This is a genomic window from Marispirochaeta aestuarii, from assembly GCF_002087085.1.
GTDB lineage: Bacteria > Spirochaetota > Spirochaetia > JC444 > Marispirochaetaceae > Marispirochaeta > Marispirochaeta aestuarii.
In genome coordinates, this window is the sequence record NZ_MWQY01000002.1 from 1 (window position 1) to 230,686 (window position 230,686).

Genomic DNA, 230,686 nt, shown 5'->3' on the forward strand with positions numbered 1-230,686 from the left:
TAACCTATAGCACATGTAAATTTAAAAAGGGACTGCCTACTTAATAGACAGCCCCCTTCTTTTTGCCCGAATCTCGAATGTGCCGGTCTACTTTTTGATGGCGGCCTTGTTTACAACACTCGCGGGGATCTCCCCCATCAGGACCTGGGCGGCAGCTCGGGCAGCCTTCTGCTGAAGGTCCGCCTGGGCTTCCTCGGAATAAAAGCCCTTGTGGTCCGAAAGCACAACGTTATCCATTGCCTTGAGGGGATAGTCCGCCGGTGCCGGTTCCTGTTCGTGAACATCTATACCGGCCCAGGCGATCCTGCCGGACTTGAGGGCATCCACCAGGGCAGCGGTATCCACCAGACCGCCCCGGGAGGTGTTTACCAGGATTGAACTGGGCTTCATTTTGGAGAAGGCCTCGGCGTTGAAAAGATGCTTTGTCTTCTCGTTCAGCGGTGCATGGATGGAAACATAGTCAGACTCTTTCAGCAGGGTATCGAAATCAACCTTCCGGCCGCCGGCTTTTTTGATCTCGTCCTCATCAACAAAGGGATCATAGATAAGGACTTCTCCCAGGTTAAAACCCTTCAGCTTTCGGTGCAGGGCCCGGGGAATGTGTCCGTAGCCCACAAGACCGAACTTGCGTCCCGCTATACGATAGATGGGGGTGGGACCGTTGGCGTCCCAGTCCCCTTTGCGAACCGAAGCGTCCCGGAAGCGGATCTGCCGGGCGCAGGCCATAAAGAGGGCCAGAGCCTGGTCGGAAACTTCTTCCATACAGTAGTCGGGGACGTTACAGATCAGAATGCCCTTTTCCGTAGCCGCAGCAGCGTCTATGCTGTCATACCCGACTCCGTAACGGGCGATAACCCTGCACTTTTCAAATTTGCCCAGGAGCTCAGCCCCCAGGGGAGCCAGGTTTACCACAATGGCGTCCGCATCCTTACACTCGGCAACGATCTGATCATCCGAGGGATTTACATTGGTTATTTCAACAACCTCGGCCCCGGCTTTTTTGAACTCTTCCCTTTCCAGGGCATGACTTTCATAACGATCGTCAATTATTACTGCCTTCATAAAAACTCCTTATTGCATCATTTAACAGCATACGGGAATCACAATTACTATTTCATCTTTAGTTAAATAAGTAGCGATAGTCAAGAACAGTATAGCATAAAATAGTATACGAAAAAAGGATTTTCCTTGACCTGAATGGAGGACTATGAGAAAATTGTACAAACATATCTGAATGACTAGGAGGTCAGAATGAGAAAGCTTTTACTTGTATTGCTCGTCGTTATGTTGGCGATGGGCACAATTGTTGCGGAAGGTCAAAAGGAGACCGGCGGCAAAGCAGCACCAGTTACTCTGAAATTCGCCCACGTGTACGAAACCAGCGAAGCATTCCATGAATACGCCCTGTGGGCAGCCGACGAGATCGCAAAGCGTACTGACGGACGTTACAAGATCGAAGTATTCCCCGCTTCCTCTCTTGGTAAGGAATCGGACATCGTTGAAGGCTTGAGCCTCGGTACCGTGGACATCGTATACGCCGGCGGCGGTTTTCTTGCCGGTACCTACGGACCTCTCGGAATGACCAAAGCCGCTTTCATGTTCAAGGATTTCGACCACTGGAAGAACTTTGCCGACAGCGACTTCTTTAACGAGCTTGCAGACGGCTACGCGGACGCTTCCGGCGGCCACCAGGCCCTGGCGGTAACCTACTACGGCGCCCGCTGTGTTACCTCGAACAAACCCATCAATACCCCCGCGGATATGAAGAACCTGAAGATCCGGGTTCCCAATGCCCCGGTCTACCTGCTCTTTACCGAAGCTGTCGGCGCCAATGCGGCTCCAATCGCTTTTGCCGAGGTTTACCTGGCACTGCAGCAGGGTGTTGTCGATGCCCAGGAGAACCCCCTTCCCACCATCAAGGCGAAGAAGTTCTACGAGGTCCAGGACTACATCAACATGACCAAGCACATGACAAACAACCTCTTCACCATTGTCGGCTCCATGACCTGGAACAAGCTCAGCGATGCCGACAAAGAGATCTTTGAGGATGTCCTGAAAGAAGCTGCAGCCAAGGCTTCAAACGCCATAGACCAGGCCGAAAAAGACCTGATCCCCTGGTTCGAAGAGCAGGGTGTAACCGTCAACCAGAATGTTGACCGGGCAGCCTTTATCAAGACTGTTGCTCCTTACCTGACCAGCGGCGACAAGATGACCTGGACTGTTGAACAGTACAACAAGATGCAGGCCCTGGCGGATTAACAACTTCCGCTCAACTGTAATTTTTGCTATACTTTTATCTCGCGGGGAACATATGTTCCCCGCGTTTTCTATTGATTGGTTAAGGAGTTGCAATATGTCCACGGGAGATACCCAACCCCCAAAAAGCGGCGACAACGATAAAAACCAGATGATGGACAAGGAGTACGACTTTCACTTCAAGGATTACGCCATAGAGGATTACCTTGTACTGATTGTCTTCTGGTTCCTTGCCGCGGTAGTCTTTGCCCAGTTCTTCACCCGCTATTTTTTAAACTCATCCATCGCCTGGACGGAGGAAGTAGCCCGCTATCTTCTTATCGCCACCGGATTTATGGGCTCGGTAATGGCCGTGCGTAAGCGGGGCCACATTTATGTTGAGGTTTTCTACCGCTTTCTGCCCGCCAAGGTAGGAAGGGTAATGTCCACCATGGTGGACATCATCAAGATTATCTTTTTCGGTATCGGTATGTACCTGTCTTTCCGCATCATGCCCATTATGGCGCGTCAGCGAATGACCGCTTTGCCCTATCCCATGAGTTACATCTACATCCCGGTTCTGGTCGGCTTCGTCATCATGACCATCCGCAGTGTTCAGGTGGCCTGGGAACACTGGAAGAGCGGTTATATCCCGGTCATTAATGACTCGGACCATCCATTACCGGAAGAGATCGAGTAGGGAGGCTGTTCAATGATTGCTGTACTGTTTATTTCAATGCTTATCCTGATTGTTATCGGAGCCCCCATTGCCATAGCCCTGGGCGGATCCTCCATGATATGGGTGTACCTGACCAATGCGGTTCCTGATTTCGCCATCCTTCACCGCATGGTAATGGGTGTCGACAGCTTCCCCCTGCTGGCAGTGCCCTTCTTTATTCTCGCAGGAAGCCTGATGAACGCCGCGGGGCTTACAAACCAGATCTTCGACTTTGCCAAGGCCTGCGTCGGCTGGCTTCCCGGTGGGCTGGGCCACGTCAATGTCGGCGCGAGCATAATATTTGCCGGTATGTCCGGTGCCGCGGTAGCCGATGCCGGAGGGCTGGGAACCATCGAGATCAAGGCCATGGACGATGCAGGCTACGACCGGGACTTCTCGGTGGCTGTAACCGCCGCCTCCTCGACGATAGGTCCCATAATCCCGCCGAGCCTGCCCATGGTTATCTACGGAGTCATGGCATCAACCTCAATCGGTGCACTCTTTATTGCTGGTTTTATTCCCGGTCTCCTGATGGGGCTCGCCCTCTCCATTCTGGTCTACTACTTCGCGAAGAAAAGACATTACCCGAAGGATTCATCCTTCTCGCTGAAACGCCTGGGTCAAACCTTTATCAAGGGACTGCCGGCGCTTTTCTCTCCGGTCATTATTATAGGCGGCATCGCCACCGGGGTATTTACCCCCACCGAAGCTGCCATTGCAGCGGTGGCCTACTCCCTGATTCTGGGCTTTGTCTACCGCACCATGACGGTAAAGAAGTTCATGGCCGTCAGCATGGAGACCATCGAATCCACGGCGGTTATTCTGCTGATAGTGGCAGGGGCATCCATCTTTGCCTGGATCCTTACGGCCAACCGGGTAACGGAGAACTTCGCATCCGCCCTGCTCGCCTTCTCCCAGAACAAGTTTGTAGTGTTGATGCTTATAAACATCATTCTCTTTGTGGTGGGATTCTTTATGGAGACCCTGGCGGCCATTACCATCCTCACCCCCGTACTGCTGCCCACGGTCGTTGCACTGGGAGTCGATCCGATCCACTTTGGGGTAATCATGGTCCTGAACCTGATGATCGGTCTTCTGACCCCTCCGGTCGGAATGGTACTGTACGTATTGTCCCGAGTGGCGAAGGTGCCCTTTGAACGCTGTGCCTCAGCTACGCTGCCTTTTCTGATTCCCCTGGTTACAGTCCTGCTGCTGGTTACCTTTGTGGAACCCATCGCCATGTGGCTGCCCAGGCTTATCTTTCAGTAAGACAGTTTCATGGGAATAAAAAAAGCCCGTCCTGCGCTGAGCAGAACGGGCTTTTTATTTTTTCCGGCTGCAGAAGACCCGGACTCAGACCATCCCTTCGGCTTCCAGAGCCGCCCTGAGACCGGCCTTCTGCTCATCCGTGAGGGGAGCGAGGGGCAGCCGGGGAGCTCCCCCTGCATAGCCCATGATATCCATAGCGGCCTTTACTCCCAGGACTCCGTATTTTCCCGCGGCATTTGAGCTCAGCTTTCTGATCCATACATCGAAGGATGCAGCCTCGTCAGCTTTTCCCGCTTCGTGCAGCCGCTGCAGCTCGCAGCACTTTTCCGGCAGATAGTCGGCGATGGAGAGCACCCCGCCAACGGCCCCGTGCTTGAGGCCTTCGTAGAATTTGTTTATGGTACCCGCCAGGATATAAAAGTTCGACCCCCTGGGAACGGCATCGATATAGGGTACTATGGGTTCGCTGGAGGTATCCTTCATTCCAGCGATGTTCGGATGCTCAGCCACCCGGCGGATAAGATCCGTAGAAATCACCACCCCCCCGGCGTATTTGGGGATATTGTACAGCAGTACCGGTACAGGAGATGCATCCGCAACGCTGGTGTAGTAGCGAACCAGGGCATCGTCGGTCATGGCGGAGGTGAAGTAGTGGGGAGGCAGCAGGGATGCAAAATCAACCCCCAGGTCCGCATAGAGTTTAATGATTTCGATTGTCGCCTTCGCCGATTCCCTCCCCGCTCCGGCAAGGATCGTCTTTGAGGGGTCCCGGTATTTTGCATAGACCCGGATTACCTTGACCGACTCCTCGTCGGTAAGACTGCGGAACTCCCCGTTGGTACCCAGGGGCATGAAGCCGCGGATATCCGTGGAGTTGTACTTTTCCAGGTTTCCTCTGATCCTGTCGAAGGCTACCTCTTCCGTTCCGGCCTCGAAAACCGTGGCGCAGGGGGGGAATACCCCGTTCAGTCTGCTTGCATAGTCCATAAATACTCCAGAATTAAAATTAGGAAGGGGCATTTCACCCCGGAAATTACAGTATCAGATGTCCTTTAAGCTCCTGCTGAGCCTGGTTCGGCCGCACCTGGCAGCGGTACTCAAAGGCATCGGGCTTATGGATGGTCCGTTCCCACCAGAGGGGGATATGCTCGTCGATATAGCCGACGGAAGTCACCAGAAAGCCCGCTTTTCCCTCCTCAATCTCCAGGAGTTCAGCCTCTTCTCTGGTAATGGTTACGGCGGAAATCGTCTCGTCCGTTCCGGTAATGTTCAGATCATACTTGTCGGTGAACAGGCGGTAGAGGGAATCCTTCAGGCTCTGCTCAAAGAGGTCCGGACAGTAATCCGCCACAATATAGCGGTGTTCCAGAATCATGGGAACGTCATTGGCCTTGCGGAGCCGTTCAATACGATAGATGTCCTCCTCTGGCCCTACCTGCAGTTTTTCGGAAATGGCAGCTTCGATATTCTTTGCCTTCAGGCGCTCAAAGCGGAGTACCACCGATTTCGCCTCGTAGCCGGCATGTCTGGCGTTCTCGGTAAAACTGGTCAGTTTCAGCAGCTTCCCCACCGAAGGTTTCGAGCGGATAAAGGTCCCCACACCCTTGCGGAATTCCAGAAGTCCCTCAGAGACCAGACTGGAGAGAGACTTGTTCGCCGTGGCCCGACTCACATCGTACTCCTCACAGATCATCCGTTCGGTGAGAAATTTATCTCCCACCTGATACTCATCGCCGGAGATTTTCTGACGCAGCAGCCTGTTCAGCTGCTGATAGATTGGATCCTTGTTAATCATCATATGCATTCCGCCTTTTTTACAACGCATTTTACCCTGCCCCGGGGACAAAATCAACCTTTGGCCAAGCCACCAACCACTTTTTTCACCAAATTCACCCCTATTTTACTGGTTTTACCCGAATAAACTTGACAGGTGGCCTATCCACGTAGTATGGTAGCTTTCAGAACGAGTGGACAGTCCACTCATATGACAGGAGGATCAAATGGATCAGTTCAATCTGGGTCGTACCGTACCCATGACACCGCACCTTTCCGCCAATCTTCGTTCCCTCGTCGGATCGTCAAAGGATATCCAGGGGGCGAGCCTCATAGATGACGATGCAGACTACCTGCAGCACGTGCTGGATATTCCCATATCCTGGGACAGCTACTCCCGAATCCGGCCCGTGGTACGCAGGATCGGGGTTACAGGAAACTACAAGCAGGTTCTGGACACCTTTCCCACCCCTGCCAATGAGACACCCCCGGGATTCCGGATTGATTTCAACCTGGAAGCCGAGGGTATTCTGCGGGTGGATCTTGTCAGGGATATCAGCTACGACAAAAACAGCCAGAAGCGGGCCACAAATTTTCTTTTTTCCGCCGACAGCGCCAATCCCTACGAGGTCGCGGCCATAAAAAGCCAGCTGGCAAATCTTACCTGCAATCCCGGAATAATCTACGACCTCTTCATCAACAATCCCAAGGCGAATGTGGGCAACAAGTACAAAGACCGGGACGAGGTCATGCTTGCCCTGGGGGAGATCCTGGGACCGGGCTGCGACATAAGCGTGGAGGTCAACAACCCCTTCGACGATGTAGAGAAGATCCTGGACGAAGCGGAACACTTCCGGGAGATGCTTTCTCCCTACCGGGTCGTCATAAAAATTCCCCACACCGGACCGATCAACGCGGAAAATGTCGATCAGCTCCTTCAGGGAGACAAACTCTTCAGCGGGCGTTTTGACCAGGGAAGCACCGAGGACATGCTCCGGGGCCATAACCTGGCGATGATTCTGCGGGAAAAGGGCTTCAAGATCAATTTTACCCTCATGTTCGAAGCTCAGCAGACCGCAATGGCTCTGCAGGCAAAGCCTTACTTTATCAACAGCTTTGTCCGTCACCGGCTGGCCCAGAGCCAGGAGATGAAACGCCTCCTGGACTTCTTTGATCTTACCGAAGATGTTTCGTATATTGAGAAACTGCGGAGTTTCATGATCGCGAAGGACTACCTGAGCCCCGCCGACAAGGATATGAACCTGATCGAGGTCATGAAGATGGCCAGGCGAATTCTTCAGCAGCGGGGTGTCCATGGAGAGGGACATATTGACGGCCTTGATGGTGTACGTCATAATTTACGTATGCTCCGGCAGGTAAACCTTCCGGAAACCAGGCTGATAATCTGCAGCATGGAGGGGGATTACAACTATCCCGATATCGACCGGCTTCTGGCTGATCCGGAATTTGCCGACATGATGGACAGAGTGGTGGTAACCGCCGAACCTGAATATCTGGCCCGTTTTACCAGTGCCAACCAGGTGGTTTCCTACCAGCGTCGCTTCATGAACGCTGCCAGCGGAGCAAAATAACGTAAGGACACCTTTAAAACGTGGTATTTTTTCCATAGTCGAGGAGGAAAGGTTTTGCCGCGCCCGCGGGAAAAGAGCAGTTTTTTGAGGTGTCCGTAAATTTTTTCCAGGAAGACACAGTAAGGAGCAGTACATGAGTAAACGAGTAGCCATAGGATGCGACCCAAACGCCAGCGATCTCAAGGATTACATTAAATCCTGTCTGGATGAATGGGGCTATGAGTACACCGACATGGGCAGCGAAGATCCCATCTATGCCAATGTCGCTTTTAAAGTCGGCGAAGCCGTGGCACGGGGAGAATACGACCGGGGAATACTGCTGTGCGGTACCGGTATCGGCGTAAGCATCGCCGCCAACAAGGTGCCCGGGATCTACGCGGCCCTCTGTACCGACGTCTATTCCGCTGAACGGGCGGTAAAGAGCAACAACGCCAATGTCATGACCATGGGCGCCCAGACCATCGGTCCGATAATCGCCAGGGATATGGTAAAAACCTATCTTGAGGCGGATTGGGAGCCCGGAACCAGGTCCGAACCCAAGGTCCAGGCCTACGTTGATTACGCAAAAAAGCACGAGGCCTAGGGAGCGGCGGGAAAACACTATGAGTCTAAGCGCACAGGAAAAATGGGAACTGGAAGAGAAGGCCCTGTCCCTGCGGGAGAAAGTCCTCAGAATGATCAAGGCCTCCGGTTCCGGTCACCTGGGAGGAGCCCTTTCTGCAACCGAGATACTTACGGCCCTCTACTTTCGTATTATGAGGGTGGATCCCCAACGGCCCGACTGGCCCGAGAGGGACCGTTTCGTCCTCTCCGCGGGACACAAATGTCTTATCCTCTATGCAGCCCTGGCGGAGAAGGGTTTTCTGCCGGAAAGCTATCTGGATACCTACGGAGACCTTAAGTCCCCCCTGCCGGGCCACCCCAGCATGGAAAAACAGCCGGGAGTAGAGGCCAATACCGGAGCCCTGGGACACGGACTCTCCATAGCCGGCGGCATGGCCATGGGTCTGCGGGCCCAGGAGAAAAAGAACCGGGTTTTCGTACTCATGGGGGACGGAGAACAGGCGGAGGGCTCCAACTGGGAGGCCGCAGCGGCAGCCTCCTACCACAAACTGGACAATCTGCTGGCCTTTGTCGACCGCAACGGACTCCAGATCGGCGGGAAGACAACCGAAGTAATGAGTTACGAACCTCTGGAAGATCGCTGGTCCGCCTTCGGCTGGAGCGTTAAAACCATCGACGGCAACAATATCGAACAGGTGGTGGAAGCCATCGAATCGGCACCTTTCGAGGCGGGAAAACCCTCGGTAATCATCGCCGATACGGTCAAATCCAAGGGACTCTCTTTCGCCGAAGGAGACGCGGCCTACCACTACTGGAAGGCCGGTGCCGATGAAATGAAAACCGCTGACGCTGACCTGAAAAAGGCTCGCGAAATTCTGGAAAACGCACGGAAGGGGTTGAAATGAAAACGGTAAGCTGGAACAGAACATTCACCGAAGCAAAGGATCCCCGCAAGACCTTCGGGGAAGCCCTGACTGACGCGGGAAGCGCTATACCCGAAATAATAGCCCTCTCCACCGACAGCTCCTCAGGTTCCGGAATGGGCCCCTTCGCCAAAAAGTTCCCGGAGCGGCATTACGAGTTCGGCATCATGGAGCAGGGGGCCATAGGGTATGCCGCGGGGCTTGCATCCACGGGCCTGATCCCTTTTTACGCTGCCATCGCCCCCTTTGTAACCGCCCGGCCCTACGAGATGTTCCGCAACGACCTGGGTTATATGCAGCAGAATGTCAAGGTTGTGGGACGCTGCGCAGGTCTCACCTACTCCCACCTGGGTCCGACTCACCATTCCCTGGATGATATCGCCATTATCCGGACCATCCCCGGTGTAACGATCCTGAATCCCGGCGACCCGGTAAGCATTCACAAGGCCGTACAGGCGGCGGCCGAGTTCAAGGGACCGGCCTATATCCGCATAGGAAGTCCACCCATGCCCGGCATCTATAATGGCGATGTTCCCTTCGAGGCGGGCAAGGGTAACGTCCTTATGGACGGGACGGATGTAACGATCATAGCCACCGGTACCATGCTCGCCAATGCCGTCAAGGCCGCCATGAGCCTGGAATCCGAAGGGGTCAGCGTCTGCCTGATCGACATGCACACGGTAAAGCCCCTGGATACGGAGCTTGTACTGGAGGCGGCTGAACGTACCGGACGCATCGTCACCGTGGAAGAACACTATGTGACCGGCGGTCTCGGAAGTGCCGTGGCTGAGCTCTGCTCCGCAAATCGGCCAACCCCGGTCCACATGATCGGCGTCAAGGACCAGTACGCCAGCAACGGACCCTACGAGGAGCTCCTGGGACTCTACGGCCTGCAGGCCGGACAGATCGCCGACACGGTCAGAAATATCTTGAAATAACACTCTATTCCCCCGGTTCTGTACCGGGGGATTTTTCTGTGACAAGCAGAACAATCAAAGGGACAAGGAGAGGGGCATGAACATTCTTGGAGTCGACATCGGTACCACCTCGATGAAAATGGGGGTTTTTACCACCGATAAGGACGGAAATCTTGAACAGGTGCGGGAGTATTCGGAATCCTATCCCGTAAATGTCTACAACAACGGTACCTTCGGGGATATCGAGCAGGAAAAATGGGAGAAGGCCTTCCGCAACGGCTGCCGGCAAATGGCGGACCTGATGGGGGGAATCGACGCGGTATCCCTTTCCGGTACGACCCCGGGCTTAAGCGCCATGGACGCCGATGGAAAAGCGACCTATCCGGCCATCCTGATGCTGGACCAGAGATCCCGCAAGCAGGCCGCCGATATCATCCGGACCGTTGGTCTTCAGAAAATTCTGGATGAAACCTCCAATATGCCGGTCGCCGGAGGCTGTTCCCTGGCGAGTATCCTGTGGATCAAGGAAAACGAACCGGAGGCCTACGAAAAGTCCGTATGCTTCGGCCATTCCAACACCTACATAGCAAAATGGCTCACCGGCTCCTTCGCCATCGATCCCTCCTCCGCCTCCCTGAGCGCCCTGTACAATACAGTACGGAACGATCTTACCTGGAACAAGGAGATCGCCTCGGCCTTCGGGTTGTCCGTCGACCGCCTGCCGAAGGTTATTCACTCCTATGACAGCGCAGGAAACGTCAAGGCGGACCTTGCAGCGGAACTGGGTATGACCAAAAAGCCCCCGGTAATAATCGGCGGAAACGACGCGGTACTGGCGGCCTACGACGCCGGGGTAAACGAACCGGGTCAGATGATCAATGTCAACGGTACCTGCGAGATCAGCCTTGTCTGTCTGCCCAAATGTTACCCCTCCACGGAATACAATATACGGGCCCATGTGCTTCCCGACCGCTGGCTTACCCTCTACGTCATGAACGCAGGAGGCAAGGCTTTTGAGTGGTTCCAGCAGCTCTTCTGCTCCGAGATGACCCCCGACCAGTTCTGGTCGGACTTTATGCCCGTCGCCATGGAGAAATGGCTGACCCGGGAGAGCAATGTACGCTACACCCCCTATCTGATGGGATCCCGTTACTCCCTGGAACCCCTGAAAGCCGAGTTTACCGGCATGAACCAGGAATCCGACCGGGAAGAACTCCTTGCAGCCATGGTCCGGGGTCTCTGCGAATATCAGCGGGAGCACCTCAAGGAGATCTCCCTGGAGATCCCCATTTCAAAGGAGATCTTCGTAACCGGCGGTGCGGTTAACGACATTCTGATTGAAGCAAAAAAACAGTGGATGCGGGACAGCAGCTACGTCTATCGTGACCAGTCCTCCCTTCGCGGAGCGGCCCTTCTGGCCCGCAAGCACCTCGAAGGTGAACTGTGAGTGTGGCAGGCAAAACCGTCCTTGTAACCGGGGCGGGAGCCAATATCGGCCGGGCGATAGCTGAACTTTTCGCCCGGCAGGGGGCCCGGGTGGCCATAACCACCCGATCCAATGCCGGGGGAGGAGAAGCCGCCGCGGAGGCTGTTCGCCGACAGGGCGGAGAAGCCCTCTTTTTCGCTGCCGACCTGACCGACGAAAACCAGGTTGACCAGCTTTTCCGCCGCGTGGAACAGAGCTTCGGTCCCGTGGAGGTGCTTATCAACAACGCCGGCGCGGCCCTTCCCACCCCCTTTCTCGACTCCGAAGTCAGCCAGTGGCGGAATGTTTTCGAGATCAACTTTTTTACCGCCCTGAACTGCTCCCGCCGGGCAGCCCCTGGAATGATCGACAAAGGCAAAGGGTCAATAATCAATACCGTCTCGGTCCGGGGTTTCGACCATACCGGCCGGGAGGGGATTATGGCCTACTCCGCGGCCAAGGCTGCCCTGATCAATTTTACCAAGACCCTGGCCAAAGAGCTTGCACCTGGGATCTGCGTAAATGCGGTATCCCCCGGTTTTGTCCTTACCTCCGCTTACGACACGGCGCCGGAGGAGGTAAAGAAGGGCTTTATCGAATCCACAATGATCAAACGCTGGATACAGCCGGAGGAACTGGCGGAAGCATACCTCTACCTTGCCGGTCAATCTGCAGCAACCGGGACAGTCCTCGGTGTCGACGGCGGCTTTCTGCTCAAACAGGCCTGAGACGCCCTGCCTCCCCTGACCTCATGGGGAGGCAGGCTTGCACACTTCAGTTTTGTACGATATCATACAATTGGAACGATTCAATAACCACATTTCTGGAGTTTTTAATGGCGAAAAAGATAATTATAACCGGTGCCAGTACCGGAATCGGGGCTGAGACTTCCCGTATGCTGGCCCCGGGAAACGAAATCATTGTACACTACTACTCTTCCAAAGGTCCGGCGGAAGCCGTTGCCGCGGATATCGAAAAAGCGGGAGGAAAGGCCCACCTGCTTCAGGCTGACCTTTCAAAATCCGATGAATGCGAACGCTTTGTCGCTGAATGCGCCAAACTGTTCCCCGTTGTGGATGTCCTGGTCAACAATGCCGGCGGTCTTATTCGGCGCCAGCCGATAAACGAACTGGACTGGGATTTCATGATCGAAACCTTCGCCCTGAATACCTTTTCCACCATGAAGGTTACCTCCCTCTGCGTACCCCTGCTGGAAAAGGCGGAAGATCCGGTTATCATCAACATGACCTCCATTGCCATGCGCCACGGTGCCCCCTCCGCCACCCTCTACGGAGCATCCAAGGGAGCCCTGGATACCTTTACCCGCGGGGCCGCCACGGAGCTGGCACCGAAGAAGATACGGGTAAATGCGGTAGCCCCGGGAGTCATCGAAACCCCCTTCCACGAAAAGGTCTCCACCCCGGAAAAGATGAAGAGCTTCAAGGAGAATACGCCCCTTAAGCGGAACGGCCGGGCCCGGCATATCGCCCAGGCTGTCAAGTATCTTATCGAGAACGACTTCATGACCGGCGCGACGGTGGATGTAAACGGCGGGCTGTTCATGTACTAGGGGTCAGTACAGACCGTAAAAAGCCATCGGCGGCAGTATCAGGCGCCGATGGTTTTTTTTTGCCCCGGGTTCAACTTTTCGGCGGTTCCGCAGGACTCCCGTATCGCAAGCCGGGGAGTTATCAGTATCCGTTCCGGGGTTCCCGGATTCTCAATCAGTTGCAGAAGAAAACCCGCCGCCCTCCGGGCTATGAGTTCCGGAGGAATGGCAATGGTGGAGAGGGAGGGAGTCCACAGCCTGGCTTCGGAGATATCGTCGAAACCAATGACGCCGAAATTCCGCCCCGGCTGAATACCCTTTGATCGCAGCCCCAGCATGACCCCCAGGGCTATAATGTCATTATAGCAGAAGGCCGCCGTGGGAGGATCGGGACGGGACACCAGTTCCCGAATGGCCGCGTAACCTCCCCAGCGGCTCCCCTGGGCGGTGACCATTAATTCCGGATCCGGGCTGTAACCATACTTGTCAAAGGCGATCCGGAATCCCTCCAGCCGCTCAGGCCGGGGCGACGAGCCGTCCTCGCCTCCCACAAAAGCGATTCGCCTGTGGCCTGCCGCAAGCAGACGTTCCACCGCCATGGTCGTACCCACGACGTTATCGGCGCCCACATAATTCCCCGGATAATCGCTGAGATAGCGGTTTATAAATACCGAAGGAACATTACTGTTGACCAGAGGACCCAGATCTTCCCGGGTGGAAAACCTGGCGGGACTGATAAGCAGCCCCTCCACATTATGTTCGAGGAGGGTGGAGATGGCCTTTCTCTGACGTTCCGGGCTCTCGGTCGTATTGGCGAGCATAACGACGATTCCCTCCGGTTCGAGACACTCCTCTATTACCGGCACCAGCTCGGCAAAGAAGGGGTTACCCAGATCATTGATGAGGACCCCGACAATAAAGGAGCGGCTGGTCCGCAGGTTGGCGGCGGTACGATTGTAGACATATCCAAGGGATTCGCTTGCCGCTTTTACCAGGGCCGCGGTCTCCTTCGTTATAAGGGGGCTGTTTTTCAGCACAAGAGAGACCGTCGACTTTGAGACCCCCGCCTCCCGGGCGATATCCTTGATCGTCACCCTTCTCTTGGTTTTTCCTGTCTGCCGGTTCACCCTACAAATACCTTCTTTGAAATTGGAACGGTGTAATTCTATGCTCCCATAAGCGAACTGTCAATAAATAAAAAACCCAACTTGAACACATTATCCGGAAGCTTAAACTAAAAATAGTACAAAATTGCAGTACTGAAAAACAATTTTCTTGACAGCAACCAAAACCCCTGCTATCGTTTTCATTGAATCGTTCCAATCCAATGCACGAAAGAACTGTGCACGGAAAAATTAACAGGAGGACTATTCATGAAAAAGATTGTTGGACTGACTCTCGCACTGATGCTGATCTTCAGCCTTGCTTCCTTTGCGGAAGGCGGAAAAGAGAGCGGAACACCTGAGTCCATTACTCTCGTCGGCGGCGTCATGCTTCCCAAGGGACATGTATACTATCAGGCAATGGAAAAGTTTGTTGAGCTCCTCGATGAGTACTACACCGGTCCCATCGAACTGAAGTACGAACTTCACCACTCCGGCTCCATCGGAACCGAAAAGGACATGTTCGAGTTCATGATGCAGGGAGTTTCCGTAGACTTTGCGGTTGTATCCCCCGCGTGGGCCGCAACCTGGGACAAAACAGCCCCCATCATCGACGCACCCTTCCTTTTCAGGAGCATCGAGCACTGGGAACAGTCCCTTGAAGCCGGCGCCCTCGACTCTATCGCGGAAACCATTCGGAAAAAAGGCGTCCGTTTCATCGGTTACGGCGGAGGCGGAGCCCGCAGCCTGATCCTGAATCAGCCGGTCAGCAGCCTCGAAGACTTCGGCAAGATCGACCTGCGGGTCCAGGGTTCCCCCCTGCACGCCGCGGTATTCGGCGCCATCGGCCTGAACCCCACTCCCCTGGACTATACCGAGGTATATAACGCCATAAAAACCGGTGTTGTCGACGGTCTCGAGAACGAACCCGCCGGACTTGAGGGCATGAAATTCTACGAGGTCGCTCCCTACTATGCTCTTTCCGAGCATCAGATCACCACCCGTATCCTCTGCTTCTCCGAGTCTAGACTTCAGAGCTTTCCCCAGGACCTGCAGGATGCCATTATAAAGGCCGGACTCGACGCCGGACGCTGGCACCGCAAGGCGGAAGTGGCTCTGGGACAGCAGATCATAGACAAACTGGTAGCCGGCCATGGCCTCAAGGTAATCGAGTTTACCAAAGCGCAGAAAGACGAGATGGCCCGCAGGGCAATGCCGGAAGTAATGAAGTACGCCGAAGAAGTCGGTGCCACCGATATCGTCGAAACAATCCAGAATCTCTAGAGATTAAGCTTTTCACCTTACCCGCAGGCCGGAGGACTCCGGCCTGCTTTTCCATTAATTCAGAGGAGCAAACCGATGCCCTTGAAACTGTTTGATCTGTACGCGAAATTCCTTATCCGCGTAATGATTGTCCTGATGTTCATCCTGCTGGGCGCCGTCGCCCTGACTGTTGCAGGCCGCTACATACCCTTTATTCCCCGCTTCCTGTGGACCCTGGAAGTCACCAACATATCCCTTATCTGGATGGTTTTTGTGGGCTCGGTAGTCGGCCTCAGGGAATCCCGGCACTTCTACATCGATATCTTCGCCGGCGGAGTCCCTCCATGGTTCGAAATGTTTCTAAAAATTCTCAACTATTTTGTTACGCTGACTGTCACCTATGTATTTGTCCGTTACGGATACCGCTTTTTTATGCAGTGGGGACTGATCCAGACCTCTGAGCTTACCGGTATAAATCTTGGTTTTCTCTATGCCTCGGTCCCCTTTGCCGGCGTATCATGGCTGATATTCTTGATTGAGAGGTTTTACCACGACTTTATAAAAAAGGACCAGACGGAAGAACACCACATGGCCGATTCCTACCAGGTCCATCACGAAGATGAAGACACTAAAGAAGGAGAAACGGACAAATGACAGCTGGAACAGTCGCCGCGATAATGTTCATACTGCTTATCGTCCTCATTATTTTACGCGTTCCGGTCAGTTTTACCCTGGCCTTCGCCGTTGTACCTATTCTTTTGCTCACTCCCAGGGTCTCGCCGCTCATGCTGCTGCAGCGCATGATGGTTCAGTACGGGTCCTTTCTGCTATTATCGATACCCTTCTTCTTACTGGCCGCTGTCATCATGAACGAGGCCAAGATCACCGACCGGCTGATCAGGTTCTCCCGCTCCATGGTGGGACCCCTTCCCGGCGGTCTTGGCCACGTTAATGTTGCGGTAAGTATGCTCTTTGCAGGTATCTCCGGTTCCTCCAATGCGGATGCCGCCGGTATCGGTTCCGTACTTATTCCCGCCATGGAGAAAGAGGGCTACGACAAGAACTTCACCGTAGCCGTTACAGCCTGTTCGGCGGTAATGGGAAACATCATTCCCCCAAGTATTACCATGGTTGTGTGGGGCGGGGTCATGAGTACCTCCGTTTCCGGGCTCTTTCTGGCCGGCTTTGTTCCCGGCGTAATGATCGCCCTCTTTCAGATGGCCCTGGTACTCTACTTTGCCCTCAAGCGGGGATATCCCCGGGACGCGCGATTCAGCATAAAGGAATTTATTCAGAGCTTTCGCGGAGCAATCCTGGCCCTGGTTACACCGCTGATTATCGTCGGCGGTATCGTCTTCGGAATCGTTACCCCCACCGAAGCTTCCATGGTGGCGGTTATCTACTCCCTTTTCCTGGGTATGTTCATCTACAAAACCGTCTCCTTCAACAAGTTTGTCGGTCTCATGCTGGATACCGCCAAGCTGGCTTCCATCGTGCTCTTTGCCGTAGGAAGCGCCTCCATATACGGCTGGGTCCTGGCCTACTACAAAATCCCGAACTTCCTGGTTGACGTTCTCGGCGGTATTACGACCACACCCTCCCTGATGCTCATGATCTTTGTGGGAATTTTCCTGCTGGTGGGAACCTTCATGGACTCCGTTCCCGCCATCGTCATCCTCGGGCCCCTGCTCGCTCCCATTGCAGAGCATGTCGGGATACACCCCCTTCACTTCGCCATCGTGGGAGTTGTCTCCCTGGCCTTCGGACTGGTAACCCCTCCCTACGGGCTCTGCCTGCTGATATCCAGCGAGATCGCCGGGATTAACGCCATGCGTCCCCTCAAGGAGGTCGGACTCTTCCTGCTTTCCATGCTGGCGGTATTGCTTCTGATCATATTCTTTCCGTCCCTGACCCTGGCTATTCCCCAGGCCTTCATGCCGGAACTCTTTTTATAGACTGTTATGAAAGATAAAATACTGAGCGCCGAAGCCGCCGTCGCCCTCATAGGGGACGGCGCACGGGTTGCCCTCCACGGTTCGGGGGGCGGCATCTGTGAACCCACCCTGCTGTTGAAGAAGCTGGGAGAACGCTTTCAGAAAAACGGAAACCCAAAGGGAATAAGCATTGTCCATTCCACGGGCATAGGCAACAAGGAGGGCACCGGAATCGACCTTATCGCCTTTGCGGGCCTTGTCAAGCGTGACATTGCAGGACATTTCGGGATGTCCCCCAAAATGGGAGAGCTGATCCTGGGAAACCAGGTGGAGGCCTATAACTTTCCCCAGGGGGTACTCTCCCATATGTTTCACGCCGTGGCTGCCAGAACACCGGGGGTCATTACCAAGATAGGCCTCAACACCTACGTGGACCCGCGCCTCGAGGGCGGAAAGGCCAACGATCTCGCCACGGAAGACCTGGTAAAGGTCATAGAACTGGATGGCGAAGAGTGGCTCTTCTTCCCCCGCTTTGAGTTCGACTTTGCCTTTGTCCGGGGAACCACCGCCGACCTTAACGGAAATATAACCAATGAGGAAGACGGGCCCTTTCTGGAGGGGATGGCAATCGCCCAGGCAGTCAAAAACTGCGGAGGGACGGTTATAGCCCAGGTCAAGTATCTGGCTGAGAACGGAACCCTGGACCCGCAGCAGGTACGTATCCCGGGAATCTACGTCGATCATATCGTCGTGGATCCCGAACAGACCCAGACCTGTCTGCACAGCTACGAACCCTCCTTTGCCGGGAAGGTCCGGATTCCCCTTACAAGGATGGAACCCCTGTCCCTGGGACCGAAGAAGATTATTGCCCGGCGGGCGGCGAAGGAACTCTTCGAAGGAGCCATCGTAAACCTTGGATATGGCGCACCTGACGGAGTGGCAGCCGTGGCTTCCGAAGAAGGCATCCTGGACAAGTTTACCCTGACCGTCGAACAGGGATCCATCGGCGGACGTCCCGCGGGGGGCGTAGTCTTCGGCACCGCCTACAACCCGGAGGCCATAATTCCCATGGACGCCCAGTTCACATTCTACGACGGCGGCGGGCTGGATCTGGCCTATCTTGGCATGGCCCAGGTCGATCAGCACGGGAACGTCAACTCCAGCCGGGTCGGACGCATGCTCGCAGGCTGCGGAGGCTTCATCAATATTACCCAGAACGCAAAAAAGGTGATCTTCTGCGGGACCTTTACTGCCAAGGGGCTCAAGTGCTCCGTGGGAGACGGCAAAATCAGCATCGACCAGGAAGGTTCGGTACGGAAATTCGTGGACCGGGCGGCCCAGATCACCTTCAGCGGTGATTACGCCGGCAGCCTCGGACAGCCGGTACTCTATGTCACGGAACGGGCGGTTTTTTCCCGCAGCCCGGAAGGGCTGATGCTGGAGGAGATTGCCCCGGGAGTCGACCTTGAACGGGACATTCTGGCACATATGGATTTCAAGCCCCTTATTTCACCGGATCTGAAAGAGATGGACCCGGACTTCTTCCGGGAGTGAGGACCTTTTCATGATTACCACTGTAAAAATCGAACTGCGCGCCCCGGTGGCGCGCATCATTTTCAGCGTTGATCCGCCGGGAAAACCCCCGGCGGTGGATTATGATGTTATCGACCAGCTGGAGGAGGCTGTAAAAGGTATCGCCTCCGCAGGTCCCGATATTCGTCTGGTCCTTGTGGAGAGTTCGGAACCCAGATATTTTGTAGTCGGGGCCAACCTGAAGGCCCTGCAGCAGATCGACAGCCAGAGTATCCGACCCTGGGTACGCCGGGGACACGATGTATTCAACATGCTGCAGGAACTGGAGCTTCCGGTCATCGCTGTTGTGCGCGGCTTTGCCGGCGGAGGCGGACTTGAGCTGGCCCTGGCCTGCGACTTTATCTATGCCGCCGATAATGCCCGTTTCGCCCTGCCGGAAGCAGGGCTGGGTCTTATTCCCGGCTGGGGAGGGAGTCACCGCCTTCCCTTAAGGATCGGCGCAGCCCGGGCCAAGGAGATGGCCTTCTCCGCCCGGCCGATCGATGCCGCAACTGCCTATGACTGGGGACTGATCAACTGGTACGGACCGGAAGAGGAGCTTCAGCAAAAGCTCGAGGAGATCTCCGCAAGCATCAGCGCAAACAGCCGGATATCCGTGGCCATGGAAAAACAGCTTATCAATTCCGCTGACAGTCCGGACAATCCCCGCATGAAATTCGAAGAGGCCGCCGCCTCCACCGCCGCCATGAGTTCCAGCGATACCTCCCGCAGACTTGAGGAGTTTTTCGAAAAACGGCGGAAAAAATAGCAGATTATCTACACAGGAGTCGCCTTATGTCGTATCTGGACAACCCCATCCGGCTGCAGGAAGTCCGCAGTTTCTACCTTGAACGTCTTCTCAAGCCGAAGCTTACATCTGAACGGGCGGATATCGTGACCAGGTCCTATGCCCGAACCGAAGGTTCCCATCCCATAACCCGGCGGGCACAGGCCCTTAAGGACATCCTTGCCGAAATGAGCATCTACATCAAACCCTGGGAACTCCTGGCGGGCAATCTTGGACCGGAACCCGTCTCCGCTCCGGTATTTCCCGAGGGCGGTGCCGATTTTATCCTCGAAGAGATGGACAGCTACGGCACCCGGCCGGGAGACAAGTTCGAAGTCAGCGAAGAGACAAAAACAGAGCTCCGGAGGATCCTTCCCCTGTGGAAAGGAAAAACCCTGAAGGAGTACGGCCTCTCCCTGATGCCGGAAGGTCCGGTACGGATGCGGGAAGCCGGGGTATTCTCCGCGGAAAACATGCTCACCTGCGGTACCGGACACTTTCTGCCGGATTATACCAAGGTACTGGAGCAGGGCTTTCGCGGCATAAGCGAACAGGCTAAAGCAGCCCTTATGACCCTGGACCTGAGCCGGGAAGAGGGATACGAAAAACGCATCTTTTACGAGGCCGTGCTGACCATCTGTGCCGCCGTCAGAGACTTCTCCCTCCGTTACGCCGAGCTTGCCGATTCCATGGCCGCTGAAGAAAAGGAGGAAGAACGGCGAAGGGAACTGAAAAAAATCGCGGAGGTCTGCCGCAGGGTGCCCTGGGAGCCCGCCGCAGGTTTCGCCGAAGCCGTCCAGAGCCTCTGGTTCACCCACCTGGTCTGTTATATCGACTCCAACGGTTACGGCGTAACCCTGGGACGCTCCGCCTCCTGTCTGTATCCCTGGTATCGATCAAGTATTGCTTCCGGAGAGATCGACAGGGAAGGAGCGCTGGCTCTTCTTGTAAGTCTCTTTTTCAAGACAAACGACATCCTGAAGCTCTACAACAACAACGCCGCCCAGAATTACGGCGGCTTTCCCGTGGGACAGCCGGTCCAGCTGGGGGGAATCAACGCCGCCGGAGAGGACGATACCAACGAACTGAGCTTCCTCTTTCTGGAGGCGGAGAAAAAGGTAAAACTTTATCAGCCGGATATCGGCTTTCTGTGGACCGAAAAGATCAATCCCGGGTTTTTCCGGGCGGCAACGGAACTTGTGGCAACAAACTCAAAGCCCAAGTTTTTCAACTACCATGTGGGTTCCGCCATGTACCGCCAGGCGGGATTATCGGAAGAGACTGCCCAAAAGGACTGGGCCTTTATCGGCTGCGTCGAATACGGAGTCCCGGGTAAAACCTGGACCTGGGCCGACGCCGCCATGTTCAACCTGGCAAAATGCCTTGAACTGGCCCTTAACGACGGGATAGACCCGGTAAGCGGCAGCCGCCTCGGGCCCCAGACAGGAAGCCCGGAGGACTTCAAGGATTTCAGCCAGTTTCTCTCCGCCCTGCAGCGGCAGATTGCCTACATGTTTGACCTGACGGTTCAGGGCATAACCGCTTTACAGGTTGCCCATAAACACTGCTGGCCGGAACCCTACGAATCTCTGCTTGTAGACGGCTGCATGCAGAGCGGCAGGGAGGTCAACCAGGGCGGCGCCACATCCTACCACACAGGCGTCCAGTTCGTGGGATTCGCCACGGTGGTGGATTCACTGCTTGCGATAAAACACTTTGTGTTCGAGCACCGGAGCATAAACTTCCGGGACCTGGTGGACAACCTTGGAGAAAATTTCAGGAATAATGAGGTACTCCGTGTACGTCTTTTGCGGGAGACCCCCCGGTTTGGTATGGACAGGGATGATATAAACTCCCTGGCGGGAGAGGTTTTCACCTACTGCTGCGACACCGCAGGCCGTTACCGGGATATATGGGGAGGGCTCTATACTGCAAGTCTCTACAGCCTCACGGCCCATGTAGGTTTCGGCGCCCGGGTCGGGGCGACTCCGGACGGCCGGATGGCCTTCTCTCCCCTATCCGATGCCAGTTCACCATCTCAGGGACTGCAGAACGGCTCCGTGACCGAGATCTTCACCACCCAGTCGAAGCTCCCTCACCACAAGGCCATAAACGGTACCCTGCTGAACATGAAGCTCAACAAGAAACTGCTGTCCGGCCCGGAAGGAACGGCCAGGCTGCAGAACCTTATAAGCACCTACTTCAAGATGGGAGGCTTTCATGTTCAGTTCAATGTCGTGGACGTGGAGGTTCTCAAGGATGCCCAGGCGAATCCGGACAAGTATCCAGATTTCCTGATCCGGGTCGCCGCTTACGTTACCAACTGGAATCAGCTGAGCCGGGATGTTCAGAACGAGATAATATCCCGGGCCGAGATGGAGAGTTTTTAGGCGCCGTGGATAATACCGTGCACAACGAAATCAGGGGGACAGTTTTTAACTGCGAAACCTTCAGCCTCCACAACGGACCGGGTATACGGACGACCCTTTTTCTCAAGGGCTGTCCCCTGCGCTGCCTGTGGTGCGCCAACCCTGAAAGCTGGAGTATGGAAGCCGAAGTCAGCTACAACCGGGAACTCTGCATCCCTGAATGCCACGAATGCGAGAAGGTTGCCGGAAGCGGCCTTCTTGAACGGGACCGTGAGGGAAAAATTGTCATACCTCCCGCAGCCCCGCGAAGCGATCCTGCCCTTATAGCCGCTGCCCGGGCCTGCCCCGCCCGGGCGCTTTCGGTTGAGGGTTACACCATATCCGTGGACGAAGCCGCAAAGCTGCTCTGCAGGGACCGGCCTTTTTTCGAGGAATCCGGAGGCGGAGTTACCCTCTCCGGGGGTGAACCTCTTCTGCAGCCCGAATTTTCGGCTGCGCTCCTGGGACGCCTGAAAACAGAGGGAATTCACACAGCCCTGGATACCTGCGGAGATGCTGCCCCGGAAGTATACAGGGAAGTTAGCAGTCTTGCAGACCTCATCCTCTTCGATTTCAAGGCCGCCCACAGCGGACTCCACAGGGAATGCACCGGACAATCCAACGAGAGGATTCTGGTGAACCTGGAGCAGACTGCCGCGGAACGTCCGGAGCAGCTGCGGGTACGTATTCCCTTTATTCCCGGACTCAATGGAACCGAAGGGGAGTTATCTGCCATGGCCAGGGTATTAAAGGGACTGGGGATATCCCGGGCGGAACTTCTTCCTTACCATCGCCTGGGAATTCACAAGTACCGGCAGCAGGGCAAGGAATATACTTTGGGATCAGTGGAAATCCCGGGTTCGGAAATCCTGAAGACAGCAGTCCGTATCTGCAGGGACCTGGGAGTCGAACTGCATATACAGCACTAGAAGAGCCTAGTTCTTAACCTGGGACTCCTGGACCATATTCCCCTGGATTACCAGGGTGAGGACCCGGATTTTACTGTTCTCGATATGCCGGGTAAGCAGTTCCGAGGCTTTCTCGATATCCCGGATACAGAGGGCGTCTATCAGCTCTATATGCTCCTGGATAGTGACATCCTTGGAAAACTGCTGCCTCAGGCTCAGCTCCCAGAAGGTCTGGGTAAGCCGGTACAGCTGATCCAGCATACGGATAAGCCGCCGCCTGCCGCTGGATTGAATAAGATAGGAGTGAAAATACCCGTCCACCCGTGCATGCTCCTGGAAGTCGAGACTGTCCTTCAACCCCAGGATAAGGGCCTTCATTTCAAGCAGCTTCTGTATGCTCAGAGAGTTTGCCGCCCTTCGCAGGGCCAGAGACTCGAGTTCCCTGCGCAGTTCGTAAATATCCTCGAGATCGTCCGCGGTAAAGGGAAAAATACGGGCTCCCCTCTTGGGAAGAATCTCTATCAGGTGGTCCTGTTCGAGATTCTGCAGTACACTGCGCACCGGGGATCTGCTGACATTGAACTCCCGGGCCAGGAGGTCCTCCCGCAACCAGGTATCTTCAGGATATTCGTTTTGTATTATCCTGTTGAAAAGGGTGGTGTAAATTTCATGCCGAGTCGTTTTAGTATTCTTGTTTTCCATAATGTCCCAACCCTAACCATTATTACACGGCCCCGGAGTATTGTATATAAGAAAATTTTCTCTTTTTCGCGCCCATATTGATTAAATCAGGTAAACTTGTATACAGTTCAGATGCAGCTCGCTCTACTTATCGATTTAATATCGTTTATGTATACGATCAGCAAAGCTTATGGAAAATGTTTGACGTAAAGTCCATATCGTAGTATAAAGGATGTAATACAACCCTTTATCTCTGGGTTGTACAAATACTAAATCTTGTGGAAAAGGAGTTTTTCATGCAAGGAAAAAAATGGCTAGGTAAACTTTCCATTTCTCTCTTGGTAGTGTTGTCTCTTCTTGCCGTTTCATGCGCCAAAGAAGAGCCTGCCCAGGCTGCAGCCCCCGCGGCTCCCGCCGAATCTCAGCAGGCAGCATCCTCTGAGGCCATCCCCGACATGATCGATATGACCATGCCTTCGAGTACGGTTACCCTCAGACTGGCTTACGATGACCCCACCCTCTGGCCCAAGCAGGCAAATGTTCCCGACCCCGAGCATGCTCAGGCACTGCTCTTCAAGGACTACGTGGAAAGCCAGACCGGCGGAGCTGTCAAGATTGACCTCTACGGTGCCGGCCAGCTCGGAACCTACCGGGAAACCCTGGAAATGGTTCAGCAGGGCTCCATGGACATCAACATTGGTACCGGATCTCTCGGTTCTTTCTTTGATCCCTTCCAGATCTTCACCATCCCCTACCTCTTCAGCTCAGACGACATCGCCGTCGGCTACTTCGAGCGGAGCGAATGGTGGGCAGACCTGATGGATCAGATGGAAGACGAAACCGGCATGAAGTACCTCGGTATGGGTCAGAACGGCTGGAGAAACTTCACCAACAACGTACGTGAAATCCGCAAACCCGAAGACCTCAAGGGCATCAAGTTCCGCGTTATGCAGAGCCCCGTATACGTGAAGATGATCGAGTCCATGGGCGGAAGCGCTGTTCCCATCGCCTGGAACGAGCTCTACACCGCACTGCAGACCGGTGTTGTTGACGGCGAAGAGAACCCCATCTCCTCCATCGCCCTGGGTAAACTCCAGGAAGTTCAGAAATACCTGACCATGGACGGCCACGTATGGTCCGAAAACGTCATGGTTATGAACGCTGCGAAGTTCAACGACATGCCCGTAGGCGTTCAGCAGATCCTGGTTCAGGGCGGAATGCTGGCAGCTCGTGCCAACAACGTTGCAGAGAGAATGGTATCCAATATCGTCAAGTTCGAAGAAGTTGCCAAGCAGATGCAGGTTTACTTCCCCACCGCCGGCGAAAAGGCTGAATTCCGCAAGGTTTCCCAGCCCGCGGTTATCGAATACCTGGAAGGCGAGCTTGGAGAAGACATGGTTAACGGCTTCCTGACCAGTGTTCAGCAGATGGAAGCAGAACTCGGTTGGAGACGCTAATCTCTTCTTGCCTTTTTTCTACCGACACCCCTTAAGGGTGTTGCGATGGCAGTCCGCTCTCACAGGCGGGCTGCCGTCTTTATCTAATCTACTTCGCTATCAATTGGAGATAATCACCAATGGTAAAATATCTGAAACAAGCCAGTGACATTGTGCATGTGGTCACCAAGTGGTGGCTCTTTGTCTATGTCCTGTCCGTAACTATTCTGGCGATTGTCGGCGTCTTCTTCCGCGCCATCGGGAACTCCCTCTCGTGGAACGAGGAACTTATGCGCTGGATACTCATCGGTATCGGTTACATCGGAGCTGCGGTGGCCCTCAAGGAACGGAGCCACATAGGCATTGAGTTTTTCATTACCCGGATGAAGCCCAAACTCCGCAAGTTCTCCATTATCCTCGGATACCTTACAATCGTCCTTTTTCTGCTTGTTGTACTTATTTACGGTTACAAATCCGCAGACGTCGCCTGGCGACAGAAGGGGTCGATTCTGCGAGTTCCCATGTACTGGGTTAAACTAAACCTGCCCCTGGGCTCACTGTTCATGCTCGTTCACATGACCTACTTCACCGTCGGTTTCTTTAAGGAGAAAGGCGATGACCGTGAGTACCTGCTGAGCGGCGGACACGACTTTTAAGGGAGCCGGAGAATTTTATGAATATTGCAGTATACACAATGGTTTTCCTTTTTGTAATTCTTCTTGTAATAGGCGTACCCATCGCCTTTGTACTGGGTCTGGTACCCCTTATCTACCTCCTCTTCTTCAAAGGTCTTCCCCTTATAGCCATTGCCTCGAAACTCTACGGAGGGATCGATAACTACGTTCTGTTGGCCCTGCCCTTCTTTATCCTCGCCGGTAACATAATGAACAACACGGGAATAACGAAGGACCTGGTCAACTTTGCGCGTCTTCTGGTCGGTCGTGTCCGGGGTGCCCTGGCGCAGGTAAATATCGTCGTCAGTATCGCCTTTGCGGGTCTCACCGGAGCGGCTGTTGCGGACACCGCGGCCATCGGCTCCATTCTGATTCCCGCCATGAAGGAAGAGGGCTATTCCGCAGAATACTCTGCGGCTGTTACCACGGCCTCCTCGGTTATCGGACCGATCATTCCCCCCAGCATAATCATGGTAATTTATGCCTCGGTTACCGGAGAATCCGTAGGAGCCCTGTTCATGGGCGGCTTCCTCCCCGGTCTCGCGGTGGCCCTCTCCCTGATGATCCTGGCCTATATTTACGCCATCAGGCTGAACCATCCGAAGCGGACAGAACGGATCAGCGCCAAAGAAGCCTTCTACATAATCCGTCGATCCGTTCTTGCAATGATGGTCCCCCTTATAATCATCGGTGGTATTCTTACCGGTGTCTTTACCCCCACGGAAGCTGCAGCTGTTGCCTGTCTCTACGCTTTTCTGGTAGGCGTGTTCTATTACAAAACCCTTACCGTGAAGAACATGATCGACAGCCTCATTGACGCAGGCCGGGTTTCTGCAACCATCCTGCTGATCATCTCCGCAAGCCAGCTCTTCAGCATGGTACTGACCATCGAGAAGATCCCCGAGCATATTGCCGAGGTGATGACCTCCGTCATTACCAACAAGTATGTCTTCCTGCTGGTTGTCAACGTGCTGTTCTTCTTTATGGGAATGGTTATGGAGATATCCGCCAGCGTTATCATGCTCACCCCCATCCTGCTGCCTCTGGCCATGGAATACGGTGTACATCCCCTGCACTTTGCCCTGATCATGCTGGTCAACCTGAATATCGGCCTTACCACGCCGCCTGTTGGGGTATGTCTCTTTACGGCTGTGCCGATTGCCAAGTGTTCCGTGGAAAAGATGGTCCCCAAGGTAATGCCCTTTGTAATCGCCGAGATGATCGCTGTTCTGTTTATTACCTATGTTCCGGAGATCACCCTCTTCCTGCCGAGACTCACGGGCTTTATCGAATAGTTAGAAAGAGTATTTTATTTCAGATAAAAAAAAGCCGGCGAAGCGTACGCTTCAGCCGGCTTTTTTTATCCCGGGACGGCAGCTTACAGAAGATTCCCTTCAGCATCGAACTCCATCTCTTTCGGGTCCTCGAGGATCTCGATATCCGGGTTCTTTTTTGCCTCATCCAGCATGGATTCGGAAATCCAGATCTCATCCACGTGGGAGGAGTTCCGTATTCTCAAGACTCTGGGATTGTCCACACCGTTACCCGTGCGCACATACATGGCGGCCTGAATGGCGAGACGGTCGGTTTTCAGTACCATGGGCATACGGACGGTTATGGCAACTCTGGCGGTCAGGGCGTTGGGATAGCCCGCATCGAAGTCCGCCTGATCAAAAACCTTCCTGGTTGTGTAATTGGCCATGCCTATTCCGATACAGTTACCGTGGGTTGCCTCGGAAAGGTTCAGTACTACATACTCCTCCACCCTGGGGGGACCCGAGGCAAACTCGGTACAGTAACTTCCCGTAATATTGGGATCCATACCGTCTCCGGAATGGTTCTTTCCTATCTCATCCACCACCATGATGTCGAGCTTGTCAAAAAAGATCCGCGCCATCTTTTCCTTGGCTTCCTTAAGAAGCTTCGGCTCCTCCTCGGGGATCTCTTCTGGGGTAAGGGCGATAATGCGGTTGGTCTCGTCATGGGCATTCTCGATGATGGAGAGCCCGAAGAGAATATTGGCATTCTTCAGAATAGCCATTCCGTAGGCTACAACATTCTCCGCCATCTTGCGGAAACCCTGGCTGTGACAGGCCTCGGCCCCCTGGTGCTTGGCAACTCCAATAGCCATCATCTTGAGCATGCCGCTCTCGTAGGGCCCCCTGAAAGCCGTATGGGCTTTTATTCTTCCCACCAGGACTATGCCGTCAGCCTCCGAGGCATACTTGTCAATATAAACAGGGCGCCCGTCCTCAAGGGTGGCCACCTGCACGACCTCCATGGAGGCCTTTATCGGGGCTCCCACATATTCCTCGGTAACGCCGAAACCTTCGATCATTTCCCGTTGACCTTCCGCGGTTCCGCCGCCGTGGCTCCCCATGGCGGGGAAGACAAAGGGTTTTGCGCCCAGTTCTTTAAGGGCCGCAACGGTCTCCCTGATGATCAGGGCGATATTGGCAATACCGCGGCTGCCGCAGGTAACCGCAACGGTCATTCCCGGTTTTATGGTTCCCGCGATCTTCTGCTGGTTTATCTGCTTCTTTATTTCCCCTGGAATATCTTCCAGTACGTCGTCATTCAGTTTCTGACGGACCTTGACCATCCTTGGAAGCGGGGTACCGCCAATCATTCGTTGGACAACACCATTCCGATCCCAGACACTTTCGCGCAGATTAGTACTCATTCCACACACTCCCTCTAGTACAGGTATTCGATTATGTTAAAATACAATTATCTTCTATAATCATTACTTTATCAACAATAATATCAAAATTGTATTAAGGTAACCCGGGGGAACAGGGGATTTCAGCACATGCCGGGCTGCAGGAGTTCACCCCACGGATTCTCTGCAGCCTGCGGGTGATTGCCCGGATCACACATTCGGCAGATTATTCAGTATCCTGAATACTGTACCTATATACTAATATACACATAACCTGTTCCTGAGTAAAAGTCGCTTTCCCCGGATTAAGCAGAAATTGCTCAAGATAAGTATACAATTTAATACAATCAAAGCCCTTTTGGTTGCGTAATAACAATAATTGGCGTACAATATGAGAACACTTTTTGACAGGAGTCATTTGTGAAAGGTTTTTTCAACCGAATACTCAGAATCGATGCAACAGATCACAGTTTTACATATGAGGACATTTCCGACGATATTCTCAAAACAACCCTTGGGGGAAAGGGCCTGGGGACCCATCTGCTGACGGAGGAGAACCCTCCCGGCGTCGATCCCTTTTCTCCGGAAAATCGCCTGATTATCTGTGTCGGTCCTATAACCGGCACCCGTATATGGAGCCAGTCCCGGTATGCCGTCTTTTCCAAAAGTCCTGCTACAGGAGGTTTCTGCGAATCCTACTGCGGAGGAGAACTTGCCCCAAAAATCAAGGGCTGCGGAGTGGATGCAATCATCATACAGGGGAAAAGCAGCTCCCGGGTATACCTCAGCATAGACGAGGAGGGGGTCGAGTTCCACGACGCCGGGGAAATCACGGGTGCAGAATGCTATGACGCTGAACGCTACATCCTCTCCAGAGCCGGCAAGGGTGCCGGAGCGATGGTTATAGGTCCCGCAGGGGAGAACCTGGTGGCCCAGGCGGCCATAAAATCCGATCTGTGGCGGAGTGCCGGGCGCGGCGGGCTGGGAGCAGTAATGGGATCCAAGGAAATAAAGGGGATTTCCTTCAAAGGGACAAAAAAGGCTGAAATAGCTGATCCTGAGAAACTGACGGAGCTGGTCAAGAAGATCGCCACAACCTGGAAAGACTCTCCGGTAACAAAGAAATACCAGACCTACGGTACCCCCTCCCAGGTGGCGGTAACCAACGGCGCAGGCTGCTTTCCAACCCGCTACTGGCAGAGCGGGGTATCGGAACACTGGCAGAACCTGAGTGCCGACTATATGCATGAGCATTTCGAGGTGTCCAGGCACGGATGTCCTTCCTGCTTTCTGCAGTGCACCAAGCACGCAAAAGTAAAGTCCGGAAGGCACGCGGGGCTCGAGATCGACGGCCCGGAGTACGAAACCATCTATGCCCTGGGGGGACTGAACTGTCTTGATTCCCTGGAAGAGGTCGCCTGGCTCAACGACATCTGCGACCGCCTGGGGCTGGACACCATGAGTGCAGGAAATCTCTCTGCCCTGGCGGTGGAAGCCTACAAATGCGGTAAAACCGATTTCGCCATCGATTACAACCAGCCCGACCGGATGGCGGAGTTTTTCAGGCTCCTTGCCAATGCGGAAGGTGTGGGTGCCATCTTTGCGAAGGGTATAAAAACCGCCGCCGCGGAACTTGACCTTGAGGATATCGCAATTCATGTAAAGGGCCTCGAGCCGGCAGGATTCGATCCCCGGGTTCTCAAAGGCATGGGGCTCTCCTATGCCACGTCTCCCCGGGGCGCCTGTCACCTTCGGGGGACCTTTTACAAGGCGGAACTTACCGGCGAGGTCGACCCCGAGGAGATCTCCGGCAAGGCGCGCTATCACATTGACTACGAAGACCGGGCGGCCCTTTTTGATTCAATGATTCTCTGCCGCTTTTTCCGGGATTTTTATCTCTGGGATGAACTTTCCGAGATGATTGAAGCCACAACAGGCATGAAGATGGACAAGGAAGAACTGGAGCTTCTTGCCAACCAGATTACCCAGAAGACCAGGGCTTTTAACCGAAGGGAGGGGATAGGCCCGGAACAGGACACCCTGCCGAAGAGACTGCTCAAGGAAGCTACAAAAGAGGGGGCCGTACTCACCGAAGCGGACCTTCAGATAATGATACGGGAATACAATAATATAAGGAAAGAACGGGATGAAAAAGCACACGTTATCAGTTGATTTTCATTGGGAAAAATGGTCTGCCGAGGAAGCGGACCTGAAGGGACTCGGGAAAAAAACCGCAGCCAGGCTGCTTTTTGAGATAGACCTGATCCATCATTTTGAGCAGGAACTGCTGCGCCTCAAGAATGCCGATGCCGTATGGGGACCGGTTCATTCCAGTGTAGGCCAGGAGGCCGTAGCGGCGGCCAGCATAGGCCCTTTGAAAAAGAGCGACAAGGTTCTGGGAAGTCACCGGGCGCACCACCAGTTTCTGAGCAAAGCCCTTAACTATGTCCTCGGCGACTGGGACCCGGGCACCCAGGAGTGGCCCGGGGAGGCCCAGGAAGTAGTGAACCGCACCTTTGCGGAGATCCTCGGCCTTGCTCCCGGGTACTGCGGCGGCCGGGGCGGTTCCATGCACCTTCGCTGGAAGGAGGCGGGTTTTCTCGGTTCCAACGCCATCGTGGGCGGAGGAATACCTCTGGCAGTGGGCGCGGCCTACGCCGAGCAGAAACTAAAAAGCGGAAATGTAGTGGTATGCTATTTCGGGGACGGAGCGGCAAACCAGGGAGCCTTCCATGAAGCCCTGAATCTGGCGGGAATCTGGAAGCTTCCCATCATTTTCTTTGTGGAGAACAACGAGTTCGCCGTGGGAACCCGGAATGACGACGCCTGCGCCGTAAAGGACATATCCCAGCGGGCAGCCAGTTACGGCATGGACGGATATATTGTCGACGGGCAGGACACACCCGGAATATACCGCCTCATGGAGAAGGTAAGCGGAGAAATCAGAAAAGGCGGACGTCCTGCAATAGTCGAGGCAAAGTGCTGGCGTCATTATCACCATGCCGGGGATGTTCCGGGAAGCTCCTACGGATACCGGGACAAGGAAGAGGAAGCCCGTCGCCTGGCATTGGACCCCCGAACCCGTTTTCCCGAGTCACTTCTTGAACAGAAGCTCCTTACAAAAAAGGAGATCAGTGCGATTGAAGCCGCGGCAAAGAAAGCAGTTGAAACTGCGCTGGACTTCTGTGTCGAAGGCGAAGATAAAACCATCATAAAAGAGTCGCTGTGGCCGGACCCTGCAACTGCTGGCGAGGGTATGCGCTCCGACGGCAGCGAACTTGAGGGACTGCCCTATATTGACGATACCTACAGCGGGCCGAAAAAGAAGGCCAGATACTCGGAGTCCATAGCGCTTGTTACCGGCCGCTGGATGGAGAAGGACTCAACCGTTTATGAATTCGGAGAGGAGATCGCCAACTTCGGCGGGGGAGCTTACGGGGCGACCAAGGGACTCCCCGATCGCTTCCCCGAGCAGGTCGTAAATACCCCCATCTCCGAGGCCGGTTTTACGGGATTGGCCTGCGGCGCTGCCATGACCGGGCTCAAAACAATTATCGAGATAATGTTCCCCGATTTCGCCCTGGTGGCAGGAGACCAGCTCTTTAACCAGATAGCCAAAGCCCGGCACATGTACGGCGGCAAAACCGACCTGCCCCTGGTGGCCCGTGCCAGAATAGCCACCGGCGTCGGCTACGGAGGGCAGCACTCCATGGATCCGGTGGCCCTTTTCGCCCTCTTTTCCGGCTGGAGGATCGTGGCCCCGGGCAATGCTTTCGACTATATCGGCCTGTTCAACACCGCCATGCACTCCAATGACCCGGTGATTTTTCTTGAACATCATTCCCTGTATACAAAAAGCTTTGAAATCCCTGAGAATGATCTGGACTACTGCATTCCCTTCGGGAAGGCGAAGATTATCAAGCCTGGCGACGATATTACGGTATTGGTGTACGGGGTCATGGGAGAACGATGCAGGAAAATAGCAGAAAAACTCTCCGGTCAGGGGGTTTCTGCGGAAATTATAGACCTCAGGTCTCTTGATCTACCATCCATAGATTATGATACAATCGGCAGGTCACTGCAGAAAACCGGCGTTATGGCGATCGTGGAGGAAGCTGCGGGTGCCCAGACCATCGGTCCGAGAATCGCGGAACAGGTTATGGTCAGGTTCTTCGACTATCTGGATGCGCCGGTGGGCTGCATCTCTTCGCTGAATGTCCCCAACTCCGTTTCCCGAAGGCTGGAAGCTGCGGCTATAATCAGCGATGATGAAATCGAGGAAAAACTTACAGCTATGGCAAAAAGAGCATGGAGATGAAAGAAAAAACGGCCCTTGGTTCACATGACATCTACACTACCCTGTTCGACAGGATCATTCACAATCAGTATCCCTCGGAAAACTTTCTGAGGGAAGACAGTCTTGCAAAGGAGTTCGGGACATCCCGGACTCCTATCCGCAACGTACTCAAGCGACTGGAACAGGACCAGCTGATCCAGATTATTCCAAACCGCGGGGCAAAGACTTTTCCTTTTACCGCCGATGATCTGGAGGATATCTTCGAGATCCGCCGGTCCCTTGAGGCCCTGGCCCTGGAGTTTGCAATTCCGGCCCTGAGTATCCAGCGACTGATCGAGATACGCAAGGAGATCCAGGAAATCAGCAATACCAAGGACTATATGCGTCATGCCGAAGTTGACGCCGAACTTCATACTTATCTTATTGAATCCTGCGGTCGACGGCGGCTGATTAATATGGTCAACCAGCTCTACCATCTGATTCAGACCTTTCGGGAACTCGGGTTCAGGGACAACGAAGTACGTACCACCACCTGCGAAGAGCACCTCAGGCTGATAGACGCCATCTGCGTCAGGGACACAAAACTCGCCATCGATGTTCTGAAGACCCACATACAGAACTCAAAGGTGCGCATCATGCAGAAAGTTGTCCGCGGACAGGTTAATTAAGGAAAAACATAATGACAGAATGGAATCCCGAAGTCCTGGCCAGACTCCTTGACGAGTGCGGCCGCATTGCCCTTGATCTCTATGATGATCCAGGAATCTCCGTAAAGAACGACCAGAGCCTGGTAACCAGGGCCGACCACGCAGTGGAAGGTTTTCTTGCACAAAGCTTCCATAAACCGGAAGAGGGCTCATTTTTAATCGGAGAGGAAACCATCGCCACCCGGTCCTCATCATATATAGAAGAGGCCTTTCGCCACACGGCCTGGATAGTGGATCCCATCGACGGCACGGTTCCCTACGCCCATCACCTTGCCCACTGGGGAGTCTCCGTCGGCTTTATGCAGCAGGGACGGCTCACCGAGGGAGCGGTCTATCTGCCGGTAACCCGGGAATACTACATCAGCCATCACGGGGAGATCCTCTACGCCCGCCCCGCTCCGGGAGAAAAACCTGTCCTGGCACCGCTGAAGATTGAGCGGTCCGCCTCCGGAGAAAAATCCATTGTCGGGATCTCCCAGGATGTCGTCCGGGGAAAACTGGGAAATCTCGCGAACCCGGTTCAAACCCTGGGATGCGTGGTTGTTCCCTTCGCCTATATGCTTCAGGGCCGCTTCATGGCTTATGTGGGGTATATGAAACTCTGGGATCTGGCCGGCTCTCTCCCCCTGCTTAAAAACGCCGGGTTTATTGTCCGGAGTGCGGACGGACAGGATCTCGATCCGCAAATTTCACCCAGGCAGTTCGTTCTGAACCCGGATCATGAACGCTTCTGTTACCTCCGGAGCAACCTGATCGCAGCCCCGAACGAGGAGATCTACCAACAGGTCCGCTCGCAGGTCAGCCTGCCCGAAGTAATGATTCCCGGCCCCTGAGAGAGCCGGGAGAATCCTCGTCAAGTCCGATTATTTCCTGCTCTTAACAACTTTGATAATATCTTTTACCATCTCGTTCGGCGTATAGGTGGGGGTCCAGCCCAGCTCGGCGGAGATGCGCTCGGTACTGATGTTCCACTCTTTGTAGCCTTCCACAACAGCCATAATTACCGGGTCCGGCTTGAAGGTGTATTTTGCCTCGGGAATGATCTCCTTGACCGTCTTGATCATCTCGGAAACCACAACCCGTCCGGAAGCCACATTATAGATCCTGCTCGGTGCCGTATCGGCAAAGGCGATCTGAAATAGTGCATCCGCAGCATCCTTCAGGTAAACGACCGGATACGCGGTGTCCTCGGTAACCTCAACCTCGTAGGCCTGACCGAGAGCGGGCTTCTCCGCTATATGAGAGGTAAAAAGACTCGCCGACCCTGCTGCCTGGCGGAAAGGTCCGGTTACCGCGGCGAAACGGGCTGCCCGGAAGTCGAGTCCGTGACGACGTTCATACAGAAGCCCCATGTGCTCACCCATGAGTTTTGTAAAGCCGTACCATCCGTCGGGTTCAGCGGGCATATCCTCTTTAATCGGCTGAGGGAGTCCCCGCCCGTACACTCCGATGGTGCTGGCAAAAACAGTGCGGCGCTTGCCGTTCCTGACGGCCGCGTCGAGAACGTAGTTGAGACCGTTGATATTTACAGCGATGGCCATATTCGGATCTCTGTCACAACCGGCGGTCAGGATTCCGGCCAGGTGAATAATCGGGTCCTCGGTTCCGCTCTTCGTTACCAGGTGATTGACCATTGAACGATCCCGGATATCCCCCTGAATAAACTCGACTTTTCCCTTCCATTTTTCCAGCAGTTCCGGCTTGGGATCCGCAAAATCAAAGGCCAGAACCTCTTTTCCGCTTGCAAGTACACGATCAATTATCTCGGGACCGAGAAAACCGCCGGCCCCGGTTACCAATACAGCCATGTAAACCTCCATATAAATATTGACAGATTCGTTGGTACTAGATATTATACTGATATATCTATCGTACGCAATAGATAAGCCAGGAATATATAAGGAAGCCCGTGATTAATACTGCAGGACAAAGCGGAACGGCGGATATAAGCAAAAAGGCTGTTCTTCAGGACTTTATCTACACATCCATCAAGGAACGCATTATTAACGGGGAAATTCCTCCCGGCGGAATCATCATCGAGAACAGCTTTACCGAGGAGTTCGGAACCTCCCGTACACCTATTCGGGAAGCCCTTTTACGCCTGCAGCGGGACCGCCTGGTGTCCATCTATCCCCGGCAGGGAACCTTTGCCACCCAGATTTCAATCAAGGACGTCTACGAGATCTTCGATATCCGGCTCCTCATTGAACCTGCCGTTGCCCGTCAAATCTGTCCCACAGTTGACCTGGAAAAGATGGAGAGTTTCAGGGAGCAGTTCGGCGACAAGAACCTTGCCCAGATCTCCTACAAGAAATGGTTTTATCTGGACCGGAGTTTTCATGATTTCCTGATAGAGTCCTCCGGCAACGAGACGCTCATACGGACCTATCAGGACATAATGGACCAGCATCTGCGGGTGCGGATTCTTGCAGGCAAGAGTCCCAGCCGGGCGAATAAGACAAACGATGAACATATTCGAATCATAGACGCCTTTGCCCGCCGGGATGCCGAGGCGGTGGAACAGTACATGCGTGAGCATATAATCGCGTCCAGAGAGGCCGCGGTTACCTTAGATAGATTTTAGCATTTGTATATCAACGGAGGTACAGGAATGCAGACAACTACCGGCAGGTCGACGGAACTCGCCCGGCTTGCTCAACAGTTTCGCCTGGAAGTGCTTGATGTTTTGCACAAGAAGGGCACGGGACACTGGGGAGGAGCCTCTTCGGTGGCCGATCTTTTGACCCATCTTTATTTTGAACGGATGAATATCCGTCCTGATGATCCTAAATGGGAGGAGCGGGACCGGCTGGTTCTGAGCAAGGGTCATGCATCGGCCATGCTCTACACCGTCCTTGCCCATCGCGGCTATTTTCCCGTGGAAGAGGTTCAGACCTTCAGGGATCTGAACAGCCGTCTGCAGGGACACCCCTGCATGAATAAAACTGCGGGCGTGGAAATGTCCACCGGAGCACTGGGGCACGGAATATCCGTCGGCCTGGGCATGTCCCTGGCTTCTCAGCTCTCGGGCAAGAACTTCTGGAGCTACGTCATTACCGGCGAAGGCTGTCTCGACGAGGGACAGAGCTGGGAAGGTATCATGGCAGCCGCCAAGTTCAAACCGAAAAAGCTCGCCCTTCTGGTTGACTACAACAAGGTTCAGCTCGACGGAGCCGCTTCCGAGATCATGCCCCTGGATCCGCTGGATGAAAAATTCCGGGCCTTCGGCTGGCGTGTAGCCCCCAAGGTCTACGATGGTCACAATCATGACGAAATAGCCGAGGCCTTCACATGGCTCGATTCCGAAGAGGCAGGGCCGTCGGTAATGATTTTCCGGACCCACAAGGGTAAGGGCGTCTCCTTCATGGAAGACAACCACAAGTGGCACGGAGCCCCCATTGATGACGAAACCTACGCCAAGGCCAGACCGGAACTGGAAGCCGGCCTTGCGAAACTGGAGGCAAAATAATGGCAACTGCAAAGGTATCAGACAAACAGGTCTCCATGAGAGACGCCTTTGGTCAGGCTCTTGTTGAGATTGGAAAAACCAAACCTGAACTCGTTGTTCTCGACGCTGATGTTTCATCATCCACCAAGACCGGACTATTCGGCGCAGCCTATCCGGATCGCTTTTTTAACGTGGGCGTCGCGGAAGCCAACATGACCGATGTGGCCGCCGGACTCGCAACCTGCGGGTACCGGCCGGTAATCAGCACCTTCGCCCTGTTCCTGGCCCTCAAATGTACCGACCAGATCAGGAACGTAATCTGCTACAACAATCTCCCGGTGGTAATCGTGGCGGGATACGGCGGACTCTCCGACTCCTTTGACGGAGCGAGCCATCAGGCCCTGACGGACATCGCGATAATGCGGGCTCTGCCCAACATGCGGGTTGTTGTGGCCGCTGATGGCAGGGAAGCCGAGGAAGCCCTCAAGGAAGCCCTTGAGCATGACGGACCTACCTACATCCGCATAAGCAGAAACCCTGCACCCCTCCTGGAGATCGATGAGCCCTTCAAGACCGGTAAAGGCCGGATCCTGCGGGAAGGAAAGGACTGCACCATCGCAACTGCGGGCGTCCCCGTCCCCATGGCCCTTGAAGCGGCGGAAAAACTTGCTGCGGAAGGAATCTCCGCGGAGGTCCTGGAGCTGCACACGATCAAGCCCGTGGATACGGACCTGCTCAAAAAAAGCGTCGGCAAAACCGGCGCCGTGGTCAGCGCAGAGGAACACAATATCTACGGCGGTATCGGCGGAGCCGTGGCGGAAGCCCTTTCCAGGAGCACCCCGGCTCCCATGGAGTACGTGGGTGTGGCGGATACTTTCACAGAATCCGGTCCCTATGATACCCTGCTCACCAAGTACGGTATTTCCGTAGAGGCCATTACCGAGGCTGTAAAAAAAGCGGTAAAACGCAAAGCCTGAAAAGTGTAAAAGGTTTACATCGCCGACGGCACAGACGCGCGGGAGCCGCTTTTCACACCCGTCAGACATCTCCCGTGGCCGTGCGGCAGAACATATTCCGATCCATAAACCCCTCACGCAGGCAGCTGCTGAGGGGTTTATTCGTCTTGATGCAAATATAAGCGTTATGATAAACTTTTCTTTGACAAATACAGCGGTTGCCCCTGGGGCAGCCACCCTATTTTTCAGGAGCAGTAGATGCGTGTAGGATTTATCGGCTGGCGAGGTATGGTCGGTTCGGTGCTGATGGACCGGATGCGGGAAGAAAAGGACTTTTCAGGATTTGAACCGGTCTTCTTTACCACATCCCAGATTGGACAGAAGGCCCCCGACGTCGGGATCGAAGCCCCCCCATTGAAGGACGCCTTTTCGGTTGAGGAACTGAAAAAGCTGGATGTTGTGGTAACATGTCAGGGCGGTGACTACACAAAGAAAGTGCATCCCGAACTCAGAAAAAGCGGATGGCAGGGGTACTGGATTGACGCTGCCTCGGCACTTCGCATGAGTGATGACAGCATCATTATCCTGGATCCGGTAAACCGACAGGTAATCGACAAGGCCCTCAGCTCCGGGGTAAAGGACTATATAGGCGGAAACTGTACCGTCAGCCTCATGCTCATGGGACTGGGCGGTCTCTTTGATGCGGGGCTCGTGGAGTGGATCAGCTCCATGACCTATCAGGCTGCCTCCGGCGCCGGGGCAAAGAACATGCGGGAGCTCCTCTCTCAGATGGGCGCCCTGGAACGACCGGTAAGAAAGCTGCTGGATACCCCCTCTTCTGCAATTCTCGAAATCGACAGCATTGTTACCGAAACCCTCAACTCCCCGGATTTTCCCGTTTCGGAGTTCGGTGTACCCCTGGCAGGGAGCCTGATTCCCTGGATCGATGCGGCAGCCGAACTCGGACAGAGCAAGGAGGAGTGGAAGGGGTACGCGGAGACCAACAAGATTCTCGACCTGGACCCGAAGATCCCCGTGGACGGCCTCTGTGTCAGGGTCGGTGCCATGCGCTGTCACAGCCAGGCCCTGACGATCAAACTGACAAAAAACGCTCCCATGGACGAGATTGAAGAGATTATCGCCGGCCACAACCAGTGGGTCGAACTTGTTCCCAACAACAAGGAAGAATCCATGAAGCGCCTGGCTCCGGCCACAGTCAGCGGGACCCTGAAGGTTCCGGTGGGCCGCCTTCGGAAGATGCGCATGGGGGATGAATACCTCTCCGCCTTTACCGTTGGAGACCAGCTTCTGTGGGGAGCCGCCGAGCCCCTTAGACGGATGCTCTCGATTCTGAAGGATTTTCCGGCTTAAAAAAGCCGATATGTAAACTGCCCGATTCCCGTCGGGCAGTTTTTTTTGTATTCTTTCAGCATTCTATCCGGCCCCGGCCGACAGGAAGGAATACGTCATGACCGACTTGTTACGAAGCTTCGATTACGTCTTTCCCACAGAAATATGCTATGGTGAGAATATTGTCGCCGAACTGCCCCACAGGATTAAAAGAGACGGCATTTCCTCGGTGCTGCTGATCACCGACCCGGGCCTGAAGGATATGCCCTTTACCCGAAAGATCCTCGACGTCCTGAAAACCGGAGGCGTCCGCTGTGCCGTCTATGGCGGGGTTGAAGCGAATCCCAAGGATCACAACGTGCAGTCCGCCGCAGCCCTTGCCCGGGAGAAGGGTGCAGAGGCCCTCATTGCCCTGGGAGGCGGAAGCCCCATGGACTGTGCCAAGGCGGTGGCCATCCTCGCTCCCCAGGGCGGCGAAGTGCGGGACTACGAAGACAGCAGCAGAATCGGCGAAAAGATTCTGCCCCTGTATACCGTCCCTACCACCGCCGGAACCGGAAGCGAGGTGACCTTCAGCGCAGTCATTACCGACAGCAGGGCAAAGTTCAAGTTCACCGTTAAATCTCCACGAATAGCACCCCGGGCCGCCTTTATCGATCCGCAGCTTAGCGTCTCCATGCCTTCCGCCCTCACCGCCGCCACCGGAATGGATGCCCTCACCCATGCCATCGAGGCCTTCACCGCCAGGAACGCCAACCCTCTCTCCGACGCCGCCGCCCTTCATGCTGTAGACTTGATAAACTCATTTCTTGTCCGGGCTGTAAAAACGCCGGAGGATATGGAAGCCCGGGCCGGCATGATGCTCGGCAGTCTTATCGCAGGTATAGCCTTCAGCCACTCCGACGTTGCATCGGTCCACTGCCTTGCGGAGGCCCTGGGCGGCATGTACGACAGCCCCCACGGGGTATGTAACGCGGTAGCCCTTCCGGTGGTAATGGAATACAACCTGGAGTATGCTCTGGATCTCTACGCCCGGATAGCCCGGGTAATGGGCATCGCCTTTGAAAGCTCCGAAGAAGGAGCACGCCGTGCCGTGGAACGGGTTAAGTTTCTGGCCGTCGAAGTGGGGCTACCGCGGTTCAGCGAACTGGGGATCCGGGAGAGCGACTTTCCCGTACTTGCAGAGAAATCTGCTCAAAATGGTAGCAACCGGGACAATCCCAGACCCATGAAAAGCGAAGACTACCTGGAGCTCCTGAAGATTCTCCAGCGGGGATAGGATCTTATCTGTTTATATCCCTCTTCAGGAACGCTTGAAAAGTTGGTTCATGATGTTTACTTTTACTCCCGAGGGGCTTACAGGCGGATCCCCGTACTGCCGGCAGCCCTGTCAAGGAGACAAGTACATGATGAGACACAATATCGCAAGGATTCTGCCTGCCGTATTTTTACTTATAATCTTCAGCGGATGCGCAGGCCTTGCACCGGCCGGCAAAACGCCCTTGCCCCTGGACCCGAAAGTGCTGCAGGGAGAGCTGGACAACGGAATCCGGTATTTTATCCGCGAGAACCATGAACCGGAAAACAGGATATCCCTGCGCCTGTTTGTAAATGCCGGATCGGTACTGGAAGAAGACGACCAGCAGGGGCTTGCACATCTCCTTGAGCATATGGCCTTCAAGGGAAGTACCCACTTTGACGAGGGGGGACTGGAAGATTTTCTGGAAGGCCTGGGCATGCGTTTCGGCCCCGATCTGAACGCCTACACCAGTTTCGATGAAACCGTCTACCAGCTGGAACTGCCGGCGGATGATCCTGAAGTTATCGAGAAGGGCTTTCTTGTTCTGCAGGATTGGGCCGACGGAATCCGAATTGACCCGGAGGCCCTGAACAGGGAACGCCTTGTGGTTCGGGAGGAGTGGCGCCTGCGACAGGGAGCCCAGACCCGCATCAGGGATACCCAGATAAGCAGGCTGCTGGAAGGATCCCGCTATGCCGAACGCTTTCCCATCGGCAAGATGGATGTGGTCATGAACATCTCCGCTGAAGGGGTCAGGGATTTCTATCAGCGCTGGTACCATCCGGGACTAATGGGGATAGCAGTCGTGGGGGACATCAATGCAGGGGAGGCGGAAAGTCTTATCCGCGAGTACTTCTCCGGTCTTTCGGAAAGCGAAAACAGTTCCCGGCGTCCGAATATTCCGGTCCCCCTCTCCCAGGAGAACCAGGCCCTGGTGCTCTCGGACCCGGAACTCACGATTGGAAGGGTAGAACTTATGACCAAGCTGCCGCCCTCCCCCCTTGAAAGCGTCGAGGACTATCGGCAGGAGATCAGGGAAATCCTTTTCTGGAACATGCTGAACTCACGGCTTGATGAACGTACAAGGGAGGCACAGCCTCCCTTCATGCGGGCCGGGGGTTCGAGCTACTCCTATGTGCGCGAGGTGGACCTGAGCTATCTCACGGCACAGGGGAATCCGGAAAACATCCTCGTATCTCTGCAGGAACTCCTGAAGGAGCTGCGCCGGGTTGAACTCCACGGCTTTACCGAGCCTGAATTGAAGCGGGAAAGGTCCCGGGTCATGAAGGCTGTTGAAAACGCCTGGAAGGAGCAGGAAAACCGGGAGTCCTCGTCCATAATCCGGGAGATCGGGGAGTACTACCTCAAAGGTGTCGGCATGCCGGGCATCGATTTCGAATACGAGCTCTTCAAAAAGGAGCTGCCCCTGGTGAGCCTGGAAGAGGTCAACTCCCTCTTTTACCGTTTCTTTCCCGATAAGGGTCGTCTGATTACAGTCTCCCTGCCGGCGAGCGATTCCCTCCCCGGTGAAGAAGATGTGCTTGGTCTGCTTGAGCGCGTATCAGAACAGGACCTGCCGCCCTACCGGGAGGAGATAATCGGAGAATCTCTTATTACAGAGCTCCCCAAACCGGGAACAATCAGCAATACACACAGCCTTCCGGCGGTGGAAACCAGCATCCTGGAACTCTCCAATGGTATGACCCTGGCCCTGAAACCCACGGATTTTCAGCAGAACCGGGTGCTTCTTGCAGGATTCAGTCCCGGAGGAGAAAGCCTGGTGCCCACGGAAGAGCTTCCTGCCGCACGTACCGCCGTGACCATTCTTGAGGAAAGCGGACTGGGCACCTTCGACGCAACAGGACTTGAGAAGTTCCTGGCCGACAAGGATGCCTCGGTAAAAAGCTACATAGGCAGGTATCATGAAGGATTCACCGGGGAGGCCTCCACCGGAGATCTTGAATACCTGTTCCAGCTGATTCATCTGTACTTCAGTGCCCCCCGTTTTGACACATCCGCCTTTGATTCGGTGCGGGAGCGGCTTTCGACCTCCCTGGCCAACCGGGATAAATCCCCCCAGACCCTCTTCTCCGATACCCTGACCCGGCTGCTTTCCGGTGGCAGTCCACGACGGGAACCCTTTACCCTGGAAACCGTATCGAGGATGGACCTGGAAGCTTCGGAGCGTATATATCGCGAACGTTTCGCAGATCCCGGGGATTTTACCCTGATTTTTGTGGGAAACTTCGATCCCGAAACCCTGAAGGAATTTGCGAAAAAGTACCTTGCCTCTTTACCGGGTAAAGGTACCGCGGAAAGCTGGCGGGACAACGGAGTCCGGCCGGTGGAAGCTCCGGTTTACGAAACAGTCCGCAAAGGAATCGAGGAGAAGGCAACTGCAGCTCTGATGTTTACCCGTCCCATGACCTGGAGCCGGCAGGATGCCGCCCGGGCCGGGGCCGCTGCATCGATACTGGAAAACACCCTGCGGGAGCGAATCCGGGAGGAGCTGGGAGGCACCTACAGCATCTCGGCCTGGGCAAATCTTTACCGTCGTTCCTATGAACACGTGGAAGGAGGCGTCTACTTCGGTGCCGATCCCGGGCAGGTGGAAAACCTGAGCAGAGAGGTACTGAAAATCAGCCGGGAGATCGCTGAAACCGGTCCGGAAGAACAGTACGTGGAGAATGAAGTCGAAGCCTACCGGAGGGACTACGAGACCGGGATGAAAGAGAACAGCTTCTGGCTTAGGCATCTGGAACAGACCCTGCAGGACGGAGATGATCCTGAGGATCTCCTTACACCGGAGGAGTACGCGGAACTGGTCAGCAGCGAAGGGGTGAAAAATAAAATCAGCGAAATCTTCCGGGAGGAGAACCTGATTCAGGTGATTCTGTTACCGGAAAATTAGAAAATGGAAGGGGCCCTGTTTTCCAGATCCTCTTCCAGCTCATCCGGCAGGGAGGCGAAGAAGTCGTATCCCGTAAACTCTTCCACCCGGTCCACGGAGAAGAGGAAATCTTCGTACTCCCTGTCGGACAGCATCTCTCCGGTGTTGGGCATCAGAAAGCCCCAGGCTCTGATCCCCGGCTCCCGGTAATCGAGGACTACCTTGAAGTAGTACAGGGGAATAACCGATCCCCCACCGCCGAGCCTGGGATATTCATCCTCCGTGAGGACCGGTCCGGTAATAACAATAACAGCTCCTTCCGCCTTCGCCAGTTCCCGTATCGCCTCTTCCAGTTCCCGCCAGGGTCCGCGGTTGAGTTCCGGAATCTGCGGGGCCACATTGGACATAAGAAAGGAATCCGCCATGGCCGCCTCGGACCATTTGACATCCGCCGCGGGGATCATATGCCCCCTGTCGTATCCGGAACCCGTATATGAGCTTGAAACAGGGGAACTGTCCCCCAGATCATCATCTTTACTGAAATAGTCGAGGCGCTCCAGGTCACCGGCGAGCTCCTCTGCCGTCAGTTCGTAGCCCACCCATAGAGGGATCTGTCTTTCCCTGCTGTAGGCGAGGAGAAACCCTTCTTTTTCAATGATCTCAAAGACCATTTCCTCCAGCGACACCGGTACGGCCAGGGTTTCCGGATTTTCCAGATAATCACTGATACTCGAAGCCAGGGGCCTTTCCGCAACGGTCTTGACGGACTCCCCGACCATTTTGGTCGCCTCGCCGAGGGCTCCCCCCACCCGGTCGCCGATCAGAACAATCAGTTCCCCCGTCCCCGCCTGGGCGACAAAGGTAATCAGTAAAACCACGAGAACCAGACCTGCAAAAAGAATCAGCAGAGCCCGGTTGGCACTGTTTTTCGCCATTATTCCTTACCTATATCTTCCGCAGGGGGAGGAGAATAGTAATCTCCGTTCCCTTTCCCGGGGATGAGGTGATATCTATATCTCCGTGGTGGGCTTCCACAATGTTCTTGACTATAAGCATTCCCAGACCGGTTCCACCCTGCTTTGAGGACGAGTAGAAGGGCTCAAAAACGTGGGCCAGAACCTCAGGGCTCATCCCTTCACCGGTATCCCGTACGACAATACGCAGAGAATCCTGATATTCATCAAAGCGGACACTCAGCTCGCCTTCCCGGCCCAGGGCCTTTCGGGCATTTTCCGTAAGGTTTACCAGTACCCGGAAGATTCTGGCATGGTCGAAGATGGCTGTGGTCACTCCCTGGTGCTCAAATTTCAGCCGGACCTTTTTGGAGCCGACTCTCTTACGAACCAGGGCTTCAAGCTTTTCAAGAAAGGGGCCCAGTTCCACGGGAGAGAAGTCCAGACGAATCTCGCCCCGGGAGTAATCAAGAAACTCATTGGCAAGGCCTGCCAGCCGCTCGGATTCGCTCATAATGTTCTCGACATATTCCCGGTGCTTTTGTGGAAGCTCCTCGGAGCGTTTCAGGATCTCGGCATAGCCCTGAACAATGGATATGGGGTTACGGATATCGTGGAGAATCATGGAGGAGAATTTACCCAGGTTCGACAACCGCTCCTGCTGAATCAGCTGGTCCTGGGCTTCCTGCAGTTCCTTGAGGGCCTGTTCCAGCTTCAGGTTACGCTGTTTCAGATCTTCTAAAAGGGTATCGTTGCTGCGACGGACCATGGCGGAGAGAGAACGTATTACCGCAAGGGCGACTGCGGAGTTGTCGCGTATCAGCCGAAGGAATTCCTCCTCGTGAATCACAAGGGTCGTAACGGAGCTGCGGGCCTTGAGGGTCGCATATCTGGGCATGGCGTCCACCAGAGCCATCTCGCCGAAGGGTTTTCCCGGACCGTGCACAGTCAGGAGATCAGCATCCTGGGTCCCATAGCTTTTCCAGACCTCCACCTGCCCCTTCATCATGATAAAAAAGCGGTCCGCCGCATCTCCTTCCCTGAAAAGAATCTCCCCGGGAGCAAAGGACTCCTCCCGACAGTAACGGGCAAGCTCATCCAGATACTCGTTTTCCAGGTGGCTGAAAAAAGGAACGGTTTTAAGAAAACGGATATAATCCTGACTCATCCTTTACTCCCGGAAAAGTGGTATAAAGACAGTCTATCAGCAACAACAAACCGGGTAAAGCTCATATATGAGCACCCATAGATGGCGCTGGTTTTGCTGCAGCCAGGGCGGTGAACAGCAATTTTTTGCCCTCCAACGAGTTGACACGCTCATAATCTCCGTGATATTTTGAGGCTCACACCGGGCTGTAGCGCAGTGGTTTAGCGTACTTGACTGGGGGTCAAGGGGTCGGCGGTTCAAATCCGCCCAGCCCGAAAAAAAGAGCGATCGGAATCTCCGGTCGCTCTTTTTTTCGGGCTTCCGGCGGTCATTCTCGGGATTTTCCCTTCGGGAAAACCCTGCCATGACCTTGGGCTTGCGAATTGCACAGCAATTCGCTGGGCCCAGCCCTCTGGATCACTCTTCTGCAGAAAATCCGGGACTTCTTTTTCGGGCTTCTTAGCGTACTTTCGGCAGAATCCTATCGGGTTTTTGCTTTTTGTGACCACCCATAAAATCCTCCCCGAAATCCTTCACTGATAAACCAGATTTTTGAGGAAGACATAATTCAGGAAGACTTTTCCATTTTTCCAGGGCCGGGAAAAATAGACCGTAAGAGTACGATTACTTTTTCTGTTTATACAGAAGGTTTATTCACATGGTACAAGTGCTCATAAATCAAGCTTTTATCAACAAAGGGTGTAAATACTCCAGATAGCAATCAAAACATTCTAACGCCCAATAGATCAGATCATATCATCAACTTCTATTCTAAACCGGAAAAAAGTTTTAGCACGGTAGCCGAAGGATAATTTGATAGAGAGGCGATGCCATTGACCAATTCAATGGGGACTAGAGCGCTTTCATGTCGATAACTGAGTATTTTGGGGATTGTCGCCATAATCCTATCTACTCCGATGAGATCTTCTCGTCTGTTTGGTTTGTTCTCATTATCAAGGTACTGACCAGTCGGTATATTGAGTACAAATAGATGATGAGGGCTCTGCTTGAGAAGTACCTTTTCACCATAGTTAGTTCTAAATCCATAGGGATACTTGGGATCACGCTTCCGTTGAACCTCTGAATGTATAAACTTATGAGTAAGAGGAGAAAACCTTGAAGGTGCGCCCTTTTCTAATGGCTCAACAAGATGCGCATAGCCTTTAAAGAAGTCAACGAATTTACCAGTTTTCTCCTGACCACATAGATGAATAGTCACTCCAATACTTTTTGCTTTTGAGATAAAATTGCGTAGATTCGGTACAAGCTTTGAGTATTGTCCTCGGAGTGTTAACGGACCATCCTTTAGAAACAGAGTTTCTTTTAATACATGATGGTTTTTTTGCCAAAGGTATCTGATAGCTGTAAATAACATCATAGTTTCATGAATCATCATATATGCAGAAGCGAGGGTTTCAGATGCAGAATCTTCTGACATTTCCATATGAAGACCTATGATATCAGTCAAAAAGATTACAGATTGACATTCAGGGCATTCTATCTGATCAGTATCATATTTCATTCCAGGTAATTCTGCATAACACTCGGGACACTCAAATGCTGGGGAGTTACTCTTTGTACCTTCCTCCCATTTCTGATAGACCACCCATTTGAGGGTTTTATATGGCTCGCCATCTAATTGGGGATCCCTAAAGGAGTCGTATATGAGCTTGCGCATCCCATACAACCAATCAGTGCCGTGAATCCGTATATTCTTAACAGGAAAGACAGTTGCATGATGCTGAGCACTCTCAGACATCAGTTTTCTTAATTGGTTTGGATGAGGATAATCGGGATCGATTTGTTCGATTTTAGTCGGATCTATCCTCATTAATGCTGTTTTAACAAATGACACTTCCCGTTTAGGATTACCTGAAGATGCAAGGTGCTGCAATGACCCATCTGAAGCGAAGATGTATTTTAAAGGTCGCGCAAATTTATCAACCTCGAACCAATCGATATCGGGTGATGTAATACTCGACGCATCTGGGTGCTCAAACTGTTCAACCACTTGATTGACAAACTCACTGTTCAAAACATCTAGATGCCCAAGTTTCGAAGCAGATTCGCCACTTAATCTCTGTCCTGCTTGATATGGCACTTTTTCCTCCTATTCAAACTTATATGCTTGAATCGGAACTACAAAGCGATGGCTAAAGGTGAGCATCCGCATGTATCCAGGAGTTTTTGAGCGCATAATCTCGCTTCCAAGCCCTTCATATGCAATCTGTACTCTCTCAAGCGACCGTACCTCGTCTTGTGACGATAGATGACCAACAAAGAAATTTTCGGTCTGAGCTAGTAATTCCTGTGATATGGTCGATGGCGATTGTGTAGAATACACCATTCCTATGTGAAACTTAGCACCTTCCTTTGCAAAGCGAGAATATACATCCGTAAATTCCTTGTTGTCTCGAGGAAAGAGATTATGCGCTTCCTCAAAATACAGTTGAACGAAATGCTCCGATAGGTTATTTGAGATAAACTTCTTCTCTTGGTTATTGAACACAGCTCGAGATAGCATATCGGAGAAATAGCGTCGCACTTCATCGGTTGCATTTCCTAAATCCAGGATTACAGTTTGACCAGCGTCGATTAAATCCAAAATTTCTTTTTGGAAATCACCGGCGGACATAGAATGATAGATTATGAATGGACGAAGAATAACGGTTCCGGAACGACCTTGCTTTGGAAAAAGGAACTCAAGCATAGCAACATCATCAATATCGAAGTAATCTTTTCCTCCAGACGATTTTAATTCTTTATCACCTGGGTTCTCCTTCCGAAAGCTATCAATTACTCTAAGTTCGTTAAGTAACTCACTGAGGTTTTTAGGAGTATTGGGTACCTCTTGATCTGCATTACTATAGGCCTTTTCGCGCAATGTCTTTTTAAAGTGCGGATCATACCCAAATGGGGCCTCACCTACTTTTCCGCCCAAACGTGACAGACGTGATTCATCAGCTTTGAATCCGGCACTATGCAAAATTGCCCAATATATCTGTATTTTCCGTATCGAACGTCTTTTTGGGCTTTGCTCCATATGTGGGATATCTTCAACATTAGGCAACTCGACGCTCATGAAGCTCTTTATATAGTCAGAAGTCTTATTTGCCTGAGTCAGAAAAGACTTTAGAATCGAAAGACCAGAATCAGGCTGTTCATAAAAATTAAGCTTTAACTGCTTTGCATAATCAGCCCCCTCTCGAGGATTCAACGCATAAACCTGACAACGTTCCGAGTACTTACTTCTAATTGAAATATTCCCATCCTGCGGATTATCATTGGCATATTCACCGTTTATATCAAATATGAGCTGTCCGACATCACGTTTCTCATCGGTAGCTTTAATCACGGCTTCTGCCAACAACTTAACAACATTTGATTTACCTAACCGAGTCTTACCAAACATCGCCGTTCGAAAACCTTGAAAATCTCTGACTGATATTTGGGCACTAACGTTGTGAGGACTAACATTGGCAAATGGAAGTCGGCACTCAGTCATTCTCAAATCACCAATACTTATCTGACGTTCTTTTCTAACGGTCCCATTTACAATAAGGTCCAACAACTTTTGATCCGGAGAATAGATGCGGTATCGATGAGCACTAACGACCGTGTTAACATCTCCTGAAAAAGCCAGCTCCTCGGAATTTTCAATATCTGGATAAAACATACCGAGTACAGTAGTGTTAAGAGCTCCCCATTGGAGTTCCGACTGGGTCCATCGGTCAATTTCGGGCATAGATTTCTTATGTAGCTCAAAATAGGTTTGTTGTACTTGTTGGCTTAAAGGCGTCGGGGCCACATCTTCCACTCGCAGAAGTGTGAAATGGGGAGGTATTCCATCAAGTTTATCGGGTAGCATTACCAAGAATGATCCTTTTGGAAGTCCGCCGACCGCTCGTTTATACGGATCTGAAGTGATTATCCTTGCAGTATCGTATGACATCTCCATAGCATAACCGACAAATCGCATCTCATTGTAATGCTCAGACTCTTCAGCCTTCTTCTCAGTTTCCAAGAAATCATAGACCATTCTGAGAGGATTTTCTTGAAATTCCGCCTTCTGAATAAAGTTAAGCATTATAATTTATCCTCCAAAGCAAGATTGTGTATAATGACTTCTTCATAACGGCCTCGATGATTAGACTTAGCTGCTATAGTACTTGGTCGAGTTACAGTCTCGATACTAAAAAATGAACTATAGAGGTCGACAACTTGAGGATGATTCGCATTTGTGGCAACAACAACTGCCCCTCGCTTAGCAGCACTAATCAGTGCTATTGAGAGTCGAACTTGATCCTCCCAGGAAAAAAGCACCTCGTTATATTTTAAAAAGCCATTATTATTGTGACTGACAGTATACGGAGGATCAGCAAAGATGAAGTCCCCCTTCCCTGCTTTATGGATAGGCTCTTCAAAATCGCAAACTTTTAGTTCAGCATTAGCTAAGAGTTCTGCCCACAAGACAAAATCATCACTAGGAAGAACCACCGCAGTCTTAGTTCCCATCGGAACATTGAACCTACCCTGACGGTTAACTCGATAGATTCCATTAAAGCAGGTTCGATTCAGATAAAGCATGCGAACAGCTTTATCCATTTTTGCTCCTGGGCTCTGCCCTCGATACTGATAATAGAAAAGTCTAGAGTGTTGGCTATGTAAAACCTCAAGGCGCTTTTGTAGTTCATGGGGATGTTGGCGTATCTGAAAATATAGATTAATCAGCTCTTCATTCGTATCACTAAGTAAAGCCCTCTTCGGTTCAACCGCCGCGAATGCTGCTCCCCCCCCAAGAAAGGGCTCGATATATTTTCCAGAGAAACGGTATCTGAAAAACTCAGGATGGGATTGAATTAGCCAACGTTTACCACCGGCCCATTTAAGAAAAGGTTGTAATTGTTTTTTTTGTGAAGAGACAATCTTATTCAAACACTGATCCTCATTATCTCGGCTCTGTTTCTTTAACTGGACTCATCTTATAGCGCTTATCATTAATCCTCGCAGAGGTAAATGAGTATTCTATTTTCATCTGAACAATTGGATCAGAGAGCATGTTATCACTATTCACTTCGACTATGAGAAAAGCCCCATCTTTCTTATGAATAGAGAAGTCAGAATAATAACTTCTTAGATCATGCCTCTCAGGAACTATATAGCTTATCTTGAAATTAGATTGTCTAATAATCAGCATCCTGGTATACCTCACTTTTTCAACATCAGCGTGGCTAAAGTGATGTTTTGAAGTATTAGTCCAGCACTGGCTATGAGTCGAAGCATTATTACTCCATATGACAACTTTACTTTTTTGCTGCTGAATATTCTGGTTCACATTTTTCTTCCCTACCCCTATCTTTCCATGTACAATAAAAAGCCAGAGCTCGGAGTGGTAAGACATTCTAAGTTTTGTCTGATACTTACTACAGACCTTGAATCCAGAATCAGTTTTCACCTAATTTAAACCATTATAATATGTACTCATAATCAGATTACCACATATTTGGAGTAAATGTAATTAACTTTTTAACCTCTAAAAAAGACTATCATTCTTCACACCCATCCAAGAATCTCCTCCAAGACCTGCCAGCAATACATTCCCTTGGACTCGTTTGCCATAACCATCTTTTAAATTATATTAAAAACGCTATGGTCACATTCATGAAAAATTGGTATTACCAAATCTTCAGCTTAATAGCCTTATATCTACAGTAATCATAACCAAAAATGTTAATGATTTGACCAAGATTTTCAGGAACTGCCGGGTTAGTATTCGTCATATTTCACTTTATAATATTAACTCATGGCATTACAGGTACCTTCTGGGAACACCAAAAAAACTTGGGAACTTAACTGAGGCTAAAGGGCTTCCGGCGCTTGTTCTCGGTGCCCGCTCTCGCGGTCACCTGCCACAAGCTTGGGCTTGCAAACCGCTTCGCGGTTCGCTGGGCCCAGCACTCCAAACCACACTTCATCAAAAAGAATAGGGCTTTTTATCGGGCTTCCGGCGATTATTCGCTGCGCTCCTTGTCCAATGCCTTCTGCATGAGCACTGCGCCCAGGATCAGTATGCCTTTGATCAGGTCATTTACAAAGGCCGGGACACTGAAGGCGGAGAGGATCGCGTCGATGGCATAGAGAATCACGGCGCCGAAGAAGCTGCCCTGAATATGGCCCCTGCCGCCGGACATGGCGATTCCCCCGATGGCCACGGCGGCGATTACATCCAGCTCGAACATCTTTCCGGCGGTGGATACATCCACGGATCCGAAGCGGGTTATGTAGAGGAACCCGGCAATACCGGTAAGGACTCCCGTCAGGGTGAATATGGCGACTTTTACCAACCGTACATTGATTCCCGTCAGCCGGGCGGCCCGCTCATTGGATCCCACGGCATATACGTACCGTCCGAATTTCGTCTTGGTCATCAGGAACCAGACAGCTATACTTACCAGGATAAACAATATGACCAGATACGGTACCGGCCCGAGTTTTCCGTAACCGATGGGACGGAGCAGCTTGAAGTAGGCATCGTTATCCACTATCAGCGGTCCTCCGTGGCCGAACTGGATCGTAATGGACCGGTATCCCACAAGGGTGGCCAGGGTTACGATAAAAGCGGCGACCCTCGCGACACCTATAAAAAATCCGTTGAAAAGGCCAAGAACAAATCCCATGAAAACGGCAGCAATCAGGGAAAGAAAAATACTGGTGGTGGAATTAAAAACGACAACCCCGATGGATGCCGACAGGGCAAGCATCGACCCGACGGAGAGGTCAATATTACCGGAAAGGATCACCATGGACATCCCCAGAGCGATTATTCCGATAAAGACCGAGGACTTCAGAAGGTTCATCAGGCTTGCCACCGTCAGAAACTGGTCACTGGCGATACGTCCGATTATAAGCAGCAGAATAAGGGACAATATGTAGTTGTGATCGATCAGGAGTTTTTTGAAAAAGGCGATCAGTTTTTCCTTTACCCCTGCACTCTCAGTCGCCTGAATAATTCCGGTTCCTCCGGTTGTGCCGTCTTTCTTACTGTTCATAGCTCAGCTTACCTTCTTGTTTGATCCTGTTGCGTAATACATGATGTCAATCTCGTTTATCTCGTCCCGGGAGAACTCTTTATTGACTTCACCCTTGTACATGACCAGGCAGCGGTCGGCGATGCGGTGTATTTCGGGATACTCGGAGCTGAAAACGATCACGCTCTTGCCATCCTCCGCCAGTCGTGTAATGAGCTGGTATATCTCGAACTTGGCCCCCACATCGATTCCCTGGGTGGGGTTGTCCAGGATATAGACCTCCGAATCCAGGCCGAACCAGCGGGAGAATACAACCTTCTGCTGGTTTCCTCCGCTCAAGGAGGTTATGGGATGATCGGGGTCCGCGGCCTTGATATTGGTAATGCGCCTGTTCTCTTCAAAACGCCTGCGCTCTTCCCGGTCGCTGATGCAGAAACCTTTCTTTTTACTGGTAAAATAGGCCATGGAAAGATTGTCTTTTATTGAAAGGTCCTTCAGTATTGAGCGTTCCTTCCGGTTGCGGGGCACCATGGAGACACCTGATTTGATGACCTTCAATATGGGGGCGGACTGGATTTCCTTTCCCTTCAATCTGATCGTTCCGGAGCTCACCTTCCGTGCACCGAAGAGGCACTCGCTCAGTTCTCCCCGGCCGTCACCGAAGAGACCGGTTATGGCCAGGATCTCTCCTTTTTTCAGGGAAAAATTCACATTGCGGAAGTGATCATTGCAGCCGAGATCCTCGACCTCCAGGACAACAGTATCCTCCTGAACGGTGTTGGACTTTTCGACAACCTCATGAACCAGGCTGCGTCCAACCAGCATTTCTGTAGCCTGCTGCTCATCAATGTCTGCGATATTCCCGGTAGCGACAAATTTTCCGTCCCGCAGTACTGTATAGCGGTCACAGATTGCAAAGATTTCGGGCATTTTATGGGAGATGTAGATGCAGCTTATACCGTGATCTTTAAGGCCCCGCATTATCTCGAAGAGGTTCTCTATCTCCTCGTTGGTAAGGGCGGTGGTCGGTTCATCCATGATGATCAGCCGGCACTCGAAAAGAAGCGCCCGGGCTATCTCCACAAGCTGCTTGCGGGAGGTATCCAGATCACGCACATAGTCCTGGGGGTTAATGTCCAGTTTCATTGTGTGCAGAATTTTCCGGGACCGTTTTATCATCTCCCGCTTGTTCAGAAGGACTCCGCCGTGCAGGAGTTCGTTATGGAGAAACAGGTTCTCGTACACCTGCAGGTCATTGACCAGGTTCAGCTCCTGGTGAATAAAGCGTATGCCTAAATGAGAGGCCCGTATCGGGGTCAGGTGAGAATGGTCCTCCCCGTCAATCAGAATGCTCCCGGAATCCTGCCGCAGGATTCCTCCCAGCACATTCATCAGGGTTGATTTGCCTGCGCCGTTTTCTCCCAGAAGCCCGTGGATCTCGGAATCCCCCACGGCAAGGGAGACATCCTGAACCGCCTTGACGGCATCGAAACTCTTGTAAATCTTCTTCATCTCCAGATGCATGGAACGTCCCTTAATCGCAAAGCAGAATTGTAGGGCCGGCAGACTGCCTGCCGGCCTTTATTCAGATTTTTTTATTAATAGAATGAATAGCGAAGGCTGTATACAGGTCCCTTCATGAATTCCTTGTAATTACTGTTGTCCACCATTTCTGTGGGAACAAGGTGCATGCCGGAAACGTCCTTCCCTTCCAGAACATCGATTCCCAGCTCGATGGCGTCTACGACCATGGCAGGAGAGAAGGAGAAGGTTACAATGTCGATCCCCTGGGCTTTGTAGTGATCATATACCGCCAGCAGTTCCCGGGGGGCACTTACGGCAGATACCAGTTTGATGTTGAGATCGGCATTTCCGTCGTAGCCTTCCAGGGCTGCAAGAAGACCAAAGGCCACATCCGCATCATGGTTGAATATAGCCTGGATGCTCTCTACCTCTTCCCGGGTACTGGAATTCAGGAAGGTTTCAAGCTGCGTCTGAGCGGTGTCCTTGCTCCAGTTGGTTACGTAATCGTTGACCCGGACAAAGTTGGGGTCCGCGGTCTTCCAGAATCCATCAGAACGCTGCTTGGGAACACTGGAGTTGTCTCCCTTGAATTCCAGGATATTGACCTTGCCCTGTGCAAGCTCATCCTTGAAGTACTCGTTGAAGTAGCGGCCGGAATCCTCACCGATGGTAAAATTGTCTCCCATGAGTTCGGCGGTCTCATCAAAATCGCTGATCAGCCGGTCGTAAATAATGAGGGGAATACCTTCATCAACAATCGTCTGGGCAGCTGCCTTGAGCTCATCACCGTTATGGGGCCACAGTACGACTACGTCAACGCCCTGGGCGACAACGGTATCGATCTGGTTGGCCTGCTCTACAACGTCATCGGAAACCAGGAAAATATGATTGAAACCCTTGGCTTCGGCCAGTTCTTTGGTGGCATGTTCGGCATGCTTGATGCTCTCTCCCAGGAATCCGTGGTCGGCACTGGGCATTATTACCGCCAGGGTTTTTGCCCCGTCGTCCTTCTGTCCCCCGGCATAGATTACCGAGATGCCGGCCATGGCGAAAACCAACATGAACACAATCAGCTTCTTCACTCTTTGCTCCTTTTAGAATTCCCATGGAATTCTTATTGTATTTTTTCAGCCCCTCTCAGGCTGTAAGATCCCGTATTTCAACAAGCGGCAGCTTCTTTGCAGACGGCACGGTTAATGCAGTCTGGCCCGGGTAGCTGTAGCCGGTTCCGGAGGCAAGGGGCCAGATCATCGGCCTTATAAAAGAGAGGCAGGCAGAAAAACCCTGCTCTATGGCGCCGTCGTTTTCCGTGCCCTTTGAGTTCAGTCCCTCGTTCTCTATGGAGAAGACCCCTTCAAAATTATTCTGCATCAGGTAGTCTATAAAGCTTCGCCAGTCCATGGAGTCAGAGCCGCCGAAACCAGGGACCATGGGTTCATAGGAAAAGCGGTCCCACTCGTTCAGAGGAAGCGGAACTCCGGCGGCGTCTGCCAATTCCTTTGCAACCAGCTGCTTTCCGAAAACGTTGCCCCAGTGAATGGACGCAGCATCCTTTTTCATACGAGTCGCTTTCAGATGCACCGATTTTATTCTCCCCATATCGCTGTGCCTGAGCACATCCACGGGGTCCACGAACTGCCAGACATCGTGGCTGGGATCGTAGGTCTCGCCGTGGGCCCTGGACGGGATAAGCTCGTACATCAGCTTTCTTGCCGCCAGGGTGGAAGGCAGGTTGTTCATGGTGCTCGTGAATCCTGCGGAGCACCAGCCTTCCATGGGGCAGTTTTCGTAGACCACTGTTACCCCCAGGTCTTCGGCATAGCTGATAACAGGGGCAAAAATGCGCCGGTACTCCCGCAGGTTCTTCTCGAAGGACCCCTCCTCGAGGTCCCATTCGTGGTTGTATCCGACGAAGGTCCCGACGGTAATTCCGTTTTCGTCTCCCCCCAGAAGGGCAGCCATCCTGATCAGCTTGAGCAGGTGGTTCTGGTTTTTTATCCTCTCCGCTTCATCTCCGCCGATCAGGTTTTCGAAGGCCCCGATGGAGAAGCGGAGTCCCTTTTCGTTAAAGGAGTCTACAATCTGTTTCGCCCTCCCGGAATCGAAATTCTCGTAATCCAGGTGGGTTGCCACGTGGTCGACCCTGGTTCCGTCCCGCCGGAAAACACAGAGTTCCAGCCCCTGGACTCCGATTCTCACAGCCCTCTGCATAAGCTCTTCCAGAGACAGCTTGGGATACGCGGAGCTCATGATCCATACCGGATTGTTCATACACCCACCTCCATCCATTCACCTGTTTCGGCGCTCTTGATTATCGCTTCGCACAGGAGCATCTCGGCGAGTCCGTCCTGCAGGGTGGGATAATCAGACGCTCCGCCTTCCACACTGCGTCCCAGCACATCAGAATAAAAATCCCGGAGAATAAACTTCAGGGTGTCCCCGTAGCCCTCCTGGTGCCCTCCGGGGTAGGCTGACATTGAAGCTGCCCTGGAATGTAGAAGACCCGGGTCCTTCATCAGTATCTCGTTAGCCTGGTCCCGGTGACCGATTTTTATCCTGTTGGGGGCTTCGGAGTTCCAGGAGTAGGATACGTCCCGCCCCATCTGCCGGTATTCCATAAAGTTTTTGTAGCCTGCGCTTACCTGGCTCACCGTCAGGTTGCCCAGAACGCCTCCTTCAAAGGAGAGGAGGATCTGAGCGTGATCCTCTGTGTCCACCGGATAGCTTGTATAGTCCGAGGGCTTCTTTTCCCCTCCCCGATCGAAGGTGTGGTCCCTGCCTCCCGCAGATTTCCTGCGGGTTTCGAACATGCGTCCGAACTGGGCCAGCACTTTCTCTATCTTGAGGCCCGTAACATACTGGGCCAGATCCATCCAGTGGGTGCCGATATCTGCAACCGCCCGGGTTTTTCCGCTGAGCTTCGATTCCATGCGCCAGCTGTAATCGGTCTCGTGGAGCAGCCAGTCCTGCAGATAGGACCCCTGGAGGGCAAAGATCCGCCCGTCAGGGCTCTTCGAGTTTCGGCTTTTTATCTCCTGGATCATCGGGTAGTAACGAAGATTGTAGTTTACCGCGGCCTTCAGGTTCTTTGCTTCCGCAAGCCGGAGCAGATCCCGGGCCTCTGCCGAGGTCATGGCCAGGGGTTTTTCACACAGCACATGCTTGCCGTTTTCGAGGCAGTCTTTGGCCATGGGATAGTGCAGATAGTTCGGGGTACAGATGTGAACCAGATCGACATCCTCCCGGGCAATGACATCCCTGTAATCCCCGGAGTAAAAGGGAACATTCAGCCTGGCCGCAGCTTCTCCGGCAGCCTCTTCAGAACTCCCCGCAATGGCCGTCAGTTCCGCAAGGCCAGGATTTCTTCGTACAGCCTCAGCATGAACCGGACCGATAAAGCCGGTACCAATAACAGCAACCCGTAATCTTTCCATTTAAGTGCATTCCTCGTCGTTATCTTTACCGATTCTACACCTCATTGTCTTATATGTCAACTTTTATGTTTTATTATAGTACTTACTTGTTTGGTTATAGATTGTTGATTTTTTTCAGGGGAAGGAATATGATTCAGACACAGATGAATCATAAAGAGCTGATAACGCCCAACACTACAGCCCAGATATACAATATTATCCGCAGCAACGGCGAAATAAACAGAATGGACATAACGCGGCTCAGCGGGGTCTCAAAGTCCACAATATCACTCCAGATAAACAAGCTTATCAAGCTCGGCCTGATAGAAGAAAAGACTCCCCCCGACAGCAGCCAGCGCAAGTTGAAGCTGCAGATCCGGGGAGACCTCGGGTTCGTAGCAGGGGTGTTCCTGGGCATCACCAAGCTCAGCATCATCATCTTCAACCTGGACCTGAGAATCGAGTGCGAAAAGGTCCACTACTTTGATTCCATAAGCGATCCGGAAGAATGCAACCGACAGATCATTCAGCAGCTGAAAGATCTCTGCAGGGACAATGGAATCGAGCGACTCTGGGGAATCGGCATAGGCTTTCCCTTTCCCGTCAATTTCCGGGACGGAAAGCCCGACTCTCCGCCGAATGTTCCGCTGTGGCACGATTATCCCCTGCGACGCATCTACGAAAAGGAGTTCGGCTGTCCCGTCCTGATCGATAACGACGTAAACGTCATGGCCCTGGGAGAAGGACATAAAGGCTGCACCACCGAAGAATCGGATTTTCTCTTTGTAAAAGTGGGTACGGGAATAGGAGCCGGCCTGATTGTGGACGGCAAGATATACCGGGGGGCCAAGGGCTGCGCCGGAGACATAGGACACATCGAGGTGGACGGCAGTAATGTCCGCTGCCACTGCGGAAACAAGGGCTGCCTCGAGGCGGTGGCCGGAGGAAAAGCCCTGGCAGCCAGAGCCACGGAAATCGCCGCAAAGAACGAGAGTCCCTACCTGAAGGAGCTGCTGACACGGAATCAGCAACTCAGTGCGATGGATATAAACAACGGCGCCATTGCCGGAGACCTCTCCTGCATTCAGCTGATAAAAGAAGCCGGGACGGTTATTGGAAGTGTCCTGGCCAAGCTGGTCAGTTTTTTCAACCCCTCCTCCATTGTGATCGGCGGCGGATTATCGGCCTTCGGAAACCTTTTTGTCGGCGCAATGCGGGAAGCCGTAATCCGGCGCTCCCTCCACCTTGCAACCTTTGAACTGAATGTGTGCATTTCCGAACTGAAGGACAAATCCGGCCCCACCGGGGCGGGGACCCTCATAATTGATCATATCTTCTCGTCCCAGGAGTTTACCAGTACCATAAAAAGAAACCTCAGGGCTGGATAAAAATGCAGGAAGGTATTCTCCGATTCTTCAGCAGGATATCCACTCCCGGACTCGACGCCCTCGCCGAGGGAATCACCATGCTGGGGGAGCAGTACCTTTTTATCGCGGTTATAACCCTTGTCTTCTGGAACATCTCCAAAAAGGCGGGACTGCTTCTCGCCTTCAGCTACCTGACATCCGCCCTGGTCAACGTCGGGGTAAAGGTTCTGGTACGGGCTCCGAGACCCTTCGAGATCCTTGCGGACATCGAGGGTAAACGGGTGCATACGGCCACGGGATACTCCTTTCCAAGCGGCCACACCCAGGGGGCAGCCGGATTCCTGACTGCCGCGGCCCTGCTGCTGCGCAGGTTCTGGTTCAGCTGTTTCGCATTTATGCTTATGCTCCTCATAGCCCTGAGCAGGGTGTACCTGGGCGTCCACTGGCCGCTTGATGTTATCGCCGGGCTTCTTCTCGGTGTACTGAGCGCCTGGGGAACATTCCGCCTTCTGGAACCCATGCTGAACGATCCCCCCAGACTGCAGTCTATCCTTCTCCGGGGAATTTCACTTATCGTCACACTCACCCTTGCCCTCTTCGTCCTGGAGAAAACAGGAAGCCTGGATCCCGTAAAGATACGGGATTTTTACAAGCTCTCCGGCACGGCCGCGGGGGCCATGGCGGGCTGCATTCTGGAAATGCGGCTGATTAATTTCAAAACGGAGGCCAGCGCTATACGGAAGACACTGCGTTACCTCCTGGGGCTCGCTGTCGCTTTACTGCTCCTCGCAGGCCTCAAAACGATACTCCCCGACGACAACTGTTTCGCCTTTCTGCGATACCTTGCAGTATCCCTGTGGCTGATCTTCCTGTTCCCCTGGGCGGGGGTAAAGGCAGGGCTTTTTTATTCAGCGCTTTTGGAGAAAGATCCATGAAAGAAGAGGACGTACAGAACAGAATAGAATCCCTGTTCAGGAATCAGGTACGGAACGACGGGAGAGTAAAAAACGCATATCTGCTGGTAGACTCGGATAAACTGAACATTCACCTGAATGCCGCAGCAGGAACAACGGATGGATCAAAAGCACATATCGGGCAGCCCAACCACCTTGCCAGCGTGGGAAAACTCTTCACCGCCGCACTGATCGGTATTCTCCACGAGAGGGGTCAGCTTGATTATGATGATCCTGTCGGCAGATATCTCGATGCCGATCTGATGAGGAGCCTGCATGTCTTCAAAGGCAAGGATTATTCGGACCAGATTACGATCAGGCATCTCCTGATGCAGACCTCCGGCCTGAATGACGTGTTCTATCATCTCTGGAAAAAGAAAATGGAAAACCCCGATTTCAGAATCAGCCCGCGGGGGGCGATAATCTGGGGCAAGGAGAATTTACAGCCGAAAGCCGTACCCGGCGGAAGGCATTTTTACACCGACACAAACTATTTTCTGCTGGGATTAATTATCGAGAGTATAACGAAAAAAGGATTTCATGAGGTCATGCATGAACTGATTTTCAAGCCCCTGGACATGGAGCATGCGTGGCTTTACGGACTGTCAGAACCTGAAACGGCCTCCGATTATCCCACGGCACGACTGTATATCAAAGGGCACGATCTGCTTTCCATTGAAGGTATTCATGAAATCGATTATGCAGGAGGCAGCGTGATCGCCCCCTTAAAAGATTTTCTCAGCTTCATGAAGGCTCTGGTCGGTCACCGGATCGTGAAAAAGGAAACCCTGGACAGAATGATCGAGGATGATATTCCCATGGGATTTCCGATTCTGGGATTCAACTACGGGTATTCCATCTGGAAAACAGGGACAATCCCCCTGATCCTGCCCAGGGAATATTATTGCTGGGGCTGTGTCGGCGTAACCGGTGCATTCATGTTCTATCACCCGGGGACCGAGTCCTTCATCATCGGAACCTTCAATGACTTTTCCTGGCGCGGAAAAGCCCTGAGGTTTATGGCCGGAAAGGTGATAAAGGAACTGCTGCAGTACCAGGAGAAAAAAGGCATCAAGACATCATATTCTTGACATCAGAACATTATCAATGTAAATTCTGTCCATGAGAACAACTTTGACAATAGAGGACGATGTGGCCGCAATGATACGAAGGATACAAAGGCGGGATCAGAAACCCTTCAAGGTTGTGGTTAATGATCTGCTGCGCAAAGGCCTGGTGGAAAGCAGTCAGCAGGCTGAGGAACATCGGCACTATTCCACCCCGGAATTGAGCTCCGGTCCCTGCCGTTTTGCAGACCTTGATAACATTTCAGAAATTCTCGCAGTAGCAGAGCGTGAGGATTACTCTTGATTCTGATTGATGCAGATTTGCTGATTTATGCGAGCATGAAGTCCAGCTCCAGTCATGCCGGTGCCAAAGAGTGGTTGGACGGAAAGCTCAACGGAAACGCTCCGGTGGGGATCCCCTGGGAAAGTATGCTTGCATTTCTCCGAAGCGTCACCAATCCACGGATATTCTCTCCTCCGGTTTCCCCGGAGGAAGCCTGGAAGGTAATCAGGTACTGGACCTCCTGCAAACCCGTATGGATTCCTCAAGCGACGGAAAATCACCTTTCCATTCTGGAAAATATTTATCGCAGCATTAAACCAGCCGCGAATCTGGTTCCTGACGCCCATCTGGCCGCCCTGTCGATGGAACACGGTCTTACGCTCTGTTCCACCGACGGTGACTTTGCAAGATTTCCGAAGCTGTCCTGGGTAAACCCGCTGGCATAATTCTTCCCGAAGGCTTTACGCGAAATTCCTGCGACGTTCCCACACACCGAGATAGAACAACCCGAGCGCTGCCAGAGCCGCGGCGGAGCTTACCATTATCCAGACCGACGGTATGCCTGAGAGGTCGGCGATCCGGCCTCCGACGGGCGGCGAAATGCTGAATCCGAGACCGGTTACCAGGGGAAGCACGGCATTGAAACGGCCCCGATGGCTCATGGGGGTATGGTTTGAAACATAGACACGTTCGTTGGTGACGTTGAGAACCTCACCGGTGGTCCAGATAAGAGTGGACATAAAAAAGACCCAGGGAGAGCGGGCGAAGGCCAGTATTCCAAAACCAAAGGCAAAGAGGAGCCCCGCAACAGCCACATTGAAGATGGGGGCAAAACGCTTCATCAGAGCTACTATAGGCGTCGTCAGGATAATGACGAGAACGGCGTTCATGGTCATCAGAAAACCGAAGAGCCTGGCGCCGTCGTCACCGAACAGTTCACCCGCCTGCATTGGAAGGGCGAAGCGATGCTGAGCGTAGGCGAAACCGTAAAAAGTAATCAGAAACGAAAAGACCAGCAGCCTGGGCCGGGAAAGAAGCGCCCGAAAGAGTCCTCCGTCAAGGGCTTTTTCCGTGGAGTCTGAAAGCATGCTCAGCTCCAGCTCTTCCCGGGACGGAAGGGTCTCGGGAATAAACACGCCAACCAGGACCAGGGCGGCACAGGCGGCGCAGGCGTTTCCCCAGAAGAGCCAGGAGGGGGCTGCAGCAAACAGGAAGCCTGCGATGAGCTGCCCGATTCCAAAGCCGAGGTTATGGCCCATGTAGATCAGGCTGAAAGCCGTCTGTCTGTTCTCCGGCCTGGTTACATCCATGCTCATGGCCTGTCTCGCCGGGTCGGTTATACCGTCGAAAAACACGGAGGCAATTACGAAACCCGCTATCATGTAGGGGTCGGAAAGAAAGCCGCAGGGAACAAACATGAGGGCGCTCAGGAACTGGGATATCATCATGACGCGCTTGCGGCCAAAGAGGTCTGTCATTTTACCGCCGATGAGATTACCCGGAACATAGGCTATGGTAGTCAGAAAGAGGATGTCCCCCGTCTCCTTCGGTGAGAGTCCGAAACGCCGGGTGAGAATCAGGGCGAGGAAGGGAAAGACAAAAATACCGGTGCCGTTCACCACTGTGGCGGTAAAAAGGGCATAGACGCTGGCAGGCAGATCCCTATAGGGGGTGGCGGCCCTCGACAGAATATTTTTTTTAAATTCGGGAACTGGTTTCATGATTACAGGACTGTACCCGGTATGGGGTGCTTTGTTCCAGAAGTTCCATGCTGTTATGAACAGGTATTTCCGGTTTTTTACAGGTCCGGACATCTTAAAACAGCTGGACCCCCTGTTTTCCCCAGGTGATGGTACCCTGCATCTGCCTTGCCTTCCCCTTCCGTTTTCGGGTAGCCTTTGGGCATGACAGATCCCGGGCCGGTTCACCCGGCACATACGCGCGGAAACAAGGGATACCCCCGGTGAACCTTGTACTCTCCCTGCGGGGGGACGGTCGGCTTGAACTGCGTCCCTCGAGGGTGTTCCGTGTTCTCCTCGGAATAATCGCAGCCGTTCTCGGAACAGCCATCGCCTTTTCAGCGGCCGCGGGGGAAAATACGGCTCTGATGCCCCTTCTTCTGATGGCCGCATCCCTGCTGGCATCGCTCTACGAGGAACGCTGGATATTCTCAGCGGACGGTGGAATCGAGAGCCGTCATGGGCTGCTGTTTCTCAAGGCTGTGCGCATCTACCCGTCTGAAGAGGTGGAGAAATTTACCCTCTCCTCCTTTACCAAGGGAAAACTGAGAGGCACCGACCCGCAGGCCCCTTCCTTTCTGCCAAGCTACCTTGTACTCGCCGTAGAAACTCGCGGGGACGGAGACCGGACGATAGAGATTCTCAGATACGCAAAAAAGGAGAGGCTCGAAACCAGAGCGGCGAAGATCGCCGGATTCTGTTCCAAGCCTCTCCTGAACAGGATCGGATAGCCTGACTACTTCAGTCCTTTTGTATCCTGGTACAGGTAGCAGGCAACCTCGTGGGCGCTGTCGGTTTCCAGAAGCTCAGGAATATTCCCCTTACAGACATCCATCCTCTTCGGGCAGCGGTCGTAGAAATAGCAGCCGTGGCGCTCCCTGTCGGGGGAAGGAACATCTCCGGTCAGAATGATTCGTCTGCGCTGCCGCTCAACCTTCGGGTCCGGGATCGGCGCTGCAGAAAGCAGAGCCTGGGTATAGGGGTGCCGTGGATTCCTGTAGAGCTCCGTCGCCTCGGCGATCTCGACGATTTTTCCCAGGTACATTACCGCGACCCGGGTGCTGATATACTCGATGACCGCCAGATCATGGGCAATAAAGAGATAGGTAAGCCCAAGATCCTTCTGCAGCTCCACCAGCAGATTCAGGATCTGCGACTGGATGGAGACATCCAGGGCACTGACCGGTTCGTCCAGAAGAATCAGCTTCGGATTCAGAGCCAGGGCACGGGCGATCCCGATGCGCTGCCGCTGACCGCCGGAAAACTCGTGGGGGTACCGGTTCTTGTAGAACTTCGATAAACCGACCCGCTCCATCAGCTCCTCTACTCTTCGTTCAATTTCGTTCTGGGAGAGCCGGAGGATCTTCTGTCGTGTGTAGATCTGCAGAGGCTCCGCGATGATGCTGCGAACGGTCATACGGGGATTGAGGGAAGCGTAGGGATCCTGGAAGACCATCTGCATATCCCCCCGGGCCTTCAGAAGTTCCCTGGGGCTCAGTTCGGGCAGGTTTCGTCCCTGAAAGAAAACCTTTCCCGCTGTCGGGGGGTAGAGTTGTGCTATGGCCCGGGCGGTCGTACTCTTGCCGCAGCCCGATTCACCTACCAGCCCGAGGGTCTCCCCCCTGTTAATGGACAGCGAGACGCCGTCCACCGCACGGATATGTCCGACTGTCTTTTTGAGGAGTATTCCCTCTTCGATGGGGAAATGGAGCTTCAGGTCCCTGGTTTCCAGGAGAGTCGCATTGCTCACAGCGTCACCTCCTTTGCATCATAAAGCCAGCAGTTGACGCTGCGGCCGCCCTCGAATTCAGTGGCTGCAGGGTACCGGCTGCGGCAGATCTCCATTGCATGTTCGCAGCGGGGATGAAAAGGACAGCAATCCGGCAGATCTATCAGGTTGGGGGGCTGCCCCTTGATGGAGTAGAGCTTCTCGTGTTTTTTCTGGTCAATCCGCGGTACGGACTTTATGAGCCCCCGGGTATAGGGGTGTTTCGGCTCTTCGAAGAGCTCGTCGGCATTCGCTTTCTCCACGATGCGCCCCGCATACATGACACAGATATTATCACACATTCCCGCCACCACTCCGAGGTCGTGGGTAATCAGAATCTGGGCGGTCCCAAGCTCGGCAGAGAGTTCCTGCATCAGCTCCAGGATCTGGGCCTGGATGGTGACGTCCAGGGCGGTGGTCGGCTCATCCGCAATCAGGATTTTCGGATTGCAGCTCAGAGCCATGGCGATCATAACCCGCTGCCGCATACCGCCGGAAAACTGGTGCGGGTAGTTGTCCACCCGCTTTTCGGCATTCGGAATACCGACCTTCTTCAGCATCTCGATCGCCTTTTCGCGGGCGGCGGGTTTACTGAGACCCTGGTGAAGAACTATGGTTTCGATCAGCTGGGTCGAAATCCTTAAAAAAGGGTTGAGGCTCGTCATGGGGTCCTGGAAGATCATGGAGATCCGGTTGCCCCGTATATCCCGCAGATTCTCCTTCTTCAGTTTAAGGATGTCCCTGCCGTCAAAGAGTACTTCCCCGGCGACAATCTTTCCCGGAGGGGAAGGTATCAGGCGCATGATCGACAGATTGGTCACCGATTTGCCCGATCCGGATTCACCGACGATTCCGAGGGTTTCTCCTCTGTGCAGGGTAAAGGAGACCCCGTCAACGGCCTTTACGATACCATCATCGGTTCTGAACTGGGTCCGGAGATTCTTTACCTCAAGTATAATATCTGTGTGTTCCACATGCTGCTCCTTAGCTTTCATCATCAGTCAGCCCCGCTAGAGCTTGTTCTTGCTCTGAGGATCAAAGGCATCGCGCAGTCCGTCTCCGAGAAAATTCATTGCGAAGAGGAAGAGCGTCATCGCCGCGGCGGGAAAAAAGAGCCGCCAGGGGTAGATCGTCATGCCGTCCACACCTTCCTTTACCAGGGACCCCCACGAGGCGTAGGGTGCGGATACACCTAACCCCAGATAGGAGAGAAAGGACTCCATCATGATGAAGGTGGGAATCCGCAGGGTAGCGAACACGATAATGATGCCGAGGGTATTGGGAATGAGATGTCTGAGGATCACCCTCCAGGTACCCGCCCCCATCGATCGGGCGGCCTCGACGAACTCCGAGTTCTTCAGGGTAATAATCTGACCGCGTACCACCCGGGCAACGGTCAGCCAGCTTACCACCGAAAGGGCGAGAAACAGATTGAGAATGTTACGCCCGAATATCGCCATGAAAATAATGACCAGCAGCATATATGGAAGTCCGTACATTACATCCACGAAGCGCATGATCATGTAGTCGGTCTTGCCTCCCACGTACCCTGCCAGGGAGCCGAGGAGGATGCCGATAATAAAGGATGTAAAGGTGCCGATAAAGCCGATGGCGATGGATACCTGCCCGCCGTAGATAATCCTGGCCAGCATATCCCTGCCATGGTAATCGGTACCGAGAAGGTAGCGCCGTTCATGTACCTTGACGGTCTTGCCCCGATACTCCATCGTTTCAGTGGCAATCCTGTGCCTGATCTCATCCAGACGTGCCTTGTCTTCCTCGTTGAGTTCCCGTCCTTCCTTCTCTGCCACCCTTTGCATGGCCTTCAGCTCCTTCTCGTACCAGAGTTCGCCGGCGGTCTTCGTCAATGAAGGCGGCAGGTCCTGATGGTCCGAGATGATCTTCTTGTAGGAGTAGATGGGGAGAATCGGCGCTGTAATCGAAAGAATGGTGTAGACAATCACCATCACCAGGCCCGCCATGGCCATGTGGTTCTTTTTGAGCCGGTTCCAGGCATCCCGGGAGAGGCTGTTGCCCTTCTCGATCTGGTTCAGCCCGTTTACCGGGAGGTCTTCCTGTTTTTTCCAGAAAAAAATGTTGCGCAGCATAATACCAGTGACCTCCTATTTATACGAAACCCTGGGATCCAGGAAGGCGTAAATGATATCGACAATGAAATTCATGAGGATGAGGATCACCGAATAGACGATTACTGTTCCCATGATTAGCGTGTAGTCGCGGTTCAGGGCGGATTGAACGAAAAAGCGTCCGAGACCGGGCACACGGAAGATCGTTTCAACAACAACCGAACCGGTTACAGTGGCAGCGAAGGCGGGCCCCAGGTAACTGACCACCGGAAGCATCGCCCCTTTCAGCACATGCCTGAACATCACGACCCCTTCGCTCATACCCTTGGCGCGGGCAGTCCGGATATAGTCGCTGCGGAGTACCTCCAGCATACTTGCCCGGGAGAGCCGTGCAATGTTGGCGAATCGCGGCATGGCCAGGGTAATCGCCGGCATGATCAGGGTAACCCAGCCGTAGCGGCCGGTAATCCAGCCCGAGGTGGGAAGCCAGCCGAGCTTCATCGCGAATATCCACATAAGAACCGGACCAATTACGAAGAGAGGAACAGAAATACCCACCACGGCAAAGGACATAGCTGCGTAATCAATCCAGGAGTTCTGCCGCAGCGAAGCGAGCATCCCCGCCCCGACTCCCAGAAAAATCGCTATCACCAGACTGACTACCCCCAGAAAGAGGGAATCCGGAAGACTCGAAAAGATGTAGAAGTTGACGTCATGATCGTTGTACCGGTAGGAGGGTCCAAGGTCCCCGCGCAGGATGTCCCAGACGTACCGCAGGTACTGCACGATCAATGGTTCGTCGAGATGGTATTTAGCCTCGATATTGGCCATAACCTGCTCGGTAAGGGCCCGTTCGGCCATAAATGGCCCGCCCGGTGCAATCCGGATTATAAAGAAGCTGATGGTAATGATGATAAACAGCGTCGGAATCAGTCCGATCAGCCGTCTGATGATATATTTAGTCATATATCCCCCGTTGAGAATTAGGGTCACTGCTACGTAAAACGGGACTTTTTGATTTGATCAGTGCTGCAGAGGGAAAACCGGGGACCGGTACAGCAGACCGGTCCCCAGAACATGGTACAGCCATGGAATGGTTCAGGACTATTCCTTCAGGTAGACTGCCTTGAGAGGATGATAGTCACGTATGTTGGTGTACCATCCCCCCCACTTGTCGGTATCGATCATATTCTGAGAGACATAGAAGTAGATGGGAAGTACTCCCATATCCTCCTTGATAAAATAGGTCTCCGCATCCCTGAGCACCTGATACCGCGCCTCACTGTCGGGCATGGTGGCCGCCTTCCTGACGGCTTCATCGTAGGCGGGATTCGAGTAGAGTCCGTCGTTTCCGGCGCTTCCGGTCAGGAACATGTCCAGGAAGGTGTTGGGATCAGTATAGTCTCCGATCCATCCGGCTCTGGCCACCGCGAAATCGTGGGTTCGACGGGTTGCCAGGTAGGTCTGCCACTCCTGGTTGAAGAGATCGCACTCTATACCGAGATTCTCGGCCCAGGCCTGCTGAATGTATTCGGCGATCTTCTTATGCCCCTCGGAGGTGTTGTAGAGGATCTCGAACTTCGGAAAACCCTTTCCATCGGGGAAGCCTGCCTCGGCAAGGAGACGTTTGGCCTCGGCAAGATTGTCGGAGAAGAGTTCTCCTCCGGGGAATCCGGGCATATTGGTCGGCACAAAGGAATAAGCCGGAACCTCACCGCCCTTGGAGACCTTTGTCACGAGCTCCTTCCGGTCAAATCCCAGGGCCAGGGCTTTGCGGACCCTGGGGTCGTCAAAGGGAGGCCGTTCGTTGTTGACCAGGTAGTAGTAGGTTCCCAGGTAGGGGGCAACCTGATAGTCCTTGTGCTGTTCCGCCTGCTCGACCATGTCCAGCGGAACCTCGACAATCATGTCCACCTCGCCGTTGAGGTACATATTGTAGGCAGTGTTGTCGTCTTCCAGCGGCAGGTAGGTCGCTCTGGAAAGTTTGACTGCGTCCCTGTCCCAGTATTTTTCATTGGGAACGACGGAAAGGGATTCCTGGGGCTTCCACTCCTCCAGAACGAAGGGTCCGTTGCCGACGAAGTTTTCGGGGAGCGTCCATTCGTCTCCATATTTTTCGATGGCGTGCATCGGCACAACCGCGAAGGAGTAGTGGGTCAGGGCATCCGCTACATAGGGCAGTGGACCGATCAGGTCGATCTGGAAGGTGTAATCGTCCAGGGCACGGATCTGTACCGCTTCCGGACCGGCTTTACCGGAGTTGTACTCCTCGGCTCCCTTGACGAACATGTTGGGAAACCAGGCATAGGGAGAGGCAGTATCGGGATTCATACCCCGCAGCCAGGAATCGACCACCGTCTGGGCGGTGATTTTGGTTCCGTCGCTCCAGACCGCCTTGCGCAGCTTGAAGGTATACTGAAGACCATCCTCGCTCCGTTCCCAGCTCTCGGCCAGACCGGGGATGGGACCGCCGGTTTTCGGATCAATGGTAGTAAGTCCCTCGAAGAGAGACATGTATATTCGATGCTCCGGTACACCTTCGATCAGGTGCGGATCCAGGGCTTCTGGCTCGGCACCGTTCCCCATGACGAACTCCGCTCCTGAACCGCCGTCTTTCTGGCCGCCGGGGAATACTGCCATCAGAACCAGAGTACAGAGCAGGACAGCTAATAACTTCTTCATAAATCCTTCTCCTTTTAAAGTTTGAATATCTTAAAACAATACATTAAAAGTGGTCACCCCGCAATAAATTTCACCCGGACTTACAGAAACCGGCAGTAGCGGATCTTTTTCTGCATATAGAATTAAGCAGATTAATGATTACTTAATACAAGGGGAGTGTCGTGCTTTAAGAATTCATCACCGAGGCACAGCATCATGTTCTTCCGTTAATGGCCCCAGGTCTTCCACCCTTGCCCCCCGGCCTTTTCCGTTCTACAGTGACCTATGGCGACAGCAGTAATCTTCGGCGCCGGGGTCATGGGCTCGGCAACCTCCTTTCCGCTCAGCGACAAGGGTCACAGCGTTCGCCTGGTGGGGACCCACCTGGACGGGGAGATTATCGGCGAAGTCAAAGCCCGGGGGTACCATCCGGGATTGAAAAAAAATCTTCCCGCCGAAGTAAAGGCCTTCCAATGGACGGAACTCGACAAAGCCTTCCACGGGGCGGATTTTATCCTCTCCGGGGTCAACTCCCATGGAGTGCGCTGGTCCGCCGAAACCCTGGCAAAGGTCCTGCACAAGCCCCTGCCGATAATCGCCGTTACCAAGGGACTCGAAGCCGCGGAGAACGGGGATCTCCTGGCCCTGACAACAGTCTACGAAAAAGCCCTGGCGACCGCCGGAGGCCCGGGGTGTTCCGTCTCCGCCATCGGAGGTCCCTGCATTGCCGCCGAGCTCGCAGCCCGGGGCCACTCATGCGTGGTATTCGCTTCAGAGAAGGGGGAGATCTCCCGCTGGCTCGCGGATATCTTCAGAACTTCCTACTACCACGTCTGGCCCTCCACCGAAGTCTATCCCCTGGAGATCGCCGCGGCCCTCAAGAACGCCTATACCCTGCCGGTGGGCATAGCCCGCGGCCAGGCTGACCAGCCGGGAGGGGAGGATTCCTCCGGAGCCCGGATGCACAATCCTGCCGCTGCGGTTTTCGGGCAGGGAGTCAAAGAAATAAAGTATCTGATCAGGTCCTGCGGTTTCAACGATTCCTTCGCCTCATCCCTGCCGGGGGCCGGGGACTACTACGTTACCTGTGCCGGGGGACGCAACCTGCGTCTTGGAACTCTTCTTGGTTCAGGCAAAAGCATGGCGGAGGCGCAGAAGGAGATGGAGGGAGTCACCATCGAGTCTCTCTCGATAATCGAAACCATGGAACGGGCCCTGCCCGGGCTCCTGGAACGTCAAATCGTCGCCATGGACCGGCTGCCGCTGCTCGACTACCTGATCCGGACCGTACGGGAAGGTTCCGCCGGACCGCTGCCCTTTGAGAGGTTCTTTCCGGAGATCCATTTTTAACACGATTTTAACCGATTTTATCGCTTCTCATGATATGATATTTTCACATTTTATTTTTGGAGGAACCTGAATGAAGAAATCAGTACTGTTCATCCTGCTGCTCCTTGCAGCTGTACCACTGGTGTTTGCCGGCGGATCAGCGGAAGAAGCTATGGCACCGGCGGAATGCTCGAACCGGGGACTTCTCGACGTCATGTACTGCGACGAGGACATGGATCTTGTAGCGGATCTGCCCAAGGATTCAAGCCAGTGGGCCGACCCGGACACCCTTATATTCGCCTATACCCCCGTTGAAGATCCGGCGGTCTACGAGGACATCTGGCAGCCCTTTATGGACTACCTGGCGAAAGTAACAGGGCGCAAGGTGCGCTTTTTTTCCGTGGATTCCTATGCGGCCCAGGTCGAGGCCATGCGGGCCGGTCGGCTCCATATCGCCGGAATCTCCACAGGCCCGACTCCCTTTGCGGTGAACCTGGCCGGCTATGTGCCTTTCGCCATAATGGGAGGAGCGGACGGCCAGTTCGGTTACACCCTGCAGGTATATGTACATGCAGACAGCGATCTGTACGAGCTCAAGGACCTGAAGGGCAAGCGCGTGGCCCATACAACCCCCACATCCAACTCCGGCAACCAGGCGCCCAAGGCGCTCTTCCCGGACTTCGGGGTTGTTCCCGGAGAAGATTACGAAATCGAGTTCTCCGGCAGTCATGAAAACTCGGCCCTGGGTGTAGTCGCAAAAGACTACGACGCGGCGCCAGTGGCCTCCGAGGTGGTCGATCGTATGGCGGAACGGGGACTCTTCGATCCCGCGGACGTTCGGATCATCTTCGAAACCGATCCCTTCCCCACCACCTCCTACGGATACGCCCACAACCTGCATCCCGACCTGGTAAAAAAGATCAAGGAAGCCTTTCTTACCTATGAGTTTGCGGGAACCCCCCTGGGAGAGGAGTTCAATGTCGACGGGTTTATCGAGATAACCTACAAGAACCAGTGGGCCCAGATCAGAAAGATCAATGAGTACAACGGTATAGAATATACCTTCGAAGGACTCAAATAGCCCTTCTCACTGAACGGTCTGACCGGTGTCGATATTTTCGTTGACACCGGTTTTTATTGACACTACACTGACTCATCATGCTTGAAATAAAAGATCTCGTTAAGAGCTACGGGGCAAGCGAACCCGTATTGAAGGGTTTGAACTTCTCCACCCAGGACAAACATCTGACTGCCATTATCGGCTCCTCGGGGGCCGGAAAAAGTACAATGCTGCGCTGTATCAACCGCCTGGTAACCGCGAATTCAGGGCAGATTCTTTTAGACGGTGTGGACCTTCTCACACTAAAGGGCAAAGCGCTGCAGCACGCCCGCAGAAAGATCGGTATGATCTTTCAGGCCTACAACCTGATTGACCGCCTCACGGTTATGGAAAACGTGCTGTCCGGACGTCTGGGATACATTCCCTTCCTGCGGGGTGCCTTTCGCAAATTCCCCCAGGAGGACATCGACCACGCATACGCTCTGCTCAAGCGGGTCGGGCTCTCCCAGTACGTCAATAAACGCTGCGATGAACTCTCCGGAGGTGAACGTCAGCGCGTCGGCGCCGCCCGGGCCCTCATGCAGAATCCCAGTATTCTTCTGGCCGATGAGCCGACCGCCTCGCTGGACCCGAAAACCAGCGAGAGAATCATGGAGCTCATCGCTCAGCTGACGGAGGAGCTTCACCTGCCGGTGCTGATCAACCTGCACAACGTGGCCCAGGCCAAGCAGTATGCCGCCAGGATTGTCGGACTCCGGGGCGGGGTGATCGTGTTCGACGGAAAGCCCGATGAACTCACTGACGAACACCTGGAAAAAATCTACGCCGATAAAAAAGAGCTCGACGAACAGCTCCATCACCACACGGAGCAGAGCCGATGAACAAAGCTCTGAGCGGCGGAGGATCCTCCGCCGGACATTTTCACTGGAAACGTCCTCCGTTTATTTCAAATCCGGTACTGCGCTACGGTCTCCTTACGGCCTTCGTCGTCTACTTTGCCTATGTATTCAATACCCTGGAGGTAAACCCCGAAAGGATTGTGCGGGGGATTCCCCGGGCAATGCAGATTTTCTCCGGCGCAATTCCCCCGGATTTCAGCGCCCGGGGCAAACTTATTTTTACCGGCTTCATCGAAAGTATCCAGATAACCTTTCTGGCCACCTTTGCCGGCGTTTTACTGAGCATTCCCTTCGCCTTTGCGGCGGCCCGGAACATCGCGATACTGCCGATCTACGGACTCGGCAGGGGAATTATCATCGTCGCCCGCAGCCTGCACCCGGTGGTTCTGGGTGTGCTCTTTGTAAAGGCCGTCGGCTTCGGAGCCTTTGCCGGTGTTCTAACCCTGATTATCTACACCCTCGGTTTCGTGGGAAAACTTCTGGCCGAAGCGATCGAGGAGATAAAGCACGGTCAGATCGAGGCGATCCGCTCCACGGGAGCGGGGTACTTCTCCGTTCTGGTTTACGCGGTTCTGCCTCAGATCATGCCCCGGCTTATCGGGCTTACCATGTACCAGCTCGATATCAATCTCCGGGCTTCGGCTGTCATCGGTCTTGTGGGTGCCGGGGGTATCGGCAACACCCTGAACTCCGCCTTCGGTCGATACGATTACGGTACCGCCTCCGCTATTCTGCTGGTGATGATCATCATCATACTCTTCGCTGAATCGGTCAGTTCCAGGCTGAGGAGGTTCACGCGATGAAGAACCTTACAACGGCTCCTTTAAAGGACATCGGCGGAGAAAGCTTTCGCTGGGAACGCTACACCCCTCTTCAGCGCATGCGCCGTTTCGCGGGTATGTTTATCGTGGCGGGAATTCTCCTCTGGACCATCAGCACCATCGACGTATTCTGGCCCTGGGTCTGGACTGCTCCCGCGGAGATGCAGGACATGATCTACCGCATGATCCCGCCCAATCCCCGGGCGCTGCCGGAGATTCTGCCGGCCCTGCTTGAGACTATAAATATAGCCAGCGTCGGCACCCTTCTGGCCATCATCATCTCCCTGCCGGTAGCCTATTTCGGCGCCCGGAACGTATCCCCCAACCGTTTTACCCTCGCCATCGCCCGGGTAATCATCGTTTCTTCCCGGTCCATCGATACCCTCATATGGGCATTGCTGTTTGTGGCCATACTGGGACCCGGTCCCCTGGCCGGTGTTGTGGCGATCGCCTTCCGTTCCGTCGGATTCCTGGGCAAACTCATAGGGGAGAGCATAGAAGAGATGGACTGGGGACCCATAGAGGCCCTGCAGGCATCCGGGGCATCCCAGGGGCATATCATCAATTACGCCATCGTACCGCAGATAATTCCCAGCTTCTGGGCCGTTGCGATCCTGCGATGGGACATAAACATCCGGGAATCAACGGTTCTGGGCATGGTCGGCGCGGGCGGCATCGGCATGCTCTTCCAGGTGGCCATCGATCTGTTCCGATGGAACACCGTGTCCATGGTACTGGTTTCCATCGTCGTGGTAGTACTATTCGGAGAGGTTGTAACGGGTATAGTACGACGTAAAATTATCTGAAAACGGGAAGGCCTATGAACACGCATTTCGCACTGGAAAACCCCATTGAAGTTCTGACAGGAAAAAAAAGATCCGAACTTACCAGGGACGATCTGATCAACATCATCAATAAGAAGAACATCGAGCGACTGACCTTTCACTATACCGCCATCGACGGAAAGGTGAAGGAACTCCGCCTTCCCATTACCAGCCATGAACAGGCGGAGCTCGTTCTTGCCGAGGGAGAACGGGTTGACGGGTCCTCTCTCTTTAAAGGCGTTGTTGATGCGGGAAAATCCGACCTTTACGTTATTCCGGTCTATAAATCGGTGTTCATAAACCCCTTCGATCATACGAGTCTCGATTTTGTCTGCCGTTTTGTTACCGGAGAGGGGGAACTTGCCCCCTTTGCTCCGGACAATCTCCTTGCCATTACCCATCAGAAGCTGCAGGAGGAGTTCGATGTCGAGTTCAATGCCCTGGGAGAGCTGGAGTTTTACCTTGTGGGAAACTCGGAGCAGAACCTCTATCCTCTGCCGAATCAGAAGGGATACCACGGCAGCAGCCCGTATGTAAAAACAACCAGCATTGTCAATGAGATGCTCAAGGTTATGACCAACATAACCAGCGAAATAAAATATGCCCACAACGAAGTCGGCCTTATCAACAATCTGGAAATCGATAATCATCTTTTCAATGGGAAGCTGGCAGAACAGGTGGAGATCGAGTTTCTCCCCAGCCCGGTGGAGGATGCAGCCGATGTCGTGGTGCTGGGAAAATGGCTCTGCCAGAGCATTGCCAATCGCTACAACCTGATTGCCACCTTCTATCCGAAGATCCAGATCGGCGATGCCGGCAGCGGTCTCCATTTCCATACCATGCTCAAACGAAACAATAAAAACATCATGCTCGATGGCGATCAGGAACTGTCGGAGGACTCCCTCAAGCTGATCGGAGGGCTCTGCCGCTACGCCTCCACCCTGTCGGCCTTCGGCAATATGACCGCCGGATCCTTCCTGCGCCTGGTACCCCATCAGGAGGCACCCACGAAGGTCTGCTGGGGCTACTCCAACCGCAGTGCCCTGATCCGGGTCCCCCTGGGATGGCGGAACCTGGACAACCTGGCAATGAAGGTCAACCCTCAGCAGCGGCTTAAAGCGGAACGCAAGGACAGCCGGCAGACAGTGGAGCTCCGCAGCCCCGACGGAAGCGCGAATACCCACATGCTCCTTGCAGCCATGACTACCGCGGTGCTCTGGGCCTACCGAAATCCTGAAGAGGCGCTGAAGCTGGCGGACCAGAACTTTGTCTCCGGGAATATCCACAATAATCCCGACAAGGAGCGGGAGTTCATCGACATCGCCACCAGCTGCGTGGAAACGGCACAGGCCCTGAATGATCACCGGGACTATTACATCCGGGACGGCTATTTCACCGGCAGCCTGATCGACAAGGTCATCGAAATGCTCAACTCTGAAAATGACGAAGGCCTGAACAAGAAGATTCACTCCCTGCCGGAAGAAGACGGCAAAAAACTCGCCGAAGATTATATCAAGCGGGGCATACAGAAATACTGAGCAGGAAAGACGTAATGAAGGGAAAAATCCCTGCACTGATACTGATTACAATGTACCTTCTGGTAAAGCCGGTGTTTTCGGAAACGGAACAGTTCCCGGATCACAGGGAACGTCCCATCGTGGCCCTTGCCCTGGAAGGCGGTGGGGCTCTCGGAATCGCCCACATCGGCGTAATACGGGTACTGGAAGAAGCCGGGATTCCCGTTGACATTGTCACGGGCACCAGTATGGGCTCGATCGTGGGGGGGCTCTACGCCACAGGCTTCAGCGTAGCTGAACTTGAAGCCCTGGCAACCGAAACCGACTGGATCAGCCTCTTCTCCGAATACGCCGTGGCACGAAACGAAAGCTACCGGGCCCTTGAGGAGTGGCGACGATATTTTCTTTCCGTCGGTATTTCGGACAGTGAGACACCCGCCGCGGGGGGACTCCTCTCGGGCAACCGGATTCTCAGCTACATGGACAGCCTTACGTATGAGATACCGGGAGAGCTGGATTTCGACGATCTTCCCCGCCGCTACCGTGCGGTGGCTACGGATTTCAGTACCGGAGAAGAGGTGGTTATCGGAGAAGGCTCCCTGTCCGAAGCCATGCGGGCCAGCATGGGAATACCAGGGGTATTTGCCCCCTATGTGCTGAAAAACCGTCCTCTGATAGACGGAGGAATCGTGAACAACCTTCCGGTGGATCTGGCCCGCGCCATGGGAGCGGACATCGTCATTGCCGTTGACGTGGAAGGTGGTTTTTCCAGCCAGCAGAGCTACCTGGACCTTTCACCCATCGAAAACCTTTCAAGAACCGTTGACCTGATCCTGGACGCCAATGTGAGCGGCCAGCTGGAAAACGCCGACTACGTTATCCAGGTTCCCCTTGAGGCATACAGCGCCGCCGACTTTCAGCGAAGCGAAGAGATCATGCTGGCCGGCCGGTACCGGGCCGAAGAACTGCTGGATGAACTGATCTACCTGCGCAGCCGTATTATGCAGGGACATGAAGAAAACGCATCTCCTGCTGTTAGCCTGGAGCCGGAGGAGCCCATCGCAGGTTTCCACTATTCCGGAGGAAGCCCGGAAGACCGGAAAAACGCACGACGCATTCTTGATCCCCTGGCAGGAAAGCGTATTGAACCGAATGAGCTTGCCGACCGGGTTGTCGATATCTACCGGGAATGTGCCCCCGAAAGCATCCGTATAAAGCGATCTCCGGGTACGGAGAATATTCTTGTAGTGGAAATCGAATCAAGAAAGCCCAGGAAGAACAGACTCCGCATGGGCCTCAGTTACGGAGGTACCTACGCTGATTCCATTTCCAGCAGGCTCCAGTTTACCCAGGGCATTGTTCTGGGGAACCTTCTGTGGCCGGGGCTTGAATTGAGCCTTGATGTCGAGATCCTGGGAGCCCTGGGATTAAAAGCCGGAGTCTACCAGGCCCTGGGGGAACGCTTCTATCTGGAAACCGGCGTGTTTGTTCGCAGGGATTTTGAAACCTATTATGCCTCGGACGAAGATGAATCCGCGGTGGACTATATCTTTTACGAGACTGAATCCCAGATTGACGGAACCTTCGGCTTTTATCCCTGGCCCGGCTCAAGGCTGCACGTCGGGCTTTCCAGGGAATGGATTGCCGATACTGCGGCGGACGTCTACCTTCCCGAGCTGGCGGAAAAAGACATACTGCTGGCCCGGGCGGGATTCGATCTGCTCCGCCTGGACAGCCCCCTGTTTCCCATGCGGGGAGCTGCCCTGGAAATGATGTTTCAACGGGGTATCCCGACACCCTTCTCCTCCCGGGAGTTCAGCACCTTTTCCACCAGAGGCGAGTTCCAAATCCCCCTGGGAAGAAATCTTTCCCTGGGTTACCTTTTTGATGCCGGTGTAGACTTCACCGGAGAGGTTGACCACCCGGATTCCGCACCGTATCTGCACAAGCCCGAGCTGGGGGGACGCCGTCTTTTTCCAAATCCCCTTTCTGCGGATAAACGTTTCGGAAGCTTTGTTCTAGGCAACGGTCTGGAACTGACCAGGCGACTGAGGTTTATGGAAAGGACCCTTCCCCTCCCCCTCTTCGCCCGGTTTCATTTTGCCTCCGGTCTGGTCTACAGGGAGTTTGACAGCCCCGGGGAGATCGAACCTCTCCTTCACTGGAGTTCCTCCCTGGGTGCAGGCCTCAGACTCAACGACGGCTTCGGCGTGCTTTTGCGGGGCGGCCTGGCCGGCAGTGGAAACGGGGTTCTTTCTCCATATTTCGCCATCGATCTGGGAACACTGCAGAGCAGAAGGCTCTTCTGATGACAATCATCCTGACGACAGGATACCCCTTTTTTACAGCCCCTCTTCCTTGACAGCCTGATATACCCGTGTAAATATTCTGTAATATCACTCCGGGGGAGTACCTGTATGAGCAGCACCAGTTACACGAAACTTGAGCCAGTAGAAATCGATTCCGTAAAAATACCCTGCAGTTATTGCCACACCCTGGTCCTCGGCAGCGGTTGCGCCTCTTTAAGTACGGCGGTCCGCCTGAAACGCGCAGGCCTTGAGGATTTATGCATTGTAACCGACAACATCTTCGGCGGAACATCCCGCAATACCGGTTCGGACAAACAGACATACTATAAATTGAGCGATTCAACCAGGGATCCCGACACGCCCTACCGCATGGCCGAAGCCCTGACAGCCGGCGGAGCCATGCACGGCGACATAGCCCTTATCGAAGCCATCGGATCGGAGAACGGCTTTTACAACCTGGTGGGGATGGGTGTCCCCTTTCCGTACAACCCCTGGGGAGGATTTACCGGCTACAAAACCGACCATGATCCGCTGCAGCGGGGTGTATCCCTGGGCCCTTACACTTCAAAACTGATGACCGAATACCTGGAAAGGGAATGCCGTACCCTGGGAATCGATATCATGGACCATCACGACGTGGTAAAACTGATAAGGCTGGATGACCGGGCAGCCGGAGCACTGATCATGAATAAGCGGGAAATGGATACGGACTCCCGGGGGCTCAGGCTTATTCTCTGCGACAACCTGGTTTTCGGTCTCGGAGGCCCCGGCGGTTTCTATGAAAAAACGGTCTATCCAAAACCGCAAAACGGAGGCATCGGGCTGGCCCTGGAAATCGGGGCGACAGCTGCCAACCTGACGGAATCCCAGTATGGTCTTACCTCCCAGAAATTCCGCTGGAACCTCTCCGGCAGTTACCATCAGGTTCTGCCCCGCTACTACAGCATAGACGGGGAGACCGGTGAGACCTTCGATTTTCTGAACGACTATTTTCCCGACATGGCTTCCCTTATGAACGCAGTCTTTCTGAAGGGCTACCAGTGGCCCTTCGATCCCCGCAAGATCCCCGATTACGGCTCCTCCCTGCTGGACGTTCTGGTTTACCGGGAAACGGAGATCCTGGGACGCAAAGTCTATATGGATTTCCGGGAGAACCCGAAAGGGAACGATCACATCGGCCGCTTCGATCCCGCTCTTCTGGGCCGGGAAGCGGCTGAATACTGGAGAAACTCCGGCATAGACGGAACAACGCCTATAGAACGGCTCAGGCAGCTGAATCCCGCGGCCATTCAGCTCTACCTGGACCACAACATCGATCTTGCCGCAGAACCCCTGGAGATGGCGGTCTCCGCCCAGCACAACAACGGAGGACTCGCCGCGGATATCTGGTGGGAGTCGGTGAACATCCGGCGGCTGTTCCCGGTGGGGGAAGCCAACGGCACCCACGGCGCGGCCCGCCCCGGCGGAACCGCCCTTAACTCCGGACAGGTGGGAGCCTTCCGGGCGGCCCAGAAAATCGCCCTTGCCTACCGGGACAAGACTCTGGATACGGAGAAGGCCCGGGATTCCGGCCGCCGGGCTGCCTCAGAAATACTGGGAATACTACAGCAATTAACAGCCGGAACCCCTGTTCCCGACTGCGACAGAGAGTACAAGACCGGGTTTCAGCAGCGCATGAGCAGATATGCCGCCGCTGTGAGGAGCGCACAGACAGCAAAAGAGGCAAAGGCGGCCGCCGAAAAGCAGCAGAAAGATTACACCGAACTGCGGGTCGATCCCATGCGTCTTTCTATAGCCCTCAAGCTGCGGCACATGGTCTTTGCCCATCGGATGTACCTTGAAGCCATAGCCGACTATATTCAGCAGGGAGGCGGAAGCCGGGCATCCTCCCTGGTTATAGCCGCGGAGGGGCAGGAAGGAACCCCGGTTCATCCCCTCTTACCTGACTGGCGCATAGTGCCGGAGAACCTGAAGCTGCGGGGCAGGATTCAACACATCCGCTGGAACCCCGACACAAAGAAACCGGAGTTCGACTGGATTGACACACGGCCCATTCCGACGGAGGATTCCTGGTTCGAGACGGTCTGGGCCCGATACCTCGACGGTTCGGTGTTCAAATAAATTGCTGGAAATCACACTATATGGAGTATCAAATGAGTTTCAATCCCTTAGCCCCCATTGAAAAAAACGACAAGGATCTCTACGCCTATGTGGAACACGGCAGAAGTATGGCCCTTGAAGCCGGATCCCTGGGAAGGATGGAAAAACTGCTTATCGCCATGGCCCTGGACGCCGCCCATGGAGCAGCCAACGGGGTAAAATCCCTTGCCCTTCAGGCTATGGAGGCCGGAGCGAGCAGAGAACAGGTTATGGAGGCCCTGCGGGTCGCCGCCTACATCAGCGGTGTGGGAAGCGTCTACACAGCGGCGGCAGGGCTTCAGGACGTACTGAACTGAGCCTTTAAAAAATCCCCCTGCGGACGGAAGCCGTCAGGGGGGACTGTTATTGCGGTCCAAGGATCTTACTCTCTGGCAATCTCCAGAATCGCCTTTACGTCTTTCTCCGACAGCTTAACGTAATTACCCACTCCGCTCCCCCGTTCCTGGAAGGTTTTGGCGGCAATCTCATCGAAACGGTCCGCAGAAACCCCCAGTTCTTTCAGGGTCACCGGCATACCGATGGACGAAAAGAAGGCCTTGAGCCGCTCGATTCCCTCAAGAGCGGTCCGTTCGGGATTGTCGAAACGCTCGTCCACGTTCCAGACCCGGACGGCGAACTGCACAAAGCGGGTAACATCGTGCTTGTAGATATGCTTCATCCAGGCGGGCTGGATTACCGCAAGACCGGCGCCGTGGGCTACATCGTATATACCCGAGAGCTCATGCTCGATCTGATGGGATCCGAAATCCCCGATGCGGCCGGTGCTTAAAAGATCGTTATGGGCCACCGTTGAGGCCCACATGATCTCGGCCCGGGCATCGTAATCCTCCGGATTTTCAATAACCAGAGGCGCATTCTCGATAACCGTCTTCAAGGTGGCCTCGCAGAGCCGGTCGGTAAAGCCGACTTTCTGCACGTTGGTAAAATAGCGCTCCATAACGTGGGACATAATATCCGCTATGCCGCTGGCTGTCTGGTACGGAGGAAGACTGAAGGTGAGCTCCGGGTTCATGATGGCGAATTTCGGGCGAAAGAGCTCATTGTTGCGGCCCCGCTTGTACCATCCATTCTCATTGGTCAGAACACAGCTCTGGGAGGCCTCGCTTCCGGCTGCGGGGATGGTCAGAATAACTCCCACGGGCATACATGCCTTCGGGTCGGCCTTGCCGATGAAGTAGTCCCAGACATCCTGATCGGGATTCGCCACCCCCGCGGCGATTCCCTTGGCGGAGTCAATGACGCTGCCTCCTCCCAGGGCCAGAATAAGCCCGATGTCCTTTCTTTTACAGAGCTCTATTCCCTCCCGGACAAGACCGAGCCTGGGGTTCGGCATAACGCCGCCGAGTTCGCTATACTCGATTCCTTCGGCCTTGAGTGAAGCGACTACCGTATCGAAAAGACCGGATTTCTTGACCCGGTCGCTTCCGTAATGGATAAGAACTGACTTTGAATATTCGGCGGCTCGTTTTCCCACCTCTTTTTCCGTTCCTTTTCCAAATACTATCTTTGTAGGACTGGCGAATTCAAAATTATTCATAATATTGTTCTCCGTTGTATGATGTCATAGTAATTATTGCATATAGTACAGGCTGTCGCAAGTATTGCCCTCCGGCAGGTTTACAGGCGCATGTTGATTCCGCCTCCGTACTCAGGGGGATTGGCAAGTTTCGCGTATAGAGTAAGAACCCCATCGCGCACCCGGGGCTCGGGACGCTTCCAGGACAAACGCCGTTTTTCCAGTACTTGAGCATCCACCTTTATATCAAGACGCCTCCCGGGTACATCGATACGGATTGTATCGCCATCCTCCACTAGGGCGAGGGGGCCCCCCTCCGCTGCCTCGGGAGAAACCTGACAGATATATGGGCCTTTGGCAAATCCGGAGATACGACCATCCGTCACCAGTGCGCAACTCGACTCCAATCCCAGGGCGTTCAGAAAACCGATAACCTTGAAAACCTCGTTGAAGCCCGGTCCCCCTTTCGGGCCTTCGTAGCGCAGGACAAGTACGTCGCCGGCCTTGATTCTGTGGTCGCGCAAAGCCCGGATGGCCTCCTCCTGACTGTGAAACACTCTGGCCGGCCCTTCGTGGCACAGCATATCCCTGGGAATAACCGGCGTGCGGACTATAGCAGAGGATGCCAGGTTTCCTCTCAATACGACAAGCCCGTTTTCAGCGGTGGGATTGCTGAGCTCGCGAATTATATCCGACGGCCTGAAAACCGCATTATCCAGCAGCTCCTTAAGAGTCTGGCCGCTGACACTTGCCGCATCAGTCTCCAGGTGGCTTTCAATCGATTTCAAGACTGCCTGAACCCCGCCGGCTGCGTCAAAATCAGACATGGAGTAGGTCCCGGAAGGGGTTACATTGGTAATGCAGGGAACCTGGTCACTGAACTTCTCGATGAGGTCGAGGTTTATTTCATCCTCCCAGCGTTTTTCGTAGGCCAGAGCCAGCAGATGAGCGATAGCGTTGGTCGATCCCCCCAGGGCATGGAGGGCCTTTATCGCATTGCGCACAGACTTTTTCGTGATCAGGTCCGAGGAGCGTATATCGTCATTGGTCAGCTGTACTATCCTTCTGCCCGATTCCTTTGCCTGCCATAAACGGCGGGCTGATACAGCCGGCGCCGTTCCGCCGCCGGGAAGACACAATCCCATGGCCTCAACAAGGCACTGCATGGTATTGGCAGTCCCCAGAATTGCACAGGACCCGGCGCCGGGGCATGAGGCATTCTCGATGTCTGCCAGTTCTTCTTCGCTGATCCCCGGCTCGCCTATACCGTACAAATAGCATTCTTCATCCAGATTGGCGATTGTGACGCTGCCTCCGCAGGAACCGCCGGAGGACATGGGACCGCCGGGAACGAAGATTACGGGAATGTCGAGTCTGGCTGCCGCCAGCAGATGGGCCGGTACATTTTTGTCGCAGGACGATATAAGAACCAGCGCGTCCAAAAGGCCTATTTTCGTTATCGCCTCGACCTCCGCGGCAATAATGTCCCGGGTAGGAAGATCATAGCGCATGCCATGTTCCCCGACCGCCATGGGACACTGGGCCGGACTGTTGAATTCGAAGGGCGCACCTCCCGCCTGCCAGACTCCCGCTTTTACCGCATCAGCCACCGCGCGCAGATGAATATGCCCCGGGCTGGTCTCGCCCCAGGAGTTTGCTATGCCGATTCGGGGACGCTTCAAATCCTCCGAATCGTAGCCCATCGACTTTAACAGCGAACGGGCCCGGGCATTCTCAGGCCTCTGAATGAATTCCAGGTTCTCTTTGTATCCGCTCATGAGTTTTCTTCTCCTAATTTATCCAGGTCTTCTAGGCGCTGTACACACCACCGTTAATATCCAGGGTCGCCCCGGTAATAAAACCGTCGTACTCACTGGCCAGGAAAGCGACCGCCCGGGCCACATCCTCGCATACACCTGCCCGCCCCAGGGGAATTCCCCGGATTGTCTCGTTCTTTGACTCTTCCGTCGTGTGGGTGGCATGAAAACGGGACCCCAGAATCAGTCCCGGCGCCACGGCGTTTACCCGGACTCCGTACTCAGCCAGCTCAACAGAGAGAGACCGGGTAAAAGTCAGTACCGCTCCCTTGGCAGTCGAATAAACCAGGCTTCCCGTGTGACCGCCCTTGCGTCCCGCCAGGGAAGCGAGATTAACCACTGAGCTGCAGCCTGATTTTTTCAGCAGGGGAAGCGCTTCGCGGGTAACAAGTATCATGGAATCCAGGTTCACCGACATAACCTTGCGGTAAAAATCCATATCCAGATCTTCAAGGGACCTTCTTCCGACAAGGTCTCCTGCATTGTTTATGAGAACATCCAGATTCGCCCACTCGTTCCCGATACGGGATACGAGTTTTTTTACATCCCCTTCATTGGACAAATCCGCCTGACAGGTGAGCGCGATCCCCCCTGCCGTTTGAATCTCCCGGGCCAGGGCTTCCGCCTTTTCTCCGCTGCTGTAATAGTGAATCATAACGGAAGCGCCCCGAGAAGCCAGTTCCCGGGTAATCGCTTCACCTATACCCGATGCGCCGCCGGTCACCAGTACTTTCTTTTCCTTCAATGAATTCATACGCCCTCCTCATGTTGTCTACCAGAAACATACAGGTTTATTACAGGTTGATTCACCTGTTCATATAATGATGCCGGAAATCCCGGATCGAGATGTCACCTTGACGGTGAGCCGCTGTTTTCCGGCGCAGGACCGGTGGAATTCCGTATAAAAATCTTCACAGGCACGACGGTCCTGATCGGCCCGGGAGATCCGTGCTCCAGTGAAGAAAACAGCGTATCGACCGCAACCCTGGCAAGGAGCGGAATATCGACCCCAACGCTCGTCAAAGAAGGAGAAAACTGCATACACTGTTCCGTTTCATCAAAACCGACAAAACTTATTTCACCGGGAACCTGCAAGCCCCGTTTTTTCGCAGCTTCCATGGCACCCAGGGCCACGCTCGCGTTACAGGCACAGACAGCCGTCGGCAATTCCTGACCTTCCAGGATTTTAGCCATGGCCTCCATTCCATTTTCAAAATTCCAGGAACTGTGAAAAATCCGGGACTCAACATCTGAATGGATACTGACAAAATCCATATAGCTGTCGCGGCAGGTATCAGTTGTATAGTAGCCGTCCATGCCGTTTATAAAGAAAATCCTGCGGTGTCCCAGGGAATACAGATAATCCAGGGCGATTTTCGCGGTATTTGTGCGGTCCTCAAGGACCATAGGAAAGCGATCATGTACCCTGTTCACCAGAACAAGGGGTTTGTTGGTGGCCTCAGCCTGGTTCAAAGCTTTTTCCGGAGCCTGACTTACGAATATAAAACCCGCCACACCGCTTTTCATCAGCTGGACAGGAAATTCACCGTTCCTGTCTATGGTCGTATAAAGCAGGTTGTATCCGCGCCCCCTGATTTCCCGGCCAATGGAGTAAAAGAGATTTGAATGAAAGGGCTCGGTAATGCGGTCAACGGAAAAACTACCCCGGGGAAGAATAAATGCCAGGGTATGCGAATTATCTTCGGATATGTCCGCTTTAATCCTTGGAAGGACTACCGTCCCTTTTCCTGGCTTCTTGAGTATCAGGCCATCCCGCAGGAGCAGATTCAAGGCTTTACGGACAGTCAAACGATCCACACCGAAGCGCTCACCTAAAATTCTTTCAGATGGAAGATACTTTTCTTCCTGGGTATCTTCCTTCTTGATCTGCTCAAGGAGGGCTTCATACACTTGAATGTATTTGCTCCGTTCCTTTTGAAATTGCATATGAACATCCCCTACCGCATCAAAAAAACATTGCGCCCCCGGCATATACATGCTATGATTGGTGCATACAGGTAGTATACTGGTTGATGCACTGTTTTACTTTACCAGCAATTTGCGTTTAACGCAATAAATTTTTAGGAGGTATCTATGAAGAAGACGATGTTGGCTCTTCTGGTATCCTTTCTGGTGATCGCCGTTTTCGGGATGACTACGGTATTCGCCGAGGGCGCCAAAGAGGACGGTTCCGGACAGCAATACGTTATCAAGATGGCAACACCCAGTAACCCGGAGGATTCGTGTGTAAAGGCTTTTTTCCACTTCAAGGAACTGGTGGAAGAGAACAGCGATGGACGCATCCAAGTCCAGGTCCTCCATTCAGGCCAGCTAGGCGGTCATCGCGACTACATTGAAGGACTGCAGATGGGCAGTATCCAGATGGCGGAAATCAACACCTCAGTACTCTCTGCCATCGATGACCAGTTCATGATCTTTGACCTGCCCTACATTGCCAAAAGCGTGGAACACGAAATCCGTGTCATCGAAGGCGGAGTCGGCGAAAGACTCTCCAAGGCCCTTGAAGATAAAACGGGCATCAAGATCGTCGGCTGGATGGTTCGTACCCCCCGCAGCGTTTATAATTCCAAGCGCCCCATTCGTACCGCGGATGATTTTAACGGGATTAAAATCCGGGTTATGGAAAGCCCCGTCATGATGAAAACAATGGAGCTACTCGGAGCGAAACCGGTACCCCTGGCTGCAACTGAACGCTACATGGCCCTTCAAACCGGAGTCGTGGATGCGGCGGAGAACAGTCCTCCTCTGATCATTACCGAGAAAGAGTACGAGGTAACGGATTATCTCTCCCTCACGGAGCACTTCGTGACTCCAAATATCATCGCCATCGACGGAAAGTTTCTCAATAAACTTCCCCAGGATCTGCAGAAGGTTGTTCTGGATGCAGGCAAGGCCGCCGGCAAATATGCCATACAGCAGGACCAGGACCAGCTGGCCGGGGCAATCGATACCCTGAAGGGACTGGGAATGGAAGTGAACGCGATACCCGATAAAACCAGCTTTATCAACAAGGTTAAACCCTTGTACGCCGAATACCAGGACCGGATTGGAAAAGATCTTATCGACGTCTTTGTAAATTCGAATTAAAATACTGTTTATAGTGCAACAAATGTCGGCCTGTCCCGTAATGAGACAGGCCGATTATTTAAGGGGGAAAGTCATGGATAAACTAATTGAAATCCTTTTTGACAGGCTGTTAACTCTTGTCCTGAAGATAGTAGGCATTGTACTGGTCTTAACGGTACTGTTGCAGATCTATTCCAGAATAGGAATGACCGCCCCCTACTCCTGGACTGAGGAGCTTTCCCGGTTCAGCTTTATCTGGTTCTGCTTCCTGGGCAGTTGTTACACCCTGCACAAGGATCTTCACCTGGGTATAGACTATTATTACGACAAAATGCCTCTCAAGGTGCAGAAAGCAGTCAGCGTCATTATTTCTTTATTGATACTGATCTTCGGTTTAATGCTTTTTGTGTACGGTCTGAAGATGATGCAGATCACCAGTTTCCAGAAGTCACCCATCCTCAGACTCAATATGTCGAATATGTATGCTGTACTGCCCACCACCGGGTTTTTCTTTACAATTCACAGCATTCATAAACTCATCAGACACTTCAAGACTGCAAAATAGAGGGGATACGAGATGGTCGGCCTGATAGTTTTCGTCATTCTTATCGGACTAATGCTCATAAATGTGCCCATTGCCATTGGAACCGCCCTGGCCACCCTGGGGGGAATTATCGCCGTCGGCGACCTCCCGGTAATGGTGCTGGTACAGCGCATGTTTGTGGGCATCGATACGTTCACCCTTATTGCCGTACCCCTTTTTATCCTGACCGGACGCATGATGGCCCTGGGAGGGATTACCACCGATCTTATCAACCTTTCCAGGGTGCTCGTAGGTTTTATGCGCGGAGGACTGGCATACATAAATATTGTATCGAGCATGTTCTTTGCAGGAATCACCGGCTCCGCAGCCTCGGACACCTCTTCTGTTGGCGCAATTCTTATTCCCGCCATGGTCGAAAAAGGGTATGAAAAAGACTTTTCCGTGGCTGTTACAGCCACCTCTTCCACCATCGGTGTGATGATTCCACCAAGCATCCCCATGGTCATATACGGGGTCGCTTCCGGCTCTTCGATAGGGCGATTGTTCCTCGGCGGATTCGTACCCGGGGTTATGGTGGGACTGTTTTTAATGGCGGTTACATTTGTGCTGGCCCGAAAGCGAAACTACCCGGTGGAAGTACGGGTCCCCTTATCCACAGCTATAATCACGGTAATAAAAGGGATACCCGCCTTAATGACCATCCTGATAATAATCGTCGGAATAGTCAGCGGCGTGTTTACCCCAACGGAAGCAGCCGGGATTGCAGCATTTTACTCGTTTTTACTTGGTACCCTTTACTATAAAGAGCTTAAACTGAAACATATACCCGACATAATCGTGGAAGTCGCTACTACCACCGGTATGGTAGCCCTGATGATAGCAACAGCCAGCGCTCTGGGCTGGCTCTTTGCAAACCAGGGGATTCCCCAGATGATCGGAAACGCTCTTCTGAGCATAACCACAAATCCAGTAATAATCATGCTGCTGGTAAACCTGCTTCTGCTCTTTGTCGGTACATGGCTGGATCTCAGTCCCGCCGTGATAATTTTTACCCCGATTTTGTTACCGATAGTACAACAGATCGGAATTGATCCGGTACATTTCGGCGTAATCATGGTCGTGAACCTTGCAATCGGGCTTTTCACGCCGCCAGTGGGAGTATGTCTTTTTGTCTCCTGCGGTATTGCAGGGATTTCCATTGCCAAAACCGTGCGCGCATTTATTCCGTTCTTTGTTTCAATGGTACTGGTACTGATTCTGATTACATACATACCGCAGCTGGTTATGTTTTTACCGAATCTATTAATGCCCTGAGAAAGGAGCCCCTATGAGAAAAATCCGCTTCGGCAAAACCGAACTTATGGTCAGCGAACTCGCCTTCGGAGGCATCCCGATACAGCGCCATCCCCGGGAGCAGGCGATTGAGGAAATCCGAAAGGTGCTCGACATGGGTGTCAATTTTATCGATACCGCCCACGGCTATACCGACAGCGAGGAGAAGATCGGAGAGGCCATAAAAGCCTACCCCAGGGAATCCCTCGTTATTGCCTCCAAATCCCCGGCCATGGATGGCGACGGATTTCGCGAACACCTGGAGCTGAGTCTCAAACGGCTGGGCGTGGAATACATCGATATATACCAGCATCATAATGTAAGCAGCCCGAAAAAGATGGCTACCGTACTCGGACCTGACGGTGCCTGGAAGGCCATGCAGAAGGCCATGGACGAGGGGCTTGTACGCCACCCTGCCTTCAGCGCCCACAGCCTGGAGACAGCGAAGGAGATGATGCTTACCCGGAATTACGAGGCAACCCAGATCCCCTTCAATTTTGTAGACAATGCTGCTGAAAAGGAGCTGATCCCCCTGGCCCGGGAGCTGGATATGGGCTTTATCTGCATGAAACCTCTGGGGGGAGGGCTTATAGATAATGCGCGGCTCTGCTTTCGCTACCTGCGGCAGTATCCTGGCATAGTTCCTGATCCGGGAATAGAACACGCCTCTGAGATGGAGGAGATCATCTCCATCTATTCCGACGAATCTCCCCTTACGGACAATGAGAAGTCGGATATAGAACGGATCCGCGAAGAACTGGGAGCCAGCTGGTGTCACCGCTGCGAATACTGCCAGCCTTGTCCCGAGGGGATAAGCATAAGTACGGTCCTGACAGCCCGGAGTATGACACGCAGGATGCCCCGGGAAAAAGCCCTCTCAATGCTCAAGGGTCCCATGAAGCAGGCGGAAAGCTGCAGCGAGTGCGGGACCTGCGAGGAACGCTGCCCCTACGATCTGCCCATACGGGAACTGCTCAAAACACGGCGGAGACAATTCAGCGATTTCGTGGAAACCGGCATCTGGACGTAACAGCCAGCCTGTTCGGCTGTCACCCCTTTAATCTGTTCATAATCCGGTATACGGCCCCTGCCCAGAACTGCTGCATCATCATGCTGAACACGACCGGCAGGGCCACGACGGGGCCGAAGTAGTTCAGCGCAATTACTATACCCGCCGCAGTATTCTTCATGGATGAAGCGTAAACCACCGAAGGGAGGGCCATGTGTCTCCTTCCCAGAAAAAGAGCTGCCACAGCCAGGGCGGAAAAAAAGTTCAGGAAATTATGCAGCCCCACAAGCAGAAACAGGCGAATAATCTCCCAGTCGAAACCCTGTACATAGGGTCGAACCACCGCGCCGTTTACGGTAATAATCACCAGCATCATCAACTTTGTAACAAGGTCAAAGTATGGACGAAGGGGCACAACCGCCTTCGGCGCCCGGTTTCGCAGGGCAAGGCCGAGTATGACGGGTATGACAATGGTGCGGGAGAGACTTCCTGTCAGTGCCAGGGCGTCGAATTCGACCACTTTTCCCATGAAAAAAGCCATTTGAAAGGGGATATTGACCCCGCTCACCAGGGTCACCACTGTAACCAGGGCAAGGGAGAGGGCGATATGACCTCCTGCAATGCCGGTCCATACCATGGACGTAATGGCCACCGGCGTCACGGAGAGCAGGAAGTGTCCCGCAGCATAAGCCGGGGTCCCGGAATGGAAGAAAAAACCCATCAGGTAACCGATAAGAGGCATGAGAATAAATATCACGCCAAGGGCGATAAAAAACCCCCTGGGGTCGGTGATTACACTGCGGAAACTTTCCAGGGTACAGGAGGTACCCACCACAAAAACAATAAAAAACAGGGCGTAGGGAAGAACCACTGCGGCATTGGAGGCATAATCAGCGAATAAAAAGCCGGTTACGAGACCGCCCATAATAAGGAGCAGAAGATGCCGGCTGATTGTTTTATCCAGTTGTTCAATGAAGCGGCGCAGACCGGCAACTCCTTACAGGTGATTTTAAAAATTGCTGCACACGGGAACGGTTAACCGTAATTGATTGCCGATATTCCGTCAATGCAGCGGATGAAAAATACGGAGCAGCAGGCACAAACTGCTCCGAATAAAAATCACATCAGCAGATTCGGAATAAAGGTGGATATACCCGGAAAAAAGATCACCATGAGCAGGACCAGCAGAATTGTTCCCACAAAGGGAAGATTATCCTTTGAGACATTTATTATATCCTCTCCCGATATGGAACTCGTTACAAAAAGGGCGGAGCCCACAGGAGGAGTCTGCTGACCGATACCTACGCACAGCACCACAACCATTCCGAATTGCAGGGGATCGATTCCCAGGCGGTTCGCCAGGGGCAGAAGCATGGGAACGACGATAAGCTGCAACGGCGCGCCGTGCAGAAAAGTCCCTGCAACAATCAGAAGTCCGCTTATCAGCAGCATCGCAAGCTGGGGATTTTCCGTCAGATTCAGTACGGTCTTCGCAATTGCCTGGGGAACCCGCTGCCGGGACAAGGCCCATCCCAGAAGATACGAAAAGGCCAGTATTATCATGATGATGGCCGTGGTAGTAACCGTCCCAATGAGTCCCTCATAGAGATCCTTCAAGGTCAGCTCACGATATACAAAAAAACCTATGAGCATGGCATAGAGTACCGCCACTGCCCCTGCTTCCGTGGGGGTGGTAATGCCGAAGGAGATAAATCCCAGTATGATCAGGGGTAGAAGCAGGGCGAGAAGGGCATCGCGGGTGGCAGACAGGAGCTCATGCATGGAAAAGTTATCCGCCTTTGGATAGCTCCTTGCCTTGGACACGCGATACGCCACAGCCATCTGAAAGAGTCCCACCAGAATGCCGGGAACAAGTCCCGCCAGAAACAGCCTTCCGATGGATGTGGATGAGACAAATCCGTGAAGAACCATGGGTATGCTCGGCGGAATGATGATCCCGATGGTTGCAGATGACGAGGTTACCGCAGCTGAGAAGCGTCCGCTGTAGCCCTCCTTTTTCATTGCCGGAATCAGAACCTGCCCGACAGCTCCCGTATCAGCCACCGCGGAACCGGAAATACCGGCAAAGAACATACTCGCAATAATATTAACCAGGGCAAGTCCGCCCCGTACATGTCCCACCATCGCTTTGGCCAGGCGGATAATACGACGGGTTATTCCCCCGGTATTCATCAGGTTGCCGGCCAGGATAAACAGGGGCAGTGCCAGAAGCACATAGTTGTTCGCCCCGCTGTGAAGCTGCTGCGGAATTATCGACAGTGGAGCATTCTGCAAAAGCATGTACCCCAGGGATGCAATACCGAGAGCGAATCCCAGGGGAATAAAAGCCGCCAGTCCGACAAGCGTAGCAGTAATCAGTACAATCAATCCTAAATTCATCTTCCTCTACCTCCAGAATTGCCAAACTCAGCTATCCGTTGTGTTCCTGTTCCGAATCTTTCCTGGAAATCCCGACGGGCCCGCCGGCTTCCTCCAGGTAGTACCAGTAATCACTGTTCCGGAGGATTTCGATAATTTCGAAAATGAGATATATAATCCACAGAAAAGCAGCAATGGGAATAATCATGTACTGATAGAACATGGGAATCCCCAGATAGGGACTGCTCAGATTGCGAAACGCACCCGCGAAGAGCAGTCCGTAGTGGATTACATAAACGTTCAGTATAATCACAAAAAAATCTCCCGCCACAAGAACAGAGCGCTGCAGAGAGGGCTTGAGTACGCTGTAGAGCAGCGAGATTCTCATATGTTTCTTTTCCACAAAGGCAAGAAAAGAACCGAAAAAGGTAATCCAGATCATGGTGGCAAGGGCGATCTCTTCGGTCCACCCCACGGGGCGTCTGAAAACATACCGGGCCGTAACCTGCAGTACGACAACAAAGACCATAATTAATAACGCGGCAAGGGATGTTGCCCTGGTAATATTTTCAAGCAAGCGTATTATTCTGCGCATGAGACCTCCATTACGTATGCCGCTTTACCTGCGGAAAAATGCCGGACACCGCGGCTGAATGCGGTGTCCGTACCCTGGCTGCTGCCAGTACAGTCCGACTTTTTCTTTGCGTCAGCAGTATCAGTACTGCTCCCCTGCCTTATTAATCTTTTCGATAAGTTCACCAAAACGGTCGGTGTAATTGGGCCAGATCTGCTCCAGGGCAACCTTTCGGAAAGCGGCATTGTTGGCGGTATTGACCTTGAGTCCCGTCTCTTCAACCATTTCGTTGAGCATGTCGGTCTCATTGTCCACGATAAATTGAATGACCCATTCGCTGGCTTCCTGGGCTGCCTCGTGAAGAACATCCTTCTGCTCCTGACTGAGGCTCTGGTACTTCTTTTCATTGATAAGGGTTTTCTGGAATGCATACACGTGATTGGTTATGGACAGATACTTCTGCACTTCATTCAGCTGGGCAGAGTAGATGTTGATTATGGGGTTTTCCTGACCGTCGAAGGTACCTGACTGCAGAGCACCATACACTTCAGGGAAGGAGAGAGCACTGGCCGCTGCGCCGAAGGTCTCGAAAGTCCTGACCCTGATTTCGCTGCTTGGTGTCCGTATTCTCAATCCCTTGAGATCCTCAGGCTTATCAATGGGACGAACATTGTTGGTGATCTGCCGGAATCCGTTTTCATAATAGGTCAGGATCCGCAGTCCATGGGCGTCAATCAGCCTCCGGGAAAGCTCTTCTCCAATTTCTCCCCAGGCTACAGCGTAGGCATGGTCCCGGTTCTTGAAAATGAAGGGAAGATCGAAGACTCCAAAACCATCTACAAACTGAACGATCGGGGTAGACAGATTCGCCATATCCACAGTCCCCATCTTGGCCTGCTGAGCATTCTCCATGGCCGGGCCCAGCTCTGCCGCGGGATAAATATCGATTTCCATCTTACCACCGCTCATCTTTTCCACATTTTCCTTGAAACGTTCTCCCCACAGATACACCGGATGGGGTTCGACGGTTTCATGGGCAAAGGTAAGCACCAGCTTCTCTTCACCCGCGGCAGCCCCTTCGGCTTCACCGCCTGCCCAGAGAGTAAAACCTGCAAGCAGAAACAGCACCGTCAATGAAACAACGCGTCTCATAGACACCTCCTAATTGATACTATCCCTTCTTATGCAGTTTTTATGCCATCCTGTGATCCTCGTCGACATGGAAGCTAAAGCGTTAAAGCATAAACATTTAAATTTTACAATTAATATAAACTATCCTGAAAGACAGAATCAGCGCTAGCACATTTTGCGGCATTGCATATACTGGTTGCATTACCGCAACTACATCGGCAGGATCCTGCCGCAAAGCGTCACAGTCCGAAGACAAGAACGATATACAGGGGTAAAACAAGCAGATACAGCAGGTAATTCAGGAGAATGGTAAAAGAGACATGATCCTCCTGCATTCCCGCCTTGGATGCGATGAGGGATAAATTCGTAGCCGGGGGTGTCGTCATTTCAAGAAAAAGTATCCATTTCTGACTGAAGGACAAGCGCCCCTCAAATGCGGGAATCCTCATAATCAGAACAAAGATTCCGGGAAGCAGAAAGAAACGGACAAGAGAAACAAGCAGTGTACCGGGCAGCAGTCTGCCGATACTAGCGCGATTCAGCTGCAGCTGCCCGATCTGAGTCCCCAGGATGAAGAGAATGAGGGGAAAAGTCAGGGAACCAAGAAGTTCAAGGGAGCGCAGCAGATGATGAAGCAGCTGATCCTCTGACTCGAAAAGGGTGTTCAAACCGCTTACTGCCGCGGCTGTTCCCGCAAGGATTCCAATGAGAGGCGGTGTAATGATTTCCCGCACTTTGGGAAGCCTGCCCTGCCCGGTTATCAGAAAATTGCCGATGGACCAGAGAATCGGCGTTTCCGCCAGAATGTAGGCTCCCACGTACATGGAGGGAAGGTTCGGTGCAAGCTGTTCAGCAAAGAGCGGCAGGGAAAGGGGCAGAAGCTCGGTTATGGTAAGGGGTATCATCCCGGAGTTTCCGAAGGAGGAAAGAGCGATATAGGTTCTTCTCTCCTGCCTGGATCCGGGAAGAAAACGAAAAACCAGAACCGAAACCGCCAGGGCCGCCGCGATAATGACCACAGCCGCCAGAGGAAAAAGAAAGGCACCCTTTATTTCCGCGGCATCGATCTTTGCAATACGGGCAAAAAAATAGAGAGGAAAAGCCACCTGAACAATCAGGCGGCTTAAGGAGCGATAGAAATCCTTCGGCCAGCCGCCGAAGCGGCCGGCCAGGACTCCAATGGCCACAATACCGGCCAGCTGCAGAAGAGAATACAGGACTGGTATGAACAGGGTCTGAGGGTTCACCCTTTTTCAGGCCCCCAGCCAACCGCCGTCCACGGGCAGGATATGTCCGTTGACAAAATCCGAAGCATCGGAGGCCAAAAAAATTACCGGCCCCATAATGTCTTCCAGTTCTCCAAGACGTTTCATGGGTATCCTGCCTAAGACCCAGTTCTTCATTTCCGGGTTGGAAAGAATCTTTTTATTTATCGCCGTAAGGGTAAAAACAGGTGCGATACCGTTTACATTTACCCCCTTGGGACCCCATTCTATGGCAAGGGATCTGGTTATCTGGTTAACTGCCCCCTTGCTGGGAGCATAGGCAAGATCCTCAGCCCTGCCTTGAAAACCTCTGACGGAAGAAATATTGATAATCTTTCCCCGTTTTTTTTCCAGCATATAACGCCCGGCATACTTGCAGGTAAGCATTATGGACTTGAGATTCACATCCATGACCCTCTGCCAGGCAGCGGTATCGAACTCGGTGGAGGACTGCAGGTGGACGATCCCCTGACTGTTGACCAGGATATCGATCCCTCCATAGGTCTCCTCCATGAAGGACATCAGCTCTTCAACTTTTTTCTCCTCCGTAACATCCGCCGCGAAACTGGTTCCTTTTCGTCCGAGACGGTTTATCGCCTCGGCTGTTTCCGTCAAACCGGCGGGTCCGCGGCCGGATACACACACGTCAGCCCCCGCAGCGGCAAGCCCCAATGCCATGGCCTGTCCCAGCCCCTTGGTTCCGCCGACTACAAGGGCACTCCTGCCGCTGAGGCGGAACCTGTCGGTAACCGTCTTCGCCTGTTCAAACACTCTATCCAGGTCTGACACTCTAGGCCTCCACGATGTCGATAAGTCCGGTTCTCTCGTCTGTCACTCTGGTAGTTTTTACCCCTTTGAAGGCAATAAGCCCAACCTCGACACGGTAACAGCAGCGGGAACCGGGTTCCAGGTGTCCGACATACACCTTGTCATTGGGAGGGTCGGAAACGACTACGTGAATATGGGGTTCTCCCCCGGCAACGGAGCCGCCCAGAGAACCAACCTCAACCGGGCCTTCCAGGTTATAGTATTTATCCACCGGGGGAAGTCCGGTACTGGTAATGGCATGCAGATTGCAGATATCGAAAGAGCCTATACCGGAGGTAAAAACTCCAGCGTCGATATTCTTCTCCTTTAAAAACTTTCTGAGTTCTTCGATGATAAGTTCGCCCCGGCGGAACGAGATCATGTAACATTCGATTCCATTGGCAGCAGGTATGGCTAACATTGTTTCCTCCTTACGGAAATTACTTGAGCATATTGGGAATCCACAGGACAACCTGCGGCATATAGGTGACCATCAGCAGGGTTCCGATCAGCGGGATAAGGTAAAAAGCAACCTCGCTCATGATATCCTTTATGGAGACCTTGGCTATATCGCTGATCAGGAAGAGGGAGAGCCCCATGGGGGGAGTGACCAGGCCGATCATAATATTGAAGATAAACACAATCCCCAGGTGGATTTCGTTTACTCCTGCACCGACGAGGGGGGGCACCACAATGGGGACCAGCAGCAGAGTGGCGGTTGTACTGTCCAGGAACATACCGACAATAAAGAGCAGGATGTTCAGAATCAGCAGCAGCACAAGGGGATTCTGGCTTATGGACAGCAGAAAGCTCGAGAACATCTGGGGTATCTGCTCGATGGCAAGAATCCAGCCGAAGAGGGCCGCCGCCGCGACAATAATCATTATTGTAGAGGTCGACTTGACCGTCTCGAACAGGGCGGTAAGAATATGCCGCCAGGTAAGCTCACGGTAGATAACCAGGCTGATAAAAAAGACATAGACGACCGTCGCACTTGCAGCCTCGGTGGGGGTAAAGAGACCGGAAAGCATACCGAAGATCAGCAGTATCGGTGTAAGGAGCGCCGGAAAGGCGGGAATAAAGTCCCGGACCACCTCTTTTACGGTGGGCCAGCGCTCCGCCCGGGGATATCCCCGCACAACGGAGATGACACCGGTCATTATCATCATGGCACCCACAGCCAGCACCGCGGGCATGATTCCCGCCAGAAGCAGCTTGACAATGGAGACACTCGCTACGGAGCCGTAGATGACCAGGGGAATACTGGGCGGAAAGATCGGTCCCACCGTAGCGGAGGCGGCGGTAACCGCCGAAGCGAAAGATCCTCTGAAGCCCTTCTCTTTCATGGCCTTGATCTCGATCTGCCCCAGGCCTCCCACATCCGCCAGGGCGGCGCCTGACATGCCGGAAAAAATCAGGCTGGCAAAAATATTAACCTGGGCGAGTCCGCCGGGAAAGCGGCCAACCAGGGTATCGGCGAATTTAAATATTCGGTTGGTAACCCCCGATGAGTTCATGAGGTTTCCCACGAAGATAAATACAGGAACCGCAATAAAAGGGTATGAATCGAGGGCGTAATGCATTCTCTGGGTCACCAGAGTCAAGGTCACCCCGGAGCTGAAAACATAGAGAAGTGCGGGAATGATTATGGAAAGAACGACTGGAAAACCCAGTATGAATAAAATGAAGAACAAGGCTAACAGAACAAAACCCATAAAAGAATCCTCCGGTAGTAAGGCTTACGGCTTGTTTTTCGACCAGGGGACATCAGGATGCCTGAGAAAGCGTATGAACATCCTTGTGTAAGCCACGGTCAGCAGAATGAATCCCAAAACGGTCGGCATAATGAATATGGGAAAAGGAATCGACAGGGTTGCAGTCCGGTTTGCGAGGTTCTGCATCAGGGTTAAAACCGATCCGTAGGCAACGATCCCGAAGACCACGGCGGCACTGAGAAACGAAAGCAGCCGGACAGGATAGCGAAGCCAGAAGGGAAACCACGTCTGCAGCTCTTCCATTCTTATATGCCCGCCCTCCCTTGCAGCATAGGGTGCACCAAAAAAAACCACGCAGATCAGAAAGTAGCGTACCAGCTCCTCAGCACCTTTAAGGGGAGCCAGAAAAACCACCCGCATGACGATCTGTGCAATTACCAGCAGAATGAGGCTTGCAAGAAAGAATGTACCGAGATACTTATCCAAATTTCGGATAAAGGCCTTCATTAGGGACTCCTTCGTATGATCACATCTAAAAACTTCTCTTGTGTAAAATTACCACGTTTTCAGGGGTGTCCATATTACAAAAAGGGCGCCGCCGCGCAGGTGTCGTGGCGGCGCCGGAAATACAAATCCGGAATCAGCGCTTACTTGATCTGCTGAATTCTCTCTACATAGGGTTTCCAGTTGGGGAAATCCTGGTACAGCTTGGCCAGTACGGCTTCGCGGAACTCGTCGATCTTGAGGCCGTTGGACTCGTCGATAAAGGTCATGCCTTCGTCCATCAGTTTCTGCTTGACCTCGTCGTTTACGGCCGCGACCCATTCTACCGATTCATCCCGTACCTCAACCATTGCTTCCTTGATCAGCGCCTGGTCGGCTTCGGGGATTTTCTGCCAGGACTTCTCGTTGATGAAGGTTACCAGAACAGCGTGCATGTGACTGGTCATCATGATGTAGTCCTGAACTTCGTAGAATTTCTGGGCATAGATGTTTTCCAGCGGATTTTCCTGACCAAGAACAACACCGGTCATAAGGGCCGTATGAAGTTCGGTGATCTCAACAGGGGTAGGAATAGCGCCCATACCTTCGATCATGGTCATCCACAGCTGAACGGGAACACCCCGGAACTTTTTACCCTTCATGTCGGCGGGAGAATAGACGGGATATGTGGCAGAGAGCTGCCGGGCGCCGCGGTAGTGCACGCCGAGGAGCCGGATACCTGCTATGTCCACCAGTTCTTCACTGAACTCCTGGGCAACGGGAGAGACATTGGGGTCACCGGCTTTGATGGCATGATCAACATCCCTGTAGATAAAGGGAGAGTTGAAAACCGACATGTCGGTCATATACTTGCCGAGGGAGGAAAAGTCGTGGTGTCCCATATCGATGGCCCCTGACTTGATCCCGTCCACCATTTCACTGACACCGCCCAGCTGGGAATTGGGATAAACCTGAAGCTTTACTCTTCCGTCGCTCTTTTCTTCAATTCTCTTTGCAAGGGTGTCCGCATACTTTGTCTGAATTTCTCCGGCGATACCGACATGGGCATACTTCAGAACAATGGGTTCCGTGCCCTGGGAAGAAGCTTCCTGCCCTCCGCCTGCGAATACCATCGGGGCTGCAATCACCAGTACCAGCAGCAGCGACAGATATTTTGCCTTCATAAAAACCTCCTTAATCTTGAAATGTGTAAACGTTTTCTTGTACCTCTTTAGACTCTAAACCCGTTTTATCCATCTGTCAAAGAATTTTTGCCCTTCCCGGTCTATTTTATCGAATTTTCCACGAATTATTTGACAACAGAGACGATTTAAGCATACTATCAGGTAAACGTTTTCCCCTTCTTCACTTCATGAATAACACTTGAAGGGAAACAAAGAGTGGTGTAACGTCGGAGTGCCACATGATAAAAGCATATAAAATCAAACGAGCTACAATTAAAGACGTTGCCCGCGCAGCTGGAGTTTCAATCGCTACGGTATCCAGGGTTATCAACGGAAACTACTATGTCAGTCCCCGGATTGAAGAAAAGGTACAGCAGGCCATCGCCGAGTCGGGGTATGTGCCCAATTCCGTTGCCCGCAGTCTGAAGAGCAATACGACATACCTGATCGGTTTTATCGTATCGGACATTTCCAACTTCATGCTGATGTCCATAGCCCGGTCCATCGAAAATGTTATCCGGGACAACGGGTATAACCTGCTTGTCTGCAGTACGGAAAACGACGAAGAGCTGGAAAGAAAATACATTGACGCCCTTGTGTCCCGGAACATATCCGGTATTGTTCTGCACAGTACCGGTAAACTCGAGGAATACATAACTCAGGTCAGTCAGCATGTCCCCATAGCCCTGGTGTACCGGCATGTCGAACACAGCGGATTCATCGGCGATACCATCGATACGGATGCCCGGCAGGCCAGCTACGACATGACGCGGCACCTTATCGATTCGGGACACAAACGCATCGGAATGCTGAACGGTTATATGCAGTTCAGTACCAGCCGGGACAGATGGCGGGGATTCTGCTCCGCCATGGAAGAGGCAGGCCTGCCGGTAAACGATAAATACATCGCCAACGGCGATTTTACGGAAGCCGACGGGTATACGGGCACTCTGCGTATGATGTCCCAGGACCCTCCCCCCACAGCTCTTATTGGTATGAATACAGCAGTAACCGTTGGGGCCATGAAATATCTGCAGGAAGCAGGAATTTCAATTCCAGAGGACATCTCCGTCGTATGCTACGGAGAAGTGGAAAACTCGGAACTCATGAAGATCTCTCCAACCCGGGTTCCTCAGTTCCCCTCGGATCTGGGTTCAAAGGTTGGAGAGCTTATTCTGGACAGAATAAAAAATCCCGGAAGATCAAACCGGGAAGTCATTTTCGGAGCAAAGATTATCCCGGGAAACTCCGTTGCCCCCCCTCCGAACAACTGAGTATCCGAATCCGATGTCCTACGTAGGACATTCTTTGGTCAAACCCTTGTTATACTGAAACAATAACCGCTATACTTTTCAGCAGGAATGCAGGATCGGATTACCCAGAACTCAATTGCCCGGGCCCTCGGATTATCGATAAAGACCGTCCAGCGGGCTTTTTCGGGATCAGACAAGGTTGCAGAGAGCACAAAAACCAGTATACAAAATTACGCTGCCCTGGTGGGTTATTCATGCAATAGAAGCGCCCGGTCTCTGGTACGCAACAATCTGCGCAACATCCATCTGTTCTCCTCGTCTTCTCCTCATTACTTCTGGACCAGCGTTGCCAGGGGGATGGAAAGCGCGCTTCTTGAAATCCGGGATTTCGGGTATTCCGCTGTCTACCATCCCGTACCGGCCAAGAATACCGGCGCCTATATGAAGGAACTTCAGCTGGCGAGCACCGGAGGCATGGATGCCGCTGCATTGGTAAATAATCCGGAATATGATATGGGACGGATATTCGGCTTTCTCGACCGCCGAAATATCCCCTACATTACCCTCAACATCGATGCCGTCGAAACGAACAGACTCGCTTTCATCGGCCCGGACTATGGCGCCGGAGGCAGACTCGCTGCGGAGTTCCTGGGAAAAACAATACGGGGAAATGGCAGGATACTCATTATCCATAACCCGGTGGATTCCGAGCACATACTTGCGGGAGCTCATATAAACGAAGAACGGCTGCTTCATTTTGTTTCATATCTTTCGGTGCATTTCCCCCGTGTCGAGCACCAGGTTATTTCCTTTCGGTCAAGACAGAGCAGAGAAGACATGATGCAGGAGCTTGACGAGATACTGAGAGACGAAGCGGACAGTTTTTCCGGAATATACAGCATCGCGGACATACAGGAATTACTGGGGGAGAAAATTCTTCACCAGGGTCTGGAAAACCGGTATAGTATTCTGGTCCACGGCGTCAACCCGGATACCGGCATGTACCTTCTGTCCCATGCGTTTACCGCTGCTATCCATCAAAATCCCTTCAGACAGGGGTATTACGCTGTAAGGCTCCTCGAGCATTATCTGGAGAACGGAAGCATGCCGGCGACAATTCCCTCAATTCCTCAGGGTATTTTGCTGGGGAACTCAATAAATGACCAGGATGATTTTTGGAGGATAGAATAGTGTCCCTTCGCCTCAACTCACTTCTCAACGGAATGTATGTCTCTCTGGCAAGGATCTGCCCCAGCCCCCTGAGTCCCGAGGGTATGCACGGCGCGCTGACCGCCGTTGCCCTCTCCCCGAACCCGAGCCTTCCCAACGCCTGGATCCCCGTGTTGTACAATATGAAGGGAGATCAGCCCGAATTTCTTGACCGCGATCAGGCGAAAGAGTTTCTTGATACAGCCGTAACAGCCTATAACAGCGTGGTTGCCTCGCTTACCGGAAACGAAGAGTACTCCCTTACCTTCAGTGTCGGGGAGAAACCGGATGCACAGGAGGCAACAAAGCTGCAGGCCTGGTGCGAAGGATTTATCAAGGGACTGCGCCAGACCGGCGTCGATCCCGCGGATTATGACCTCGATTTTATATCCCTCATGAGCCCCATAGCCTTCTGCGCGAGGCCTGACTCCTTTACGTCCGTCGATGACAAGGAGATTATGGGTGAACAGATCCATCGTATTGCCGGAGAAATTCCCGCCAACCTTGTTGCCTTGAGGAACTACTTTTATCTGGACATCCAGAAGAAGCGTTTGGCCGGGGGCACGAAGAATCCGGGGCGTAACGACCCCTGCCCCTGCGGAAGCGGAAAAAAATACAAACATTGCTGCGGCAGAACTAATTCTTGACAATCCCTCCGGCTGGTGTATGATTCAGTATCATGATCGAATCCATGCCTGTTGTTGACGCCCATCATCACTTCTGGGACATTCCCGGGAATTACCATCCCTGGCTCTGCGATGACCCGATGATACCCTTCCGCTATGGAGATTATACCGCCCTGCGCAAACCCTTTATGCCGAGGGATTACGAATCGGCAAGCAGGAAATTCACGGTGATAAAGAGTGTCACCGTGGAAGCGGAATGGAATCCCCAGGATCCTCTGGGGGAAACCCGCTGGATACACCGGGTTGCCGATGAGTTTGGACGTCCCCATGCACATGTGGCCCAGGCATGGCTCGACAGCAGGAATGCAGAGGAGATCCTGGCCGGGCAGGCGGAATTTCCCCTTGTCCGGGGCATCCGCCACAAACCGGCTGGCTCTGAAAGACCTCTTCCGGGAACCACAGCAGAACCCGGCGGCCTGAGCGATCCCGCATTTCAGCGGGGATACTCACTTCTTGCCCGGTACGGACTCAGTTTCGACCTGCAAACCCCATGGTGGCATCTGCCGGAGGCTCTGAAACTTGGTGAGAAATTTCCGGAAACCCTGATTATCCTGAACCACACGGGCCTTCCCAGCGACCGAAGCACCGAAGGTCTTTCCGCCTGGCGCTCTGCGATGAAGACCTTCGCACAATTCCCCAATGCAATGGTCAAAATCTCCGGTCTCGGTCTTCCGGGAAAACCCTGGCTCCTGGAGGATAACCGGGGCATTATTCTGGATACCCTTGAAATTTTCGGTCTCGAACGCTGCATGTTCGCCAGCAACTTTCCTGTGGACTCCCTGGTTGGGGATTTCGATACAATCTTCTCCGGCTTCCTCGAAGCGGTCCGCGATCTGGATCCTGGGGAAAAACGCAAACTGTTCGTGGAGAATGCCCTTCGCATATACCGGATAGATGCATAGTCCTCCGGGCGGGGGGACGGAGACCGCGGCTGTTCGGTAAAATCCATGGTTCCGGCTTGACCTGCAGGCAAATACGGTGTAAACATAAGGCATGTCTGGAATAACCTGCAGCTGTACACTATTCAGTACCGCAGCCGCCGCGGCCGCCCGGAGGGGAGCCGCGGTTTAAGGATATTCCACAATACTGGAATCGTTCACCGCGGAGACCCGGGTCAGGGTTACCGCGGTTTTTTTATACCCGCCCTGACAGATCGGCCCCGGAGAACCAGAAGGAGAATCAGATGAGACGACCGATTGTGTGGGACGGAGCAGGAGAACTGCGCTACGAAATCAGGGAGATAGTCCGGGTTGCACACCGCATTGCCGCAGCAGGACTTCCTGTAGTTTATGAGAACATCGGAGACCCGGTACAAAAGGGAGAAAAGGTCCCTTCCTGGATAAAGGACATAGTGGTCTCCCTGACTCAGCAGGATACATCCTACTGTTACACCGACAGCCAGGGAGATTACGCCACCAGAGAGTTCCTTGCCGCAACGGTTTCTGCCCGCGGCGGCGCCCGGATCGGCCCGGAGGACATATACTTCTTCAACGGCCTCGGCGACGCGGTGGCCCGAATATTCGGGTACCTTAAACGGGAAGCCCGGGTCATAGGCCCGTCGCCGGCCTACTCAACCCTCTCCTCCGCCGAAGCTTCCCATTCGGGGTATGAGCACCTTACCTATCGGCTGGACCCCGACAATAACTGGATGCCCGATATCTCCGACATCGAAAACAAGGTCCGCTACAACCCCTCTATTGCCGGCATTCTGCTTATAAATCCCGATAATCCCACCGGGGCAGTATACCCCAGGGAAACCATCACAGCCATGATAGATATCGCCAGGCGCTACGATCTCTTTGTCATCTGCGACGAAACCTATGCGAACATCATCTACAATCCGGACCACAGTGTACCTTTGAGCGAGGTGATCGACGGTGTCCCCGGAATGGCCCTGCGGAGCATTTCCAAGGAGTACCCCTGGCCCGGCGGACGCTGCGGATGGATCGAGGTCTACAACCAGAAACGGGACCCCGAGTTCGCACGCTATATTACCAGCATTCTCGATGCAAAACGCCTGGAGGTCTGTTCCACAACTTTGCCCCAGATGTCTATTCCCCGGGTTTTTTCCGACCCCCGCTACGCAGATCACCTGAGGTCCCGCAATGCCATCTACGAACAACGGGCCCTGGAAGCTACCGAGATCCTTTCATCTGTTCCGGGAATGAAGGTAATCAAACCGAAAGGCGCCTTTTATATAACAGCAGTCTTCGATGAGGGGCTCCTGACGGACACCCAGAGCCTGCCCGTTAAAAATACCGAAACAGGTCAGTATCTGGATACAATCCTGCCCAGTGTCGCACCGGACAAACGCTTCGTCTACTATCTCCTGGCATCCGCAGGTATCTGCGTTGTTCCCCTCTCGGGTTTCTGCTGTGACCTTCCGGGTTTCAGGGCAACCCTGCTGGAGAGTGACGACCGCCTGCGAAAAGAGACATGGCTGAAAATCGCCGATTCAGTACGCAGGTATACCGGGGCTTGATCTGCCCCGGCGCTATTAATTAAGGTATAGGGGGTCTGCAGCAGCCCTGTTTTGTTGCAGGCTTAAGGAGACGGAAAGGTGATTAAATCGGCCCTTGAGATTGCTTTGGAACGGACAAAGGGGATTGAAGTAGATAAGAAGAGCCTGGCAGCCCATGATAAGACTGAAGAGGGTAAACGCCTGACCGGCAAGTTTCTTGCCGGCGACCTCAGTTCGAAGGAACTGTCGGCGGCGCTCACGGAAGCAAAGAATGAGGAAGCCGAATGGCTCAGGGAGGGCAGCTTCTCAGTACTCGCTGCGAATCTGACCCTGCCCCAGGATGAGAGCTATAAAGAGAGACTCGAACGGGTACGGGAAGGACTTGTTGCCGTTACCGGGCAGAAAAAGCAGGTAAGCTACCTCTTTGAACAGGTGGAGCAGTTCTTTGAACAATACCTGGAAAACCAGGAGCAGCTCATACAGGCCCTGGAAAAGCAGTTTGCCCCTCGGCTGCGCCAGAGGGAGCAGGAAATGGAACGTCAGTTCGGACAGAGGGTAAGCCTCAATCCGGCCCAGGATCCGGAATTTTCGAAAATGCTGAAGCAGCATCTGGGAAAACTGGAAGCCCAGTACAGCGAGGCCCTCAAACAGGCAAAAGATCAGTTGCGGGCCCTCTTTCAATCCCGTTAAATTACCGCCCGCCTTTACTGCCCGAGAAAAACACACCGGGCAGGCGGGTGTAATATTCCAGAGAACGGTACAGACTGGAAAGGGAAATCCTTTCATCGACTCCGTGAAGCATTCCGGAAAAACGGTCCAGGGTCATTTCATCCCCGAAAAGGGAGAATCCGTACACCCGGGTTCCCCGGCGACGCCAGAAACGGCCGTCGGTTGCACCGCTTATAAGAATGGGAAGAATATCCGCATCCGAACGAAGGTCCTTCAGCAGTAGCCTGCTGGCCTCGACCAGGGGGCCCGAGGCAGGAGAGATGGTGGGAGGAAAGTACTCCAGGACTTCGATTTCTATCCTGTCTTTCAATCCGCGAAGCCGGGATTTCAGCCGCTTCAGTACAGTGTCCAGGTCCTCCCCCGGTATGATTCTGATATCCAGATCCAGGTGGGCCTCTCCGGGAATCACATTGATCTTCGAACCCCCTTCGATAATCCCGATGCTCGAGGTTGTGGAAGACGCGGCATGAAGCCAGCGGGCGGCCCCGGGGCTCCGTCTGTATATCCGCTTCAGACCCAGCCCGCGCAGGGGGGCCATTGTTAAAAGCAGCTCCTCCCACAGGGAAGCTGAAGCCCCGCGGGCCATGCTGCGAAAAAGGAGTCCCGGTCGATGGGGAAAACGCAGATGCCCCAGTCTTTCTCCTGCCTGTATGAGGGTATCAATGGCATTGCTGCTGCCGAAGGGGATGCTTCCGTGTCCGGACACGCCGCGGGCCGTAAGACGTATCCAGGCAACCCCTTTTTCCCCGATTCCCAGAGCGGCAGATTCTCCCCGGCGACCGGAAATAAAGAAGCCGCCGATCTCGGAAACCATATAATCGCAGGCCACCGCGTCCCAATGCTCATCTGTCAGCCAGCGGGCTCCGTATGTCCCCGAAGCCTCCTCATCCGCAAGAGCCAGATAGAGCAGGTCGCCGGGAAAAGGCCCGTTCCGCGTTACCGCTTCGGCAAAACCCACGGCCTGGGCTGCAGTCATATTCAGCATATCCACGGTGCCCCGGCCCCAGACTTCACCGTCCAGAAGCTCCCCACCGAAGGGATCCCGCTTCCAGTCAGCAGCCTCTGCGGGGACTACATCGGTGTGTCCCATAAAGGCCAGGGACGGTGCGGCCGGATCGGTCCCCGGTATTCGAAGAACAAGATTTCCCCGTCCGGGAACCTTCTCAAAGATTTCTGCCTTTAACCCATAGCCCTGAAAAAAGCGGCGCAAGCTTTCAGCAGAGCGGGATTCATGTCCGCCGTTTCCATTGTTGACGCAGGAGTTTCGGATAAGTTCCTGCAGAAGCCTGACCAGGACCTCCCGGGGATTCCTAGTGGGAACCATCTATTATCTTCAGCCACGAAGGGGGTATCATGGTTACCGGCAGAATAAAAGCCAGCTTCCCCTCACCGTCGCTGTAGAAGGAGGTGGGAATTCCGAGGAGTTCTCCAAAGGCGTTGAAAACGGACCCCCCGGAATTGCCGAAGGAGACTTCCGCATCGGTCTTGACATAGGTTCCTGTTGGGGTCTTCTCAAATCCCGAAATGATTCCCCTGGTAAGGGTGATGGAGACCCTGGAACCTGCACCGCCGTTGGAGGGATATCCAAGAATGGAGACGGGCTGTCCAAGACGCAGACGGTTGGCATCTCCAAGATTGAAGAAGGGAAAAATATAATTCCGGGGAAGCGGCTGACCGTAACGTCCGGAGCTGATCTTTACAAGGGCCAGGTCAAGAGCCTCATCGTAACGGACGACCTCTCCCCGGAAGAGCTCCTGGGGCGGGATATGCTGATTCAGGGTGGCGGCTATATAAACATCCCGGGAGGGCTGGTTTTCCGCATCCCGAACGACATGCCAGTTGGTAAGCAGATAACCGTCAGAGGAGACGAGGCTGCCGGAACCTCGTCCCTGGCTGCCGATGACCTCGACGGTTGATCCCACCGCATGCTCCACCGGGTCATCCGGATCAGGGATGGGTGGCAGGGCAAGAAGATCCTCAGGAGCTTCAGCATCCCTGGAGCTTTTCATGGTGAAGGCTACGGGGAAACTGTCAGCAACCTGATCGACAACCAGCACATGGTAGGTTCCGGTGCGAAAGGATGGCGAAGAGTTTCGGTCTATCACAATAGCTTCCCGGCCCAGGAGACTTTCGCTCCTGTACTCGGCATTTTCGGGGTTTATACCGGGGTTATTGTAAGAGATAAAGAGGTCGATATCCCCGCTTGTGTCACTGATGTCGATGCGCAGGGCGGAGTCCCATCCCTCGGTCCTGACGGCATAGAGCTTCATCATCCCCTCGTCGGGCTTGAGGATTCCCGAAACCTCATCCCCTGAGGATATCCGCTCTGTTACAGTGAGCCGTTCATAGTTGACTGAAAGACTGAATCCGATCTCATTCAGGTACCTGCCGTTCCGGCGGGGCGGCCTTTCTCTCTGGTAGGCCACATCCAGGTAGTATTCCCCGTCATAGAGCCCCTCTTCGCCAAATCGGGAGAGCACCAGGGTTTCATTGTAATCGTCGCTGATGGCCTTGGCGTCCACCATGGAGTAATCGAGAATATCCGCCCCGTGGCGCACAAACAGGTCCAGATCGCCCCGGGCGTCGTCAAGGGTTATAACGACCCGCATCGCTTCAGGAGGCACATTGAAGCGGTAGGTGGCGAAATTCACCCCCGAGGAGAGATCGATTCTCCCTTCGACCCGTCGCCCGGATTCCAGCAGGGGCGGGAGTACCGGTGCGGGTTCAAATTCCGGCTGCTCTTGAGCGTCAGGCCCTTCATCCTCCACCTGATCGGTATCTGCAGGTTCTGCAGCTTCATCTGAAGGAAGAGTATGAGTACCAGGTTCCATGAACACGGGAGGAGAAGTCTCTTCCCGGATCTGGTTGTTATCCTGCTCCTGCGAAACCAGGGGCTGAAGAATAAGGCAGAATGCAAACAGCAGAAAAGACAGCTTAATTACGAAACCATTGGTCGTGGCATGGGGGAAGCGGGTATTCACAGTGAATGATCTCCCGGAAAAAGATGTTGATAGCCATCATAGTAGCACAAGAAAGGGGAAAATGCACAGCGAATACCAACACTCTCCATGACAATCAGGAGTTCAAACCCGACCTGATTGTATTATTCAATTTTTTCTCAGGTATATTCTCCTGTTCCGGCATCAACAAGCACATGCCCGTCTTCGAGGACCGGGTTACCATCGATGGAAAGGGTCGGTCGCTGGAGTATGCCGTCGATATGCCCCTTGGCTTTGACAAGTCCGCCCAGATTCGCGCTGGTCCCTATGCCGAAATGTACCGTACCCCAGGCACCGTGGTCGTTGACGATGAGACCCGTGAGGGTTCTGATTCTGGGATTCAGCCCCAGGGCGAGCTGGGCAACATGGTACACACTTGGGTCCTTCTGGGCTTTCCAGAGGGTATCCAGGTTTCGGGCATCGGTGCCGCCCTCGACGGCAACCACGCTTCCGTTCTTTACTGTCAGTTTTATGGGTTCCCGAAGTACGCCCCGTTCAGCTCCGCGGAGATTAGGTACGGATCCGTCGATAACGATGCTGCCCTCCACGTTCACCGGGGCGATGTTCGCCTCGATGTTGGGGACCCCGGTAAATATACCCGGCTTGTCCGCCACACAGCAGTGGGAATTCCCCGGTCTGCCCTGAATATTGATGACAACATCGGTTCCCGCCGGATTGGTCAGCCGGACCTCGTTTCCGTCTCCCAGCATTTCGGCGACAAGATCGCAGAGGGGCTTCATTCTGTCAAAATCCTCTTCGATGCCCCCCTCCATGAGGATCTCGGGAGCACATCCGGCCATACTGACTATACGGGTTCCCTGCTTCAGGGCATCTTTAGTGGCGGCGGTATGGGCTATATCCCGCATGGTGGGAAAAATCACTATGTCCGCGGCGGCCATGGCCCCGGCGATGACTGCCGGCGGCTCTTCGCCGTCCCATTCCCGGGGCCGCATTACGGAGACCACGGTTTCACAGCCTGCGGTCTCCCCTGCGGCACTCAGAGCTTCCGCAACGGAGATCAGGGTCGGGTCGGTGATGATCAGCAGCTTCTCCGACTCTCTGGCCTTGACACAGCGACGGATTATCTTTTCAGCGCCCTTTGCCATCAGCATCGCGTTCATATGGACCTCCTCTGCTCCGGTTACACTATGGATTCGACCTCTTTTCCCACCATTACATCGATTATCTCCGCCGCCCGGGCTGGATTAAAAACACCGCAGATACAGCATTTCGCCAGCTCTTTTCCGGCGGCTTCGGAGCTCATGCGCCCTTTCCTTACCCTGTCCACAAGGGAAGTAATAAGATCAAAGGAGACAAGATGGTGTCCGCACATGGTGGCGATTTCCAGGACTTTCGGATTGGGCAGTTTTTCCAGCTTTCCTTTTATTCCCAGGGACTGGACAATAGTGTGGGGTTTAAGCTCAGCAGCCCTGCAGCACTCTTCAACATGGTCCATGAGACCGCCGACGGTAACCGACAGCCCAAGATCGGCCTTTTTCAGCTCCACAAGTACATCGATAAGCTGCTCCCGGGTACGATAAACCGCGTGAACAAGTTCGTTCTCCACCAGAATCTTTTTTACTTCCTCGTCCCCGCCCAGGGAGAATCGGCTGCCGCCCTTGGAATCCCCGATATTCACCGGGTCGTGACGCATGAAGATTTCAAGTGCTTTCTGCAGTTTCGGCAGAGAACCCTCGGAGTTCAAACCGCTGGAGGGCATGGCAAGTATCGTATAATCCTTTGCAAGGGACTCTTCGTTTCCCTGTCGGTGCAATGTATGTGTCATCTAATCCTTCCTTATTTTCTCAGGCTGATACAACAGGGGGCTTCCCCAAACCTACGTTGATCTTTGCGTTGGGACGATAGTAGATACCGGCTTCAGAAAGGAGTTCTTCCGCCTCCCAGACATCCCCCTTCCTGCAGCTGGCTACATCAAGGCTGAAGACCGTATCCATTGTTTTTGAGGTCTCCTCTATTACACGGATAACATCGAGGAAACGACTTTTGGGTACACTGATCTCGATAATGGCGGATATTACCTTTTCATCCAGGATCTCCGGGGGGAGTTTTCCTGTCTTTTTATCAATGAGATTTGTAAGGGGATTCTTCGGTTCGAACTCGACCCCTTCCTTCATGAGGGCAACGGACATTTTCTCAAGTTCCCGCAGCCGGGAACAGACCCCGGGTCTTCCCACTTCGATGGCGATACCGATATGACCGGGTTTGAAACGTCCGGTGACATCATTGGTCTTGATTTCTTCGGTTCCCCTGCCGGCGAGGCCGGTTTCCTTGTGGATATTCAGCGGATCGCTGTAGATGGCCCGTACGCTCCGGGGCCACTCCAGGGGCTGCTGATAAAAGGCATCCGACGGACAGACCTTTACCCGATAACAGACACCGCACTCAACGCACTCATCCAGGTTTATCTTTGCCTTCTTCCCCTCGATGTAGATCGCTCCTGCCGTACAATAGGGAACGCATTTTCTGCATCCTATACACTTATCCTGATCGATGAGCATATATTATCTCCTTAAAAATCCTTTCACTGTTCTCATGGTTCAGACCATTCGTTGAACAGCACATATCAGTCAGCAAGGATCATGCCAATTTCGGAAACAGAAACGCCAAAGGTAATTCTTTACACAGGTAGCAGTTATAAATGTCAGGGCGATGAATCCGGTGATTTCTTTCCGGCAGGGGCTCCTGGTTTGCACGCCTACATTGAAAACTTGCATAAATGCAAAAAATGTGTCGTGAAAACTCTAGGCCCGGGTCATTTTCTCCAGCACCTTGATAAGGTCCGATGTATCCGCATTCTCAAGCCCCAGCGACAGGGCGGACAGGTAGTACTGGTACGCCGCATTTACAACCAGAAGGGGAGTCTTGACCCTCCTTGCGTCATTTACAACAAGACCGACGTCCTTGATCATCTGTCCGAGCCCGCCGATGGACGCCCCGCCCTCGTTCACGCTTTGGGCTATGATGCGAAAGTAGTCGCTCCCTGCAACACCGCTGCCGGCCACTTCGCATACCAGCTTCGGATCCAGACCGCTCTTCCGTGCCAGGGTAATAACCTCCATGGTCGCCGCCTGAGTCGTTCCCACGAGCAGCTGGTTACAGTGTTTTACCGCCTGTCCAAGTCCCGGCTCCTCTCCGACAAAGGTGATCTTTCCCTGGACCTCCATAATAGCCCGACATTCTTCCAGGAAACTGCGGTCTCCGGCGGCTATGAGGGTCAGTGTTCCGGCTTCAATCCTGGGAGGGCCCCCCGTTACAGGACAATCGATAAATCCCACAGACTTTTCCGCACATTTGCGTGCCACCATCTCGAGGTTATCCCGATCGATGGTTGCCATGCAGATAACTCCAGTTCCCTCATGGGCACCGTCGAGAATACCGTCCTTTCCGGTAACCACGTCTATTACCTGCTGATCATTCAATACATAGACAATCACCTTGTCCGATTCTTCGGCTACTTTACGAATGCTGCTCATGTGATGCCCGCCGAAGGATTCGAACTCATCGATAACTTCCTGTCGCCGGGCGTAACCGAATACCTCGTAACCGGCTCCAATGTACTTTTTTGCAGCGACAATCCCCATTCGTCCCAAACCTATTATTCCCAGCTTCTCCGCCATGCGGTCCTCCCGTATTTCCAGAATATGATTCCAGTTATTATAAACAGGCTGCAAGGAACATGCCAATGAAAAGAGAATAATGAAAAACACACAATTTGTTGCATGGCAATATCTTAGCGGCAAATAGTTCGGGGATTCATTCCAGGAAAAAGGAAATTCTGTAAAAAGAGGTGCATATATGCAAAACTATTTGCGAAAAAGCACCTCTTCCGCGTCCAGATTGTATTTTCGCATTTTCCGCCATAGCGTTGAATTATCGATTCCCAGAAGGTCAGCGGCCTGCTTCTTGTTTCCCATGGTCTGACGCAGAGCGGCGACGAGAATACCCTTCTCCATCTTTGCGAAACTCTCACTGTTTATAGTGTCTATATAGAAAAGGTCGCCTTCCCTGTCGCTGCAGGCCTGAGTTTCATCGGTATCCAGAACCTTATAGACTGTTTCACAGTCGATCCCCCCGTCATTCGCAATAATAGCCAACCGTTCACAGATGTTTATCAGTTCCCTCACATTGCCCGGCCAGGAGTGTTCCGAAAGAACCGACATTGCCTCAGGGGAGACATCCGGAACCTGTTTTTTCATACGCATGCTGTTCTGTTCTATGTAGTTGCGAAGCAGCAGCGGAATATCCTCTTTACGCTCCCTCAGGGGGGGGATAGTGATTCTGAGAACATCCAGCCGGTAAAGCAGGTCCCGCCGGAAACGGTCTGAGCGAACAAGATCCTTGAGGGGCACATTGGAAGCAGCAATAACCCGCACATCGATGGGAATCACCCGGTCATGTCCAAGACGCATGATCTCCTTTTCCTGCAGGACCCGCAGGAGACGAGCCTGAAAAGGCAGAGAGAGCTCGGATACCTCATCCAGAAAAATCGTACCCCTGTGGGCGAGTTCGAAAAGCCCCGCCTTACCCGCCCTGGCTGCACCGGTAAAGGCCCCTTCGACATACCCGAAAAGCTCGCTTTCCAGAAGATGTTCCGGAATCGCCGCACAATTGACTGCCACAAAGGGCCCTTTACGTCTTTTGCTTGCGTTATGGATGCTCTGGGCAAACAACTCCTTGCCGGTACCGGTCTCTCCGTCAAGCAGAATATTTGAATCAGCCTCACTGTACTTCATGGCCAGTTCGATTGCTCCGGAAATAGCCTCGCCATAGCCGATAATGTCCTTGAAATGGTATTTGGCAGTCAGCCCCTTTTTGAACAGCTTCTGCCGTATACGCTCTTCCACCTCCTGGATGCGGGAGATCTTCTGAAAAGTAGCGACGGCGCCGACTATCTCAGAATCTATCTGGAGGGGAACACAGTTCGTGGAAATCATCGAGTCCTTTACATTATACAGCCCCTCAAGTTCCTCTTTGCCGGTTTCAAGGACCCTGGTAATACCGATTTCGGGCAACACCTCACCTATGGGACTGCCGATGAGATTTTGCTTCTCAGATTTCAGGATCTCCCCTGCCAGTTTGTTGAAAAGGGTGATCTTACCCTGCTCATCCACTGCTATTATTCCTTCGTAGGAATAGTCCATGATGGTGCGGAGCCGCTCGACCCGTGCTCTCTCGGCCCTGGATATAAGGGCAGTCCGTACGGCCTCGTCCACCGCCTGCCGGATGGATTCGTAGCCGGATTCGATCATGACAGCGGGAAAATGTGCCGCTTCCGCGATCTTGGTCACCATCAGACCGCCCACAACGGCATCCGCATCTCCGGCGATGGCCTGACGAACAAAGGAAGCGCCTTCCTCTTCGGAGGATACCTGATGCGCGACCAGCTCCACATCCATCGCCTTTCCGATGGAGGAAACACCGTACATGACGAAGGAGGAACCTATACAGGCGATTTTTTTTGCGCCGAAGCGTTCCCTGCATGCGTGAATAGCATGAACAATATCGTATCCGCTTATGGGCAGCTCAATAAGGGGAATACCGCTGTTGAGGCTGCGAATACTTTCGGCGGCGATACCCCTGGCAATGATGACATCCCCCTTGAGCTTGAGAGAGGGAACATCATGAACCTCAACCTGCAGGATGTTCTTTTTGATCCTCTCGAAGAGCGGATGCTCCTGAAATACCTTATGGACCAGTTCCATCATAGAGACGTAGGGAACACAGAACGTCAACTCGATCATAAGCAAACTCCGGCATATATGGTAGCATACTTTTTTCAGATAATGACCAGATAAACCATGGGTCTTTTCAGGTTCCAGGGTTGATCTGAAAACGGCTATATGGAAACCTTGCAATCCACCGCCGAGGTGCTATATAAAGAAACCACAGGAGGTCTCGGACAGCATGAAGAAGGTTGGGATTATCAGTGCCGGTGCCTGGGGTACGGCCCTGGGTAAAATAATCGCTGAATTGGGCAATGAAGTCGTTATGTGGGACTTCATGACGGACGTGGTCGACGACATTAATCATAACAATACCAACGGACGGTATCTGCTTGGTGTCAGGCTGCCTTCGAACCTGCAGGCAACCACGGATATTACCCTGGCCGCCGCGGACAAGGATTTTATAATTGTTGCAACCCCGTCCCTGTATATAATCGATTCGGTAAAAAAGATTGCCGCCATGCCGGGAGTACGGGAGGGAAACACCTTTATCGCTGTGGTAACGAAGGGTTTCATATCCGGCGAAGAAGAATCAAAACTCCTTATCGAGGCCATTGAAGAGTTTCTGCCGGAGACCTACAGGAACAACCTGGTCTACATCTCGGGTCCCAGCCACGCGGAAGAGGTTTCCCGGGGTAAGCTGACCGGGCTGATCGCCGCCTGCCCCAACGGGCGCAATGCCATACGCTTCCGGGAACTCCTGACCGGTTCCACCCTGATGGTTTTTCCCTCCCTCGATATAGTGGGGGTACAGACCTGCGGTGCCGTCAAGAACGTCGTTGCCATAGCCTTCGGAATGCTGGATGCGATGATGGAGTTCTCCGACAGTTTCGGCGACAACACCGAGTCTCTGCTTCTGGCTGCAGGCCTGAACGAGATCCAGCTTCTGGGAACAGCCCTCGGTTCCACCCACCCTGAAACTTTTACCTCTATTGCCGGTGTGGGCGACCTGGACGTAACCTGCCGCAGCCGTCACGGCAGAAACCGGCGTTTCGGCCGGGAGATCATCAAGGACAGGATACTCGCCCGCTTCAAGGATCTGGAGGACCTTATCCGTAATATTTCCAGCCTGGGATTCCTGCCCGAAGGAGCTGTGGCTGCAAAATTTGTTCATGAGATCGCCCGTCAGCGGAAGCTCAAGCTGCCTATCTGCGAAACCGTCTATTCCATTCTGAACTGCGAGGTTAATCCCTCCCAGGCGGTATCGATAATGGTGGAAAACCTTGGCGGGGCGCTTACGCAGACTATTCCGGACGCCTAGGAACCGGATCAGAAAGGGGTAGACAAGCCAATCGGGTTTTGGTATCTTTTGCACCTGATTACGGCGCCGTACCCAAGTGGTAAGGGAGAGGTCTGCAAAACCTTTATGCAGCGGTTCGAATCCGCTCGGCGCCTCTATATTCAAGGCCCGCAACAGCGGGCCTTTCATCATTCCTGCAAGGCGGGCGGCCATAGGCCTATCCACTCGGCGCCTCTATATTCAAGGCCCGCAATAGCGGGCCTTTCATCATTCCTGCAAGGCGGGCGGCCATAGGCCTATCCGCTCGGCGCCTCTATATTCAAGGCCCGCAACAGCGGGCCTTTCATCATTCCTGCAAGGCGGTAGCCTCCGGCTATCCGCTCGGGCCTTTATGCTCAATTTAAGCCGGTACATCCTTTACCGTTCTTTGCCATTGGCTCCGGTTTTGGATAAATTATAACAAGGAAGAGTTGAATCACAGCCTTCAGATACGCATCTCCTTTTCTTAGGTCCATCCCATACCAAAAGGAGAGTACGAGTATGCCAAGCGAAAAGTTGATTGAGTTCCTCAATCAGAACCATGTTCACTACGAAACGGCCCACCATTTTGAAAACTACACCGCCCAGGAAACTGCAGCCTCAGCCCACGTGAAGGGTAAGGAATTCGCCAAGTGCGTAGTGGTAATGCTCGACGGGGATCCCGTCATGACGGTGCTGCCTGCAAACTACAAGGTCGACCTTAAACGGCTTAAGCAGCTTACCGGATCGAAGTCAGCCTCTATTGCCCACGAGGAGGAGTTCTCCTACATGTTTCCCGACTGCAGCGTCGGAGCCATGCCCCCCTTCGGGAACCTGTACCATCTGCCGGTGATTGCGGATTCCGATCTGATGAAGGACGATACCATCACCTTCAACGCCGGAAACCACACGGAGGCCCTAAGAATATCGGCGGCGGACTATAAACGGCTGGTCCATCCGCGGGTTGCGAATATTCATCGACGTCGCTTCAGGCCCTTTATTATGTAGCCTCCGGCAGGCATTCCAGCAGCTTCAGGGGTTTTCCCGAAGAGGTCTCTATTACCCTGTTCACCGCCCCGGCGGGAACAAAAAGGGCCGTATAGGGACCGACAGGCACGTCCCCCAGGCTGCCTTCCCCTTCCAGACAGAGGACCACGGCAAAGCCTCCGTCTGAGTTGAGCTCTCCTTTTCCGGGAACTGCGTGGTAGTTCACCCGGAAAGGCATGCCCATGGCCGGCACGGTCAGGGGCAGACAGGTTTCACCTGACTCGTCCAGGGGGCATGATCCGATAAAGCGCCCCCGCAGCTCCTCCGGCGTATACGGGGTGTAATCGAACATATCCAGCATGGATTCAAAACCGGCACCCAGATGACATGCCTCCTCCGGAAGAACCCGGCCTTTGGGGGTAATGCGTTCGGGACGCAGGGTAAAATCCGTGGGTTCCTGGGCTTCCAGAAGAAAACACCCGGGACCGATGGCATGGGGCACGCCGCCGGGGACGGCCATTACATCACCGGGCTGTACCGGGATTTTATGCAGGGCATCGATCATTCCCTGAATATCCTGGGCTTCAAAAAGACGACGCCACTTTTCCCGTGTTATACCGGGCTTGAAACCAAAGAGCACATACGGCTTCTGGCCGTCGATCTCCCGTCCACCCAGAATAACCCAGAACTCGCTCTTCCCGAAGGGAGAGTTAAAATAACGCAGGGAGTCCTTACGGGTGGGATGGGCCTGAATGGTAAGACGTTCGGCGGAGTCGATGAGCTTGACGAGCAGGGCGGGGTCGCTTCCGAAACGATCCACGTGGCGTTTTCCCAGAAAAGCGGCGGGATCCTGCTCTATAAGGCTCTTCAGGCTTTTCGTTTCTGTCCCGGCATCTTTCGAAACAAAACTCAAGCCTTCCCCGTCGATGTGCTCCCGCCCGGGATTCCGGGCGCTGACCACCGAGGCCAGCCATGATTCGGGAAACTCACCGTCCCCGGGATTCTCCTTTCCATAGACCGTGTCCAGTATCCTGCCGCCGACATATGTACGCCAGACCCGCGTCGGGTCCACCGCCAGTGGTTTCTCTGCAATTGTCACAACTCTTCTCCCGGATTGTGGTTCCTGAAATCAGAATAGCCGATATGCTGCAAAGATGGAATGCGGCTCAGGCCTGAACTGCAGGGAAAAAGGAAGAACCCGTCACATCAGTTACGGATTTTCAGTTCTGTTTTTTCCGGATGCTTCTTTAAATGAAGATACCGGTGATGCGCGGTTTGTGCGGCTTTTTTCAGGATTTGCCGTATCTCCGGATCATTCAGTATTTCAAAAACAGGCGGAGAGCCCTTGAACTCCTCGCTGATCCTGTAATGGTCCTTTTTTTCGGGACTGAAGCTGACATCCTCTCCATCCAGAGAGATCTCCTCATGGAGGAGAGTTCCAAGAAGATCCGCCACACTGATGGTAAAGGCGCGGCGTAAATCATCAACTTTTTTTGAATTGGTAACACGGTTTCTGAACTTGCTGAAAAACTCTTTTTCTACTTCGTGCAGATTCTGAGTGGCTTTGTAACTCATTCTTTGCCTCCTTGAATCGGATCCATCAGCTTGAGTTCCAGACCAGTCGATACAGCAGCCCTCTATATTCTAATATACTTACAGCACCCTTCCGGGTGAACCGCTTTCCAGGTTTTTCCGCCAGCGCCGGTAATAGGCAAGAGCCATCAGCATTACCCCGTTGCCGTATTCCCCTGTCCCCATCTTCTCGAACACCTCCTTCTCGGGAACAGGCGCGAACTCCACTCTTTCATGAAGGTCCAGGCTCTGTTCCGTACCGCCCTGGAGACCAAGGGCCACAAAGGTATGGGTATGGTTTGTCATGAAGGCTGGATTGGGGTTGATGGAGCCGATGCAGACAAACTCATCCGCACGATGGCCCGTCTCCTCCAGAAGCTCCCGGGCGGCGGCATCTGCCGGATCCTCCCCCGGATCCACTGCGCCGGCGGGGAACTCCACGGTCAGCTCCCCGGACCCGTGTCGGAACTGTCGTACCATAAGAAAATCCCGGGTTCCGTCGGCTTTTTCCAGTACGGGAATGATGGTTACCCATTCGGGAGCCTCGATCAGCACAAACTCCCCTTCCTTTGCCTCCCCGTCCCTGCGTTTCGCGGCAGAAAGGGTAAAAATGGGGGTCTTTGCGACTACCCGGCGCTGGATCTCCTTCCAGTGGTGGTGCTCATCCGGCTGCACCCAGGTCATAGGGAAGCTCCGCTTTCGTCTTCTGATGCCATAAGACGCTTCAGGGTCTCGGCACAGGCGTCAAGAAACTCCTTCCGCTCAGTATAATCGCTTCCCCGGGTTTCCGGGAGGATCAGAACCTCCGCAGGACCGAATCCGCAGTAGTGGAAGACCCTCCTCTGCCACATATCCACCGCCGGTATCGGCTCGGAAGCGTCGGCGTCGGAGGTAATCACCGTCAGGGCCATTTTCTTTTTCAGAAGGGGGATCCGCCGAAACCTCCCCGTTGAGTCCTCCTCAAAACTGAAGGCGAAACCCGGCTGCAAAACCCGGTCAAGCCAGCCTTTGAGGATCCCCGGAGGGGTTCCCCACCAGTCCGGATGCACCCAGGCAATCAGCCCGGCCTCGCTCAGAAGCTTCTGGTGACGCTGGACTGTTTCATCAAAGCTGAAGCGCCGGACTGTCTCGTCAGAACTCAGTACCGGATCGAACTTCTCCTCGTAGAGATTCAGGATTGAAACCCCGGCTCCCGTCTTTCCGGCAGCTTCGGCAAGAACCGCGGCCACGGTTCCGCAAAAGGAGGATGTGTTGGGATGAGCAAGGATAATAAGGACCGAATTCTTCATGCCTCAAGCCTACCCCCGGAGGCAGTCCTTATTCAAGCTTGCCGCTCTTTTTTGGTTTGACTGTTTTTGATTCTCTCGGTATCTTATCTAATAATTAACTGATTTTTTTTGTAAGGTATTATCGGTATGATTCACGAGAGCACCGTGCTGGACGCGCTGATGGATGTAATTGACCCGGAGCTGGGAATAAATATTGTCGACCTTGGCCTGATCTACGGTATCGAGATCGATGAAGAAGGAGACGACAGGGGAATTTCCATCCAGTTCACCCTGACCTACCCCGGCTGTCCGGTGGGGGACCTGATTCAGAGCGAGATTGTACGTGTCGTCACGGAGGCTACGGGCCTTCCGGTGGGCGCCACGATAATCTGGAATCCCCCGTGGAATATGGAACGCATGAGCGAGGCTGCCCGGCTTGAACTGGGTTATCCGATATAAGCTGAAAATCTGCACACAGGAGACTGCATATGGAACTTGTTATCCGCGATCTGCACGCATCAATAGAAAATCAGCCCATCCTCAAGGGAATAGATCTGACGGTAAGAACCGGGGAGACCCATGCCCTCATGGGACCCAACGGATCGGGAAAAAGTACCCTGGCAAACGTGCTGATGGGGCATCCAAAATACGAGGTAACCGGAGGCTCGGTCAGGCTGGACGGCCACGAACTCCTCGACCTGGAACCGGACCAGAGGTCCCTGGCAGGGCTTTTCCTGGCCTTCCAGTATCCCGTGGAAATTCCCGGTCTTACGGTGGGAAAATTCCTGAAACGTGCGGCGGAGCTCCGCAGCGGGGAGGAAAAACTCAAGGTTTCCAGCTTTATCAGGGAACTCCGGGAAACCATGGATTTTCTTGAGATGGATCAGAATTTTATCAACCGTTACCTGAACGAGGGCTTCTCCGGGGGCGAAAAAAAGCGCATGGAGATCCTTCAGATGCTTACCCTCAAGCCGGTCTTCGCGGTCCTGGATGAAACCGACTCGGGTCTCGACATCGATGCCCTCAAGATAGTATCCCGGGGTGTACGCCGGCTTTCAGGTCCCGACTTTGGTTCCCTGGTTATTACCCACTATCAGCGTATCCTCGATTATCTGAAACCCGACTTTGTGCATGTCATGTATAACGGCCGGATCGTCGTCTCCGGAGGCGGAGAGCTTGCGGCAACCCTGGAAGCCCAGGGTTACGACTGGGTCCGGGAAGAACACGGGGAGGAGGTAAGCCATGGCTGATACTCCCAATGTAGATATAGAAGATTACCGTTTCGGTTTCAACTTTCCCGATTCTTCCGTTTATACCACCGGAAAAGGCCTTTCCGAAGAGGTGGTACGGCAGATCTCCCGCCAGAAGGAGGAGCCCGAGTGGATGCTCAACTACCGGCTTCGGGCACTGGAGGCCTTCCGGCGGAAAGCCATGCCCAACTGGGGCGCAGACCTGAAGGCCATTGATTTCGACGAGATCGTCTACTACGCCCGGCCTACCGACAAGCAGAGCCGAAGCTGGGAGGATCTGCCGGAATCGATCCGGGAGACCTACGACCGCATCGGCATCCCCGAGGCGGAGCGCAAGTTTCTTGCCGGGGTGGGTGCCCAGTATGACTCCGAGGTGGTTTACCACAACCTGAAAAAGGAACTGGAGGCAAAAGGGGTCATCTTTTCCGATCCCGAATCCGCTGTCCGGGAACACCCGGAGATCGTCCGCAAGTACTTCGGGACCGTGGTTCCCTATGGGGACAACAAGTTCGCCGCCCTTAACTCCGCGGTCTGGTCCGGGGGAAGCTTTATCTACGTCCCCAAAGGGGTAAAGGTGGATATCCCCCTGCAGGCCTATTTCCGGATCAACCTGGAAAACTTCGGACAGTTCGAGCGTACCCTGATAATCGCAGACGAGGGCAGCTTCGTTCACTATATAGAGGGCTGCACCGCCCCTGTCTACACCACCGATTCCCTTCACAGCGCCGTGGTGGAGATAATCGCCCTCCCGGGAGCGCGAGTCAGATACTCCACAATCCAGAACTGGTCCACCGACGTCTACAACCTGGTAACCAAGCGTGCCGTGGCCCACGAAAACGCCACCGTGGAGTGGGTGGACGGCAACATCGGCTCCAAACGCACCATGAAATACCCCTCGGTCTACCTGATGGGAGAGGGTGCCCACGGCGAGGTGCTCTCCATTGCCTTTGCCGGAACCGGCCAGGAACAGGACACGGGAGGCAAGATGGTTCATATGGCCTCAAATACAACTTCCACCATCACCTCGAAGTCGATCAGCAAGGGTTCTGGAATCGCGAGCTACCGGGGACTTTTGAAGGTAGCCCCGGGCCTGAAAAACGTTAAGTCCCGGGTCGTATGTGACGCCCTGCTCTTGAACGACGAGAGCGCAACCAACACCTATCCCTATATGGAGATTGAATCCGACGACGTCTCCATCGAACACGAAGCCCGGGTAAGCCGTATCGGCGAGGACCAGCTTTTCTATCTGCAGAGCAGGGGATTCGATGAGGAAGAGGCTTCTGGGCTGATCGTCAACGGCTTTCTGGATCCCCTGGTCAAGCAACTCCCCATGGAGTACGCGGTGGAATTAAACAGACTGATAGAACTCGAAATGGAGGGCTCGGTAGGATGAAACACGACAGAGGAAACAGCCTGGTACAGACAACGCGATCCGTACATGCAGTTCGTAAAGAGGGGGAACGTCGATTTGCAGAGCTCGAGTGGCCCGGCCCTTCCGACGAGATGTGGCGCAGAACCGATGTCTCAGGCATAGACTTCGAGTCCTTCAAACCGGACTCCTCAGAGGTTCAGACCGAGCTGCCCCGGTCTGAAGGATTCGAACTGGTAACCTTTAACGGCGGAAAGGGAGAGCAGGATCTCTCCGGGGATGTAGTTTCCACCCTTGTATCCCATGCCTCGGGAAGCCGGGACCGGGTGGAGGCCTTTCACTACAGCAGGATCAACAACGGTTTCACCCTGCGCATCCCCGCGGGGGTACACATCGAGGAGCCCATGGTTCTGCGTTTTGCCGGAGGAGACCCGGGAACCCACGAGGCGCTTTTCGGCCGCATTATGGCGGAAGAGAACAGCAGCGCCCAGGTGTATATAATCCTGGAGGATGCTGACGGCAGCGAAACCCTGCGCACAGCGGGTTTTCACTTTGAAGTCGGCAGGGGCAGCAGGGTCAAAGCAGCTGCAATCCAGGATCTCTCCCTGAACTCGAAGCATTTCGGCTTTCATTCCGCCTCAATAGACCGGGACGGACAATTCACCTTTTCCGAAATCGATCTGGGAGCCGCCTTGAGCGTCAGCGCCCCGGTCTTCAGCACCCTGGGAGAGGGTGCTCAGGTTGATATTACCGGGCTCTACGCCGCTGCCAGGGCTCAGCACAAGAACCTGCGCCCCGTCCAGCGCCACGCCGAGCCCTACGGAAGCAGCAACAGCCTGTACAAGGGAGCCCTGCTGCCGGGGGGCCGCACCATATTCCAGGGACTGATCCGCGTCGAACCCGGGGCCGTCAGGACCGATGCCTACCTCTCCAACAAGAACCTGCTTCTCGAAGACGGGGCCAGGGCGGATTCCATCCCCTCCCTGCAGATCCTGAACAACGATGTACGATGTACCCACGGTTCCACCACGGGAAAGCTAAACCCTGAACAGGTTTTCTATCTCCAGAGCCGGGGATTCAGCAGCGATGAGGCAAAGCGGCTGCTTTTGTGGAGCTTCTACGACGACGCCCTGGGAAAACTTCCCGAGCTTGTGGCGGAATCGGTTCGGGAGCGTCTCCTTAAACATCCCATTTTCAGTGCCGGAGAGGATTGATATGGCCGAATGGAAACCCGCCGTAAAAGAAGACGGTTTCCGCAACAGCACCCGGGTGGAGATTGACGGAAAGCCCTTTGCCCTTTTCCGCCTGGAAGACGGTATCTACGCCCTGGACGATATCTGTTCCCATGAGTATTCCCGCCTTTCAGAGGGAGAGATCTGGGACGGAGAGGTTTACTGCCCCAAACACGGTTCACGCTTCGATATCCGAAACGGGCAGGTACGCTCCTTTCCCGCCATGGTTCCGGTGGGGAGCTACCCCGTCCGGGTCGAAGACGGGATGGTTTACATCGACATGGAGGCCGCTGAATGAGACAGACCCTCATGGAACTCACGGAAACGGACATCCGGTATGAATTCCCCGTGCTGCGAAACCATCCGGACATAGTGTACCTGGACAGCGGTGCTACAACCCAGAAACCCGAGTCCGTCATCCGGCGGATAGACAGGTATTATCGACAGGAGAACGCCAACGTACACCGGGGAATCCATAGCCTGGGCGAAGCCGCCACCGAGGCCTACGAAGGGGCCCGGGGGAAGGTACAGAAGTTTCTCAACGCCCGAAAACGGGAGGAGGTAATCTTCACAGGGGGAACAACCGACGCCATCAACCTGGTGGCTTCCGTTTTCAGGGAGTCACTCCTTGGTCCCGGAAAAAGGATTCTCCTTACCGAGATGGAACACCACGCGAATCTGGTTCCCTGGCAGCTGGCGGCGAAACGCAGCGGGGCTGAGCTTGATTTCATACCCCTTGCAGATGACGGCTCACTGGACCTGAACAGACTCGATGAGAAACTAAACCCGGATGTGGCTGTTTTAGCCCTCACCCATATTTCCAACGTGCTGGGAACGATAAATCCCGTGAAAGAGATTATCGGGCGAGCCCATGCAGAGGGGATCCCTGTGCTGGTGGACGCCGCCCAGAGCATTCCCCGACTCCCCGTGGATGTTCAGGCGCTGGGGGCGGATTTTCTTGTATTCTCGGCGCACAAGGTTTACGGCCCCACGGGAATCGGGGTGCTCTACGGCAGAGAGGAGTGGCTGGAGCGGCTGCCCCCCTGGCGGGGCGGAGGAGATATGATCGATACAGTGGAGCTGGATGGATCCACCTGGAATACCCTGCCCTACAAGTTTGAAGCAGGAACCCCCAACATTGCCGGGGCTGCCGGAACAGGTGCTGCCCTGGAGTGGCTGGAGCGGCGGGATATACGGCTCATCTCGGACAAGGAAGAGTATCTTACCGAATACCTGCGATCCCGCCTTGCCGAGCTGTCGTGGATAAAAATGCTCCCCGCCCCGGAAGGAACACGAACCGGACTCGTCTCATTTACCATGGACGGGATTCACCCCTACGACGCGGCCCAGATCCTGGACAGGAAAGGCTTTGCCCTGCGCTCGGGACACCACTGTGCACAGCCCCTGCATCGCCGTTTCGGCCTGGAGGGTTCCTTACGGGCGAGCTTCGGGGTCTACAACCGGGAATCGGAACTGGACAGGCTGGTGGAAGCTCTGCAGGAGACCCGCCGCTTTCTGGCCTGAGTCCAGCGTCCGATTCAGATACGCTGCAGTAACAGCTTTGCAAAGGACATTATGGCCAGCCGATCGGACAGCTCCGCCTGCCGGGCCTCCTCCCCGTTGAGAAGAGGAATAACATGCTGAAACAGAGGATAGGACTCAACCCCGCGAACCGCTTTTGAAAGGGTGTATAGTTCATCCGCGCTTTCAATGGACCACTTCATGACAGAATCCGAAGAGTTTTTCAGAACCAGACGGTTACCCATCTCGAGTCCCCTGGCGGAACAGTATTCCAGAATCATTGCAGCCTGACCGATGCGACGGGCAATGATCTCCAGTAGCTGTGCAACTTCATCAGCATTGAAATAGTAGAGGAGCCCGACAGCCAGGACCACAGGCCTGCCCTGGATTTCAATCCTCCGATAGGTGCTTTCCTCGAGGACAGAACCCGGAATAAGCCTGTAGCGGTCGGATTCCGGAAAAAGCCGTTTTTTCAACGCTATTACCCCTGGAAAATCTATATCATACCAGCGAACGGAATCCGATACGAAGCCATGGAAGGCCGTATCCAGTCCGCAGCCAAGATTGAGTATCGTTAAATCACCACCCTTTTCGCTTATACTCCTCAGTTCACGCAGCACATTGAGGGCCCTGGCCACCCAGGCCAGGCGGCTCATACTGAGCTGCTCCGAAGAAATAACCGAGAAGTCGATTCCCAGAGATTCAACCAATCGAACACATTCACTGTCATGCAGCAGACCATGTTCCCTGATACTCTCTGAATACCGCCCCCAGAGCGGAAGCAGCATGGTTTTTTCCACTCCTCTCAATGCAGAAGCTGCATCCTCTGTCATGGTTCCTCCCCGACACTCTCCATCGAAGCGGCACGCCAGATAAAGCACACATGATGTCTGAGGGCATCGCGAATCCGCCCGGAATCGAAATGTCTGTTCTCTTTCTGAAGACTTCGTTCATAAAAGTTCGCCGCCACGGGGGCCAGCAATTCGGCGGTGAGAAAATCGGTGGAGCAGTCAAAATGCCATCCAAGCATCCTTACCCGCTCCAAAACCAGAGTTACCAGCTTCCGTGGTCGTGAAAAAAACTCATTATACAGAAAATCACGAATGCCCTCGTGAAAATACTGTCCCCTGGTTACAATCCGAACAGGAACAAAAAACTTCTCATTCTGAAGCAGATCAACAGGTGCAAGCATCAGGTCCGATAGCACCGCTTCAGGACCGTTCCTGATCAGCAAGTCATCAAGATTTTCAGGAACATCATTCATGCCCAGGGCTCTGAGATCCTGACTGAACCGCAGTACTACTTCATCCAGAATAGCGGCTTTTTCCGGGAAATGGTTATAGATCGAACTGGCCCTGATGTGTATCTTCGATGCAATATCCCGTATAGAGACATTTTTATAGCCGTATTCGGAGAATAGTGAACAGGCTGTCTGATAAATCTTTTCTCGATTGGATTTTCCCATTCCAGGTATTCTCCCCCGATGAGATAGACTAGCATTGCTAGTCTATTATAATCCTGGAACCGGTAACAGTCAAAGTATTTATTCTTGAAATATACAGCCGGGTAGAAGTGCTGTGCTCCATGAAGAGAGAAGACTTTTCTTGCATGACCTGCAGCAATGCCGTACACTCATCATAAACCCTGAGATTCCAGGAGGATACCCATGAAGGTTCTTTTTATCGGCGGCACCGGCAACATATCCACTCCCTGCTCGCGGGAACTCCTGCGTCGCGGAGTCGAGCTTGTCCATCTCAACCGGGGAAGCAGCACACCGGATTTTCCCGAGGGCAAGGTCCGGAGCATACACTGCGATGTAAACGACGAGGCAGCCCTGACTCAGGCTCTGGAAAAGGAAAGCTTCGATGTTGTGGTGGACTGGATTGCCTTTCGACCCGAACAGGTCCTGCGGGATATTCGCCTCTTTACCGGAAAAACCGGACAGTATATCTATATAAGTTCCGCGTCTGCCTATCGGAAGCCCCCGTTGCAGCCGGTGATTACAGAATCGACGCCCCTTATTAATCCCTACTGGGACTACTCACAGCTCAAGATTCTCTGTGAACGGGAGCTTTTCCGGGCCTGGGAGGAAACGGGATTTCCGGCAACCGTCGTACGCCCCTCCCATACCTACGGAGAAAGCTGGATTATCTCAAGCTTCGGTTCCAGGGATTATACTGCGGCCGCCCGCATGCTCGAAGGCAGGAAGATACCCGTTCACGGTGACGGTCAGAGTCTCTGGGTACTGACCCACGCCGAGGACTTCGCCGTCGGTTTCGCGGGACTCGTCGGAAATCCTAATAGCCTGGGAGAGGCCTATCATATAACCTCCGACGAGCTTTTGACCTGGGACAGGATTCACCAGCTGCTGGCGTCTGCCCTGGGGGTGAAGGCTGATATAATTCACCTGCCCCTGGATTTTATCGAACAGGAGGCTCCTGAGTTCGGTCCCGGGCTCAGGGGCGACAAGAGTTACAGCGTGATCTTCGACAACAGCAAGATTAAAGCGGCCGTTCCCGATTTCCAGCCCCGGATCTCCTATGCCCGGGGAATCCGCCGTTCCGTGGTGTACCTGGAGGCACATCCGGAGAAGAAGATCATCGATACAGCGAAGGACGCCCTGATGGACAGGATGATAAGCACCTATCTTCAAGGATTTGCAGGAGCTTAAAGATCCTCAAAAGGGTGGAACTTGCGGTAGAAACTCCCGGGAACCAGAAAATTCACCGCCGAGGGAACAATGGAGCAGTGCAAGGTGTAGCGCCCTTCCACTGCGGGATTATCACAACGACGGAGTTCGCCATCCGCATGGTAGGCAAAGGGCTCCCGCTTCATCAGTTTCACCTGTCTGACCTCATAGCGTTCTATCACCGGCCGGTCTCTTTTGGCCCGCTGCCGGTTTATCCTGCGATGCCAGCCATTCCATATATCAAAGATGTTCGACAGGATCTCCCGGCGATGGATAAAATTGAAGCTGTAGATATCCATGAAACCGCTGTTGCAGACAACATCAGGGGCTATCTTGAACATTTTCGCGTAATACGGGCGGGTGGCAATCTCGATGAGGGGAGAACGGGTTTCTCGTGTAAAGTGCTTAAAGGGAAATTCAGCATTGCTCCTGGGGCCCTTGAAGGCGTACTTCCCATCTTCCATTTCCAGGATTTTTGTATCCTGCAGGAGAGAAAAATCCCGGTACCATGACTGCAGGGAAGCGGCAATATAATTCATCATTCCGGGACGGCCGCGCCCGGCCCCTTCCCTGTATTCCAGCACCCTGGCATCGAGCCCGATTCCAAGCAGCTGACAGTACAGCGATGCTTTTCCGTCGTCTGCACGGATAAGGTCCACGGGCTGAATATATTCCCGTTCCATGCCTTCCAGATAGGAGCGGATTTGAGCCCGTATCGAAACCGGGACCTCATAGGAATCCTGAATACCGTTTCCGCTGCCCCCGCGCAGGAAACCAAGGGCCTTGCTTGTTGTGGATATCCTTCGGTGTGCGGACATATAGGCGTTAATGGCCAGGTTCGCCGTTCCGTCTCCGCCCCATATCAGAAGGAAGCGTTTTTCCCCGGCGGCAAAGGCTTCGACCTCCCTGCGAAAATCCTCCGGTCTTCTGCACTCCACGATATGGGAGGCTTTATAGATCCGAAGGATTTTCTTCAGTTTCCGCGCATAGCCCGGGAATCGGTTCGGGTTTATAAGAAAAACCGCATTCTTAAACGCCTGCATACCCGTATTCCAATATAATCAGAACAGCGGCAGCAAACCATCCGTCCGGGAACGATTTAACCGATCTTTAACAGGAGTTCAGGAATATTTGGACAGGATCTCCAGGACAAAGGCCTTTAAGGGGAGTTCCAGTGAGGCTGAGGCTTCCTTGAAATCCCGGATGATCCTGCCGGAATCGAACACTCCGTCTTTCACCAGAACGGGAGCCTCCTTATAGGTGTAGCCCCGATCCTCTCCGGTATCCACCTTATCGAGACGATAGCCTTCTTCTTCGGTCCAGGTGAGGGCCTTCTCTCCCTCCTCCCTGTCGTTTTTGTCGTAGCAGAGTTGAAAACCGATAAGCGCACCGCCTTCCCGGCGGTACCAGACAATGAGGTCCATCTTCTCGTCGGAAAACCAGCGCCGGAATCCTTCTCCGGGGATCTGGCGGGTTTCAGGTATCTCGACGAGCATTATGTGACTACTCCTTCAGTCCTGAACGGATAACCGACTCCACCCGCTCATGCAAGGACGACAGTTCTTCCTTGTCCATTGCGGAAGTATCGATGGGCTCATGGAAGGTGATGGAAATGGAGGCAGGGGTCAGTCTTCCCTTCTCCTCCAGGGCATGATAGGTCCCCTGGACGGTAACCGGAAGGATGCTGGCTCTGGAGCGGGTTGCAAGCTTGAGGCTCCCTTTTTTAAAGGCATTCATTTTATCCCCGCGGCTCCGGGTTCCTTCGGGAAAAATCAGCATGGGAAAACCGTTTTTAATATTTTGTACACCCTTTTCTATTGCCCTGATGGCGGAACGGGGACTGCTGCGCTTGATGGGTACACAACGGATAGCCCACATCATTATCCCCACCCAGGGAAAATAAAGGAGCTCCCTCTTGGCAATGAACCCGACATAAAACGGAAGGGAATGTACAATTACCGGTATGTCCGCAATTCCCTGATGATTGCTGACCACACAGACGGCCTTATCCAGGAGTCCTGCGGTGTTTTCTCTGCCCTTGATCTCCACCTTTGCCCCGCCGGCGATAATATAGAACCAGGACAGAAAAGAAGCCATCAGATTGATATAGCGCCGCTCAAGCCTGTGCAGACGAAAGACCCTGAAAATTACCGAAAACAGGGCCACGGGGAACATGAGGGTCGTTACAACAAAATACAGCAGCAGAAAAAGAACTGATCGGACCATACCGGCGATATTACCCCCTTTTCAGGTATCTGTAAAGTTAGGGCACCTCCGGCTTCCGCCACTGTAGCGATGGGCAAGATGAACCGCGAGACGCCACCTGGGATACTCCCTGTCGAAAAGCTCCTCTTCCCGGGGATTGGAAAAAACTTCGTACTGCAGGGGGATATCCCGCAGTTCATCTTCGCTGCTCCACCAGAGGGCACCCAGGCCTGCCATACAGGCTGCCCCGACGCTGCTGAGTTCCAGTTCAGGGGAACGCAGAACAGGAATGCCACAGGAAGCGGACAACAGCCGCATGAGAATCGTCGAACGGCTGACGCCTCCATCGACCTTCAGCTGCCTGACCTCTACCCCAAGATCCTTTTCTATACCCTGAATAATCTCACGAACCCGGAAGGCGATTCCTTCATACATGGCCCGGGCAATCTGGGAGCGCTTTGTTCCCAGGCCCAGACCGAACACGGCGCAGCGCATTCCCGAACGGAAATAGGGGAATCGTATACCCAGGGGTGTGGGAAGAAAGATAACCCCGCCGGAATCAGCAGCCTCTTCCGCCAGGGCATCGAGCTCCTCGGGAGAATCGGCAAAACCGATTTCCGAAGAGAGCCAGTTGATGAGTGTACCTACCGAGGCTACCTGCCCTTCCAGCATGTAGGTTACCTTTCCCTGTATGGACCATGCGATAAGAGGAAAAAGGCCCCGGGGCGAAAAGCGCGGTCTGGACCCGACATTAATCGTCACAAAGCTCCCTGATCCCTTGGAGACCTTCACCTCTCCGGGATCAAAACAGCGGTGACCGAAGAGGGCCGCCATCTGGTCGCCCACAAGAGCCTTTACAGGGGCTTGAACCCCAACAAAGACCTCGGGATCCGTGGTACCAAAATCGTCAATGCTGTCCCGTACAGGGGGAAGGATGCTGACGGGAATGTCAAAAAGCCAGCAGAACAGGCGGTTCCACTTGAGCTTGAACGGATTGTAGAGTCCGGTGGCCGCCGCATTTGAGGTATCCGTAACCCATTGCCGTCCTCCGCTCATACGATAGAGAAGCCAGGTATCCAGGGTTCCGAAGCGCAGGCTTCCGTCCCTGCAGGCTTCCCGGATGGCGGGGTTCCGGTCAAGAAGTGCCTTCAGCCGGCAGGAAACATGGACAGTGGTAAAACGCAACATGGAAGCGGTACGAAGAAAGGCATTTCCGGAAATCCGCCCGGCAATACCCGCGGCCAGACGGATTATCCGCCAGACCAGAGACCGGTTCATGCCGGCAGCCGTTTCCATCGAACGCACATCCGACCAGGAGATCAGCTTTGTTACAGGTTTTCCGGTACCTTCCTCCCACAGGCAAAAGGTGGCCCGCTGCACGGTCACCGCAACCGCATCCGGCTGCCCCAGATCAGGATGCTCCCGGAAAAGACCTTCTGTTGCTTCCAGAACGATAGTCCAGACGGTTTCCGGGTCAAACTCAACCGCTCCGTCAGGGCCCGGCAGGGGAGAGAGCTTCCGGCGGAACATGGCGAAGGCCTGGCCGTCGGTATTCACTGCGGTGGCCCGAATACCGGAACCTCCTGCATCAATTGTCAGAATCCAGCGGAAATCCCGCCTGGAGTCGGTACTGTCCATTCCGCAATAATAGCAGAGCCCTGCAAGGCGGGCAATTGTCATTTTTCATACCTTTTGATTTGCCTTCGGGAATCCCAAAAGCTACAATCAGAAAAGAGGTTAAACATGAGCCACGAGAAAATCCCCCTTGGAATAAGTACCTGCCTGCTTGGATACAATGTCCGCTACAACGGCGGTCACAAGAAGGACCGTTTCATTCTGCAGACCCTGGGAGACTATTTTGACTATGTTCCCGTATGTCCCGAGGTGGAGTGCGGAATGCCGATACCCCGGGAATCCATGCGCCTGGAGGGGGAACCCGACGATTACCGGCTCATCACTCATAAGACGAAGGAGGACAAGACAGGGCAAATGATGAGGTGGGGCCGGAAACGGCTCAGGGAACTGGAGGAAAAAGACCTGTGCGGTTATATATTCAAGAGCAAATCCCCGTCCTCCGGTCTTTTCAGGGTGAAGATATACGCTCCGGAGGGACATCATGTCTGGAATACCGGCACCGGGATCTGGGCCGGAATGTTCCGGGACCATTTCCCGCTCCTTCCGCTGGAGGAGGACGGCCGTCTCCATGATCCTGCGCTGCGGGAAAACTTCATCGAAAGGGTCTTTGTTTTTAAACGCTGGAGAGACTTTGCAAAGAAAAAAACCGGCTACGGAGAGCTGGTGGATTTCCATACCCGCCATAAGCTCCTTATCATGAGCCACGATGTCGAGGCGTATCGCAGAATGGGGAAACTGGTGGCGGAAGGTAGAAACCGGAACTTCGATGAGCTTCTTGACGAGTATCTGGGAATGCTGCTGTCGGCAATGACAAAACTGGGGACCATAAGGAAACACATTAACGTTCTTCAGCACATCCTGGGATACTTTAAAAAGCAGCTCAGTTCCGACGAGAAGCAGGAGTTCCTGCAAATTCTGGACCAGTACCGGCAGAGTCATTTTCCCCTGATTGTACCGGTAACCATGCTGAATCATTTTGTACGGAAATACGGGAACGAGTACCTGGAAAAACAGTGGTACCTGAATCCCCACCCCACGGAAATGAAGCTCAGAACCCATGTTTAGCGTGCCGTTCCCCTAGAGTTTCAGCTTTTCCGTGCCCTTGAGTTCGTCCCGCAGATGAAGGGCGAACTGTTTGATGAAGGCGAACTTCCTCCGCATAATCTTGCGTGCCCCCAGGGTGGAAAGGCGCTGCTCCTGTTTCTTGAAGAAACCGTACTCATTTCTTTCCAGAAGCTTCAACACCTGGGCATAATAGTCGTAGCGCTCCCGGTCTGCCTGGTGGGAAATCATGAAAATCGACATGGCCCCAAGTTCATCAAGAATGTCCGAGTCCTTGAGAATGGCATAGGGAAGCTTCTTTTCCTTACCGTCTTTTTTCTGGTGGGTCAGGATAAGAGAAAGAAGGGTTTTTACATTCAGCCTGGCTGTAATGTGGCTTTTGTTCCGACAGAAATTCTCGACAATTCCGGCACCGGTTTTGGCATGCCGTCGCCGGTCATCCAGGGACCCGATATCGTGCATCAGGGCCGCCGCACGGATCATAAGGGCTTCGCTCTCCGACAGGCCCCCTTCCAGCTCGATCAGTTCTTTCGCGTAGGATTCCACCCGCAGGGAATGGGAAACGATATACTGCCAGGAGTCCTTCCAGGGATACCCCCGTTTCTCGGATGTAGACTTTCCCCGCAGGTAAGAGACCAGGAACTCTCTGAACTCCCTGAGTATGGCCTCGCTTTCGTCCTCTTTTACATCCATAGGGCAATGGCTCCCGTAATGCCGAAACTCAGCATGATTACCAGCACCCCAAGGGGTGTCGTTCTCCTGAACCGATCCTCCCCGTCAGGTACGTTCTCCGAAGGAAACAGATCCAGGAGGATCCCGTCTATATCCGAGAAGAAGCTGCGTCGGTGAATCTTCCGTTTATGGCTGTAGAGACTTTCAAAATAGTAGAAACTGCGCCCCAGCAGTCTTCCGAACCTGCCTGGCAGTTTGAGGTCCCGGGAAACGGAAAAGAGGGAAACAAAAACCAGTCCGCTGATGGTGATTCCCTTCGTCAGTCCGGCGATAAGGGCCCCCCGGGTAATATCGAAACCTCCCGGAGAATAGAGTACCTCGCCCCAGGGAGTAAGCAGATTAAAAAGAGCTATGGAAGAGGTCAGGATAATGAAATAAGAGAATTTTATCCTTTTTCCTGCAGCTCTCGCCATCAGGGCAAAAAGGATTACCATGGCAAACCGGGGCAGCAGGCCCTGGATAAACAGAAAGGAGAGAAGAAGCAGCAAACCCCACACAAAGCGATGGCCCGGTTTCACGATGGCGGAGATGTGATCATTCCTGGGCATAGAGCCTCCTCAGCTTGGCGTGCCACCTGGAACGTTCAACAAAACCTTCGGCGATCAGCCCGATAAGCAGTCCGCTGACCGTACCGATGCCAAGAAAAAGGGGAGCTATCATGACGGCATTCTTTCCGAAGATAAAATAGATGGATAGCAGAACCTGCACCGCGTTGCTGGTCAGTGAGCCGACGAGGCTGACCCCCACCAGAGAAAGGAACCTGCCGCTGATGCGGGAAACCGCATACATTACCAGTACACTCGAGTAGGACCCCGCCACGGAAAAGATGAATACGTAGGAGGCGAGGGTTCCGTTTATAAGTCCCTGCCCCGCGACCTTTACCAGGGTCAGAAGCATGAGGTAGGGGAAGGGCAGCAGATGAAGAGAAACCAGTATCGGCAGATTGGCGAGTCCCAGACGCATGAAGGGGATCGGCTTGGGGAACAGATATTCCACCGTCGACAGGAAGAGACACAGGGCCCCCAGGAAGGCGACCAGATCGATCCGTTGTTTGTGCAGATCAGAATGCAAGTCCATCAACCTCTCCCTCCTGTTTTCCTTCTATGCGGACCAGAACCCTGTTCGGCAGACAGGCGATAAAGGTGCCCGGGGCGGATATCTGCCCCGCAGCGATGCAGACCTTCTGGGTACACGGAGAATCACTAACCCATACAGCACCGTCATGTATAAGGACATGGGTATGGCCGAGGGGGCCCTCGACTTCCACCTCGATATCGGCATCCAGGGGGTATACCCAGCTTTCATCTTCTCCTTCAATCCTGACAATCGGAGTCCCGCCGCGATCGCCCAGGGACTGCAGGGTTAAAAGAACAACAAGGATTATGGATACCAGCAATACGATCCAGTCGCCCGGACGCAGGGATAATCGAAACATGGCTTAGACTACCCCGATGGGCGGGTAACTGGTCAAGAGAATACCCGGGTATCCGACAAAGGAAGGGCTATTGAAATCCGGGCTCCCCCGTTTTTCCCCTCATCCGCCCAGATGCGTCCGCCATGAAGCTGCATGATCCTCCTGGCAATGGCAAGCCCCAGCCCGGCTCCGCCGGCTTCCCGGTTACGGCTGGAGTCAAGACGAAAGAAGCGCTGAAAAATCTGCTCCCGGTACTCCTCAGGGATACCCGCCCCTGAGTCATCGACACGCAGTACTGCTTCATTCCCGACTTTTTCAGAATATATATCGATGCGTCCACCGTCGGGAACGACCTTCAGGGCATTGGCGACAAGATTACGGATTACCTGAATGATCTTCTGGGGATCTCCGAAGACTTCCATACCCTCAGTATCCGGGATTTGAATGCTGACCTTCCGGGGAAGAGCCTGTACCAGAAAAGGCTCAGCCGCTTCTCTTGCGAGTTCTTCAAGAGAACAGTTCTGCCGGATAAGCCTGATCTGACCACCCTCTGCAGCAGCGAGTTCCCCCAGCTCACTGATAAGCCGTGACATGAGCTCCGTCTCACGGTAGAGGCTCTCGATCCGTTTCCGGTCGGGGGTATACACTCCTTCAAGGATCATCTCAAGTTCACCCTGCAGCACAGCAACCGGAGTCCGCAGCTCGTGAGCTGAATCACTGATAATCCGCCGCTTCCACTCTTCCGAGGATTCAAGGGAGGAAGCCATGGTGTTGAACTGATCGATAAGCTCGCCGAGTTCATCGGATCTATGGATGTTGATTCTGGCATGCAGATTACCTTGGGCAATGGACCTGGAAGCAGCCGCCAGGGCTTCCACCGGGGATGCAATTCGCCGGAACAGCACGGCTCCGAGAAAAACCGCCACAATTGCAACAGACAGGGAGGATACGAGGACCGAGCGGACCACGAGTCCAAGAAACTCGTTATCCCGGTCATCCAGGGCGGGTACAATCATGCTGCCGACAAAGACCCTTCCCACCGTCCGGCTGCCAATCATAACCGGAGTGCCGTGCTGAATCTCAAAATCCTGTATATCCCTGGTGGTAAAAAAACCGTGGGTATCAGCGTATACCTGTCCATCCTCTCCCAGCACCAGCACCGGCGGGACCATTCGGGGCATCATCCTGGAATGATCCATCATTCTGCGGCTTGGGGGCATCCCGTATCCGGAGGGCAGACGGAGGATCTCCGAAATTCCGATCAATGTGCCGTTCTGACGATAATAATCTTCCGCAAGCAGGGCCATCTGATCCGCCAGCAGCTTATCCTCCTGCCGCACCATGCGGGTATACGCCTTGTGGGTGGAAAAGGCGACGATGGCAATATTGACGGCGGCACCGAGAAAAATAATCAGGGCGAAGAAGGCCAGAAAGGTATAGAAGAGTCTATGCTTCATTGATCCCGGCCCCCGGAAGTTCGTTGGAAATTTCCAGCTTGTAGCCGACTCCCCATACTGTCTGAATATAACGTGGATGTCGTGAATCCGGCTCCAGGACCTTTCTCAAGTTTTTTATATGCACATCAATGGTCCGTTCATAGCCCTCCCAGGGATCATCCTGGATTATTCTCAGTAGATCCATTCGGGTAAACACCCGTCCAGGAGATTCAAGCATGCCTTTCAGCAGATCAAACTGGAGAGAGGTCAAATCCACCCGTTTTCCGTCGACATCTACACGGCGAGATTCAGGATCCACCTGCAGACCATGATACATCAGGGGTGCGTTCTTCCCGTTCCCTGCACGGACCTCGGCCATTCCTACCCTGCGTAGTTGTGCCCGTACCCTTGCGGCTAGTTCCTTGAAACTGAAGGGTTTTGTAACATAATCATCAGCGCCGGTATCCAGTCCAATGAGCTTGTCCTGTTCCTCTACCCTGGCGGTCAGAATGATGATCGGGATAGAGGACAACTCCCGGATGCGTCGGGTAACGTCTATTCCGTCCATCCTGGGCATCATTACATCAAGTATGGCTATATCGGGCCCTTCCCTGTGGAAGAGTTTCATGGCTTCCACCCCGTCGAAGGCAGAAACCACGCGATACCCCAGGGATGCAAAATAATCGAGCATCATGCGGTTGAGTTTTTTCTCGTCCTCCGCCACCAGGATACAGGCATTTTCCTCCACACGTGTCCTCCTGCTTTTTATTATATAACGCAGATATGAACAAAATGTGAAGGACAAACCCGGAGAAGACGATCAGGCGTCGCGTACAGTATCCCAGTCAATCTCCGCGGAATAGCCAAGGCGATGAACAATTTCTTTTATCCGTTCCAGCGAACCCGCATTGCCGCCATAGCTCACGGATATTTCACCTTTACTTGCGTCAACATTGACATCTGCAACACCCTGAACCTTTCGGCCGGCATGTTCTATGGTAAAAACACAGGAAGCGCAGGTAGCACCGCTCAGTTTGAGTTTAGCCTGCTTGGTGTTGGTTCGTTCCAGATCGTTTTTCATATGATTAAAATACTAAGATTTATCTCCAGTGAAAACACTCTTTTTTCGAATTACACCTCTGCGGATTCTGCGCAGTTATTCCTCCCACATTCACGCCCTACGCCAGGATAACCTACACATACTGAGGCACAGGTACCCGAACCACGCAGCGGGCGCTGAAAAGAGAAGGCATAGCTGTCGCAGCACAGGTGATCAGCCCGGTTTATACCTCTGCGAACTCTGCGCGGACATTCTTTCTCGTTCACACGCTATCCGAACTATCCAATGCTTCATGAGTCACAGGCACCGGAACCACGCAGAGGACGCTGAGAGGAGAAGGCATAGCTTTCGCAGCGCAGGTGATCAGCCCGGTTTATACCTCTGCGGATTCTTCGCGAACATTTCTCCTCCTTTTCACACTACACTACAATAACCAACGCTTCATGAGGCACAGGTACCCGAACCACGCAGCGGGCGCTGAGAAAAGGGGGCACAGCTGTCGCAGCGCAAGTGATCAGCCCGGTTTATACCTCTGCGAACTCTGCGCGGACATTCTTTCTCGTTCACACGCTATCCGGACTATCCAACGCTTCATGAGTCACAGGTACCGGAAAATCCACGCAGAGGACGCTGAGAAGAGGGGGCACAGCTGTCGCAGCGCAGGTGATCAGCCCGGTTTATACCTCTGCGAACTCTGCGCGGACATCCCTCCTCCTTTTCACACTACACTACAATAACCAACGCTTCATGAGGCACAGGCACCGGAACCACGCAGAGGACGCTGAGAAGAGAAGGCATAGCTGTCGCAGCACAGGTGATCAGCCCTACGTATACCACGATACCTTTGGCTATTTTTCCCGTTTTGTGTATATTATCCCTGCATTCACAGAAACTACCGGGAGCAGACCTGTCATGATTCATCCTAAACAAGCCGAACTTGCCCGTCTTCTTGTTACCCACTCCGTTGCACTGAAAAAAGGGGAGAAATGCCTGATCCAGAGCCATGACGTCCCGGAGGAGATGATCGAAGCCCTTATAAACGAAATCTACGAAGTCGGAGCCTATCCTGTGCTCGATTATCGCCGCGCGCGGCTGCAACGGGCACTGCTTAAAGGCGCATCCGTGGAGAGCCTTACAAATCTCGCGGAGATAGAAGCCTTCCGCATGAAAAAGATGGACGCTTTTATCGGTATCCGGGGTTACGACAATCCCAGGGAAACCGGCGATCTCCCGGAATCCCAGAGCCAGCTTGAAATGACCCACCTGATGAAACCGGTGCATCATGAAATACGGGTTCCCGGAACCAAATGGGTGGTATTGCGCTACCCGACCCCAGGGATGGCCGCCATGGCGCAAACCTCCACCAGCAGCTTTGAGGATTTCTATTTTGCCGTGACTACGCAAGTCGATTATGCTGCAATGGCAAAGGCGATGGAACCGGCCAGGGAGTTCCTGGAGAAAACGAAAAAGGTCCATATCACCGGCCCCGGCACCGACCTCAGGTTCTCCATCGAATCAATTCCGGTTGTTCCCTGCTTCGGGGAACGGAATATTCCCGACGGTGAAATCTATACCGCGCCGGTACGGGACACTGTCGAGGGGACAATCAGTTATAACGCGCCTTCCAGCTTTTTCGGTCACACCTACCAAAACATCCGATTCAGTTTTGAAAAGGGAAGGATTATCGAGGCCGCTTCCGACGATACCGGCAAGCTGAACGCCATACTCGATACCGATGAAGGCTCCCGGTATATCGGTGAATTCGCCCTGGGCTGTAATCCCCGGATTCTGGAACCGATGGACGAAACGCTCTTCGATGAAAAGATCGCCGGTTCCTTTCATTTTACGCCGGGAAACGCGTATACAGAAGCGGACAACGGAAACCGCAGCGCCATCCACTGGGACCTGGTCTGCATTCAGCGCCCGGAGTACGGGGGAGGAGAGATCAGCATGGACGGTCAGCTCATCCGCAAGGACGGGATTTTCGTCCACCCCGCCTTTGAAGCTTTGAATCCAAAGCACCTGACCCGCTGAGAACAGGACAATACCGGAGGTTCAGCATGATTCCGGAGATACCCGCCCATTATCTCAGGATTCTCGGACTTCCGGATAATCCCGACAGTGCCGACATTAAGCGGGCTTATCATCAGGCGGCCAGATCCAACCACCCTGACCTGTTTCCGGACAGTGAGCATCAAAAACAGGAACTCGCCATGATGCGTATCAACGAAGCATACATGGCGCTTACAGCCCTGTTTTACATCAGGGGGCAGGCTGAAAGCAAACCGTCCTCCAATTCCCCTCCGGCGGCAGCCCCTCCTTCACCGGAAGAAAAACTCCCCGGCCCCTTGAAGAATCCCGATTACGTATACTACAAACGGGGCATTGAAAACTACAGAGCCGGACAGCGCAGATTTTTCGACCGGAAAAATGCCGCCGGAAGACCGCAGCACTTCGTCCCTGACAGTCAGCTCCTCAATCTCGCCATATCTGCACTGCGTCATTTTCAAAAATCTTATGCCTGTTTTTACCAGGTTGTTTCAGAATATCCCGACAGCATCTGGGTACGGGACAGCAAATTCCACCTTTGGCGCCTCGAACAGTACAACCGTGTTTACACCCGGATCTGCAGACAGCTTGCTTCACGAGTTGCGGCGAAGCAGGAACAGCAGGGAGATCCGGGACTTGCAGAACCCTTCACGGAGGGATAAGCTGTCCCGTAAATGAACAGACAGTACCCCCAATTCATGTATCTCTCTTCGGAATTCCGGGACCCCGAAACAGCCAGATACCATATTCTTCCGGTCCCCTTCGATGCAACCAGTACCTTCCGCAAGGGGGCGGATCTTGGTCCTTCCACCCTGCTGGAAGTCTCCAATCAACTGGAAGAATACGACATTGAAACCGGCAGCATCCCCTGCAGAGCGGGCATTTATGTAGAAGAACCTGTCTCCGCCCAGGAGCCGGAGGAGCTCCCGGACAGGGTACAGCAACGTACCCGCAGAATCCTGGAGGCCGGAAAAATCCCCATTATCCTTGGAGGAGAGCACAGCGTCAGTGTCGGATCGGCCTGGGCTGCGGCAGAATACTTCGACGATCTGACGGTTGTGCAGCTTGATGCCCACAGTGATCTGCGGCAGAGCTATCACGGCTCGCCTTTCAACCACGCCTGCGTCATGGCCCGAATCCGTGAGAAGAGTCCGATTCTTCAGGCCGGAATCCGCAGCATGGACATCTCTGAGCTTGAGTTTGTCGACCCGGACCGCATATTCTACGCCCATCAGATACATGAAGATCCGGAATGGATTTCGAGGCTCTGTTCCAGACTCAGTGCCCGTACATATCTGACCATCGACCTGGACGCCTTTGACCCGTCGATTCTTCCTTCCACCGGCACACCTCAGCCCGGAGGTCTGGACTGGTATACCGTACTCAGGCTGATACGATGCATTGCAGAAAAAAGCCGGCTGGTCGGGTTCGATATCGTCGAACTCTGCCCCGACGGAAGCCACGCATCTCCCATGCTGGCGGCAACGCTTCTATATAAAACAATCGCCTACATCGAGACTGCAGCAGAGAAATGAGTATACGAATCCTCGCCTGCGGAGTCTTTCGTACAGACCTGAAAAAAATCCTGGGGACGAATCAATCCGATATTGCGATAAGCTTTCTCGAGGGGGGGCTTCACAGCGAACCGAACAAACTGAGGGAAGCCCTGCAGAGAGCCATCGATGAAGAGCATGCAGCCTCCAGGATAATCCTGCTCTACGGCCTCTGCGGTACCGGTACTTCCGGACTGCATGCCCGCAGTATCCCGCTGATCATTCCCCGGGTACACGACTGTATCAGCCTCTTCCTGGGTTCTTCCGCCGCATATACCAGGCAGTTCCGCCACATTCCGGGTACCTACTATATCTCCGCGGGATGGTATGAGGAACAGGTCCAGCCCAGGGGATCAAAACCCGGCGGGGACGACAGGGACCCTTCCCAGGAGGCCATCAGGCTCGATATTTCCCGGGATAAACCGGAAGACCTGGTGGAGAAATACGGTCGGGAAAATGCCGAAGCTATACTCGATGTAACTCACTCCTGGAAAAAAAACTACAAGCGGGCTGTTTTTATCGATACCGGAAGCGGAGACCGGGATAAATACCGCAAGCATGTCCAGACTATAGGTCAAAAGTTCAATTGGAAGACCGAAACCATCGCCGGTTCCACCAGGCTCATGGAAAGAGCCCTGAAGGCAGAGACAGGCGATGATGAGATCCTTGTCGTTGAACCCGGTGAGCTTACCTATTTCGATGTTGCCGCGGGCAGACTGAACGCCGGAAAACCTGAAGAGGCGGGCCTCGGTTACTCCCCGCAGCGTCGCAGCTGGACTATCCCGGGCAGCCGAGGAACAAGCCACCGGCAGCGACGAATCGGTCTCGGCATCGACGCCGGAGGAACGTACACAGACGCGGTACTCTTCGATCTGCAGACGGAATCGGTACTGGCAAAAACCAAGGCCCTTACGACACCCTGGGATTATACCGAGGGTATCGACAAGGCTCTGGAGCAGCTTCCTGCAGAGACCCTTATCCGAACGGAGATAGTCTCGGTATCCACGACCCTTGCCACAAACGCCATCGTGGAAAACAACCGGCAGGCTGTAGGACTGCTGTTAATGCCCCTGTCCGATTCCGTGGCCGAAGAGATAGAACACCGCCCCCTGCAGCTGATACGCGGGAGGGTTAACATCTCCGGAGAGGTACAGGAAGAGATCGACGAGACGGAGATACGAAAAACAGCCCGGGAGATGGTGCGGAACCACGGGGTACGGGCCTTCGCGGTCTCAGGGTACGGCGGAACCGTCAACCCGGTGCATGAAAAGACTGTCGCCGGAATTCTGAGGGATGAGACAGGACTCATGGTCTGTGCGGGACATGAATTATCGGGTCAGCTGGATTTTACCGTCCGGGCTGCGACCGCAGTGCTGAATGCCGGCATCATTCCCCACCTGGAGACCTTCTTTCATGCCGTTGAAGACCGGCTCAGGTTCCGCCATATCGACGCACCGGTCCTCTTCGTACGGGGCGATGGTTTCCTCATGAATGCCTCCTATGCCATGGAACACCCTATAGAAACGGCACTCTCCGGACCCGCCGCGAGCATAGCAGGTGCGCGATACCTTACCGGCTGCGACGAAGCCTGTATTATCGATGTGGGGGGAACAACTTCTGACATCGCCTATGTGGAAAACGGCTCCGTGGAGACAGATCCCGACGGTGCCATGATCGGAAATCACCGCACCCATGTGCGGGCCGTCGACATGGTTACCCTGGGTATCGGAGGAGACAGCGAGGTAGTATTCGACAGAGGTGATATCCGGGTCGGTCCCAGGCGGGTAAGCCCCCTCTGCAGGCTCGGCAGGGAGGGTGAGGATCTCCTTAAGAGACTTGCATCCAGGATCGATGATTTCAGCGCCTCCAGCAGCGCTGCCCTGATATGCCGCTTCACGGGAAAACAGCCCCCCTTCCCGCTCAACCGGATGGAGAAGGAGGCCCTGGATTCCCTGATAAACGGTCCTCTGTCCGTGCTGGAACTGGCCGAGAAAATCCTCCTTGGGCACTGGCGCTTTCTCAAACTGGACCGCCTTCTTTCGGTACGCTCCATAGAAATCCTGGGACTCACACCTACAGACCTTCTGCATGTGGAGGAACGGCTTGTCCTGGGTTCAAAGGAATCCGCCCGTCTGGGACTGAAACTCCACGCCCGTCTCTCAGGTCTCCCGGAAGCTGAGTATGCCCGCCTGGTCTGGGGGCAGGCTGAAAGAAGCATCAGTGCCGGAGTCATGGCAAAAATGCTCGAGCTCAGCCCGGGGGATCCCGCCGTAGAGCTTCTTGTAAGCGGTGGTTCCAGGCGGGTCAGGCTTTCAGCGAAGCCGGCGGCACCGCTTGTCGGACTGGGTGCGGCGGCCCCCTTTCTGCTGGGAGGAATCCAGCGCAGCCTTGATCAGGAAGCTCTGATTCCGGAGAATGCCGATGTGGCCAACGCGATCGGGGCGGTGACTTCATCGGTGCAGGCTCTGGCAAGGGCTTCAATAGTCCCCGCCGCGCCTGAAGGCTATCGTCTTACCGGTACCGATGATACGATCTATTCGGAATTAAGCCAGGCGGAAAGCGTTCTGGAAGCACGGCTTCTGGAGCAGGTCCGCCGGAGGGCATTCGCGGCAGGGACCAGCGAAACAGAGGTCAGACTTTCGGTATGGGACAGGGTAGCCCGCAGTGCGACGGGTGAACCTATTCTGCTTGAACGCTGCATGGAAGCGGAGATACGAGGCTTACCGGACAACTTTTAGAGCTGCCGTATCCGGACATTTCTGTACAGGGAGGATAAGCGTGCGCAATGGATGTCAGTTAATTACCTATCCCGACTCCATGGGGGGCAGTATCGCCTCGCTGAAGCATGGAATCGAGAAGTATTTTTCCCGTGCTATAACGGGGGTCCATATTCTCCCCTTCTACCCGTCTTCCGGCGACCGGGGCTTTTCTCCCCTGGGATATGACACGGTGGATCCCTCCTTTGGATCCTGGGACGATATCCGGGGCATAAAAGAGATGGGCCTGGACCTGACTGTCGACTTCATGATCAATCACTTGTCCCGCCGGTCTGCCCAGTTTCAGGACTTTCTGCGCCGGGGTAAGGATTCTCCCTTCAGGGATTTCTTTATACGCTACAGCAGTTTCTGGCCGGGAGGGGAGCCGACGGATGAAGACCTGGCAAAAATATACACCCGCAAACCCCGTCCCCCCTACGTGGAAGAACAGCTTTCCGACGGAACAGCGGAAAAAATCTGGTGTACCTTCGATACAGAACAGATCGATCTGAACCTCGATTCCCCGTCGACACGAAATTTCGTGCAGGACTCCATGATGTCACTCTGCCGCCGGGGTGCCGACTGTATCCGCCTGGACGCCTTCGCCTACGGAATCAAGCGCCCGGGGACCAGCTGCTTCTTTGTCGAACCCGATGTCTGGGACCTGCTGAGCTGGTGCGACAGCATCGCCGCCGAATCCGGAGCTGTGGTGCTTCCGGAGATCCACGAGCACCACGGCATCCAGCTGAAGCTCGCACAGCACGGCTACCTGGTTTATGACTTTGCACTTCCCATGCTCATTCTCCAGGCCATCTACGACGGCAGCAGCCGTAATCTCAGGAACTGGCTGTCGATCTGTCCCCGCAGGCAGATCACGACCCTCGATACCCACGACGGTATCGGTGTTGTTGATGTCCGGGACCTTATGACCGACAAAGAGATTGAAGATACCAGGGACAACCTCTATTCCCGGGGGGCGAATGTAAAACGCATCTACAATACTCCGAAGTACAACAATCTGGATATTTACCAGATCAACTGTACCTACTATTCAGCCCTGGGAGACGATGACGAGGCCTATCTTCTGGCCAGGGCGGTTCAGTTCTTCGCACCGGGAATCCCCCAGGTCTACTACGTGGGGCTCCTTGCGGGCAGAAACGATATAACCCTTCTGGAGAAGACAAAAAACGGAAGGGATATAAACCGCCACAGCTACAGTCTCGAAGAGATCGACTCAGAACTCGGGCGGCCGGTGGTGAAGAGGCTGCTGCGCCTCATGGAGTTCCGCAGCTCCCACCCTGCTTTTTCGGGTGTATTTACCTTGAAGGAGAGCAGTCCCTCATCGCTGCATATCGAGTGGCATCATGAAGGCCATTGTGCCTGTCTGAGGGCAGATCTGAATAACCTCTCATTCCGGATCGAAGCCACGGGGAATGCAGGGACAAATCCTTCAGCTCTGGATTTGTAATATCCCCTTGAGAAGATACGGCTGTCCAGGCGTTCCGCTTTCTACTTCCCTTCAGGCAGACTTTGAGGCCGGATCAAGGGGAAAAACAATACGGAAAACCGCACCCGGCTCACTCCTGTACTCCAGAGATCCGTGAAGCTGCAGGACCAGCTCCCTGACCAGAACCAGACCAAGGGAACTTCTCTTTCCTGAAGCTTCATCAGAAGGCAGACCGACACCATTGTCCCCGATGGTCAGGGCTATGGAGTTGTCGGGATTTTCCTTCATCTCTATCCATATGTTCCTCTCCTTCCGACCGCGAAAGGCATGCTTCATGGAGTTGGTAAGAAGTTCGTTGATAATAAGACCGCAGGGAACAGCGGTTTCAATACTGAGAGCGACAGAAGCAATATCGGCGACGAAATGAATACCCGCCGTATCCTGATCGAAGGATTGAAGAAGATACTGTGACAGGGACTCGACATAACGGGAGAAATCTATCCGGGAAAAATCATCACTCATGTACAGCTGCTCATGGATCAGTCCCATGGACTGGATTCTCTGCTGCCCGGCCTGAAATACATCCTTCATGATCCGGTCATCTATACTGTCCTCCTGGAGGCTCAGCATGCTGGAAATAATCTGCATATTGTTCTTGACCCTGTGATGGATCTCCCTGAGAAGCACCTCTTTTTCCCGCAGAGAGGATACTATCTGTTCCCGGGCCATTTTTTGTTCTGAAATATCACTGACAAGATTCATGATTCCGTATACGTCTCCTGAAGAGTCCACCAGAGGAGCGACGGAAACATTTACCCAGATACGCGTTCCGTCCTTACGGAGGCTCTGAAATTCCCTGTTAATGACCTTGTCCTTACCCTCTACAATCTCCCGGAAAAAGATTTTATACGACCCGAGTTCCCCGGGGGGAATAACAGGCAGCTCCTTACCGAGGACCTCGCCGCTTTTCCATCCGTAGATGGATTCAGCCGCCTTGCTCCAGAGTTCAATAATCCCCTCTCTGTTCTGCAGAACAACAGCAATTGGAGAGTGATCGATAAGGACCTGCATTCTCGTATTTGCTTCACGCAGACTGACCTCGTTTCTCCGTATCTCCTGGATGCGGTTCTCAAGACGCCGGAGAACCAGATTCAACTGCTCCGTCATACTGTTGAAAGCCGCGGCAAGCAGGGAAACCTCCCGGGGGCCATGGAGATCGGCACGAAGATCTTCTTCACCCCCGGATATCCTCGTTACCATGCCGGTCAGGTGATCGAGAGGTACAGTTATCCGCCGGGACAGGAGAATACCGATGAGTACTGCAGTAAGGGCGGCAAGAATGATTATTCCCGCAGAAAAGAGAACCTGTCGGAGAATAGGAGAGAAGGAGCGGTCCCAGGGGATCTCCGTTACCACCGCCCAGTCAGTGGCTGTAACCGGATAATATTTTCCCACCACGGGTACACCGTTTATTCCGATATAGCGTTCATCCGTCCCCGTCTGATCTTCTCCGTAACGCAGAAAATCCGCGACAATCGGCAGTCCCGACACATTCTCCGCGGCCAGTGCTCGCGTAAGATCAGGATGGGCCAGGAGCCGGCCTTTGGAATCGACGATATAGGCGTAGCCCCCGTTTTCAATTAGAACCTGCCCGATAAATTCCCACATGAATCTGAGACTGAGTTCCGCTACCAGAACGCCCTGAAAATCACCGAACACATCAAATACCGGAACGGCTGCAGCCACATGGGGTTCGTTGGTACTCCGGTCAATATGGACCTCCCCTACCAGGGACTCCCGGAGGTTCATCAGATTCTTCCCCTGGGCCTGCAGATACTCCGTCAGATGCTGTGAACCTGTACTGTCAAGGAGAGAAAATCTACCCTCCAGGTTTCCCTCCCGGTCAAGAAATGCCGCCTGCTGAAGGGCCTCCACATGGCCCAGCAGGCGAGAGAGCATTTCCACCTGATCCTGTACCGACAGGGAAGCAATGTCAGCTATCCATGCTGTATTTTTCAGGATCTGCAAACGGGTGCTGATAAAACCATCAAATCTCAAGGCTGTTTTTTCCGCGATTATCTGAATATTCGCGGATACATATTTCAACTGGCGCCGATAGCTTGCTACCGTCAGTATGGTTCCCGGAACAACAAGGAAAAAAAGCATCAGATACAGAAAAGACCTGGAAAGGATTCCCGAGACTGATTGATTGCTCCCTTTGCCCATTGATAATCCCGTCATCGCAGTATCTGGTCGGCAATATTCAAAAGCACCTGGGGAAGGACCAGGCCCAGCTCCTGTGCGCGGCGGTAATTAACCAGCAGGGTCATATCCGCCGTGGCCACCGGTATCGTACCGGTATCGGTACCTTTCAGTATTTTATCTGCAATGAGGGCTGCCATTGCACCTGTTTTTTGGAAATCCACGGCGTATGCCAGGACAGCTCCGGATTTCGCCTGGACTGCAGATCCGCCGCTTATGGGTATACTGTGCCGGGCGGCAAACTGGCTCAGCACTTGCCATCCCTGGACCGACTGCGTAATGGAATCAGCTGTAATCAGGATTCCGTCGATGTCGACTTCGCCCTTGTCCCTGTCCTCCAGGTCTGCCGCAAGTTCCTCGACACTGCCTGTCCGTGCCTGGACAAGCTCGATCCCCTCCCGCAGGGCGGCCTTTTCCAGTTCGGGAATAACGGATTTGTTTGCTTCATAATCAGGGTCATAGGCGGTATAGATTCTTTCGGCATTCGGGACCAGCTGTAGAAGGTATTCGAAGCGCTTAACAACCACCTGGGCACTGGGAGCGCGTATCCCCGTGGTATTGCCCCCGGGACAATGAACTGTATCGACAAGGCCGGTACCTTCGATATTCCCGAGGCCGAATACCAGGGGGACAGATCCGTCCAAAGTACTTTTTGCGGCTACGGCGGATCCCGTGGGAAAGGCAAGCACAAGATCGGCTTTTTCGGCTGCAATCCGTTTCAGGATCTCCCGTTCCTGTTCAGATCCGCTTATGCCTTCATGCAGGAAGATGCCGATATTCTTTCCGTCCTCGTAACCCAGCTCCATCATCTTTTCCGTGAAACCCTCGGCTATACCCAGGAAAGACTTCGTGCCGCAGATAATATGAACCTGCGGAATCCGCTCCGGTTCTCTTCCTGTGCATCCTGAAAAAACGAGAACCAGCAGAAAAAGAGTTATGTGACGAGAAAAGCGTCCTTGCTTTTTCATTACCCTTTCCATCGCAGCGTCGAATATGTTTCTACTGAGAACAGGTATTATTTCTCTTTATAAAGTATAGGAGAAGAGATCAGGATTGTCGAATCGGAAAGAGCTTAAGTTACAGAAACAGCCCCTCCCCGGGGATTAAGCATCTAACGCTCAAGCGTGTACTCAATCCGGGGGAGCAGACTATTGAATATAACTCCCGGGCAGAGGGTTTCTTCAGGATTTCTTACCCTTCAGAAACCGGGAAATCTTTTTAAACAGAGAGACTTTGGCGTGTTTTTTCTCCGCCTGGGCCAGTTCGGGGCTTATGGTAAAATTCTCCCCATACTTCTGGCGATAGTATTCCACCCTGTCTTCCAGTGACTGATCACCTTTCCTGGCAAGCTCGGGTTTGATTTTTCTTCCAGGTTTTCGGGGGGGCTGATTTTTTGGCTCCCGCCGCTTCTGCTGTACCGCTTCCTTTTCCGGTCTCTTTCCCCGTCTGGTCCCGCCGGCCGGCTGGGTTCTCTGGGAATCCCGGGGAACTTCCTTTTTGCGGTTCCGCTGTTTTTCAGGTTTGTCCCGGCGCGGATCGTTCCGTTTACCGACCCCGGTCTGTCTGCCGGTTACGGATTCAATATTTTCAGATATCTCCCGGCTCCGATCCCGGTCCCTGTCGCGGCCACGGGAATCCCTCCTTCCGGTCCGCCGTTCCGGACGTTTGTCACCCCGCTTTCGATCTCCCCGCCGGTCATTGCGACGGTCTCCCCGATCTCGCTTCAGGTAATGATCGTGCATGACGTTCATCCCTGCACTCTGGTCCTCCGCCAGCATAGAGGGGTCAAGCTCCGCCACGGGGATCTTCATACCGATAAAGCTTTCAATGGCCGGCAGCCCGTAGACAAAGCGTTCGCAGGCCAGGGTAATGGCCTTTCCTTCCCTGCCGGCCCGGGCCGTCCTGCCTATACGGTGTACGTAGCTTTCAGGATCCTCGGGAACATCATAGTTGATCACCATGTCCAGGTCGTTTATGTGCAGACCCCGGGCGGCCACATCGGTGGCAACCAGGAAACGCAGGTCGCCCTTCTTGATGCGGTTGATGGTGGAAAGCCGCTTTTTCTGGGGCATATCTCCCATGATGTACTCACAGGGAAACCCGTTCAGAGAGAGACGCTTGGCCACCTCCACGGCGGCGAATTTGGTATTGGTAAAGATGATTGCGTTGGCGGGCTGCATGGTTTTAAAGATACCGATGACCATACGTATCTTTTCGTCCCGGGACAGATGATAGATACTCTGGTCGATCTCCTCCACCGTGATGGACTCCGGTTCGATCTCGATATGCATCGGATCCCGCATGTATTCCCAGGCCAGGTTCTGTACCCGTACGCTCATGGTGGCGGAAAAGAGCATGGTCCTGCGTTCATCCAGGGGGGGCAGCATTTTTACAATACGCCTCAGGTCCGGCAGAAAACCCATATCAAAGAGCCGGTCCGCCTCGTCGATTACAACCGCTCCAAAGCCCTTGAAATCCATCTTTTTCTGCTTTCCAAAATCAATCAATCGCCCCGGTGTCCCGACAACGATATCCACACCTTCCCGGAGCATCCGCTCCTGGTCCCCGTAGCCTACACCGCCGTAGAAACTGCCTACCTTGAAATCAAGATGGCTTCCCAGCAGTTTAGCTTCTTCCTCTATCTGCACCACCAGTTCCCGGGTGGGAGCGATAATCAGGGCCTTCTTTTTCTCCACCGAGTCGGTCAAAAACAGATGGTAGATGGAGAGCAGAAAGGCCGCGGTTTTTCCCGTCCCCGTCTGGGACTGGGCCGTCACATCCTTGCCGGCAAAAATCGCCTGAAAACACTGTTCCTGTACAGGCATGCACTCTTCAAAGCCGGCTTCTTGAATACCCTTCTGGATATCCGGATGAAAATCAAAGTCTGTAAATCTCATACTGACCTCACTATAGCATTTTTACCGGCGATACAACAAGATTCAGCCCCTCTCCCCCGGGAAGGGACGAAATGTCCGGGCCAGACCTCCCCCGGAGGTCTCCCGGTAGTCCCGTCCCAGGTCCCTGCCGGTACGATACATGGTCTCCACAACCTGATCAAAACTGACCGAATGGCTGCCGTCGGACTGCAGGGCGTATACGGCTGATTCCACCGCCCGGGCAGCGGCCATGGCATTGCGTTCGATACAGGGAATCTGCACGAGGCCCTGGACGGGATCGCAGGTAAGTCCCAGGTGATGTTCAAGACCCATCTCCGCGGCATATTCAACCTGATTGCGGGTCCCGCCGATAAGGTGGGCTGCGGCGGCCGCCGCCATGGCGCAGGCGGTTCCCACCTCTCCCTGACAGCCGACCTCCGCTCCGGAGATGGAGGCGTTATGCCTCACCAGAATACCGATAAGTCCGGCGACGGCCAGGGCCCGATAGATACGCTCATTGGGCAGCTTGTGGGATTCGGCATAGAATGCCAGGACCGCCGGAACCACCCCGGAGGCACCGCAGGTAGGGGCGGTCACGACGATCCCTCCCGCAGCGTTCTCCTCTGAGACCGCCAGGGCATTTGCAAACAGCCTGCCCAGGTCCCTGGTTATCCCCCTGGCATCCCGCACCCTTGCCATGTACTGGGAGGCCTTCCTGGGCAGTTTCAGGCCCCCCGGAAGGCGACCCTCCGCCAGAAGCCCCCGTTGGATGCTCTTTTTCATTACCTCCCAGACCTGCCTCAGGTGTTCCTCGAGTCCCGGTTCCCGAAGGTAGGCGTAGTTCCAGAGGGGGATCTCCTCACGGGCGCAGTACGTGAGAACCGCCGCCAGACTCTCATGTTCATAGGGACGCGGCGCTTCAGGCAGGCCTGGATACAGGATACTTCCCCCTCCCACGCTGTAGACTTCCCGGCTCCCCAGAAGCTTCTTCCCGGCATCCCGGGCGCTCAGGCGCATTCCGTTGGGATGTTCAGGAAGCTCCTTATCCGGATACCACTGAATCGTGCAGCGTTCCCGACCCAGGACATCCGTGATTGCCTGGTCGGTCAGATGCCCCCTCCCGGTGGCGGCAAGGCTCCCGAAAAGTTCAACGTCAAAGCTTTCCCCGCCGGGGAACTCCTCAAGGAAGCGTTCAGCCGCAGCCGCCGGTCCCAGGGTGTGACTTGAGGAGGGACCACGCCCTGGTTTATAGAGATCGATGATGCCCTTCATGAATGCCATACAGTCCTCGCGTAATACTTACAAATACATAATATTTTATCATAAATAATTAGATTATCATCAATATTCTATTTTTGAATTGACATTTAGCGCAATCATACTCAAAATGAGGATATGCACCTCGATGAACTCAACCGCGCGATTCTCTACCGGCTTCAGGACGGCCGCAGGTCCTTTCGCCGCATAGCCGAAGAGCTCGCGGTTACCGAGAATACGGTGCGTGCAAGGGTCAACCGTATGGTCGAATCGGGAGTCCTGGAAATCCGGGCCCTGGTGGAGCCGGAGGCGGTTCCCGGAGGCCAACTGGCGGTGGTCGGCATTAAACTCGCCACCATGGACCTGGTAAACAAGGGAGAAGAGATCAGCCGTCTCAAGGGGGTTGTCTCCGTAAAGGTCGTAACAGGACGTTTTGACCTGATTATCGAAGTCCTGCTTACCGAAGGATTCGGCCTTCTGGAGTTTTATACCCAGGAGGTATCCCGGGTCCAGGAGATCGATTCCGTCGAGACCTTTATCGTCTACAAAAGCTACAACAGCAAGGTTCCCCTTAATCACAAACCGGAAAAACTTCCCGGACCGGCAGTACTGTCCGGTAAAGAGAGGAATTAATATGGCGCAGTTAAAAAGGACAGCCCTTTTCCCGGCCTATGGGGAAACCGAAGGGGTCAGGCTTATCGATTTCGGCGGATGGGAGCTTCCGGTTCAGTTTGCAGCGGGAATCCTCGCTGAACACAAAGCAGTACGGAGCAACGCCGGGCTCTTCGACGTCTCCCACATGGGAGAGATTTTCCTGGAAGGAGACGGAGCGGAGGATTACCTGGATCGCCTCGTCACCGGCAGCGTCAGCGCCATGAAGAACGGAACCTGTCTCTACACCATACTCTGCAACACGAGAGGCGGAGCCGTGGACGACCTGCTTGTTTACCGCCTTGGAGAGAAACGCTTCATGCTGGTGGTAAACGCCGCCAATACGGAAAAGGACTTTATCTGGATTACAACGGAAAACCCCGCGGCTTCGAAGAAAAGCTCCCACCTCCGTATAGAAAATCAAAGCGCCCAATGGGTGCAGATCGCCCTTCAGGGTCCCAGGGCCCGGGAGTACCTGCAGGAGCTTGTGGATGTTAACCTGGAGGACCTGGCCTTTTACAGTTTCTTCGATGAAGTCTCCCTCGCCGGAGTCCCCACACTGATATCCCGGACAGGTTACACCGGGGAGGACGGCTTCGAGATCTACTGCGAGGCTTCGGAAGGGCCCGGCATATGGCGGACCCTGCTGAACCACGGGGCTGACAGGGGGCTCATTCCCTGTGGACTGGGTGCCAGGGACACCCTGCGTCTGGAGGCTCGGCTCCCCCTCTATGGACATGAACTGACCGAAGACGCCGGCCCCCTGGAGGCGGGACTCAGGGTATTCGTGGATTTTGAAAAGGGTGATTTTATCGGCCGGGCGGCCCTGAAAGAGATGCTCAGGAAGGAGAACTATCGCGTATTGAGGGGAGTCCGGATGATCGACCGGGGCGTTCCCCGTCAGGGATACCGGGTATACAAGGAGGACCACCCTGTCGGCGAGGTAACAAGCGGCGGAAAATCCCCGAGTCTGGACGAGTTTATCGCCCTGGTGCGGGTTCCGAAAGGGAGTCTCAAGACCGGAGAGCAGGTCCGGATCGAAATCAACGGAAAGCGCAAAACCGGGGAGGTAATTTCCACCCCGTTTTATAAAAAGGCCTATGGAGGGAAGCAATGAGTTCGGAAATCAAAAAAGAGCTGAAATACGCGGAAAGCCACGAGTGGGTCCGCGTGGAAGGTACAATTGCCTACGTGGGCATCTCCGATTATGCCCAGGAGAGCCTCGGGGAGATTGTTTTTGTGGAGATACCGGAAGTCGACGATGGGGTCAAAAAAGGAGACGAGGTAACCACCATCGAATCGGTAAAAGCCGCCTCCTCAATATATGCCCCCGTATCCGGAACCATCAGCGAGGTCAACGAGTCCCTGGAGGATGAACCGGAACAGGTAAACCAGGACCCCTACGGGACCTTTCTTTTTGCCATCGACATGAAAGACCCCGGGGAACTCGATTCCCTGATGGATGCAGCGGGTTACGAAAAGTTCCTGGCAGAGCACGAGGATTAGGGAAAAGACCATGTTTGCCTATCTTCCCCATACGGAGACAGAGATCCGCGAAATGCTGGAGCGTACAGGCCTCAGCTCCCTGGACGAGCTCTTCCTGGATATCCCGGAAAAGATCCGGCTCAGGGACGGGATTGATCTGCCCTCCGGAATCGGGGAGTACCAGGTGTTCCGGGAGATGGAATCACTGTCGCAAAAAAATAATATACAGCCGGTTTCCTTTCTCGGCTGCGGCTGTTACGACCATCTCATCCCGGCGGTAATAAAGCACCTGACCAGCCGCTCCGAGTTCCTCACCGCCTATACACCCTATCAGGCGGAGATGTCCCAGGGAATGCTCCAGGCCATTTTCGAATTCCAGAGTCTCATGTGCCGTCTTACAGGACTGGATGTATCCAACGCCTCCCTTTACGACGGCCATACCGCTGCCGCCGAGGCCGCCGCCATGGCGCTGAACAGCGTGAAAAACGGAGACACCATACTCGTTTCCGCCTCCGCCCACCCTTCAACTATCCGGGTTCTCAAGAGCTACTACGCCGACATGGGAATCACCGTGGAGGCTGTCCCCGCGGAGGGAGGTGCAACTTCAATTCAGGAGCTGAAGGAAAGGCTCAGGCCCGGGGTCGCCGGGGTAATTATCCAGACCCCGAACGTCTATGGCATACTGGAAGACCTGAGCGAAGCAGCGGATGCAATAAAGGCCGCCGGCTCCATGCTGATTATCAGTGCCAACCCCCTCAGTCTTGGTATCTGCCGCTCACCGGGAGAATGGGGAGCCGACATAGCCGTGGGGGACTGTCAGCCCCTCGGGCTGCCCCCCGGTTTCGGCGGCCCCTCGGCAGGATACATTGCCGCGAGAGAGAAGCTCCTCAGGAAGCTCCCCGGTCGTATATCCGGGATGACCCTCGACCGGGAGGGGCGCCGGGGTTTTGTCCTGACTCTTCAGGCCCGGGAGCAGCACATCAAACGACAGCGCGCCACCTCAAACATCTGTTCCAACCAGGCCCTGGCTGCACTGGGAGCGACAGTCTACCTGAGCAGCCTCGGCGAAGAGGGGCTGAAGGAGGTGGCCCTGCGGAACCTGAACAATGCCGCCTATGCCTTCAAGGAGCTTACTTCCATTCCCGGTGTCGAAGCGGCGTTTGATGGAAACTTCTTCAACGAGTTCACACTGGATTTACCCCGTGACGCCGGAGTAGTTGTCACCGATCTGGCGCAGAGGGGCTACTTCGCCGGAGTACCGGAGAAGCGCCTCTATCCGGAAGCAGAGCCCAAGCGCCTGATTGTCGCGGTAACCGAGAAGCGCGACAGAGAAGAAATCGACGCTTTTGTCCGTGCCATGAAGGAGGCCCTGACATGAACAGTGAATATCCCCTTCTTTTTGAACGCTCCCGTCCCGGACGAAGGGCCTATATCCTGCCGGAAACGAAGATTCCCCAGAAGGCTTCCGGGGAACTGCTGCCCCCGGCCCTGCTCAGGGAAAAGCCCGCCGGGCTGCCGGAGCTCTCGGAGGTCGATGTGGTCCGCCACTTTACCGGTCTTTCCAGGCGCAACTTCGGCGTCGACCTGGGTTTCTACCCTCTGGGATCCTGTACCATGAAGTATAATCCGAAGATCAACGAGGATATCGCCGCCCTTCCCGGTTTCAGCGCCCTTCATCCCCTGGTTCCCGAATCAGCGGCCCAGGGAAGCCTGGAACTCATGCACCGTCTGCTGGAAAATTTGGCGGAGATAACCGGGATGGACACCGGCACCCTGCAGCCCTTTGCCGGTGCCCAGGGTGAATATACCGGGATGAAGCTCTTTCGAGCCTTCTTCAAGCATCGGGGAGAGCACGCTCGCACCAAGGTGCTGGTACCGGACTCCTCCCACGGAACAAACCCGGCCTCCGCGCATATCGCAGGCTTTGACGTAGTGGAAGTTCCCTCCAACAGGGCCGGACGGATATCCCTGGAGGCTGTAAAGGAGCATCTGGACGAAAACCTTGCGGGGATCATGCTGACCAACCCCAACACCCTGGGACTCTTTGAAACTGAGATCCTCGAAATAGCTGCGGCGGTACATGATGCGGGAGGACTCCTCTACTACGACGGCGCCAACCTGAACGCCATTACCGGACAGTGCCGTCCCGGGGACATGGGCTTCGATGTGGTGCATCTGAATCTGCACAAGACCTTTTCCACTCCCCACGGCGGCGGAGGACCGGGGGCAGGCCCGGTGCTGGTGAAGAAGCGCCTGAAAGCCTTCCTTCCCGGCCCCCTGATCGTGAAAGAAGGAGACCGCTATACCTTCAGGGATCAGGGTCCCGAAAGCATGGGACCCGTGGCGGGCTTCTACGGTAACGTGGGAATAATGATAAGGGCGGCTGCTTACATTCGAAGCATGGGCGCCGACGGGCTCTCCCTGGCGGCAAAACTGGCGGTGCTGAACGCGAATTATCTCCGGGTCTCCCTTTCTGAAAGCCTGGAAATTCCCTATGACTCCCTCTGCAAGCATGAGTTCGTACTCTCCGCCCGCAGACTCAAGGAAGAGTACGGTATTACCGCCACAGACATAGCCAAGGGCCTAATCGACAGGGGTATTCATCCGCCGACGGTATATTTTCCCCTGATCGTGCATGAAGCCCTGATGGTGGAGCCCACGGAAACCGAAAACAGGGAAACCCTTGACCATTTCGTGGAGGTAATTCAGGACCTGGTCAGGACCGCCGCAGAGGCGCCTGACCAGCTAAAGGGAGCGCCCCGGACCACCCCCGTGGGCCGCCTGGACGAGGTCCTGGCGGCGCGAAAACCGAAGGTCAGCTGGACCTAGCCGACAGTCTCCGGGTATACGGCCAGGGTACTGTAGCCTGTACCCCTGCGACGGACCCGGATCTGCACGGGGACCCTCTCCTTCAAGGTATCCACATGGGAGATTATACCCACCAGCTTGCCCGAAGAGCGCAGGGTCTCCAGGGCGGCCAGTACGGTCTCCAGGGTCTCCGAGTCCAGGGTCCCGAAACCTTCATCAAGAAAGAGTGAATCGATCCTGGTCTTCCGGCCCGCCAGCTCGGACAGTCCCAGGGCCAGGCTCAGACTCGCAAGAAAGGTTTCCCCCCCGGAGAGGGTCTCCACCGGCCGTACTGCGTCGGCCTGCCAGGTATCTACAATAAAGAGAGACAGCTCCTCACCTCCGTCCCGTTGCAGCCGGTAACGTCCGGAAAAACGGTCCAGATGCCGGTTTGCCAGGGAGACGAGGTAATCCAAGGTAAGTCCCTGGGCAAAGCGGCGGAAGGCATCCCCCGAAGCGGAACCGATCAGCCCCTTGAGCCGCCACCATATCTGGTATTCTTTGCGCTGATCTTCCTGTTCTTTGAGCAGCCTTTCCCGATGCTCCCGGTTCTCCCTGTCAGCGGCAATTCTGCTCTGACAGCCAAAAAGCTCTTTCTGGGCCGCTGCATATTCTTCGTCAGCATCCGCCAGTTCCTTCTCCACCCTGGTACTGTCCCGAAGTTCCCCGGGAATCTCTTGAAGCTCCCGGGTCAGTTCCTCCCGACGCTGCTCGAGGCTCATACTGGAGGCAGCCCACTCTTCAACGGCTTCCCGGCGTGCTTGCGCATCCTCCAGATAGGATGAGCGGAAATCATCAGTATCCGAAAAACCGGCGGCAAGAGCCCGTCGGGACAGATCCCTCTGCAGATTTTCCCGCTCCTGCCGCTTCCCTTCGAAAAGACTTTCCGCTGTTTCAAGGCGACCCTGAAAAACCGCCCGTTTTTCCTTGCCCGAATTCACCCTGTTCTGCAGGGCTTCCAGCTCATCCTCAAGGTCCCGGACCTTCTGTTCCTTCAGCTGCAGGAGGTCCTGTACGGACTGGCCGCCGGTCAGTTCCATCAGGCTTCCGCTGATCTCAGATACCTGTTTCTGAAGCTCATCCCTCCGGGCGGAAAGTTTATCCAGTTCCTGCCGGCGTTCCGCGAGATCCAGGCTGTACTGCTCAAGTTTTTCCGAACTGCTCCGCTCCTCGGAAACAATCTCCTCCAGCTTCCCGCAGGACTTGCGGTAATCATCCAGGCTTTTTACAGCCAGCTCCCGGAGATTCTCCATATCCCCGGATAAACCGGCCTTCCGGGCGATTTGCAGAATCCAGGCTGCGGTCTCTTCCAGTCCATCTTCTTTCCGACGGAGAGACTCCAGATGGCCCCGGATCCGTTCTTCCACCACCGCTGCCCGATTCCCGGTTCGCGCCTGTTCCTCCCTGGCGGCTTCTTCCTGCTCCAGGAGCTGATCCAGACGAAGCCGAAGTTCGTCCCGCTTTTTTTCAATGCCCAGGGACCTGGCATGCCTCTCGGAGAGATCAGCCCTCCTCCGATCCAGATCCTCAAGGATGGCGGAAGAACAGTCCTGATCTGCCAGTCGTGTGGAAAGTCCGCGTATTTCAGCATCCAGGGCGGAGGCTTTTTCCCGCTGAGAATCCCTGCTGCCCCGGAGAGTTGCAAGCCGGATCAGGGTATCGCGATACCGTTCCTCAGCTGCGGAAAAGTCAATGGCCTCTTCCGGGGCTTCACCGGAAAAGAGCTCCTTCTGCCGGACCCCGGGATGTTCCCTGGAACCGCATACAGGACAAGGGCTTCCTTTTTTCAGCCCCTCCTTCAAGCTCTGTGCCGCCTGGTGCAGATGCCATTCTTCGCCCTGATCCCGGTGAACACGGGCCGTTTCTGAATCCTGACGGGCGGTTTCAATCTCTTTTTCCAGGTTTTCAAGATGCCGGTGAACCTGAAGAAGCTCTTCCCTGAGGCTTTCCCGGCGTTCAGCCCAGGGGACGAGGGCCTTCAGTTCTCCAAGCCGGAGATCGAGTTCCGATAATTCACTTCTCAAAGCCCCGGAGCTTCCTGTATCTGCGAGGTCCTGTTCGAGTTCCGAAAGCTCTTTTCTGAGAGCGCTGAGCTCGGGAAGAGACGCTGCCTCCGTTATACCGGTAAGTGTCCCCTGTTCCCTTCGAAGAAGTTCAATCTCGTCATTCAGCTCTTGAATATCCTGGTTAAAGGTTTTCCATTCGGACAGGCGCGTAAAGAAGAGTTCCCGATTCAGGGAGAGTTCATACAGTCCGCTGTTGTCTGCGGCTGCTTCAAGCTTCTGTTTATCCAGCTTCAGACCGGAAAGCCTGTCTTCAAGCTCTTCGATAATCTCAAGGTTTCGGGATAGCTGCTTCTGCAGGTGCTGGATGCGTTCCTCCTCATCGGCCAGGCGTGCCTTCCGTTCGGACAACAGGGCTTCCAGCTTTTCCGCTTCTCCCTTTTTTTCCCGGATATCGGATAATTGCGCGCGGGAAATCTTCAGGGATTCCCGGAGATCCCCCATGCCGGATTCAAGATCCAGGATTTCAGTAGTAAGCAGTTCCAGGGACGAATTGATCTCCCGGATATCCGCAGCGGCTCCGGAAAGTTCGTCCTTTAGAAGATCAAAGCGGCGTATATCGTTCCAGTGAGGTTCCACCAGCCGATGCAGTTTCAGCTGCTCCCGCATTGTGTCCACCGACTCCCTCTGCTCCTCCAGCTTTTCCATTCCGTCTGCGATTTCATCGAGTTCCGCTGAGAGTTTTCGTCCCCGCCGGGCCTTTTCCACCGCCAGCACCATTGCATCCCTGGACTCTCTGGCCCGGTCGTAACGCTCCCCGGCCGCCTTCAGATGCTCATGTACCAGGTCCAGACTCTCCTCATCCAGGACTCTAACATCCTGAATCCGCCGGGCAATCTCCACTCCTTTCTGCTCCTCCTCCCTGGCACGTTCGAAGGCCAGGCGGGAGAGCTCGGAATATATAAAGCTGCCGGTCATCTTTTCGAGCAGGTCCGCCCGTTCATTCGGCTTTGCGTCCAGAAATGCCGCAAAAGCTCCCTGGGCAAGCAGCACGGACCTGGTAAAGCGGGTAAAATCGAGACCCGTAAGCAGGGCTATCCGATCCGGAACCTCGCTCAGCTTATCTTCTATAAGCTCCTCACCGGCGGAATCGATCTTTGCCAGGCGCATACGGGGCTGCTGAAAAGCCCCGGTAACACTTCCCCTTGCCCGATGAACCTCCCAGCGGGAGCGGTAGCAGCCCTGGGGTACCTCGAATTCAACTTCCGCCCAGGCTTCCGCGGTATGCCGGGAAACGATTTCCAGAACACCCGACCCCGCGGCTTTTCGTTTCTGAAGCCGCGGGGTTTCACCGTACAGAGCGATGCAGAGGGCATCGAAGATGGTCGATTTGCCTGCACCGGTGGGACCGATTACGGCGAACAGTCCGGCATCCACAAAGGGTTCCCGGGTAAAATCCAGATGGAACTCCCCGCGCAGGGAGTTAAGGTTCTTAAATTTTAGATTCAGGACCTTCATACATCCTCCCCCCGGAACTCCCCGGCGATATTGCTCTCGGCAATTACAAGAAGTTCCTGATACGCCCGGATCAGTTCGTCGTCCGCTTCCTCTCCCCGGGACTCGCACCGGCGCTTGAACACCTCCAGGGGCGAAAGCTCGCTCAGGTGCGGATCCGCATCCTCCCAGGTTTCATCCCCACCGCCGTTTTTTGCATAGCGGACCCGGAGGATCTCAAGGGAAAGTGCGCCGGAGGCCTCCTCGATTCTCTCCTGGGCATCGGGTACCGGGTCGTTGACGCTGATATCGAGCCAGGGAGAAAGCTCTTCATTCCTGCCCGCAACATCCTCCAGCTGCCAGATGATTTCCGGAAGAGACCCGGAAAGAGAGACCAGGCGCCGGAAAACCGGGACGGGAAACTCTTCAAGGGAGGCAAGCTGCTTTCCGTCAAACTCTGCCAGCACTAGACTCTTCCGTGTTTCGTCCCCGAAATCCAGGGCCAGGGGCGATCCGCTGTAACGGATATGCTCCTTTCCGTCCACCCTGCCCCGGCGATGCAGATGGCCCAGGGCGCAGTAATCCGCCGATGCCGGGAAGACGGAGGAATCGACCTGCCCCAGGGTGCCCACATAGAGATCGCGTTCCGAGGAGGACCTTCCCCCTCCGGCGGCCAGCAGGTGTCCGGTCAGAATAAACGGCAGCTCCTTATATCCTGAGGCTGCCCGGGACACTGCCTGATAGTGATCCCTCAGCCCCGCGACAAGTGCCGCATCCCGCTCCCCGATACTTTCACCCGCCCGGGGCTGCCTGAGATCCCGCTCCCGCAGAAAGGGTACGCAGCCCACGCAGGCCAGGGGGCTATCCTCTCCATCCCGCAGAATAAAGAGCTCATCCTCCGGGGGCATAGCTCCCCCGACAACATGAACCCGGAAGCGGTTCAGGAGCTGGCGGGGAGCATTCAGGGTAGAAACGGAATCGTGATTCCCTCCCGTTACCACGGTACCGCGGCAGGATGTGCGGGAAATCCGGTAGAGAAAATCATAGTAGAGTTCAAGTGCGGCGTTGGGGGGAGTGCCGGTATCAAAAACATCCCCGGCAAGGATCAGGAGATCCGGATTTTCAGACCGGACCAGATCGACAAGCCAGTCCAAAAAGAGACGCTGTTCCTCCAGGCGGCTCCGCTCAAGAAGACGATGCCCGAGATGCCAGTCCGAGGTATGCAGTAGCTTCACGTATCCTCCGGGTCCCATTGTAGAGGAGAGGCACATAAACAGACAAGAAGGCAGAAAAAAAATAACCCTCAGGGAAAGGAGGTAAAACCCTGAGGGGAAATAAAAGCGTGTGGGCCTGGTTACCGGGACTATTTCGGATCCCGTTAACACCCGGTAAAATATTTTATGCTCTAACTATAACAATAAACAAAATAATGATCCAGAGGTTACAGATGAATTTTAATAGAATTTTGGCCCAAACACCCTTTTTAGAGTAATTTTGAGGAAGCTCCAAAAAGCGGTTCATCCAGGGGCAGAATACTGTGGTACTGCACGCGGGAAAACCTGTCGGCAGCATCCGGAAAGGTGTCATCCTGGGTCCGGATAAGGATATCATCCTCCCCCTGGCTGAATCGCATGATCGGCTGATTCAGGGCGCCCAGGACCTCCCCGGGGGAAAAACCCCGTTCCCGGGTCAGATACCGAAAGAAGGATGAACTCTCAGGATCTTCCGGACCGGCGTCCTCCCGGTATACGTAGCCCGACGCGTCCAGGATCTGTTCAAAGGGACTTTTTGAGTAGTGGAAAATCCGGGAAAGGGGCATATCCTTTCGAAGGAGCTGTGCATTCTGCAGTTCCCTGCCGATGGCGGAAATCAGGATGTGAATATGCCGATAATCCAGGGAGGTCCGGAATATCATGACCGCAATGTCGGTACTGATGCTGTTTTTATGAAGAATCGCAGGAATATCGTAGTTGACGATATACAGATCCTCAAAACGCTTGATATTCTGACCGCAGAGGACAAAAAAGTCTGCCTGGGGGACCCATATTCGAAAAAGTTCTTCCGGAGAGAGGCCGAGGACATCCAGAGCCTCATAGGCGCCGATAATCTTCCCGGCCTCCTTTTCTCCGAAGCGGGAGATGAAGGAGTTCATCATCCAGGGGGTAAAGACTTTTGAGCCGTGCCGGGCAAAGAAGATCCGCACGTGATAATGACGTTCCACTATCCTACGGTCAACAAGAAAATCACCGGGAATATTGGCCAGGTAGGCCAGTTCTATGGCATCGCGATACCAGGGATTCTCGTAAACGACCCGCATGATCCGGCTCTCCACCTGGATACCGTTGGTCTCGGGACGCAGGTACAGAAAAACATCCTGGCAGAGACTTCCCGTGCAGGCCGGCTTAAAGGGGATCAGGACTGTAGGCTTCTCCATACAGATATACTACTACCCCTGTTCAGGCGGGGCAATGTTAACCGTATTTACGGATCAGTCGTTTCTGAAAAGCATAGGCTGATGGGTGGCCCCGATAACATCCCTCCACAGGGGTCCCTCAGGGTCTACCGTGTTGCGCTTGTTTATGGCGATTTCGATGGGCAGATGCACAAAGGTGTTGTTTACCATGCTGATCAGCGTCTTGGTCCGTCCGGACATGGCGGCATGAACTGCATGAGTTCCCAGCCGGGCGCAGTAGATTGAATCGTTGGGATTGGCGGGAGCGGAGCGGATCATGTAACTGGGATCAATATACTTGATGCTGGTTTCCATTCCCTGTTTTTCGAAGTAGTCCCGTATGGCTTTCTTGAGGAAAAACCCGATATCCCCGAGGATCCTGTTTCCCGAAAGATCCCGCTGCTGTTCCGATTCCATGTAGCGCTGCCCGGCCCCTTCGGCGACAAGGATAACCGCATGGTGTCTCAGTTCCAGTCGCCGCTTGAGGGCTGCAAAGAGTCCCTTTTCCCCTTCCAGATCAAAATCGATCTCCGGGATCAGAACGAAGTTTACATCGTTGATCGCCAGAGCTGTATGGGCGGCGATGAAACCGGACTCCCGTCCCATCACCTTTACAAGACCGATTCCGTTTATGGCGTCGTGAGCCTCCGTATGAGCGCTGGAAACGGCAGCCACGGCCTCGGATACGGCGGTTTCAAAACCGAAGGATTTCTGAATGAAGGACAGGTCGTTGTCGATGGTTTTCGGGATGCCGATAATGGAGATCTTCTGGTTACGCCGCTCCAGTTCCTCGGCGATGCGGAAGGCCCCGTGCTGGGTGCCGTCTCCGCCGATGGTGAACAGCATATTCAGGTTCATCCGCTCGATGGAGTCGCAGATGGCTTCCACATCGGCCCCGCCCCGGGAGGAGCCAAGAATAGTCCCCCCCTTGGTATGAATGTCGTCGACAATATCGGGGTCCAGGGGCATCACCGGAATTCCGTACTGGGGCAGAAAACCGCGATATCCGTTGCGTATTCCGGATATCCGATGAATCCCGTAGCTGTACCAGAGGGTGCGCACCAGGGCCCGGATCACGTTATTCAAACCTGGGCAGAGACCGCCGCAGGTCACGATACCGGCATGAACGTGGCCGGGAGAAAAAAAGATCTTCTCCCTGGGACCGGCCTTTTCCAGGAGGTCTTGAGAGGTATACTCAATGGTATAACTCCCCGGCCTGGCATCGATGTTATAAAGGATAAACTCGTCATCCCTGACGTAGTTTGCCATATTGTCCCCGGTTTTTGTAGACATCTTGATGGGAGAAGTGATCTTGGCCTCTCCAAGTCTGGGAACGGTAAAATTAAGGGAGTTCACACAAGCCTCCTGATTCAGCATGGGTCGGTGTATTGTAGAAAACAAAGAAACAAGTATCAAGCATACAGGGTACCTCTAAAAACGTGGTATTTTTACCATAGTCAAGGAGGAAAGATTTTGTAGCGCCCGCAAACTCTTGTGGTAACAAGAGTTGAGGACCGCGGGAAATCTTGACGACGCAGGATATGGGGAAAAGAGTAGTTTTTTCAAGGTGCCCCATAGGAATGCTTGTATCGGGCGGAAGGAACAGAACAGGGTACGAAAAGACGGAAATAAATTTACCGGGATTTTATTTCAAACTGCATCGCTTGCTGCTATACTTTAGTTTAAGACCGGTATAGAGAAAGGCAGAAACACAATGGCAGAGAAAACAGTAGTTATCGGTGCAGGCTTCTCCGGACTCGCGACATCTGCGCTTCTGGCCCATAAGGGGCACCAGGTTACCCTCCTTGAAAAGAATGACTCCACCGGAGGCCGTGCCAGGGAGTGGAAGAGCGGGGGTTTCACCTTTGACATGGGCCCCTCCTGGTATCTGATGCCGGAAGTCTTCGATGCTTTCTTCGAATATCTGGGAAAGAGACGGGAGGACTATTTCAGTCTTCACCAGCTCAGCACCTACTACAAGGTGTTTTTTGAGAAGGCTGATGCAGTTACCATTACCGGCGATCTGGATGAGACTAAGAAGCTCTTCGACAGCTTCGAACCCATGGCGGGCCTGCGGCTGCAGAAATACCTGGACCAGGCAGAGTATAAATACGATGTCGCCATGAAGGAGTTTCTTTACAGGGAATACCGGTCGATATTTCAGTTTTTCAACAGAAGGATAATCCGGGAAGGGCTCAAGCTGAACATCTTCACCAATATGGATTCCTTCGTGAAAAACTATTTCCAGGACCTGCGGGCACGGCAGATTCTTGAGTACGCCATGGTCTTTCTCGGGACTGGTCCTAAAGATGCTCCAGCCCTCTACTCAATCATGTCCCACGTGGACCTGAACCTGGGGGTCTATTACCCCGAAGGAGGCATGGCAGGGGCTGCCGCGGGATTTCGCCGTCTTGCCGAGGACTGCGGTGTGCGCATCCTTACCGCCAGGAGTGTAACAGGATATGAATACGAGAAGAACAGGATCGCGGCGGTAGTATGCGGGGATGAACGGTATCCCGCAGACCTGGTGGTAAACAGTGCCGACTACCATCACGCCGAAACGGACCTGCTTACCAGGGAATACCGGCGCTACAGTCCGGCGTACTGGAAGACCCGGGTCGTTGCTCCCTCAATGTTCATCATCTATATGGGAATCAACAGGCGGCTTGAGAATATGGAGCACCATAATCTCTATTTTGCAGAGGACTGGGACCGACATTTCGACCAGATTTTCAAGAAGCCCGAATGGCCGTCCAACCCCTGTTTTTACCTGAGCTGCAACTCAAAGACCGATACCACCTCCGCACCTCCGGGAGGAGAGAATGTTTTTATCCTCGTTCCCGTGGCCCCCGGCCTGGATGACAACGATTCCCAACGGGAAGTCTACGCCGAAGAGGTACTCAGGCATATAGAGAAGGTCACCGGAGAAGATCTTCACAGTGATGTCGCGGTACGCCGTATTTACAGTCATCGGGATTTTACGGCGGATTACAACGCCTACAAGGGGACCGCGCTGGGGCTGTCCCACACCCTTTTTCAGACCGCGGTTTTCCGTCCCGCCCATCAGTCGGCAAAACTCAGGAACCTCTTTTATACCGGCCAGTTCACCCACCCCGGGGTCGGAGTTCCCATGACCCTGATATCCGGACAGGTAGTTGCGGAAGAGATAGAAAAAATGCTCGGAAAACCCCTTGGAGTATAGCACAACAGTATGGAACAGCATCTGCAGGCCCAGAAACTTCACAGAGACATCTTTAAAGCAGGAAGCAAAACCTATTTCAATTCAAGTCTGTTTTTTCCGAAGAAGGTGAGGGAGGAGGTCTTCATCCTCTACGCCTTTGTCCGGGTGGCGGACAATTACGTCGATGCGATACCCCAGGACAGGGAAGGGTTCAACCGCTTCCGGGAGAACTACAGGCGGGCGGTAAAGGGCGAAATCACCGGAGATCCTGTAACGGACAGTTTTGTGAAACTTGCCTCTCTCCGGGACTTTGATCCCCTTTGGACCGAGGCCTTTTTCAAATCCATGGAGATGGACCTTCATAAAAAGAATTACGACAGTCTTGAGGAGACCCTGGAATATATCTACGGCTCCGCTGAAGTCATCGGCCTTTTCATGGCCCGCATCATGGGACTGCCCGATGAGGCACATCACCCGGCATGCCGCCTGGGGCGGTCCATGCAGTATATAAATTTCATCAGGGATATTGCGGAGGACAACAGCTTCGGGCGGCGCTACCTTCCCCTGGAGGAGAGCGGGCTGGTCTCCCTGAAGGAAGAAGAGACAAGGAAGAAGCCGGAGCAGTTTCGCCGCTTTATGCAGCTGCAGACAGAACGCTACAAAGAGTGGCAGCGCGAGGCGGAGGAAGGCTATGCCCTTATTCCCCGGCGATACCGGATCCCCATCAGGACAGCGGGAGATATGTACACATGGAGCGCCGGAATCATCGAACAGGACCCCTTCATTGTATATCGACGGAAGGTAAAACCATCCAGGGCCCGTATTATTGCCTCCATTGCCGCAAATCTGTTCAGGGCCTGAGGAAGAACCGGTGAATCTATACCTGCTGATCAATCTGCTGGTGGTTCTTTTCCCACTGCTCCATTCATTTGATCGGCGGGTCGTATTCTACCGTCAATGGGCGGCGGCCTTCAAAGCGATTTTGCCAGTTGCGGCAGTCTTTATCGCCCAGGACATATACGCCACTGCCGCAGGGCACTGGAGTTTTTCTCCCCGCTACGCAGGGACGCTGAAGATTCTGGGACTGCCCCCCGGGGAATGGCTCTTTTTTCTATCCGTTCCCTTCGCTTCCATTTTCGTGTATGCCTGCGTACGGGGCTATCAGAGGGAAAAGACCCTGCCGGTACCCCGGGGCAGCGCACTGGTCCTGGCGGGTATTGCCCTTATCGGGGCCGGCCTGTTTCATGGAAGGGGCTACACGTTCTGGGTAATGCTCCTTACTTCCCTGGCCTTTCTGGTACTTCGGCTTCTTCAGCCGCGCCTTCTGAGGAGTCTCAATTTCTGGACAGCCATCGTCATCAGCTATCTTGCCTTCGCCCTGGTAAACGGAGTGCTCACAGCGGTGCCTGTGGTCAGCTACGGTCCGGAAGCGAACTGGGGACTTCGCATCGGGTCCATTCCCCTGGAGGACTTCTTCTACAGCTTTGCTCTCCTGAGCCTCAATTTTTCCCTCTTCCGTCTTTTCCTCGACGGGAATCAGGGACCATCCCCGCAGGACGGCTCGTACACTGGTCCGGAAGGACAGGGTTCCACCGACAGGCCCCTTGCACCCTACCGTTTTATGGAGAGAAAGGACCGATAGGATGGGTACGCGGGCACTCGTAATCGGCGCGGGTCTTGGGGGCATAGCGGCGGCGGGGTATCTTGCCGCCGCCGGTTTCGACGTGGAGGTATTCGAACAGGCGGAAGGTCCCGGGGGCAAAGCGGGAAGCGAAATGATCGGCCCCTACCGCTTTGATACCGGTCCCAGCCTTCTTACCATGCCCTTTGTATTCGACGAGTGGTTTGAGTCCCTGGGAATGCGGCGTTCAGAACATCTGGGTTTTGTTCCCCTTGCACCCATTACCCGTTACTTTTTCAGCGATGGAAGCGCTCTGCAGAGCTACAGCCAGAGAGAGCTGTTTCTCGACGAGATCCGCTCTCATACCCGGGAGAACCCCGAGCATGTGCACGACTACCTCGAGGCCTGCAGGAAAATATATGCCACCGCGGGCAGCATCTTTCTCCGGAACAGTCTTCACGAAAAGGAGACCTGGCTGTCGAGGGAGTTTCTCCGCGCCCTGCCAGGGCTTCCCTTTATCGGCGCTATGACCAAAATGGACAGCATCAACCGTCGCTATTTTACCGACCCCAGACTCATCCAGCTTTTCAATCGTTACGCAACCTACAACGGATCAAGCCCCTATAAAACCCCCGGAACCATGACCCTGATTCCCCACGTGGAATACAACCTGGGGGCCTTCGGTGTCGAAGGCGGCATCCGCGCCATCCCCGACAGCATGTATGCCGCAGCCCGGGTGAAGGGAGCGCTTTTTCACTTCTCCAGTCCCGTGGAGAAGATCCTCACGGAAGGGCACCGTGTAAGGGGTATCCGGGTCGGAGGAGAAAGGATTGAATCGTCCGTTGTCGTCAGCAATGCCGATGTTCTGAGCACCTACGAAAAGCTGCTCACCGCACCGGATTCGCCGGAAGCCAGGCGTTATCGCACACTGGAACCTTCATCCTCCGGGATAATATTCTACTGGGGGGTAAAAAAGAGCTTTCCCGGGCTCGGTCTGCACAATATCTTCTTCTCCTCCGACTACCCGGGGGAATTCAGATGGATATTTGAAAAGGGTGATCTGCCGGAAGACCTGACTATATACATCAACATTACCTCCAAGCTCAGCACCGCGGATGCCCCCGGGGAAAGGGAGAACTGGTTCGTGCTGATTAACGCTCCCGCGGATTGCGGGCAGGACTGGCAGACGATTACCCGCAAGGTCCGACGCAGGGTGCTGGAAAAACTCTCTTCCCGGCTGGGGATCGAGATTCCACCCCTCCTGGAAGCAGAAGGGATCCTGACGCCTCCGGAAATTGAGTCCCGAACATCCAGCACCCACGGCTCCCTCTACGGTATCGCCTCGAACAGCATTTCCGCTTCCTTCCGCAGGCACCGGAACAGGTGCCGATACCCTGAAGGTCTTTACTTCTGCGGAGGCAGCGCCCATCCCGGAGGCGGAATGCCCCTGGTCGTGCTGTCGGGCATAATCGCGGCAAAACTCGCCATAAAGAACAGGAGGCCCTGATGAATCTCTCCCGGGCTTACAAGGATTACCGAATCGCAGCCATTGTAACAGCCCTGTTCTACGCCGTCGGAATCGCAGGGCACATCTATCAGCCTGCACTGCCCCTGATGATCGCTCTGACTCCCTGGGTGCTGCTTATCTTCGGAGCTCTGGTCATCCTTCAGGTCAATCCTCAGCCGCAGCGAAGGGCACTGCTCTGGATCGGCGGAACCTATCTTTTTACCTTTGTCATGGAAGCCCTGGGTGTCGCCACGGGCCTCATCTTCGGAGGCTATGTATACGGTGACAGCCTGGGGATCCAGCTGTTCCAGGTTCCCGTGGTCATCGGCTTCAACTGGACAATCATAGTGCTGGCCCTCTCGGGAGAAATCTTTCGCCTGGTCAGAAACCCGATTACGGGGGGACTGCTTGCCGGTCTGGGAGCAGTACTGTTCGACTGGATTATGGAACCCGCAGCCATCTCTCTGGATTACTGGCACTGGGACCAGGGCGGCATTCCTCTGCAGAACTATCTTGCCTGGTTCGGCATAGCCGCTCTCTGTTCCTGGGTGTACGGCAGACTCCGCATCCAGACCGAATCGCGTCTTGGGATCCTCTATGTGCTGATTCAGCTGATCTTTTTTGTCGCCCTGCGGGCTGCGGCAGTTCAATTTCCCTGACTTGACTGGATTCCCCGGGCAGGAGATTGTACAATAGAGACGTGGGATGGTTCGTTAACAGAAAAAAACCTAAACATATCGGCAAGCTGGGACGCTACCGGGCCATTATCAGCAAACTGATTGCCTACGGTTTCGAAGACTTCCTTATGCACCTTGGTCTCGTCAAGGGACCGAATATCGTACGAAAACTCCAGCACCGCCGGGGTGCCGCGGTCTCCCATAAAGACCCCATGGCTATCCGTCTGCGCTACATGCTGGAAGATCTGGGACCAACCTTTATTAAACTTGGCCAGATTATGAGTCTGAGGACGGACATTCTGCCGGAAGACTATACTGCGGAACTGAGTCAGCTGCAGACCGATGCGCTTCCTCTTCCAGTGGATGATATACGGGCAGAGATCGAAGGGAGTTTCAACCGCAGCATCGAGCAGATTTTCCGTGATTTCCAGGAAGAACCCATCGCCTCCGCGTCGATTGCCCAGGTACACCGCGGTATTACCATCGAGGGAGACGAAGTCGCCATAAAGGTACGGCGGCCGGGGATCACCAACCTGGTGGAAAAGGATCTTAGCATTCTGCGGGACCTGGCCCAGCTGGCGGAGCGCTATATCCCGTCCCTGAAGATCTACGGTCCGGTTAAAATAGTCGACGAGTTCTCCCGCAGTATTAAAATGGAACTGGATTTCTTTCATGAGGGACGGGCCTTCGACCTCTTCCGCAAGAGCTTCTCAGAAGAAGAAGGCATTATCATCCCCAGGGTCTACTGGGACTATTCCAACTCCCGTGTACTTACCATGGAATATATACCCGGTATTACCGTTGGAGAGTTTATCGAAGAGAAACACAGCGCGGAGGAACGCCGCCGTTACGCGGACCTTGGGGTCAGGTACATCCTTACCCAGATATTCAAGTTCGGTTTTTTTAATGCTGATCCTCATCCCGGTAATTTTATCATCACCCCGGAGGGAAAACTCTCCCCCCTGGATTTCGGCATGGTGGGTTTTATTGACCGCCATATGAAGGAGGCCCTCTTTGCAATCTTTGAAGCCTTCGTCAGAAAAGACCCGAACAAGATTGTCCAGACCTTTCTGCGCATGGATTTCATCGAGGAGGAGACCTCCATTCATGATCTCCGCCATGATCTGAATAATCTGATCAACTATTATTACAGCATTCCCGTTGCACACATACGGGCGGGAAAGATCATCGAGGACCTCTCCAGGATTATCCGGACCTTCCACATATCCCTTCCCGCCGATCTGGCTCTTACCTTCAAGGTGATTCTTACCGCGGAGGGACTGGGCCGTGAACTCGATCCGGAGTACAACATCATAGAGGCGGCGGAACCCTTTTTGCGGGATTATATGTTCGAGAGGTTCAGGCCCAAAGAACGCTTTACCGATACCCTGGATTTCCTGACAGAGGCGGGGACCTTCGTACGGGGCCTGCCGAACGACGCCAGCATGATTATGAAAAAGCTCAGGGCCGGAAAGCTGAAACTGGAGGTGGAGATAAAAGGACTGGATACCACCACCAGAGAACTGGACAAATCCTTCAACCGCCTGGCCTTCAGCATTATTATCGCCGGGCTTTTGATCGGATCATCCTTTATGAACCAGTTCGAAGGGGGCCTCAAGGTATTCGGGTTTTCCATAATCGCCCTGGCCGGATACTTTGTAGCCGGCATCCTCGGGCTCTGGCTGATCATCGGGATCATCCGGTCCGGAAGAATATAAAGAGTCGTTTTTTGCAGGTACCCGGTTTCAAATCTTCCTGTTGAAATTATACTCTGCAAAAGAGGAAAGGATCTCCCTGAACTCCCCGTATGCGGAATCCAGGCCGCCGATTTCATCCTCGATTCTGCTCTGGTATTCCTGGCAGAGGGATTCAACCTCCTCCAGAACACCCGTCCGGTCCAGCTTCTCCTGTACAAAACGAATATCCTCAGGGCTCACCTCCGAGGCGCCTGCAAGACGGGTTATTCTCTCCTTCTCCGGTCCTGCCAGCCGACTCAGCAGTTTAACATAGAAGATGGTCTGCTTGCCCTCGTTCAGATCGGTCCCCACGGGTTTGCCTATCTCCTGCTGCTTTCCGAAAAGACCGAGCTCATCATCCCGAACCTGGAATATAACCCCCAGAAGCTCCCCAAGACGGCTCAAGGTTTCGAGAGATCTTTCATCCGCCCCTCCTACAAGGGCCCCCGCCATCAGGGGCAAGGAGAAGGTGTAGCGTCCGGTTTTGTGAACATAGAGGGAGAGAACCTCCTTCTCCGAAGGCGGCTGTGGCAGAACCCCGGCCCGTATATCCTGCATCTGTCCCAGTCCGACACCGGTCATCTCCCGGGAACAGAGACGCATCAGCTTTCCAAGGACTTCCGGAGAAACCCGGATGGACGAAAGAATCTCGTAGCCCAGGAAAAAGGCGATATCGCCGACACAGATGCCCAGGGATTCCCCTGTCCGTTCCGCATCCACAGCTCTTTCCTTCCTGAGATCCCCGGCAAACTGAACATGCATGGCCGGCTTTCCCCGTCTCAAAAGGTCCCGGTCCATTATGTCGTCATGAATAAGCAGAGCGGACTGGAACAGCTCCATAACAGCCCCCAGTTTGTCAGCCTCCGCATCCACATTACCCGAAAAAAGACCCTGCCCCAGTCCGGCAAGGCCGCCCCGGATCATTTTCCCTTCCCGGGAATACTCAAGAAGCCTCTCCGCGGCAGCCGATCCCATGGGGTTGATTCCTGCAAGTTCACCGGCCCGGTGATGGAGAAAACCCTCGAGATATTCGTATATTGCATTCCTGCGCAGGGCAAAAAACTCTTTCATACCTGTCATGCCTCTTCATTTCTTCTAACTTACAGCGTACATTCCCAGCTTCCTAAATGAAGAGGGCAATGTCAAGCTTTTCTGCTTTTCAGAACCAATGCCGGTTCAGGGAACCGCCGTTATTACAAAGGTTTCTTCCCTGACGGATTCAGCCCTGTCCAGATACGTAACAGACCTCGCTCCCGGAGGACCGTCAGCACTGACAACACTGGACGGGCCCTCCCATCTCAAATCCAGAAAACCGCCGTTCAGACAGACCGTCATTCCCAGGGTATCGGTCAGATTCTGCAGGCGCTCAGGAAGGGCCCTGCGAAAGACCTCCCGCTGACGGGCGTCGAAGACCTCGCCGTTCGCCTTTATATCTATCCATAAATCCACGTCAAAAAATTTCTTCTCCCAGGGGGAGAAAAAAGTGTCTCTGCAGATACTGATTCCGACCTTTCGCCCCCGGATACTTACGGTCCGGGCCGCCTGTAAAGAACCCGGATCGATACCGATAATATCCGTCTCGAAAGACGTCAGGTAAACCTTGTCCTGCCGGTAGAGGACCTCTCCGTCCCCGTCATACAGGACGGCACGGTTTCTCAATTCCCTGCCGGATCTCCCGTCCGCAGCGGCAAAACAGGTACCCCCGAGAATAGCGACTCCGAAGCTCCTGGCCAGGTTTCCCCATACACGGTTCATCGTTTCTTCCGCTGGATAGAGCAGAAAATACTCCTTCAGGCCTGCTGTCTCAGTGTGCCTTAGCAGATACCGTATACCCTCCGCCAGGGTCTTTCCCTCCAGCCGCTCAATCCCCAGATTAAAAAAGGCGAAGAATACCCCGGTATATTCGGGAAAGACAACGAGATCCACCTCGCCTTCGGCCAGCACCTCTTCAATCAGGTCCGCCGCATGGGCCGAGAAGGTTTCCTCGTCTGCGTAGAGCCCGGGGCTGATCTCCAGTTGAATCCCCGCCGCGTAAAAGGATTCGTCCGCAAGGACGATGCCTCCGAATATCCCGTAGAAAAGCAGTACACACATGAAAACAGTCAATCCAGGTCTGGGCATATTTCTTTACAATCCTCATTATTCTCCCGGTACGGACCATCGCAGGGTTCAAGCCCTTGCCCCGGGCATTAGTTTCAGGTAGCTTACACTACATGATACGCTACATCCTATTCGATCTGGACAATACCCTCTACCCGGAATCGAGCATTCTTGGAGAGCGCTTCGAGAAGGGCATCAACAGCTTTGTCGCCGGGTATCTCGGAATCAGCGAGGAGGAAGCACGCCGTCAACGCCGGGCACGCCGCGGGGAGTATGGTACCACCCTGCAGTGGTTGATTCAGGTCCATAACTTCACCGAAATCGACGATTACATGGACGCGGTACACCCCAAGAGAATGGAAGGCTATCTGAAAAAGAATCCCGAGCTTACAAGGATTATACGCTCCCTGCCGGTCCAAAGATCGATCCTGACCAATTCACCCCTTGAACATGCGGAGCGTGTTCTGGCCTACCTGGAAATCAGGGACCAGTTCGAGTATGTATTCGACCTCAGATACAACAACTTTGTGGGAAAACCCGATCCCGCCGTCTACAGCCGCATACTGGAGGTTATCCGGCAGAAACCGGAGGAGACCCTTTTCATTGATGATATCCCGGGCTATCTGGAGCCTTTTCGCCGCATGGGCGGACATGCCCTGCTGATCGACGAGCTGGGACGGCATCCCCGGGGGGATTATCCGGTGATCCGGCAAATCGAGGAACTTCCCGCCTTTCTGGAAAAGGAATACGGCCTGGTTCTATCGCCCTGAAGGATCAGCGCGGACGTATGGCGGAAAAGGGGTGGAGGTCCATGCTGTTCGGATACCACCCGTCCCACTTTTCCGTATCAATCAGATTTGCCGAGGTCCGGAAAAGGACGGGAATAGCTCCCATATCCTCACCGACAAGAATCGACTCGGCCCGGTACAGCTGTTCAAACCTCTCCTTTCCATAGGAAAGGTTCTCGGCATTCAGGACTGCCTCATCGAAGGCAAGATTTCTGTACAGCCCGTCATTGTTCTCATGGATTGAAATAAAAGGGCTGAGGAAGGCAAGGGGATCAGGAAAATCCCCCTTCCAGCCGGCCCGGGCAAGGCTGAAATCGTGCAGACGCCGGGTAATCAGGTAACTGCCCCACTCTTCGTTCACAGGTTCACAGCGCAGATTCAGGTTTTCCCTCCAGGAAGCTGAGATGAACCGTATGACCTTCCGGTTGAAATCGGAACGATTGTACAGAATGGAAAAGGACGGAAAGCCTTTTCCTTCAGGAAAGCCGGCCTCCGCCAGCAGGGCCCGGGCCTTTGCGGCGTCATCTTCAAAGAAGGGATCCCCCGGGTATCCCGGCAGATTCGGCGGAACAATCGAGAAGGCGGCAATATGCCGCCCCCCGCCCAGGCTGTCGCAAAGTTCCCTGCGGTTGAATCCCAGGGACAGAGCCCGGCGGACCCGGGGATCGTCGAAGGGTTTTCGTTCGTTATTGACCAGGAGATAGTAGTTTTCCAGCGCCGGAGCCATATGAAACGCAGCATTCCCATACAGTTCGGGAGGAAACTCTTCCGGCAGGTCCCAGACCCAGTCCGCCTTTCCCTCCTTGTATATGCTGACGGCGATATCGGCTTCCGGCACCACCCGGTAGACAAGCCTCTTCAGCACCGTTTTTCCGGTCTCCCGGTACTGCTTATTCCTGACCAGGGAAATTCCTCCGTTCTCGCCCTTCTCCAGGGGCAGAAAAGCTCCGTTTCCCGCAAAATTTCCGGGTTCAGTCCAGGAAGACCCGAATTTATCAACCCGATGCATCGGTACAAGGAGAAAAGCGGGGTGTACAAGGGCCTGAATAAAATGAGGCATCGGCCGGATCAGTTCAACCTGAAGAAGATAATCGTCGATGGCTCTTATGCCCACAAGCTCAGGTCCGGAAGCACCTGAGAGGTACTCCCGGGCTCCCCTGATGAACATTCCCGGATACCAGGAGAAAGGGGAGGCCGTCTTCGGATCCATTCCCCGGAGCCAGGAATCCGCCACCGTCTGGGCGTTTATTCGTATTCCGTCGCTCCACACCGTTTTTCGAAGGGTAAAACTGTATGTAATACCGTCATCACTTACTGTCCAGTTCTCCGCCAGACCCGGAACAGCGGCTCCGGTCCTGGGATCAGCGTTTACAAGACCCTCGAAAAGTGCATGAACAATACGTTTTTCTTCGGGACTTCGTACATGGTGGGGATCGATGCTTTCTATTCCCCGGGTGCCGAGAACGACAAACTCCTCCACGGAGGGACCGAGAAAACAGCCTGCCGGGAGGAGCAGCATAAGCAACAGCAGGGGGGTGAGAGATCTCATCCGTTTTTCCCCCAGGCATCAAGATCAAGGTAGAAGGAACTCCGGTACCGACTGAATCCATGCTCATCCAGAACCCGGCCCATGCTCTGGGCGTTTCCCCAGAGATCCAGAATGACCCGTTTCATCTCCCGCCCGAAGGCCTCCCGGATATAGGTATCCAGGAGGAGCCTGGCGAGTCCGAGGCCCCGGTATTCCGGTTCAACGTAAAACTGCAGCAGAAAGGAAACTCCCGGGTCTTCATCAAAGAATTTCGCCGCCTGAGGACTGAGCCAGGCATCGGTTCCCCAGACAATACCCGCTGTTTCTCCTTCCGGAGTCGAGGCCTGAAAAACCACCAGCTTGTCCGGATCCTTCGGGACAAGAGCGCGCCGGGCCAGAAACAGCAGGTGGGTCAGGTCCCGGGGATTCTCTCCGCAGGCCTCCCGGAAAGCCTTCAGGTCATATTCCTCCAGCCGATCCTTCAGCTCCGGATTTCCTGGGGCTATGACAAAGTCCGTAAGGACAAGATCTTCCGTCTCTTCCCGTTCGGGCCCCAGCTTCTGGAACCCCAGGGCCTCACAGACCTGCTCATACCATTCCAGCACCCTGGTCCGCATTTCCCGTTCCTTGAACTGGAACCAGAGACGCTGAATATCTTCCCGTTCCTTCAGGATATTCTTGAAATTCCGGAATACTCCCTTCCGGGACGCAAGGGCTTCCCGCAGACGCTCCCGGAAAACAGGATTACGCAGGGAGTCGACAAAACGCTCCATAAGCTGGAAACCGTCGGCAGAGCTCCAGCGGGGAATCAGTATATACCGCGACTCGTCGGTCCGCTGTTCTTCTTCGAGCTGGCTCTCTTCTTCAACCTTCCCCTGCTCCAGATCCAGATAGTAATAGGATATCTGGTTCTCCATGCCGAAGATTATCTGGTCGATTAATTCCGGGGTCAACTCCATACTCATATCCTGCACTGTAGCATAAAACCTGCCTCAATAGGCAAGAATCTGGGAGACAACTTCCCTGAGAGGCACCTGCCAGATTCTTCCGCTGGCGCGTTCGTACACTTCAACCTCATCATTCAGCAAAAGCCCTGAGGTCACTACTATCCGGTAGGGAATACCGATAAGCTCGGCATCGAAGAATTTTACCCCGGGAGACTCAATCCTGTCGTCCAGCAGGGCAACCTCCGGTCCCAGCTCCTCATACAGATCGAAAACAACCCTCCGGACCTTGTGACTTTTTCCAATTCCCATCAGATAGACCTTGAAGGGAGCTATCTCAACCGGCCACCCGATGCCTTTTTCATCCCGATGTGCGGCGGCTGTCGCATTGAGCAGTCGTCCCATGCCGATGCCGTAGGAGCCCATATGGGGGTAGTAGCGCCTGCGCTTGTCATCCTGAAACTCCAGATTCATGGCCCGGGAATAGACATCCCCCAGTTTGAATATGTTCCCCAGTTCAATGGCACGCACCTCTTTCAAGGGCTGTCCGCACTGAAAGCAGCTGTCCCTGCCCCGGCTCCTGACAATATCCCCTACAAGGGGTGTTTCAAAATCCCGGCCGAAATTTACATTGACATAGTGAAGCCCCGACTCGTTTCCTCCCATCACCAGGTTATTGCTGTTCGCTACGGTATCGTCAACCACGACCATGACATCGTCAGAAATTCCCAGGGGAGACATGTACCCGGGAGCGATTCCCAGCTCCTTTACCCGTTCAATCCGGGCAAGATCCGATATGTTTCGTCCGCTCACCTTGCTGAGCTTGTCAATGCTGACCTCGTAATCCCCCCGCACCACAGCCATCACCAGCCCCTGGGAGGACTGATACATCATTGACTTGGCCAGTTTTGACTTCGGGAGTTTCAGATAGCGGGAGAGGCGATTCATGGAGGAACATTCGGGGGTCAGAATCTTTTCCACAGGAAGCGGCCTCTCCGATCCGTACTCCTTGTGGGCTATGGCGATATCACGGTTGGCCTTGTAACCGCAATGCTCGCAGATAACTATGACATCTTCTCCTTCCCTGGAGGGCATCAGGAACTCATAGGCCTTGTGCCCGCCCATAAAACCGACCCCTGATTCTGCGGCAATGACATCAAGATCCAGGCGTTGAAATATACGCTGATATGCACGAAATATTCGGGGAAAGAAATTGTTCAGATCCGAGTAGGAACGATGAAAGGAGTAGGCGTCCTTCATTATAAATTCCCTTGCCCTGAGGAGCCCGCCCTTGAGATGTTCCTCATCCCTGAACTTTGTCTGAAACTGATAGAGCAGTATGGGCAGATCGCGATAGGAGTTCAAACCGATTCGCAGAAGCTCCACCATGGCCTCTTCGTGGGTTGGAGAGAGCACAAGATCCCGGTCCTGCCGGTCAGGAAACCGTACAAGAGACCTGCCGACCAGTTCCGCCCGTCCCCCTTTTTCCCAGATCTCATAGGGGTTCACCAGGGGCACAAGGACCTCCTGGCCGCCCAGGGCTTCCATTTCTTCCCGGATAATCGACTTGATACGCCGAAGGACCCGGATACCCAGGGGCAGATACGAGAAGAGACCCGGGCCAAGGGAACGGATATACCCGGCCTGCTGCAGGATCCGGTAGCTTTTGGAGGAACCTCCCTGGGGCCGTTCTCTAAGGGTTTTTCCGAAAAGTCGGGAATAATGCATGGGATCATTTTATGCCATGCCGTGAGGGGGGTCAAGAAAAGCATTTACAATGGCCTCAGGCCTCTTACCTTGACTTTCAGGGTATATTTGGATAATTCTAAACATGATTTCCATTTTTTATCAGGAGACTATACATGAGTATTATTGAGTACGTTGAAGCACGGGAGATTCTCGACTCCAGAGGAAACCCCACCGTAGAGGTGGATGTTATTCTGGAAGACGGCTCCATGGGTCGGGCCGCCGTACCCTCGGGAGCATCTACCGGTGTTCACGAGGCTGTTGAACTGAGAGACGGCGACAAGGGACGCTTCCTTGGCAAGGGCGTTCTCAAAGCCGTAGAGAACGTAAACAACATCATTGCCCCGGAGATTATCGGTCTGGACGCCCTGGAACAGATCGATGTGGACCGGACAATGATTGAGCTTGACGGTACCGAGAACAAGGGCAAACTGGGAGCAAACGCAATTCTTGGTGTTTCCATGGCTGTTGCCCGGGCCGCCGCCGATTATCTGGGAGTTCCCCTCTACAAGTACCTCGGGGCCTACCACGCCAACAACCTGCCTGTTCCCATGGCAAACATCATCAACGGCGGGTCCCATGCGGACAACTCCGTAGACTTCCAGGAGTTTATGGTAATGCCCGTGGGCGCCCCTTCGGAACGGGAGGCCGTGCGCTGGATCGCGGAGATTTTCCACAATCTGAAGAGTCTGCTCAAGGAAGCGGGACTTTCCACTGCCGTAGGCGACGAGGGAGGATTCGCTCCCAACTTCAAGAGCAACGAAGAGGCTCTCACCTTTATCATGAACGCCATCGAGAAGGCCGGACTGAAGCCCGGGGACGATGTAATGATCGCCCTTGACCCCGCTTCGTCCGAGTTCTCCACCAAGAATGCCGACGGTTCCTACACCTATGAGCTGAAATGGTCCACCGGACAGAAATTTTCCAGCGCCGAAATGGCCGACTTCTGGGCCGACTGGTGCGACCGTTACCCCATCATCTCCATCGAAGACGGCATGAACGAGGACGACTGGGAGGGCTGGAAGGTTCTTACCGACAAAATCGGCGACCGGGTACAGCTCGTCGGCGACGACCTTTTCGTAACCAACACCAAACGGCTGAAAGAGGGAATCGAGAAGGGTATCGCCAACTCCATCCTGATCAAGGTAAACCAGATCGGAACCCTGACCGAAACCTACGAAGCCGTGGAGATGGCCAAACGTGCCGGTTACACCGCAATCATCTCTCACCGCTCCGGCGAAACCTCGGACAACTTCATTGCCGACCTGGTTGTCGGGCTCGAGACCGGACAGATCAAGACCGGTTCCATGTCCCGATCCGACCGGGTAAGCAAGTACAACCAGCTCCTCAGAATCGAGGATCAGCTGGAAGGTATCAGCGAGTACGCCGGCAGGAGCGCCTTCTACTCAATCAAGCGCTGACAAGCCTTGAATCAAAAAAAGCCGCCCCTTACAAGGGGCGGTTTTTTTATGGGAATCTTTAAAATCGCGGTATTTTTGTTCCGGATTCAATACGTTACGGAAAATCCCCGGTACCTGCCGGAGGGGGCAAAATGATCCCTGTCCACCCGGTCAACTCTGGCCATCGATGGTCCCCGATGCAGCCAGGCATACAGGGAATCGAGGGCGCCGGCCGTTCCTTCCGCCCAGACCTCGACGCTGCCGTCCGCCCTGTTTCGTACATAGCCTGCAAGCCTCAGCGTCTGAGCCCTCCGTACAGTGGAATAACGGAAACCCACCCCCTGCACACGGCCATGGACTGTAAATCTGCAGGCACTGTCTTCAGCCGTCCCCATTCTTCTCCGTATCGAGGGTTGCGGCTATCATCTCCGCCAGTTTTCCGTAATCGAAGGGTTTGTACAATACGGGAAAGGGGATGGAGAAATCGGGACGCAGAAAACCGGAGGTGATAAAAACCTTCTTGTCGGCGCAGAAGGTATGAAGAAACTTTATCCAGTAATCGCCGCCCAGTACGTTCATACGGTAATCCGACACAATCAGATCGACCCGATTGTCCAAAAGGTGCTTGATGGCCCCTACCCCGTCGGAAGCCACAAGCACCTCGTAGCCCTTTTTTTTCAGGTAATCCCGCAGAGTCAGACGGATGGCGTCTTCATCTTCGACAATAAGAATTACTCCCTGCGCTCCCATTCAATACCTCTTAGTGCAGCTTGTCGGTAATTGCTTCAACCAGGGCATCAAAGTCAAGCGGCTTGGGAAAAAAGGCATCCGCCCCCTCTTCAACAATCTGCTTGCCGTCCTTCTCAGGATCAAGTCCGCTTATGGAGATTACAAGGGGATTATGAAGTTTCGGATCTTCCTTTATCTTTGCACAGAGTTTGTGTCCGTCGATGCCCGGAAGATCAATGTCCAGAACCACGCAGACAGGATTATTCTCAGCGAGCAGCCTGCCGGCCTCAAAACCGTCAAAGGCCTGTACGACCTCGTATTCGGGAAGCTTGCGTACCAGGATTTCCCTGAGCATACTGTTCAGATCCCGATCATCATCGACAATCAGAATTGTCCGTCTTTCGCTGTCCCGTGTTAATTCGATGAGCTCATCGGGAATCCTCATACCCCGGGACTCTAGAAACTCGAGGAGATCCTCGGCATATATACGATACTGGCCGCCGGGGGTTGTGAAAGCCTTAAGATGCTGATTCTTGATCCAGTTAATGGCAGTCTGGTTGACTACCCCGCAGATGTTTGCGACCTCCAGGGCCGAAAAGATTCTGATTTTTTTTCCATTCTTTGACACGAACTTACCCTCACTGTATGCACAGATAGTCTCAAGGATGCTAGTAATAACTATATTAGTGTACCAAATACATCCAAAATGTCAACGAAAAACTGGTCACTATGGAGAGATTTGAACTCAAAAATCGTGTTTTTCAAAGAAAAAAGCAATATCCCGGTAGTGGAAGCCCATTTTTTCAAGTTTTTTCATGTATTCTTCCCTGGAAAGGTCAGTTTTCTTGCGCTTAAGCTTTTCCAGACAGCTTTCCAATGCCTCGTCCAGGACTTCGGGTGTGTAGGTTTCTTCAAGAACAGCTGCGATGAGTTCCCGGGGGATACCTTTCTGCCGCAGTCGCCGTTCCATTACCCGCGGACCTTCGGGTTTTCTCCGCAGACGCGAGCTTGCATAGGTGCGGGCAAAGCGCCCGTCGCTGAGAAGCCCCTGTTCCTCAAGATTCGAGCAGGTCTTTTCCGCCAGTTCCCGGCCAAAGCCCCTCTGACAGAGCTTCTGCATCAACTCCTGGGACGAGTGTTCCCTTCGGGATAAAAGATCCAGGGCTTTTCTGCGGACAAGGAAGGACTCCTCCGCCGTCCGAAGCTCTTCCATATCATCCCGGGCCAGGGGAGCTCCCTCATAATGCCGGGAAGCATCGTAGGTTTCAAAGGGAATAAAAAAAGAGGAACCGTCGGACAGTCCGAGCCGAAAGGCGGACTCTGCGGTTCCCCATTGGAGTGAAACTATAACGATATCAGCGTTTGGAGAACTGGAACTTGCGCCGTGCTCCCGGCTGTCCATACTTCTTCCGCTCCACCATTCTCGGGTCCCGGGTAAGGAAGCCGTTGGCCCTCAAGGGGCGAATATTCGTCTCGTCGTAGGCAACCAGGGCCCGGGAGAGACCATGCCGACAGGCACCGGCCTGTCCGGTTATGCCGCCACCCTTGACGTTGATCACTAAATCAAATTTGGTCAGGTTGTCGGTAACATCCAGGGGCTGTTTTACGATGTACACCATGCTGGGATTGGAGAAATAGGTCTCCACATCCTTACCGTTGATGGTTATCTTACCGCTGCCCTCGCGTAAATAAACCCGTGCCACGGAGGTCTTCCGCCGGCCGGTACCTAATGCTAAATTCTTAACCACTCTGCTACTCCTTCAATCGGTTACACCGAATTATTCAAGAACTTCCGGCTGCTGAGCGCTGTGGGGATGATTCGGTCCAGCATATACCTTTACATTCCGAAACAGCTGACGTCCCAGAGGTCCCTTGGGAAGCATGCCCTTTATGGCTTTTTCCAGGGGAGCTGTGGGTTTACGGGAGATCAGATCACTGAAGGTTTCTGACTTAATCCCGCCGGGGTACCCTGAATGTCGGTAATACATTTTCCGCTGAGCCTTATTGCCGGTTACTTCAATCTTGTCGGCGTTGACAATAACTACATAATCCCCGATTTCCTGGTGGGGGGTATAGTAGGGTCTATTTTTTCCCCGCAGAAGGCGTACAACTTCGGTAGCCACCCTGCCGAGGCGCTTGTCGGCGGCATCGATCAGGAACCATTTCCGCTCTACTTTGCTCGGTTTTACGAATATCGTCTTCATTCAAATCGCCTCAATACTAGTGAGAATTGGAACACATATTTCCATACATCCCGATGCTTGTCAAGCCGTCGGAACGGTATCGTTTGCCCTTTTATAGTGTCCTTAGTAAATTCCGACCATGCGGGTTACCATTAATAAACAACAATGCGTCGGCTGCGGGTTATGTGAGGAACTGTTACCCGAGGTATTCATTATGCAGAACCAGAAGTCCCGGGTCAAGCAGGAGGGCCTGAAAAAAGCCGATAAATATGAGGTTCTGACCATTGCTGAGGACTGTCCCGCGGAAGCCATCATCGTCAGCGAAAATGCTGACGACGAATCATGATAATCAGAGCGGCGGAAAAAAACAGATACGGCAGAATATCAAGAACCAGAGCAGCGAGGGGAATGTTTCCAAACAGCAACAGGGAGTCGTCGATGATCCCGAAAAAGCTGAGGGTCGAAAAAGTAATCTCCAGGTAGCGCAGGACGATACCCATAATAACCAGCATCCACGCGGTATCTCTGGTCTGGGACCAGAAGTAAATGGCCAGAAAGGCCGTCACTCCTCCCAGGGCAAGCTGTGCGATATGGGGGATCATCGTACTTACTTCCATTTTCCCTCCGAATTCCTGAGTAATTTTATGTCTCCTTCCTCATAGCTCCCGGGAATTATTGAAGGAAGGTGATAATCCGGGGACGGGTAGATCCCGCAGGAGATCAGTTCCTGAACCAGATCCGGATAGTCCTCCTTCGCGCACCCGGGAAAGAGATAGGGACCCCTCCGCTCCCAGGGTCCCCTGGGGAAACTCTTATAATAATCGAGGTCGGCTTGACTGATCCAGCGAAAAAAGAGTCCGGCGGCGTAAACCTGGGGTGCAAGCAGAAAAGGCGGAACCGGTGCCGGCATCAGGTCCAGGGATTTCCGGCTCAGGACAAAAACCCCGCCCCAGGTACCCGTTCCGGGAAGTACCGGCAGCAGCACATCCGCCGGCGGCACAGGCAGAAAGGGTCTCCAGATACAGGGCTCATCGATTTCAGATAGTTCATCCGTCCCGTAGCCCGCATCCAGGGGATCCCGGAACGGGGCTGAATCCGCTCCGAGACGTGCCTCCAGAGCCTTCATGGCTTCCGGATACGAAGGAAAAACGCTGACCTGGGGATAGTCCGGAAAAAAGCTGTTCAGCAGCCTTGCCGCCCTGTGCTCCCAGATTGAAGGCATTGCAGCGGGGCCAAGTTTATCCAGGCTGTTTTTGAATCGCAAAGCGAGCCCCTTCGGGCGGCTTCCGAGCATTCCTCTGCCCGCATCCTGATACAGGTCAAGAAAGCGTCTTCCCTCCGGAGTGTAGAGGCGAAAACCGCGGCTGCGACGTATGGATGGAAAACCCGCAAAGGAAGCGGCGGAGGGCAGTTCAAAACTCATCGATATAGACCCTCTCCAGGTGGTTCTCAAACTCGGGATAAAAGGTTGCGCTGCGTCCGGTCTCAAAGCGGACGATAATCAGTTCCCGCTCCCCGTTGAGCCAGGATTTGACCACAACACCGGTACCGTAGGCGTCATGATAAACCCCGTCGCCGGGGGAATAGGTCAGAGCTGCGGATGCCGCGGGCTTTTCGTCCCCTTCGACTTCGACCCGCTCCTGTGGAATCTCCCGTAAAAAGCAGGAAGGACTCTGCAGGTTCCGCCTCCCCCAGATAAAACGGCTGCGGCAGCTGGTCAGAATAAGCTCTTCCCTGGCCCTGGTCAGACTGACATAGAAAATACGCCGTTCCTCTTCGTAGTCCACCTCCCGGAATCCGTTATTCCCCGGAAAGAGTTCCTCCTCCATTCCGGTGATGATGACCCGGGGGAACTCCAGCCCCTTGGTATTGTGCATGGTAATCAGGGTAACATACTCCCCGCTCTCCTCTTCGGCGGTCATACGGGACCGGTCAAGCTCAATATCCTCGAGGAAGGAGACAAGGGCCTCCGGACCTCGACCGTAATCGGCGGCGGCATTGACCATCTCTTCCAGGTTTGAGGTCTTCTGGGTAGCGGCAACCTCATCCTGCTTCTGGTGATATTCATAGAGGCCGGAATCCCGGATTAAAAGCTCGATGACCTCCGCCAGGGGAGCCGATTCCAGCATCTGCTGAAGCCGCCTGAACAGATCAACAAAGCCGGCCAGGCCTGCAGCGGACCTGCCGCCCAGGGAGGGAAGAATTGCCTCGCAGGCGGACAGAAGGTCATCTCCCTCCGCCTGGTCCAGGATACGCTGCAGCGTGGTGTTGCCGATGCCCCGGGCAGGTTTATTGACAATCCGCCTGAAGGCGACCTCATCCAGGGAGTTGGAAATAAAGGCAAGAAAGGCCAGGACATCCTTGACCTCCTCACGCTCATAAAAACGAAGAGACCCGACAATCCGGTAGGGGATACCCCGGCGCAGAAAAACCGATTCAAAGGCGAGGGACTGGGCATTGGTGCGGTAGAGAATGGCAGTATCGCTGTAGCGCCGGTCCCCGAGAAGCCGGGCACAGTACTCGGCTTCCTCATCGTGGTCCCGCAGATAAACGATCCGGGCCCTGACCCCCTCGGGATTCCGGGTCCAGAGGGTTTTTCCAAGGCGTTCCTGGTTGTTGGCAATCACGGATGACGCAACAGCAAGAATGGTACCGGTGGAGCGGTAGTTCTCCTCCAGACGGATAACCCGGGTACCCTTGAACTCCCTGGAAAAGTTCAGAATGTTCTGAACCTCCGCACCGCGGAAACGGTAGATCGACTGATCTTCGTCGCCCACAACGCAGATGTCCGTATCCGGCCCGGACAGGGCCTTAAGCAGCTTGAACTGCGCCACATTCGAGTCCTGGTATTCATCGACCATAACCGCCTTGAAGCGCTGATGAAAACGACGCCTGAGCTCTTCCACCTCCCCAAGCAGCCTGACCGGTTTCATTATAAGATCGCCGAAATCCACGTTCCCCATCCTGTCAAGCCGCTCCTGGTAGAGTCTGTACAGGCGGGGAAGCTCCGGATCTGAAGAAATCGTCGTAAGATCGTCCTCCGGTCCCAGGGCGTAATCCTTGGCCCGGCTGATCATGCGGACATAGCGCTTCAGGTCCTGCTTTTTTCGGGAATCCTGGGTGGAGTGAAGCAGGGTCAGGGAATCATCGTCGTCGTAGATGGTAAAACCCGATTTCAGCCCCGCCAGGTGGGCATTGCGGCGCAGCAGCCAGGCCCCGAAGGAGTGAAAGGTCCGGATCATGACTCCCCTGGTTCCGGGACTCAAGGATGCAGCCCGTTCGGCCATCTCCCGGGAAGCCTTATTGGTGAAGGTAACCGCCAGGATCGACCGTGGATCGAATCCGGCGACATCGCAGAGATAGGCAATTCTGGTGGTTATTACCCGGGTTTTTCCTGACCCGGCTCCTGCAAGGATCAGCAGAGGGGTTCCGTAGTGGGTTACAGCCTCAAGCTGTTGGGGATTGAGACTCTCCAGATAGTCGGGACTTCTCATATATGTGTAGGACTTTACCGTAAAAGCGGTAACGCCTCAAGGTCGATTCCGTTACAGGCGATAATTTGCGCTTCCGTCAGATCCCCGGCGGTAAGTCCTTCGCCGTGGAGGACTACCGAACCGTCCACCTCCGGGGCGTGTATATACCCCCTGGCAAGGGCAAGTTCCTCTCCCTGAACGGGTTCGTCCACCAGGAGCCTCATGGGTTTCTTGACGAATCCGGACAGGATCGCCCGGCTGATCTCCATCTGCAGGGCTTCCAGGCGTGGTTTCCGGGCGGCAGCGCGGAAACGGCTCCAGCGGGCCCGGGGAGTCCCGGCGTAGCCGGCCGCAGGGGTGTCTTCCTCGGGGGAATAGATAAAGAAACCGGCCCACAGAAAGCGGCCTGCTTTCAGGAAATCCTCCACCTCCCGGCGGTGACGACGGGTCTCCCCGGGAAAACCGAGAAGAATGGTGGTGCGAAAAACCGCTTCAGGAAGGAGTTTTCGGATCCGCGCAATAAGTTCAAGATAGGTGTCTGCAGTACCCCGACGTCCCATGCGCCGGAGAATATCCTCTGAGGCATGCTGGAAGGGAATGTCAAAGTAGGGCAGAATCCTTGAATCCGCCTTCATGACGGGCAGGATCTCCTCAGGGAAGCGATCGGGGTGGATATAGAGAAGGCGCACCCAGAAATCCCCGGAAAGGGAGCTGATCCTCCGGAGCAGCTCAGGAAGCTCCTGAGCTCCCCTGTCCCGGCCGAAGGAAGCCAGGTCCTGGGCGACGAGGTTTATTTCGAATATTCCTCTGGACAGAAGTTCCTCAATCTCCTCCAGGATGTCCTCAATCCGCCGGCTGACAACCGGTCCCCGGATAAGGGGAATGGCGCAGTAACTGCAGCGGTTGTCACAGCCCTCGGCGATCTTTACGTAGGCCGTCCCCTTCGAGGAGAGAAGAAGGTTCCGTCGGAGCTCTCTGGGGGCATCAGGGAGGACCAGTACCGGCCGGCCGTCCTCTTCCAGTTCCCCCAGCACTCTTATAACCGCCTGAAGGTCCCGGTTGCCCGCGACGGCATCCGCTTCGGGAAGGGCCATGGTATGGGCATAACGCTGAGCGAGGCAGCCGGCAAGAACGATCTTCTTCTCGGGATACCGGGCCTTGAGCTCCATGGTAACGGAGATCGATTCCTCCTTTGCCGGCTGAATAAAGCCGCAGGAGTTGACAATAATGGCGTCCGCAGCGGACTGGTCCTCCGTATACGCATACCCCTCATCTTCGAGGAGCCGGATAAGGTATTCCGCATCTACCTGGTTTTTTGCACAGCCCAGATTGACTATGGATACGGCATGTATGGAGAAGGAGTTGTTATCGTGTGTCATTAAGCCGGATTATCCCTCAGTACAGGGGGTAGAGAACCAGTTCGTACTCTCCGTCGGTGATCCGCCACTTCAGCAGCCGGGCTGTCACCTGTCCGGAGCGACCAAAGGAGACCTCTTCACCTTTTATTCGTCCCTGGACCGCCCCCCCGTTGGAAGCCCAGATCTTCAGGCTGTTGCTGAAATTGAGGCGCAGGACCTCATCCCGCTGAAAAAAGCGTTCCTGCCTGGGTTCGCCGTCGTATTCATAGCGGAACAGGCAGTTTCCCCGGAAGGATGCCGTCAGGGTTATTACCTCCGGAGAAGGCGCCCGGTACAGAACCTGGGGAGGAACCTCCCGGGAAGCCAGCTGAGTGGTCCCGACGGGAATATCCTCGGTTATTACTGCCGGCTGCTCAGGGCCTGTAACCGCCTTGTCCAGACGAAGAACCGTCGTGCCGGCAGCGGAATCTATGTCCCGCACCAGGAGATTCAGATCATCCCGCCCGTCGCCGTTCAGATCGAGTCTCCGCTCTTCCCCGAGATTCAGGGAAGTCTCTTCTCCCGCCAGGGAAAGGCTCACCTGATCACCGGCTTCAAGCAGAGAAATGCTGTACTCCGGTCCAAGATCGGGGATTTCAATCCTGGTTCCCGTTTCAAAACGCTGTTCCACGATTTCATCTGTGAAAAGAAAAAGCGATTCATCCGCAGAAGCGGGAACTTCCCTGACCTGTTCCTGGGCTGCAGCTTCCCCGGCAGAGGAAGATACCGGCTTGTTCAGACGCGGAAAAAACAGAAACCCCGCGCCCACCGCAGCGAGAACAGTGAGCCCGATAAGGATTAGCAGGACCGGCGAGGGGCCCCGCTTTACCAGCAGCTCATCCATGGGGACCGGCTGTTCCTGAATCTTGAAATTCTTATACAGAGAGATCATCTCGTTAACATCGAGGCCCAGATAATCGCTGTAATTTCTCAGAAATCCGATCAAATACGGTTCACCGGGGAAGGCGGAAAAATCCTCCTGCTCCAGGGCCTCGAGATAACTCTTTGCGATGTTCGTATCCCGGCACACCTGGTCCAATGAGTAGCCTTCTTCCTGGCGCCGGCTCCGTAACTTTTCTCCTATGGATTCCATTCCTACCTACTCATCGGGGAAGATAAAATTATCAATAACATACGATGACGAGGGACTCTCATAGTCGAATCTCGCCTCGGGAATGTTCTGATTTGTTTTCAGATTTTCAAGATCTATCTGGATCTCATCGTAATCCTTGGTTATTCCGCTCAAGCGCCGGATAAATCCGTTTTCGCCCACGGACATTTCAATCTGCCGAAACCCCTCGTCGGTGTTTTTCCAGACCAGATTAAGCTTTATTACCTGCTCCCTGGAATCGGCCTCCAGAGGAACATAACCGGGGGTTTCCTTGTAGGCGATACTGTAGCCCTGACGAAAAAGACGCAGCCCCTGGGCATCGCTGTCTGATCCGGAGAGTCTCTGATTGAGGGTAACACTCTGTTCCGGCAGATATACCGTAAGCAGGCTGCCGTCGGAGACAATAACCTGGTCCTCGGGTTCAGTAAAGTTGATCCGTATGCGATTGGGATTCTTGTAGTAGATAACCCCGGTCAGAACGCTGTCGGGCTGGGTGATGGTAATGTCCGCCTCGTAATCCTGAATAAACTCATACCTCTCGGACATCTGGTCGAAAAACTGGGATGCCGTCAGGATTTCCTGGGAAAAGAGGGGAACGCCGCTGCCGCATAATCCGAGCACGACCATTACAACAGAGATATATATAAACCTGTTAATTCTTTTATTCGTCCGCATTAGAACCATCTTACTCAAGAGATACCATTTGTCAAGATTCTCCTATTTTCCGCAGAATAATCCTGCGCAGGGCCGGATCGTTGAGTTTCAGATACCCTCCGCATTCGCAGACAAAACGGGAATTCTCCAGTCGTTGGGAAGCACAGGAGACGCAATAGACCCGTCCGCATTGTTCACACTTTCCCGCAGGGGCGTCGGGAGGGGGTTCGCCATGGAGACGCAGGGGGGGAACCGGATCATTGCTCTTTGCCTCCCGCCACTCTCTGCCGCAGGATGAACAGCAATAGCTGTCATAGGCGGCATCCTGGAATCTCTGTTTCAACAGCAGGAAGCGCCGGCCGGGTTCCGGCAGCGCCTTCTCCGCGGCCGTGATGGCTTCTTCCGCTTCGGGGAATTTTCGCCGGGTAATCAGGAGTTCGATCAGGTTTTCATGGGCCTCGGAAATCCCGGGTCGGATGCGTATGGCTTCGGTGTAGGCGGTTTCCGCCCTGAGAAACTCACTCTTCATCCAGGCGCAGTTGCCGATTCCCGTCATTGCGGCGGGATCTTCCGCCTCCTCGAGAACTTCCTGATACAGTTCCTCCGCCCGGCTGATCATATCCACTTTAAGACAGGCGGCGGCACAGTTCATACGATAATCCCTGTTCTCCGGCGCCATTCTGATTACCTTCTCATAGAGCCGGACAGCGCCGTCAAGATCGCCCCGGGAGACCAGCAGGTTTGCCCGCTGATTCAGAAGGGCATGGGATTTCCCGGCCCATGCTCCGAGGTTGTCCAGGTAAGCGATTCCGGCCTCCGGGCCCTCCTCCAGGCTAATCAGATAGGCCATGTTCGCCTGTATCTCCTCCTCTTCCGGGGCCGCGGCGAGAGCCGCGGACAGCAGCTCCCGTGCTCCGGACAGGTCCCCCTTCTGGGCCCGCAGGAGACCCGTCAGGTTAAGAGCCCACTGGTTACCCGGGGCCAGGGACCGCGCTTTTTCCGCCTCATCCAGGGCATCCAGCCCCAGGGCATGCAGATTGTCGGCGAGTTTGAGCCAGTACAGGTAATAATCCGGCTCCGCCTGGGCCGCCTGAAACAGAAAATCAACTGCTTCATGACGCCTGCCTTTCATGGCAAGCAGTGTCCCGTGTAAAAAGAGGACCGAGCTCTCCTCATATCCTTCCCGGATCAGGGCCTCGAAGATTTCTCCGGCTTTTTCATAATCCTCCCTTCCGAAAAGGACCTTGGCCTCCAGGGCGCGAAGCTCCGGACTGTCCCCGGCGAGTTCCCGTATGGCAGGGAGAATCCCTTCCAGGTCGAAATAGGCCTCTTCTGCAAAATAGAGTCCGGCGGCGGTCATGTAATCAGACAGGGCGGTCCCGGAATCCCCCATCCGCTCCCTGGCCCGGGCAGCGTTGACAAATAACAGAGGGATCCCGCTGTTTATCCCGCAGGCCCGCGTGTAGGCGTCCGCGGCGTTTTCCCAGTTCCCTACCCCGAACTCACCGTGGCCAAGAAGGTTCCAGATCATTTCGTCGTCGGGAAATTTCTCGACTTGCTCCCTCAGGTAATCCTTGAGCTCCAGAAAACGGTTTTCCATGTACAGAAGGTTGGCCTTTTCCCTGACGGCCTGGAGATAATCAGGATCGATCTTCAGGCACTCCTCAATAGCTGTCAGGGCCTCGGGAAAGAGTCCGAGCTGAAGGCAGCATTCTGCGAAGAGGAAATACTCATCCCGTCCGGGGGCTCCCTGAGAGAAGGCCCTGCGCAGCTGTACAAGGGCGGCGGCAAAATGTCCTATTCCATGGAGAGACTCGGCAAGGGCGATGCGCCGAGGTCGCGGCGGGTCCTGTACCCGTGCCCAGCGGTAATATGCCGCTTCCACCTCGATGGGAATTGAATTGAGATCAAGCTTTTCCAGGAGAAACTCTGCATGGTCTGATTCACCGTAATTCTGTCCGCCGAAGGCTATTCTGCCGCTGTGAAGATTATCATCGGAAAACTCCCCTACCCACTCGCCGTTTATGGTGAACACAAAGGAATCGTCCCTGGCAATAAGCCCCAGGCGGAGAAGCCCTTTTTCCGGAAGAGGGGCCGGAGTCCAGGGTATGAGGGTCATGGGCGAATCGTTAAAAACCAGATCAAACCGGAAGTAGCCGTGATTGGAGACGAGAAAATAGTAGTAGCCTCCGTCCTCGATATACCGCAGAAGAAAACCCGCAGCAGAATAGCCGTTCCCGTCGGGAATACGTATGTCAGCTTCGAGGTACAAATCCCGGTAGCGATACAGGGGATCAGTGACCCAGGCAAAAACATTCTTCCGGGTCAATTGCAGTTGAAGAGCGCCCTTTTCCTGAGAAGCTTTATAGCCGTGCCCCTCTTCCCGGGGGGGAAAACGGCGGCGGCTGAGACGTGAAAACGATGTTTTCCATCGTTCTTCCACCAGATCATCAGGATCATGTTGCTGCTTTTTCCGAAGCCAGTTGAGCATTGCCTTAGTATACGGAAGGGCACCCCGTCAGTCCACACCCGCAGCAGGCTGCTTGCCATCCTCGAAGGCGACGGGTATAGTAATTTCATGGTAAGCATCATTTCACTCGGCGGCTCCATTGTCGCACCGGATACCCCGGATGTACCCTTTATTCAGCGATTTTCCGCCCTCGTCCGGGAGTACCTGGCAGAAAAGGAGGACCGCAGGATTATTCTCATAGTCGGAGGAGGCGGACCCGCCAGGGCTTATCAGCAGGCCTACAGAGACATAAGCGGGAAAACCCATTCGGAGGAGCAGGACTGGATCGGCATCATGGCAACCAGGCTCAATGCCCAGCTGATACGGGGAGTATTCGCTGACCTGTGCCCGGACCCGGTAGTGACCGACCCGACGGCGGTCCGGGAGATGACCGGAAGGGTACTGGTCGCCGCAGGCTGGAAACCAGGCTTCTCCACTGATACCGACGCCGTCTACCTTGCTGAACAGTTCGGTGCCGACAGGGTGATCAACCTTTCCAACATAGCCAAAGTCTATACCGATGATCCCAGAACAAATCCGGAGGCCGAACCCCTGGACAGGATCTCCTGGGAAGAGTTTCGAAGGATGATCGGCGACGAGTGGACTCCCGGCCGCAACGTGCCCTTTGATCCTGTGGCCACAAAAAAGGCGGCCGAACTCGGCCTCAGGGTGATATGCGCCGCCGGAAGGGACATTGAAAACCTTGCCCGGCTTCTGCGGGGAGAACGGTTCGAGGGAACCCTTATCGGCGAATAGCGCCCTTCCGGTAATGCCACAGGACCCGGGAGTAGTCATCCGGAAAAGGATTCGACCGGGTGAAATCGGGCAGCCATTCCGCCGTGCCGGAGGGTTCCTGAAGGAAGCCCTCCTCGATTCCCGCTTCCGCGAGAGCATCCGAAAGAAGCTCGTACTCGAAGGCTGAGATCCCCCGCTCACATCCGGGATCCCGGGGATTCAGGTACTGGGTCATCAGCGAGAAGATCCCCCGTGAACCGACATTCCGTCCATACCAGCGGATCACATCGAGACTCTCCTCAATATATTCAGGCAGCACCAGGTGACGGACTATAACCCCGCGTACAAGGGTTTCGCCGTCATACGCGGTATCCCGGTCCTTCAGCATCACGGGCAGCACCTCACGGATGACATCAGGATAATCCCCCCGCCCTGTTTCTCGTATCGCCAGAGTAGAGGAGAGGGTTTTGATGTCCGTCAGGAAAATATCGATCCAGGGCTTGAGCATATCAAGGGCAGAGGCAGACTCGAAGCCTGATGTATTCCACACCGTCGGGATTCCAAGTCCCCGGGAGCGGGCGATTTCCAGAGCATAAACAATGGAGGGGATAAACTGGGTAGCGGTAACGAAGTTAATGTTGGCAGCTCCCTCAGTCTCCAGATGAAGCATTATCTCCGCCAGCTCTTCGGCCGAAACGCCTCTGCCGGCCCCCTCCCGGCTCAGCTGCCAGTTCTGGCAGTCCCGGCAGCCCAGGGTGCAGCCGCTGAAAAAAAGAGCACCGGACCCCGCTCCGGCAACAAGGGGAGGCTCTTCTCCCCGGTGCAGGGTTGCACAGGCCAGCCTGATTTCGGAGCTCTGCCCGCAGAAGCCGGTATGCCCTGTGGTCCTGTCGATACTGCAGACTCTGGGACACAGAGAACAGAGTCGATAACCGGCAGCCGGGAATGATTGACTATAACTGTTCATCTTCTATAATCCTTGCTTACTGTTCGGAATCCTGGAGAAGAATAATGAATACGCGCCTGAGTTGCAGTTGTTTCCCGGGCACTTTCGCCTATCCGCCAATATTTATCGCTGAAACGGTCTCTGTCAACAGACAGGGCCCTCTTCGGAAAGAAAGCTCCGCAGCAAAGGTTTTTCAGTTCATTTGTTCAGATCACAGCAATCCAGGCGTTTGTTGCCGAAGGACTTCTTGTTGGCGGATATCATCCGGTCGAGAAAACGGGTCCACAGGTTCTTCCGCTGAGTCCCGGCAACGTCTATCGGATAGCCGATCTCTCTGAAAGTTGCACATACATCGTCCCAGCTTAACAGGTAGGGATCATATATTACCTCCGCCGATCCTATCGCGAGATTCTCTATTCTGAGCCCCTCCGAATCTGCGAGGCTGCTTTTAATCTTTTCGATACAGCGGTGACAGTGCATTCCCCGGATTATCACATCTGTTCTTGCTGATACATATCCGTTTTCCATGAGCTCCTCCTTTCTAATGCCAGCATGCAGGTATACCCAACAATTCTGCGGGTGGAGCAAATATGCATCCACATCAATACCTGCCTATTTTACTAAAATATACCATGCCCGGGTAGGGTATCAAGGCCGCGGGGCCGGTTCTCACCCTGTTTTATCCTGCAGATTTTCAGGATATACTGGCCATATGGGGGCTGCAGTATACAGAAAAGCCGCGACGTTGATGCTTGCCGCATGCTTTCCGGTTCTGGGGATAGATTTTCCCGATCAGAGCGATATCCCCTTCCGGGAGGAAGAGGTTTCCGCCATAAGCGGGAAAACTGCCCTACTCCCCCGTATATCCGGCAGCCTGAGTTATGAGAACGTCATTACCCGGGATGATACCCAGGTATTCAATCTGCGCTGCGGTATTTACGGAACCGCGGTTCAGTATGACACTATTGGTCTGGGATTTTTTTTCGATTCCATACTTCTGGCGGGTCCGGTAATCGAGTAGGCGGGGATCAATAATTATTGATCCCAACCTCTCACACCACCGTACGTACCGTCCGGTATACGGCGGTTCAACTAAACAGACTATGGTACCTGAAATCAAGTACCCCCCGATCAGCCTCCATGCGTTTAGCATAGAGATTCTTGTAATATCCTAATACATCAAGCAGTCCGAAATGTGTGTGAATCGTCTTGCTATGTAATAGGCAATTCATTGCACCGGCCATCTTCCAGTAGGAGTTACTCCCAAGCTTCCAATGTTTTAAAACCGAGTCACTTACCCCCAATTGCCTCAGGCGATGTTTACGGTTTCTCCCATTCTTCCACTGTTTCCATAGATACTGGCGAATACGCCTTCTCGTCCATTCCATCAATTGTTCAAGGTATTTCTTCATGGAACTTCTAGCAAAGTATCCGATCCACCCTCTGAGCATACTGTTCAGCTCTCTAATAACCGTATCGATCTTCACCCCACGATTACGTCGGGTTATCAACCTGATTCGGTCTTCCAGCTTTTTCAGTTTCTTTTTGTTAGGAATAACCATACCAAGACGCTCACGTTTCCCGTATGTCAGGAAAGTAAAACCGAGGAAGGACGAGCCTGAGGCTCTCCTCGCCTCCGTCTTATCCACATTCACTCTCAGCTTCAGTTTCCGCTCAAGATAACTCTTTGCATTATCCCTCACTCGGTACGATGATCTCTTACTCTTTGTGAAGATATTGCAGTCATCTGCGTATCTGACAAAACGAAGTCCCCGATACTCCAGTTCCCTGTCATATGGGGTCAGGTAGATATTTGACAGCATTGGAGACAGCGGACCGCCCTGAGGAGTTCCCAAAGCTGTTGCCATCATACTGCCGTTCGTCATTACTCCGCTTTTCAAGAATACGAAAATGAGTCTCCTGATGTCCTTGTCTTCCATGTGCTTGTCCACCAATCCCATCAAGATGTCATGGTTGACGGTGTCGAAGAATTTGGAGAGATCCAAATCTACAACATGCCGGTAGCCTTCGGACATGTAGGTCTGTGCGAGTCGAACCGCATCCTCAGCGCTTCTGTTTGGGCGGAACCCGAAACTGTAATCACTGAATGTCGGCTCGAACACCGGCGTCAGAACCTGGACCATTGCCTGTTGGATTACACGATCAATTGCCGTGGGTATCCCCAGAAGCCGTACTCCTCCACTGTCTTTGGGAATCTCTACCCGCAGTACAGGCTGTGGTTTGTACTTCCTGCTCACAATCTGTTTACGTATCTCAGGCCAGTGTGCATCGAAGTAGCCAGGAAGTTCGCTAACTTCCATTTCATCTACCCCGCAAGCGCCTTTGTTCGCCACCACTTTTCTGATGGCTTCCTGGATGTTCGCAAAGGAAATCAGTTGTTCGCACAAATTGGTGTTCGGTCTTGACTTGTCTTCCTTTCTCATGTGTTCCTTCCCATCTTGTATCATCCCCTGTTCAGGCATTCGCCGTTCGGATTCACAGATGGACCTTTCCTCTTTGAAAGGCATTTAGTTGTTCGGCCCTTCACGATGTTTCCTCATCCCTACTATGGCCTCGGCTGACTTCTCATGGCGAGCTTTACTCCACCTATCATTACCAATATTGCAGGCTAAGATGTCCATGAGACCTCCCCCGTTAAGAATAATGACTTTCCTTCCAGGCAACCGCCACATTTACTGCATCAGTTGTAGTGTGGATTTCGTCACTCTTTGTAAACTCGTCCACTGATACAGCCTTATATGTGATTTCTGTCCGTCGGTTCGGAAGTTTGCCTCGGACTTCCTTCAGACCCAGCCTCGCGACTACGCCCTTGTCGTCAGCTAGCAGTCTCTTTCACACTACCACCTGCAACGGACTTTCACCGTTTAGTCATTACCCATGCAGGGCAAACAAAGGAACAGAAACCCCGGCTTCCGCCGCCGAGTTCTGGTTGAATGCAGTTCAGTACGAGTACGGAATAGAAAGCCGGATACGGCTTGAAGACTGGGATCTTTCCGCAGGCTATTCACGATCGAGCCTGCACCCCCTGCGAGCTGGATTTGCTGAAACCGCCTATGATGTACTGAAAGCAGGCGCAGTGCTTCCAGCCGTCCGTACGGGAGGTATCCTGGCCCGGTTTTCCCTCCACGGGGGCTATCATACCCTTTTCGATTTCTGGAAAAGCAGACTCCCGCGCTACAGGGTACAATACAGCCTGGCGCCCCGTATATACCTGGAAACCCGGGCCCCCTCAACTGTGTATGCCCGCTTTGAACCGACGCTGTTTTTTCTCAGGTCGGGGGATGCCGGCTATGATGTCTTCTGCGAAACTGGGCTGCAGCTGAACGGCACGGGGGGCGCCGCATCGTTCTATTTATGGTCACGCTTCTGTGACGATACCGAACTCCTGGCGGAATCCAGGGACCGATGCGCTGTTACCGGCCTGGGAGTCCGGATTTCCACCTCACCTTGACAGAGGTACAGGGGGCGGAGTATTCTCCTTCAGGTTAACATTTTACGCCCGCCGGCGTGGCGAAATTGGTAGACGCGCTAGACTCAAAATCTGGTGGGGGCAACTCCGTGTCGGTTCGAGTCCGACCGCCGGTAAATCAAAAGTCGTCGCAAGACGGCTTTTTTTAGGGCGCCACTAAAAACGTGGTATTTTTGTTACAGGCAAGGCGGAGGGATTTTGTAGCGCCCGCAAACTCTTGTGATAACAAGAGTTGAGGACCGCGGGAAATCCCGACAACGCAGCATAGAGCAAAAAGAGTAGTTTTTAGAGGTGACCACATTCCATCGGACTCGAACGCAGTCCAGGCGATTGGCCCGAAGGGACTATCGTAAGCAGCGAATCGCGAAGCGATGCAGCTGTCGAGTCCGACCGCCGCCGCTATAATTCGCTCAGCCTGCGCCGGTAGGCCTGTGCTTCCTGCTGCCGTCCCAGAACTTCACAGGTATCGGCAATATTGAAGAGGGCGTCTTTGTGGTTTTTATCTGCGGCCAGGGCCTTCTCGAAGCAGGCCAGAGCCTTTTCGTATCGTCCCTGGACAAACTGAAGGGCGCCGATATTGTTCTGAACGGTCGGATCCTTCGGATTGAGTTCCTCGGCCCGGCTATAGGCTCTGGCGGCCTCCCCGTAGTTTCCCGACTGGAAGTGAATGAATCCCAGCTGATTCCATGCTTCTGCGTCGTCACCCCGGATTTCCAGATATCTCAGCATCCGTTCCTCGGCAGGCTTGAATCTGTCCATCCGGCTTAAGGCAATGGCACTGTTGAAGAGCGCCGAAAGATGATCAGGATCGGACTCGAGAACCCGGGCAAAGCAGCGTTCCGCCTCCTCCGGATTATCGAGGGACAACAGGTCCGCCCCCTTGTTAACAAGGATATGAAGCTTCTCATCCATATCATTCTCCCCGGGGAGGAAAATCAAAGTTCTTACCAAACAGATCGGTAAGGGTCGACAGCATCTCATCCTCTCCCGGGCCGTCGACGCTGATCCGCACATGGTCTCCCTGATAGAGTCCCATGGCAATCAAACCCATTACATTGGTGAGGTCCGTCACCATTCCCTTGCCTTCCACGGAAATCTTCCCCGGATATCCACCGGCAGCCTGGATTATGAGACCCGACGGCCGGACATGAATTCCCGCGAAGTTCCGCACTTCAACATTAGCATGAACCATTCTGGATGAAAGTATGCACCCTTTAACAAAAAATGTCTAACCTGCAGAATCTTCGCTGTCCAGAATACGAAGCCTGGCCAGTTCCCTGCGTATCTTCGTGCGGGTTACAGGCTTCAGAATATAGGCGTCCGCCTGGTCTGCAAAGCTTTTCCGTATGCTTTTGTGCTCCGCCACGGTGGTAACAACGGCGATGCGCGACCTGTCCAGTCCCGCTATACCATGGTCATCCTCCAGAGCCCGGATACCGGAAAGCACATCGAGACCGGATATCTCGGGAAGCAAAAGGTCCAGGATGACCAGATCGTAGGCTTTTCCCTCCTGAAGGGCCGTTCTGAATGCCTCCAGGGCTTCCCTGCCGTCCACCGCGACATCGCAGGCGCCAAAGTTGCTCAGTACGGCAGACTCGAGATGCCTGGTGGTAAAATCATCCTCCACAATAAGGATATTCAGCTCCCCGGACCGGACAGGGGACTTGTCCTCAAGGGGAACCTTCGGCTCTGGAGCAGTCGAAGCATCAGCATAGGGCAAAAGAGGATCGAATATCTGCTCTTTCAGTTCCTCGATCTTCAGAGGACTCGAGAAGATGATGGTAAGGGTGATCATTTCCTGACCTTCGGGCCACTGGTCCGGTTTCGGTACTACTTCAATGAGGGTTCCGAGGGATTCCAGAGTCCTGAATACAGGCAGTTTCCAGAACCGTTCCTCCTGAAGGGAGGATTTGACGGTTTTCTGGATCTGCCACAGCCCGCTGTTATCCTTCGAAGAAGAAGAGGCGGCAGGACGCACAGGAGCATCCGGCCGTTGACTCGCCGAAGAGGCATCTATCCGGAACTCCTGCTCTGTATCCGACTCCAGATTCAGGCGCACCACATCCAGGGCGGACAAAAAGCTGTCCAGCTCCTCACCGGCAGGCAGGGTACCGGTATTTCGATGGGAATCGAGGATATGCTCCATGGAATGAAGCATTTTTGATGAAACAGGAAACCCCGCCATACCCAGAGAACTCTTCAGGCTGTGGGCGCTGCGGAACATGGAGTGGATCTGTGCAAGAGCGTCGATATCCCTCTTTTCACTGCCCTGCAGTTCTTCAAAATTCAGAAATTCCTGTTCCAGTGTATCAAGATGATCAAGTATCTCCGCCATGAAGGCTTCGTGTTGGGAATCCATATTAAATGTTTCATCCTGGGCATGAAGTATTAGAAATGGGAACGCCAATTCCCTTCTTTATAATATGCGATGAGGGCCCTTATTTCAAATACCAGAGAAGAAAACAGGCTGCTGTATTCCGCATCCCGTCCTTCCCTAACTGCAGCCTCAAGGTTTTCGGCGGCGGAAACAGAAGGTCCGGCAGCGATGGAAACAAGCATGCTTTTCGTTTGATGGACTTTATGCCGAAGCTGACGATGTTCATTCCGGCGAATCAGGGTACGGATTTCTTCCATATCATCGAAAACCCTGTTCTGCACCATCTCCATGAGTTCCATAAAAAGATCAGTATCTCCTTCGTAGATTTCCTGGAGCATAGACTGGTTAAAGGGAGTCTCCATTCTCAATCTCCCCGGATTTCACTCACCAGGGCGTCGAAGATGGTAAGCATATCCACCGTCGTTTTTCGCAGGCGGGATGCGATGATCTTGGCAATGGCCCGGGTAACCGGCAGCCCGATGGCTGAGTTCCTGTCGCCAAGTTCCAGGAAATCCTTTTTTGAAATAACCAGAAATTCGGAATCCATGGCGGCCACCACCGTGGCCGAGCGCTTATCGTCATCTATCAAAGCCAGCTCCCCGAAAAAGACGTTATCCTCCGCCTTGAGCCCGACAACCGTATAATTATCTCCGGCCCGGGTCCGCTTGAGAATCTCCACCCCGCCGTTCAGAACGATGAACATTTCATCTCCAAGCTCCCCTTCCCGGATTATTGTCTCTCCCTTTTTATATCCCCGGATCCGGCATATCCTTTCAAGTTCTTCCATGTAGTCTGAGTGAGACCTGATTGCTTCGAAAAGACTGATTTTCTCAAGACGTTCCCGTATGTCCTGATTACTGCTCATTGGGGGACCTTCCGGCTTTCAAGAACAATGGCCATAGAGTGGGGCTGAATCGGGTAGTCGTCGGGGGGAACAAAGAGGGGACGATTAACCTCCAGCTCCTTGACCTTCTGCAGGTTGGTTACCAGGGCTGAGACATCGGAGGTTTTCTGGGCGTTTCTGAGGGCCTCCATTTTCATGCGGTTCGGCGTCCCGGTGTTCTCCAGAAGCCCCAGCAGAATCATGCTGCCCTTTTCTTGAAAACCGTTCCGATACTGACTGTAACTCTTTCCCACGAACTCCCGGGGAATTACAGCGGTGCTTAAGCGGGCACTGCCGTTTTCTCCCGCCAGAAGATCCTGAATAATATGGGACATGCCGTTGGTTACGGAGGAACGGGAGAGAATACGTCTGGAGAGATCCCGGGAAAAGATGATTTCATCACAGCCGGCATGCTTCAGGTAGCTTTCGTATTTCCGGTCAAGGAGCTCAGCGGTTGTATAGACATCCCGGGCAATTGCCTTGATGGTCAGGACCGTCATGACCGTTTTGGAATCCACCTCCGATGGAACCGAACTCTCCCAGGTATCCGCCAGGATCAGGACCTTACGGGCATTTCTGACATTGGCCCTCTTGAGGGTTGCTTCGGAGAAATAATCTCCCCGAACGAACTTCAAACCCTTCAGGTCTATCTCTTCTTTTATCTCTTCAACCTTGTCGGGTTCAATATTCGACAGGAGCACCAGCCGGTCTCCCTTCAGATCGCTGCTTTCCAGAATATCCAGCAGAATGTCCCGCATGTGGTCCTTCCAGCCGCATACGATAAGATGATCACTTAGTTTGGGAAAATCCATCAAGCCCCTCCTTGCGCGGGAATTTCGTTCCACAAAAACGGATGCCAGCGATCCGGACAGGGCACTGGTGGCGGCAATCCCCAAAAAGATGGAAACCACGGCAACAAGACGTCCCGGAAAGGTTACCGGAACCTTGTCGCCATACCCGGTTGTGGAAAAGGTTATTACTGCCCACCAGAACCCGTCCAGAAGGTCAGAGAACTGGGTATTAATACTGCTTTCAAAGAGATATACCAGTCCGCCGGTTATCAGGAAAACTGCAAGAAAGAAGAGCGCCATCTGCATAAAGGGGGAATTAAGAAGATTTTCGAGAAAACGCTGCAGACGGCGAAAGGGCATGATCAGTTCTCCAACAGGGTAATCTCAACCCTGCGATTAAGCCTGCGGCCGGCTTCGGTATCGTTTCCAGCCACAGGTTCCCGGGCGCCCATACCGCGTATTACGATCTGGTCCTCCCGGCGGGCGCCAAGTTCTATCAGCGCCCTGGCCGTTACCCTGGCCCGCTCCAGAGAAAGGCGTTCCCGGCCGCTCTCCGTACCAGCCAGAGCAGTATGACCGGTAATCAGCACGTCCCGATCCGGGTAGCGTTTAAGGATCTCCGCCACTGCTCGAATCTTTTCCTCTTCCCCGGGAACAAAACGGGATGAGTCGGGGAGAAAGCGGATATTATGCAGGGCAATGGTTATACCCTGTTCGTCCACCCGTACCTCGGAGTCTTCTACCTTGTCTTTTTCCAGGGAATTACGGATTTCCTCGGCGACCTTTTCCTTTTCCATCTTTTCCGCCTGAATGACCTCGGCCGACGCCGTCCCGCGGAAAATCCAGGAGGTACCGTCATTCAGCTGCATTACCAGCTCGAACTCCTCGGTATAGGCCGCGAGATACCCTTTTTCATTGTCCCAGTAAAGGTGCTGCGCCGAAAAACCGGAAATCTGCTCCGGGGCCAGCCCCCGGCTTACGGGGAAACGATGGTATACCTGATACGTGGCATCGATGGCATGGAACATTTTATCCTTATACTCTTCCAGCCCCAGGTACTGATACGCCACGTTAATGGGGAATCGCACGACGCCCAGGCCGCTGCCGGAGTCCCGGAAGTCATGGACCTCCTCGCCGACCCCCACCCAGGTTTCCCCGGGAGCGACATCCCGTTCCGGGAACCTGGGAACTCCCCGCACAACGGGAAAACTGTATCTGTCGGGAACATCCATTTCGCCGTAGGCATTCCGGCGATAGGCCGTGGGGTGCTCCTCGCTCCACTGGTAAACTCCGGCATCCCCGGTGGAACGGTTGGCGATCTGGAAAACCCCTTCCAGCTCCCCTGTTTCACCCCGGACATCCTTGATTGTGTAGGCAATCTTGTAGCGCAGCTCCGACTGCTGAACAGCCTGCTGACGGCCATACCGCTGGATAACGGTCTCATCCACCTGGGCGACAGCCCGGAATTTTGCCCCTGAGACATACTGGAAGCGAAAAACCTCGGCTTCCAGTCTGTTTCCCGCCAGCAATCCGGTCAACAAAAGGAGCAAGGAGCTTATCTTTGATATTTTCATTCTCACGCCTACTTCCTTGACAAATATATGTCCAAGCTTATATCTTCAAATTGTATTCCACAGGAAGCCGATGTGTTTGACAAGTTAAGCCAGCCCCAGTCAGAAGAGTTGTTCGCGTTGCTGAGCAATGCCGGATATTCTCGTCCCACTCTCCTCCAGGCAAAGGTCGTTCCAGCCGTACTCGGCGGAAGGGATCTCCTGGTTGAGACTCTCTACGCCGACGGGAGGACAGCAGCGTACCTCCTGCCCCTTCTTGTCTCTCATGGCCTCGAAAGTACCGGCTCCCAGGCTCTGATCATAACACCTTCGCCGGATCTCGTAAAAAAGACCTCCCTCCAGTACCGGCGATTCACCCGGGGGGGCAGTAGCGTGCCTCCCATAACAACCCTGGGTTGGGACAGTCCGATAAAGCGTGAAGCAAAACGACTTGCCGGGACTTCCGGTATCATTGTCGGCACCTCAGCCCGTATAATTGACCACCTGCGTCGCAACTCTCTGAACACCCGGGAAATGCAGAGGGTTGTTATAAGTCTGGAGAACCCGGTCAATAAAGAGGACTTCATGCAGGATGTGCTCTTTATTCTCTCCAAGGTCCCCAAAAAGAGCCAGATAATCGTTTTTACCCCCAGCCTGAAAGAGACCGGTGTACTGGAAAACCGCTTACGGCACCCCCTGATTATCTCCTCCGAGGACTGGGACCGGGACAACAGGATTCAAAGTGTATATGAAGCAGCCGATGCCGTGCACAAGGCGGAGCTGCTTTTAAGTCTCTTTCTAAGCAGAAGAATCACCCGGGGCGGAATCTTCTGCCGAACTATGGCTGCCTTAAAGACCCTGGAAAAGAAGCTTAGCAAGGAGGGAATCCGCAGCCGTATTATTTCCACCCGTACTTCTCCGCGAAAAAAGGAAGAAATCTTTCAGCTTTTCAAGGACGGAAGTATCCCCTGCATTCTTACAGTCTCAATTTCTGTTTTAACCGAGATCGAAGAAATTGGATGCGCGGTCTTTTTTAATCTTCCATCCCCCCCTGAAGCATATACGGATATCACCTCCGTACTGATACAGGACCTGAATGCAAAGATTGTCACCTTTGTCACGAAGGAGGAGTCGGCGACACTTCAGTTTTTACAGGAGAAAAACAAGATGAAAAAAGAGAACTTCCCCGATGACCTGGAGGTCTTTCGGGGCAAGGTCGAAGGTATTCTGCAGTCCATCCGTTCCCAGGAGGATCCTGAAGAACTAAACCGGTATCGAAAAATGATAAAAAAAATGGTCCCTTTCGGAATGCGCGGATATTTAAGCGCTTATCTGATAAAGGAGTCTCTCGGAAACACAGTTCGCGGGGACAAGCCCTTCAGGACGGTTTTCGTATCCATCGGACGCAACCGGCGTGTTTTCCCAAAGGACCTTTCGCGGCTCTTTACCCAGACCCTGGGTATAGATATGGGAGAGGTTGGGAGCATCAAGGTTCTGGATAACTATTCCTTTATTGATATTCCGGCTCACCTTGCGCAATCCGCCATAGACAAACTTGACGGCAGCGATTTTCACGGACGAAAAATAACCGTAAATTTTGCACGCAAGAAGGAGGAAAAAGTCCTCCGCTGATGTACCTGTTCCCTCCATAAAGCTTCACCGTCCCTTCGGATAATCGAGGGGGCGGTTTTTTATACCAGAATGAACCAGAGAAGCGTAAATATCACCAGCAGATTGATAAGCAGGGCCGTCCCGAATATGGCGGCCCCCAGAATCTCCCTGAACCGGGCCCCCCGGCTGCAGCGCTCGGAAAGGGATCGGGGCTCTCCGGGAATCATGATGCACTCGGCAAAGGGATCAGCAAAGGATGAACCGGCCTGCTGTGAGCAGCCAAAGGCATAGAAAACAGACCTGTCCAGGGAATCACCCACAATGATTCTGCTGGTTCGGATCTTAGCTCCCGGGCAGCCGGCCAGCGCAGCATCCAGACCGCGAAAGGTCTGCAGACGGTACACCCTTCCATCGGGCAGAAAAGCCCGGCTGCCGTTCCTCATACCCACAGCCTGTCCGAAGCGCCGGGCCGGTAATGCCAGCAGGTCCCTTTCGGCCCGCAGATAGCGTCCGGCCCTCCATATACGCCGGTAAAGGCTGAACAGCAGCAGTCCCGGGGGCAGCAGGGGAGCAAGGGGAGCAAGGCTCATGGTAAGGGATATGTGGGACAGATACAGAAAGCCCGGCGACCTGAGATAGATATACGTCAAAATAAAGAGACTAAAGGAAGCCAGGGTAAGGGAAACCGGTGTCAGCTGATTCCAGTACTCGTTTCGCTGCCGGCCGGACCAGATTGACCGGCGCAGAATCGTGCCGGGATCACCGTCGTAAATCAGGACAAGGAGTTCCCCTCCTTTTTTATCCCCGGACCTGAAAACCGGCCGGGAGTTAACCATGACCAGTTCCCCGGAGACCATGATACGGGTGCCTTGAGGAAACGAAGTAATACGATTTGCCGGAATATGCGTGGGAGAGGCATCAGCGAAGGCCTGCTCATTATCTTCGAGCAGGTCCTCATCCTCATAAGCGTTGAGTGCCGGAAGGGTAAAAACCTCGACTCCCTTCAAATCCACCTGTACAGATAGTGAACCATCGGTCAGCCATATCTGCTCATCCCCCTGTACAGCCTCGATCTGGCCGAAAAACCTGAAGGACTCCCCGTCAAGCACCTCGGTGCGCACCCTCGGGTAATTAATAATGGGGTATTCCATACTCTGATAAACGGCATCCCGGAATTTCCTCCACTGCCGGCGTACGCGAAAACCTCCGAAAAGAGGAAGAATAACGTAGCCAAGGAGTACAATCCCGGCGATCAACAGTAATCGTTCCACTTATTGCACAACCACGGAAAAATGAATTATGCTTAAGCTTAACATGGTTGAACGCATTATTGTAGGTCCTCTCAGTTCAAATGCCTATATATACTCGGAATGGAAAAAGGAGTGTCTCCTTATAGATCCGGGTGGAGATATGGAAGAGATCCTTTCTCATATGGCAATAAAGAATCTTAAACCCCTCGGCATTATCTGTACCCACGGACATCTTGATCATGTGGCGGGGGCGTATGAGCTTCAGCGTCATTTTCGCGAACGTGACCTGGAGGTCCCGGTGGCGATACACGGTGCAGATGCCCACTATCTTGGCAAAAATGCCGCAGAATCCCACAGAATCAGCTTTGAACAGATCGGAATCGACCTGAAATCAGTTCTTATGGATTATGAGCTGCTCTTTCCTGAACCTGATATCATCCTGGAGGACGGTAAAACAGTACTGACCTCAAGTCTTACGGTACTCCATACCCCCGGCCACACTCCGGGCAGCATCTGCCTCTATTCCGAAGCCCAGGGCATTCTTTTTTCCGGAGATACCCTCTTTTTCGAAGGGGTCGGCAGAACGGATCTTATGGAGGGTGACGGGGAATCGATATTGAAAAGTATTCGGGAAAAGCTGCTGATACTGCCCCAGGAGACCATGGTATTCCCCGGTCATGGTCCGAACACGAGCATTGAACGGGAAATAAAGAATAATCCTTTTTTACAGTAATAACGGAACAGTGCGCTAAAGATTGAAATCCGCCAGCAGTCCTGTGCTGACTCCGGGATGTGCAAAAGGATTGGTTTCCGCCTTCAGGTAGGCCCGGTGCAGTTTGTCCGAAAGCTCCCGGATCAGGGCGTCCCGTCCCTGGTCGGAGAGTCCCGTAAGGTCTTCCCTTTTCGGGAGGCTTGCGGAATCCCTGTCCTTAAGTTTGACAAGTCTGTCGATGAGATTATCCAGGCTCCTGAGCTTCGAAAGAGAGAATCCCCCCGCTTCGCTGGGCCGACCATATACATGCTTAAAGCGCGCGTATAAGGCCTGAGAACCGGAGACGGGCAGACCGACACGGGAGGAACCGACGCTTCCGCGAACCAGACTGCTTAAAGGAATTGTTCTGTTTACAGTGGAACTCTGTACCTGCACAGATCCCGGTACTCCCTTTCAAGAAATATTCGGCCCCAGGGCCTGTTTCTATTTTCGGAATACCGGAGGAGGGGTTTAGTAAAATCTATCTGTTACGTCTTTCGTCGGAGCTCTTGCAGTCAATACACATCAGTGCATACGGGATAGCCTCGAGCCGTTCCCTCGGAATCTTCTTATTACAGCGCATACAGACGCCGTAACGCTCATTCTTGATTCTCGACAGGGCGGAATCTATGAGCCGGAGTCGTTTAACATCGTTGGTGCTCAAAGTTTCCAGGGTTTTGCGATCAATGTCATCCGCCGCGACATCCACCAAATCCTTAGGATCCATGTCACGCACGAGGTTTTCGAAATCCTCGCTCTCACTCATAAGATTGTTGACAATCTCTTCCTTGAGGGTGATGAGCTTTTCCTTCATCTGGTCCACGAACGCTTTATCCATAATCCTACCTTCGCTGCATGTATGCCCTAGGCAATATGGCAAGAGAATATGAAGGAAATGCTTAAAAATGTCAAGGCGCGAATCCCGGGGAATTCCCTTCGGCTTGACAAAGAAAGGGGCAATGTCCTACTATTTCCCCATACTTGCAGGAGGAATTGTGGCTAAAGAGGAAGCTATTGAAGTCGAAGGTATTGTAAAGGAATCTCTTCCGAACACCATGTTCAGGGTGGAACTGCAGAACGGACATGTCATTCTTACCCATCTCTCCGGCAAAATGAGAAAACACTACATCCGGATTGTCCCAGGAGACAAAGTCCGGGTTGCCCTGTCTCCCTATGATCTTACCCGGGGACGCATTATCTACCGGGAACGATAAACACCCCTTTTTAGCGCAGAATAATCCATACAGCCCCCTCTCCCCCCATTCCGGACTGCGGTACTCCGTGTTCACCGCAAAAAGGAGACTCTGCAATGTAGCGGCGCACCTTTTTGCGCAGGATCGAATCTCCGGTATCCGAATGGTTTCCCTTTCCATGGATTACCAGCACCTTCCTGAGCCCCCGTCTTTTGCTTCGCAGCAGAAATCCGTCAAGCTCCTTCAGGGCCTCCTCAACTGTATATCCGTGAAGATCCAGGCTCTCCTGGGGCGCCATGCGTCGAAGGGTTTTACGGGAGGGGCTCTTTTTACCACGGGGGGGCCGGTCAGCATCCTTGAGGGGAAGGGGTTTTTCTTCAAGCCAGCGATTCATGACCTCTTCATAGGCCGCCTGCTCTCTTTTTTTTCCCCTGTCCCGGGAGTTCTGCTGTTCCCATTGCTCAAGGATGTCTCCAAAGTTCATTCCCGCTCCTTATTATCCTGAAACAGATCATCTGAACGAAGAATATCCCCGCTGCCGACCCAGCCTTCCACTCCATAAGCCGTGGAAAGAAGAAGAAAATCTCCGGACTGCTGGGTAACTTTGACCGTCAGACCTTCGGGTAATTCAAGCCATGCTTCCGCTGAATCTCGCGGTATGCGGCGACTGACCACATCGGAGGCTACAACCGCCACCGGAGTGCTGCGGACATATGCGGCATGTCCGAAGAGTCCCGCCGCGGCAAAACTCAGGGTTCCGAAGAGCAGCGAGACAAGCAGCAGATAGGAACGTTTGAAGAACATGGCAAGCACAGCGGCCAGAAAGAAAAGATTATAAAAAATGAGCAGAAGAATAAAGGATACAGCCGGTGGGAAATAGGCAGGAAGCTGGTATTGACGGATATACTGATCAGAATCAGTCAGACTGTCCCAGAAGGAACGAACCCGCTGGTCGGGTACGGCACATCGGGCGGAGGCAATAACGGTATTGACAGCTTCTGCCCGCTTTCCCGTCCCCTCCAGGCATAATGCCCAGTTAAAAAGAAGCCTGCCGTTCCGCGGGTGTTCAGAGGCCATTTCCCTGTAGACAACGGAAGCAGCCTGATAATCCCGCTGCATAAGGAGATCTTCAGCCCCCCTCACCTGGTCAAAATCCATCAGCTCACCGGAGGCAGAGAGCATAAAGAGCGCCAGCGGAGCAAGAAGCAGAACCAAATACTGGAGAATCCGTCTTCGCCGGACCCTGAACAGAAGGAGAAGCATGGGACCGGGAACAAAAGCAAGATAGATATAGCGAAGCCGGAAGAGTTCAGTCGACTGGGCGGCCAGAATCTCATCCGGGGTATAACGAAGATCCGATAAACTGAAGGTTTCCTCCTGGATGGAAATCTCTCCGCCGGAGAGTACCTGCAGCGTCAATCTCCGCTCGGGAAGGGAAACGACCCTGTTATCCCGGGGATCGAAAAAGGGGAAAGCTGGAATATGGATCTCATAATCCCCCTCCTCTTCTGCCTTGAGTAGATACCGGGTCTCCCTGGAACCCTGGTATCCTCGCTGAGAGGCCCGGTAGTCATGGGTCTCCTCGCTGCGGACAAGAACGAGACCGGCGAAATCAGGTTCAGGAGGAGTCAGATATGCAAGGTTGCCTTCCCCCGTTATACGCACGGTCAGCTGAACAGTCTCTCCCACCCTGGATCCTTCCGGAAGAGGAGAGACATCGATATCAAAGCGTCCCACCCCGCCGGAAACCGCAACATCGCCGGGTAAGGCTTCGACATTTACCGCAACCGCGTCGGATGTTCCGGAGATACCTTCCGCAGTAACAGAAGCCTTGTTTAAAAAGAAGCGTCCCGCACCAGTGGGAGTAAAGAGGTATCCCGTAACAGGCACTGTATAGAGAACTGTATCGCCATAGAGGCGCCGGCGGATTTCTCCAAGTTCCGGGGCCTCCTCGAAAAGCCCCCCCCCGGATGCGGGTACGGAGACCCGCTCAGGAAGCAGAATCTCCTCCTGATTTCTCATTACCAGAACAGCCGGAATTGTCTGTCCTTCGTAAAATGGTCCCTCCGGGATTTCCCATTCCAGTTCCAGCGGAAGGGACAGAACGCTGTTGCGGTAGCTTCCGACCCTCTGGATTCCCACCCCGGTTCTGCGGGATTCCGAACCAACAGCAAAGGGGATACGGGGAAAAAGGATTCTTCCGGTCCGGTTGGAAAGCAGAATATAACTGACGGAAACGGCGGGGTAGCTGGTTCCATCCTCTCTGCTTTTGACGATTCCCCGGATATTCGGCCCCGCATACAGACGTATCCCCACCGGATAATCCCACTCCTCGATGCTGACCATCGAAGCCGAAGGTACATCCACTTCAAAGGAGAGGGTAAAGCGGTCATTCAGGCCCACCGGGTTCGGTAAAAACGAGAGCTCCGGATCATCCTGGGCAGAGAGAGAGGGGGAAAAAAACAGTACAAGGAAAAGACCTACCAGAAAGGTCCGCTGCTTTCCTGGTCCCCGCCATGCTGGGATACCCACTGGGACTCCTCCTTGCGTTTAATATACTGTAGAATTCTGTCGACCTCTTCCACCGAGGTATCCCCGCCGCTTACCGAGCCGGCAGAGGGAAGCGCCCGTTCTTCTTCCTGCTGGCTGCCAAGCCTCAAAAGGGTCAGCTCCATGTTTCTTTTTGCCTCTCTGCTGTCGGGTCGCAACAGAAGGGCTTTTTTGAAACTTTCGAAGGCGGACCGGTACTGGCTGAGCTCATAGTAGAGGTTTCCCATATTGAAAAGGGTCCTGAATTTGAGTTCCGGATTCTCCCCTTCCAGGGCCCTGGTCCATTCATCCTCCGAAGCGGTGGTCTCACCCAGGGCATAGAAGACGTTTCCAAGGTTGTAATGGATAACCTCATCTTCGTTCAGCTCGTTTTCCAGGATTCCCAGGTAAGAAACCGCGGCAGACTGATATCGCCCGTTTATGTACTCATAGTTCCCCTTAAGGACCTGCCAGTGGGTTCGATAGGGGGTACAGGACAGGAGCAACAGGGGAAACAGCAGTATTAAAAGGTTTTTTTCCAAGGTATTACCCGCACCAAAAAGTAAATATACAGAGCGAAAACAGCGATCAGCAGGTAGGGCCGATACGCCGATTCCCGCGGTTCATTGTAACGTACCGACGAGGATCCGAAAACAGCATCCAGTTTGCTCATAAGGGCAGGATCGTTCAGAGAAAAATACTCCCCTCCTGTCTCCTCTGCCAGATAGCGCATGTTATCGGCATTCAGCCGGGTAACGACCCTGTTGCCCGATGAATCACGCAGCTCCTGTTCGTCCTCCAGGGGTATTGCTGCGCCTTCGACCGTTCCCGCTCCCAGGGCTACAATCCGGATTCCCCTTTGCCGGGCGGTCTCGAGTACGGGCTTGACGGCCCCGCCGAAGTTTTCACCATCGGAAAAAACAAAAAGGAGCTTTTCGCTTTCCACTTTTCCCGGAAAGGCATCGAGGGAAGCGACAAGCCCGGCTTTCAGATCGGAACCGCGGCGGGAGAGCACCTGGGGGCCGATATTCTGAAAAACCGTTTCAAACATTGCCAGATCCTCGGTTATGGGGATCATCTTGACACCGATCTCCTGAAACACCACCAGGGAAAAACGTGAGGTTCCGCCCCGGGACGCGAGAATCCCCCGCATGACCTCCACGGAGCGCTCAAGCCGTGACGGTGAGGAATCCCGGGCCAGCATGCTTAAAGAAACATCCAGGGCAAAAACGATATCCCGGGACTCGATGGTCCTGATTTCCGGACGTCCCTTTCTTTCCGGATCCGCTGCGGCGAACAGGGTGAATACAATGAAGAGGACAAGGGCCAGGGAGGAAAAAAACCATTTTACCGTGAAAATATCCAGGTAGTTTCCCGCTCTCCAGCGACCGAGAAGGTATTCCAGATCCCGTCTGCCCCTCAGAAACTCCAGCCACAGCAGAATAATCACCGGAACCAGGAGCAGAAGGCAAAAGAAAAGGTGGGGATATCGAAACATGGCTAGAGGACCTCCCGCAGCAGATACTTGCGGATAAACAGATGCAGCAGCACGGCTATTCCTCCTGCAAGCAGAAAGTAGCGGTAGGAGGCTTCGGTTTCGGTCCTCACCTTTACCCTTTTTTCCGTGACGGTCACCGAGTCGATGGAGCGAAACACTGTTTCCAGAGCCCCGGGAGTGGAAGCGGAATAGAAGCGTCCGCCGGTAGTCTCCGCTATCATCCGCAAAAGCTCCTCATCGTAGCTGCCGGAGAAGACCCCGCGAAATATTTTTCCCGTCTCGGGATCCGTATACTCTCCCGGTACGTCCCCGGGGCTCCCGATTCCGATGGCGAAGATCTTTATTCCCAGAGAAGACGCTACCTCCGCTGCGCTGGCGGGGGTTATTTCTCCGGCATTGTTTTCTCCGTCCGTCAAAAGGACGATTATCTTTTCCTGGGCGCTGCTCTGGCGCAGATGCAGGGAAGCCACGGCAATCCCCATGCCGATGGCCGTCCCCCGGCCCAGACTCATGAGCTGAAGATCATCCAGCACCCTGAGGTACGCACTGTAATCCAGGGTGGGGGGAACCATGAGGGCCGCCTCATCGGAGAATACCACCAGACCGACTGGATCATTCTCCCTGGAGCGGATAAAGGAATTGATTACCTCCCTGGCGGTATTGAAACGGTTTTCCGGGTAAAAATCCTGAGCCGCCATACTGGGAGACTCATCGAGAACAAAGATGATATCGATTCCGCGGGTCAGATATACCCGCTCCTTCGTAATCCGGCCGGGACCGGCCAGAGCCAGTACCAGAAGCACAAACCCTGTCCAGAAAAGGAAATGGGAAAGAAAACTCAGAAATCGCAGACTGAAGGGGCTCTCCTGAAAGGAGTCTCCCCGCCATACGGAAAGGGAAAACGGGACCCGTCCTCCCCGGCCCTTCCAGAAATGGGCGAAGAAGATCCCGGGTAAAAGAAGTCCCAGGAGCAGAAGGTAAGCCGGACTCTCAAATATCCACATCTGCGTCCTCCTGCTTATCCCTGTCCCGTAATCGGCACTCCTCTTCCACTGCAGATGCAAGTTCTCCAAGACGCAGAATATCGTCGCCCTTGCGGGCGCTTCCCGCCTCGACCCCGGCGAATTTTATCATGTCCGCGTACTCAAGAAAATGGATTAGACGCATGGCGATATCCCCCTTCGGGAAAAGGCTCTGCATCATGGACCTGATCTCATGAATCGTAGTGGTTATACAATCCCATCCGGTCCGCCGGCTGATATAGCTGCGCACCGAATCGGAGAGGCGGTAATAAAAATCCCTGTCCGGCATCATGAGCGCCTGGGAACTCAGCTCCTTTAAATCCCGCCTCAGACGCCAGTACGGACGTTTCCGGGCCAGAAGAACAGCCGCCGAACGCAGCCGCTCCCGCAGGATGCCGGAAACGGCAATGAGGGCAAGGGGTCCTATCAGTACAACCAGGACTGTAATAATCAGGAGGGTGAAGGTGCCGGGAAGGTACAACTGTCCCCGGATGTCCTCCAGTTCACCCTCGTTTTCCAGGATAGAGCTTGTATGGATCTTCATTCCCGAAAGCACATAGGAACCGAAATCCAGTTCAGGCAGGGTCCGGGTTCCCGGAGAAAAGGAGGAAAAAAAGATGCGCAGTTCATGATTACCCCCCCGCTGTTCAACCCGGGCCCCGTGGAAGAAAACCCAGTCAACCGCAGGCAGCACAGCGGGAGGTCGTATTGTATCAGCCTCGTCGGAACGCAGGATAATCCGCAATTCCACCGTGTCGCCCACATAGAATTCCGGGGGAAGCAGGTGCACCGAGACGACCTGGGGAGCGGCATACAGAAGCGAGGCTACACAGGTGAGGAAAAGGCTTAGTACCGCCCGTAATCCGGCTGAAGTCATGAAACGCGCCTCCGGGTCTTGAAAAAGGCCAGAACCTTGGCGACGGGATCATCACTGGTGTCCACGGAAAGCACCTGAATTCTGCGGCGGCGGCACTCACGACGAAAGATCACATCCTGGGTATCCCAGAAATCGCCGTAGGCACTGCGAAAGGCAGGACTGACCCCTCCGGCCAGAAGGCTGTGACCCCGTTCAGGATCCTGAAGAACAAGACTGCCCTTGAGGGGCAGTACCTTGTCGCCGGGATCGCTTATCCGGACGGCAATAACGTCGTGTTTGCGGGCCAGAAGGGTCATTTCGTTCCAGCCGGTGGCGGTGCGGAAATCAGAAAAAACAACGCAGATTCCCCGGGATTTCAGGGATTCGTAGACCGTCTTGAGGGCCAGTCCCAGCTCGGAACCTGCTCCCCGGGGTTTCAGATTTTCCATATCCTCAATAAGACTGGCCACGTGTTTGCGACCCTTGGAGGGGGGAACCCATTTTTCAATGCGGTCGGAAAAGAAGACCCCCCCCACCCGATCATTATTGTGGACCGCGGCAAAGGCAAAGATCGCCCCCAGGATCATTGCCATGTCCCGTTTACTGATATCGCCGACCCCCTGATCCAGGGAGGCTGAGACATCAAAGACGAGGGAAAGAACAAGCTCCCGTTCTTCCCGGAAGGTCTTGGCGTAGGGGCTCCCCATACGGGAGGAGACGTTCCAGTCAATGTTCCGGACATCGTCACCCTCGGAGTATTCCCTGACTTCGTCGAATTCCAGACCGGGACCGCGAAAAACGGAACGATAGTTTCCGGCGAAGAGACCTTCCAGGAGCTTGGCACTGACAAGAGGCAGATTACGAATGCGTTGAAATAGGCTCTCTTTCTCCATGGATACAGATAATCAGGGAACCGGTACGGCCCGGAGTATCATGGTTATTACATCTTCGCTGCTGAGCTCCTCCGATTCAGCTTCATAGGAGAGAATTATCCGGTGCCGGAGCACATCGTAGGCGGTCTCCTTGACATCCTCGGGGATTACGTAGTTCCTGCCGGCAAAAAGGGCTTTAACCTTGGCCGCCCGGTACAGAAACAGGGTCGCCCTGGTGGAGGCACCGTATTCGATATACCGGGTATAGCCGAAGCGTCCGGCGTCCTTCTCCCGGGAGGCCGTGACAATGGAGACAATATACTCCTCGATCCTCTCGTCCACCTTGATCGCCGCGGCTGTCTCCTTGATGATATTCAGGATTCCCGGAGTCAGGACCTTCTGAATAAAGGATTTCTGCTCCACCCCCATGCGCCGCAGAATGGCAAGTTCATCCTGGGGGTCCGGATAGTCGATCTTGAGCTTCATCATGAAGCGGTCCAGCTGGGCTTCGGGCAGGGGATAGGTACCTTCACTCTCGATGGGGTTCTGGGTGGCCAGGACAAAGAAGGGCTTGGGAAGATAGTGGGTCTCGTCCCCGATTGTAACGTGCCGCTCCTCCATGGCCTCCAGAAGAGCCGACTGGACCTTGGCGGGAGCGCGGTTTATTTCATCGGCCAGGACAATGTTGGCGAAAACCGGTCCCTTTCTCGCGACGAACTCCCCGGTCTGCTGGCGGTAAATCATGGTCCCGATCAGGTCCGCAGGCAGAAGGTCGGGGGTGAACTGGAGCCGCTTGAAGCTTGCATCCAGGACCTCCGCCAGGGTTTTTACAGCCAGGGTCTTGGCCAGCCCCGGCACCCCTTCCAGGAGTACATGACCGCCGGCAATCAGGCCCATCAGCATACCGTCGACCATGGACTCCTGGCCGACCAGTCTTTTGGCTATCTCTTTGCGGCAGCGAATTAATTCGGTACTCGCCCGTTCGACATCAACTTCGGTTCTGTTCGCGGTGCTGCTCATAGTAATGATCCTTCACGCTTACGTTATGTTCTTTTGTTCAGCTGCGGTACTCGGCGTTCTCCCGGATATACTCATAGGACAGATCACTGCCCCATACCCGGGAAGAGCCCGTTCCGCTCTGTAAGTCTATCTCAATTAGTACCGTTTCGTCATGCTCCGGGTAACCTTTTAGCTCGGGAGAGAAGGATTTTTTCTCCAGATAGGATGAAAGCCTCGTTTCAAGTTCCGGAGAGATACGGAACTCACCGCCTGAAAAGATCAGCTCTCCCCCCAGGCGGATACTCAGAGCCTTTCCGTCCAGGGGTATTCCATTGTTTCCGGCATAATCTCCCAGGGACGAAACAAGGCGTCCGATGTTCGGGTCGTTGCCGTAGATGGCCGTCTTGACCAGGGGGGAATTGACCACGGCCTTGGCAAACCCCCGGGCCTCTTCCCTGCACCGGGCGCCTGAAACAGCCACCTCGATTACATGGGAGGTACCCTCTCCGTTCCGCACGATATCCCGGGCAAGACCGGTGCACACCTGCCGCAGGGCTTCGACAAAATCGCCGTATGCAGGAGCAGGCGACCTGCGGGACGAGAGCAGGATACACATATCGCTGGTACTCTGGTCTCCGTCCACGGAAACGGCATTGAAGGAATCCTCCACAACCTCCCCCAGGGCCCTGGAGAGCTCCTCCCGGGACAGGTCAGCATCGGTCATTATGAAAGCCAGCATGGTCGCCATGTTCGGTTCTATCATACCCGCGCCCTTGGCTATTCCCAGCACCGTGGCCTCTCCCGCAGGAACCGAACGGATCTTGGGAAAGCGGTCGGTGGTCATGATTCCCCTGGCAGCGGGAAGGGCTGATTCAGCCTGAAGGCTCTTTATCAGCGTTGGCAGGGAAGCATCTATCTCCGGAACCGGAAGCTTCCAGCCGATAACCCCGGTGGAGGCATAGAGCCACTCCTCAGATTTACCCCCCGCCGCCGCCGCCAGGCTTTCGGTTATCCTGCAGGCGTCATCGAAACCGCCGGGAGCGCATACGTTGGCCACCTTGTTGTTGACGAGAATCCCCCTGATCGAGGGACCGTCTATACGTTCACGGCACAGGAGAACCGGTGCTCCGGGGAAGGCGTTGCGGGTAAAAACCCCGGCGGCGACACCTTTACCATCACTGAGCTCGATGAGAGAAAGATTCATCCGGTAGAGCTTGTCTCCGGGAAGTTCCCGGGGATGAAAGGTCAGGGCGACGCTTCCCGCACGGAAGCCCCGGGGAAGCGCAGAACGTGTCTTGAGAACATCTTCATAATCAACTATGCTTTTACAGGCGGCCATCCGATTGTTATAGTACGTCAGGGATTCGTATTTCAAGGGTTTTTTCGCCCAATCTCAGGGAGGTGTTATCAATGAATTTTACCCGGCTTGTCAGGGAAAACCGGAGCTACCGGCGTTTTAACGAAGCAGACCCCATTCCCCGGAAACTCATGACGGAAATGGTTGACCTGGGAAGGATCTGCCCCAGCGGGGCCAACAGGCAGCCCCTGAAATACATGATCGTCTCGGATCGGGAAACACGGGACAGAGTGTTCCCCCTCCTGAGCTGGGCAGCCTACCTCAAGGACTGGACGGGCCCTGCAGAAGGAGAGCGTCCGACGGGGTACATTGTAATACTCGGCGACACGGAGATATCCCAGTCGCCTTCCGTCGACCTGGGGATCTGTGCCCAGACCATGCTGCTCCTGGCTGTCGAAGCAGGATACGGCGGCTGCATGATCGCTTCGGTAAAGAAAGACTCCCTTAAGGAGCTGCTTGAAGTCCCCCCGGGACTCGAGGTTCTCCTGGTAATAGCCCTGGGAAAACCCGGGGAAGACGTCGTTCTTGAGGAAAAGTCCCCCGAAGGGGATATATTCTACTACCGGGACAGTGAAGACCGCCACCACGTGCCCAAGCGTCCTTTGAAGGAAGTACTCCTGCGGAAATGATTCCCCTCACAAACTACCACACCCACAACAGCCTGTGCGACGGGACCGGCGAACTGGAAGAGTACCTGGCGACGGCCCGACGCAAGGGCTTTGCCGCCCTGGGCTTTACGAGCCATGCTCCCCTGCCCTTCATCAATGACTGGACCCTTGCGGAGGCGGACCTGGAAACCTACTGCAGCAGAGTACGGGAGCTGCAGAAGAACAGCGATCCGGAACTCTACCTGGGGCTGGAGATCGATTATATACCCGGCAGAATGGGCCCGGCGGAGGAACGCTGGAAACAGTACCGGTTCGATTACACCATCGGTTCGGTTCACATGATCCCGGTGGATGGAAAAGCCTGGTCCATTGACGGGCCGGATGATGAGTTCCTTCATCTGTACCGGAACGTGTATAACCGGGACGGGACGGCCATGGCAGTGGAATACTACCGCCTCCTTGAGGAGATGATCCATAAGGGAGGCTTCACGATTCTCGGCCATCTTGACCTGATAAAGAAAAAGAACCTCAAAATGCATTTCCTGAACGAAGAGGCGCCCCGATATACGGATGCGGTACTTCGGGTTCTGGACAGCCTTGCAGACAGCGGAATATTCATGGAAATCAACTCCGGCGGCCTGTTCCGGGGAGCTACTGAAGGGGTCTACCCCTCCTTCTCCATTCTGCAGGAAGCCCGACGGCGGGGAATCCCCCTGGTAATAAACTCCGATGCCCATACCCCGGAGGCGCTGGATTTCCATTTCAACGAAGCCTGTGACCTTGCCCGGAAGGCCGGCTACCGGAGGACCATGATGCTCCTGAACGGAGACTGGCGGGAGATCCCCCTGGGAGAAGCCTAGGATGGAAGGGTCCCACGACAACATCGAAAGGGAACTTGAGGAATGCCGCAGGGCATACCGAAAGCGCACCGGTCAATTCACAAAACTCCTGAAACAGTCGAAGGAGATGACCGCCAACCTGCGCCTGAACTTTGACGGTATCGTGCATCTTCTGGGAGATGTAATCAGCCAGGCTTCCCCTTTAATGGGAGGACACACAAAGAGGACCGCGGCCCTTGCCCGCAGCATTGCCCAGGCCATGCGCTTGAATCCGGACCGCAGACGGCTTGTCTTCTACGCCGCCAGTCTCCACGACCTGAGTCTTGCAGGCAGGGAGCAGAACTGGCTCGACGAGGAGAACCGGGATTGGCTTGACCATCCCGACCGCAGTGCAGATCTTATAGCAGTGGTAAAGAACCTGGGAAGAATTGCAGCAACGGTAAGGTCTCATCACGAATACTACAACGGAGAAGGCTTCCCCAGAGGGCTCAGGGGCGAAGAGATCCCCCTGGAAAGCAGAATAATTACCGCCGCCCTCAGCTATGACAGAAGTGTTGCCCTCAGGAAGGTCCCGGTGGATACAACTCTTGAGAACATGGAGGCAGGCGGCCGCTTCGATCCCCAGGTGCTGGAACATCTTTCTTCCATTATACGAAGCGAAGACGAGCGTCGTCGCAGGGGAGACCGATTGATACTGCTGGAGGAACTGACCCCTGGAATGGAGCTCGCCGACGATCTGATTCTCGCAAACGGTCTGGTTCTGTATCCAAGGGGTACAATTCTGGACGAGGAGACCCGTACACGGATCATCAACTTCGACGGCATGTTTCCGAAATCCGGCCTGATCCGGGTTTACGGGGCAGGACAGTAAAGGCACATTCATGAAAGAGGAAATACTCAGTTCCATAAAGGATCGGGAAACCTTCAAGCGGATAGAGAAAATCTATACCACCGCCCCGGTGAGAAAACTCAGCGATGAGGATAAAATCGTTATCTTCTCGGACCTGCATATGGGAAATCGACGAAGGGTAGATGACTTTCGCGGCAATTCCGAGCTTTTTTACCGGCTTCTGAAGGATTATTACTGGCCCCGGGGCTACACCCTGATTTTGAACGGGGATATAGAAGAGCTTCAGAAATTCAATATGCCGGTCATCAGGAAACGCTGGAACGAAGTATTCAAGCTGCTCGAGGATTTTCACAGCGCCGGACGACTGATCAAGATCATCGGCAACCATGACCTTGAACTTTCCACAGGGCGCTTTGACAGCATCAACGCCGATCTTCTCGAAGCCCTTCGCTACGATTACAAGGGACAAACCATCTTCCTGCTCCACGGCCACCAGGCTGCGGACATTTTTCACCGCTACAACGATTTTGTGGGCTTCATGGCAAAATATCTGGCTTATCCCCTGGGAATAAAAAACCGGACCGCCGCCCATAACTCCAAGCGGAAATATACCGTTGAACGCAGGATCTACCGTTTTTCCTACCTGAAAAAGATCGTCTCGATTATCGGGCATACCCATCGCCCCCTTTTTGAAGGCCTCAATAAACGGGACTCCCTGCGTTTCTCCATCGAACGGCTCCTGAGGAACTATCCGGAAATGGATGAGAAGGAGAAAACCTTCGCCCGGAGCCAGATACTGGTTCTGAAGGACGAACTGGAAAACCTTGAAAACCGGGAGAAAAACTCACCGGAATCGAGCTTTTACCACAGTGAGGACCTTGTCCTGCCGAACCTCTTCAATTCCGGGGCAGTTATCGGCAAACACGGCGCCACGGGGCTCGAGATCGAGCGGGGAAACATCCGGCTTGTCCACTGGTTTGACGAATCGGTGCGCTCCCGGAAACGTTATATGCGGGATGTCCCGGCAGAAAACCTGCCCGGCACAACCTATAACCGCCGCACGATTAAACAGGATCATCTGGAATACATATTTAACCGCATAACCCTGCTGGGCTGGGTTGAATCGATGGAAGAAGAGACGGAGGATTGATATGTCTTGCAGGACCCTGCCGATCCGGATTACCCTGAGGGCATGAACGACTCCCCGCAGATTCTCTACCCCGCCCGGATTATGATGAAGGTTATCATGAGCGCCAAGGAGACGGAAGAAGAGAACCGACGGCGTATACATGATACCGTGGCCCCCCTGGGATACCAGCCCTCGGGATTCAGTTCCAGGCTCAGCAGGAAGGGTCGATGGATGAGCATTAGTTTTTTTGCAGAAGTTGAGTCCAACAGCGCCCTTCAGAAGTTGTACCAAACCCTCGCGGAGCTACCAGGCGCGCAGGTTGTTCTCTGATCAGCTGTCCATGGAAACAACGTTTCCGGAGGCAGTGAAAACCTCCGGTAATCCAGGCTCCCTGAACTCCACAAGCCACTGCCGAAAAACAGGTCTGCAGAAATCAGGCAGTTTTTTCAGCACCCGTTCCGGACTCTTCTCCTCTTTCAGACGCCCCGGCTTTTTGGAATAAAAGCAGTCGGCGTAGCAGATCAGCTTTTCTTCCCAGCTTTCCGGCAGCATGTCCCGGGAAGGAAGGTCCATACCCTCCCGTAAGATGTCATCCCGGCTTACACCGGTCAGAAAGTGCCGTTCGCACACAAGGGCATGCCGGACCAGTTCCTGTTCTTCCAGAAGACGACGGCCGATAATTCCGTGATGAATATAGGGCGCCCTGCCAAAACAGCCCAGGGAGGGAACATCCGTTTCGATCATGCCGATATCGTGAAGCACGGCAGCTTCATAGAGAAAATCGAAATCCGTCTCCACCTCAGGGAAACGCCGGGCGACTTCCTGCGCCTTTGCTGCAACCGCCTCCCCATGGGCCAGCAGAATCACTTCCGCTTTTGATCCCGCTGCATAATACCTGCGGATAGTCTTTTCAATCACCCCGGCACCCGGCTTTTCCTCAGGATCCTTCATTCAGCGCAAAGGCCTCGGGAATAAAGCGCCTGATGGCTTCGGCCACTCCGTCGTCCTGATGGGAACAGGCGGTCACGTAGTCGGCGATTTTCTTGATCTCATCCTTGCCGTTGGACATGGCCACCCCCACGCCGGCCCAGGAGAGCATACCGTAATCATTCATGGAGTCCCCGATGGCCATCACCTGTTGAGCACCCAGTCCGAGTTCTTCCGCGACGAAGGCCAGAGCGGTTCCCTTGTCTGCGTCAGCGCGAAGGACCTCGAGAAAATAGGGCTTGGAGGTGAAGATGTTTGCCTTGTCGCCGAGGGCCGCTTTCAACGCCTTCTCAACCCCGGGAAGAACGGCGGGATCCCCGGGAATGACGAACTTGCTGCGGGGAATCGTCAGGGACGCGGCGAAGGAATCCACCTGGTGCCAGCGCTGTCCGGTGAGCAGACAGTCGCGCTCGGTATACTCGCTGGGTCCGGAGACGTAGATATCTCCCTCTCCGTAGTACTGCATGGTCAGCCCGAAGCCCCGCACAATCTCCCAGGCCTCCATGCCCAGAGCCGGCTCCAGAGGTTTGTCCAGGATAATATCCTCATTATGGGTGGAAATCACCGTTGCACCGTTATTGACGATCATGTAACCAGGGCGGCCCCACATATCGAGTTCCCGGCCGTAGCGCCGCATGGAAAAGAGGGTTCGACCCGATGCGAGCATTACCGTGACACCGGCGGCCTCGGCGGCACACACCGCCCTGCGGTTCTCTTCGCTTATAAAAAGATCCTCCGTCAGGAGGGTATCGTCCAGATCGAGAGCAAGTAACTGTATCATGCATTTACTGTAGCAAGAGGACGGGAGTGATTCAAGATCAGGAAACCCCGGGGGAATCCAATCGCTCTTCCCCCGGTAAAATCTATTGCTCAGCGGGGATTGAATGAAGGGGTTATTTTATCCTCAGGGACCTTTCCTTCAAGAACCTCGGGATTCACAATTGAATCGGGAAGCCTTCCCTCAACCTGATGGAAAACGGAATCCACGTTCTGCTTCATAACCATCCGGATAGCATCGGTATTGTTCGCAGCCCCGGCGATATGGGGAGTAACGATCGCCGTCCTGCACTTGAGTAGAGGATTGCTGTCAACATCCGGCTCATCCTCGAAAACGTCTATTCCCGCGCCGGCAACAACTCCCTCCTTCAGAATCCCAGCCAGAACAGCATCCGAATAGATTCCGCCCCGGCTGGTGTTGATAAAGAAAGCGGAGGGTTTCATCATGCGAAAATGATCCTCCTTCAGCATACCCCGGGTATCATCCGTCAAGGGCACATGCAGACTCACGTAGTCGGAACTTTTAAGGACCTCATCCAAGGACAGGAGCTCTACACCCAGCTTTTTAACGGCGTCCCGGTCGACATAGGGATCATAAGCGATCACCCTCATACTGAAGGGTGCTACCAGCCGAGCAACGGTCTGGCCGATACCGCCGCAGCCGATCAGCCCCACGGTGGAACCCTGGATACAGCGGGTCATGTATTTGCCCTTGTCCCGGAACGAGCTCTCCCGTATGTAGTCGTTGAAGAAAGGAAGCCGGGTGGTAAGGGCGAGGATGTAACTGAGAACAAGTTCCGCAACCGGTTCCCGTATGCCGTAGGGAGCATTGCTGAGGATGACCCCGTTTTTATTACAGGCGTCGATATCCACGTTCTCGAAGCCGGCTCCGAACCGGCCGATCCATTTGAGCCGGTCGTTTCCCTCCAGCGTGGCCGGGCCCACATTCCGGTGCCCCATGAGGATGTAATAATCAACACCGGACAGCTCAGCGGAAGAGACCATCTCGCTGTGGGGGCTGTCCGGGCCCAGAAGGACCTTTACCTCGAAGCGGTCGTCCCCCTTGAGACGCTCGAGTTCTTCCCGGAAGCCTTCCGACTTTTTGCTGTAATCCATCTCGACTGCAACGGTAATTTTACTGTTCATGCTAACCCCTTATATGTTTATTTTCTTCAACTTGCGAAAACATCTTACTTCCTGCGGAGGGACCTGTACCGACCCGAAGAAGGTATGGGAAACCTCTCCCATGTAAATGTCGCCCCGGGAATCCATGGTGATCCCGTGGGGAGCATACATCTGGTCCGGGGCTTCGTCCCCTGCGTAATCCGCGCCGAAACGCGCCAGCTGCCTGCCCCTGGTGTCGTGAACGGAAATACAGGCCCCGATACGGGGATAGTTTTCGTTGACCTTGAGCGAGGTCGGCAGCTGACCGATCAGAACCAGCTGCTCCGACCCCTCGGTAATATGCAGCGCGCAGGGACGGTGCATGTCGTTCCACTGAGTAATGAATTTTCCCTTTTCATCAAAGATCTGTATTCTGTGGTTCTCGCGGTCCGCAACGTACACACGGCTATCCCTGTCGGTACAGATCGAATGAACCAGGTTGAACTCTCCCTGCCCCGTACCGAAATCTCCCCATGAAAAAAGCAGCTGCCCGTCAGCAGAGTACTTGTGGACCCGGGCATTGCCGTAACCGTCGGCAATATAGAGAGCCCCTGTTTCGGGTTCCAGAGCGACCTTGGTAGGCCGGTTGAAAGGCCGGTTGCTCAGATACTCAGCCGGTTTATTCGGCACCCCGAGGGTCATCAGGACCTTTCCGTCGGGTGAACACTTCCGCACCGTGTGATCCCCGTCATCCGCACAATACAGCATGTCGTCAGGACCGATGGTCAATCCGTGGGGACGGGAGAAGAGCCCCTCGCCCCAGGAATCGACAAGGTTTCCATCCCTGTCGAAGACGGTCATCGGGTGCCCTCCGCGATTGAACACATAGACGCGGTCCCGTGAATCGACGGCCACGTCCGACGCGTCGAGAAATTTCCACCCCTCCGGGAGTTTAGCCCAGTCAAACTCAGCACGAAAGCCAAAATCCCCGTCGCTAATTAGATTACCAGTCACATCATACTCCTGAATAGTTCATAATGTATTCACAGTGTATTCATAGTGGGACCTTATCAGTGTGCTGTCAAGAAAATATCCATCTGGAATTACCGGGGAGTTTTATGCTACGATCTTCCGGATGCGAAATATCCACTTTGAAACCGACTACATCAAGAACCCCGCGGGCAGCTGCCTGGCCAGCTTCGGGGATACCAGGGTGATCTGCACCGCTACAATTGAATCGAAGGTGCCCCCTTTCCTGGAAGGCAAGGGGACCGGCTGGCTCACCGCTGAGTACGCCATGCTTCCGGGAAGTACCGGAGGCGGCCGAAAACGACGGGACGGAGCCAAAAGGGACGGCCGGGGGGTGGAAATAAGCCGCCTTATCGGGCGGTCCCTCCGGGCAGCGATAGACCTTGCATCCCTGGGAGAGACGAGCATCGTCATAGACTGTGACGTTCTGCAGGCCGACGGGGGCACACGCACTGCTGCCATATCCGGCGGATGGGTCGCCCTTTACAGGGCCCTTCAGAAACTGGCGGAGATCCAGGGAACAAGCGGTCCGGAGGCCTATCTCCTGGGTCAGGTAGCTGCGGTAAGCGTTGGCATTGTCGATGGAGAGCTGATCTGTGATCTGGACTACTACCATGATTCCCGGGCAGCGGTGGACATGAATGTAGTAATGAGGGACGGCTCCCTGGTGGAAGTCCAGGGCACCGGGGAAAAGAACGTCTTTGAACGAGAGGCCCTGAACCGACTGCTCGATTCCGCGGAGGAAGGGATAGCCCGAATACGCGAAGCCCAGCGAAGAGCCCTGGGAATCTCCTGAGAAACAGAAGAGCCCGCCTGAATAATCGGCGGGCTCATGTATCAAGCCTTACACATTACAGATCCCGGTAATCAGTAGGATTCCAGGCGGGTCGTATACCCGCGTTTGTGAGACAGCAGCTCACCCACAAGGCTTGAATTGTCGCTGACATTCTGCCAGGAGTATTTTACCAAGTCTCCGGGAACATCCTTCACGAGCCACCATTCATAGCGTACTTCGTAGGATTCCGAAGCTTCCGCGCCATCCTCGGCAGTATAGGAATCCTCGATCAGCACGTGCTCAGCCTGATAGGTCCCGGCGGGAACAACAACCCTCTCGGTTCCTGTAACATATTCTCCGTAGTCACCCTCGAAATACCCGACCTCGGGTTCCTCTTCCATCTCCTCATCGTCTGCAGTTTCTTCCGCAGATTCATCCTGCTCAGGCACCCATTCCCGAATCGCATCGGTCTCGGGATCGTGATAGCGGAATTTAACAATAGTATAATCAGAGTCCAGCAGGGCCTCGGAGATGAACTCATCTTCGCCCTCCGCCCTGTAGGCAAGAAACCACCAGGCAGTACCGTCGGTATTCCGCTTCAGCAGGGCCCGTTCAACCTCCAGGGTCTCGCTTCCATCGTTATCCTTTGCCGTCAGTATCCAGGCGACCCCTTCTCCCTCGGTAAAATCCTCGTAGCCGTAGCCATAGCCCCCGGCATAAAAGACCTGAGTGTAGATAAGAGTGGCAAGAACCGCATCTTCCAGTTCGCCGATACCCATGGCGTCCGCCACAGCCTGGCCCATGCGAGCTTCCGTCTTTGCCATGAGATTGCCGGATACAATGTCATCCACAGAAACACATCCGGTAAAGACCAGAATCAGGGCAGAACCAATCAGAACAGCTTTACTGAGCTTCTTGATAGGCTTCATTTTGTTCTCCTTTGTAAATATTTAAATCTGTTAAGGTTGCTCTATCAAAAAGCATAGTAACATCCTGACAGGTTGTAAAGCAAAACATTGACACCGACACCGGATATTTACTACTATGCATCTGCACGCCCCCGTAGCTCAGTAGGATAGAGCGACTGCCTCCTAAGCAGTAGGTCATGCGTTCGAATCGCGTCGGGGGTAAAAAAATAGCCGGCCTTTTGGCCGGTTATTTTTTTATGCCTGATGTGTGCTGAACGCATGACAGCGTTGAGAATCGCGCCAAGCAGTTCGCAACGCGAACTGCAAGCCCAAGCTTGCGGCAGGGTTTTCCGCAGGAAAATCCCGAGAGCAAGCGCAGCGGCCCGGGGCACGTGTTTATCCCCCCGCCGAACGCATGACAGCGTTGAGAATCGCGCCCAGCAGTTCGCAACGCGAACTGCCAGCCCAAGCTTGCGGCAGGCGGAAGCGTCAGCGTCCGCCGAGAGCAAGCGCAGCGGTCGGGGGCACGTGTTTATCCCCCTGCCGAACGCATGCATGCGTTCGAATCGCGCCCGGCAATCCGCTCCTGCGGATTGCAAGCCCAAGCTTGCGGCAGGGTTTTCCGCAGGAAAATCCCGAGAGCAAGCGCAGCGGTCGGGGGCACGTGTTTATCCCCCTGCCGAACGCATGACAGCGGTGAGAATCACGCCCAGCAGTTCGCAACGCGAACTGCCAGCCCAAGCTTGCGGCAGGGTTTTCCAAAGGAAAATCCCGGGAGCAAGCGCCGGATCGATATGCTCCTGATTCGATTCTTTCAAAATACTCCCTTCGGGTGTATTATTTATACAGGGCTGCAGGCATGAAAAAAAACCTTTTGCTGCTCATTCTCTTCCTTGTTCTTATCGACACTCTCACCGCACTTTCGGGAATTGAACTCTATAACCAGGGACGCCTGTATGAGGCAAAAGAGGCCCTGGAACATGCAGTCCAGTCCCACCGGGCGGGAGTAGCGGAAATGGCTGTCCTTGGCATGACCTATACCCGCCTTGGAATGTATTCAAAGGCGGAGCAGATACTGGATGAGGCCCTTGCCCGGGCACCGGAGGATCCCCGGGTGCTCAATGCACTGGCCATGCTGGAGTTCAGCACCGGCAATTATTCGGCTGCTTTCGACTGGCTCGACCGCACCGGGAAGGGGGGGGACGAATTTTCCCCGGAGCACGCAAACCCTGGTTGAGACACTCATTAATCGGGCAGTTCATCTGTACCAGGAGGGGAATTTCGACCAGGCTGCCGGGGCCCTGGAGGAGGCCCGCAAACTGGACCCGATCAATCCACGGGTCATTGCCATGCTTATCCAGCTGCACAGGCAGGAGGGACATTCCGAAGGACTCATAGAGCTGTACCGGGATTTTGTTAAATTAGAGCCGGAGAATGCACAGGCCCATGCCGAACTGGGGGTTCTCCTGGAAGAAACCGGCCAATCCTCAGCCGCGGAAGCATCATTTCTGCAGGCTGAACTCTACGGCACCGATGAGCCCTATCCCTACCTGTACCTGGCACTTCGCGCAGTCCAGGGCCAGGTACCGCTTTCGGAGCTGCGCACCCGGCTCCATCTGGCTATCGGGAAGGCCGTCCACAAGATTGCTTCTATCCGGCTCCAGGCGGCCGGGACCTTTCAACAACACAAGGGAGACCTGAGCACCGAGGAACTCGAAGCATTACAGGAGCTTACAAGCCATACTGAACAACCGAAACAGATACTCAGAGAGTCCCTTGTCCTGCTGAAAGAGAGTTACTCCCGGCCGGCGGAGTACAAACTGGACCTGCAGCGGCTGATTGAATGGTATCCCCACAGTATAGAGCTACGTTGTACCCTGGGCAGCTTCATGGAGGAGCAGTCCCGTCATGACGAAGCTCTCGCACACTGGCGGGAGATGATCTCAGATTTCCCGACCTTAGCCGAAGCCCATGCTGGAATGGCCCGCAGTCTGAATGCCCTCGACCAAAATCAGGCGGCAAAGGTGGCTTACCGCCGGGCACGGGATCTCGACCCGGAAAACCCCGGGTTGTACCGTGGGCTGTATCAGCTATACGCCGCCGAAGGACGGAAGCAGGAGCTGCTGCAGCTGTATGCAGATATTTACGAGCGGGAACGCACCAATTCAACGCTTATCCGTTCCTGGGCCGAACTGGAGGAAGATCTCGGACTCACGGAACAGGCCACGGTCCACCGCCTCCGGGCTGCTGAGCTGGAGCAGCGTCGGGAGAACGGACAGGAGTAACGAAAAAGAATCCACTAAAAATCATACACAAGATTCAACGAAAAAACCCAGTACAGTTTATCTTCGTCATTCTCCTCATAACTGCTCAAAGTAAAATCCCCATTCAGGGAGTACCCTCCCCGGAGAGGAACCTTCACTCCCGAACTGATATCCTGCCGCAGTCCCCGATAGCCGTGGGCTATACCATAATCCGCTGTTAACGAAACTGGAGCTCCCTTTCCCGCGAGAGAAAGCCCGGTGGTATAATGATAGTAGTTCCCTGGATCTCCATCGATGGATACGCGGTTTATCCATTCCCACTGAAATCCGACCCGTCCGGAAAGCGCCTGGTTCAGCGGGAAGGCAACTTTCATCAAGGCCGACGAGAGGATATCGTCTCCGGTGGAATCGCTGCTCACATCCACCGTCTCCGAGGCATCCACCCTGTACTCAATAAAATTGATAAGGGGCTTGACGCTAAGCCCGGCGGCATACTGCTGTTCCCATTGGGCTGGCTCATCCTCTTCCCTGATGCTGGAGAGTGCGGCGGAACTCCGGTAGCTCAGTCCCGGGTCCGGAGAATGACGGAAATCGAGTTCCACCTCCTGGTTCCAGGTTTCCCCCTCCACCTGCCAGACATATCCCCCCTGATACTCCCCATCCAGATTCATCCTCTCCGTCGGCATAAGGGCCGCCTTCAGCTGCCAGTCAATGGTATCCTTTACACGGTCTCCGTTTTCGCTGCGGATAAAGCTTGAAGAACTGTTTCCCGATATCTCCGTAAGTTCTTCTCTACCGTGCCAGCCAAGCAGGAGCAGCAGATCATGGCTCAGGTTCCCGCCCTCGGCCTTTGTAAAGGTATACTCCGGACCGGCAAACCAGCCTTCCGGGGGCAGATAATTCAGCCCTACTCCGCTCCTCCAGGAATTCTGGTAATCTTCATAATCAACCCCTTCTCCACTGCTCCAGGCATCCACCCGGGAAGCTTTAAGAGTGGTATCGAAAAACTCCCGGGGAGCCCAGTTGATTCCCAGACCGGACTCCATGCTGGTGGAGCGCAAATCGGAGCTGTCTGTTTCACTGCGGTTGTAAAGGGGGCTCAGACTCACCAGTACAGCCAGCTGCTCTTGTACAGGCACGGAGACTGTGAGTTTGCCGACGGTGGCAAGACTTTCAGTCATCTCTTCCCTGTCATTTTCATAGTCGAGATTGCCCCGCAGGTCCACACCAAGGGTCCCGATCGTACCGACTGTCTTGAAGCCAAGTTCATCGCTGCGGCTTGATTCAGTCTCTATACCTTCATCCTGGCGGTTTACCCAGACAGATTGATACTCCAGACTCATGGGCATGGTTTCAAGCAGTCCCGATGAAACTGCAGCAGAAAATCGGGCATCCGAATCTTCGGTGGACAGATCTTCAGCAGTACTCAGGCTCTGGCTGAAACCTCCCGAGGTTTTCAATTGAAAACTCTCCAGGTCGAGGGCCAGGGTCCCGTCATACTTCTGATCTTCCTTTACCGCCGACTGTACCCGCAGCGCCGCTGCATCAAAGGAAAGAAGGGCATCGCCGCCCAGAGGCTGCATCAGGGTCACCATGGAATCGGTGGTAAAATCGTACAGTGTATCCCCGCTCTGGTCACGTCCTCCTTTACCGCCGACTGAAATCCTGCCGCTCAAATCCACACGGCCCGACTCCCGGACCTGCACCGGATCAGAATAGGGGTTGCGCCAGGTGGCGCTTCCCGCCTCTTCTCCGGAGGGAGGAGGCTGACGAATAATCTGAACCTGGGGAACGACTGCCTGCAGCGACAGCAGGAGGCTTACGCACACCGCGCCCAGCAGTCGTTCCGGCTTCATCGCACCTGAACCTCCTGCCGCCGGCCTTCATTGCCGGAGGTATCAACGGCGCTCACCGCGTACACAATTCCCGCCCTGCCGCTGCGGTCCAGGTAGGTCGGCCTCCCCTCTATCCGGGCCAGCAGCCGGGTGGGTTTTCCCCCGGGATAATCGGAGCGGTAGACCATATACAGCTTTACATCAGAGTCCGGCGACGGTTCCCAGCGCAATCGAACGCCCCTTTTATCCAGATCCGCCGAAAGTTCCACCGGCGGACGCGGCGGGTTTATATCCGTCGGCACTATCTCCAGGACTATGCTGGGCTCGCCCTCGTTTCCGCTGCTGTCCAGGGCTGTTACCTGATACGAATAGGGAATTCCCCGTTCAACTCCTTCATCCAGCCACTGGACAGCTGTTGCAGGCATCTCCGCCACCACGGTGTAACGCCTGCCCTGGCTGCGGTAAATGCGGTATCCGGCAAGGTCGAAGCAGAGCAGAGGCTGCCAGGAGATCCGCACCGAACCTTCTCTGGTGGGGCGCAGCGCAAAGCCTGCGGGGCTCCCGGGGGGGATCTTGTCGGGTATAGTTACTGCAACCACCTCCCTGGGCCCCTCGTTATAGGAGGCATCCACGGCGGATACCCCGTAGACCAGGGATTTTCCCGGTTCCAGGCCGCGCTCAGCATAACCGGAATCGGTATATGAGACCCGCCGGTCGGGCTGAAGCGGAGAGGCGGTGATCCTCATCAGGGTGGAGGCATCCGCTCCGCTGTAGACGTAGTATCCGGACAGGTCCGCATCCGACGGGCCCCGCCAGGAAAGCTCCACGCTGCGGGCCTCTTCGTCCACCCTGGCGGACAGTCTTTCAACTGCCCCGGGCGGCTGCATATCCTCCGCCAGCAGCGGGGCCGGACCGGAGAGGGGGCTCTCGTTTCCCCGGCTGTCCACCGCGCGTACCCGGTAATAGACCGGGACTCCCCGGGGAGCATCCTGGTCCACAAAGCGCGGTTTATCGTATGAGACGGGCCTGTCGTTCAGCTGCTCCAGGTCTGCCTCGTCATCCACCGAGAAGCTGCGAAAAACATCGTAGTGGCTTACATCCAGCTCCGGCGACATTTTCCAGATAAGCAGGACGTCGTCTCCCCGGTCCCGGGCTTTCAGACCCGTGGGTACCAGGGGTGCCGTTGTGTCTTCGATGCGCAGCTCCCCGCTTTCTGTCCGGGAGCTGATGACACCGATGATATCCTGGGCGACTACCCCATAGGTATAGCGCTCACCGATCTGCACCTTGTCGTCAAAGGCGTTCAGATAGCCGTCGATTCTCAGGACTGGTGCAGGACTCAGAACTTCGAAGGGCCCGCTGCCGCGACGCCGCAGTACGACAAATCCTGCGGTCATGTCCTCCTCGCCCCCTGCGAAGGCAGGATATTCCCACTGGATGGATACAATACCGTCCGAGTATTCCGCCGTCACCTTTTTCGGCGCCGGCGGCTGTTCGGCATCGCCGAGGCGTATTCGTTTCTCATACCGGCCGATCTCGTCCCCGGAGGAG

215 protein-coding genes and 4 tRNA genes (1 of these 219 cut by a window edge) are annotated in these 230,686 nt (G+C 54.1%); 102 read left to right on the plus strand and 117 right to left on the minus strand.

Annotated elements, in window-relative coordinates:
• Positions 1 to 87: 87 nt before the first annotated feature.
• Positions 88 to 1,062, minus strand: coding sequence for a C-terminal binding protein (locus B4O97_RS01500; protein WP_083047627.1), 975 nt, complete (start codon positions 1,060 to 1,062; stop codon positions 88 to 90).
• Between the two features lie 189 nt (positions 1,063 to 1,251).
• On the opposite strand from B4O97_RS01500, the gene B4O97_RS01505 reads away from it, so the two are divergent.
• From B4O97_RS01505 to B4O97_RS01515, 3 genes are all read left to right on the plus strand, one after another.
• On the plus strand, positions 1,252 to 2,259 hold the full coding sequence (locus B4O97_RS01505) for a sialic acid TRAP transporter substrate-binding protein SiaP (protein ID WP_083047629.1): 1,008 nt from the start codon (positions 1,252 to 1,254) through the stop codon (positions 2,257 to 2,259).
• 94 nt (positions 2,260 to 2,353) lie between these two features.
• Complete coding sequence (locus tag B4O97_RS01510; protein ID WP_198946995.1) at positions 2,354 to 2,935, plus strand: TRAP transporter small permease; 582 nt, start codon at positions 2,354 to 2,356, stop codon at positions 2,933 to 2,935.
• 12 nt (positions 2,936 to 2,947) lie between these two features.
• On the plus strand, positions 2,948 to 4,222 hold the full coding sequence (locus B4O97_RS01515; RefSeq protein WP_083047631.1) for a TRAP transporter large permease: 1,275 nt from the start codon (positions 2,948 to 2,950) through the stop codon (positions 4,220 to 4,222).
• An 84-nt stretch (positions 4,223 to 4,306) separates the two neighbouring features.
• On the opposite strand, the gene B4O97_RS01520 is transcribed toward B4O97_RS01515, so the two are convergent.
• Positions 4,307 to 5,209: a dihydrodipicolinate synthase family protein gene (locus tag B4O97_RS01520; protein ID WP_083047633.1), complete on the minus strand. Its 903-nt coding sequence runs from the start codon at positions 5,207 to 5,209 to the stop codon at positions 4,307 to 4,309.
• 46 nt (positions 5,210 to 5,255) lie between these two features.
• Positions 5,256 to 6,020 carry a GntR family transcriptional regulator gene (locus tag B4O97_RS01525; protein WP_158084090.1) on the minus strand — a complete coding sequence of 255 codons (765 nt, stop codon included), beginning with the start codon at positions 6,018 to 6,020 and terminating at the stop codon, positions 5,256 to 5,258.
• Positions 6,021 to 6,222: 202 nt separating this feature from the next.
• Between B4O97_RS01525 and B4O97_RS01530 the strand changes: the two genes are divergently transcribed.
• From B4O97_RS01530 to B4O97_RS01560, 7 genes are all read left to right on the plus strand, one after another.
• On the plus strand, positions 6,223 to 7,587 hold the full coding sequence (locus B4O97_RS01530) for a transaldolase family protein (RefSeq protein WP_198946996.1): 1,365 nt from the start codon (positions 6,223 to 6,225) through the stop codon (positions 7,585 to 7,587).
• 133 nt (positions 7,588 to 7,720) lie between these two features.
• Entirely contained in the window at positions 7,721 to 8,170 is a 450-nt protein-coding gene (locus tag B4O97_RS01535) for an RpiB/LacA/LacB family sugar-phosphate isomerase (protein WP_083047637.1), read from the plus strand.
• A gap of 19 nt (positions 8,171 to 8,189) precedes the next feature.
• Entirely contained in the window at positions 8,190 to 9,056 is an 867-nt protein-coding gene (locus B4O97_RS01540) for a transketolase (protein WP_083047639.1), read from the plus strand.
• Complete coding sequence (locus B4O97_RS01545; protein ID WP_083047641.1) at positions 9,053 to 10,012, plus strand: transketolase family protein; 960 nt, start codon at positions 9,053 to 9,055, stop codon at positions 10,010 to 10,012. The genes B4O97_RS01540 and B4O97_RS01545 overlap by 4 nt, the downstream gene beginning before the upstream one ends.
• Before the next feature lie 76 nt (positions 10,013 to 10,088).
• The gene (locus tag B4O97_RS01550) at positions 10,089 to 11,438 is read left to right on the plus strand and encodes an FGGY-family carbohydrate kinase (RefSeq protein ID WP_083047643.1); all 1,350 of its coding nucleotides are present in this window, start codon (positions 10,089 to 10,091) and stop codon (positions 11,436 to 11,438) included.
• A gap of 2 nt (positions 11,439 to 11,440) precedes the next feature.
• Positions 11,441 to 12,184, plus strand: a complete 744-nt coding sequence (locus B4O97_RS01555) for an SDR family NAD(P)-dependent oxidoreductase (RefSeq protein ID WP_158084091.1) — start codon at positions 11,441 to 11,443, stop codon at positions 12,182 to 12,184.
• A 107-nt stretch (positions 12,185 to 12,291) separates the two neighbouring features.
• The gene (locus B4O97_RS01560; protein WP_158084092.1) at positions 12,292 to 13,026 is read left to right on the plus strand and encodes an SDR family NAD(P)-dependent oxidoreductase; all 735 of its coding nucleotides are present in this window, start codon (positions 12,292 to 12,294) and stop codon (positions 13,024 to 13,026) included.
• A 38-nt stretch (positions 13,027 to 13,064) separates the two neighbouring features.
• Here the strand turns inward: B4O97_RS01560 and B4O97_RS01565 are convergent, their stop codons facing one another.
• Positions 13,065 to 14,099 carry a LacI family DNA-binding transcriptional regulator gene (locus B4O97_RS01565; RefSeq protein WP_158084093.1) on the minus strand — a complete coding sequence of 345 codons (1,035 nt, stop codon included), beginning with the start codon at positions 14,097 to 14,099 and terminating at the stop codon, positions 13,065 to 13,067.
• 279 nt (positions 14,100 to 14,378) lie between these two features.
• Here B4O97_RS01565 and B4O97_RS01570 point away from each other — a divergent pair, with 279 nt between their 5' ends.
• From B4O97_RS01570 to B4O97_RS01600, 7 genes are all read left to right on the plus strand, one after another.
• The gene (locus B4O97_RS01570) at positions 14,379 to 15,392 is read left to right on the plus strand and encodes a TRAP transporter substrate-binding protein (RefSeq protein ID WP_083047651.1); all 1,014 of its coding nucleotides are present in this window, start codon (positions 14,379 to 14,381) and stop codon (positions 15,390 to 15,392) included.
• Between the two features lie 75 nt (positions 15,393 to 15,467).
• Entirely contained in the window at positions 15,468 to 16,025 is a 558-nt protein-coding gene (locus B4O97_RS01575) for a TRAP transporter small permease (protein WP_083047653.1), read from the plus strand.
• Positions 16,022 to 17,326 carry a TRAP transporter large permease gene (locus B4O97_RS01580; RefSeq protein ID WP_083047654.1) on the plus strand — a complete coding sequence of 435 codons (1,305 nt, stop codon included), beginning with the start codon at positions 16,022 to 16,024 and terminating at the stop codon, positions 17,324 to 17,326. The genes B4O97_RS01575 and B4O97_RS01580 overlap by 4 nt, the downstream gene beginning before the upstream one ends.
• A gap of 6 nt (positions 17,327 to 17,332) precedes the next feature.
• Positions 17,333 to 18,859 carry an acyl CoA:acetate/3-ketoacid CoA transferase gene (locus B4O97_RS01585; RefSeq protein ID WP_083047656.1) on the plus strand — a complete coding sequence of 509 codons (1,527 nt, stop codon included), beginning with the start codon at positions 17,333 to 17,335 and terminating at the stop codon, positions 18,857 to 18,859.
• A 10-nt stretch (positions 18,860 to 18,869) separates the two neighbouring features.
• On the plus strand, positions 18,870 to 19,646 hold the full coding sequence (locus tag B4O97_RS01590; RefSeq protein ID WP_083047658.1) for an enoyl-CoA hydratase/isomerase family protein: 777 nt from the start codon (positions 18,870 to 18,872) through the stop codon (positions 19,644 to 19,646).
• 26 nt (positions 19,647 to 19,672) lie between these two features.
• Positions 19,673 to 22,054 (plus strand): glycyl radical protein, encoded by a 2,382-nt coding sequence (locus tag B4O97_RS01595; RefSeq protein ID WP_083047660.1) that lies wholly within the window; start codon positions 19,673 to 19,675, stop codon positions 22,052 to 22,054.
• A gap of 5 nt (positions 22,055 to 22,059) precedes the next feature.
• On the plus strand, positions 22,060 to 23,001 hold the full coding sequence (locus B4O97_RS01600) for a glycyl-radical enzyme activating protein (protein ID WP_158084094.1): 942 nt from the start codon (positions 22,060 to 22,062) through the stop codon (positions 22,999 to 23,001).
• Between the two features lie 6 nt (positions 23,002 to 23,007).
• Here B4O97_RS01600 and B4O97_RS01605 read toward each other — a convergent pair whose 3' ends face one another.
• Positions 23,008 to 23,682 (minus strand): GntR family transcriptional regulator, encoded by a 675-nt coding sequence (locus B4O97_RS01605; protein ID WP_083047662.1) that lies wholly within the window; start codon positions 23,680 to 23,682, stop codon positions 23,008 to 23,010.
• Positions 23,683 to 23,957: 275 nt separating this feature from the next.
• Between B4O97_RS01605 and B4O97_RS01610 the strand changes: the two genes are divergently transcribed.
• From B4O97_RS01610 to B4O97_RS01620, 3 genes are all read left to right on the plus strand, one after another.
• The gene (locus B4O97_RS01610) at positions 23,958 to 25,118 is read left to right on the plus strand and encodes a DctP family TRAP transporter solute-binding subunit (RefSeq protein WP_083047664.1); all 1,161 of its coding nucleotides are present in this window, start codon (positions 23,958 to 23,960) and stop codon (positions 25,116 to 25,118) included.
• Between the two features lie 119 nt (positions 25,119 to 25,237).
• Complete coding sequence (locus B4O97_RS01615; RefSeq protein WP_083047666.1) at positions 25,238 to 25,753, plus strand: TRAP transporter small permease; 516 nt, start codon at positions 25,238 to 25,240, stop codon at positions 25,751 to 25,753.
• Positions 25,754 to 25,770: 17 nt separating this feature from the next.
• Positions 25,771 to 27,066, plus strand: a complete 1,296-nt coding sequence (locus B4O97_RS01620; protein ID WP_096348829.1) for a TRAP transporter large permease — start codon at positions 25,771 to 25,773, stop codon at positions 27,064 to 27,066.
• Positions 27,067 to 27,149: 83 nt separating this feature from the next.
• Here the strand turns inward: B4O97_RS01620 and B4O97_RS01625 are convergent, their stop codons facing one another.
• Complete coding sequence (locus B4O97_RS01625) at positions 27,150 to 28,454, minus strand: nickel pincer cofactor-dependent isomerase, group 22 (protein ID WP_083047668.1); 1,305 nt, start codon at positions 28,452 to 28,454, stop codon at positions 27,150 to 27,152.
• Positions 28,455 to 28,853: 399 nt separating this feature from the next.
• Between B4O97_RS01625 and B4O97_RS01630 the strand changes: the two genes are divergently transcribed.
• Genes B4O97_RS01630 through B4O97_RS01645 form a run of 4 tightly spaced genes read left to right on the plus strand, consistent with a single transcriptional unit; the run spans position 28,854 to position 34,270 of the window.
• The gene (locus B4O97_RS01630; protein WP_083047670.1) at positions 28,854 to 30,605 is read left to right on the plus strand and encodes an aldehyde ferredoxin oxidoreductase family protein; all 1,752 of its coding nucleotides are present in this window, start codon (positions 28,854 to 28,856) and stop codon (positions 30,603 to 30,605) included.
• Complete coding sequence (locus B4O97_RS01635; protein ID WP_083047672.1) at positions 30,580 to 32,751, plus strand: alpha-ketoacid dehydrogenase subunit alpha/beta; 2,172 nt, start codon at positions 30,580 to 30,582, stop codon at positions 32,749 to 32,751. Before B4O97_RS01630 ends, B4O97_RS01635 begins: the two co-directional genes overlap by 26 nt.
• Positions 32,748 to 33,398 carry a GntR family transcriptional regulator gene (locus tag B4O97_RS01640; protein WP_158084095.1) on the plus strand — a complete coding sequence of 217 codons (651 nt, stop codon included), beginning with the start codon at positions 32,748 to 32,750 and terminating at the stop codon, positions 33,396 to 33,398. Before B4O97_RS01635 ends, B4O97_RS01640 begins: the two co-directional genes overlap by 4 nt.
• A gap of 11 nt (positions 33,399 to 33,409) precedes the next feature.
• Positions 33,410 to 34,270: an inositol monophosphatase family protein gene (locus B4O97_RS01645; RefSeq protein WP_083047675.1), complete on the plus strand. Its 861-nt coding sequence runs from the start codon at positions 33,410 to 33,412 to the stop codon at positions 34,268 to 34,270.
• 30 nt (positions 34,271 to 34,300) lie between these two features.
• Here the strand turns inward: B4O97_RS01645 and B4O97_RS01650 are convergent, their stop codons facing one another.
• Positions 34,301 to 35,245: an NAD-dependent epimerase/dehydratase family protein gene (locus tag B4O97_RS01650; protein WP_158084096.1), complete on the minus strand. Its 945-nt coding sequence runs from the start codon at positions 35,243 to 35,245 to the stop codon at positions 34,301 to 34,303.
• 101 nt (positions 35,246 to 35,346) lie between these two features.
• On the opposite strand from B4O97_RS01650, the gene B4O97_RS01655 reads away from it, so the two are divergent.
• From B4O97_RS01655 to B4O97_RS01680, 6 genes are all read left to right on the plus strand, one after another.
• Positions 35,347 to 36,021 (plus strand): GntR family transcriptional regulator, encoded by a 675-nt coding sequence (locus B4O97_RS01655; RefSeq protein WP_083047679.1) that lies wholly within the window; start codon positions 35,347 to 35,349, stop codon positions 36,019 to 36,021.
• Positions 36,022 to 36,048: 27 nt separating this feature from the next.
• Positions 36,049 to 36,906: a transketolase gene (locus tag B4O97_RS01660; RefSeq protein WP_083047681.1), complete on the plus strand. Its 858-nt coding sequence runs from the start codon at positions 36,049 to 36,051 to the stop codon at positions 36,904 to 36,906.
• Positions 36,906 to 37,862 carry a transketolase family protein gene (locus B4O97_RS01665; RefSeq protein WP_083047683.1) on the plus strand — a complete coding sequence of 319 codons (957 nt, stop codon included), beginning with the start codon at positions 36,906 to 36,908 and terminating at the stop codon, positions 37,860 to 37,862. Before B4O97_RS01660 ends, B4O97_RS01665 begins: the two co-directional genes overlap by 1 nt.
• 237 nt (positions 37,863 to 38,099) lie before the next feature.
• Positions 38,100 to 39,212 carry an aspartate-semialdehyde dehydrogenase gene (gene asd, locus B4O97_RS01670; RefSeq protein WP_083047685.1) on the plus strand — a complete coding sequence of 371 codons (1,113 nt, stop codon included), beginning with the start codon at positions 38,100 to 38,102 and terminating at the stop codon, positions 39,210 to 39,212.
• A gap of 97 nt (positions 39,213 to 39,309) precedes the next feature.
• A complete protein-coding gene (locus B4O97_RS01675; protein ID WP_083047687.1) occupies positions 39,310 to 40,470 on the plus strand; it encodes an iron-containing alcohol dehydrogenase in 1,161 nt (386 codons plus the stop codon).
• Positions 40,471 to 40,597: 127 nt separating this feature from the next.
• On the plus strand, positions 40,598 to 43,402 hold the full coding sequence (locus B4O97_RS01680) for a M16 family metallopeptidase (RefSeq protein WP_158084097.1): 2,805 nt from the start codon (positions 40,598 to 40,600) through the stop codon (positions 43,400 to 43,402).
• On the opposite strand, the gene B4O97_RS01685 is transcribed toward B4O97_RS01680, so the two are convergent.
• Both B4O97_RS01685 and B4O97_RS01690 read right to left on the minus strand, forming a co-directional pair.
• A complete protein-coding gene (locus B4O97_RS01685) occupies positions 43,399 to 44,316 on the minus strand; it encodes a DNA/RNA non-specific endonuclease (RefSeq protein WP_083047692.1) in 918 nt (305 codons plus the stop codon). The two genes, B4O97_RS01680 and B4O97_RS01685, sit on opposite strands and share 4 nt — an antisense overlap.
• A 10-nt stretch (positions 44,317 to 44,326) precedes the next feature.
• Positions 44,327 to 45,502 carry an ATP-binding protein gene (locus tag B4O97_RS01690; protein WP_083047694.1) on the minus strand — a complete coding sequence of 392 codons (1,176 nt, stop codon included), beginning with the start codon at positions 45,500 to 45,502 and terminating at the stop codon, positions 44,327 to 44,329.
• Between the two features lie 181 nt (positions 45,503 to 45,683).
• On the opposite strand from B4O97_RS01690, the gene B4O97_RS01695 reads away from it, so the two are divergent.
• Positions 45,684 to 45,757, plus strand: a tRNA-Pro gene (locus B4O97_RS01695).
• 490 nt (positions 45,758 to 46,247) lie between these two features.
• On the opposite strand, the gene B4O97_RS01705 is transcribed toward B4O97_RS01695, so the two are convergent.
• The 9 genes from B4O97_RS01705 to B4O97_RS01745 form a co-directional block, all read right to left on the minus strand.
• The gene (locus B4O97_RS01705) at positions 46,248 to 47,582 is read right to left on the minus strand and encodes a hypothetical protein (RefSeq protein WP_083047698.1); all 1,335 of its coding nucleotides are present in this window, start codon (positions 47,580 to 47,582) and stop codon (positions 46,248 to 46,250) included.
• A gap of 9 nt (positions 47,583 to 47,591) precedes the next feature.
• Positions 47,592 to 49,568 (minus strand): ATP-binding protein, encoded by a 1,977-nt coding sequence (locus B4O97_RS01710; RefSeq protein ID WP_083047700.1) that lies wholly within the window; start codon positions 49,566 to 49,568, stop codon positions 47,592 to 47,594.
• Entirely contained in the window at positions 49,568 to 50,416 is an 849-nt protein-coding gene (locus B4O97_RS01715; protein WP_198946997.1) for a DNA adenine methylase, read from the minus strand. The genes B4O97_RS01710 and B4O97_RS01715 overlap by 1 nt, the downstream gene beginning before the upstream one ends.
• A 13-nt stretch (positions 50,417 to 50,429) precedes the next feature.
• Positions 50,430 to 50,936, minus strand: coding sequence for a hypothetical protein (locus tag B4O97_RS01720; protein ID WP_083047702.1), 507 nt, complete (start codon positions 50,934 to 50,936; stop codon positions 50,430 to 50,432).
• 556 nt (positions 50,937 to 51,492) lie between these two features.
• On the minus strand, positions 51,493 to 52,530 hold the full coding sequence (locus B4O97_RS01725) for an ABC transporter permease (RefSeq protein ID WP_083047704.1): 1,038 nt from the start codon (positions 52,528 to 52,530) through the stop codon (positions 51,493 to 51,495).
• Positions 52,531 to 52,533: 3 nt separating this feature from the next.
• Positions 52,534 to 54,021, minus strand: a complete 1,488-nt coding sequence (locus B4O97_RS01730; protein WP_233142876.1) for a sugar ABC transporter ATP-binding protein — start codon at positions 54,019 to 54,021, stop codon at positions 52,534 to 52,536.
• 86 nt (positions 54,022 to 54,107) lie between these two features.
• Entirely contained in the window at positions 54,108 to 55,115 is a 1,008-nt protein-coding gene (locus tag B4O97_RS01735) for a substrate-binding domain-containing protein (protein WP_083047708.1), read from the minus strand.
• Positions 55,116 to 55,170: 55 nt separating this feature from the next.
• Positions 55,171 to 56,304 (minus strand): sugar phosphate isomerase/epimerase family protein, encoded by a 1,134-nt coding sequence (locus B4O97_RS01740; protein ID WP_083047710.1) that lies wholly within the window; start codon positions 56,302 to 56,304, stop codon positions 55,171 to 55,173.
• Entirely contained in the window at positions 56,301 to 57,467 is a 1,167-nt protein-coding gene (locus tag B4O97_RS01745) for a Gfo/Idh/MocA family protein (RefSeq protein WP_083047712.1), read from the minus strand. The genes B4O97_RS01740 and B4O97_RS01745 overlap by 4 nt, the downstream gene beginning before the upstream one ends.
• A 128-nt stretch (positions 57,468 to 57,595) precedes the next feature.
• Between B4O97_RS01745 and B4O97_RS01750 the strand changes: the two genes are divergently transcribed.
• Genes B4O97_RS01750 through B4O97_RS01770 form a run of 5 tightly spaced genes read left to right on the plus strand, consistent with a single transcriptional unit; the run spans position 57,596 to position 61,562 of the window.
• Positions 57,596 to 58,834, plus strand: coding sequence for an ROK family transcriptional regulator (locus B4O97_RS01750; protein ID WP_158084098.1), 1,239 nt, complete (start codon positions 57,596 to 57,598; stop codon positions 58,832 to 58,834).
• Between the two features lie 2 nt (positions 58,835 to 58,836).
• Positions 58,837 to 59,748, plus strand: a complete 912-nt coding sequence (locus tag B4O97_RS01755) for a phosphatase PAP2 family protein (RefSeq protein WP_083047716.1) — start codon at positions 58,837 to 58,839, stop codon at positions 59,746 to 59,748.
• Complete coding sequence (locus tag B4O97_RS01760) at positions 59,745 to 60,857, plus strand: serine hydrolase domain-containing protein (protein WP_083047718.1); 1,113 nt, start codon at positions 59,745 to 59,747, stop codon at positions 60,855 to 60,857. Before B4O97_RS01755 ends, B4O97_RS01760 begins: the two co-directional genes overlap by 4 nt.
• Positions 60,858 to 60,888: 31 nt before the next feature.
• Positions 60,889 to 61,137 carry a DUF2191 domain-containing protein gene (locus tag B4O97_RS01765; RefSeq protein WP_143305481.1) on the plus strand — a complete coding sequence of 83 codons (249 nt, stop codon included), beginning with the start codon at positions 60,889 to 60,891 and terminating at the stop codon, positions 61,135 to 61,137.
• Positions 61,134 to 61,562 carry a TA system VapC family ribonuclease toxin gene (locus tag B4O97_RS01770; RefSeq protein WP_083047722.1) on the plus strand — a complete coding sequence of 143 codons (429 nt, stop codon included), beginning with the start codon at positions 61,134 to 61,136 and terminating at the stop codon, positions 61,560 to 61,562. Before B4O97_RS01765 ends, B4O97_RS01770 begins: the two co-directional genes overlap by 4 nt.
• A 15-nt stretch (positions 61,563 to 61,577) precedes the next feature.
• On the opposite strand, the gene B4O97_RS01775 is transcribed toward B4O97_RS01770, so the two are convergent.
• The gene (locus B4O97_RS01775) at positions 61,578 to 62,837 is read right to left on the minus strand and encodes an MDR family MFS transporter (protein ID WP_158084099.1); all 1,260 of its coding nucleotides are present in this window, start codon (positions 62,835 to 62,837) and stop codon (positions 61,578 to 61,580) included.
• 242 nt (positions 62,838 to 63,079) lie between these two features.
• Here B4O97_RS01775 and B4O97_RS01780 point away from each other — a divergent pair, with 242 nt between their 5' ends.
• Complete coding sequence (locus B4O97_RS01780; RefSeq protein WP_158084100.1) at positions 63,080 to 63,586, plus strand: hypothetical protein; 507 nt, start codon at positions 63,080 to 63,082, stop codon at positions 63,584 to 63,586.
• 5 nt (positions 63,587 to 63,591) lie between these two features.
• Here the strand turns inward: B4O97_RS01780 and B4O97_RS01785 are convergent, their stop codons facing one another.
• The 5 genes from B4O97_RS01785 to B4O97_RS01805 form a co-directional block, all read right to left on the minus strand.
• Positions 63,592 to 64,605 (minus strand): ABC transporter ATP-binding protein, encoded by a 1,014-nt coding sequence (locus tag B4O97_RS01785; protein WP_083047728.1) that lies wholly within the window; start codon positions 64,603 to 64,605, stop codon positions 63,592 to 63,594.
• Positions 64,602 to 65,618, minus strand: a complete 1,017-nt coding sequence (locus B4O97_RS01790; protein ID WP_083048172.1) for an ABC transporter ATP-binding protein — start codon at positions 65,616 to 65,618, stop codon at positions 64,602 to 64,604. Before B4O97_RS01790 ends, B4O97_RS01785 begins: the two co-directional genes overlap by 4 nt.
• A gap of 15 nt (positions 65,619 to 65,633) precedes the next feature.
• Positions 65,634 to 66,677: an ABC transporter permease gene (locus B4O97_RS01795; protein ID WP_408606618.1), complete on the minus strand. Its 1,044-nt coding sequence runs from the start codon at positions 66,675 to 66,677 to the stop codon at positions 65,634 to 65,636.
• A gap of 69 nt (positions 66,678 to 66,746) precedes the next feature.
• Positions 66,747 to 67,676, minus strand: a complete 930-nt coding sequence (locus tag B4O97_RS01800; protein ID WP_083047732.1) for an ABC transporter permease — start codon at positions 67,674 to 67,676, stop codon at positions 66,747 to 66,749.
• A 138-nt stretch (positions 67,677 to 67,814) separates the two neighbouring features.
• Positions 67,815 to 69,392, minus strand: a complete 1,578-nt coding sequence (locus B4O97_RS01805; RefSeq protein WP_083047734.1) for a peptide ABC transporter substrate-binding protein — start codon at positions 69,390 to 69,392, stop codon at positions 67,815 to 67,817.
• 264 nt (positions 69,393 to 69,656) lie between these two features.
• On the opposite strand from B4O97_RS01805, the gene B4O97_RS01810 reads away from it, so the two are divergent.
• From B4O97_RS01810 to B4O97_RS01850, 9 genes are all read left to right on the plus strand, one after another.
• Complete coding sequence (locus B4O97_RS01810; RefSeq protein WP_083047736.1) at positions 69,657 to 70,721, plus strand: hypothetical protein; 1,065 nt, start codon at positions 69,657 to 69,659, stop codon at positions 70,719 to 70,721.
• Positions 70,722 to 70,791: 70 nt separating this feature from the next.
• Complete coding sequence (gene phnD / locus B4O97_RS01815; RefSeq protein ID WP_083047738.1) at positions 70,792 to 71,781, plus strand: phosphate/phosphite/phosphonate ABC transporter substrate-binding protein; 990 nt, start codon at positions 70,792 to 70,794, stop codon at positions 71,779 to 71,781.
• 77 nt (positions 71,782 to 71,858) lie between these two features.
• Positions 71,859 to 72,641: a phosphonate ABC transporter ATP-binding protein gene (gene phnC, locus B4O97_RS01820; protein ID WP_083047740.1), complete on the plus strand. Its 783-nt coding sequence runs from the start codon at positions 71,859 to 71,861 to the stop codon at positions 72,639 to 72,641.
• Positions 72,638 to 73,462, plus strand: a complete 825-nt coding sequence (gene phnE / locus B4O97_RS01825) for a phosphonate ABC transporter, permease protein PhnE (protein ID WP_083047742.1) — start codon at positions 72,638 to 72,640, stop codon at positions 73,460 to 73,462. Before phnC ends, phnE (B4O97_RS01825) begins: the two co-directional genes overlap by 4 nt.
• Positions 73,459 to 74,286 carry a phosphonate ABC transporter, permease protein PhnE gene (phnE, locus tag B4O97_RS01830; protein ID WP_083047745.1) on the plus strand — a complete coding sequence of 276 codons (828 nt, stop codon included), beginning with the start codon at positions 73,459 to 73,461 and terminating at the stop codon, positions 74,284 to 74,286. Before phnE (B4O97_RS01825) ends, phnE (B4O97_RS01830) begins: the two co-directional genes overlap by 4 nt.
• A gap of 14 nt (positions 74,287 to 74,300) precedes the next feature.
• The gene (locus tag B4O97_RS01835; RefSeq protein ID WP_083047747.1) at positions 74,301 to 75,842 is read left to right on the plus strand and encodes a glutamine synthetase beta-grasp domain-containing protein; all 1,542 of its coding nucleotides are present in this window, start codon (positions 74,301 to 74,303) and stop codon (positions 75,840 to 75,842) included.
• Between the two features lie 14 nt (positions 75,843 to 75,856).
• Positions 75,857 to 78,130: a patatin-like phospholipase family protein gene (locus B4O97_RS01840; RefSeq protein ID WP_083047748.1), complete on the plus strand. Its 2,274-nt coding sequence runs from the start codon at positions 75,857 to 75,859 to the stop codon at positions 78,128 to 78,130.
• A 108-nt stretch (positions 78,131 to 78,238) separates the two neighbouring features.
• Positions 78,239 to 80,251, plus strand: a complete 2,013-nt coding sequence (locus B4O97_RS01845) for an FAD-dependent oxidoreductase (protein WP_083047750.1) — start codon at positions 78,239 to 78,241, stop codon at positions 80,249 to 80,251.
• Positions 80,252 to 80,283: 32 nt separating this feature from the next.
• The gene (locus B4O97_RS01850; RefSeq protein WP_083047752.1) at positions 80,284 to 80,586 is read left to right on the plus strand and encodes a carboxymuconolactone decarboxylase family protein; all 303 of its coding nucleotides are present in this window, start codon (positions 80,284 to 80,286) and stop codon (positions 80,584 to 80,586) included.
• Positions 80,587 to 80,651: 65 nt separating this feature from the next.
• On the opposite strand, the gene B4O97_RS01855 is transcribed toward B4O97_RS01850, so the two are convergent.
• The 4 genes from B4O97_RS01855 to B4O97_RS01870 all read right to left on the minus strand — a co-directional run bounded on the left by B4O97_RS01855 (position 80,652) and on the right by B4O97_RS01870 (position 85,570).
• Entirely contained in the window at positions 80,652 to 81,827 is a 1,176-nt protein-coding gene (locus B4O97_RS01855; protein WP_083047754.1) for an iron-containing alcohol dehydrogenase, read from the minus strand.
• Positions 81,828 to 81,907: 80 nt separating this feature from the next.
• Positions 81,908 to 83,584 (minus strand): dihydroxy-acid dehydratase, encoded by a 1,677-nt coding sequence (gene ilvD, locus B4O97_RS01860; RefSeq protein WP_083047756.1) that lies wholly within the window; start codon positions 83,582 to 83,584, stop codon positions 81,908 to 81,910.
• A 31-nt stretch (positions 83,585 to 83,615) separates the two neighbouring features.
• Entirely contained in the window at positions 83,616 to 84,377 is a 762-nt protein-coding gene (locus B4O97_RS01865) for an SDR family NAD(P)-dependent oxidoreductase (RefSeq protein ID WP_083047758.1), read from the minus strand.
• A gap of 95 nt (positions 84,378 to 84,472) precedes the next feature.
• Entirely contained in the window at positions 84,473 to 85,570 is a 1,098-nt protein-coding gene (locus tag B4O97_RS01870; protein ID WP_158084101.1) for a substrate-binding domain-containing protein, read from the minus strand.
• A 147-nt stretch (positions 85,571 to 85,717) separates the two neighbouring features.
• On the opposite strand from B4O97_RS01870, the gene B4O97_RS01875 reads away from it, so the two are divergent.
• The 4 genes from B4O97_RS01875 to B4O97_RS01890 all read left to right on the plus strand — a co-directional run bounded on the left by B4O97_RS01875 (position 85,718) and on the right by B4O97_RS01890 (position 89,616).
• Positions 85,718 to 86,731 (plus strand): TRAP transporter substrate-binding protein, encoded by a 1,014-nt coding sequence (locus B4O97_RS01875; RefSeq protein ID WP_083047762.1) that lies wholly within the window; start codon positions 85,718 to 85,720, stop codon positions 86,729 to 86,731.
• 73 nt (positions 86,732 to 86,804) lie between these two features.
• A complete protein-coding gene (locus B4O97_RS01880) occupies positions 86,805 to 87,275 on the plus strand; it encodes a TRAP transporter small permease (protein WP_158084102.1) in 471 nt (156 codons plus the stop codon).
• Between the two features lie 12 nt (positions 87,276 to 87,287).
• Positions 87,288 to 88,568, plus strand: a complete 1,281-nt coding sequence (locus B4O97_RS01885) for a TRAP transporter large permease (protein ID WP_083047766.1) — start codon at positions 87,288 to 87,290, stop codon at positions 88,566 to 88,568.
• 13 nt (positions 88,569 to 88,581) lie between these two features.
• Entirely contained in the window at positions 88,582 to 89,616 is a 1,035-nt protein-coding gene (locus B4O97_RS01890) for an aldo/keto reductase (protein WP_083047768.1), read from the plus strand.
• A gap of 19 nt (positions 89,617 to 89,635) precedes the next feature.
• Here the strand turns inward: B4O97_RS01890 and B4O97_RS01895 are convergent, their stop codons facing one another.
• The 10 genes from B4O97_RS01895 to B4O97_RS01940 all read right to left on the minus strand — a co-directional run bounded on the left by B4O97_RS01895 (position 89,636) and on the right by B4O97_RS01940 (position 99,133).
• Positions 89,636 to 90,520 (minus strand): bile acid:sodium symporter family protein, encoded by an 885-nt coding sequence (locus B4O97_RS01895; protein WP_083047770.1) that lies wholly within the window; start codon positions 90,518 to 90,520, stop codon positions 89,636 to 89,638.
• Positions 90,521 to 90,714: 194 nt separating this feature from the next.
• Positions 90,715 to 91,995 (minus strand): TRAP transporter large permease, encoded by a 1,281-nt coding sequence (locus B4O97_RS01900; protein WP_083047772.1) that lies wholly within the window; start codon positions 91,993 to 91,995, stop codon positions 90,715 to 90,717.
• A 31-nt stretch (positions 91,996 to 92,026) separates the two neighbouring features.
• A complete protein-coding gene (locus B4O97_RS01905; RefSeq protein WP_083047774.1) occupies positions 92,027 to 92,569 on the minus strand; it encodes a TRAP transporter small permease in 543 nt (180 codons plus the stop codon).
• A gap of 120 nt (positions 92,570 to 92,689) precedes the next feature.
• Entirely contained in the window at positions 92,690 to 93,700 is a 1,011-nt protein-coding gene (locus B4O97_RS01910) for a TRAP transporter substrate-binding protein (protein ID WP_083047776.1), read from the minus strand.
• 218 nt (positions 93,701 to 93,918) lie between these two features.
• The gene (locus B4O97_RS01915) at positions 93,919 to 94,926 is read right to left on the minus strand and encodes an AEC family transporter (protein WP_083047778.1); all 1,008 of its coding nucleotides are present in this window, start codon (positions 94,924 to 94,926) and stop codon (positions 93,919 to 93,921) included.
• 6 nt (positions 94,927 to 94,932) lie between these two features.
• On the minus strand, positions 94,933 to 95,733 hold the full coding sequence (locus tag B4O97_RS01920) for an SDR family NAD(P)-dependent oxidoreductase (RefSeq protein ID WP_083047780.1): 801 nt from the start codon (positions 95,731 to 95,733) through the stop codon (positions 94,933 to 94,935).
• A gap of 1 nt (position 95,734) precedes the next feature.
• On the minus strand, positions 95,735 to 96,172 hold the full coding sequence (locus tag B4O97_RS01925) for a PPC domain-containing DNA-binding protein (protein WP_083047782.1): 438 nt from the start codon (positions 96,170 to 96,172) through the stop codon (positions 95,735 to 95,737).
• A gap of 19 nt (positions 96,173 to 96,191) precedes the next feature.
• Positions 96,192 to 97,466, minus strand: a complete 1,275-nt coding sequence (locus B4O97_RS01930; protein WP_083047783.1) for a TRAP transporter large permease — start codon at positions 97,464 to 97,466, stop codon at positions 96,192 to 96,194.
• Positions 97,467 to 97,490: 24 nt separating this feature from the next.
• Complete coding sequence (locus B4O97_RS01935; RefSeq protein WP_083047785.1) at positions 97,491 to 97,973, minus strand: TRAP transporter small permease; 483 nt, start codon at positions 97,971 to 97,973, stop codon at positions 97,491 to 97,493.
• 140 nt (positions 97,974 to 98,113) lie between these two features.
• Positions 98,114 to 99,133, minus strand: coding sequence for a TRAP transporter substrate-binding protein (locus B4O97_RS01940; RefSeq protein WP_083047787.1), 1,020 nt, complete (start codon positions 99,131 to 99,133; stop codon positions 98,114 to 98,116).
• Between the two features lie 239 nt (positions 99,134 to 99,372).
• On the opposite strand from B4O97_RS01940, the gene B4O97_RS01945 reads away from it, so the two are divergent.
• From B4O97_RS01945 to B4O97_RS01970, 6 genes are all read left to right on the plus strand, one after another.
• Positions 99,373 to 100,407, plus strand: coding sequence for a LacI family DNA-binding transcriptional regulator (locus B4O97_RS01945; protein ID WP_083047789.1), 1,035 nt, complete (start codon positions 99,373 to 99,375; stop codon positions 100,405 to 100,407).
• 87 nt (positions 100,408 to 100,494) lie between these two features.
• A complete protein-coding gene (locus B4O97_RS01950) occupies positions 100,495 to 101,577 on the plus strand; it encodes a LacI family DNA-binding transcriptional regulator (RefSeq protein ID WP_083047791.1) in 1,083 nt (360 codons plus the stop codon).
• On the plus strand, positions 101,562 to 102,242 hold the full coding sequence (locus B4O97_RS01955) for a UPF0149 family protein (RefSeq protein ID WP_143305483.1): 681 nt from the start codon (positions 101,562 to 101,564) through the stop codon (positions 102,240 to 102,242). Before B4O97_RS01950 ends, B4O97_RS01955 begins: the two co-directional genes overlap by 16 nt.
• A gap of 32 nt (positions 102,243 to 102,274) precedes the next feature.
• On the plus strand, positions 102,275 to 103,183 hold the full coding sequence (locus B4O97_RS01960) for an amidohydrolase family protein (protein WP_083047796.1): 909 nt from the start codon (positions 102,275 to 102,277) through the stop codon (positions 103,181 to 103,183).
• Positions 103,184 to 103,464: 281 nt separating this feature from the next.
• A complete protein-coding gene (locus B4O97_RS01965) occupies positions 103,465 to 104,763 on the plus strand; it encodes a pyridoxal phosphate-dependent aminotransferase (RefSeq protein WP_083047798.1) in 1,299 nt (432 codons plus the stop codon).
• A gap of 78 nt (positions 104,764 to 104,841) precedes the next feature.
• Positions 104,842 to 105,432, plus strand: coding sequence for a DUF6657 family protein (locus tag B4O97_RS01970; RefSeq protein ID WP_083047800.1), 591 nt, complete (start codon positions 104,842 to 104,844; stop codon positions 105,430 to 105,432).
• 1 nt (position 105,433) lies between these two features.
• Here B4O97_RS01970 and B4O97_RS01975 read toward each other — a convergent pair whose 3' ends face one another.
• From B4O97_RS01975 to B4O97_RS02005, 7 genes are all read right to left on the minus strand, one after another.
• Positions 105,434 to 106,795 carry a M20/M25/M40 family metallo-hydrolase gene (locus B4O97_RS01975; protein ID WP_083047802.1) on the minus strand — a complete coding sequence of 454 codons (1,362 nt, stop codon included), beginning with the start codon at positions 106,793 to 106,795 and terminating at the stop codon, positions 105,434 to 105,436.
• Complete coding sequence (locus B4O97_RS01980) at positions 106,782 to 108,452, minus strand: trypsin-like peptidase domain-containing protein (RefSeq protein ID WP_083047804.1); 1,671 nt, start codon at positions 108,450 to 108,452, stop codon at positions 106,782 to 106,784. Before B4O97_RS01980 ends, B4O97_RS01975 begins: the two co-directional genes overlap by 14 nt.
• A 137-nt stretch (positions 108,453 to 108,589) precedes the next feature.
• Positions 108,590 to 109,591, minus strand: coding sequence for an aminopeptidase (locus B4O97_RS01985; protein WP_083047806.1), 1,002 nt, complete (start codon positions 109,589 to 109,591; stop codon positions 108,590 to 108,592).
• A 20-nt stretch (positions 109,592 to 109,611) separates the two neighbouring features.
• Positions 109,612 to 110,256, minus strand: coding sequence for a hypothetical protein (locus B4O97_RS01990; RefSeq protein ID WP_083047808.1), 645 nt, complete (start codon positions 110,254 to 110,256; stop codon positions 109,612 to 109,614).
• 19 nt (positions 110,257 to 110,275) lie between these two features.
• Positions 110,276 to 110,989, minus strand: a complete 714-nt coding sequence (locus tag B4O97_RS01995) for an indolepyruvate ferredoxin oxidoreductase subunit alpha (protein ID WP_083047810.1) — start codon at positions 110,987 to 110,989, stop codon at positions 110,276 to 110,278.
• A 243-nt stretch (positions 110,990 to 111,232) separates the two neighbouring features.
• A complete protein-coding gene (locus B4O97_RS02000; RefSeq protein WP_083047812.1) occupies positions 111,233 to 112,108 on the minus strand; it encodes an NAD(P)-dependent oxidoreductase in 876 nt (291 codons plus the stop codon).
• A 186-nt stretch (positions 112,109 to 112,294) separates the two neighbouring features.
• Positions 112,295 to 114,232, minus strand: a complete 1,938-nt coding sequence (locus tag B4O97_RS02005; protein ID WP_083047814.1) for a sigma 54-interacting transcriptional regulator — start codon at positions 114,230 to 114,232, stop codon at positions 112,295 to 112,297.
• Between the two features lie 133 nt (positions 114,233 to 114,365).
• Here B4O97_RS02005 and B4O97_RS02010 point away from each other — a divergent pair, with 133 nt between their 5' ends.
• The 3 genes from B4O97_RS02010 to B4O97_RS02020 all read left to right on the plus strand — a co-directional run bounded on the left by B4O97_RS02010 (position 114,366) and on the right by B4O97_RS02020 (position 116,480).
• On the plus strand, positions 114,366 to 115,475 hold the full coding sequence (locus B4O97_RS02010; RefSeq protein WP_394701435.1) for an NAD(P)H-dependent glycerol-3-phosphate dehydrogenase: 1,110 nt from the start codon (positions 114,366 to 114,368) through the stop codon (positions 115,473 to 115,475).
• Positions 115,476 to 115,537: 62 nt separating this feature from the next.
• Positions 115,538 to 115,609, plus strand: a tRNA-Cys gene (locus B4O97_RS02015).
• Positions 115,610 to 115,994: 385 nt separating this feature from the next.
• Positions 115,995 to 116,480, plus strand: a complete 486-nt coding sequence (locus tag B4O97_RS02020) for an aminoacyl-tRNA deacylase (protein WP_083047818.1) — start codon at positions 115,995 to 115,997, stop codon at positions 116,478 to 116,480.
• Here B4O97_RS02020 and B4O97_RS02025 read toward each other — a convergent pair.
• From B4O97_RS02025 to B4O97_RS02040, 4 genes are all read right to left on the minus strand, one after another.
• Positions 116,473 to 117,558 carry a type I phosphomannose isomerase catalytic subunit gene (locus B4O97_RS02025; RefSeq protein ID WP_083047820.1) on the minus strand — a complete coding sequence of 362 codons (1,086 nt, stop codon included), beginning with the start codon at positions 117,556 to 117,558 and terminating at the stop codon, positions 116,473 to 116,475. The two genes, B4O97_RS02020 and B4O97_RS02025, sit on opposite strands and share 8 nt — an antisense overlap.
• Positions 117,559 to 117,665: 107 nt before the next feature.
• The gene (locus tag B4O97_RS19415; protein ID WP_083047822.1) at positions 117,666 to 118,034 is read right to left on the minus strand and encodes a hypothetical protein; all 369 of its coding nucleotides are present in this window, start codon (positions 118,032 to 118,034) and stop codon (positions 117,666 to 117,668) included.
• Between the two features lie 78 nt (positions 118,035 to 118,112).
• Entirely contained in the window at positions 118,113 to 118,715 is a 603-nt protein-coding gene (locus B4O97_RS02035) for an NUDIX hydrolase (RefSeq protein WP_083047824.1), read from the minus strand.
• The gene (locus B4O97_RS02040; protein ID WP_083047826.1) at positions 118,712 to 119,320 is read right to left on the minus strand and encodes an NAD(P)H-dependent oxidoreductase; all 609 of its coding nucleotides are present in this window, start codon (positions 119,318 to 119,320) and stop codon (positions 118,712 to 118,714) included. The genes B4O97_RS02035 and B4O97_RS02040 overlap by 4 nt, the downstream gene beginning before the upstream one ends.
• 126 nt (positions 119,321 to 119,446) lie before the next feature.
• Here B4O97_RS02040 and B4O97_RS02045 point away from each other — a divergent pair, with 126 nt between their 5' ends.
• Genes B4O97_RS02045 through B4O97_RS02070 form a run of 6 tightly spaced genes read left to right on the plus strand, consistent with a single transcriptional unit; the run spans position 119,447 to position 124,674 of the window.
• Positions 119,447 to 119,758 (plus strand): metal-sulfur cluster assembly factor, encoded by a 312-nt coding sequence (locus B4O97_RS02045; RefSeq protein ID WP_083047828.1) that lies wholly within the window; start codon positions 119,447 to 119,449, stop codon positions 119,756 to 119,758.
• A 29-nt stretch (positions 119,759 to 119,787) separates the two neighbouring features.
• Positions 119,788 to 120,549, plus strand: coding sequence for a Fe-S cluster assembly ATPase SufC (gene sufC, locus B4O97_RS02050; protein WP_083047830.1), 762 nt, complete (start codon positions 119,788 to 119,790; stop codon positions 120,547 to 120,549).
• The gene (sufB, locus tag B4O97_RS02055) at positions 120,542 to 121,942 is read left to right on the plus strand and encodes a Fe-S cluster assembly protein SufB (protein ID WP_083047832.1); all 1,401 of its coding nucleotides are present in this window, start codon (positions 120,542 to 120,544) and stop codon (positions 121,940 to 121,942) included. The genes sufC and sufB overlap by 8 nt, the downstream gene beginning before the upstream one ends.
• Positions 121,939 to 123,132 carry a SufB/SufD family protein gene (locus tag B4O97_RS02060; RefSeq protein WP_083047834.1) on the plus strand — a complete coding sequence of 398 codons (1,194 nt, stop codon included), beginning with the start codon at positions 121,939 to 121,941 and terminating at the stop codon, positions 123,130 to 123,132. Before sufB ends, B4O97_RS02060 begins: the two co-directional genes overlap by 4 nt.
• A 1-nt stretch (position 123,133) precedes the next feature.
• The gene (locus tag B4O97_RS02065) at positions 123,134 to 123,448 is read left to right on the plus strand and encodes a non-heme iron oxygenase ferredoxin subunit (RefSeq protein ID WP_083047835.1); all 315 of its coding nucleotides are present in this window, start codon (positions 123,134 to 123,136) and stop codon (positions 123,446 to 123,448) included.
• On the plus strand, positions 123,445 to 124,674 hold the full coding sequence (locus B4O97_RS02070) for an aminotransferase class V-fold PLP-dependent enzyme (RefSeq protein ID WP_233142877.1): 1,230 nt from the start codon (positions 123,445 to 123,447) through the stop codon (positions 124,672 to 124,674). The genes B4O97_RS02065 and B4O97_RS02070 overlap by 4 nt, the downstream gene beginning before the upstream one ends.
• Before the next feature lie 14 nt (positions 124,675 to 124,688).
• Here B4O97_RS02070 and B4O97_RS02075 read toward each other — a convergent pair whose 3' ends face one another.
• Both B4O97_RS02075 and B4O97_RS02080 read right to left on the minus strand, forming a co-directional pair.
• Positions 124,689 to 125,504: a class I SAM-dependent methyltransferase gene (locus tag B4O97_RS02075; protein WP_083047837.1), complete on the minus strand. Its 816-nt coding sequence runs from the start codon at positions 125,502 to 125,504 to the stop codon at positions 124,689 to 124,691.
• Positions 125,501 to 126,136 carry a TetR/AcrR family transcriptional regulator gene (locus B4O97_RS02080; RefSeq protein ID WP_083047839.1) on the minus strand — a complete coding sequence of 212 codons (636 nt, stop codon included), beginning with the start codon at positions 126,134 to 126,136 and terminating at the stop codon, positions 125,501 to 125,503. Before B4O97_RS02080 ends, B4O97_RS02075 begins: the two co-directional genes overlap by 4 nt.
• A gap of 201 nt (positions 126,137 to 126,337) precedes the next feature.
• On the opposite strand from B4O97_RS02080, the gene B4O97_RS02085 reads away from it, so the two are divergent.
• On the plus strand, positions 126,338 to 127,342 hold the full coding sequence (locus tag B4O97_RS02085; RefSeq protein WP_083047841.1) for an SDR family oxidoreductase: 1,005 nt from the start codon (positions 126,338 to 126,340) through the stop codon (positions 127,340 to 127,342).
• Here the strand turns inward: B4O97_RS02085 and B4O97_RS02090 are convergent.
• From B4O97_RS02090 to B4O97_RS02105, 4 genes are all read right to left on the minus strand, one after another.
• Positions 127,339 to 128,403 (minus strand): diacylglycerol/lipid kinase family protein, encoded by a 1,065-nt coding sequence (locus B4O97_RS02090; protein WP_083047843.1) that lies wholly within the window; start codon positions 128,401 to 128,403, stop codon positions 127,339 to 127,341. The genes B4O97_RS02085 and B4O97_RS02090 overlap by 4 nt on opposite strands.
• Positions 128,404 to 128,481: 78 nt before the next feature.
• Entirely contained in the window at positions 128,482 to 128,856 is a 375-nt protein-coding gene (locus B4O97_RS02095) for a hypothetical protein (RefSeq protein ID WP_083047845.1), read from the minus strand.
• Between the two features lie 7 nt (positions 128,857 to 128,863).
• Positions 128,864 to 129,586 carry a lysophospholipid acyltransferase family protein gene (locus tag B4O97_RS02100; RefSeq protein WP_083047847.1) on the minus strand — a complete coding sequence of 241 codons (723 nt, stop codon included), beginning with the start codon at positions 129,584 to 129,586 and terminating at the stop codon, positions 128,864 to 128,866.
• A gap of 21 nt (positions 129,587 to 129,607) precedes the next feature.
• Positions 129,608 to 131,245 (minus strand): FGGY family carbohydrate kinase, encoded by a 1,638-nt coding sequence (locus B4O97_RS02105; RefSeq protein ID WP_083047849.1) that lies wholly within the window; start codon positions 131,243 to 131,245, stop codon positions 129,608 to 129,610.
• Between the two features lie 63 nt (positions 131,246 to 131,308).
• On the opposite strand from B4O97_RS02105, the gene B4O97_RS02110 reads away from it, so the two are divergent.
• Entirely contained in the window at positions 131,309 to 132,265 is a 957-nt protein-coding gene (locus B4O97_RS02110) for a YbgA family protein (RefSeq protein ID WP_083047851.1), read from the plus strand.
• A gap of 12 nt (positions 132,266 to 132,277) precedes the next feature.
• On the opposite strand, the gene B4O97_RS02115 is transcribed toward B4O97_RS02110, so the two are convergent.
• The 7 genes from B4O97_RS02115 to B4O97_RS02145 form a co-directional block, all read right to left on the minus strand.
• The gene (locus B4O97_RS02115; RefSeq protein ID WP_083047853.1) at positions 132,278 to 132,955 is read right to left on the minus strand and encodes an HD domain-containing protein; all 678 of its coding nucleotides are present in this window, start codon (positions 132,953 to 132,955) and stop codon (positions 132,278 to 132,280) included.
• On the minus strand, positions 132,946 to 133,542 hold the full coding sequence (locus tag B4O97_RS02120; protein ID WP_083047855.1) for a hypothetical protein: 597 nt from the start codon (positions 133,540 to 133,542) through the stop codon (positions 132,946 to 132,948). The genes B4O97_RS02115 and B4O97_RS02120 overlap by 10 nt, the downstream gene beginning before the upstream one ends.
• Positions 133,529 to 134,071, minus strand: a complete 543-nt coding sequence (locus tag B4O97_RS02125) for a Gx transporter family protein (protein WP_083047857.1) — start codon at positions 134,069 to 134,071, stop codon at positions 133,529 to 133,531. The genes B4O97_RS02120 and B4O97_RS02125 overlap by 14 nt, the downstream gene beginning before the upstream one ends.
• The gene (locus B4O97_RS02130; protein WP_083047859.1) at positions 134,055 to 134,429 is read right to left on the minus strand and encodes a NusG domain II-containing protein; all 375 of its coding nucleotides are present in this window, start codon (positions 134,427 to 134,429) and stop codon (positions 134,055 to 134,057) included. Before B4O97_RS02130 ends, B4O97_RS02125 begins: the two co-directional genes overlap by 17 nt.
• Positions 134,430 to 134,461: 32 nt before the next feature.
• Positions 134,462 to 135,865, minus strand: a complete 1,404-nt coding sequence (locus B4O97_RS02135; protein ID WP_083047861.1) for a sensor histidine kinase — start codon at positions 135,863 to 135,865, stop codon at positions 134,462 to 134,464.
• Positions 135,855 to 136,592 (minus strand): response regulator transcription factor, encoded by a 738-nt coding sequence (locus B4O97_RS02140; protein WP_198946998.1) that lies wholly within the window; start codon positions 136,590 to 136,592, stop codon positions 135,855 to 135,857. The genes B4O97_RS02135 and B4O97_RS02140 overlap by 11 nt, the downstream gene beginning before the upstream one ends.
• Before the next feature lie 72 nt (positions 136,593 to 136,664).
• On the minus strand, positions 136,665 to 136,925 hold the full coding sequence (locus B4O97_RS02145) for a heavy-metal-associated domain-containing protein (RefSeq protein WP_083047863.1): 261 nt from the start codon (positions 136,923 to 136,925) through the stop codon (positions 136,665 to 136,667).
• 891 nt (positions 136,926 to 137,816) lie between these two features.
• Between B4O97_RS02145 and B4O97_RS02150 the strand changes: the two genes are divergently transcribed.
• Genes B4O97_RS02150 through gtfA form a run of 5 tightly spaced genes read left to right on the plus strand, consistent with a single transcriptional unit; the run spans position 137,817 to position 144,730 of the window.
• On the plus strand, positions 137,817 to 138,938 hold the full coding sequence (locus B4O97_RS02150) for an aminopeptidase (RefSeq protein ID WP_083047864.1): 1,122 nt from the start codon (positions 137,817 to 137,819) through the stop codon (positions 138,936 to 138,938).
• 26 nt (positions 138,939 to 138,964) lie between these two features.
• The gene (locus B4O97_RS02155; RefSeq protein ID WP_083047866.1) at positions 138,965 to 139,615 is read left to right on the plus strand and encodes a DnaJ domain-containing protein; all 651 of its coding nucleotides are present in this window, start codon (positions 138,965 to 138,967) and stop codon (positions 139,613 to 139,615) included.
• Positions 139,616 to 139,627: 12 nt separating this feature from the next.
• Positions 139,628 to 140,488 (plus strand): agmatinase, encoded by an 861-nt coding sequence (gene speB / locus B4O97_RS02160; RefSeq protein ID WP_198946999.1) that lies wholly within the window; start codon positions 139,628 to 139,630, stop codon positions 140,486 to 140,488.
• On the plus strand, positions 140,485 to 143,244 hold the full coding sequence (locus B4O97_RS02165; protein WP_083047868.1) for a DUF1638 domain-containing protein: 2,760 nt from the start codon (positions 140,485 to 140,487) through the stop codon (positions 143,242 to 143,244). The genes speB and B4O97_RS02165 overlap by 4 nt, the downstream gene beginning before the upstream one ends.
• Positions 143,245 to 143,284: 40 nt before the next feature.
• Positions 143,285 to 144,730: a sucrose phosphorylase gene (gtfA, locus tag B4O97_RS02170; protein ID WP_233142878.1), complete on the plus strand. Its 1,446-nt coding sequence runs from the start codon at positions 143,285 to 143,287 to the stop codon at positions 144,728 to 144,730.
• Positions 144,731 to 144,781: 51 nt separating this feature from the next.
• On the opposite strand, the gene B4O97_RS02175 is transcribed toward gtfA, so the two are convergent.
• The 4 genes from B4O97_RS02175 to B4O97_RS02190 all read right to left on the minus strand — a co-directional run bounded on the left by B4O97_RS02175 (position 144,782) and on the right by B4O97_RS02190 (position 151,128).
• Positions 144,782 to 146,935 (minus strand): sensor histidine kinase, encoded by a 2,154-nt coding sequence (locus B4O97_RS02175; protein WP_158084103.1) that lies wholly within the window; start codon positions 146,933 to 146,935, stop codon positions 144,782 to 144,784.
• 11 nt (positions 146,936 to 146,946) lie between these two features.
• Entirely contained in the window at positions 146,947 to 147,939 is a 993-nt protein-coding gene (locus B4O97_RS02180) for an ABC transporter substrate-binding protein (RefSeq protein WP_158084104.1), read from the minus strand.
• A gap of 213 nt (positions 147,940 to 148,152) precedes the next feature.
• Positions 148,153 to 149,868: a DEAD/DEAH box helicase gene (locus tag B4O97_RS02185; RefSeq protein ID WP_083047874.1), complete on the minus strand. Its 1,716-nt coding sequence runs from the start codon at positions 149,866 to 149,868 to the stop codon at positions 148,153 to 148,155.
• 42 nt (positions 149,869 to 149,910) lie between these two features.
• Positions 149,911 to 151,128 (minus strand): L-serine ammonia-lyase, encoded by a 1,218-nt coding sequence (locus B4O97_RS02190; RefSeq protein ID WP_233142879.1) that lies wholly within the window; start codon positions 151,126 to 151,128, stop codon positions 149,911 to 149,913.
• A 114-nt stretch (positions 151,129 to 151,242) separates the two neighbouring features.
• Here B4O97_RS02190 and B4O97_RS02195 point away from each other — a divergent pair, with 114 nt between their 5' ends.
• Genes B4O97_RS02195 through gcvPB form a run of 5 tightly spaced genes read left to right on the plus strand, consistent with a single transcriptional unit; the run spans position 151,243 to position 156,069 of the window.
• Complete coding sequence (locus B4O97_RS02195) at positions 151,243 to 151,737, plus strand: Lrp/AsnC family transcriptional regulator (protein WP_083047876.1); 495 nt, start codon at positions 151,243 to 151,245, stop codon at positions 151,735 to 151,737.
• A 1-nt stretch (position 151,738) separates the two neighbouring features.
• The gene (gene gcvT, locus B4O97_RS02200; RefSeq protein ID WP_083047878.1) at positions 151,739 to 152,872 is read left to right on the plus strand and encodes a glycine cleavage system aminomethyltransferase GcvT; all 1,134 of its coding nucleotides are present in this window, start codon (positions 151,739 to 151,741) and stop codon (positions 152,870 to 152,872) included.
• Entirely contained in the window at positions 152,869 to 153,261 is a 393-nt protein-coding gene (gene gcvH, locus B4O97_RS02205) for a glycine cleavage system protein GcvH (protein WP_083047881.1), read from the plus strand. Before gcvT ends, gcvH begins: the two co-directional genes overlap by 4 nt.
• A gap of 10 nt (positions 153,262 to 153,271) precedes the next feature.
• A complete protein-coding gene (gcvPA, locus tag B4O97_RS02210) occupies positions 153,272 to 154,618 on the plus strand; it encodes an aminomethyl-transferring glycine dehydrogenase subunit GcvPA (RefSeq protein ID WP_083047883.1) in 1,347 nt (448 codons plus the stop codon).
• On the plus strand, positions 154,615 to 156,069 hold the full coding sequence (gene gcvPB, locus B4O97_RS02215; protein WP_083047885.1) for an aminomethyl-transferring glycine dehydrogenase subunit GcvPB: 1,455 nt from the start codon (positions 154,615 to 154,617) through the stop codon (positions 156,067 to 156,069). The genes gcvPA and gcvPB overlap by 4 nt, the downstream gene beginning before the upstream one ends.
• Here gcvPB and B4O97_RS02220 read toward each other — a convergent pair.
• The 4 genes from B4O97_RS02220 to B4O97_RS02235 form a co-directional block, all read right to left on the minus strand.
• Positions 156,066 to 159,608, minus strand: a complete 3,543-nt coding sequence (locus B4O97_RS02220) for an AAA family ATPase (RefSeq protein WP_083047887.1) — start codon at positions 159,606 to 159,608, stop codon at positions 156,066 to 156,068. The genes gcvPB and B4O97_RS02220 overlap by 4 nt on opposite strands.
• Complete coding sequence (locus tag B4O97_RS02225) at positions 159,605 to 160,819, minus strand: exonuclease SbcCD subunit D C-terminal domain-containing protein (RefSeq protein ID WP_158084105.1); 1,215 nt, start codon at positions 160,817 to 160,819, stop codon at positions 159,605 to 159,607. Before B4O97_RS02225 ends, B4O97_RS02220 begins: the two co-directional genes overlap by 4 nt.
• A 248-nt stretch (positions 160,820 to 161,067) precedes the next feature.
• Positions 161,068 to 162,018 (minus strand): hypothetical protein, encoded by a 951-nt coding sequence (locus B4O97_RS02230; RefSeq protein WP_083047891.1) that lies wholly within the window; start codon positions 162,016 to 162,018, stop codon positions 161,068 to 161,070.
• Positions 162,019 to 162,072: 54 nt separating this feature from the next.
• Positions 162,073 to 163,392, minus strand: coding sequence for an ATP-dependent 6-phosphofructokinase (locus tag B4O97_RS02235; protein ID WP_233142880.1), 1,320 nt, complete (start codon positions 163,390 to 163,392; stop codon positions 162,073 to 162,075).
• Positions 163,393 to 163,750: 358 nt separating this feature from the next.
• On the opposite strand from B4O97_RS02235, the gene B4O97_RS02240 reads away from it, so the two are divergent.
• Genes B4O97_RS02240 through B4O97_RS02265 form a run of 6 tightly spaced genes read left to right on the plus strand, consistent with a single transcriptional unit; the run spans position 163,751 to position 170,740 of the window.
• Positions 163,751 to 165,238, plus strand: coding sequence for a phytoene desaturase family protein (locus B4O97_RS02240; protein WP_083047895.1), 1,488 nt, complete (start codon positions 163,751 to 163,753; stop codon positions 165,236 to 165,238).
• A 9-nt stretch (positions 165,239 to 165,247) separates the two neighbouring features.
• Entirely contained in the window at positions 165,248 to 166,078 is an 831-nt protein-coding gene (locus B4O97_RS02245; RefSeq protein WP_083047897.1) for a phytoene/squalene synthase family protein, read from the plus strand.
• 10 nt (positions 166,079 to 166,088) lie between these two features.
• Positions 166,089 to 166,859: a lycopene cyclase domain-containing protein gene (locus B4O97_RS02250; RefSeq protein ID WP_158084106.1), complete on the plus strand. Its 771-nt coding sequence runs from the start codon at positions 166,089 to 166,091 to the stop codon at positions 166,857 to 166,859.
• A gap of 1 nt (position 166,860) precedes the next feature.
• Entirely contained in the window at positions 166,861 to 168,345 is a 1,485-nt protein-coding gene (locus B4O97_RS02255; RefSeq protein ID WP_083047901.1) for a phytoene desaturase family protein, read from the plus strand.
• Positions 168,345 to 169,004: a carotenoid biosynthesis protein gene (locus B4O97_RS02260; RefSeq protein WP_083047903.1), complete on the plus strand. Its 660-nt coding sequence runs from the start codon at positions 168,345 to 168,347 to the stop codon at positions 169,002 to 169,004. The genes B4O97_RS02255 and B4O97_RS02260 overlap by 1 nt, the downstream gene beginning before the upstream one ends.
• 26 nt (positions 169,005 to 169,030) lie before the next feature.
• Positions 169,031 to 170,740, plus strand: a complete 1,710-nt coding sequence (locus B4O97_RS02265; protein ID WP_143305485.1) for an ABC1 kinase family protein — start codon at positions 169,031 to 169,033, stop codon at positions 170,738 to 170,740.
• 27 nt (positions 170,741 to 170,767) lie between these two features.
• Here the strand turns inward: B4O97_RS02265 and B4O97_RS02270 are convergent, their stop codons facing one another.
• The gene (locus B4O97_RS02270) at positions 170,768 to 171,829 is read right to left on the minus strand and encodes a polyprenyl synthetase family protein (protein WP_158084107.1); all 1,062 of its coding nucleotides are present in this window, start codon (positions 171,827 to 171,829) and stop codon (positions 170,768 to 170,770) included.
• A gap of 105 nt (positions 171,830 to 171,934) precedes the next feature.
• Complete coding sequence (locus B4O97_RS02275; protein ID WP_083047909.1) at positions 171,935 to 172,879, minus strand: nitrilase-related carbon-nitrogen hydrolase; 945 nt, start codon at positions 172,877 to 172,879, stop codon at positions 171,935 to 171,937.
• A 92-nt stretch (positions 172,880 to 172,971) separates the two neighbouring features.
• On the opposite strand from B4O97_RS02275, the gene B4O97_RS02280 reads away from it, so the two are divergent.
• The gene (locus B4O97_RS02280; protein ID WP_083047911.1) at positions 172,972 to 173,628 is read left to right on the plus strand and encodes an HAD-IA family hydrolase; all 657 of its coding nucleotides are present in this window, start codon (positions 172,972 to 172,974) and stop codon (positions 173,626 to 173,628) included.
• A gap of 4 nt (positions 173,629 to 173,632) precedes the next feature.
• On the opposite strand, the gene B4O97_RS02285 is transcribed toward B4O97_RS02280, so the two are convergent.
• Genes B4O97_RS02285 through B4O97_RS02295 form a run of 3 tightly spaced genes read right to left on the minus strand, consistent with a single transcriptional unit; the run spans position 173,633 to position 177,846 of the window.
• Positions 173,633 to 175,195: a peptide ABC transporter substrate-binding protein gene (locus B4O97_RS02285; protein WP_083047913.1), complete on the minus strand. Its 1,563-nt coding sequence runs from the start codon at positions 175,193 to 175,195 to the stop codon at positions 173,633 to 173,635.
• Positions 175,192 to 176,133: a UPF0158 family protein gene (locus B4O97_RS02290; RefSeq protein WP_158084108.1), complete on the minus strand. Its 942-nt coding sequence runs from the start codon at positions 176,131 to 176,133 to the stop codon at positions 175,192 to 175,194. The genes B4O97_RS02285 and B4O97_RS02290 overlap by 4 nt, the downstream gene beginning before the upstream one ends.
• Positions 176,134 to 176,166: 33 nt before the next feature.
• The gene (locus B4O97_RS02295) at positions 176,167 to 177,846 is read right to left on the minus strand and encodes a proline--tRNA ligase (protein ID WP_083047917.1); all 1,680 of its coding nucleotides are present in this window, start codon (positions 177,844 to 177,846) and stop codon (positions 176,167 to 176,169) included.
• 134 nt (positions 177,847 to 177,980) lie between these two features.
• Here B4O97_RS02295 and eno point away from each other — a divergent pair, with 134 nt between their 5' ends.
• The gene (eno, locus tag B4O97_RS02300) at positions 177,981 to 179,285 is read left to right on the plus strand and encodes a phosphopyruvate hydratase (RefSeq protein WP_083047919.1); all 1,305 of its coding nucleotides are present in this window, start codon (positions 177,981 to 177,983) and stop codon (positions 179,283 to 179,285) included.
• An 86-nt stretch (positions 179,286 to 179,371) separates the two neighbouring features.
• Here eno and yccX read toward each other — a convergent pair whose 3' ends face one another.
• The 6 genes from yccX to rplM all read right to left on the minus strand — a co-directional run bounded on the left by yccX (position 179,372) and on the right by rplM (position 182,197).
• Positions 179,372 to 179,659, minus strand: a complete 288-nt coding sequence (gene yccX, locus B4O97_RS02305) for an acylphosphatase (protein WP_083047921.1) — start codon at positions 179,657 to 179,659, stop codon at positions 179,372 to 179,374.
• Entirely contained in the window at positions 179,646 to 180,014 is a 369-nt protein-coding gene (locus B4O97_RS02310) for a response regulator (RefSeq protein WP_083047923.1), read from the minus strand. The genes yccX and B4O97_RS02310 overlap by 14 nt, the downstream gene beginning before the upstream one ends.
• A 10-nt stretch (positions 180,015 to 180,024) precedes the next feature.
• Positions 180,025 to 180,621: a response regulator gene (locus B4O97_RS02315; protein WP_083047925.1), complete on the minus strand. Its 597-nt coding sequence runs from the start codon at positions 180,619 to 180,621 to the stop codon at positions 180,025 to 180,027.
• Between the two features lie 117 nt (positions 180,622 to 180,738).
• On the minus strand, positions 180,739 to 181,395 hold the full coding sequence (locus B4O97_RS02320; protein ID WP_083047927.1) for a regulatory protein RecX: 657 nt from the start codon (positions 181,393 to 181,395) through the stop codon (positions 180,739 to 180,741).
• Positions 181,349 to 181,741, minus strand: a complete 393-nt coding sequence (gene rpsI, locus B4O97_RS02325) for a 30S ribosomal protein S9 (protein ID WP_083047929.1) — start codon at positions 181,739 to 181,741, stop codon at positions 181,349 to 181,351. The genes B4O97_RS02320 and rpsI overlap by 47 nt, the downstream gene beginning before the upstream one ends.
• 30 nt (positions 181,742 to 181,771) lie before the next feature.
• Positions 181,772 to 182,197, minus strand: coding sequence for a 50S ribosomal protein L13 (rplM, locus tag B4O97_RS02330; protein WP_083047931.1), 426 nt, complete (start codon positions 182,195 to 182,197; stop codon positions 181,772 to 181,774).
• A gap of 118 nt (positions 182,198 to 182,315) precedes the next feature.
• On the opposite strand from rplM, the gene B4O97_RS02335 reads away from it, so the two are divergent.
• Entirely contained in the window at positions 182,316 to 182,522 is a 207-nt protein-coding gene (locus tag B4O97_RS02335) for a ferredoxin (RefSeq protein ID WP_083047933.1), read from the plus strand.
• Here B4O97_RS02335 and B4O97_RS02340 read toward each other — a convergent pair.
• Genes B4O97_RS02340 through B4O97_RS02370 form a run of 7 tightly spaced genes read right to left on the minus strand, consistent with a single transcriptional unit; the run spans position 182,494 to position 191,302 of the window.
• Positions 182,494 to 182,793 carry a hypothetical protein gene (locus B4O97_RS02340; protein WP_083047935.1) on the minus strand — a complete coding sequence of 100 codons (300 nt, stop codon included), beginning with the start codon at positions 182,791 to 182,793 and terminating at the stop codon, positions 182,494 to 182,496. The genes B4O97_RS02335 and B4O97_RS02340 overlap by 29 nt on opposite strands.
• On the minus strand, positions 182,784 to 183,599 hold the full coding sequence (locus tag B4O97_RS02345; protein ID WP_083047944.1) for a hypothetical protein: 816 nt from the start codon (positions 183,597 to 183,599) through the stop codon (positions 182,784 to 182,786). The genes B4O97_RS02340 and B4O97_RS02345 overlap by 10 nt, the downstream gene beginning before the upstream one ends.
• Complete coding sequence (locus tag B4O97_RS02350) at positions 183,589 to 185,670, minus strand: ATP-dependent helicase (RefSeq protein WP_083047945.1); 2,082 nt, start codon at positions 185,668 to 185,670, stop codon at positions 183,589 to 183,591. The genes B4O97_RS02345 and B4O97_RS02350 overlap by 11 nt, the downstream gene beginning before the upstream one ends.
• Positions 185,671 to 185,684: 14 nt before the next feature.
• The gene (gene rimO / locus B4O97_RS02355; protein ID WP_083047947.1) at positions 185,685 to 187,028 is read right to left on the minus strand and encodes a 30S ribosomal protein S12 methylthiotransferase RimO; all 1,344 of its coding nucleotides are present in this window, start codon (positions 187,026 to 187,028) and stop codon (positions 185,685 to 185,687) included.
• Positions 187,029 to 187,044: 16 nt separating this feature from the next.
• The gene (locus tag B4O97_RS02360) at positions 187,045 to 188,139 is read right to left on the minus strand and encodes a helix-turn-helix domain-containing protein (RefSeq protein WP_083047949.1); all 1,095 of its coding nucleotides are present in this window, start codon (positions 188,137 to 188,139) and stop codon (positions 187,045 to 187,047) included.
• Between the two features lie 6 nt (positions 188,140 to 188,145).
• Positions 188,146 to 188,832 (minus strand): LolA family protein, encoded by a 687-nt coding sequence (locus B4O97_RS02365; RefSeq protein WP_083048183.1) that lies wholly within the window; start codon positions 188,830 to 188,832, stop codon positions 188,146 to 188,148.
• Positions 188,833 to 188,863: 31 nt separating this feature from the next.
• Positions 188,864 to 191,302, minus strand: coding sequence for a tetratricopeptide repeat protein (locus B4O97_RS02370; RefSeq protein WP_083047951.1), 2,439 nt, complete (start codon positions 191,300 to 191,302; stop codon positions 188,864 to 188,866).
• Between the two features lie 87 nt (positions 191,303 to 191,389).
• Here B4O97_RS02370 and pyrH point away from each other — a divergent pair, with 87 nt between their 5' ends.
• On the plus strand, positions 191,390 to 192,076 hold the full coding sequence (pyrH, locus tag B4O97_RS02375) for a UMP kinase (protein WP_083047953.1): 687 nt from the start codon (positions 191,390 to 191,392) through the stop codon (positions 192,074 to 192,076).
• Here the strand turns inward: pyrH and B4O97_RS02380 are convergent.
• On the minus strand, positions 192,063 to 193,022 hold the full coding sequence (locus B4O97_RS02380) for a radical SAM protein (RefSeq protein WP_083047955.1): 960 nt from the start codon (positions 193,020 to 193,022) through the stop codon (positions 192,063 to 192,065). The two genes, pyrH and B4O97_RS02380, sit on opposite strands and share 14 nt — an antisense overlap.
• A gap of 177 nt (positions 193,023 to 193,199) precedes the next feature.
• Positions 193,200 to 193,529, minus strand: coding sequence for a heavy-metal-associated domain-containing protein (locus B4O97_RS02385; RefSeq protein WP_083047957.1), 330 nt, complete (start codon positions 193,527 to 193,529; stop codon positions 193,200 to 193,202).
• A 184-nt stretch (positions 193,530 to 193,713) separates the two neighbouring features.
• On the opposite strand from B4O97_RS02385, the gene B4O97_RS02390 reads away from it, so the two are divergent.
• Positions 193,714 to 194,022, plus strand: coding sequence for a hypothetical protein (locus tag B4O97_RS02390; RefSeq protein WP_083047959.1), 309 nt, complete (start codon positions 193,714 to 193,716; stop codon positions 194,020 to 194,022).
• Positions 194,023 to 194,089: 67 nt separating this feature from the next.
• Here B4O97_RS02390 and ltrA read toward each other — a convergent pair whose 3' ends face one another.
• Complete coding sequence (gene ltrA / locus B4O97_RS02395) at positions 194,090 to 195,445, minus strand: group II intron reverse transcriptase/maturase (protein WP_158084109.1); 1,356 nt, start codon at positions 195,443 to 195,445, stop codon at positions 194,090 to 194,092.
• A 506-nt stretch (positions 195,446 to 195,951) separates the two neighbouring features.
• On the opposite strand from ltrA, the gene B4O97_RS02400 reads away from it, so the two are divergent.
• The gene (locus tag B4O97_RS02400; protein ID WP_083047963.1) at positions 195,952 to 196,473 is read left to right on the plus strand and encodes a hypothetical protein; all 522 of its coding nucleotides are present in this window, start codon (positions 195,952 to 195,954) and stop codon (positions 196,471 to 196,473) included.
• A gap of 50 nt (positions 196,474 to 196,523) precedes the next feature.
• Positions 196,524 to 196,607, plus strand: a tRNA-Leu gene (locus B4O97_RS02405).
• A 283-nt stretch (positions 196,608 to 196,890) separates the two neighbouring features.
• Here the strand turns inward: B4O97_RS02405 and B4O97_RS02410 are convergent.
• The 7 genes from B4O97_RS02410 to B4O97_RS02440 are packed head-to-tail and all read right to left on the minus strand — an operon-like array spanning position 196,891 to position 202,116.
• On the minus strand, positions 196,891 to 197,403 hold the full coding sequence (locus B4O97_RS02410; protein ID WP_158084110.1) for a tetratricopeptide repeat protein: 513 nt from the start codon (positions 197,401 to 197,403) through the stop codon (positions 196,891 to 196,893).
• Between the two features lies 1 nt (position 197,404).
• Positions 197,405 to 197,683 carry an HPr family phosphocarrier protein gene (locus B4O97_RS02415; protein ID WP_083047967.1) on the minus strand — a complete coding sequence of 93 codons (279 nt, stop codon included), beginning with the start codon at positions 197,681 to 197,683 and terminating at the stop codon, positions 197,405 to 197,407.
• A 36-nt stretch (positions 197,684 to 197,719) separates the two neighbouring features.
• Positions 197,720 to 198,850 (minus strand): response regulator, encoded by a 1,131-nt coding sequence (locus B4O97_RS19730; RefSeq protein ID WP_083047969.1) that lies wholly within the window; start codon positions 198,848 to 198,850, stop codon positions 197,720 to 197,722.
• A 29-nt stretch (positions 198,851 to 198,879) separates the two neighbouring features.
• The gene (locus tag B4O97_RS02425) at positions 198,880 to 199,230 is read right to left on the minus strand and encodes an Hpt domain-containing protein (protein ID WP_083047971.1); all 351 of its coding nucleotides are present in this window, start codon (positions 199,228 to 199,230) and stop codon (positions 198,880 to 198,882) included.
• A 2-nt stretch (positions 199,231 to 199,232) separates the two neighbouring features.
• Positions 199,233 to 199,733, minus strand: a complete 501-nt coding sequence (locus B4O97_RS02430) for a cyclic nucleotide-binding domain-containing protein (RefSeq protein WP_083047972.1) — start codon at positions 199,731 to 199,733, stop codon at positions 199,233 to 199,235.
• On the minus strand, positions 199,730 to 200,902 hold the full coding sequence (locus tag B4O97_RS02435) for a potassium channel family protein (RefSeq protein ID WP_083047974.1): 1,173 nt from the start codon (positions 200,900 to 200,902) through the stop codon (positions 199,730 to 199,732). The genes B4O97_RS02430 and B4O97_RS02435 overlap by 4 nt, the downstream gene beginning before the upstream one ends.
• Before the next feature lie 2 nt (positions 200,903 to 200,904).
• Positions 200,905 to 202,116: an OmpA family protein gene (locus B4O97_RS02440; RefSeq protein WP_083047976.1), complete on the minus strand. Its 1,212-nt coding sequence runs from the start codon at positions 202,114 to 202,116 to the stop codon at positions 200,905 to 200,907.
• A gap of 72 nt (positions 202,117 to 202,188) precedes the next feature.
• Here B4O97_RS02440 and B4O97_RS02445 point away from each other — a divergent pair, with 72 nt between their 5' ends.
• Positions 202,189 to 203,724, plus strand: a complete 1,536-nt coding sequence (locus B4O97_RS02445; RefSeq protein WP_158084111.1) for a DEAD/DEAH box helicase — start codon at positions 202,189 to 202,191, stop codon at positions 203,722 to 203,724.
• Between the two features lie 59 nt (positions 203,725 to 203,783).
• Here the strand turns inward: B4O97_RS02445 and B4O97_RS02450 are convergent, their stop codons facing one another.
• A complete protein-coding gene (locus B4O97_RS02450; protein WP_143305487.1) occupies positions 203,784 to 204,974 on the minus strand; it encodes a hypothetical protein in 1,191 nt (396 codons plus the stop codon).
• Positions 204,975 to 205,002: 28 nt separating this feature from the next.
• Here B4O97_RS02450 and B4O97_RS02455 point away from each other — a divergent pair, with 28 nt between their 5' ends.
• Entirely contained in the window at positions 205,003 to 205,686 is a 684-nt protein-coding gene (locus B4O97_RS02455; protein WP_233142881.1) for an MBL fold metallo-hydrolase, read from the plus strand.
• A gap of 15 nt (positions 205,687 to 205,701) precedes the next feature.
• Here the strand turns inward: B4O97_RS02455 and B4O97_RS02460 are convergent, their stop codons facing one another.
• Positions 205,702 to 206,100 (minus strand): hypothetical protein, encoded by a 399-nt coding sequence (locus tag B4O97_RS02460; protein ID WP_083047982.1) that lies wholly within the window; start codon positions 206,098 to 206,100, stop codon positions 205,702 to 205,704.
• An 85-nt stretch (positions 206,101 to 206,185) separates the two neighbouring features.
• Positions 206,186 to 206,542 (minus strand): TraR/DksA family transcriptional regulator, encoded by a 357-nt coding sequence (locus B4O97_RS02465; protein ID WP_083047984.1) that lies wholly within the window; start codon positions 206,540 to 206,542, stop codon positions 206,186 to 206,188.
• 154 nt (positions 206,543 to 206,696) lie between these two features.
• On the opposite strand from B4O97_RS02465, the gene infA reads away from it, so the two are divergent.
• Positions 206,697 to 206,918, plus strand: a complete 222-nt coding sequence (gene infA, locus B4O97_RS02470; RefSeq protein ID WP_175441641.1) for a translation initiation factor IF-1 — start codon at positions 206,697 to 206,699, stop codon at positions 206,916 to 206,918.
• A gap of 10 nt (positions 206,919 to 206,928) precedes the next feature.
• Here the strand turns inward: infA and B4O97_RS02475 are convergent, their stop codons facing one another.
• Genes B4O97_RS02475 through argJ form a run of 9 tightly spaced genes read right to left on the minus strand, consistent with a single transcriptional unit; the run spans position 206,929 to position 216,048 of the window.
• Positions 206,929 to 207,381 carry a Smr/MutS family protein gene (locus tag B4O97_RS02475; protein ID WP_083047986.1) on the minus strand — a complete coding sequence of 151 codons (453 nt, stop codon included), beginning with the start codon at positions 207,379 to 207,381 and terminating at the stop codon, positions 206,929 to 206,931.
• Complete coding sequence (locus B4O97_RS02480; RefSeq protein ID WP_083047988.1) at positions 207,378 to 209,429, minus strand: BatD family protein; 2,052 nt, start codon at positions 209,427 to 209,429, stop codon at positions 207,378 to 207,380. Before B4O97_RS02480 ends, B4O97_RS02475 begins: the two co-directional genes overlap by 4 nt.
• The gene (locus tag B4O97_RS02485) at positions 209,378 to 209,968 is read right to left on the minus strand and encodes a tetratricopeptide repeat protein (RefSeq protein WP_083047990.1); all 591 of its coding nucleotides are present in this window, start codon (positions 209,966 to 209,968) and stop codon (positions 209,378 to 209,380) included. Before B4O97_RS02485 ends, B4O97_RS02480 begins: the two co-directional genes overlap by 52 nt.
• On the minus strand, positions 209,950 to 210,924 hold the full coding sequence (locus B4O97_RS02490) for a VWA domain-containing protein (RefSeq protein WP_083047992.1): 975 nt from the start codon (positions 210,922 to 210,924) through the stop codon (positions 209,950 to 209,952). The genes B4O97_RS02485 and B4O97_RS02490 overlap by 19 nt, the downstream gene beginning before the upstream one ends.
• 2 nt (positions 210,925 to 210,926) lie before the next feature.
• Positions 210,927 to 211,928: a VWA domain-containing protein gene (locus B4O97_RS02495; RefSeq protein ID WP_083047993.1), complete on the minus strand. Its 1,002-nt coding sequence runs from the start codon at positions 211,926 to 211,928 to the stop codon at positions 210,927 to 210,929.
• The gene (locus B4O97_RS02500) at positions 211,915 to 212,823 is read right to left on the minus strand and encodes a hypothetical protein (RefSeq protein ID WP_083047995.1); all 909 of its coding nucleotides are present in this window, start codon (positions 212,821 to 212,823) and stop codon (positions 211,915 to 211,917) included. Before B4O97_RS02500 ends, B4O97_RS02495 begins: the two co-directional genes overlap by 14 nt.
• Entirely contained in the window at positions 212,820 to 213,695 is an 876-nt protein-coding gene (locus tag B4O97_RS02505) for a DUF58 domain-containing protein (RefSeq protein WP_083047997.1), read from the minus strand. The genes B4O97_RS02500 and B4O97_RS02505 overlap by 4 nt, the downstream gene beginning before the upstream one ends.
• Before the next feature lie 12 nt (positions 213,696 to 213,707).
• The gene (locus tag B4O97_RS02510; RefSeq protein WP_083047999.1) at positions 213,708 to 214,694 is read right to left on the minus strand and encodes an AAA family ATPase; all 987 of its coding nucleotides are present in this window, start codon (positions 214,692 to 214,694) and stop codon (positions 213,708 to 213,710) included.
• A 37-nt stretch (positions 214,695 to 214,731) separates the two neighbouring features.
• Entirely contained in the window at positions 214,732 to 216,048 is a 1,317-nt protein-coding gene (argJ, locus tag B4O97_RS02515) for a bifunctional glutamate N-acetyltransferase/amino-acid acetyltransferase ArgJ (RefSeq protein WP_198947000.1), read from the minus strand.
• A 35-nt stretch (positions 216,049 to 216,083) separates the two neighbouring features.
• Between argJ and B4O97_RS02520 the strand changes: the two genes are divergently transcribed.
• From B4O97_RS02520 to B4O97_RS02540, 5 genes are read left to right on the plus strand one after another with little or no spacing between them, the layout of a single operon-like run.
• The gene (locus tag B4O97_RS02520) at positions 216,084 to 216,659 is read left to right on the plus strand and encodes a nitroreductase family protein (RefSeq protein ID WP_083048003.1); all 576 of its coding nucleotides are present in this window, start codon (positions 216,084 to 216,086) and stop codon (positions 216,657 to 216,659) included.
• Positions 216,656 to 217,498, plus strand: a complete 843-nt coding sequence (locus B4O97_RS02525) for a histidinol-phosphatase (RefSeq protein ID WP_083048005.1) — start codon at positions 216,656 to 216,658, stop codon at positions 217,496 to 217,498. Before B4O97_RS02520 ends, B4O97_RS02525 begins: the two co-directional genes overlap by 4 nt.
• A 1-nt stretch (position 217,499) precedes the next feature.
• Positions 217,500 to 218,348 (plus strand): HD-GYP domain-containing protein, encoded by an 849-nt coding sequence (locus B4O97_RS02530; RefSeq protein ID WP_083048007.1) that lies wholly within the window; start codon positions 217,500 to 217,502, stop codon positions 218,346 to 218,348.
• A 10-nt stretch (positions 218,349 to 218,358) separates the two neighbouring features.
• Positions 218,359 to 219,477 carry a metallophosphoesterase gene (locus B4O97_RS02535; protein ID WP_083048009.1) on the plus strand — a complete coding sequence of 373 codons (1,119 nt, stop codon included), beginning with the start codon at positions 218,359 to 218,361 and terminating at the stop codon, positions 219,475 to 219,477.
• Between the two features lie 6 nt (positions 219,478 to 219,483).
• On the plus strand, positions 219,484 to 219,786 hold the full coding sequence (locus B4O97_RS02540; protein WP_083048011.1) for a DUF493 family protein: 303 nt from the start codon (positions 219,484 to 219,486) through the stop codon (positions 219,784 to 219,786).
• On the opposite strand, the gene B4O97_RS02545 is transcribed toward B4O97_RS02540, so the two are convergent.
• From B4O97_RS02545 to B4O97_RS02560, 4 genes are all read right to left on the minus strand, one after another.
• Positions 219,787 to 220,407, minus strand: coding sequence for an HD domain-containing protein (locus tag B4O97_RS02545; protein WP_198947001.1), 621 nt, complete (start codon positions 220,405 to 220,407; stop codon positions 219,787 to 219,789).
• Positions 220,394 to 221,224, minus strand: a complete 831-nt coding sequence (locus B4O97_RS02550) for a Cof-type HAD-IIB family hydrolase (RefSeq protein WP_083048013.1) — start codon at positions 221,222 to 221,224, stop codon at positions 220,394 to 220,396. Before B4O97_RS02550 ends, B4O97_RS02545 begins: the two co-directional genes overlap by 14 nt.
• Positions 221,225 to 221,313: 89 nt before the next feature.
• Positions 221,314 to 222,366: an NAD(P)-dependent oxidoreductase gene (locus tag B4O97_RS02555; RefSeq protein WP_083048015.1), complete on the minus strand. Its 1,053-nt coding sequence runs from the start codon at positions 222,364 to 222,366 to the stop codon at positions 221,314 to 221,316.
• 9 nt (positions 222,367 to 222,375) lie between these two features.
• On the minus strand, positions 222,376 to 223,338 hold the full coding sequence (locus B4O97_RS02560; protein WP_083048017.1) for a peptidyl-alpha-hydroxyglycine alpha-amidating lyase family protein: 963 nt from the start codon (positions 223,336 to 223,338) through the stop codon (positions 222,376 to 222,378).
• Positions 223,339 to 223,459: 121 nt separating this feature from the next.
• On the opposite strand from B4O97_RS02560, the gene rph reads away from it, so the two are divergent.
• Complete coding sequence (rph, locus tag B4O97_RS02565; RefSeq protein ID WP_083048019.1) at positions 223,460 to 224,149, plus strand: ribonuclease PH; 690 nt, start codon at positions 223,460 to 223,462, stop codon at positions 224,147 to 224,149.
• Positions 224,150 to 224,220: 71 nt separating this feature from the next.
• On the opposite strand, the gene B4O97_RS02570 is transcribed toward rph, so the two are convergent.
• Positions 224,221 to 225,057, minus strand: coding sequence for a hypothetical protein (locus B4O97_RS02570; RefSeq protein WP_083048021.1), 837 nt, complete (start codon positions 225,055 to 225,057; stop codon positions 224,221 to 224,223).
• A 127-nt stretch (positions 225,058 to 225,184) separates the two neighbouring features.
• Here B4O97_RS02570 and B4O97_RS02575 point away from each other — a divergent pair.
• The 3 genes from B4O97_RS02575 (at position 225,185) to B4O97_RS02580 (ending at position 227,321) form a co-directional block, all read left to right on the plus strand.
• Positions 225,185 to 225,258, plus strand: a tRNA-Arg gene (locus tag B4O97_RS02575).
• Between the two features lie 637 nt (positions 225,259 to 225,895).
• Entirely contained in the window at positions 225,896 to 226,273 is a 378-nt protein-coding gene (locus B4O97_RS19285; RefSeq protein ID WP_143305489.1) for a tetratricopeptide repeat protein, read from the plus strand.
• Complete coding sequence (locus B4O97_RS02580; RefSeq protein ID WP_158084112.1) at positions 226,158 to 227,321, plus strand: tetratricopeptide repeat protein; 1,164 nt, start codon at positions 226,158 to 226,160, stop codon at positions 227,319 to 227,321. The genes B4O97_RS19285 and B4O97_RS02580 overlap by 116 nt, the downstream gene beginning before the upstream one ends.
• A 14-nt stretch (positions 227,322 to 227,335) precedes the next feature.
• Here B4O97_RS02580 and B4O97_RS02585 read toward each other — a convergent pair whose 3' ends face one another.
• Positions 227,336 to 229,156, minus strand: a complete 1,821-nt coding sequence (locus tag B4O97_RS02585) for a hypothetical protein (RefSeq protein ID WP_083048025.1) — start codon at positions 229,154 to 229,156, stop codon at positions 227,336 to 227,338.
• A protein-coding gene (locus tag B4O97_RS02590) for a fibronectin type III domain-containing protein (RefSeq protein ID WP_083048027.1) crosses the window boundary here: on the minus strand, positions 229,153 to 230,686 show its 3' portion. It continues 446 nt past the right edge of the window; the window shows 1,534 of its 1,980 coding nt (coding positions 447–1,980); the start codon falls outside the window, past its right edge — the gene reads right to left on this strand; its stop codon occupies positions 229,153 to 229,155. The genes B4O97_RS02585 and B4O97_RS02590 overlap by 4 nt, the downstream gene beginning before the upstream one ends.

Bases quoted from the DNA above. Each gene is read 5' to 3' on its own strand.
- B4O97_RS02165 (WP_083047868.1), top strand. From the start codon at position 140,485: ATGAGTATACGAATCCTCGCCTGCGGAGTCTTTCGTACAGACCTGAAA.
- B4O97_RS02230 (WP_083047891.1), bottom strand. From the start codon at position 162,018: ATGGAGAAGCCTACAGTCCTGATCCCCTTTAAGCCGGCCTGCACGGGA.
- sufB (WP_083047832.1), top strand. From the start codon at position 120,542: ATGGCTGATACTCCCAATGTAGATATAGAAGATTACCGTTTCGGTTTC.
- B4O97_RS02005 (WP_083047814.1), bottom strand. From the start codon at position 114,232: ATGATCGAGTTGACGTTCTGTGTTCCCTACGTCTCTATGATGGAACTG.
- rplM (WP_083047931.1), bottom strand. From the start codon at position 182,197: ATGAAGACGATATTCGTAAAACCGAGCAAAGTAGAGCGGAAATGGTTC.
- B4O97_RS02185 (WP_083047874.1), bottom strand. From the start codon at position 149,868: ATGAGATTTACAGACTTTGATTTTCATCCGGATATCCAGAAGGGTATT.
- B4O97_RS02435 (WP_083047974.1), bottom strand. From the start codon at position 200,902: ATGCCCTTTCGCCGTCTGCAGCGTTTTCTCGAAAATCTTCTTAATTCC.
- B4O97_RS02275 (WP_083047909.1), bottom strand. From the start codon at position 172,879: ATGCCCAGACCTGGATTGACTGTTTTCATGTGTGTACTGCTTTTCTAC.
- B4O97_RS02080 (WP_083047839.1), bottom strand. From the start codon at position 126,136: ATGGGAAAATCCAATCGAGAAAAGATTTATCAGACAGCCTGTTCACTA.
- B4O97_RS01850 (WP_083047752.1), top strand. From the start codon at position 80,284: ATGAGTTTCAATCCCTTAGCCCCCATTGAAAAAAACGACAAGGATCTC.
- phnC (WP_083047740.1), top strand. From the start codon at position 71,859: ATGCTTGAAATAAAAGATCTCGTTAAGAGCTACGGGGCAAGCGAACCC.
- pyrH (WP_083047953.1), top strand. From the start codon at position 191,390: ATGGTAAGCATCATTTCACTCGGCGGCTCCATTGTCGCACCGGATACC.
- B4O97_RS02180 (WP_158084104.1), bottom strand. From the start codon at position 147,939: ATGAAAAAGCAAGGACGCTTTTCTCGTCACATAACTCTTTTTCTGCTG.
- B4O97_RS01800 (WP_083047732.1), bottom strand. From the start codon at position 67,676: ATGACTAAATATATCATCAGACGGCTGATCGGACTGATTCCGACGCTG.
- B4O97_RS02155 (WP_083047866.1), top strand. From the start codon at position 138,965: ATGATTCCGGAGATACCCGCCCATTATCTCAGGATTCTCGGACTTCCG.
- gcvT (WP_083047878.1), top strand. From the start codon at position 151,739: ATGGCGCAGTTAAAAAGGACAGCCCTTTTCCCGGCCTATGGGGAAACC.
- B4O97_RS02000 (WP_083047812.1), bottom strand. From the start codon at position 112,108: ATGGCGGAGAAGCTGGGAATAATAGGTTTGGGACGAATGGGGATTGTC.
- B4O97_RS02290 (WP_158084108.1), bottom strand. From the start codon at position 176,133: ATGGAGTTGACCCCGGAATTAATCGACCAGATAATCTTCGGCATGGAG.
- B4O97_RS01750 (WP_158084098.1), top strand. From the start codon at position 57,596: ATGATTCAGACACAGATGAATCATAAAGAGCTGATAACGCCCAACACT.
- B4O97_RS01900 (WP_083047772.1), bottom strand. From the start codon at position 91,995: ATGAATTTAGGATTGATTGTACTGATTACTGCTACGCTTGTCGGACTG.
- B4O97_RS01570 (WP_083047651.1), top strand. From the start codon at position 14,379: ATGAAAAAGATTGTTGGACTGACTCTCGCACTGATGCTGATCTTCAGC.
- B4O97_RS01680 (WP_158084097.1), top strand. From the start codon at position 40,598: ATGATGAGACACAATATCGCAAGGATTCTGCCTGCCGTATTTTTACTT.
- gcvPB (WP_083047885.1), top strand. From the start codon at position 154,615: ATGAACAGTGAATATCCCCTTCTTTTTGAACGCTCCCGTCCCGGACGA.
- B4O97_RS02385 (WP_083047957.1), bottom strand. From the start codon at position 193,529: ATGGAAAACGGATATGTATCAGCAAGAACAGATGTGATAATCCGGGGA.
- B4O97_RS02240 (WP_083047895.1), top strand. From the start codon at position 163,751: ATGGCAGAGAAAACAGTAGTTATCGGTGCAGGCTTCTCCGGACTCGCG.
- B4O97_RS01885 (WP_083047766.1), top strand. From the start codon at position 87,288: ATGGTCGGCCTGATAGTTTTCGTCATTCTTATCGGACTAATGCTCATA.
- B4O97_RS02535 (WP_083048009.1), top strand. From the start codon at position 218,359: ATGAAAGAGGAAATACTCAGTTCCATAAAGGATCGGGAAACCTTCAAG.
- B4O97_RS02115 (WP_083047853.1), bottom strand. From the start codon at position 132,955: ATGGATGTAAAAGAGGACGAAAGCGAGGCCATACTCAGGGAGTTCAGA.
- B4O97_RS02295 (WP_083047917.1), bottom strand. From the start codon at position 177,846: ATGCATTATTCCCGACTTTTCGGAAAAACCCTTAGAGAACGGCCCCAG.
- B4O97_RS02440 (WP_083047976.1), bottom strand. From the start codon at position 202,116: ATGAAAATATCAAAGATAAGCTCCTTGCTCCTTTTGTTGACCGGATTG.
- B4O97_RS01575 (WP_083047653.1), top strand. From the start codon at position 15,468: ATGCCCTTGAAACTGTTTGATCTGTACGCGAAATTCCTTATCCGCGTA.
- B4O97_RS01880 (WP_158084102.1), top strand. From the start codon at position 86,805: ATGGATAAACTAATTGAAATCCTTTTTGACAGGCTGTTAACTCTTGTC.
- B4O97_RS02075 (WP_083047837.1), bottom strand. From the start codon at position 125,504: ATGACAGAGGATGCAGCTTCTGCATTGAGAGGAGTGGAAAAAACCATG.
- B4O97_RS19415 (WP_083047822.1), bottom strand. From the start codon at position 118,034: ATGAGTTACAAAGCCACTCAGAATCTGCACGAAGTAGAAAAAGAGTTT.
- B4O97_RS01510 (WP_198946995.1), top strand. From the start codon at position 2,354: ATGTCCACGGGAGATACCCAACCCCCAAAAAGCGGCGACAACGATAAA.
- B4O97_RS01535 (WP_083047637.1), top strand. From the start codon at position 7,721: ATGAGTAAACGAGTAGCCATAGGATGCGACCCAAACGCCAGCGATCTC.
- B4O97_RS01650 (WP_158084096.1), bottom strand. From the start codon at position 35,245: ATGGCTGTATTGGTAACCGGGGCCGGCGGTTTTCTCGGTCCCGAGATA.
- B4O97_RS02520 (WP_083048003.1), top strand. From the start codon at position 216,084: ATGAATTTTACCCGGCTTGTCAGGGAAAACCGGAGCTACCGGCGTTTT.
- B4O97_RS01930 (WP_083047783.1), bottom strand. From the start codon at position 97,466: ATGGGTTTTGTTCTGTTAGCCTTGTTCTTCATTTTATTCATACTGGGT.
- B4O97_RS02070 (WP_233142877.1), top strand. From the start codon at position 123,445: ATGAGACAGACCCTCATGGAACTCACGGAAACGGACATCCGGTATGAA.
- B4O97_RS02370 (WP_083047951.1), bottom strand. From the start codon at position 191,302: ATGCTCAACTGGCTTCGGAAAAAGCAGCAACATGATCCTGATGATCTG.
- B4O97_RS01925 (WP_083047782.1), bottom strand. From the start codon at position 96,172: ATGTTAGCCATACCTGCTGCCAATGGAATCGAATGTTACATGATCTCG.
- B4O97_RS02570 (WP_083048021.1), bottom strand. From the start codon at position 225,057: ATGAAGCCTATCAAGAAGCTCAGTAAAGCTGTTCTGATTGGTTCTGCC.
- B4O97_RS01960 (WP_083047796.1), top strand. From the start codon at position 102,275: ATGATCGAATCCATGCCTGTTGTTGACGCCCATCATCACTTCTGGGAC.
- B4O97_RS01810 (WP_083047736.1), top strand. From the start codon at position 69,657: ATGGCGACAGCAGTAATCTTCGGCGCCGGGGTCATGGGCTCGGCAACC.
- B4O97_RS02085 (WP_083047841.1), top strand. From the start codon at position 126,338: ATGAAGGTTCTTTTTATCGGCGGCACCGGCAACATATCCACTCCCTGC.
- B4O97_RS01665 (WP_083047683.1), top strand. From the start codon at position 36,906: ATGGCAACTGCAAAGGTATCAGACAAACAGGTCTCCATGAGAGACGCC.
- speB (WP_198946999.1), top strand. From the start codon at position 139,628: ATGAACAGACAGTACCCCCAATTCATGTATCTCTCTTCGGAATTCCGG.
- B4O97_RS02555 (WP_083048015.1), bottom strand. From the start codon at position 222,366: ATGAACAGTAAAATTACCGTTGCAGTCGAGATGGATTACAGCAAAAAG.
- B4O97_RS02220 (WP_083047887.1), bottom strand. From the start codon at position 159,608: ATGAAGGTCCTGAATCTAAAATTTAAGAACCTTAACTCCCTGCGCGGG.
- B4O97_RS01515 (WP_083047631.1), top strand. From the start codon at position 2,948: ATGATTGCTGTACTGTTTATTTCAATGCTTATCCTGATTGTTATCGGA.
- B4O97_RS01895 (WP_083047770.1), bottom strand. From the start codon at position 90,520: ATGGGCGGTCTCGTAACCGGCTTTTTATTCGCTGATTATGCCTCCAAT.
- B4O97_RS02465 (WP_083047984.1), bottom strand. From the start codon at position 206,542: ATGGATAAAGCGTTCGTGGACCAGATGAAGGAAAAGCTCATCACCCTC.
- B4O97_RS02340 (WP_083047935.1), bottom strand. From the start codon at position 182,793: ATGGAAGTAAGTACGATGATCCCCCATATCGCACAGCTTGCCCTGGGA.
- B4O97_RS02270 (WP_158084107.1), bottom strand. From the start codon at position 171,829: ATGAAAGAGTTTTTTGCCCTGCGCAGGAATGCAATATACGAATATCTC.
- B4O97_RS02135 (WP_083047861.1), bottom strand. From the start codon at position 135,865: ATGAAGCATAGACTCTTCTATACCTTTCTGGCCTTCTTCGCCCTGATT.
- B4O97_RS01985 (WP_083047806.1), bottom strand. From the start codon at position 109,591: ATGAACGCGATGCTGATGGCAAAGGGCGCTGAAAAGATAATCCGTCGC.
- B4O97_RS01660 (WP_083047681.1), top strand. From the start codon at position 36,049: ATGCAGACAACTACCGGCAGGTCGACGGAACTCGCCCGGCTTGCTCAA.
- B4O97_RS01990 (WP_083047808.1), bottom strand. From the start codon at position 110,256: ATGACACATACATTGCACCGACAGGGAAACGAAGAGTCCCTTGCAAAG.
- B4O97_RS01560 (WP_158084092.1), top strand. From the start codon at position 12,292: ATGGCGAAAAAGATAATTATAACCGGTGCCAGTACCGGAATCGGGGCT.
- B4O97_RS01760 (WP_083047718.1), top strand. From the start codon at position 59,745: ATGAAAGAAGAGGACGTACAGAACAGAATAGAATCCCTGTTCAGGAAT.
- B4O97_RS02045 (WP_083047828.1), top strand. From the start codon at position 119,447: ATGATTCACGAGAGCACCGTGCTGGACGCGCTGATGGATGTAATTGAC.
- B4O97_RS01585 (WP_083047656.1), top strand. From the start codon at position 17,333: ATGAAAGATAAAATACTGAGCGCCGAAGCCGCCGTCGCCCTCATAGGG.
- B4O97_RS01845 (WP_083047750.1), top strand. From the start codon at position 78,239: ATGAGCAGCACCAGTTACACGAAACTTGAGCCAGTAGAAATCGATTCC.
- rimO (WP_083047947.1), bottom strand. From the start codon at position 187,028: ATGACACACGATAACAACTCCTTCTCCATACATGCCGTATCCATAGTC.
- B4O97_RS02145 (WP_083047863.1), bottom strand. From the start codon at position 136,925: ATGAAAAACGATCTGGAACGAACCAACACCAAGCAGGCTAAACTCAAA.
- B4O97_RS02125 (WP_083047857.1), bottom strand. From the start codon at position 134,071: ATGGACTTGCATTCTGATCTGCACAAACAACGGATCGATCTGGTCGCC.
- B4O97_RS01835 (WP_083047747.1), top strand. From the start codon at position 74,301: ATGAACACGCATTTCGCACTGGAAAACCCCATTGAAGTTCTGACAGGA.
- B4O97_RS01740 (WP_083047710.1), bottom strand. From the start codon at position 56,304: ATGAACAATCCGGTATGGATCATGAGCTCCGCGTATCCCAAGCTGTCT.
- B4O97_RS02090 (WP_083047843.1), bottom strand. From the start codon at position 128,403: ATGCAGGCGTTTAAGAATGCGGTTTTTCTTATAAACCCGAACCGATTC.
- B4O97_RS02285 (WP_083047913.1), bottom strand. From the start codon at position 175,195: ATGAGATCTCTCACCCCCCTGCTGTTGCTTATGCTGCTCCTCCCGGCA.
- B4O97_RS01805 (WP_083047734.1), bottom strand. From the start codon at position 69,392: ATGAAGAAGTTATTAGCTGTCCTGCTCTGTACTCTGGTTCTGATGGCA.
- B4O97_RS02040 (WP_083047826.1), bottom strand. From the start codon at position 119,320: ATGAAGAATTCGGTCCTTATTATCCTTGCTCATCCCAACACATCCTCC.
- B4O97_RS02415 (WP_083047967.1), bottom strand. From the start codon at position 197,683: ATGGTTCATGCTAATGTTGAAGTGCGGAACTTCGCGGGAATTCATGTC.
- eno (WP_083047919.1), top strand. From the start codon at position 177,981: ATGAGTATTATTGAGTACGTTGAAGCACGGGAGATTCTCGACTCCAGA.
- B4O97_RS01855 (WP_083047754.1), bottom strand. From the start codon at position 81,827: ATGAATAATTTTGAATTCGCCAGTCCTACAAAGATAGTATTTGGAAAA.
- B4O97_RS02490 (WP_083047992.1), bottom strand. From the start codon at position 210,924: ATGTTTCGATATCCCCACCTTTTCTTTTGCCTTCTGCTCCTGGTTCCG.
- B4O97_RS02020 (WP_083047818.1), top strand. From the start codon at position 115,995: ATGCCAAGCGAAAAGTTGATTGAGTTCCTCAATCAGAACCATGTTCAC.
- B4O97_RS01995 (WP_083047810.1), bottom strand. From the start codon at position 110,989: ATGCTCATCGATCAGGATAAGTGTATAGGATGCAGAAAATGCGTTCCC.
- B4O97_RS02545 (WP_198947001.1), bottom strand. From the start codon at position 220,407: ATGAAGGATCCTGAGGAAAAGCCGGGTGCCGGGGTGATTGAAAAGACT.
- B4O97_RS01965 (WP_083047798.1), top strand. From the start codon at position 103,465: ATGAGACGACCGATTGTGTGGGACGGAGCAGGAGAACTGCGCTACGAA.
- B4O97_RS01530 (WP_198946996.1), top strand. From the start codon at position 6,223: ATGGATCAGTTCAATCTGGGTCGTACCGTACCCATGACACCGCACCTT.
- B4O97_RS01605 (WP_083047662.1), bottom strand. From the start codon at position 23,682: ATGGAAAACAAGAATACTAAAACGACTCGGCATGAAATTTACACCACC.
- B4O97_RS02530 (WP_083048007.1), top strand. From the start codon at position 217,500: ATGGAAGGGTCCCACGACAACATCGAAAGGGAACTTGAGGAATGCCGC.
- B4O97_RS02500 (WP_083047995.1), bottom strand. From the start codon at position 212,823: ATGACTTCAGCCGGATTACGGGCGGTACTAAGCCTTTTCCTCACCTGT.
- B4O97_RS02320 (WP_083047927.1), bottom strand. From the start codon at position 181,395: ATGGACAGCCGGGAGCACGGCGCAAGTTCCAGTTCTCCAAACGCTGAT.
- B4O97_RS02095 (WP_083047845.1), bottom strand. From the start codon at position 128,856: ATGCTCGTCGAGATACCTGAAACCCGCCAGATCCCCGGAGAAGGATTC.
- B4O97_RS01875 (WP_083047762.1), top strand. From the start codon at position 85,718: ATGAAGAAGACGATGTTGGCTCTTCTGGTATCCTTTCTGGTGATCGCC.
- B4O97_RS01505 (WP_083047629.1), top strand. From the start codon at position 1,252: ATGAGAAAGCTTTTACTTGTATTGCTCGTCGTTATGTTGGCGATGGGC.
- B4O97_RS01685 (WP_083047692.1), bottom strand. From the start codon at position 44,316: ATGGCGAAAAACAGTGCCAACCGGGCTCTGCTGATTCTTTTTGCAGGT.
- asd (WP_083047685.1), top strand. From the start codon at position 38,100: ATGCGTGTAGGATTTATCGGCTGGCGAGGTATGGTCGGTTCGGTGCTG.
- B4O97_RS02065 (WP_083047835.1), top strand. From the start codon at position 123,134: ATGGCCGAATGGAAACCCGCCGTAAAAGAAGACGGTTTCCGCAACAGC.
- B4O97_RS02365 (WP_083048183.1), bottom strand. From the start codon at position 188,832: ATGCGGACGAATAAAAGAATTAACAGGTTTATATATATCTCTGTTGTA.
- B4O97_RS02495 (WP_083047993.1), bottom strand. From the start codon at position 211,928: ATGTGGATATTTGAGAGTCCGGCTTACCTTCTGCTCCTGGGACTTCTT.
- B4O97_RS02120 (WP_083047855.1), bottom strand. From the start codon at position 133,542: ATGCCCAGGAATGATCACATCTCCGCCATCGTGAAACCGGGCCATCGC.
- B4O97_RS02260 (WP_083047903.1), top strand. From the start codon at position 168,345: ATGAATCTCTCCCGGGCTTACAAGGATTACCGAATCGCAGCCATTGTA.
- B4O97_RS01910 (WP_083047776.1), bottom strand. From the start codon at position 93,700: ATGAGACGCGTTGTTTCATTGACGGTGCTGTTTCTGCTTGCAGGTTTT.
- B4O97_RS01550 (WP_083047643.1), top strand. From the start codon at position 10,089: ATGAACATTCTTGGAGTCGACATCGGTACCACCTCGATGAAAATGGGG.
- B4O97_RS02280 (WP_083047911.1), top strand. From the start codon at position 172,972: ATGATACGCTACATCCTATTCGATCTGGACAATACCCTCTACCCGGAA.
- B4O97_RS01595 (WP_083047660.1), top strand. From the start codon at position 19,673: ATGTCGTATCTGGACAACCCCATCCGGCTGCAGGAAGTCCGCAGTTTC.
- B4O97_RS01500 (WP_083047627.1), bottom strand. From the start codon at position 1,062: ATGAAGGCAGTAATAATTGACGATCGTTATGAAAGTCATGCCCTGGAA.
- yccX (WP_083047921.1), bottom strand. From the start codon at position 179,659: ATGGGGACGGCTGAAGACAGTGCCTGCAGATTTACAGTCCATGGCCGT.
- B4O97_RS02255 (WP_083047901.1), top strand. From the start codon at position 166,861: ATGGGTACGCGGGCACTCGTAATCGGCGCGGGTCTTGGGGGCATAGCG.
- rph (WP_083048019.1), top strand. From the start codon at position 223,460: ATGCGAAATATCCACTTTGAAACCGACTACATCAAGAACCCCGCGGGC.
- B4O97_RS01730 (WP_233142876.1), bottom strand. From the start codon at position 54,021: ATGAAGAAGATTTACAAGAGTTTCGATGCCGTCAAGGCGGTTCAGGAT.
- B4O97_RS02475 (WP_083047986.1), bottom strand. From the start codon at position 207,381: ATGAACTTTGGAGACATCCTTGAGCAATGGGAACAGCAGAACTCCCGG.
- B4O97_RS01865 (WP_083047758.1), bottom strand. From the start codon at position 84,377: ATGAATTCATTGAAGGAAAAGAAAGTACTGGTGACCGGCGGCGCATCG.
- B4O97_RS02360 (WP_083047949.1), bottom strand. From the start codon at position 188,139: ATGGAATCCATAGGAGAAAAGTTACGGAGCCGGCGCCAGGAAGAAGGC.
- gcvH (WP_083047881.1), top strand. From the start codon at position 152,869: ATGAGTTCGGAAATCAAAAAAGAGCTGAAATACGCGGAAAGCCACGAG.
- B4O97_RS01710 (WP_083047700.1), bottom strand. From the start codon at position 49,568: ATGCTTAACTTTATTCAGAAGGCGGAATTTCAAGAAAATCCTCTCAGA.
- B4O97_RS01840 (WP_083047748.1), top strand. From the start codon at position 75,857: ATGAAGGGAAAAATCCCTGCACTGATACTGATTACAATGTACCTTCTG.
- B4O97_RS01905 (WP_083047774.1), bottom strand. From the start codon at position 92,569: ATGCGCAGAATAATACGCTTGCTTGAAAATATTACCAGGGCAACATCC.
- B4O97_RS01765 (WP_143305481.1), top strand. From the start codon at position 60,889: ATGAGAACAACTTTGACAATAGAGGACGATGTGGCCGCAATGATACGA.
- B4O97_RS01775 (WP_158084099.1), bottom strand. From the start codon at position 62,837: ATGAAACCAGTTCCCGAATTTAAAAAAAATATTCTGTCGAGGGCCGCC.
- B4O97_RS01890 (WP_083047768.1), top strand. From the start codon at position 88,582: ATGAGAAAAATCCGCTTCGGCAAAACCGAACTTATGGTCAGCGAACTC.
- phnE (WP_083047745.1), top strand. From the start codon at position 73,459: ATGAAGAACCTTACAACGGCTCCTTTAAAGGACATCGGCGGAGAAAGC.
- B4O97_RS02060 (WP_083047834.1), top strand. From the start codon at position 121,939: ATGAAACACGACAGAGGAAACAGCCTGGTACAGACAACGCGATCCGTA.
- B4O97_RS02425 (WP_083047971.1), bottom strand. From the start codon at position 199,230: ATGGAGACTCCCTTTAACCAGTCTATGCTCCAGGAAATCTACGAAGGA.
- B4O97_RS01545 (WP_083047641.1), top strand. From the start codon at position 9,053: ATGAAAACGGTAAGCTGGAACAGAACATTCACCGAAGCAAAGGATCCC.
- B4O97_RS02410 (WP_158084110.1), bottom strand. From the start codon at position 197,403: ATGGATGAGAAGCTTCATATCCTTGTTAACAAGGGGGCGGACCTGTTG.
- B4O97_RS02580 (WP_158084112.1), top strand. From the start codon at position 226,158: ATGCACTGGCCATGCTGGAGTTCAGCACCGGCAATTATTCGGCTGCTT.
- B4O97_RS01725 (WP_083047704.1), bottom strand. From the start codon at position 52,530: ATGAACAGTAAGAAAGACGGCACAACCGGAGGAACCGGAATTATTCAG.
- B4O97_RS02105 (WP_083047849.1), bottom strand. From the start codon at position 131,245: ATGACAATTGCCCGCCTTGCAGGGCTCTGCTATTATTGCGGAATGGAC.
- B4O97_RS19285 (WP_143305489.1), top strand. From the start codon at position 225,896: ATGAAAAAAAACCTTTTGCTGCTCATTCTCTTCCTTGTTCTTATCGAC.
- B4O97_RS02150 (WP_083047864.1), top strand. From the start codon at position 137,817: ATGATTCATCCTAAACAAGCCGAACTTGCCCGTCTTCTTGTTACCCAC.
- gcvPA (WP_083047883.1), top strand. From the start codon at position 153,272: ATGTTTGCCTATCTTCCCCATACGGAGACAGAGATCCGCGAAATGCTG.
- B4O97_RS01635 (WP_083047672.1), top strand. From the start codon at position 30,580: ATGAAAAAGCACACGTTATCAGTTGATTTTCATTGGGAAAAATGGTCT.
- B4O97_RS02430 (WP_083047972.1), bottom strand. From the start codon at position 199,733: ATGAGCAGTAATCAGGACATACGGGAACGTCTTGAGAAAATCAGTCTT.
- B4O97_RS02455 (WP_233142881.1), top strand. From the start codon at position 205,003: ATGCTTAAGCTTAACATGGTTGAACGCATTATTGTAGGTCCTCTCAGT.
- B4O97_RS02100 (WP_083047847.1), bottom strand. From the start codon at position 129,586: ATGGTCCGATCAGTTCTTTTTCTGCTGCTGTATTTTGTTGTAACGACC.
- B4O97_RS01625 (WP_083047668.1), bottom strand. From the start codon at position 28,454: ATGAGTACTAATCTGCGCGAAAGTGTCTGGGATCGGAATGGTGTTGTC.
- B4O97_RS02380 (WP_083047955.1), bottom strand. From the start codon at position 193,022: ATGAACAGTTATAGTCAATCATTCCCGGCTGCCGGTTATCGACTCTGT.
- B4O97_RS01645 (WP_083047675.1), top strand. From the start codon at position 33,410: ATGACAGAATGGAATCCCGAAGTCCTGGCCAGACTCCTTGACGAGTGC.
- B4O97_RS01520 (WP_083047633.1), bottom strand. From the start codon at position 5,209: ATGGACTATGCAAGCAGACTGAACGGGGTATTCCCCCCCTGCGCCACG.
- B4O97_RS02195 (WP_083047876.1), top strand. From the start codon at position 151,243: ATGCACCTCGATGAACTCAACCGCGCGATTCTCTACCGGCTTCAGGAC.
- B4O97_RS02110 (WP_083047851.1), top strand. From the start codon at position 131,309: ATGAGCCACGAGAAAATCCCCCTTGGAATAAGTACCTGCCTGCTTGGA.
- B4O97_RS02035 (WP_083047824.1), bottom strand. From the start codon at position 118,715: ATGACCTGGGTGCAGCCGGATGAGCACCACCACTGGAAGGAGATCCAG.
- ltrA (WP_158084109.1), bottom strand. From the start codon at position 195,445: ATGAGAAAGGAAGACAAGTCAAGACCGAACACCAATTTGTGCGAACAA.
- B4O97_RS02130 (WP_083047859.1), bottom strand. From the start codon at position 134,429: ATGTTTCGATTATCCCTGCGTCCGGGCGACTGGATCGTATTGCTGGTA.
- B4O97_RS01790 (WP_083048172.1), bottom strand. From the start codon at position 65,618: ATGAAAGCTAAGGAGCAGCATGTGGAACACACAGATATTATACTTGAG.
- B4O97_RS01690 (WP_083047694.1), bottom strand. From the start codon at position 45,502: ATGAGTCAGGATTATATCCGTTTTCTTAAAACCGTTCCTTTTTTCAGC.
- B4O97_RS19730 (WP_083047969.1), bottom strand. From the start codon at position 198,850: ATGGATTCCCAACACGAAGCCTTCATGGCGGAGATACTTGATCATCTT.
- B4O97_RS01945 (WP_083047789.1), top strand. From the start codon at position 99,373: ATGATAAAAGCATATAAAATCAAACGAGCTACAATTAAAGACGTTGCC.
- B4O97_RS01940 (WP_083047787.1), bottom strand. From the start codon at position 99,133: ATGAAGGCAAAATATCTGTCGCTGCTGCTGGTACTGGTGATTGCAGCC.
- phnE (WP_083047742.1), top strand. From the start codon at position 72,638: ATGAACAAAGCTCTGAGCGGCGGAGGATCCTCCGCCGGACATTTTCAC.
- B4O97_RS01615 (WP_083047666.1), top strand. From the start codon at position 25,238: ATGGTAAAATATCTGAAACAAGCCAGTGACATTGTGCATGTGGTCACC.
- B4O97_RS02585 (WP_083048025.1), bottom strand. From the start codon at position 229,156: ATGAAGCCGGAACGACTGCTGGGCGCGGTGTGCGTAAGCCTCCTGCTG.
- B4O97_RS02245 (WP_083047897.1), top strand. From the start codon at position 165,248: ATGGAACAGCATCTGCAGGCCCAGAAACTTCACAGAGACATCTTTAAA.
- B4O97_RS02190 (WP_233142879.1), bottom strand. From the start codon at position 151,128: ATGGCATTCATGAAGGGCATCATCGATCTCTATAAACCAGGGCGTGGT.
- B4O97_RS01675 (WP_083047687.1), top strand. From the start codon at position 39,310: ATGACCGACTTGTTACGAAGCTTCGATTACGTCTTTCCCACAGAAATA.
- B4O97_RS01610 (WP_083047664.1), top strand. From the start codon at position 23,958: ATGCAAGGAAAAAAATGGCTAGGTAAACTTTCCATTTCTCTCTTGGTA.
- B4O97_RS01620 (WP_096348829.1), top strand. From the start codon at position 25,771: ATGAATATTGCAGTATACACAATGGTTTTCCTTTTTGTAATTCTTCTT.
- B4O97_RS01745 (WP_083047712.1), bottom strand. From the start codon at position 57,467: ATGGAAAGATTACGGGTTGCTGTTATTGGTACCGGCTTTATCGGTCCG.
- B4O97_RS02505 (WP_083047997.1), bottom strand. From the start codon at position 213,695: ATGGAGAAAGAGAGCCTATTTCAACGCATTCGTAATCTGCCTCTTGTC.
- B4O97_RS02350 (WP_083047945.1), bottom strand. From the start codon at position 185,670: ATGAGAAGTCCCGACTATCTGGAGAGTCTCAATCCCCAACAGCTTGAG.
- phnD (WP_083047738.1), top strand. From the start codon at position 70,792: ATGAAGAAATCAGTACTGTTCATCCTGCTGCTCCTTGCAGCTGTACCA.
- B4O97_RS01755 (WP_083047716.1), top strand. From the start codon at position 58,837: ATGCAGGAAGGTATTCTCCGATTCTTCAGCAGGATATCCACTCCCGGA.
- B4O97_RS02550 (WP_083048013.1), bottom strand. From the start codon at position 221,224: ATGATACAGTTACTTGCTCTCGATCTGGACGATACCCTCCTGACGGAG.
- B4O97_RS01640 (WP_158084095.1), top strand. From the start codon at position 32,748: ATGAAAGAAAAAACGGCCCTTGGTTCACATGACATCTACACTACCCTG.
- B4O97_RS01525 (WP_158084090.1), bottom strand. From the start codon at position 6,020: ATGATGATTAACAAGGATCCAATCTATCAGCAGCTGAACAGGCTGCTG.
- B4O97_RS02310 (WP_083047923.1), bottom strand. From the start codon at position 180,014: ATGGGAGCGCAGGGAGTAATTCTTATTGTCGAAGATGAAGACGCCATC.
- B4O97_RS01950 (WP_083047791.1), top strand. From the start codon at position 100,495: ATGCAGGATCGGATTACCCAGAACTCAATTGCCCGGGCCCTCGGATTA.
- B4O97_RS01590 (WP_083047658.1), top strand. From the start codon at position 18,870: ATGATTACCACTGTAAAAATCGAACTGCGCGCCCCGGTGGCGCGCATC.
- sufC (WP_083047830.1), top strand. From the start codon at position 119,788: ATGGAACTTGTTATCCGCGATCTGCACGCATCAATAGAAAATCAGCCC.
- B4O97_RS01540 (WP_083047639.1), top strand. From the start codon at position 8,190: ATGAGTCTAAGCGCACAGGAAAAATGGGAACTGGAAGAGAAGGCCCTG.
- B4O97_RS02510 (WP_083047999.1), bottom strand. From the start codon at position 214,694: ATGAGCAGCACCGCGAACAGAACCGAAGTTGATGTCGAACGGGCGAGT.
- B4O97_RS02335 (WP_083047933.1), top strand. From the start codon at position 182,316: ATGCGGGTTACCATTAATAAACAACAATGCGTCGGCTGCGGGTTATGT.
- B4O97_RS02390 (WP_083047959.1), top strand. From the start codon at position 193,714: ATGGGGGCTGCAGTATACAGAAAAGCCGCGACGTTGATGCTTGCCGCA.
- B4O97_RS01975 (WP_083047802.1), bottom strand. From the start codon at position 106,795: ATGGTTCCCACTAGGAATCCCCGGGAGGTCCTGGTCAGGCTTCTGCAG.
- B4O97_RS02345 (WP_083047944.1), bottom strand. From the start codon at position 183,599: ATGAGTTTTGAACTGCCCTCCGCCGCTTCCTTTGCGGGTTTTCCATCC.
- ilvD (WP_083047756.1), bottom strand. From the start codon at position 83,584: ATGAGCGGATACAAAGAGAACCTGGAATTCATTCAGAGGCCTGAGAAT.
- B4O97_RS02525 (WP_083048005.1), top strand. From the start codon at position 216,656: ATGATTCCCCTCACAAACTACCACACCCACAACAGCCTGTGCGACGGG.
- B4O97_RS01935 (WP_083047785.1), bottom strand. From the start codon at position 97,973: ATGAAGGCCTTTATCCGAAATTTGGATAAGTATCTCGGTACATTCTTT.
- B4O97_RS02175 (WP_158084103.1), bottom strand. From the start codon at position 146,935: ATGGGCAAAGGGAGCAATCAATCAGTCTCGGGAATCCTTTCCAGGTCT.
- B4O97_RS01870 (WP_158084101.1), bottom strand. From the start codon at position 85,570: ATGCAATTTCAAAAGGAACGGAGCAAATACATTCAAGTGTATGAAGCC.
- B4O97_RS01580 (WP_083047654.1), top strand. From the start codon at position 16,022: ATGACAGCTGGAACAGTCGCCGCGATAATGTTCATACTGCTTATCGTC.